Genomic DNA, 228,730 nt, shown 5'->3' with positions numbered 1-228,730 from the left:
TCTGCCCGGTGATCTTCAGGAAGGCCCGTTCCCGGTCCAGGAGGTCGTAGCCGCCGTCCGCGAGGCCGGTGACCTCCTTGGATCTGCCCTCCTGCTCGGTCCGGAGCGCGGCGATCCGCGTCCGGTTCTCCTTGCGGACCGCGTCCAGGTCGGCTTGGGCCCTCGCGAGGTCGCTCCGCAGGTTCCGCTGCTTGGCGAGCGCGGCCCGGTAGAGGTCGCCGGCTCCGGCGTCGTAGCCGGCGCACTTACCGGTCAGCTGGCAGTTCGCCACCTTCGCGGCGTCACGGTAGTCCTTCTCCAGGCCGGTGACGACCCTCTGCCGCTTGTCGATCGCCGCCTGCAGCTCGTTGATCTTACGGTCGTACGGCAGCGCCACCTCCCTGTCCCGCGTGTTGGCCGCGCTCGCCTCGTCGAGCGCGAGCTGCTCGCCGATCCGGAAGGCGAAGATCTGCAGCAGCAGCACCTCGGAGATGAGAAAGGACGCGGCGACGGCGATGCCCACGCGGGCCCAGGTCGTCGCCGACCGGGTGTTCACCGTCTTCACCAGGCGGGGCGTGGGATGGTCGGCGGGGGCCGGGGGAGCGGTGCCCGGCCTCCGATGGACGATCTCCTGGAGCGGGCTGACGTGGCTGACGATGGACCGGTCGATCATCAGCACGAACGCGGCGAAGAACAGGCCGACCGGCAGCATGGTCACGACGGGTACGGCCAGCCCCATCGCGGCGATCGACGCGGCACTGTAGACCGCGAGCCCGGCGGTGAGCAGCATGAGCGTGCCCAGGGTGACGAATCGGTGGCGCTCGTGCGTGTTTCCGATCAACCGGGGGACCGCGCCGGTGACGACGATCAGAAAGTCACCGAAGCGGCGGAGGAACGAGGGACGGCCGCTGCCGCCTCCGCCCTCGTCCGGAGTGGTGTCCACCCGTGTGGACCCGTTGTTTGACCAATCGTTCATCATGAGATCCCGTCCCCGTTTCGGATACGGCGCCGGCCGTACCGAGCGGACTCGAACGGACGAGGACATCTCGCCTCGGGATCAGGATTCGCCGGGGGAGAACGGAGGAGAAGGCCGGATGCGAAGGGAGTTTTCCCTCAGTCTTCCGCCCGTGGGGGCAGGGGCCGAGGGATTTTTCCCCTATCGGTCAGTCTCTGCCGGCGCCGGGATGAATCCGCTGGTCAGAGTGGGCCAGCTTGCGCAGGCGCACATCCCAGAGCAGTTCGGGGTTGCGGTGGCGCCTCATGTAGTAGAGAGCCAGCAGCAGCCGCTCGTGGGCGCTCGCGTGGGTCACGCCCGCGATCTTCTTGAGCGCCTTGTCGACCTCGTTCGCCACCGTCCGAGGCGCGATGCCGACTTCCTTGGCGATCACTTCCCTGGGGTATCCGTCGGCCAGCATGGTGAGGATCCTGGACTCCCGTTCCGTCGGTGAGTTCATGAAGCGCGGCTCCCTGATCGGCGCGACCGGGACGATGTGCAGCCGCCCCAGCCTGCCGGGGGCGATCGAGCGGCACGCTGTGGTGATCTTCTCGCGTTCGGTGAGGAACTCGTCGGGGGTGAGCCCCGCGCGGGTGACGGCCAGGGGGAGCCGCGTGCCGTACGCGATCTCCTTGAGCAGGTGGAGTTGTGCCGCGCTGAGCTCGAACATGTCCCGGCTCGCGGCGTCCAGCACGGCCGACGCCAGCTGCGGGGACAGGTGGACCTCGCGGTGCCGGGCGTGGAGCAGGGCCTCCTCGACGCTCGACGGGTGGACCTTCCCCCGGGGGAGCACGCTCCAGGCGCCCAGGACGAACGCCTCCACGCGGAACTGCCAATCCTCCCGGTCGGTCCACACCACCGTGGGCTGCCGCGACATGATCTGGAGGGTGTTCTCCTTCGAGTCGTCGACGTGCAGGTCCAGCAGGCACACGTCCGCACCCGCCGCCGAGTCGACCATGGCCTGTGCGTCGGATACCGACGCGACGACCTCGAACCGGTCGTCCAGGTTCAGCGCGGTGACGATTCCCTCGCGAGTGGTGGTGTGCGACTCGACGACGGCGACACGGATGGGCGCGCTCACTTCACTCCTTCCGCCGCGACGGCGGCGATCGGGAACTCGATGGTGACTCTGGTGTCCTCTCCGGGCGGGGAGGACCAGGTGAGGGCGCCGCCGAGATCGCGCAGGCGCCTTTCCAGCTGGGTGAGGGCGCGCAGCACCGGCCTGTCGGGAAAACCCCGGCCGTGGTCGGTGATCGAGATCTTGGCGGTGCCGTCCTCGATGTCCGCGCGGACGTAGGCGTGATCTGTCTGAGAGTGGTCCGCCACGTTCGTCAGCGCGGCCCGGAGCGCGTCACCGAAGGTGTTCTGAACCACCTCGGGAACCGTCTCCGCGTACTCCCGGAAGTCCTCGGAGATGACCGGTTCCACGATCAGTCTCCGGCTGCGGATGTCGACGATCTCCCGGTGCAGGATGCGCAGCAGCGCCGCTCGGTCGCTTGGCCGCCCGGTCGTGAAGAACGCCCTGAGCCGGCCGTAGTCGGCCACCAGCAGGTCCCGTAGCTCCTCGAACTCGCCGTCGCGCGAGCAGTCGTGCCCGGTGACCCTGAGCAGCGTGTTTCCCCAGTGGTTGTAGAGCTCGTAGGCGAGCTGCAGATAGGCCCGCTCCTCCGCCACGTGGCGGCTGAAGTCGGCCAGGTCCGCCGCGGTCCGCCGCAGGTAGGCCGCACCCCGTTCGATGAGTACGGCGAGCACCAGGAACCCGGTCACCGCGATGAGCGTCGGCGAACGGGTGAGCTCGGCCCGGTCACCCCCGGCGATGACGGCGAGATAGATTCCGGAGATCGCGACCGTGCCCGCCGCCAGCAGTCGCGGATTACGGGAGAGAGCCGCGCCGCTGATCTGGTCCGTGGTCCAGAAGACCAGCGGCGCCAGAGCCTCCGGCCGGTTCGCCGGGGGAGCCCCCCACCCCGCGAGCAGGAGCATTATCACTCCGGTGCCGAGTTCGACGGAGGCGGTGAGCGTCCCGCCGTACCGCCTGCCCCGGATGATCCGGAAGAACAGCCACGATGTCTCGGCCGCCGCTATCGCGAGGATCGCGGCGCCCGTCCCGGGGCTCAGGCGGTCGAGCATGTCCGGTGCGGTCCCGGCCATCTGGAAGATGTGCAGCAGACGGTAGAGCAGGAAGATCCTGGCGAGCTGCCACTCCATCTTCTCCCGCGCGAAGCGGTACTTCTCGGTGCGGTAGTACCCCGTCAGATCCCCCGAGGGCCTCCGCCCGCTCCACCATCGCCGGAAGGTCGCAGCGAGCCCCATCGGGGTTCCTCCTCATCACGACGTGCGGGGACATGCCATTGAGTTGTGTCGTGCGATCCGCTGTCACGGTGCGGCACCGAGGTGACGGCCCGGGATGAGAGAGATCATGTCCCGGGCGCTCACGCTGTATAGACGCCGCCGGGATTGTCGGGGTTGCCGGGTGATAACGGATAAGTGGGAGTTCCAGCTCGCCGGTCCGCGAGGGGCGTCCACCGGATCGCGCGCCGCCTACGACTCTTGGGGCCCAGGCGGGTGCGTCCGAACGCGGACAGGCCGGGATGCGGGGAAACAGTCGGGTGGGCGGGGGACACGGGCCGGGCCGGGCAGGCCGAACCCCGACGCGCGGCCGCGCGTCGGGGCCCCTTTCCTTCTGTTCTCGGCGGCCTCCGGTTCCGCGATCAGATGTTCTTCGCCCTGGCGTACTCGGCCGCTCCGCCCGCGAAGTCGTAGACCACGGCCTGTTCGTCGCCCACCACCCAGGCGTCGTGTCCGGGGGTGGCCACGAAGAGGTCGCCGGGACCGGCCTCGGCCTCGGTGCCGTCGTCCATCCGCAGGCGCAACCTGCCCCTGAGGACGTATCCGTTGTGGTGAGCCTCGCACGACTCGGTGCCGGCGATCGGCTTCACCGACTCCGACCAACGCCATCCGGGTTCGAATGTGGCCACGCCGAAGCTCAGCCCCGGGAGGTAGAACACGTCGATGTGTCCCATGGGAAAGTCCCGGCGCTCGTCCGGCTTGTCGGTGCTCCTAATCTCAAGCATGATCCGTCCCCCCTTCCCCCTCACCTCCGAGTCTTCCACCGCCGACGGTGTCAATCAAGGCCGTTCACAGCCGTTGACCTGCGATGACGCTCCCGGAAAGCGGAACGGTGGACCGCGGTCCCGGTGGTCTCCTCCGGATAGGGCGAGAGCCGTACGGCCTCCTCGACGCGCATCCGGCCCGCCGTCACCTCCCGGCAGAGCTCGGCGAGCGCGGCGATCTCGGCGCGCTGGGCCGCAACGAACCCCCGGTCCACCGGATCGCCGTGGCCGGGCACCACAACCCCCCCACCGCTTCCGCGCTCGTCCTCGCCCCCGTGGTCCTCGCCGCTCTTGACGGTCTCGGCGAGCAGTCCGAGCAGCCCGTCGACGGCGGTCGGCCAGTGCAGGGGATAGGCGTCCTCGTAGGCGGGCGGCGCGCCGTTCTCCACCAGGTCGCCGGCGAAGACCACGCCGGCGTCCGGCACTCCGACCGCGAGATCGTGGCCGGAGTGGCCGGGGCCGAAGTGGGCCAGGACGACGGCGCGTCCGCCCACGGTCAGTTCCACCCGGTCGGTCACCAGCCGGTCCGGCAGCACGATCTCCGTCCGCGCGATGTCGTCGGCGATGTCGGCGCGGCCCCGCTCCCGGTACCACCGCGCCCAGACGTCCTTCGCCTGGGCTCCGGTTCCGGCCAGGTCGGTCCGGCAGCCCTCCTGCGCCCAGACGGGGCACCCCAGGAACGGCCGCGTGCCGAAACTGTGGTCGAAGTGCGAATGGGTGATCACCACGGTCCACGGCTCCCGGGTGACCCGCCGCACCGCGGCGGCGAGCTCCGCGCCCTGCCGCTCGTCACCCCGGGTGTCGACCACCAGGCAGCCGCCGTCACCCACGACCAACCCCACGGACAGGTCCAACTCGGCGTACCGCCGTACCAGCACCCGGTCGGCCACCTCGATCCAACGTCCTTCCACACACCGCATTGTCCTACGGCTCCCCTCCGCGGACCGGTTCCACCACTCGGCTCCAGGGCGCCCCTCCACCGCCCGGTCGCGCAGCCCTGCTCCGCCCCGGTCCCGCCCTCCGGCTCTCTGATCCGGCCCGCGGCCTGATCCCCGGTGGTCCGGCCCCGTGCCGGGGCGCCGGCACCCGGCCGCCGACACCGCTCCGCTCCGCCAAGAACTCATTGACAGACGTTGGAGATGGCGAAAAGCGTGGATCGGCGGCCAAAGCCGGATTCTCGTTACCCTCTCCAGGAGATCCTCGTCGGCGTCTCCCGAAATCAATCGGACCGGCCGGTTCCACGGGCCGCCGATCGTCCACCGGATCCGCGCCCGACGTGCGACCTGACTCGCGGCCGGCGCGGAGGCCGACCTGTCCCGATCGCCTTTCACCCATGTGAGGGATCTCCGAATGACAGCCAACTCCAGGTGTGCCGCCCCGAGCCCGGTGGGACTCCTCCGGTCCCGGACGGCGGGTGTCACGTTCGTCCTCGTGCTGGGGGTGCTGTTCGCCGGCCCGGCGGGCGCCCACGCCGCGCGGGCGCCGGTGGACTCCCCGGCCGCCGCGGCCACGGTCATCCCCGGCTCTCCGGCCCCGCCGTCCCCCTCTCCCGTATCCGCGTCCGTGACCACCGCCCGGCCCTCGCCCGCACCGACCGCCAGGCCGCGGGACGGCGGGCACGTCAGGCAGATTCGCCACCGGCACCGCGACAGGCTGGACTGCATGGAGCGGTGGTACACCAAATGTGAGCGGAGGGCCTCCCGCCGGTGACGCGGACAGTTCGGTAATCCGGCGCCGACCGGTTCATCCCGTTGAGGACACCGTGGTCGGTCAGGGCGAGGGCCATGCCCCGACCGGGAGGCGTTCACCTGCACCCTCACCGTCAGGCCAGGACTCGGCCGACCATGCGGGCGTACATCCGGCCGGGGCTGGGGATCGACGGCGGGTTGAGGAAACCGGGCAGCATCGGCAGGTTCACCGCGAAGGGCTGCAGTCGCTCGTAGAGGGTGTCGGCACTCCGGGGGCGCCGGTCGGGGTTCTTCTCCAGGAGGTCCTGGAGAAGCCGGTTCAGCTCCGCGGGGACGCCGGGGACGGCGGGCGGGCGCTCCTTCACCTGGCGTTCGAACACGGCGTACTCCGTGGGCCCGGTGAACAGCTGCTCGCCCGTCAGCATCTCGTGGATCACGCAGCCCAGGGCATAGAGGTCGCTGCGCGGACTGGCGAGGCCGCTCTGGATCTGCTCGGGAGCCATGTAGGACGGGGTGCCGAGGATCTGGCCGACCCGGGTGAACTGCGCCGAGTCCGCCTCGCGCAGCATGGCGAGGCCGAAGTCGAGGACCTTGACGCTGCCGTCCGGGCAGAGCATCAGGTTGGTCGGCTTGAGATCTCGGTGGTAGATGGAGAGCGCGTGGGCGGCGGACAGCACCGCGCACGCCTGGGCGGCGATCGCGGCGGCCCACGGGGCCGGCAGCGGGCCGTGCTCGCTGAGCAGGTCGGCCACGGTCACGCCGGCGATGAACTGCATGACCTGGAACAGCCGGTGCTCGAAGGTGCCGAAGTCGTAGAGGACGGGGGCGCCGGGATGCTCCAGCTTCGCCAGGATGCGCGCCTCACGCAGAAAACGCCGCTTCAGCTCCTCGTCGGGGCCGGTGACGAGCCGCAGGAGCTTGACGGCGATCTTGCGGTCGAGGTGCCGGTCATGGCCGCCGTAGACGGCGCCCATGCCGCCCTGTCCCAGGGGGAGGTCGTCGAGCACATATCGGTCGTCGATGACCATCCGGCTCTCCCACCCCCACGGGACATCACACCCCTTGGTCGCACGGCCGGAGATGGCCGTCAACCAGTCCGTCAAAGCCTAGCCGGATCAAGGTTTCCCCCAGTGCCGCCGTCTGACGCAGCCTGTCCTCCAGGGCGAACAGCTCACGGAAGGCCGTTCCGTAACGTCGCTGGTCGGCGAGGGGGAGCATGGGCACCCGGGCCCGCCGTACGTCCAGGCGGCTGGAGCCGGGGTGGATCCGGGCCGCGTCGGCCGAACGGAGGAAGCCGGCGAGGAAGTCGGGGTCGAGCCGCTGCCGGTCCACCCGGTAGAGCGTGAGCTGCGGGCCGAGCGCCGCCCCGCTGCGGGTGATCACCCGGACCACCCCCAGGACGGTGGTCACCACGTCGCCCGGCCTGACCATGACCAGCGCCGGGTCCAGGACGGTCCCTCCCGACGGGGCCGTGCCCAGCACGGTGTCGTCGGTGGTCAGGACCGGCAGCGGGCCCTCGTCGGCGGACATCCTGGGGGGCGCCTGGAGGATCGTGATCAGCCCCGCCTTGGCCAGCTCGCCGACGGTGGTCGTCGGCAGGTCCTGCCGCTCGCCGAGCAGCTCAAGGGCCGGGGGGGCGTCCGACAGCGTGGCCGAGGTGTCCCGGAACATCTCCAGCGCCTCGGTGAAGTCCCGCATGAAGTCCTGGCCGCCCTGCTGCGGGCGGTGCCGTGCCGGGCTCAGGTCCACCTCGTCGTCGAGCAGGTCGATGATCCGCACGGTACGGCTCTCGCCGGACAGCTCGGCCTCGGGGTCGCCCAGGTAGGCCCGCCAGGCGGGCTCCACAACCGACAGGTCCTCGCCGGCGTCCACGACCAGAAGCTGTGAAGGGGGCCGCCCGCCGTCGGGGCGGCGGAGTAACCACAGGTCGGAGCCGCCGGGGCCCAGCGTCACCACGGCCCGCAGCGCCCCCGTGCGCAGCAGGTTGCCCCGGATCCGCTTGCCGGGACGGCGACCGGCCGCCGCGGTGGGCATCAGGATCGCCACCAGGCCGCCGGGCCGTACGTGGGCCAGGCAGTGCTGCACCCAGGCGAGCTCGGACTCCCCGCGTGGCGGCAGGCCGTACTCCCAGCGGGGGTCGCCGGTCAGATCCTCGTAACCCCACGCGCGCTCGTTGAACGGGGGGTCGCAGACCACGGCGTCGGCCGTCTCTCCGGCCAGGCCGTTCTCGCGGAGCGAGTCACCGGCGACGATCCGCGCCCTGGACCCACGTAGCAGCAGCCGGACGGCGGTGAGCAGCGCGTTCGTCTCGTTGATCTCCTGTCCGAGTGAGGAGTCCGCGTGCAGCAGGAGGGTGCCGACACCGCAGGCGGGGTCGAGGACGGTGCCGCCCTCCTGGGCGGCCAGCCGGTGCATCAGCGCGGCGACGTCGTCCCTGGTGACCGCGAGGCGGCGGGAGTGGGCCTCGACGTAGCGCTCGCAGAGGAACTCGAAGGCGTCCAGCGGCCCGTGCTCGGCGGCCAGCTCGGCCACCAGCCTGAGCAGCACCGGGTCGTCCAGCCGGGGGTCGGCGGAGCCGGGAAGGTCGGCCGTCGCCGTGGCAAGGCCGGTCAGCGAGCGGGCGCCGTGCTCGCGCCAGGCTCCGGGCTCGCGGTGCAGGAACAGCAGGAACACGCCGACTTTGCCCACCAGGTCGCCCAGGCGCAGGTCGTCGACGGAGGTGCGCAGCCGCTGCCAGACCAGGTCGCCCAGGGAGACCTCGAAGGGCTTGCCGTTGCGGCGCAGCCAGGAGGCGACCTCGGGCAGGGAGAACAGGGGACTGGAGGTGGTTCCGCCCACGGGCTGGGGGAAGTCGTCGTGGCGGCGGCGCCAGTTGCTGACCGCGGCACGGCCGACGGCGGCGAGCCGGGCGATGTCGCCCGCGTTCACCGTGATGTCCTGGCTCTCCTCCATACTGGGCCACAGTAGTTGACTGTGCCGCAACGGTCTACAACAGGTTTGCTTGTGAAGTGCTTCAACCAATGCTTTACTGCCTTCATGGCACTGAACGAAGCCCTGGCACTGCGTTACGCCGCCCGCTCGGATGTCGGCGTCCGCCGTGAGGCGAACGAGGACTCGGGTTACGCGAGCGCGCGCCTGCTCGCCGTAGCCGACGGCATGGGCGGTCACGCGGGTGGAGAGGTCGCCAGCTCGCTGGCGATCACGGCCATGGCGGCGTTGGACGAGAGCCTTTCACGGACCGGCGTCGACCTGGTGGCCACCATCAGGGACACGGCGAGGGACGTCAACCACGCGCTGCGCGAGATGAGCGAGCACGACCCCACGTTGCGCGGGATGGGCACCACCCTGACCGCCATGCTCTGGGAGGGCGCCACCTTCGCGCTGGCCCACGTCGGCGACTCCCGCGCCTACATGCTGCGCGACGGCGCCCTCTACCAGATCACCCACGATCACACCCTGGTCCAGTCGCTGGTGGACGACGGGCGGATCACCCCGGAGCAGGCCGCCGAGCATCCGCGCCGCTCCATGGTGCTGCGGGTCCTGGAGGGCACCGGCGACGGCGAGCTGGACCTGTCGCTGCGCGAGGCACAGCGAGGCGACCGCTACCTGCTCTGCTCCGACGGCCTGACCGGCGTGGTCGGCCCGGAGACCCTGTTCAACACGCTGAGCGACATCGACGACCCCGCCGAGGCCACCAGATGGCTCATCGACCTGGCCAACCGGGGCGGCGGCCCCGACAACATCACCTGCATCGTGGCCGACTTCGGCAGCCACCCCGCCTCCGCCGAGCGGTTCGTCGTGGGCGCGGCCACCGAGCGGAAACTGACACCCTGACGGGGCTGCGGCCGCGCCCGTTACGCGGAGAAGCCCGTCCGGCCTACCAGGTCCTGCCGGTGATGCGCTCGTACGCCTCGATGTAGCGCGCCCGGGTGGCCTCGACGATCTCCGAGGGGACCTCGGGGGCGGGTTCCTTCCTGTCCCAGCCGGTCCCGTCGGCCCAGTCGCGGACGAACTGCTTGTCGAACGCGAACTGCGGGCGGCCGGGCTCCCAGTCGTCGGCGGGCCAGAACCGTGAGGAGTCGGAGGTGAGCACCTCGTCGCCGAGCACGAGCGTCCCGTCGGACGCCCAGCCCAGCTCGATCTTCGTGTCGGCGATGATGATGCCGCGCTCGCGCGCCAGTTCGGCGCCGCGGCCGTAGACCTCCAGGGTGATCCGGCGGAGTTCGGCGGCGACCTCCGCGCCCTCCTGGGAGACCACGTCCTCGAAGGTGATGAACTCGTCGTGCTGCCCGAGCGGGGCCTTGGTGGTGGGCGTGAAGATCGGCTGGGGAAGCCTGGAGCCCTCCACCAGGCCGGCGGGGAGCGCCACCCCGGAGACCGAGCCGTTCGCCCGGTACTCCTTCAGCCCCAGACCCGCGAGATAGCCGCGGGCGATGCACTCGACCTGCACCATGTTCAGCCGCCGGCACCGTACGGCGCGGCCCTCGAACTCGGCCGGTACGTCGGTGGCGGAGACGACATGGTTGGGCACGATGTCCGCGAGCTGCTCGAACCACCACAGCGAGAGCCGGGTGAGGACCTTCCCCTTGTCGGGGATCGGCGTGGGCAGGACGACGTCGTACACCGACACCCGGTCCGAGGCCACGAGGATGACGTCCCCCCGGTCCTCGTACACGTCGCGGACCTTCCCGGAGTGGAGAAGCTTCACAGGTGTTCCTCAACCGTTCTCTCTGGCGTTGCCGGTGGGCGGGGCGGGGCGGAAACAGAGTAGTCGGCGACCTGGTGGTTCCCGAAACAGGGGGTGGTCCCGGCCACGTCGGATCCGGCTCAGATCCAGCTCCGCAGCAGCATCCGCGCGCTCCACCGCCCCTGCGCGACGATCTCGCCGCTGAGCACCGGGTAGAGCCACCACAGGTTGGCCAGCGCCGCCATGGTGAACACCCCCACCACCGCCCAGCCGACGGCGCGCCGCCGGGCGGGCGCGCTCCGGGGGCCGATGAGCAGGCCCGCGGCGAGGGTCAGCGCGAGCATCATGAAGGGAAGCAGCGGTGCCATGTAGAACAGGAACATCGTCCGGTTGTCGATGAGGGCGTAGTAGAACCACGGCAGCCAGCCGGCGCCGTAGGCGAGCAGTATCGCCCCGGCGCGCCAGTCGCGGGCGTCGACGTACCAGACGACCATGGCGATGAGCGCGGCGAGCGCGCCGTACCAGATCACCGGGGTGCCCACCCCCAGCACCGCCTGCGAGCAACCGCCGGTACCGCACGCGCCCGTGGGCGTCTGGTAGTGAAAGGCCACCGGGCGCAGCAGCAGCGGCCACTGCCAGGGGTCCGACTGGTAGGGGTGAGAGGAGGTCAGGCCGGTGTGGAAGCGGAGGGCCATCAGGTGGTAGTCGGCCCACGACCTGAGCGAGTCGAGGACGGAGTGGACCGGGTCCTGGGAGGCGGCCCGAGCCCAGTTGCGGCCGTAGCCCAGGGGGGAGAGGAACCAGCCGGTCCAGGAGGCCAGGTAGGTGAGCGCCGGGATCACGCCCATGGCGAGCAGGGCGGTGGGCGCGCCGGCGGTGAGGGCGCCCCGGCGAGGTCCGGGCGTGCCGGCGGCGCGGCGCGCGCCGACATCCCACGCCAGCGACATGACGGCGAAGGCGACCAGGAAGAAGACCCCCGACCACTTGACCGCGCAGGCGGCGCCCAGGCACAGGCCGGCGGCGATCCGCCAGGGGCGCGTTCCGAGCAGGGGGCCGCCGGCGGCCGGTGGCGCGGATCCCCACAGGGCGGCCGGGCGCTCCCCGGCACGGTCGCGGTCGAGCACCAGGCAGGCGAACCCGGCCAGCACCCAGAACATCAGGAAGACGTCCAGTAGCGCGGTGCGGGAGAGCACCAGATGCAGTCCGTCCAGGGCGAGCAGCAGCCCGGCCAGGCAGCCCAGCGGCGTCGAACCGGTCATCCGGCGGGCCACCCGCGCCAGGATCAGGATCGACAGCACCCCGGCCAGGGCGGCGGCGAAACGCCACCCGAACGGGTCCGCGCCGAACAGCCACTCCCCGGCCCCGATCATCCACTTGCCCAGCGGCGGATGCACCACGTACTGCGGGCAGGGGGCGGCGTCGGGCGGCGTGCAGTGCACCCAGATGTCGGTGTTCCCGGCGAGGAGGCGGTCGTCGGCGGTGTGCTCCGTCGCGGTGCCCAGCGCCGTCCGCTCGACCCCGAAGGTGATCAGCGACAGCCCTTCCTTGGCGTAGTAGATCTCGTCGAACATCACCGCGTGCGGTCTGCCCAGCTGGTTGAAGCGCAGAGCCGCGCCGAAGGCCGCCACCAGCAGCGGCCCGGCCCATCCCCACACCGCGGCGCCGCGCGTCCGCGGGGCCGGTCGATCGGCCCCGGGGCGGGTCCCGGGGTCGGCGGGTCCCGGGGAGGGTGATGACTCCGGGGGGTCGGACGGGCCGTCTCGCGTGCCGCTCGCGGGCATCCCGGTCTCATCCCGGTCCTTTTCCAAGGATGCTCCCCTTCCGTCATCGGGCTGCGAGTGAAATTACTCCTTTAATGGAGATTTCGGCGCATTTATCCGAGAACGAACCCTGCGGGAAGGGGAGATCGCCCGGGGTGGGCGGACACGCGAAAGCCGGGGCGTGGAGGCGGGCGCCCCGGTGCCCCGGCTTCCGGGTGAGTGGGTCAGGCGGGGCGGGTGATCATGTAGGCCAGGCCGACGAGGACCACCACCGGGATAAGCCACACGATCGCCTCAATGGCGAATTCCTTGTACACGACGGACATCCCTCCGGGGTGACGATCGGTGAGGAGAGCAGAGCACCGACGATAGCGCCTGCTCTTCGCCGCGACCAGAACGGGCCGGGTCTTGCCGTTGAGAGGTCCGGTGAACGGTTCCACGGGTGTTTCCATGGGCGTTTCCGGGCGGGACACGGAAGGCTAAGGGGGATTTACTGGGAAAAAAGGGATTTGTCGAGAAAGGAGTTAGGAGGGGTTGGCCGAGCCGACCACCACGGGGGTGTCCGGGGCGGGCCCCTCGACCACCTCCGCGACCACGCAGGTGATGTTGTCCGGGCCGCCGGCGTCGCAGGCCAGCTCGATGAGCCGCCGGGTCACCTCGCCGAGGTCGTCGACCTCGGCGAGCACGTGACGGAGCCGGTCGGCCTCCACCACCCCGGACAGGCCGTCGGAGCAGAGCAGGTAGCGATCGCCGATCTCGGCGTCCCGGAGAGTGAGGTCGGGATCGACGGCGTCGCCGCCGTCCAGGACCTGGAGCAGGATCGACCGGTGCGGATGCCGTGCGGCCTCCTCGGCGGTGATGCGGCCGTCGTCCATCAGCGTCTGGACCAGGGTGTGGTCATAGGTGATCTGGTAGAGGTCGCCGTGGCGGAGCAGGTAGGCGCGGGAGTCGCCGATGTGGGCGAGGGCGACCCGCAGGCCGTCCCAGAGCATCAGGGTCAGGGTGGTGCCCATGCCGGTCAGCGAGGGATCCTGCTCGACGAGCTCGCGCAGCCGCTGGTTGGCCTTGCGGACCCCGGCCTCGGCCGCGGCGAACAGGTCCGCCGGGCACTCGTCGTCCAGCGGGGCCACCGTGGCGATCGCCGCCGAGCTGGCGACCTCTCCGCCCACGTGGCCCCCCATGCCGTCGGCGACGGCGAGCAGCCGGGGACCGGCGTAGGCCGCGTCCTCGTTGCCCTGGCGGACCCGGCCGACATCGGAGCCGGCCGCATACCGGAGCGTGATCATCTGCGCACCACTGGAACGTCGAGTTGCACGAGCAAGTCGCTTTCGGGCAGTCGGGATGGGCATGGGCGAACCGAGATGTTCCACGATCCACTGAACACCATGGTGACGCAAGCGGCCTGGGCAAGTGTTGCCGGATCCGTTGACAGCCGTGGTGGCGCGTAAGCTGTCTCGGCGGCCCGCAGTGTGCCGCGGACCCCCCACCCTCGCACGGCTAGGAGACCAGGAAATGACCGCGATCACTCAGGAGGCGGTACGGCGCCGCACGTTCGCGGTGATCAGCCACCCGGACGCCGGTAAGTCGACCATGACCGAGGCCCTCGCGCTGCACGCCTCCGCGATCAGTGAGGCCGGAGCCGTGCACGGCAAGGCGGGGCGCCGCGGCGTGACCTCCGACTGGATGGACATGGAGAAGGCCAGGGGCATCTCCATCACCTCGGCGGCGCTCCGGTTCGAGTACCGCGGCCACATGTTCAACCTGGTCGACACCCCCGGCCACGCCGACTTCTCCGAGGACACCTACCGGGTGCTGGCCGCCGTCGACTGCGCGGTCATGCTGCTGGACGCGGCCAAGGGCATGGAGCCGCAGACCCTGAAGCTGTTCGAGGTCTGCCGGCACCGCCGGATCCCGGTGATCACCTTCGTCAACAAGTGGGACCGGCCCGGCCGTGAGGCGCTGGAGCTGCTGGACGAGATCCAGGAGAAGACCGGTCTGCGGCCCACCCCGATCACCTGGCCGATCGGCACCGGCGGCTTCTTCCACGGCGTGGTGGACCGCGCCGCCGACCAGGCGGTCCGCTACACCCGCACCCCCGGCGGAGCCACCAAGGCCATCGAGACCGCGCTCACCGCCGATGAGGCCCTGGCCGAGCTGGGCGAGGACTGGGAGCGGGCCAAGGACGAGGTGGACCTGCTCTCGGCGATCGGCTCCGACCACGACCAGAAGGCGTTCGAGGCGCACGAGTCCACCCCCGTGCTGTTCGGCGCGGCCCTGAACAACTTCGGGGTCGGCCGCCTGCTCGACGCCATGGTCGACATCGCCCCGGCCCCCGCGCCCCGCCCCGACGCCAAGGACGTGCCGCGCCCGCTGGAGCGGCCCTTCTCCGGCCTGGTCTTCAAGGTGCAGGCCAACATGGACCCCTCGCACCGCGACCGGATCGCGTTCGTCCGGGTCTGCTCAGGCCGTTTCGAGCGCGGCATGGTGCTGACCCACGCGGCGACCGGCCGCCCCTTCGCCACCAAGTACGCCCAGTCGGTCTTCGGGCAGGAGCGTGCCACCATCGACGAGGCGTTCCCCGGTGACGTCGTCGGGCTGGTGAACGCCACCGCCCTGCGCCCCGGTGACACCCTCTACGACGGCTCGCCGGTCGAGTTCCCCAGGATCCCGAGCTTCGCGCCCGAGCACTTCTGGACGGTCCGCTGCCGTGACTCCAGCCGGGCCAAGCAGTTCCGCAAGGGCATCGACCAGATGGAGGCGGAGGGCGTCGTGCAGGTCCTGCGCTCCGACATCCGGGGTGACCAGTCGCCGGTGCTCGCGGCGGTCGGCCCGATGCAGTTCGACGTGGTCAAGCACCGGCTGGCGGGCGAGTTCAACACCGAGATCGCGATGGACCGGCTCGACTTCAGCCTCGCCAGGATCACCGACGCCGCGTCCGCGCCGGTCCTGGCCCGCCAGCGGGGTGTGGAGGTCTTCACCCGGTCGCTCGACGGAGAGCTGCTGGCGCTGTTCAGCGACGAGTGGCGGATGCGCGGTGTGCTCCGCGACCACCCCGACCTGGTGCTCAGGGCGCTGCTCGCCGACACCCGCGGCTGACCCTCCGCCCACGGCCCGCGCCCGGCGACCGGGTCGCGGGCCGTGCGCGATATGCGCCGTACATGGTGAGATATGTCCCCATGAGCACCATTAAGTGGGGAATTCTGGCGACCGGTGAGATCGCCGGCGCCTTCACCGAGGACCTGAGGCTGCTGCCCGACGCCGAGGTGATCGCGGTCGGATCCAGGGCGCCGGAGACCGCCGGGGCGTTCGCAGGCCGGTACGGCATTCCCCGCGCCTACGGGAGCTGGGCCGAGCTGGCCGCCGACGAGGACGTGGACATCGTCTACGTCGCCAACACCCAGAACGCCCACCGGGAGGCGGTGCTCACCTGCCTGAGGGCGGGCAGGGCCGTACTGTGCGAGAAGGCGTTCACCTTGAACGCCGCCGAGGCCGCCGAGCTGGTGGACCTCGCCGGCAGGCGCGGGCTGTTCCTCATGGAGGCCATGTGGATGCGGTGCAACCCGGCCGTCCGCAGGATCGTGGAACTGGTCGAGAGCGGTGTGATCGGCCCGGTCGCCACCGTGCACGCCGACTTCGGGATCTCCTTCTCCATCGACGCCGGCCACCGGCTCCGTGACCCCGCACAGGGCGGCGGAGCCCTGCTGGACCTGGGCGTCTACCCGATCTCCTTCGCCCACCTCGTGCTCGGAGTCCCCGAGCGGATCCAATCGTGGGCCCGGCTGACCCCCGAGGGGGTGGACGAGAACACCGGCGTGCTCCTCGGCTACCCCGGCGGCGCGGTCGCCCTGCTCTCCTGCGGGCTCACCGCCGACAGCCCGGTCACCGCCTCGATCTCCGGTTCGCTCGGCCGGATCGAACTGCCGCACCTGTTCTTCAGGCCCGCGGCCTTCACCCTGTACCGCAACGGCGCCGAGCCCGAGATCTTCCACGTCCCCTACGAGGGCACCGGCCTGGTGCACGAGGCCGTGGAGGCGATGCGCTGCCTGCGGGAGGGCCTGCTGGAGAGCCCGCTCGTGCCGTGGCGCTCCACCCTGGAGGTAATGGGCATCATGGACGAGGTACGGGAGCAGATCGGGGTCCGCTTCCCCGGCGAGTGACCGTCCCGTCCCACCCGTCCGGCGCACTCCGGCGCCGTCCCGGGGTTCCGTCCCCGACGCCGCCCCCCGAGATCGCCGTCCCCTGATCGGGGACCCGTCCCAGACCCGCCTGGGACCCCGGTTCGGGTCCGGCTCAGACCCGCAGCCACCGGTGGCGGTCCAGGAACGCGCGCTCGCCGGCGGCGTACTCGGCGAAGGCGCGCTGGACCGCCTCGACACCGGAGACGTGGGTACGGAGCATCACGTCCTTCACGCTGTCCTTGTATTCCAGCTCATACCCCGAGATCTCCGGTGACGTCTGGATGAAGTGCTCACCGAAGACGACCAGCGCGGTGAAGGGGTTCTGCGGCGACATGATGGTCGGCGCGTCGGCGACGAGCCCCAGGTCGGGGTCGACGACGATCATCCCGTCGCCGGTGCGCAACTGCATGCCCGGGTGGACGCCCAGCGGCGCCAGGTTGTGCACCAGGTGCCGTTGCGGGTCGTAACAGACCAGTCCGCACTCCCGGGCCAGGGCGAAGACCTCGCCGGACACCTCGTCCGACCGCTCCGGCTCCACGGTGACCAGGGCGTGGGCGGGGGAGACCGGCCTGGCCCAGGGCAGCCGCGCGACGAACGCCGCCACCCCGGGGTGCGGGTCGGCGTCCCCGGGCTCCCGGCCGCCGAGGGCCCGAAAGACGTGCCCGGCGTCCTCCCTGGTGATCGGCGTGGGCTCGTGCCAGACGGCCAGTTCGAAGTTCATCGAAACTCCTTGAGTGTGGAGGCCCCCGCCTTCGGCCGTGGGGAGGACGTCACGATCCCATCATCCCGCCGGTGGTCCTCCCCGCCGACCGGTGGCCTCCCGACGCCGGCCCCGGTTCCCCCGGCGGACACCCGGTCCCCCCGGCGGCGGGGCGTCTGGTGAGCCGGTTCGCCGACGACGCCCCGCCGGACGTCACCCCGATCGTCGTCGCCGTGAGGGGTTCAAGGATTTCCCCGCATCGGGAATTTCTTGAATCCGCCCACTCTTCACTTATGGCACTTATAGCACTTATGGGAACGCCTGCACTGGCCGTGCGCCCCGGTCAGACGTCGAACACCCCGGTCTTCGCGGCCTCGATGAAGGCCCGCCATTCCTCCACGGTGAACGACAGAACCGGTCCGGCTCCGCCGTTCTTGCCGTCCCTCACCCCGATCCGGCCGTGCCCCGAGGCGACCTCGACACAGTTTCCGTTGTTGCACCCCGACCGCCAGATGGCTCCATGGAACTGCGAGCCGCCGTCCATGTGTTTCCTCCCGGAAAGATTGACAACTCTTCCGCAGAAGAGCGCCGCGCCAGGGGAATTATAGTTCACTTTCACGCCGAGGGCCTGGGGTTTTTCGATGCCGCCTCTCGCGGGGCGGGCGCCTCGCGGGTGCCGGGAAGAACAGAACGGCACTTCCGGGATCTTCCTTCGGTGCCGTTCGGCGACTGTTTCACCCCCCTTGTGAGGGGCTGGGGCTAAAGGCCGAGGCTTCCGTCCTTGATCCCGTCTATAAAGGCCCGGAACTCGGTCACGCTGAACTCCAGGACCGGCCCACTCTTATTCTTGCTGTCACGAATGCCTACGCCTCCGCCGGGAATTCTGGCGATTTCGACGCAGGAGCCGTTATTGCACCGGCTTGAGACCTGCCACTCAAGAGTGGAGAACTCGGCAGGTTTGGAAGACGTCATCGTCTCTCCGTGATAATTTGTTGGGAATGGTTTCTTAAATGACGGGTCACGCCGATCAGGCCGCGAACCCGTCGTGTGCCCTCGCGATGCGGATCGCCGACTCCTGTGGGCTCAGCGCCACCGCGCGAAGATGGTTGAGCGTCTCCCGGAAACGCTCAAGTTCTTTGGCCTTCTCCAGATAAAAACTGCCCATCAAGGTGTCGAGGTATACCGTATCCCCGATCGTCGGGTCGGAGAACTCCAGTAAAATAAAAGCACTGTCAAACCCCATATGAGCGCCGACGGTGAAAGGAATAACCTGGATGGTCACATGGGGTAGTTCGGAGGCCTTCCCAAGGCGTTCCAATTGCTTTCTCATGACACCGGCCCCGCCCACGTGGCGATGGAGCACGGATTCGTCGAGGAGAACCCAGTATTTCGGCGGCCGCGGGCCGTACATGCGTTCCTGGCGTCTCAGCCGGTAGGTGACCCGCTCCTCCAGAACGTCGGTGTCTATCCCCGGCAGGAATCCCCTGATGACCGCGCGGGCGTAGTCCTCGGTCTGCAGCAGCCCGGGGACGGTCGTGGTCTCATACTCGGAGATCGACGTGGCGTCGATCTCCAGGCCGAGAAACGAGCGGAAGTCGACGTCCTCCGTCTCCTGCCACCACACCTGCTGTTTGGCCTCGCGTGCGAGGGTCATCAGGGCGTCGATCTGGGCCTGATCGGTCACCCCGTAGAAGAGGCAGAGGTCGCGCACGTCCCTGGGCAGCGCGCCGCGCTGCGCGGTCTCGATGCGGCTGATCTTCGCCGGTGAGCATTCGAGCTGCTCGGCGGCGTCCCTGATGCTCCTCCCCGCCTGCTCGCGGAGCTCCCGCAGGCGGCCGGCCAGCTGCCGGCGGCGCAGAGTGGGGTTGGTTCCGGCCATCGGCGCTTACCTCTTCTTTTTGATGACGCAGACGCTCCCGCCTCACTTCGGGGAGTCTTCCCAGGTCGGGGCGGTGGTAACAGTCAAACAGCAACATCCCATGGCAACCTCAGAAGGTAACCGCCGCAGGTACATTCCTGTGGCAATTGCCAATGATAGTCGCCGATGACGTAAGACAGAGTAAAAGGGAGGTAGGCCCTACCAGGACGAACCTTCAAGGAGGTGACGGTCCTTGAGGAAAGGCATCCACGGCATCGGGGTCCGGATCGGCATCAGGACCGCCGTACGGAGCTTACTGATCATTTACCTGAGAGCACTGGACAACTGGATCTTCTGGGAACCCGACGCCTTCGCCTGGGTCCAGGAGTGGCAGATCGGCCGGAGGCGGCTGTTCCGCCGGAACTACCGGGACGCCAGGTTCGCAGCCCTGCTGGAGTGCGGCCTGTGCCGCGGAGAGGGGTACGGCGAGGCGCGCGGAGACGGCCTCGGCGAGGGGGACGACAAGGGAAACGATGAGGGGGCGGCCGATCTACCGGCCGGTGCGCGTCTCGGCGGCGAGGGTGGAGGGCCCGGCGGCCAGATCGGTACGGGGGGTACGGAGGATCTGGGGGCGGCGACCGCGGGGAGGACGGAGGTCACGGAGACCGTGACGATCACGGGGAGCGCGGGGCGGACGGGGGCCACGGCGAGGACGACGATTACGGCGAGGACGGGGGCCACGAGGAGGACGGGGAGAACTGGGGTCATGGCGAGGACGGGGAGGACGGGGGTCATGGAGACCGTGACGACCACGGGGAGCGCGGGGAAGAAGAGCTGCCCGCTCTGCGACGGCACCGGGAGGATCGACCGGCTCCAGCCGTAGGAACCGCGCCCGCCCACGGCGGTCGCCGGGCACGGCACGGGGACCCCGGGCACCGCACAGGGACGAAAGGCTAGTATCTGCCCAGTTCGTGAGCGAGGTGGCCGGATGGACTTTCGTGTGCTGGGGCCGGTCAGTGTGATCGCCGACGGTGGGACACCGCTGGACATCGGGCCCTACCAGCAGCGGGCGGTGCTGGCCCTGTGCATGCTCGCCGCCCCCCGCCCGGTCGGGATGGGCCGGATCGTCGACGCGCTCTGGGAGGACGGGCCGCCCCCCGGAGCGGTCAACACCGTGCAGGCCTACGTCTCCAAGCTCCGCCGCGTCCTCGAACCCGGCCGGCGACGCCAGGTGCCCCCCGCGATCCTGGTCAGCGGGCCGGGGGGCTACGCCCTGGCCATCCCCGGCACCGCGCTCGACCTGGCCAGGGTCCACGGGCACGCGGCCGAGGGCAGGCGGCTGAGCGCGGAGGGCGACCACGGGGCCGCCGGCCGGGAGCTGCGGCTGGCGCTGGCGGAGTGGCGTGGGGAGCCGCTCGCCGACTTCGGCGGCGCCCCCTGGGCCGGGGAGGAGATCGCCCGGCTGGCCGAGCTCAGGCTGGCCCTGCGGGAGGACGCGGCAGAGGCGGATCTGGCGCTCGGCCTGGGGGCCGCGCTGACCGGCGAGCTGGCCCAGCTGGTCGCCGCCCACCCGTTCAGGGAGCGGCTCCGCGTGCTCGGCGCCCACGCCCTCTACCAGGCAGGACGGCAGGCCGACGCGCTGGCCGTGCTCGCCGAGGGGCGCAGACTGCTGGTGGAGGACCTGGGCCTGGACCCCGACCCCAGGGTCAGGGAGGTGGAGCGGCGCATCCTCGCCCAGGATCCCGCGCTCACTCCGCGGCCCCGGGCCGCGGTGGTGACGGCGGTACGGCAGGCCAGGCTGGTCGGCAGGGACGCCGAGACCGAGGTGCTCGAACAGGCGGTCACCGGTGAGGGGCACCGGGTGACGCTGCTGGCCGGGGAGCCCGGGATCGGCAAGACCAGCCTCGCCGAGCAGGCCGCCGAGACCGCGCGGGCCGGGGGACGCCGGGTGGTCTGGGGACGTTGCTGGGACGGTACGGGCGCGCCGCCGTTCTGGCCGTGGACGCAGGCCGTACGGGAGCTGGTCGGCGGGGACACCGGGCCGGGCCGGCTCACCGGGGCCGGGCAGTTCCAGCTCTACGAGGCGTTCGCCCGGCTGCTGAACGAGCACGGCCGGGTCCTGGTCGTCCTCGACGACCTCCAGTGGGCGGACGCCTCATCGCTCCGGCTGCTGGAGTTCCTCGCCTCCACCCGGCTCTGCCCGGACCTGACCGTGGTGGCGACCTACCGCGACACCGACGTGCGGCCCGGCGGGGCGCTGGACCGGGTGCTCGGCGCGCTGGTACGGCTGCCGCACGTGCGCCGCCTCCCGCTGCGGGGGCTCGGTGAGCGGGAGGTCCGCGAGTATCTCGGCCGGGCCGGCGCCGACCCCGGCCGGGCCGGGGAGATGGGCAGGCTGACCGCGGGCAACCCGTTCTTCCTGGGGGAGATCCTGCAACTGGGCGAGACCCCCGAGGCGCTGTCCGACGTCGTGCGCGGCCGGATGGCCGGCCTGCCGCCGGACACCGAGGAGGTGCTGACCGTCGCGGCCCTGCTCGGCAGGGACGCGGCGACGGACATCCTGATCGAGGTGGTGGAACTGCCCGGGGACCGGGTGCTCGACATCGTCGACGCCGCGGTCGGGGCCCGGCTGCTGGCCGAGGGCGAAGGACCGGTCTGCCGTTTCGTCCACGACATCGTCCGTGACGTGCTGCGCGGGGCGCTGCCGCCGCTGCGCAGGCGGCGGCTGCACGCCAGGATCGCCGAGGTGCTTGAGCAGCGGAGCGGAACCCGTCTCACCGAGATCGCCCACCACTACCGTGAGAGCCTGCTCACCGCCCGGATGGCCGGCAAGGCCATCGGCTACACCCGGCGCTCGGCGGCCCAGGCCACGGCGCAGTTCGCCCACGAGGACGCGGTGGAGAACCTGGAGCAGGCGATCGCGATGGTCGACCGGCTCCCCAGGACCGATGACGCGCTCCGCTGCGACCTTCTCCTCGACTTGGCCGAGGCGCAGGCGGCGGCGGGGATGAGCATCGCGGCCCACGTGTCGCTGGAGGCCGCCGCGGAGATCGCCGAGGGGCTCGGCGACGACAACCGGCTGGCCAGGGCGGCGCTGGGCTTCTCCGACCCGATCTCCCTGGCGATGTACGAGGAGGTGACCGGTATCGACCGGCTCGCCGAGCGCATCGACCGGGTCCTGGCCTCCGGCCTGGCCGAGGGCTCGCCCTGGCGGGCCCAGCTGCTCGCCGCCGCCGCGCTGACCGGGTCCACCGCGAGAACGGTCGAGCGGAGTACGGCGATGGCGGATGAGGCGGTGCGGCTGGCCCGCCGTACCGGCGACGACCGGACCCTGGCCAGAGCGCTGATCGTTCAGGAGCTGCTCTCCAGGACCGGCCACGACCACGACCACAGGCAGTCGATCGTCGACGAGATCACCGAGATCGGCCGCCGTACCGGCGACCTGGCCACCGAGTGGATCGGCCGTGAGACCGCGTATGTCGAGCTGATCGCCCAGGGCAGGACCGAGCGGGCCCCCGAACTGCTGGCCTGGCTCGGTGAGACCGCGGACCGGCTCCGGCTGCCGTCGATGGTCAGCCTGGCGGCCTGGCAGCGCGCGGTCCACGCCTATCTGGGCGGGCGTTTCACCGAGGCGCTGGCCGCGGCCGAGGAGTCCGCCGCGGCCTACCCGGAGGGCGCCCTGGGCCGTGACGACGGGGAGCTCCGGCGCGGGGTGTTCCGCTTTCTCGCCGCGAGGGCGCGGGGCGCGGCGGCCGAGGCGCTCGCGGTGGCCGACGAGATGCTCGGCCGCCGCCCGGGCCAGCGGCCCTGGCGGATCCTGAGGTGCCTGGCACTGATCGACCTGGACCGGGCGGACGAGGCGCGCGCCGTCTTCGCCGACCTCGCCGGGGACGGTTTCGCGTCCGTGGGCCCCGACCTGGCGTACCGGTTCACGGCGGACGCCGTCAGTGAGATCTGCGCGGCGCTCGGAGACGTGGCCGCCGGGCGGATCCTGTACGGCAGGCTCGCCCCCGGCGCGGGCCGCCTGCTGGGCTGGTCGGTGGCCGACCTGTGCCTGGGGCGGCTCGCCCTGCTGGACGGCGACCGGGAGCGGGCCTCGGCCCACCTGCGGGCCGCCGAGGAGTTCGTCCGCCGGTCTGGGGCGCGGGTCTACCGGCCCGCGCTCCGTGCCCTGCTGGAGTCTCCCGCCGGCCACCCCGGCTAACCCGGCCACCCCGGCCTACCGGCCCGCCCCGACCAGCCAGGCGATCCGGGTTGACCCGATCCGGGCGCGCGGATCGGGTCAACCCGGAAGGCAGGGCGTCCCCTCCCGGTGCTCTCCGAAACTCCCTTTCGGGAAACTCCCGTGTCGCGCTGGCGCCGTGCCGGTCCGAGCGGTCAATGTCGTTTCCCAGGGGCCGGGTTCACGCGGCGCGTGCGCATAGTCGGCGGAACATGGGGCATGTCTCGCCACCGGGTACCTCACCACCGCGAACATTCGAGAGAGGAGGAAGGGGCTCTCCTCCCACGCCTGAGGGCGAGGGTCTCCGCCCTGGATTCCCGATGACTGAGATCTGGCCCGGTGACCCCTATCCCCTGGGGGCCACCTACGACGGCGCGGGGACCAACTTCGCGATCTTCACCGAGGTCGCCGAGCGGGTCGAGCTGTGCCTGTTCGACGAGGACAACCGGGAGACGAGGGTCCCGTTCACCGAGTGCGAGGGGTACGTCTGGCACGGCTACCTGCCGGGTGTGGGCCCCGGCCGGCGGTACGGCTACCGCGTGCACGGCCCGTACGACCCGGAGCGCGGCCCGAGGTGCAACCCCGCCAAGCTCCTGCTCGACCCCTACGCCAAGGCGGTGGAGGGAGACGTGCGGTGGGACGAGGCGGTGTACGACTACCGCTTCGGGCAGCCGGACAGCCGTAACGACAAGGACTCGGCCCCGTTCGTCCCCCGCTCCATCGTGATCAACCCGTTCTTCGGCTGGGGACACGACCGGCCGCCCGCCACGCCGTACCACGACACGGTGATCTACGAGGCCCACGTCAAGGGCCTGACCGTCGACCATCCGAGGATCCCCGAGCGGATCCGCGGCACCTACGCGGCGATCGGCCATCCGGAGATCATCGATCATCTGACGGCGCTCGGGGTGACGGCGATCGAGCTGATGCCGGTGCACCAGTTCGTCACCGACCACGTCCTCACCGAGCGGGGCCTGACGAACTACTGGGGCTACAACAGCATCGGCTTCTTCGCCCCGCACAACGCCTATTCGAGCACCGGCCAGCGCGGCGGGCAGGTGCTGGAGTTCAAGGCCATGGTCAAGGCGCTGCACGAGGCGAACATCGAGGTCATCCTCGACGTGGTCTACAACCACACGGCCGAGGGCAACCACCTGGGGCCGACGCTGAGCATGCGGGGGATCGACAACGCCCACTACTACCGGCTGGTCGAGGACGACAGGCGGTACTACATGGACACCACGGGGACCGGCAACAGCCTGTTCATGCGCTCCCCGCACGTGCTTCAGATGATCATGGACTCGCTCCGCTACTGGGTCATCGAGATGCACGTGGACGGGTTCCGGTTCGACCTGGCGGCCACGCTGGCGCGGGAGCTGCACGAGGTGGACCGGCTGAGCGCCTTCTTCGACCTGGTCCAGCAGGATCCGGTGCTCTCGCAGGTCAAGCTCATCGCCGAGCCGTGGGACGTCGGGCCGGGCGGCTACCAGGTCGGCAACTTCCCCGCCCGGTGGACCGAGTGGAACGGCATGTACCGCGACACGATCCGCGACCTGTGGCGGGGCGAGCCCGCCTCGCTGCCGGAGTTCGCCTCCCGGCTGACCGGCTCCAGCGACCTCTACCAGGACGACAGCCGCCGCCCGGCCGCCTCGATCAACTTCGTCACCTGCCACGACGGGTTCACCCTGCGGGACCTGGTGTCCTACAACGACAAGCACAACGAGGCCAACGGCGAGCAGAACCGGGACGGCACCGACGACAACCGCTCCTGGAACTGCGGTGCCGAGGGGCCCGCCTCGCCCGCGATCGAGGCCCTCCGCGAGCAGCAGAAACGCAACTTCCTGACCACCCTGTTCCTGTCGCAGGGCGTGCCGATGATCTCCCACGGCGACGAGCTGGGCCGCACCCAGCAGGGCAACAACAACGTCTACTGCCAGGACAACGAGCTGAGCCGGGTGGACTGGTCCGACGTCCCGGAGAACCGGCTGCTGCTGGAGTTCACCCGGCGGCTGGCCAGGCTCCGCGCCGGCCACCCGGTCTTCCGGCGGCGCCGCTTCTTCTACGGCCGGCCGGTACGGGGCTCGGAGGACGACCTCGGCGACATCGCCTGGCTCACCCCGCAGGGGGAGAAGATGACCGACGCCGACTGGAACGTGGGCTACGCCAAGTCGCTGGCGGTCTTCCTGAACGGCGACGCCATCACCGAGCCGGACCGCAGGGGGCGGCGGATCACCGACGACTCGTTCCTGCTGCTGTTCAACGCCCACCACGACGTCATCGAGTTCACCGTCCCCAAGGACTACGGCGAGACGTGGGTGACGGAGATCGACACGGCGACGCCGGTCGCGGAGGACACCCCGGTCTGCCGGGCGGGAGAGGCGGTGCCGGTGGTCGGCCGGTCGGTGCGGGTGCTGCGGCGTGTCTGAGACGACGGAGAGGCCGCTGTCGACCTACCGGATTCAGCTCACCCCCGACTTCGGCTTCGCCGAGGTGGCCGCGCTCGCCCCCTACCTGCGGGACCTGGGGGTGAGCCACGTCTACCTGTCGCCGATCCTGCAGGCGGTGCCGGAGTCGCGGCACGGCTACGACGTGACCGACCACACCCGGATCCGGGAGGAGTTCGGCGGGATCGAGGGGCTGCGGGCGCTGTCGGCGGCGCTGACCGCGCACGGGCTGGGCGTCGTCGTGGACATCGTGCCCAACCACATGACGATCCCGGTGCCGGAGTCGGGCAACCGGCCGCTCTGGTCGGTGCTGAGGGACGGGCCGGCGTCGCCGTACGCGTCGTGGTTCGACATCGACTGGACCGGCGGCAAGGTGAACATGCCGGTGCTCGGCGACTCCGTCGATCCGGTGGTGGACGGCGACCTGCTGCGCTACCACGACCACGTGTTCCCCTTCCCCGACACCCACTACCGGCTGGTCGACTGGCGGGCCGGGCCCGGCTACCGGCGGTTCTTCGACGTCTCCTCGCTGATCGGGCTGCGGGTGGAGGACCCGGCGGTGTTCGACGCCACCCACCGGGTGATCCTGGAGCTCGTCCGGGAGGGGATCGTCCATGGCCTGCGGGTGGACCACCCCGACGGGCTGGCCGAACCGCGCGGCTACCTCGCCGGGCTCCGCGGCGCCTCGGGCGTGTGGACTGTGGCGGAGAAGATCCTCATCGGCTCCGAACGGCTGCCGGACGACTGGGACTGCGACGGCACCACCGGCTACGAACTGCTCAACCGGATCACCGGGCTGTTCGTGGACCCGGCCGGGCGGCGGCCACTGGTGGACCTGTTCGTCACGCTCACCGCCATGCCGCGCGACTACGCCACGGTGGTCCGGGAGTCCAAGCGGGAGGTCCTCGACCTGTTCTTCACCGCCGAGATCGACCGGCTGCACGCCGTCGTCGGCTCCGACCGCGAGACGCTGGTGGAACTGCTGGCCGCGATGCCGGTCTACCGGGCCTACGTGGTGCCGGGGGAGCCGGTGCCCGAGGTCTCGGCCGCGATCGTCGAGGCGGCCGGACTCCTGGCCGCCTCCCGGCTCCCCGAGGGCGCCCCGGTCGAGGAGGTCGTCGACCGGGTGCTGTACGGCCCGGCCGAGGCGGTCACCCGCTTCCAGCAGACCTGCGGGCCGGTCATGGCCAAGGGGGTGGAGGACACCGCGCTCTACCGGTGGTACCCGCTGGCCTGCCTGAACGAGGTGGGCGGGGAGCCGGACCGGTTCGGCGAGCCGGTGGAGGAGTTCCACGCCTTCTGCCGGGAGATGCCGCCGGGCACGATGACGACGCTGTCCACCCACGACACCAAGCGCTCCGAGGACGTGCGCGCCCGGCTGGCCGTGCTGTCCGAGCTGCCCGAGGAGTGGGCGGCGGCGGTGGGGGAGTGGTCGTCCAAGGTGTCCTTCGATCCGGCTCTGGACTATCTGGCCTGGCAGAACCTGATGGCCGCCTGGCCGATCGGCGGGGACCGGTTCTTCGAGTATCTGTTCAAGGCGGCCCGCGAGGCCAAGACCTCGATCTCCTGGGCCGCCCCCGACCCCGCCTACGAGCGGGACCTGCGCGACTTCGTCGGCCGGGCCCTCGACGAGTGCGGCGCCGCCGTCGCGGACTTCGCCGCCGGGATCGAGCCGTACGCCCGGTCCAACTCCCTGAGCCAGAAGCTCGTCCAGCTCATGCTGCCCGGCGTGCCCGATCTCTACTGGGGCAACGAGATCACCGACTTCTCCCTCGTGGATCCGGACAACCGGCGCCCGGTGGACTTCGCGCGCCGCCGCCGGCTGCTCGCCTCCGGCGCCGGTGCCCCGGCGCGGGCGGCCTCGTGGGACGAGGCCAAACTGCTGGTCACCACCCAGGCGCTGCACCTGCGCCGGAGGCTGGATCCGGCTCTGCCGTACGTCCCGGTCACCTCCGACGAGCACGCGATCGCGTTCGCGAGGGGGAACCGGGCGGTGGCGGTGGCCACCCGGCTGCCGGTGGGGCTGGCCCGGCGCGGCGGCTGGGGGAGCAGGACGGTCACGTTGCCGCCCGGCCGGTGGCGGGACCTGCTCTCCGGTGCCGGGCACACCGGGCGGATCCCGCTCGCGCATCTGCTGTCCGTGTACCCCGTCGCGCTTTTGGAAAGGGAGTGATCCGTGTTCGAGGTCTGGGCGCCGCGGGCGGCGGCGGTGGATGTGGAGATCGGCGAGATCCGTCACCCGATGTCGGCCGGGGCCGGCGGCTGGTGGTCGGCGGAGGTGCCGGGCGCCGGACACGGAACCGACTACCGGTTCCGGCTGGACGGCGGCGAGGCGCTACCGGACCCGCGGAGCCGCCGGCAGCCCGAGGGGATCTTCGGCCCCAGCCGGGTCTACGAGCACGACCGGTTCGTCTGGGGCGACGACCTGTGGCGCGGGCGCGCCCTGCCGGGTTCGGTGATCTACGAGCTGCACATCGGCGCCTTCACCCCGGAGGGGACCTTCGAGGCGGCGGCCGGGCGGCTCGACCACCTCGTCGAACTGGGCGTCGACTTCGTCGAGGTCATGCCGGTGCCTCCGGTGCCGGGGACGCGCAACTGGGGCTACGACGGGGTGGACCTGTGGGCCGTCACCGAGAACTACGGCGGCCCCGACGGGTTCAAACGGTTCGTGGACGCCTGCCACCGGCGCGGGATCGGTGTGATCCTCGACGTCGTCTACAACCACCTCGGCCCGTCCGGTGACTTCCTGGCGCCGTTCGGCCCCTACTTCCACGCCACCGCCTCGTCCTTCTGGGGCCGGGCGGTCAACCTGGACGGTCCCGGCTCCGACGAGGTGCGCCGCTACTTCGTCGGCAACGCGCTCCAGTGGCTGCGCGACTACCACGTCGACGGCCTTCGGCTGGACGCCGTGCACGCGCTGCACGACACGCGCGCGGTACACCTGCTGGAGGAGATGGCCGCCGAGGTGGAGGCGCTCTCGGCCGCCGTGGGCAGGCCGCTCACCCTCATCGCCGAGTCCGACCTCAACGACCCCCGGCTGACGACCTCGCGCGAGGCCGGCGGGTACGGCCTGACCGCGAGCTGGAACGACGACGTCCACCACGCGCTGCACGTGGCGGTGACCGGCGAGCGGCACGGCTACTACGACGACTTCGCCGGGGCGCTGGCCAAGGTGCTGACCTCCGCCTACCACCACGACGGAACCTACTCGTCCTTCAGGGGCCGTTCCCACGGCCGCCCGGCGCGGCACCTGCCCGGCTACCGCTTCGTCTGCTGCGCGCAGAACCACGACCAGATCGGCAACCGCGCCGAGGGCGACCGGATGGCCCCCGAGGCGCTCCGGCTGGCCGCCGGGCTGCTGCTGACCTCCCCGTTCACCCCCATGCTGTTCATGGGGGAGGAGTGGGGGGCGCGCACCCCGTTCCTGTTCTTCACCGACCACGTCGAGCCGCGGCTGCGCGAGGGCGAGGCGGACCGGCGGCGGCGGGAGTTCGTCGGCTTCGGCTACGACGACTGGGCCGCCAAGGCGCCGGACCCGGGTGAGGAGCTGACGTTCCTGCGCTCCAAGCTCGACTGGACCGAACTGGAGGACGACGCGCACCGGGCCCATCTCGACTGGTACCGGGCGCTGATCGCGCTGCGCCGCGCGCATCCGGACCTGACGGACCCGAGGCTGGACCGGGTCGGGGTCGAGTACGGCGAGACCTGGCTGGTCGTGCACAGGGGGAGGCTCCGGATCGCCGCCAACCTCGGCCCGATCCCGCTCACGGTACGGCTCGCCCCCGGCCACGTCCTGCTGGCCTCGGATCCGGCGATCACCGCCCGGGGCGAGGAGCTGTTCCTGCCGTCCAGGTCCCTGGCCGTGCTGAGGATCGACTGATCCCCCGCGCCTCAGACGGGGACGTGGTTGCGGAGGCGGAGCTCCGGCGGGTAGGGCGCGAAGTAGGTCTGGTCCCGGACATACGCGGCGGCCTCGCCCAGCGCGTGGTGGCGGAGCAGGGCCGTCGGCACGCTCAGCGCCACCCGGCCGGCCCGGTAGGAGGCGATGACCTCCACCAGGTCGGCCCGCCGGGCCGGATCCAGTGACTCTCCCATCATGCCCATGCAGTGCTGGAGCACGTTGACGTTCCGGCCGATGCTCGCCTTTCTGGCGAAGGCCGTGCCGAACACGCGGGCGTAGTCGGCGGCCAGCTCCAGGCGGGGACGTACCCCCGCCTGGGCGACCAGCCGGCCGGCCTCGCGGTAGAGGCCGGGGTCGTGGGCGAGCATCTGCATCTTGTGCCGGGAGTGGAAGGCGACCAGGTCGCGGGCGTGCCAGTCGCTCTCCAGCAGGGCGCGCAGCCGGGCGTGCGCGAAGATCCGTTCCACGAAGGTCTCACGGAGCGGCGCGTCGTTCAGCCGCCCCTCGTCCTCCACCGGCAGCAGCGGATGGGTGTCCAGGACGTGGGCGGCGAACAGGCCCCTGCCCCCGCGCTCCACGGCCGTCTCACCGGCGTAGACCGGGATGCCGTGCACCCCGCAGCTGGGGCTTCTGGACTTGAACACGTAGCCGTCCACGTCCAGGACGCGTGCCCGCCGGATGGCCAGCTCGGTCATCCTGTCGGTCAGGTCGGCCCCGGTCTTCCTGGTGACCAGGCGCGGCCCGGCGGAGGAGCGTTCGAGACGGAGGGTTTCGCGTGGGGTGCCGAGACCGATCTCCATCTCCGGGCAGACGCGCACCCAGTCGACGTGGGCGTCCAGCTCTCCGCTGAGGAACCTGTCGCGGCTGTGCCCCCCGTTGAAGCGCACCGGCTCGCCCATGAGGCAGCTCGACACCGCGACCCGGGGCCTGACCGGTCCGTCCGCGTGGCCTGAATGGCCTGTGCGATCCGAATGACCTGTGCGGTCCGGGCGGCCCGCGTGGCCTGAGTGGTCTGTGCGGTCTGGACGGTCCGCGCGATCTGGGCGGCCTGGTTGGCCTGTGCCGTCGCTGTTCATGGCACCTGTCCCTTTCACTCCCTTTGGCGCCCTTGGGAGGCGGTAGTCCGGCTCACGCGGCGACCGGGGCGAGGATGTTCGACAGACGCCGCAGGCCGCGGGCGGTACGGGCCTTGACGGTGCCGAGCGGCACGCTCAGCCTCTCGGCGATCTCCCGCTGGGTCAGCTCGCCGTAGTAGGCCAGCTCGATGGCCTCGCGCTGCGGCGCGGGCAGCTCGGCCAGTGCCCGCTGAACCTGGTCGCGCTCCGCCATGCCGTCCCCGTGGGTCCGGCCGTCCGCGCCGGCCGGGTCGGCCACCACGTCCAGCGGCACCGTCCGCAGAGTCCGCACCCGCAGGTGGTCCACCGCCCGGTTGTGCGCGATGCCGAGCAGCCAGGCCGGCAGGCTGCGCGCCGGGTCGAAGCGGTGCCGTGACCGCCAGACCTCCGCGAACACGATCTGCTGCAGGTCCTCGACCTCCTGCGGGGCCACGAACCGCCGCAGGTAGGAGCGGACAAGTGAGCCGTGAGTACGGAAGCACTCGGCCAGTGCGGCGTCGTCGCCCTCGGCGAGCCGTGCGTTCAGGGTCTCTGTCATGGTGGCTCCCCTTGCCGAGAAAACCTATTCAAAACTTATTCATACCCCCGAGGCCTCCGTGATCGCAACCTCGGCCGGGGAGCCCCGGCGCGGCGGCGGGGCGGGGAGGGCGTGCCCGGCGGGGGCGGAACCGGGGAGAAGGGACTCGGAAAGGCGGGACCCGAGGAGATCAGCGCAGTGCGGCGCCGATCCGGGTGAGCGCCTCGGGGAACGAGGTGACGCGGGAGACCGACGCGGGCAGCCCGTCCCACCAGCCACCGCCACCCACGACGATCCGGCTCGACGGGCGCAGCAGGGGCAGCGAGGCCAGTGGCGCGGGGTCACCGGTCTCCCGCCGCTGGGACCAGACGAAGACCACCGCGGGGCCGAGGCGGCGCATCGCGTCACCCAGGGCCGCGTACGGGGTCCGCGCGCCCAGCACGCGGGTCTCGACCCGGTGCTCCACGGTGAGCACGGCGGCCAGCGCGTAGATCGGCAGGCAGTGCTGCTCGTCCTCGGCGCAGGCCAGCAGCACCGGCCGATCGTTGACAGGCCGGGCGGGACGCTCGACGAGCCGGATCAGCGCGGCCAGCACCCGGTCGGAGAACAGATGCTCGACCTCGACGCTCGCGCCGCTCTCGGCCTGGCGCGCGCAGATCGTCTCGAAGACCGGGAGCACCAGGCGCTCCCACGTCCACATGGTGCCGTGCCTGGCCAGCGCCTCGCCGAGCCAGTCGGAGACGGCCTGGCTGTCCAGTGCGAACGCGGCCCGCGCCAGCATCGCCGCCGTGGGGATCTGGGGCCGCGGGCGTGACAGGCCGGCCGCCCCCTCACCGGCCGCCCCCTCATCGGCGAAGTCCGGCCGGACGGCATCCTCTCCCTCCCCGGCCGGGGCGGGGAGGGCCGGCCGCTCCTCCCGGACCGCGGGCGAGGGGACGCCCGGGGACCTCAGCACCTCGCGCGCCGCGTCGGCGGCCGGAACCCCGGTCCTGATGAGCCGGTTCATCTCCTCAAGGCGGCGCAGGTCGTCCGTGTCGTAGCGGCGGTGCCCGCCGGGGCTGCGACGGCTCGGCCCGATCCCGTAGCGCAGGTTCCAGGTGCGCAGCGTGGGGGCGGGCACGCCGAGCCGCCGGGCGACGGCGCCTATGCCGTAACCCGGCTCCTCCTCGGTGGCCACCCGGCCCCGCTCGTCCATCGCCGTCTCACCCCACTCCCACAGTCCCACGATCGCGGTACCAGCCTGCCAGCCGGTGTGGACGGTCGGTCCATCCCGGACCTTCTTTCGCGTCCGCGGTCCCGGTGGATGCAACCACCGGGGGGCGGAGCCGCGAAGACCAGGCTGTGATGGACACCGTCATCGTGCTGTTCAACCGTGACCTCCGGGTGCACGACCATCCGGCGCTGGCCACCGCGTGCGCGGACGCCCGCCGTGTCGCCCCGCTGTTCGTGGTCGATCCCGCCCTGGCGCTCGGCCGCCGGACCGGCTTTCTGGCCGACTGCCTCGCCGACCTGCGCGAATCCCTCCGCGGCCGGGGTGGTGACCTGCTGATCCGGTGGGGCGATCCGGTGGCGGAGACGCTGCGGCTGGCCGGCGAGCTGTCGGCCCAGGCCGTCTACACCGGTGAGGACGTCAGCGCGCTCGCGCGGCGCAGGGAACGGCGGCTGGCCGAGGAGTGCGGACGGCACCGGATGGGGTTCCGTACCTTCCCCGGCGTGACGGTCGTGCCGCCCGGCGCGCTCAGACCCTCCGGCGGTGGCGACCACTACCGCGTCTTCACCCCCTACTGGCGGGCCTGGAACGGATGTCGGCGCCGGGAGGTGCTGGACGCGCCGGATGTCGTGCCCGTCCCCCCACAGGTGGAGGCCGGCCCGCTGCCCGTGCCGGGGCGGCTCGCGCCCAGGCTGTTCAGGGGCGGTGAGACGGTGGCACGAGAGCGGATGGCGCAGTGGCTGAAGTGCTCCGTGGCCGGTTACGCCGACGGCCACGACGACCTCGCGGGGAACCGCACCTCCAGGCTCAGCCCCTACCTGCGCTTCGGCTGCCTGTCACCGCTGGAGTTGGCCTCGCTCTCCGGCGGCGAAGGCGGGGGTGGCGACGACTACGTCAGGCAGCTGTGCTGGCGCGACTTCTTCCACCAGGTGACGTCCGCCTTCCCCCGCATCAACCGGGACGACTACCGCCCGCGAGGGCAGGAGTGGCACGACGACGGGGACGCGGCGCAGGCGTGGAAGGAGGGCGGAACCGGGGTGCCGATCGTGGACGCGGGCATGCGCCAGTTGCTCACCGAGGGCTGGATGCACAACCGGGCCCGCATGATCGCGGCGTCGTTCCTGGTCAGACGGTTACGGGTGGACTGGCGTGTGGGGGCCGCGCACTTCTTCGAGCTGCTGCTCGACGGGGATGTGCCCAACAACTACGGCAACTGGCAGTGGGTGGCCGGGACCGGTAACGACACCCGGCCGAATCGGGTCGTCAACCCGGTCCGGCAGGCCAGGCGGTTCGATCCTCGCGGGGAGTACATCCGGCGTTACCTACCGGAACTGGAGGCCGTACCGACGAGAACGCTCCATGAGCCGTGGCGGCTGCCCGCCGGGATCGGCGGCTATCCTCCGCCACTGGTCTCGATGGACTGACGCCCCTCCTCGCCGCGTGGGGAGGCGGACGGAACGGAACACGGACCGTGGCGCGGTGGGCCGCCGTACACCGAGGAGATGGGCGGCGAGTCCTGTGTTCCCGTTCCAAGTTCCCGATGTCCCGGTTGGGCTATCATTTGCGATTGAGCCGATCTACGGCTACCACGATCAGTGGCAGGGCGAGGTGGTGGCCGTGAGCGATCAATATCCTTTCGGTATCGATGTCAACACGCCCAACGTGGCCAGGATCTACGACTACATGCTCGGCGGCAAGGACAACTTCGCCGCCGACCGCCAGGCGGCCGAGCAGATCCTCAAGGCGTTCCCCGAGTCCCGCGAGGGGGTCCGGCTCAACCGGGAGTTCCTCGGCAACGCGGTCCGGCACCTGGTGAGCGAGGCGGGCATCCACCAGTTCCTGGACATCGGCGCGGGCCTGCCGACCCGTGACAACGTGCACCAGGTCGCCACCTCGGTCCTTCCCGAGGCCCGTACGGTCTACGTCGACAACGACCCCGTCGTCTGCGTGCACGGCAGGGCGCTGCTCGCCGGCGCCCCCACGGTCGCCATGATCGAGGGTGATCTCCGCTCTCCCGGGGAGATCTGGAGCGACGCCGTGGAGACGGGGCTGATCGTCCCCGCCGAGCCGGTCGCCGTCCTCCTCGTCGCGGTCCTGCACTTCCTCGACGACCCCTACGCCGAGGTCGCCAAGCTGCGGGAGATGATGGCACCGGGCAGCTACCTGGTGCTCAGCCACCTGTCCTCGACCGAGGACCGCGGCAAGGACACCGACAGGGTGAGGCAGGTCTACGCGCGGACCCCGTCCGGCGTGGTTCCCCGCAGTCTCAAGGAGATCAAGGAGTTCTTCGGCGACTTCGAGATCCTGGACAGCGGCAGGTTCATCTCGGCCGGGGCGCTCAGGCGTTTTCAGATCCTCGGCTGGGCCGGGGTCGGCCACAAGGTCTGACCGGTCTTTGGCGCGCGGCCGGCCGGGGGAACCCGGGGCCGTCCCCGAAGGCGCCGGGGTTTACCCGGCCTTCGATCTGGAAGGCCGGCTCCGGGCCTCCGGGGAAGGCTGCGAGATCGGTGACCGATCTCAGTGGTCGTGACCGTGGTCGTGCTCGTCGTCGTCCTCCTCCGAGGGAGCCTCGGAGGGTTCCACACCCAGCACGGCCTCCCGGGGCTCGACCTGCTCGATGTGTTCGATCAGGCCCAGGACGTGGTCCGGCTCGATGAGCCACTGCAACGCGCTGGCGCCGCTCTCGTCGGCGGAGACCATCTCCGCCTGCTCCCTGCGCTCGTCATCGTCCAGATCGGCGTCCGGGTGGTTGATCTCCTTCAACGCGGCGTTCTGAAGTGCGGCGATGTCCCGCACCTCCACGGTCAGCTCAACGGTCAGGCGTAGATAGCGTTCGGTGTCCGATTCATCACTCATGGTGGAAATCCTAGTGCCCTGGAGGGGGATGATCGGACTATGGGAGCTTCCACTCCACCGGTGCCGCGCCCTGCCGCTGGAGAAGGTCGTTGGCGCGGCTGAAGGGGCGGGAGCCGAAGAAGCCGCTGCGGGCCGACAGGGGGCTCGGGTGGGCCGACTCGACGGCCGGGACGTCGCCGAGCATCGGGCGCAGCGAGCGGGCGTCCCGGCCCCACAGGATCGCCACCATCGGCCGGTCGCGGGCGACGAGGGCCTTGATGGCCTGCTCGGTGACCTCCTCCCAGCCCTTGCCCCGGTGCGAGGCGGGCTTGCCCGGCGCGACGGTGAGCACCCGGTTGAGCAGCAGCACCCCCTGCTCGGTCCACGGGGTCAGGTCGCCGTTGCTCGGCATCGGCAGCCCGAGGTCCTCGGTGAGCTCCTTGTAGATGTTGCGAAGGCTGCCCGGGATCGGGCGCACGTCGGCGGCCACCGAGAAGCTCAGGCCGATCGGGTGGCCCGGTGTGGGGTAGGGGTCCTGTCCAACGATCAGGACCTTGACCTGGTCGAAGGGCTGCTGGAAGGCGCGGAGCACGTTGGCTCCCGAGGGGAGGTACTGCCTGCCCTCGGCGACCTCCCCCCGGAGGAAGTCACCCATTTCTGCGATCTTCCCGGCAACGGGTTCGAGGGCCTCGGCCCACCCGGCTTCCACGATTTCGTTTAAAGGACGTGCGGCCATGCGGAAGACCCTATCGGGGTTTGAGACCCGGTACGGCTGGCACCGGAAATCGGTGCGAGCCGTACCGGACCTGCCCCTTTATTTCACCGATCCCGCCATCATGCCCTGTACGAAATATCGCTGAAATGCGAAGAACAGGACTAACGGGATAATTAGCGACAGAAAGGCACCGGGAGCGAGAATGTCGATGTTGGTACCAAACTGTCGCATCTGAGACTGGAGAGCCTTGGTCATCGGCTGGTTCTCGGCGTCAGCGAAGACCAGCGCGACGAGCAGATCGTTCCAGACCCAGAGAAACTGGAAGATGCCGAGCGAGGCGACCGCGGGCTTGGCCAGCGGGAACACCACGGTCGAGAAGATCTTCCACTCGCCCGCGCCGTCCATCCGCGCCGCCTCAAGCAGCGAGCGTGGAATGCCCGCGAAGAAGTTGCGGAGCAGGAAGATGGCGAAGGGGAGACCGAAGGCGGTGTGGAAGAGCACCACACCGGTGATGGAGCCGAAGATCCCGAGCGTGCCGTAGAGCTTCGCGATCGGGATCAGCGCGATCTGGACCGGCACCACCAGCAGGCCGACCACGACCAGGAAGAGCGCGTCCCTGCCGGGGAACTCCATCCAGGCGAAGGCGTAGGCCGCCATCGCCGCGATGCCGATCACCAGGACGGTCGTGGGCACCGTGATGAACACGGTGTTCCAGAACGACGAGGTGAACCCGGTGGCCAGCAGGTCCGAGTAACTTTTGAGGGTCAGCTCGGCCGGCTTGGTGAACACCGTCCACCAGCCGGTGGAGTTGTTGGCCGCCTCGTCGCGGATCGAGACCACGAACAGGCCGAGGGTGGGAACCAGCCAGAACACGCCGATCAGCACCAGGACGGCCTGGACGAGGCCGCCGCCGACCCGGTCGACGATCCGGCCGAGTGCGCCGCGCCGCGGAGTGCCGGCGGTGGAGGTCGTCACTGGTTGTCCCTCCTGAACCGGCGGATGTTGATGATCATGAACGGGAGGACGAGGACCAGCAGGAAGATGGCCAGCGCGCTGCCCAGCCCCTGGTTGCCGCCCCCGCCGAACGAGACCCGCCACATCTCCAGCGCGATCACGTTGGCCTGCGGCTGCACCGACCCCGGAGCGATCACGAAGACCAGGTCGAAGACCTTCAGGGTATTGATGATCATCGTGACGAAGACGACGAGCAGCACCGGGGAGAGCAGCGGGACGGTGATCTTGCGGAAGACCTGCCACTCGGTGGCCCCGTCGATGCGGGCCGCCTCCAGCGCGTCACGCGGGATGGCCGAGAGCCCGGCCGCGATCAGCACCATGGCGAAACCGGCCCATACCCAGATGAACGCCCCGATGATCGCCGGGGTGATCAGGGTCGGCCCGAGCCAGGGGACCCCGTTGAAGGCCGCCTCGAAGTTCGACCGCGGCAGCCGCAGGAGATAGTCACCCGGGGCCAGACCGGCGAAGCGGAAGGTCCCGTCGGCCCCGGTGACGGTGGTGGCCTGGACGGCGCCGTTCCGCACCGCCTCGACCGTCACCCCGGCCAGGGCCTTCTCGGTGCCGTCCACCTGGTTGAGCGTGCCGCCGCCCCCCTGGGTGAAGTCCACCCAGACGGTGCCGGCCAGCTCGCCGGGGCCCGGCTGGACGGTCTTCGCCGTCGCCGCGGAGGCGAGGCTGCCCGGTTTCACGCCCACCAGCGGGATGAGCACGGCCTGCCCGGGGCCGGCGGGCCGCCTGGTCACCACCGCGCCGTCCTGGGCGGTGACCGGCGCCTCGTCGTTCTCCCTGGGCCGGGCGTCCGGGTAGCCCCCGTCGGAGCCGAAGACGTCCCGGACCGAGGTGATCACGGCGTTGGCCACGCCCCTGTCGGGGGCCTGCTCGTAGACCAGCCGGAATATGACGCCCGAGGCCATCAGGGAGACGGCCATCGGCATGAAGACGATCAGCTTGAACGCGGTCGCCCAGCGGATCCGCTCGGTTAGCACCGCGAAGATCAGGCCGATCACGGTGACCAGGGCCGGGGCCACCACGACCCAGATCAGGTTGTTCCTGATCGTGGTCAGGGTGGAGGAGTCGCTGAAGATCGACGCGTAGTTCTCGGCGCCGACGAAGGTGCCGCCGCCGGCGTCGAAGAGGCTGCGGAAGACCGAGTAGACGATCGGATAGATCACCATCGCGCCGAGCACGACCGCGCCGGGCAGCAGGAAGAGGATCGCCAGCCCGGGGGACGGGCCCAGCCTCCCGGTGCGGCCCGGGGCCGTTCCAGGCGAGGCCGGCCTCCCGGCCGGGACCCCGGGCGCGGCGGCCGGAGCCGGTGACCCGTCGTTCGGGCCGGAGCCCGGCTCGGCGCCGGATTCGGTGTCCGGTTCGGTGCCCAGGGCGGGAGGGGTCTCGGGGGTGTCGTGCGGTCTCAAGGAGGGCCCGCGGGCGGCGTCGCCGTCGCCGCGCGGACCCTGCGGGCCGTCCAACCGGTCGGTCACGGCCTGTCCCCCCTACTTCCAGGCTTTCTTGGCCTCGTCCTCAAGCTTGCTCTGGATCGACGCGATGTCCGAGGGGTCGCGGACGAAGTCCTGCAGGAGCTTCCACTCGCCCTTGCCCTCGGTGCCGCCGAACGCGCTGGGCGCGAGGTCGGACATGTCATAGCGGACCGCGTCACCGGCCGAGATGATCGTCTGGGCGAGCTTCTTGGTCAGCTCGGCCGGATAGTTGTCCGGTGAGACGTTGCGGTTGGGGGACAGGTAGCCGGGCAGCTTGGCCCAGATCTCGCCGCCCTCCTTGGAGGCGAGGAACTCAAGCAGCGCCATGGCCCCCTTGGAGTCCTTCAGCGCCACCGCGATGTCGCCGCCCAGCACGACCGGCTCGGTCTCGCCGGCCTTCGGGAACGCGAAGTACTTGGCCTCCTCGCCCAGCTTGGCGCCCGACTGCTCGGCCGAGGTGGCCACGAAGTCCGCCTCGATGACCATCGCCGACTTGTCCTGGCCGTAGACCTGGGTCACGCAGGTGGGGAAGTCGGTCTGCAGGGCCCCGGAGGGGCCGCCGAGCAGGAACTCCTTCTTGCCGACGAGCTGCCCGATCTTCTTCAGCGCGGTGGTCACGGTGGGGTCGGTCCAGGGGATCTCGTGCTTGGAGAGCTTGGTGTAGTTCTCCGGGCCCGCGCTGGACAGATACACGTTCTCGAACAGGTCCGTCAGGGTCCAGCCGGACGCGCCGCAGAGGGAGAAGGGCGGGGTGCCGGAGTCCGCGATCGTCTGGGCGGTCTTGACGAGGTCGTCCCAGGTGGCGGGCGGCTGCGCCCCGGCGTCCTGGAACGCCTGGTCGCGATACCAGATGAGCGACTTGTGCGCCGCCTTCACCAGCACGCCGTAGACCTGGCCCTCGGCGGAGCCGAGCTCCTTCCAGTACGGGGTGTAGTTGTCGTCGATCTGCTTCTGCACCTCGGGGGCGAGCGGCTTGAGGGCCTTCTCCTTGGCGTACTGCTGGACCAGGCCGGGCTGGGGCAGGATCGCGATGTCCGGGGGGCTGCCACCCTGGATGCGCGGGCCGAGGTAGGCACCGGTGTCCTCGCCGGTGGAGGCGTAGGTGACCTTGGCGCCGGTCTTGGCCTCGAACGCCTTGAGCACCTCCTGGAAGTTGGCCTGTTCGGAACCGGTCCACTTGGCGGCGACCTCGACGGTCACACCGTTCAGGGGCTTGGCCGCGGGGGTGGACGTGCCGCCGGTCGCGGCGGGGGCGGGGGACTCCGCCTGGCCGCACGCGGCCAGTGCAAGCGCCAGTCCCGACATCGTCACCACGGCGATGGATTTACGCATGTTGAACAGACCTCCTGTGCCGGTGGAGCCCCCGATGCGCGCATCGGGGAAGAGAAGCTGAGAGAGGGGGGCGACGGATCGACGTGGGCTGACGTGGGCTGACGCGGACGGCCGGCGGGACGGCGGCTCGCAGGGAGGGCCGCCCCGGGTCACTGAGCTCGGATGATCTCGTTGAGCTGGCCTTTCATGGAGGTGACAACGTCGTCACCCGACTCCTTGAAGGGTGGGGTGAGCGCGTTGGAGACCGCACTGGCGATCACCAGGCTCACCTGGTTGTAGTTGGCGCCGGCCGGTCTCGGCCTGGCGGAGAGGATGCTCTGCTTGAGGACGGGGAGGTAGGGGAAACGCTTGATCAGGCCGGGGTCGTCGTACAGCTCGGTCCACACGGGTGGGAACGAGCCGTCGACGAGCACCCGGCGCTGGTTCTCCAGGCCGGTGAAGTAGCGGATGAACTCCACCGCGGACTTCTGCCGTTTGGAGTAGGCGCTGAGGGCGAGGTTGACCCCGCCCAGCGTGCCGGCTCCCGGGCCGCTCCGTCCCGGGAGCCGGGTGACGCCGAACTTGTGGGCGACCGCCGAGGTGGTGGCCGGGCCGTAGGCGTGCGGCCAGTTGCGGGCGAAGGCCAGGCGGCCCTCCTGGAAGGCCAGCCGCGACTCCTCCTCCTTGAAGGAGAGCGACTCCCGGGGGATCCACCCCTCGCGGAACCCGCCGACCAGGAAGTCGAGGGCGGTCTTCGCCTTCGCCACGTCCATGGTCACCTGGGTGCCGTCCCGGCTGAGGATCTGCCCGCCCGCCGACTGCACGGCCTCGGTGAAGTTGACGGTCAGGCCCTCGTAGGCCAGGAACTGCCCGGCGTAGCCGCCGATGCCGTACCTGTCGTGCAGCGCGCCGGCCTGCTCGCGCAGCTCCGCCCAGGTCCTGGGCGGTTTGAAGCCCTGCTTGGCGAGCAGGTCGCCGCGGTAGTAGAGCAGCCCGGCGTTGCTGGTGTAGGGCACCGCCCAGAGCTTGCCCCGGTAGAGCGCGGTGTCCACCACCGGTGGCAGGAACCGGTCCAGCGGGAACAGGCCGCGTTCGAGTGGCACGATCCAGCCGGCGTCGGCGAACTCCGCGGTCCAGACCACGTCGAGGCCGAGCACGTCGTAGCGGTCGCTCCCGGCCTGCAGGTTGGCGACCATCTGCGCGCGCTGCTCGTCGGCCGCCTCGGGAAGTTCGAGCAGGGTGGCCCGCTCCGCCGGGTGCGCCTCGTTCCACCGGTCGAGCAGCGGTTGCAGGTAGGCGGTCGTGTCACGCCCGATCACGAGGGTGAACGGGCCGTTCCCTCCGAGCCGCTCGGCCTTGCGCGCGACCTCTCCCGAACAGCCCGCCGTCACGGTCACGGTCACGGCGAGCGCGGCGAGAAGCGGTCGACGCATCGATTGCCTCCTCGCCTCGGACGGATTACATACGTGTTAGGTAGATGCATTCATGTTATGCACAGCGTTAATGTGGACGTCAACGGATGGTGCCGTAACGCTCAGGTAACGAGCATGTCGAGGAGGTGACGGGGTGAGGCTGTCGTTGCTGGCGCTCCTCGCGAAGGAACCTGCCCACGGATACGAGCTGAAACAGTCTCTTGAGCAGATATTTGGCGGCGCGTACCCGTCGCCGAACATCGGGCAGATCTACGTCACGCTCGGCCGCCTCGAAAAGGACGGGCTGATCCGCGCCGTGGACGTCGAGCAGTCCAACCGGCCGAACAAGAAGGTGTACTACCTGACCGCCGCGGGCCGTGAGGCTCTGGACGCCTGGGCCGACGAGCCGGCCGAGGGGCCGAGGGTCCGTGACGAGTTCTTCATGAAACTCGTGCTGGCCCCGATGACCGGCCTCGCCGACCGGATGGCGTTGATCAGCCGTCAGCGGCGTCACTACCTCGGGCTCATGCGCGATCTCAACGAGCTCGCCGAGCGGACCGACCACGGGGATCGCGTCGCGCTCCTGCTGATCGAGGGGGCGATGCTGCACCTGCAGGCCGACCTCGACTGGCTCGAACGCTGTCAGGAGGACCTGTTGTGAGCCCACCCCCCGTCGTCAGCACGGTCAACCTCGTCAAGATCTACCAGAACGGGGGCGTGCCGGTGCCCGCCGTACGGGGGGTGGACCTGCGGGTGACCTCGGGGGAGTTCGTCGCGATCATGGGGCCCTCGGGGTCGGGTAAGTCCACCCTGGTGCACATGCTCGGCGGCCTGGACACCCGCACCAGCGGAGAGATCTGGCTGGACGGCAGGCGGGCCGACACGCTGGGCGAGAGCGCCTGGGCGCTGCTCCGCCGGAAGAAGATCGGCTTTGTCTTCCAGTTCTTCAACCTGGTCGCCAACATGACCGTGGCCGACAACGTCGAGCTGCCCGCGCTGCTGGCGGGGGCCTCGTCCCGCGAGGCCCGTGAGCGCCGGGAGTACCTCCTCGGCGAGCTCGGGCTGACCGACCGCGCCGACGCCTCCCCGGCCCAGCTCGCGGGCGGCGAGCAGCAGCGGGTCGCGCTGGCCCGCGCGCTGGCCAACCGGCCCAGCCTGCTCCTCGCCGACGAGCCCACCGGCAACCTCGACAGCCGCAACACCCGTGACGTCCTGCGCCTGCTCGGCGACGTCCACCGCGACGGGCAGACCGTCGTCCTGGTCACCCACGACGCCCGGGTGGCCGGTCTGGCCGACCGGGTGGTCTCCCTCTTCGACGGCGAGATCGTCGACGACGGCGTCATCGGCGCGACCCGCCGCCGCCCGCGGGGCACCGCGGGCGACGTCGTCGAGCTGAGGGGATAGCCGATGCGCGGTTCCCCCGACGTCCCCCCCCGGCCCGGCGGGGCCGGATCGGAGCCCGGGGGCCGGGACGTGAGCACCCTGCGGGCCTCGGTCAGGTGGATCCGGGCAGACCTCAGGGCGCGGCGGGGGCAGGCGCTGCTGACCGTGCTCGTGGTGGCGGGCATCGTCACGGCGCTCATCACCTCGGCGACGCTCCTGGAGGACGGGACCAATCCGTGGCGGGGCCTGTTCGCCGAGTCCAGGGGCGCCCACGTGTGGATCCACACCAGGGACGCCCCCGACGTGGCCGCGCTGTCACGGTTGCACGGGGTGGTCCGGGTGGCCGGGCCGTACCGGACGGCCCCCGTCATGCTCACCATGGACGGCGGGAAGTCCCCGGTGGCGCTGCGGGGGATGGAGCCGACGCCTCCCCCGGTGGCCGTGCCCCTGGTCCGCCGGGGCCGGTGGCTGCGCGCCGGCGACGTCGACGGGGTGGTCGTCGAGCGGTCCTTCGCCGAGGCGCTCGACCTGCGGGTGGGCGGCCCCTTCACCGTCACCGCGCTCAACGGCGCCTCGCACCCGCTGACCGTGCTGGGCCTGGCAGACACCGCCGACCAGGGCTTCTATCCCGAGGCGACTCCGGGCCTGGCCTGGACCCTGACCTCCACGCTCGCCGGGATCGAGCCCGCGCTGGGCCGCAGCGAGTCGGTCACCGGGCTGCGGCTCGCCGACGGCGAGGACACCCTGCCGGTCGTGCACGGCGCGGTCACCCTGCTGGCGGGGCAGGTCCAGCGCATGTCGACCTGGCGCGAGGTCCGCGCCTCCATGGAGCTGGACAACCGGCTGCTCGGCCTGCTGCTCGCGCTGTTCGGCGTCGCCGGGCTGGTCGCCGCGGCCCTGGCCATCGCCAACGCGGTGGGCGGCCGGGTGCTCACCCAGACCCGGGACATCGCCACCCTCAAGTCCCTCGGCTACACCCGTGGCCAGATCTTCGGCCTGCTCATGGCGGAGCACGGCGCGCTGGGCCTGCTCGGCATCGCCGCCGGGCTGCTCTGCGGGCGGCTCGTCGCCGCCCTCGCGCTGGACGGCATGCCGGTCCTGCCGCTCTCCCCGCTCCCGCTGCTCGCGATCGCGGCCGGCACCGCCGCGACCGTTTTCGTGGCGGTGGCCCTGCCCGCCTGGCGCGGCGGTCGCACGCCGCCCATCCCCTCGGCCGCCGCCTCCCCTCCGGGAGGACGGCTGTCGCGGCTGGCCCGGCTGGCCTTCCTGGTACGGCTGCCGCCCGCCCTCGTCCTGGGCACCCGCGACGCCTTCACCAGGCGCGCCCCCGCGCTGCTGAGCATCGTCGGCCTCGCCGTCCCGATGATGATGATCACGATCGGGCTCGGCTGCTGGGCCACCCTGGACGACTTCCTGCGCCACCCCGAGCGGGTGGGCCAGGCGGCGGCGCTCACCGTGCTCCCGGACAAGCTCCCCGCCGAGGACGCCGCCCGCCTCGCCGGGGCCGACCCCGAGGTGGCTGCGGTCTACCCCGGCAGCGAGGTCTCCGCGCTGGAACCCGAGCAGACCCGGAGCGTGCTGGCCCGCGCCCTGGGCACCTCCGCCGCCCCCTACCCCTTCTCGGTGGTGGAGGGGCGGATGTTCGCCGCCAGGGGCGAGGCCGTCGCGGGACAGGGGCTGCTCGACCTGATGGGGGTGAAGATCGGCGACCGCGTCCGGATGACCGTCGGCGGCACGCCGCTGATCGTGCACATCGTGGGCCGGGTGGTGGAGCCCGACCAGGACGGTGAGGTGCTCTCCCTCGGCATGGACAGCCTGGCCGCCAAGGACGCGGTGCCGCCGCAGTTCTACAGCCTGGTGCTCAGGCCGGGGGCCGACCCGGCGGCGGTCCGGGCGCGGCTGCTGGCCGCCTCGGGCGAGGCGCTGGAGGTCGAGCGGGTGGTCAACCCGGCCGAACGGCTCTCGGTGATCCGGGGGGTGATCGTGGCGCTGATCGTGGTGCTCGCGCTGCTCGGCCTGGCCAACCTGCTGACCGCCGCCGCCCTCGGCCTGCGTGACCACGCGCTGGACCTGGCGGTGCTCAAGGCCATGGGCCTCACCCCGAGGCAGGTGGCGGCCACCCTGGTCACCGGGACCGGGCTGCTCGTCGTGCTGGGTGTGATCGCGGGCACCCTGGCGGGGGTCTCGGTCGTCGGCGAACTGATCGACCTGCAGGGGCGGACCAGCGGCGTCGGCGCGGGCATCGGCCGCGCCCCCGCACCGCCGACCCTGGCCGTGGCCGTGGCCACCGCGATCGGTGCGGCCCTGCTGGTCACGCTGATCCCCGCGCGCAGGGCCGCCCGCGCCCAGGTCCCGGTGACGGCGAGATAGGCGACCGGCGGGGGAGCGGTGCGGCCGGAGCCGCACCGAGGGGGTCAGCGGCGGGTGAGGGAGAACCAGTAGAAACCGTGGCCGGGCAGGGTCAGCAGGTAGGGCAGGCTGCCCACCAGGGGGAACGGCACCCCGCCCCTGGCCTCCACCGGGGTCATGCCCTCGAAGCGCTGCAGGTCCAGTTCCACCGGCTGCGGATACTTCGACAGGTTGTTGACGCAGAGCATCACGTCGCCCCCGTCCTCGCGGACGAAGGTCAGCACCGCCGGGTTGCTGGACCACAGCTCGTTGTAGAGGCCGGTACCGAAGACCGGGTGGTCGCGGCGGATCTGGAGCATCCTTCTGGTGAAGTGGAGCAGCGACGCGGGGTTCCGCTGCTGGGCCTCCACGTTGACCGCCTGGTAGCCGTAGATCGGGTCCATCACGACGGGCAGGTAGAGGCGCCCGGGGTCGGCCTGGGAGAAGCCGGCGTTGCGGTCCGGGCTCCACTGCATCGGGGTGCGGACCGCGTCGCGGTCCTCCAGCCAGATGTTGTCGCCCATGCCGATCTCGTCGCCGTAGTACATGACCGGCGAGCCGGGCAGCGACAGCAGCAGCGCGGTGAACAGCTCGATCTGGTCGCGGTGGTTTTCGAGGAGCGGGGACAGACGGCGCCGGATGCCCAGGTAGGCCCGCATCCGCGGGTCCTTGGCGTACTCGGCGTGCATGTAGTCGCGCTCCTCGTCGGTGACCGTCTCCAGGGTCAGCTCGTCGTGGTTGCGCAGGAAGATGCCCCACTGGGCGCTGTCGGGGAGCTTCGGGGTCCGGGACATGATCTCGGAGATCGGCTCGCGGCTGCCGCGCCGTACGGCCATGAAGATGCGCGGCATGAGCGGGAAGTGGAAGGCCATGTGACACTCGTCACCGCCGACGGACGGGTCGCCGAAGTACTCCACCACGTCCTCGGGCCAGCCGTTGGCCTCGGCCAGCAGCACCCGGTCGGGGTAGAGGCGGTCCACCTCGGCGCGGACCTTCTTCAGGTAGGCGTGGGTCTCCGGCAGGCCGGAGCAGTTGGTGCCCTCACGCTCGAAGAGGTACGGCACCGCGTCCAGGCGGAAGCCGTCGATGCCCAGGTCCAGCCAGAACCGCAGCACCTCCAGCATGGCCTCCTGCACCGCGGGGTTGTCGTAGTTCAGATCGGGTTGGTGGTGGAAGAACCGGTGCCAGTAGTACTGCTTGCGGACCGGGTCGTAGGTCCAGTTGGACTCCTCGGCGCCGACGAAGATGATCGGGGCGTCGGGGTAGGAGGCCGGGTCGTCCGACCAGACGTAGAAGTCGCCGTAGGGGCCCTCGGGGTCGTGGCGCGAGGCCTGGAACCACGGGTGCTTGTCGCTGGTGTGGTTCATCACCAGGTCGGTGACGATGCGCAGGCCACGCCGGTGGGCGGACTCGATGAGCTGCACGAAGTCCCCGAGATCACCGAAGTCCGGCAGGATCTTCATGTAGTCCGAGATGTCGTAGCCGCCGTCGCGGAGCGGCGACTCGTACAGCGGGAGCAGCCAGAGGCAGTCCACGCCGAGCCACTGGAGGTAGTCCAGCTTCTCGATCAGGCCGCGCAGGTCTCCGGTGCCGTCCCCGTTGGAGTCCTTGAACCCCCGGACCAGCACCTCGTAGAAGACCGCTCGCTTGTACCACTGCGGATCGGCCGAGATGAAATCCTCGGGCACGGATTCCGGGCAGGGGGATGCGTTCATCGTGTTCTCGCTCACAGTGAGAAAGGGCAGGACGAAGTCACCGGATTGTCCGGTTGTGATGTGTGATGACCGCGCCGGCGGGAGCCGTCATCCCCACGAACTCCATGGCCTCGGTCGGACCGAATTTGTGATTCGATGCCGTCCGTTGTAGCGCTTTCTGGGCCGAAGACTACCAGCCGTGTGAGTGCTTCGAAGCCCCTCGACGGGACAGCCCCCTCCGGGCTCCACGGAATTTCCCCGGGCATCGCACCGTACCCCCGTAATCATGCTGTTACTTATCGTTTTTTTTCCTGAAACATGCGACAGGCACACTGCTGACCTCGGCCGCCGCCCCGGGAGCGTCCCGTGGACGCAGGCCCGTGCCCGCCGGGATTTCCGATCCCCCGGACCGGTGCGGACCGCCCGGGAACACCCGCCCGCCGGCCGGTTCCACGGGTGCGGCCTCCGGGGCGCGGGATCGACGGCGGCCCCGGGCGACCCCGTCGCCGGGCGTCCGAAGTTTTACCTAAGAGGCGGCGCGGGCGTCCCGGCCGCGGAGCGATGGGGCGCCCAGGCGGGTCAGGCCGCCCACGGCGGGGTGAGCTCGGGGAGCCGGTCCTCGTAGTCGCCCAGCCAGACCCCGAACAGCACCAGGCTCCGCACCCAGAACCGGTCGTTCCAGCCGTTGAACCGGGCCAGGGCGTCCGGCCCCTCGGCCACCACCGCGTGCAGCTGCTCCGACAGCAGCGAGGGGACCCGGTCCGCGACCCGGGAGAGCATCCGGTGACCGTACTCCCTGGCGGGCGCGGCGGTCGAGCGCAGCGCGACCCTGCGGAGCGGCTGCTTGACCACGTTGGTGGAGGGCAGGGCCGCGACGCGCGGATTGGCCGCGTGCAGCAGCTCCCGGTAGAACCGGCCCCGATCCTTGCGGGCCACACCCACCGAGAGCGCGGCGTCGAAGAAGGCCGGATGCATGAACGGCGCCACGAACGACACCTCGGGGCCGACCAGGTTGACCGGGGAGCGGGCGATGCCCCTGGCGGTCCTGGTGTGCAGCACCGACAGCGGCAGCTCGGCCCGGTGGCCGTTCAGCATCGAGGTCGACTGGGCGAACGCCGCGCCGACCGAGGAGGTGATCCAGGCCGAGGCCCCCTCGGACAGGAACGGCACCGACGGGGCGCCCAGCGCCAGGGAGCCGAGCAGCGCAGCCTTCCGCCCCGCCTCCGAGGAGGCCTCCAGCGCGGCCCCGCTGACCATGAAGTTCTTCAGCAGCGGCCCCCCCGCCAGCCCGTCCACCAGGGTCCGGCCCGCCTGGTGCACCTCGCGGGCGAACGGGGTGTACCAGGCGTGGTGCGGGGTGAGGAACTCCAGCCGCCGCGCGGCCGCCAGCGCGTCCTCGGGATAGGCCGAGGCGTCCTGGGCGATCACGCGGTGCCGTACACCCAGCTCACGGGTTATCGCGCGGGCGAAGGCGATGTCGGTGTCGGTGCCGTCGTCGGGGCTGGTCGTCCACGACTCCACGTCGGCGTCCCGCGCCACCGCGACCGAGCAGAGCAGCCGCGAGTCGTAGCCGCCGCTGACCGGCACCAGCAGCGGCCGCCCGTCGAACTCCTTGTAGACCTCGTGCAGGATCTCCAGCAGCTCCTGTGTCGTACACCCCGCCTCGAACGGCTCCTCGCGCAGCCAGCGCGGCAGCCTCCGCTCGGTCGAGATCCGGCCCGACGCCCGGTCGAGGACCAGCGCCCCGGCCCCGGCCAGCCGCTTGACCTGCGCGTACGGGGTGTCATCGCGGAGCGGGAAGGTCAGCTGGATGATCGCGGCCCAGGCGTCCCAGTTGACCTCGTACGGCGTGCGCGCCAGCGACAGCAGAGGCTCCAGCAGCGAGGAGAAGTAGACCGCCCCGTCCCTGAACAGGTAGTAGACGTCCACCAGGCCGAGCCCGCCGGCGTGCAGCGCGATCCGCCTGCCGTCGTTGATCAAGCCGGGCGTCTCGAACTCCTCGGCCACGCCGATCCAGGTGGCGGCCCCCGCCGGGGTGCGTTCCCCCCAGGCGAACGCCCAGGTCCGTTCGTCCCGCCGGTAGGGCGGCAGCGGAGAGGAGCTGAACAGCGCGGCCTCGGGCGTCCGCAGCGCCGGTCTCACCCGGGGGCCGGCCTCTCGCAGCGTCTCCAGGGCGGCCTCGTCGAGGTGGCCGATGCCGCCGCAGACGTACGGCCTCACATTGAACGTCGGCCACTGCACCGTGCTGACTCCTCTGTGTCGCGATTGACCAAAGGGTATCCTTTGCCCGGCTCACGAATCGGAGGACGGCGTGGCGGACGGGCAATTGGAAAGCACGCGGCTGGCGTTGCGGGAGGCCATGGCCGAGGCGGAGCGGGCCGCGGAGCTGGCCCGCCTGCTGGACGCGGCACAGGCGAGGGCTACCGAGGCGGAACGGGCGACCGAGGAGCTGCGCGGACTCCAGGAGCGCCTGGCCGAGACCGAGGAGCAGCTCCGAGCCGTGCAGGCGGCCGAGGAGAAGCTCCGCAGGGACCTGGCCGAGCAGCGTTACCAGGCCGAGGTGGCGAAGTGGAAGCTGTCGTCGGTGCAGGTGGCCCGCTGGTCCCGCCTCGGTGACGCGATCAAGACGGGCAAGAGCAACCCGGTGAGGCTGGCGCGCGGCCTTCGCGGAGCCGCCAAACCCGCCAAGCGCCCGAGCGCGCCCAAACGCCAGCCCGTCCCGCAGAAGACCTCGGCCAAGCCGGTCCCCGGCGCGTCCTTCCAGGCCACCACGTCCACCAGGACGGTGGGTGGCAGGTCGGTCAAGCTCAAACCCTTCCGCGTCCCGACCGGGCCGAACACCCGTCCGCACCTGACCGCGGCCGTCGTCGCCGAACCGCACGCCGAGGCGCTGCTGCGCTACGAGTGGCGGCAGACGACCGGTTTCACCCCCAGGGACTTCGCCCGGGTGCTGGCCGCCGAGATCCCGCACCTGCTGCTGGTCGAGTCGGTCACCACCGGCCCGTGGGCCGGTGAGCTGGACAAGCCGGGGGAGGGGCTGCGCACGCTGCTGTCCTGGTGCGCCGAGCGGGGCATCCGCACGGTCTTCTGGCACACCGGCGGCGAGGTAGAACGTTCCGTGGCCGCCGCCGCGCTGTTCGAGCACGTCGTCACCGCGCTGCCCAAGTCCGTGGGGGCCTGGGGGGCGGCCCTGGCGGCGCGCGAGCCGGAGCCGGGCCGCAGGCCGCCGTCGCTGGGACTGCTGCCGTTCGCCGTGCAGCCCCGGGTGCACAACCCGCTGCCGCTGGCCGGAGACCGGTTCGACCGTGTGCTCCCCCTGGACGAACTGCTCCCCGGGCACCTGTCGTATCCGGACGTGCTCACCTCCTACCGGTGGCCCAGGGCGGTGGACTGCCCACCGGGCACGGACGCCTGGCGGATGGCCGAGCTGGCCGCCTGCGGCACGCCGATCGTGGCGTCGCGCCCGGCGAGGGCCGGGCGGGGCGCGGAACCCGCCACGCCCGGTGGCGGCCTCACCGGTGCCGATGCCGACACCGGTGAGGGTGCCGACGCCCGCCGGGCCCATGTGGCGCTCCGCCAGGTCTACGGCACGGGAACGATGACCCAGAAGGTCGACGACCTGCTGGACGCGGTCGGGCTCCCCAGCGCCCGCGCCACTCTGGACATCTCGGTGATCATGATTGACCGGGGTGACCTCGACCACACCCTGGCCCAGGTCGTGCCGCAGAAGGGCGTCGTCCAGCTGGTGCTGCTCTCGGACGCCGAGGACGCCGAGGAGCGGGCCAGGGCCGCGCTGCCCGACCGGATGGACGTCGTGGTCCGCGGCCACGACCCCGAGCTCACCGTCGGAGCCCGGCTGAACCGCGCCCTCGACCTGTGCGAGGGCGACCTGGTGGCGGTCATGGACGCCCAGGACAGGTACGGCGAGCACTACCTGACCGACCTGGCCAGGCCCTTCCTGTTCACCACGGCCGACATCGTGGGCAAGGCGGCCTACTACGCCCACCTGCGTGACGTCGCCGCGACGGTGCTGCGCCAGCCGTCCGCCGAGTACTCCTACCTCCCCGAGGTCGCCGGGGCCACCCTGCTGGCCCGCCGTACCGTCCTGCGCGGGATCGGGTTCGCCGACGTCTCCGAGGGCTGGGACCAGGTGCTGATGCGGCAGTGCCGTATGGACGGGATCAAGGTCTTCTCCGCGGACCGCTTCGGGTACGTCCGGCTCCGCGACCGCGACCGCTGGCTCCTCGGCTCGGCGCAACTGGTCGACTACGGACCGCCGGACCCGCACGCCCTGATCTGACGAGATCCTCTTCTCGCCCGGTTGGCGGGCGATCGGTGTAGTTTCTACGGGCTGGGGATCGGCCGCTCCGGGGGGCCTCCTCCAGCACGCCCGTGAATGGGCCCCGCACGCGCGGGGATGGTCCGGAACGCGACCACTGGAGAACCCGGATCGAGCCGTCGGCCCCGCACGCGCGGGGATGATCCGTCCCTGCTCCCGCCCGGCGCCGCGCATCGGCCGGTCGCACACCGCGCAGGGCAGCCCGACCTGTTCGAGGGGCGCCGCCGGCTCATCCCTCACCACGGCGCGGGGTGTCGGACGGCTCGGCGGCGGCTGGGCCTTCCTCGACCTGACCCCGTCTGGCCGGTGAGGGGCAGGACCTAGGCTGCCAGGGGTGACGCCCGGTCAGCTTGGTGAGATCCTCGGCCTGCCGCCGACCCCGCGAGGGACGTGGGCCGATGAGGCGCTGTACGTCTCCTCGGCCGCGCTGCGCCGTGGGCAGGCTCCCGAGGAGCTGGCGGCGCGGTTGCGCGCGCTGTCCGGGATCGCGGACGTCCGGGTGTCCGGCGGGGGGCTCCTGGAGATCGCGGTGTCCGTGCCCGGGGAACTGGTGACGGAGATCGGCCCGGCCGGTGATCGGCTTCCGGCGGGGGCGTCGCCGTGGGCCGACTTCCCCCGCACCTGGCGCAACCCCGGGTTCGTCGTACGGTACGCCCACTGGCGGGCGGTCGCCGTACAGCGCTGGGCCGCGGAGCTCGGCGTCGGCGGGGAGTTCCGGCCGGAGCTGCTGGACGGCACTCGGGACCGGGCGGTGCTCAGGCTGCTGGCCGAGGTGCACGGCAGGCGGCGGAGCCGGGAACCGGGGTGGGCGGCCTACGCCGAGCAGCTCGCCCTGGCCTATCACGACGCGTTCGAGGGGGCTCCCGCGCTGCCGAAGGGGGAGGAGGGGCCGACGGCGCTCCATGCCGCCCGGGTACGGCTGGCCGGGGCCGTACGGGACGTGCTGGCCGAGACGCTGGCGGTATTTGGCGAGACGGCGCCCGACAGGCTGTGATAAACCCTGAAAAATAGAATATTTGGGAGGGCGTGTGAACGGTCCGCGGGGCTGGGCGGCCGGTGGATCACGGCGGCCCGGGATCGTCCGGCGGGCGCTGCCGACAGCCGTCGCCTTCCTGGTCGTCCTCTGTGGCCTGGCCTATCTCCGCGGTGATCTCCAGGAACTGATCGGGACCGCGCCGGGCTCCCCCCGGTCGGCCGCGGCCACGCACCATCTCTACCGGGGCACCGGCCCGATCGACGCCCGCTGCGACACCCTGCCGGACAACCCCGACGCCGATGTCAGAAGGACGCTGAACGCCCTCTCGCGCTGCCTGGACCGCATGTGGGCCACCACGCTGAAGGAGGCCGACGTCGGCTACGAGCCACCCGGTGAGGTACGGCTGGTCGCCGACCCGGGGGAGGCGGCCTGCGGGATCGACGACTACGACTGGGCCGGGATCTACTGTCCCGACCGGCGCGTGGTCAACGTGCTGGTCGAGGAGAGCCGGTCCTTCCCGATGATGTTCACGCTCGCCCACGAGTACGCCCACCACGTCCAGGAGGTCGGCGGGATGGCCGGGGACCGGGGTCCGGAGGTCTTCGACGAGGCGTGGTCGCGCCGGCTCGAACTGCAGGCCGACTGCCTGGCCGCGGTGACGCTGCGGACGGTCGAGCCACGTGTCCTGGAGAACCAGCGCCTGCTGGCCGAGGGCGAGAGCGACGCCGTGGACGACCAGGCGGAGGGCTACCGGCGGTCGCACGGCTCGGGGACCAGCAGCGCCGCGTGGATAACCCGTGGGGAGAGCGGCGGAACGATGGCGGCCTGCAACACCTGGAGCGCCCCGCCGGACGAGGTGTCCTGACCGTCCCGCCGGATATCCCCGGATACCCCCGGGATATCCCGCGCGTCGCGCGGGACCGCCCGCCGACCCGCAGGTCCTGACTGCCGGATAAGTGTAAAACGCAAAAATATCCTGACAAGGATGCCAATAGCGTAAAAAAAGCACGTGTTTGCGGAGGAGTGCGTCTCGGTCCTTGGTCATCCGTCCCATGGGGATCAGCGGGTCCGATAGCCTCGATAGGGTGAGTCGCTTCGCCCACCCCGCCGGTGACCGGCACGCCGAAGTGCTGCCCGAGGATCGCCCTCCGCACGCACCTGCCGACCTGAACACGCTCGACCCCGCCATCTGGCCGCGAACGTCGAACCGCGTCGACGGTTCGATCACGATCGGCGGCGTGGACGTCAGGGATCTGGTCCGGGAGCACGGCACCCCGCTCTACGTCGTGGACGAGGAGGACTTCCGCTCCCGCTGCCGCGACTACCGGGAGGCGTTCGCCGACGGCGAGGTCCACTACGCCGGCAAGGCGTTCCTCTGCCGCGAGGTCGCCCGCTGGGTCATGCGGGAGGGCCTCGGCCTCGACGTCTGCAGCGCGGGCGAGCTCGCCGTCGCGCTGAGCGTCGGCTTCCCGCCCGAGCGGATCACCCTGCACGGCAACAACAAGTCGCTCGCCGAGCTGGAGAAGGCCGTCGAGATCGGCGTCGGGCACATCGTGGCCGACTCCTTCGAGGAGATCACCCGGCTGGGCCTCCTCGCCGACAGGCACGGCAGGCGGCCCCGGGTCATGATCCGGGTGACCGTGGGGGTGGAGGCGCACACCCACGAGTTCATCGCCACCGCCCACGACGACCAGAAGTTCGGCTTCTCGCTGAGCAGCGGTGCCGCGGCCGAGGCGGCCCGGCGCGTCATCGCGCTGCCCCAGCTCCAGCTCGTCGGCCTGCACTCCCACATCGGCTCCCAGATCACCGACACCGCCGGGTTCGAGGTGGCCGCCCGCCGCCTGGCCACCCTCCTGGTGCAGATCAAGCGGGAGCACGGCATCGCCCTGCCCGAGCTCGACCTCGGCGGCGGTTACGGCATCCCCTACGTCGAGGGCGACACCGCCCCCGAGGTGAAGGAGATCGCCGACAGCCTGCGGGAGATCGTGGTGAACGTGGCGGCCTCCGCCGGTCTGCCGGTGCCCAGGCTCACCGTCGAGCCCGGCCGCTCCATCGCGGGGCCGGCCGGTGTGACGCTCTACGAGGTCGGCACGGTCAAGGACGTCGAGGGGCTGCGGACCTACGTCAGCGTCGACGGCGGCATGAGCGACAACATCCGCACGGCACTCTACGGCGCGGAGTACACCGCGCGGCTGGCCTCGCGGGAGAGCGCGGCCGGGCCGATGCTCTCGCGCCTGGTCGGCAAGCACTGCGAGAGCGGCGACATGGTCATCCGTGACCTATGGCTCCCGCGTGACCTGGCCGTCGGCGATCTGATCGCCGTCGCGGGCACCGGCGCCTACTGCCGTTCGCTCGCCAGCAACTACAACTACCTCCCCAAGCCCGCCGTGGTCGCGGTCAAGGCCGGGGAGTCCCGGGTGATCGTCCGCCGTGAGACCGAGGACGACCTGCTGAGAGGGCAAGCGTGAAACGACCTGGAGTGCCGTACCGCCGGACGGGCGGAGCGGCCGGGACGGCCGGAGAGGCCGGCCGCGGAACCAACAAGACGGGGAGCGCGACCACATGGCACTGAAAGTCGCCCTTCTCGGGTGCGGAGTCGTCGGTTCCCAGGTGATCCGCCTGATGCGTGAGCAGGCCGACGACCTCGCCGCGCGCGTCGGCGCGCCGCTGGAGCTCGCCGGTGTCGCCGTGCGGCGGCCGGGGCGCCGCCGGGACACCGAGGTGGACCCGGCCCTGATCACCACCGACGCCGAATCGCTGGTCACCCGGGACGACGTGGACATCGTCGTCGAGGTGATCGGCGGCATCGAGCCCGCCAGGTCGCTCATCCTGTCCGCGATGAGCGGCGGCAAGTCGGTCGTCACGGCCAACAAGGCGCTGCTCGCCGAGGACGGCGCGACCATCCACGCCGCCGCCAGGGCCAACAACGCCGACCTGTACTTCGAGGCGGCCGTGGCGGGCGCGATCCCGCTGATCCGGCCGCTGCGCGAGTCGCTGGCCGGGGATCACGTGCACCGGGTGCTCGGCATCGTCAACGGCACCACGAACTACATTCTCGACAAGATGGACTCCAGCGGCGCGTCCTTCTCCGACGCGCTGGAGGAGGCCCAGGCCCTGGGCTACGCCGAGGCCGACCCCACGGCCGACGTGGAGGGCTTCGACGCCGCGGCCAAGGCCGCGATCCTGGCCGGGATAGCGTTCCACAGCCGGGTGACCGCCGCCGACGTGCACCGCGAGGGCATCACCGAGATCACCGCGACGGACGTGGCCGGCGCCAAGGCCATGGGCTACGTCATCAAGCTGCTGGCGATCTGCGCCCGCTCCGAGGACGGCCGTTCCTTCGGCGTCCGGGTGCACCCGGCCATGATCCCCAGGACGCACCCGCTGGCGGGGGTCCGCGAGGCGTACAACGCGGTCTTCGTGGAGGCCCGCTCCGCCGGGCAGCTCATGTTCTACGGCGCCGGCGCCGGTGGAGCCCCGACCGCGAGCGCGGTGCTGGGCGACATCGTGGCCGTGGCGCGCAACCTGCTGGCGGGGACGCGGGGGCCGGAGGAGTCCACCTACGCCGACCTCAGCGTGCACCCGATGGGCGAGACCGTCACGCGCTACCACGTCTCCCTGGACGTCGCCGACAAGCCGGGCGTGCTCGCCCGGGTCGCCGACATGTTCGCCAAGCAGGACGTGTCCATCCAGACCGTCCGGCAGGAGGGGCACGGCGACGACGCCCAGCTCGTGCTGGTCACCCACCGGGCCACCGACGCCGCCCTCTCGGCCACCATCGAGGGCCTGCGGGAGATGGACATCGTCCGTGACGTGGTGAGCGTCATGCGCGTCGAGGGCGAGGACGTTCCGTAGATGGCGGCCCGTAGGCAGGGGTTTTCCGAGCCCCGTCCGACCCCACCCGGCCCGTCCGCCGGGTGGGCGTCCCCCGTCCTCACCGGAACGACCAGGGGCCGGGCTCGGCCCCGCCGACAGTGAAGCGCGTGTGCGGCGATGGAAAGGAAGCCGGTCCTCCTGTGGCATCCCATGCCCTCGGTGACTCCGATGAGTGATCGGGAGTGAACGCCGGAGTCATGTCCGAGGTGCGATCGGAAGGGGGGCCGTGGCCTCGATATTCTTCCCTGGTGCCTGCGCAGCCGACTTCCGTCTCCCCGGCCCCTCTCGCGACTCCCGAGGGTTTCCTCCGATCGGCGCCGGAGAGAACCGCCGATCTTGCCTGGACAGGTCAGGAGTGGCTGGCGGCCCGTGAACCGCTCGGTGACCGGCCGGACGCCGCCGAGGTCGCCCGGCTCAGACCGCTACGTGCCCTGACCGTCCGGTGGCCCTCCCGCGAGGTCCCCGCCCACCTGGTCACCGCCCTCGCCGCGGCCGGGGTGCCGCTGCACGCGGCCCCCTCCCCGGACTGGGTGGAACCCGGACTGGCCCGCCTGCTCGCGGCCTGGACACCCGAGGAGGGGGACGGCGGGCTGCGGTCGGTGGTCGGTCTGCGCCGGGAGGAGCACAGTGTACGGCTGCGCCGCCACGGCCTCAGGGCGGTGACCGGGAGGGCCCGGGCGGCCACGCCCACGGTGAGCGTGGTGATGTCCAGCATGCGACCGCACCTGCTGGGCTCGGCGCTCGCCCAGATCGCCCGGCAGCGGCGGGTGGAGGTGGAGGTCCTGCTGGGCCTGCACGGCGTCGCCGCGGACCACCCGGAGGTACGGCGGGCCGTGGGGGAGAGCGACCTGCCGATCACCGTGGTCGAGGCCGACGCGGTCACCCCCTTCGGGGACGTGCTCAACCTGGCCGCGTCCAAGGCGGGCGGCGCGTACGTCGCCAAGTGGGACGACGACGACTGGTACGGCCCCGAGCACCTGGCCGACCTTCTCCTCGCCAGGTCCTACGCCGGCGCCGACATCGTGGGCGTCGCGGCCGAGTTCTTCTACCTGGAGCCGCTGAACGTCACGATCCGCCGTACCGACTACACCAGCGAGGTCTGGTCCGACCACGTGGCCGGGGGCACCATCCTGGTCGACCGGTCCCGGTTCACCGATCTCGGCGGGTTTCCCGGGCTGCCGCGCGGGGTCGACGCCGGGTTCCTGAAGGCCGCGCACGCCGCGGGGGCGCGCGTCTACCGCACCCACGGGCTCGGCTACGTGCTCCGCCGTACGGTGAGCACCGAGCACACCTGGCGGCTCCCCCTCGCGCACTTCCTGCGCGTCGCGTCGAACCAGTGGCACGGCTTCCGGCCGAGCCTGATCCTGGAGGCCCCGTGATCCCGCGGATCTCCGGCAACGACTATCGGAGCCTCACCCCCGCCGAACTCGGCGCCTGGACGCCGTCGCTGCGGGTCAGCGTGGTCGTCCCCGCCTACGGCGGTCAGGACAAACTCGACCTGGTGCTGGCGGGGCTGGCCGGTCAGACCTACCCCGCGGACCTGACCGAGGTCGTCGTGGTGGACAACGGCAGCGAACCGCCGCTGCGCCTGCCCGACCTCCGGCCGCCCGGCACCCGGCTGGTCGCCTGCGCGACCCCCGGCCGGGCGCACGCCCGCAACGCGGGGCTCCGGGCCGCCACCGGCGACGTGATCCACTGGCTGGACTCCGACGTGGTGCTGGACCGCCGGTCGGTCGAGGCGCACATGCGCTGGCACCACGCGGCGCCCTACCTCGCGGTGACCGGTTACCTGCGGTTCACCCCGGCCCCGCAGCCCACCCCCGAGGCGGTGGCCGCCGCCGCCGACCTGGCCGACCTCTTCGAACCCGCCGAGCCGCACGCCTGGCTGGTGGACCTGATCGAGCGGACCGGCGGCCTCACCGGCAACCCGTCTCGCCCCTTCAGCCTGCACGTGGGCGGCGCCACCTCGGTCAACGCCGCGCTGCTCGCCCAGGCCGGTCCGATGGACACCGACCTCGTCCTCGGCCAGGACACCGAGATGGGCTACCGGCTCGCCCAGGCGGGCGCGGTCTTCGTGCCCGAGCCGCTGGCCCGCGCCTTCCACCTGGGGCCCACCATGCGGATGCGGGACAAGGCGCCGATCGACCGGGTCAGCCACGCCTTCGTGGCCGACCGGATCCCGGCCTACCGCTGGCTCCGGTCCCACCCGGCCAGGCAGTGGAAGGTGCCCTACCTGGAGGTGGTCGTCGAATCCGCGTGCGACCCCGGCGAGAGCGGTCCCGGATACGAGGAGGTCCGCGCGACCGTGGACGCCGTGCTCGCCGGTACCGTGCCCGACGTCGTGGTCACCGTCCCCGGCCCGTGGGACCGCCTCCGGGCCGACGACCGCGCGCCGCTGGCCAACCCGGACCTGGCCGCGGTGCTGATCCGAGGTCACTACGCCCACGAGCCCCGGGTGCGGCTCACCCTCGCCTCGCCTCCACCGGCCGTGCCCGCCGTGCCGTACCCGGCTGACGACGGAGGGGGCCCGGAGCCCTGGGCCGGGGTGCCCTACCGGCTCCGGCTGCCCCCGGGGTGGGTCCCGGACGAGGACAGTCTCGCGCGCCTGCTTGATCTGGCCGGGGAAGAGGGGTACGGCCTGGTGTCGGTGCTGCTGGCCGAGGGGCCGGGCACGACGATCGTCGCGGCCAGGCTGGAGCGCACCGCGGCGTTCGCCCGCGCCGCGATCGTGCGCGCGGAGGGGGAGCGCCTCGACGACGCCGTCGAGGACACCTTCGGGACGGTCTGGGTGGACGGGGAGACCTACGGGTTCCTGCCCGAGGCCCGGCCGTTCACCGGCCGCCGCAGCGCCTACCGGGCCAGGGCCGAGGCGGCCCGTCTCGCCGGGGAGGCCGCACGGCTCACCGGGGAGGTCGAGCGGCTCCGCGGCCAGGTGACCAGGTGGCGCGAGGAGGCGGGCCGCTGGCGTAAGAGCGCGGTCGAGTTGCGCCGCGAGGTCGGCGGCCTGCGCAAGGAACTGGCCGCCGCCAGAAAGGTCGTCCAGTACGGCCTGCTCTCCTCCGTCAAACGGGTGATCACCCGCCGCCGGTAGACGAGAACCCCGGGCGAGTGCCGAGGGCGGTTCCGGCGCATTCCTGATGCCGGGAAGGTTCCAGCGGAATGGATCAGCCCGGCGGCGTGGGCCATGGCGCCAAGCCGCCGACGCCGGACATCGGTTCGGCGGTGTGGCGGGCGAGGCGTCGCAGGTTGGCCTCCGCTTCGCGGATGGACGTGTTCACCACCTCTGTCCGGGCTCGGCCGTCGTACGGGAGACCACGTTGGAGGGATCGCCCAGCCACACGCGCTGCTGCCCGCCGGCGGTGACGGTGAGCCCGAACTCCTCATGTCCCGGACGCCCGCGCTCGACCCACCACCGGTGAGCGGCCTCGACCTCGTCCCACAGACGACGCGGCCCGCCCTGGTAGACCCGTGAGTCCGAAGGGTCGTCCTCATCGAAGTACACCGCCGCCCAGGACAGGTCCCCCAGGCCGAACAGCTTGACCGGTGATCAGGCGTCCAAGTCGCTGGGCTGGAACCCCTCCAAGCTCAGTCGCTATGAAACAGCTACCAGACGAGTTCAGCCGAAGGATCTACAGGTACTTCTCGATCTCTACGCGGTCCCTGGCGACAAGCGGCAAATCCTCCTTGACCTGGCGAGGAACGCGCGGTTCAAGGGGTGGTGGGACGCCTACGGCGACACCCTCCCCACAGAACTCGCCGCGTACATCGCGTTGGAGGCCGAAGCCGCGTCGATCAGAGGGTTCTCGGCTCAGATCATTCCGGGGCTGCTTCAGACGGAGGAGTACGCTCGTTCCGTTATTCACGCCGGTTTGATGGATCTTGCGCCTCGGGGAGAGATCGAACGTCGAGTGGAAGCACGCAAGACCCGCCAGCGGCTTCTCGCGCGAGAGCCCGGACCTCTCGACTACTCGGTCATCATGAGCGAAGCGGCCTTGCGTAACAGGGTCGGCTCTCCTGAGGACATGCGCGCTCAGTGTCATCATCTGGTGGATCTGGCCCAGCTTCCCAATCTGACCATCCAAATTCTCCCTTTCGCCTCCGGAGCTCATCCCGCGATGGCGGGAACCTTCTCGATTCTCAGTTTTCCGGCGCGCTACGACGAGGACGTGGTCTACATCGAGACCCTGACCAGTAACCTCTGGGTAGAGGACGAAAGGGACGTACACTGCTATACACGTGTGTTAGATCATCTTCGTGCGATTGCGTATGGGGTCGATGAATCCATCTCTTTCATCGCGACGGTGGCTGAGCAGCTTTGATCATCGATCCGCTGGAGGGAGCTGCGAGATGACTGTTCCTGAGCAAGCCGTGTGGCGGACCAGCAGCTTGAGTGCTAACGGTGCGGACTGTGTGCAAGTGGCTGTCATCAATGCCTCTGGCACTTCAGGCCATGAGGCGGAGAATCCCCTGTTCCTGGTGCGCGACTCCAAGAACGTTGACGGAGGGGTCCTGACTTTTACACCCGGCGCGTGGCGTGCTTTCGTCGGCGGCATTAAGAGTGGCGACCTCGACACCTTGACCTGAGACAGGGGCAGGGAACGTCCAGGTTCCTGACCGGGGCTTCGCAGACTTGGTGCCCGGTGCCTGTGATGAGTTTCCCCCGGGCGTGTGAAGCGTGGTGTCCTGCTTCGGCTGGTGCTTCACCGTGCGGATTCGACCCCTGAATCGATGACGGCCTGGGGGTAACCGCGCCGATACCGGTGGTAGAAGTCGGCCACTTCACCGCGGAAGCCCGGATCCATGGCCACAGCCTGCCCGCAGGGATCCTCACCGTGACAGCGCTTCAGCTCACAGCGTCAGACCGGAGAAAACCATCGGTCCATCCGTACACGGTGTCCAACCTGCCGTCGGTCTTCAGCCGGGGGCGTCCTATCGGGGGCGGATCGCCGCTCGGAGTCGGCCGAGCCAGGACCTCCGCTTGGCGGGGGATGACGGGGCGGGTTCTCCGATGGAGGTGGGGGGTGCGGGCGTGGCCGTGGGGGGGAGTGGCGGGGCGGGCGGGGGAGTGGGGTGGGCCGGCCAGAACTGGGTTCGGTCGCCGTGCCGTACGCCGTGGGTGGCCTTGATCGAGGTGACGACGTCGTCGGCGCCCAGCAGCCTCGCCCGGCCCAGCGCCTCGGTCCGCTCCAGGGTCGCCGTGCCGTCGTCGCCGAGGTCGATCACCAGCAGGCCGGACCGGTCGTCCTGGATGGCGGAGATCATCCGTTCCAGGGAGTCGCGTCCCAGCGGGACCGAGATCGGGCCCGTGTAGCGGAACGGGGTCGGCGCGGGGGTGGGGGCGACCTCGTCGGCCAGCCGTACCCGCTCGTCGTGGGCGAAGTACTCGCGCAGCAGGCGCAGTTCGAAGAACGGGTCGTCGAGCACCGGGCGGCGCCCCGCGGGCAGCTGTGACCAGGGGGCGACCAGAGTGACCCGTACGTCGTCGATCGACCCGTCGAGGGCGGCGCCGACCGCCCCGCGCACCCGTTCCCCGCCGCTCTCACCCTCCCCGACGCGCAGGACCACCTCCACGTACGGCACCAGCCACCGCCGCCCCCGGTCCTTGCGCAGGTCACGGCGGAGCGGCACCCGGTGGGCGAAGTAGGGGGCGACCGCGCTGACCGCCCGCCGCCGGTCGCGGCGCTGCGCGGGAAGGCCCAGATGCACGGCCCTGGCCGCCGGCTCGGGGACGAAGACCGCGCCGTGCGTGGCGAGCCGGTAGGCGAGCTCGGTGTCCTCGCCCCTGAGCACCTCGGGATCGACTCCGCCCACGGCGTGGAAGGTCTCGCGCCGCATCGACACCGTCGGCCCCGTGCACACGTGGTAGGGGTTGCGGCTGGTCCGCAGGCCGTTGGTGCGGATGATCGTCTGCTCGGTGGAACTGGCCAGCGCCTTCGACAGGTCGAAGACGGTCTCCAGAGAGTCTCCGCGCACGTGGTCGTGTAGCTCGGCGGGGGAGAGCGCCGGGTCCTCGACGAACATCTTCGCGCCGATGGCGACGAGATAGTCGGTCAGGTGGTGCCAGCGGGCCAGCGCCTCGATGTGCTCGCGCCAGAGAACCATGTCCGCGTCCAGGCGCTGGATGATGTGCCCCTCGGCCAGCGCGGTCCCGGTGTTGAGCGCGTGCGCGATGCCCCAGCCTCCGGGGGCCGCGGGAGCGATCCGGGTGCCCGGCGGGACGATCTCCGGCAGGCGCAGAGGCGGGTCGCTGCCGTCGTCGACCACGATCACCTCCATGAGGTGACCGGGGTAGGTCTGCGCGGCCAGGGCGGCGAGCGTCAGGTCGAGCCGGCGCTGGCCGCCGTGCGCGGGGATGACCACGCTGACCGAGAGCGCCGGGGTCCACTCGCCGAGTGGGGGCGGCCTCAGGCAGGAGTAGTCGTTGTGCCGGATCGGGGGCCGGTCGATCGCCGCTCCGCCCGTCATGATGTGGTGCTCCTCGTCTGCGTTCCCGCTTCTCGGGCCGCGTTGACTTTACCCGGATTTCCTTAGGGTTTCCTGGGCGGGGGACGCGGGACTTCCTGGATGGATGACGCCTGAGGTGTCCATTTGGTGGACAACGGATCCCGGGGCCGGGGGCGTTGCCCGTAGACTCGTTACCCAACAGCGCAGGTAGGGCGCGCGTGGTGGCCACGCGCGGGAGGAGCAATCATGACCAGGGCGTGGCGTGGCCTGATCGAGGAGTACCGTGACCGACTTCCGGTTACCACGGCGACGCCCGTCGTCACGCTGCTGGAGGGCGGCACGCCGCTCGTCCCGGCGCACCGGATCTCGGCGCTGACCGGCTGCGAGGTCTACCTCAAGGTCGAGGGCGCGAACCCGACCGGCAGCTTCAAGGACCGTGGCATGACCATGGCCATCAGCAAGGCCGTCGAAGACGGCGCGAAGGCCGTCATCTGCGCCTCCACCGGCAACACCAGCGCCTCCGCCGCCGCCTACGCCGTCCGCGCCGGCCTGACCTGCGCGGTGCTGGTGCCCCGGGGCAAGATCGCGATGGGCAAGCTGGCCCAGGCGCTGGTCCACGGGGCCAGGCTGCTCCAGGTGGAGGGCTCCTTCGACGACTGCCTGGAGATGACCAGGAAGCTGTCGGAGAACTACCCGATCGCACTGGTCAACTCGGTGAACCCGTTCCGGCTCCAGGGTCAGAAGACCGCCGCCTTCGAGATCGTGGACGCGCTCGGCGACGCGCCCGACATCCACTGCATCCCGGTCGGCAACGCCGGCAACATCTCGGCCTACTGGATGGGCTACACCGAGTACGCCGAGGACGGCGTCGCGGCGCGGACCCCCCGCATGTTCGGCTTCCAGGCCAGCGGCGCCGCGCCGATCGTCAACGGCGCGCCGGTGACCCACCCGCACACGATCGCCACCGCGATCCGGATCGGCAACCCCGCGTCCTGGAAGCTCGCCGAGGCCGCCCGCGACGAGTCCGGCGGCGTCATCCAGGCCGTCACCGACCGTCAGATCGCCGCCGCCTACAAGCTGCTGGCCCAGGAGGAGGGCGTGTTCGTCGAGCTCGCCTCCGCGGCCAGCGTGGCCGGCCTGCTCCAGGCCCACGACCAGGGACTTGTCGCCCCGGGAGGGCGCATCGTCTGCACGGTGACCGGCAACGGCCTCAAGGACCCGGACTGGGCCATCTCCGGCGCGCCCACCCCGGTGACGATCCCGATCGACGCCCACGCGGCGGCCGTCGCCCTGGAACTCGCCTGACACCGTCTTCCCGACGCCCCTCCCCCTGTGAGGCCCACAGGGGGGCGGCGAGCCCGGCCGAGACCCATCGCCGTTCCCCCTCGCGAGGCCCGAGAGCGGGCGGTGGGTGAACGTGGCCGGGCATGACCCTCATCTCCGCCGGCCGCGCCCTTCACCCGCCCACGACCTCACCGATGAGGTCCCTACGCGTTCTTCGGCCCGGCCGCCTGGCACGCGCCGCCGCTGCCCCGGGCGTCACACGATTACCCCGGACACCACACGATCTGGAACCCGCGCCGGAGAAGGACATCACCGTCCGCGCGGGGTCATAGCCACCCACACAGCACGCAGTTTGGATCCATCTAATGTCCGAAAGTCACGAGGGGCCGGCTCGTTCCACGGCTGAAGCCGGTGGGCCGCGCCCAGGAGCTCCGATCAGGGTCACCGTCCGGGTCCCGGCGACGTCGGCCAACCTCGGCCCGGGGTTCGACAGCCTGGGGCTGGCCCTCGGCCTCTACGACGAGGTCGAGGCGTCTCTGTACGGCGAGGCCGAGGACTCTCCGGCCGAGCCCGGCGACGGCCCCCGGCCCGGGAGCGTCGACATCGGGGTCGAGGGAGAGGGGGCGGGCGAGCTCGGCGACGGCGAGGGGCACCTCGTTGTCAAGACGATGCGCGCCACCTTCGACCGGATGGGGGTCCCGCAGCCGCGTGGCATCCGGCTGCGCTGCCGTAACCGGATCCCGCACGCGCGGGGGCTCGGCTCCTCCTCCGCGGCGATCTGCGCGGGCATCCTCGCCGCGCGGGCGCTGGCCGGCACGCCGTACGAGGCCGTCCCCCACCGGGGCGCCTCCGCCGACGCCCACCCCGGTACGGTACCCGCCTTCACCGACGACGACGTCTTCGCCCTGGCCACCGAGATCGAGGGGCACCCCGACAACGTGGCCCCGTGCCTCGCGGGCGGGCTGACCGTCACATGGACGGACCACTCGAACGTACCGCATATGGTGAGACTGGTTCCACACGCCGATATTCGGCCCGTGGCCATCATTCCCCGGCACCGGTTGTCCACCGAGATCGCCAGGGGACTGCTCCCCGAGGACGTGCCGCACGCCGACGCGTCCGCGAACGCCGGGAGGGCGGCGCTGCTCGTGGCGGCACTGACCACCAGGCCCGAGCGGGAGCTGCTGCTGGCCGCCACCGAAGATCGGTTGCATCAGGATTACCGCGCGCCTGCGATGCCGCAGACCGCGGATCTGGTACAACGTCTGCGCGGGATCGGCGTCCCTACGGTTGTCTCGGGAGCGGGTCCCACCATTCTTGCGTTTTCCACAGGGGATACGCAGGATTTGATCGCACCGGAAGTGGGTACTGATTGGCTCATCCAGCCACTGGATGTCGAAACCCGCGGTGCCTGTGTTGTCCCTCCCGGGACACGCTGATACCTCTTCGACCTTCAGGGAATAGCTGTGTGCGCTGGTGATGTTAGGCTGGTAGCCGCACCAGGTGCCCCCTTGTTGGGTGCGTGCTTGTCAGCCACGCATCGCTGTACCATGCCCGATCCCGTGGGGCATGAGCGCCGCAGTGGCCTCCCCGAATCCGTCGCCTCCGAATGCTCCACATTCGGTTGGGGCAACGAGAGACGGCGTTTGAGGGGACATGCGCGTTCGATCTACTTCGACATCTGGTTGCCGGTAGCAATCCGGGGGGTGTCCTCCAAGCCCCACCGTCGGCGAATCTCGATGGTGACGGCATGGATACGCCCTTCTCCGACAGTGGCGGCGGTCCGTAAGGACCGTCGAGGATCGCAACGTGCAACCCGACCCGGTCTGTCCCACCGGGTCGATCGCACCACCGGGACGATTGGCTGATCATGGCCACGCCCGACCCCTGGGAAGGACCCATTAGTGAGCGACACCACCGAACTCCTCTCCGACGCCACCGGCGCATCGCCGGAGGCCGGCGACACCCCCACCCGCCCCGCGGCCAAGCCGCGCCGTCGCTCCGGCACCGGCCTGTCCGCGATGGTGCTGCCCGAGCTGCAGGCCATGGCGTCTGGTCTTGGCATCAGCGGGACCGGGCGGATGCGCAAGAGCCAACTCATCGCAGCCATCCAGGAGAAGCAGGGCGTAACCGCCGAGAGCGCCCCGGCTCCCGTCGCTGCCAAGGAAACCCCGGCAGCCCCGGCGCCGACCCCTCAGGCCGAGCCGGTCGCCGAGCGCCCGGCCCGTAGCCGGAGGGAACGTTCCCGCTCGGTCGCCGCCGTGGAGCCCGTGGCCGAGCAGGCCGCTCCCGCTCCCGTGGCCGAACCCGTCGCCGCCGCCGCTCCCGTCGTGGAGCAGCAGGCCGAGGCGGGCCAGACCGAGGGGCGTCCCGAGCGTGGCGAGAGCCGCCGTGAGCGTGGCGAACGCCGTGGCCGCAACGGCGACCGGGGCGAGCGCGGCGAGCGCGTCAACGACCGGCGTGAGCGGGGCGAGCGCGGCGACAGCCGTACCGACCAGCGCGCCGCCGACGCGGGCCAGAGCCGCGGCGAGCGGAGCAACGACCGTGACCGGAGCGACCGCGGCGAGCGGGTGAACGACCGCGGTGAGCGTAACGACCGCGGCGGTGAGCGCAACGACCGTGACCGCGGCGGCGATCGCGGTGACCGCACCGGTGACCGCGGTGACCGCACCGGTGACCGTGGCGGCGACCGTGGTCCGCAGAGCCGTGGCGACCAGCACGGTGTGGGCGACGACGACGACCGTCGCGGCCGGCGCGGGCGGTTCCGGGAGCGGAATCGGCGCGGCCGGGACCGTTTCGACAGCAACGAGCCCGTGGTCGGCGACGACGACGTCCTGATTCCGATCGCCGGCATCCTGGACATCCTCGACAACTACGCGTTCGTGCGGACCAGCGGTTATCTTCCGGGCTCCAACGACGTCTACGTCTCACTGGCCCAGATCCGCCGCAACGGCCTGCGTAAGGGCGATGTCGTCACCGGCGCCGTCCGTCAGCCCCGCGACGGCGAGCGCCGCGAGAAGTTCAACGCGCTCGTCCGCCTCGACACGGTCAACGGCATGGATCCGGAGCAGGCGCGTCAGCGGCCCGACTTCAACAAGCTCGTCCCGCTGTATCCGCAGGAGCGGCTCCGTCTGGAGACCGAGCCGAACATCCTGACCACCCGGATCATCGACCTGGTCGCGCCGATCGGCAAGGGGCAGCGTGGCCTCATCGTCTCGCCGCCCAAGGCCGGCAAGACGATGGTGCTCCAGTCGATCGCCAACGCGATCACCCGGAACAACCCCGAGTGCCACCTGATGGTCGTCCTGGTCGACGAGCGTCCGGAAGAGGTCACCGACATGCAGCGGTCGGTGAAGGGCGAGGTCATCCACTCGACCTTCGACCGCCCCGCCGAGGACCACACCACGGTCGCCGAGCTCGCCATCGAGCGTGCCAAGCGTCTGGTGGAGCTGGGTCACGACGTCGTCGTGCTGCTCGACTCCATCACCCGCCTGGGCCGGGCCTACAACCTGGCGGCCCCGGCCTCCGGCCGTATCCTGTCCGGTGGTGTCGACTCCACGGCGCTCTACCCGCCGAAGCGCTTCTTCGGCGCCGCCCGCAACATCGAGAACGGCGGCTCGCTGACGATCCTCGCCACGGCGCTGGTCGAGACCGGCTCCAAGATGGACGAGGTCATCTTCGAGGAGTTCAAGGGCACCGGAAACCTGGAGCTCAAGCTCAACCGCCAGCTCGCGGACAAGCGGATCTTCCCCGCGGTGGACGTCGACGCGTCCGGCACCCGCAAGGAAGAGATCCTCATGTCGAAGGACGAGCTGCAGATCACCTGGAAGCTGCGGCGGGTGCTGCACGCCCTGGACATGCAGCAGGCTCTGGAGCTGCTCCTGGAGAAGATGAGGGAGACCAAGTCCAACGCGGAGTTCCTCCTCCAGGTTCAGAAGACCACGGTCAGCTCCGAGCGCGACTGACGGTTTTCGTGGTACGGCTCACGCCCCGGCCCTCACGGCCGGGGCGTTCGCCGTCTCTGAACCTCATCTCCTGATGTTCATCCCTGGGCGTTCATCTCCGGCCGCCCGTTTCCGGACGCCTGCTCCGGCCGGTACCCGACGCGGTGAGACACCGGGAGCCGGCCGCCCCTGGGACCCATCCCCGGATATCGCCTCCGGACGCCGGCTCCGGGGTCCCGCGGGGCCCCGGCCTTCGGGATATCCACACCCTCAGGACGCCTGCCCGCCCCATTCCGCCGCGCCCGGCGTTCCGGCACACTTGAACGGGGCGGGGCCCCGGGCATGACCGCGATCACGGTGTGTGGAGGCGGGGAGCGGGTGACGGCTGAGACGGGGGTGGGCGCGTCCGCGACGCGGACGCCGCTGCGCCTCCGCGTGCCGCTGGGACCGAACGGGCCGCTGGGGATGCTCGTCGATCCGATGACCTGGCGTGCCGTGCCGTACCTGCTGTTCAGCATGTTCTACGGCATCGTCTGCTTCACCGTGCCGGTGTTCGCGCTCCCGCTCGCGCTGACCCTGGTCGCCCTCTGGATCGGGCTGCCGCTGCTCGCGCTGACCATGCTCGCCTGGCGCGGCGCGGCGATGGCCGAACGGCGGCTGCTCCGGCTGGCCTTCGGCACGGTGATCCCCGACCCATACCGGCCGTCTTCGGGCGGCAACCCGCTCCTGCGCTGGAAGGACATGTTCGTCGATCCGGCGACCTGGAAGGACCTGCTGTACCTGCTGCTGTTGCTGCCGGTCGGGATCGGGGAGTTCGTCGTCTCGGCCGTCCTGTGGTGCCTCGCGCTCGGCCTGATCCTCATGCCGCTGCTCGTGCTGTTCGGCTGGGGGCCGATCTCGATCGTCGACGGACTGCTGATCGACACCGTCCCCGGGGCGCTGCTCTGCGTCCCGGCCGGGCTGGGGGTCCTCTCCGTCGCGCTGTACGCGACCAGGGGAATGGCGTGGCTGCACGCGCTGCTCGCCGTCGGGCTGCTGAGCCCGGGTAAGAGGGACCTGCTGGCCGCCAGGGCGGCTCACCTGCGGGCCAGCCGGGCGCGCGGGGTCGACGCGGCCGAGGCCGAGCGGCGCAGGATCGAACGCGACCTGCACGACGGCGCGCAGCAGCGGCTGCTCTCCGTCGCCATGGACCTGGGCCGGGCCCAGGTGCGGATGGAGAGCGACCCCCAGGGCGCCAGGGAGCTCATAGCCCAGGCCCACGCCGGCACCAAGGCCGCCATCGCCGAACTGCGCGACCTCGCGCGGGGCATCCACCCGGCGATCCTCACCGACCGGGGGCTGGACGCGGCGCTCTCCTCGCTCGCCTCCCGGGCGCCCGTGCGGGTGAACCTGTCGGTGGAGGTCTCCCACCGTCCTCCGGCCGCGGTGGAGAGCATCGCCTACTTCATCGTGGCCGAGTCCCTGACCAACGTGGCCAAGCACTCCGAGGCCACGGAGGCGTCCGTCCGGGTCAGCCGTGAGGGGCGGCGGGTGGTCGTGGAGATCTACGACAACGGCGTCGGGGCCGCGGTGCCGGGTGCCGGAGGCGGCCTGGCGGGCCTGGCGGACCGGGCCGCCACCATCGACGGCGTACTGAGCGTGGACAGCCCGCCCGGCGGCCCCACCCTGATCCGCGCCGAACTGCCCTGCGAGTGGTGAACACTTGACCGTATGCGGGTGGTGATCGCGGAAGACTCGGTGCTGTTGCGCGAGGGACTGGTCAGGCTTCTGGCCGACGGCGGGATCGAGACCGTCGCGGTGACCGGAGACGGTCCCGGGCTGGTGGCCTCGGTGGCCGAGCACGATCCGGACCTGGCCGTCGTGGACGTGCGGATGCCGCCGTCCCACACCGACGAGGGGCTGCGCGCGGCGCTGGAGGCCAGGTCGCTCCGGCCGGGGCTGCCGATCCTGGTGCTGTCGCAGTATGTCGAGGAGCGCTACGCCACCGAACTGCTCGGCGGGGGTGCGACGGCGGTCGGCTACCTGCTCAAGGAACGCGTCGCCGACGTGTCGGAGTTTCTCGACGCCGTGCGCCGGGTCGCCTCCGGAGGGACGGTCATCGACCCGGAGGTGATAGGCCAGCTGCTCAACCGCTATCGGCGGGACGATCCGCTGGGCTCCCTGACGGCCAGGGAGCGCGAGGTCCTCGCCCTGATGGCCGAAGGCCGCTCCAACACGGCGATAGCCGCCCGCATGGTCGTCACCGAGGGCGCGATCGAGAAGCACATCTCCAGCATCTTCGCCAAGCTCGGCCTCGGACCCGCCCCCGACGACCACCGCCGGGTGCTGGCCGTACTGACCTATCTGGGGCGGTGAGCGGGCGCGACCGGGAGGAGCTGGCGAACGTCTGAGGAGAGGAGAACGCCCGGGGCCGATGGCACCGGGCGTTCCCGACCTCGCGTTCCGCTGACGTTCCGCGCTCCGTCGTCTGTACGGCTTGCGCCCGGGGTTGGGGACGCGAGTCGTACAGCGTGGGGCCGTGCGCGGGGGCGTGACGCGCTGTCGCGTTCTCCAGGTTGTCCGGTTACCGGTTGCCCCGGTGGCCGGACTCCGGCTGTGCGACGGGCGCGACGCCGCCTATGTCAGGTCGTTCAGCGGACGTCCACGAACTCGACGCCGGACTTGGAACCGTAGGTCTTACCGGTGCCCGGGAGCACGGCACGCCAGTAGGCGTCGAACTTCGGCCTGACCACCTTGCCGAACCTGCCGCTGCCGTTCGCCTTCGCGAAGGAGACGAACTTCCAGCCGGAGGCGCCCCTCTTCTTGCAGTAGAGCTCGACCATCTTGCCGGAGTAGGCCGAGCCGCCCCGGTAGGCGGTGCCGAACAGGCGGATCGACTTACCCTTTTTGATCTTGTTCGCGGTTACGTCGAACGAGACCTTCGACGCGCGCTTCCTGGACGTGGACTTACCGGCCCTGACGGTGAAGGTGTCGGCCTTCTCGTACTTGGCGCTCTCCTTGCCGCGTCCCGCGGTCAGCTCCAGCGTCCAGTAGCCGGTGGAGAAGTCCCTGTCGAACCAGGTGGTGCTGTACCAGGAGTTGGCGGAGTTGCCCTTCTCCAGCTGCAGGTCGACGGAGTCGGTGGCGTCGTTGCTGAAGAGGCGGGCGGAGACGGAGGAGGCGCCGATGATGCCGGCCTTGACGACCACCTTGGTGTCCTCGTTGCGGGTGATCACAACCGGGTCGGTCACCGAGGCGCCGAGATACTTGACCTGCGGGTCGACGTCGACGTCCTTACAGGTCGCGCTGTCGGCGCCCACCCGGCTGATCTTCAGACGGAGTTGCCATTTTCCGTCCTTGTCCTTGGCGGTGATGGTGAAGTCGCCCTTGAGGGAGGCGGTCTGCGGAACATCGGCGACCCTGTGTTCGGCGTCCGTCGTCTCGGGCTGCTTCGGCAGGGCGAGCTCGGTGGCCGCGATGACGGTTCCGTCGGCGCGAGTGATCTCGGCGGTCACCTTGGTCACCGAGCGGGCGACCTGCTTGGTGTTTCCCTCCACGGGCCAGACGCCGTTCGCGTCCTTGTCCTTGAAGGGCTTCTTGAGAGTGGCCTCGAAGCCGACGGTGTTGTCAGCCTTCAGTGGCACGAAGGTGTCGCCCACCTTGACGTCGGAGATGTCGGTGGTGACGGCGTCACAGGCCGCTGCGGTGGCTGTGAAGGGGGTGGACTGGGTGGCGAAGGCTGAGGCCGTACCGCTGGCGAAGACGGCGGCCCCCGTTGCGGCTGCCATGAGCAACCGCGTTCCGTTCCTCATCATTGGTCCCCTTACTCGGGTAAAGATAACGGTAAATATTACGGTTTGGGCACCGGAGCCTAGTGGGGCTGGTGTGACTCGTCTACACATGCAGGTCATCAGTTCGGGGAATGGTCCGTGGCCTGGGGTGGTTGGAGCATCTGGCACACTGGTAGCCGAACCGCAGCGGTTCCGGCTCCCGCCCGCGCGCACCCACGGTGTGCACAGCGCGCAAGCCTCACCGGCGAGAGACAGTGGCGACCCGGCGACCGCGCCTTGGAGAGGAACTAGAGGACATGAAGCCCGACATTCACCCGGAGTACGTCACCACCGCGGTGACCTGCACCTGCGGTAACACCTTCACCACCCGTAGCACCGCCAAGAACGGCACGATTCACGCCGACGTGTGCTCGGCCTGCCACCCGTTCTACACGGGCAAGCAGAAGATCCTGGACACCGGTGGCCGGGTGGCGCGCTTCGAGAAGCGCTTCGGCAAGAAGCCCGCGGGTCAGTAGCTCACATCCGGACGCCGGCTCGGAACCACCCCTCCGCTTCTCCGAAGGGGTGCGCCTGGGTCGGCGTTCCTGGTGATTAGGCAGGTTTCGCACGGACTTCAAGGGAGGACGCACGGTGAATCTCGACGAGCTGCTCAGTGAGTATGCCGAGCTGGAACTCAAGCTCGCCGATCCCGCCGTGCACGCCAACCAGGGCCAGGCGCGTACGTTCGGCAGGCGCTACGCCGAGCTGACCCCGATCGTCAACACCTATCGGGAGCTTGAGGGCGTCCAGAGCGACCTGGGCACCGCCCGGGAGCTGGCGCCGGAGGACGAGTCGTTCGCCCAGGAGGCCAAGGAGCTGGAGGCCCGCGTCCCCGAGCTGGAGCACAGGCTCAGGCATCTGCTGATCCCGCGTGATCCCAACGATGACAAGGACATCATCATGGAGATCAAGGCGGGCGAGGGCGGTGAGGAGTCGGCGCTGTTCGCCGGTGACCTGCTGAGAATGTATCTCCGGTATGCCGAGCGGGTCGGCTGGAAGACCGAGATGATCGACGCCACCCCCTCCGACCTGGGCGGCTACAAGGATGTCACGGTCGCGATGAAGGCCAGGGGCGACGACGGCGTCTGGTCGAGGCTGAAGTTCGAGGGCGGCGTGCACCGGGTGCAGCGTGTGCCGGTGACCGAGTCGCAGGGGCGCATCCACACCAGCGCGGCCGGTGTCCTGGTCTACCCGGAGGCCGAGGAGGTCGACGTGCAGATCGACCCCAACGACCTCCGCATCGACGTCTACCGGTCCAGCGGCCCCGGAGGCCAGAGCGTCAACACCACCGACTCGGCCGTGCGGATCACGCACGTTCCGACCGGTGTGGTGGCCTCCTGTCAGAACGAGAAGAGCCAGCTGCAGAACAAGGAGTCGGCCATGCGGATCCTCCGCGCCCGCCTCCAGGCCATCGCCGAGGAGGAGGCCAACGCCGCGGCCATGGCCGAGCGCAAGTCCCAGATCCGGACCGTGGACCGCTCCGAGCGCATCCGCACCTACAACTTCCCCGAGAACCGCATCTCCGACCACCGGGTCGGCTTCAAGGCGTACAACCTTGACCAGGTTCTGGACGGCGACCTCACGGCCGTCATCCAGGCCCTCCTCGACGCCGAGATGGCGGAGAAGCTCGCGGACCACTCATAGAACGCGCCCATGACCTTTCTGCTGGACGAGATCGCCCTCGCCACCGCCCGGCTCGCCGAGGCAGGTGTGCCGTCGCCGCGCACGGACGCCGAGGAGATCGCCGCTTTTGTCCATGGGGTGCGCCGCAGTGAGCTGCACACCGTCGCGGACGCGGAATTCGACGCGCTGTTCTGGGAGGGCATCGCCCGGCGCGAGGCCCGTGAGCCGCTCCAGCACATCACCGGCCGCGCGTACTTCCGCTACCTGTCCCTGGAGGTCGGTCCGGGCGTGTTCATCCCGCGCCCGGAGACCGAGGTCGTGGCGGGGTGGGCCATCGAGCGGTTGCGGGAGATGGACGTCGCCTCGCCGGTGGTCGTGGATCTCGGCACCGGCTCCGGCGCCATCGCGCTCTCCATCGCCCAGGAGGTCGCGCTGGCCACCGTGCACGCCGTGGAGGTCGACCCCGACGCCTACCGCTGGGCCAAGCGCAACATCCTGGAGCACGGGCAGGACCGGGTCCACCTGCATCCGGAGGATCTGGCCGACGCCCTGCACGAGCTCGACGGGCAGGTGGACCTCGTCGTCTCCAACCCGCCCTACATCCCGCCCGGCGCCGTGCCCCGCGACCCCGAGGTGCGCGAGTACGATCCGCGCCGCGCGCTGTACGGCTCGGGCAGCGACGGCCTCGACGAGGTCAGGGCCGTGGAGCGGACCGCCAGGCGGCTGCTCCGTCCCGGAGGGTTCGTGGCCGTGGAGCACGCCGACGAGCAGGGAACCCCGGTCTATCTGATCTTCCCCGAGGAGAACGGCTGGCGCGACGTCCGCAGCCGTCAGGACCTCACCCGCAGGGATCGCTTCGTCACCGCCCGTTTCGGTCAAGAATAGGTCAGGAATAGGATGGCATGCCGTGAGCCGACGTTATGACTGCGCAGACGCCGAACAGCGAGCCGCCGGTATCGCTGACGCCGCGACGGCCGTGCCGAGGGGCGAGCTCGTGGTGCTCCCGACCGACACCGTCTACGGCGTGGGTGTGGACGCGTTCACGCCGGCCGCCGTCACGGCGCTGCTGGAGGCCAAGGGGCGCGGTCGCGACATGCCCGTGCCCGTGCTGGTCGGCACCGTACGGGCCGCCACCGCCCTGGTGGAGAACCTCGGCCCGTACGGCCAGGACCTCGTCGACGCCTTCTGGCCCGGCCCGCTCACACTGATCTGCCGCGCCAACCGGTCGCTGTCGTGGGACCTGGGGGACGCCAAGGGCACCGTCGCCCTCCGGATGCCGCTGCACGCGGTCGCCCTCGAACTGCTCAAGGAGACCGGCCCGCTGGCCGTGTCCAGCGCCAACCGCTCCGGCGCCCCCGCGGCCACCACGGCCGCCGAGGCCGAGGAGCAGCTGGGCGACTCGGTGGCGGTCTATCTCGACGGCGGCCCGTGCGCCGACAACGTCCCGTCCACGATCCTCGACCTGACCACCGCCGTGCCCCGGCTGCTGCGCCAGGGCGCCGTCTCGGTGGGCAGGCTGCGCGGTGTGGTGGGTTACATCGCCACCGACGGTGGATCCGAGTCCGAAGAGTGATCATGGACCCGAGCGTTCCCGCCCTCCTCATCAAGGTCGGGCACTATCCGCTTCATCACGGCGCCGTCGGCGCCGTGCGGACACTGGGACGGCTCGGGGTTCCCGTCCACGTCATCGCCGAGGGGCGCCTCACCTCCGCCGCGCTCTCCCGGCACCGGTCCGGCCGGACCGTCTGGCCGACCACCGGGGCCGAACCGGCCGAGCAGCTCGTGCGGGGGCTGCGGGAGATCGCCTCGTCGCTCCCCGGGCGGGCGGTGGCGGTGGCGACGGACGACGAGGCGGCGATCCTGCTCGCCGAGCACGCCGACGCCCTGTCGGAACATCTGATCCTGCCGCCGGTCCCGTCTGACCTGCCGCGGCTGCTGGCCAGCAAGCACGAGATGTTCCGGCTCTGCCGGCGCTACGACATACCGGCGCCGGAGTCGCGGCTGGTCACCTCGCACGACCAGATCGACGAGATCGTCCGTGAGTTCGTCTTCCCCGTCGTGGTCAAGAACTCCGAGCCGTGGGTCCGGCTGGCCGCGCCGGCGGTCAACCGCTCCACCGTGGTGGGCACGCCGGAGGAGCTGCGCGAGCTGGCCGCGGGGTGGCCCGCCGCGCCGTACGCGCTGGTCCAGGAGTATCTCCCTCGGCCGGAGTCGACGGACTGGATCGCCCACGTCTGCTGCGACGGGCAGGGGGACGTCGTGGCCGCCTTCACCGGGGTGAAGGTGCGCTCGTGGCCGCCGCACGTCGGGGTGACGACGTACGCCTACTCGGTGGACAATCCGGAGCTGGCCGCCCTGACCGCCCGGCTCTGCAAGGAGAGCGGCTACTCCGGCATCGCCGACCTGGACTGGCGGCTGGACCACCGTGACGGCAGATACAAGCTGCTCGACTTCAACCCCCGGGTGGGGGCCCAGTTCCGGCTTTTTGAGACCGAGGCCGGGATCGACGTGGTCCGGGCCCACTACCTCACGCTCACCGGGCAGGCGGTCCCGCCGGGGAGGCAGGTCGAGGGGCGGAGGATCATCGTGGAGAACCTGGACGTCCCGGCCCGGATCGCCTACCGGCGCGAGGCGGTGCGGGAGTACCGGATCCCGGAGGGGGGAAAGCGGGAGTTCGCCTGGCTCGCCGCCGACGACCCCCTGCCCGGACTGGTCACCGCCGTCCGCAGCGCCCGCCCGATGATGCGGCGCGTGGTCACCCGGATCTTCGGCGGGAGGTCTCAGCGCGGGTGAACAGTGGGAATGATTGTCCTTTATGTGACTTTTGATCCCTAAGTAAACCTGATTGACCTATCATTCGTCTCTTCTACGTGTTTGTACGTTGAGAGGCGAGAGTGGAATGGGTCTGCGGTCGGGTGCTCCGCCCGGGACGCGGGAGGCGGCCGGCCAGGTCCGGGGGGCCGTCCGCGGACTGATCCGGCGGCACGCCTTCTTCGCCGCGGCGCTCACGGCCGGGACGGCGGTCCGCGCCGTCATCACGGTGACCCAGCTCCCCGTGCTGGCCAAGAACGACAGCTACGCCTACATCGCCCTGGCCCTGCGGCCCCAGCCGCACGTGGTGCGGCCCAGCGGCTACCCGCTGTTCCTCTGGTCGCTCAAGCCGTTCCACAGTTTCACGCTGGTGGTCGCGGTACAGCACCTGCTGGCCCTCGCCGCGATCGCCGGCGTCTACGCGCTCCTCAGGCGGCGCACCTCGCTCCCCGGCTGGGCGGCCACGTCGGCGGTCCTTCCGGAGCTCTTCGGCGCGTGGCAGCTCAAGATGGAGAGCGCCGTCATGAGCGAGGCGCTCTTCATCCCGCTGATCGTCGGCGCCGTCGTGGTGACGCTCTGGTGGCGCCGGCCTCCCGTCCGGGCCGCCGCGGTCACGGGACTGCTCCTGGCGATCGCCACCCTGGTCCGCGCGACCGGGCTGCCGCTGGTCCTGCTGACCGCGGGGTTCCTGGTCGCGCGGCGGGCGGGGTGGCGCCCGGTCGCCGCCTTCGCGGCCGCGGCGGCCGTCCCCCTGGCCGGTTACGGGCTGTGGTTCCAGGCGTGGCACGGCACGGTCGCGCTCACCCGGAGCAACGGGATCTTCCTCTACGGGAGGGTGATGGCCTTCGCGGACTGCGCGGAGATGGACCCTCCGGCCGCCGAGCGGCCCCTCTGCACGGAGACACCACCCGGCGCCCGCCCCAAGTCGGACACCTACATCTGGTATCCGGGCACCCCCCTGCAGGACATGGGCGGTGACGTCTTCAGCGCCGAGGTCAACCGCCTGGCGTCGAGTTTCGCCTGGCGGGCGATCCGTGAGCAGCCCCTCGACTTCGCCGGGACGGTCGTCAGGGACACCGGCGCCTTCGTCGCCGGACCCTGGCTCCGGATGCCGCCGCTCGCCGAAGAGCTGGGATACGGCTCGGGGGCCAACGCGACCTATGTGCCGGGGGGCGATCCGGTGCGGGACGTCCTGGCCTATGAGCGGGGGGATCTCCTGGTCGCCACGGCCCTCGGGCACGCGGCGCCGACGCCGCCGGCGCCGAGGGCGGCGGGCCTGCTGGAGGCCGAGGGGAACGCGACCGGCCTGCTGCTGGGCGTGCTGCTCGTGGTCGGCGCGGCCGGCGCGGTCGCAGGAGGGCGGGGTGAGGTCGCCTTTCCGTGGATCCTCGCGGTGACCCTGCTGCTGATACCGGCGGCGACCTCGGTGTTCGATCGGCGCTACGCCCTGCCGGCCGTTCCACTGGCGCTGCTGGCCGTGGCTCTCCTCTGGGGACGGGGTGGGGGTCGTGGGCGGCGGGGTGCCCCATATGCTAGGAGGGAAACGTCACATATAGTGTGACTTTTGGTGTTTTTGGTGGTCAAGTAAACCTGAGGTGGAGATTATGCGTCCTTCTTGTGCTTGTCCGGCAAGAAGGTGAGATCGTATGAGTACGACGTCGACTGAGCGCAACACGGCCCACCTGTCCGCGTTGCTCCCCTTACCCCCCGCTCCCCGGCGCGGGCGGAGACGGTCGATCACGCGCGTGCTCGTCGCCGGTGACCTCGGTTGTGCCCTGCTGGCCTACCAGGTGGTGCTCGGAGCGAGGTGGTGGTGGGGCGGCTACGTCCCCTGGTTCGAGATGGTGTTCTCGGCGGGCCTGGTGCTCGCCTGGCCGGTCGCGATGTCCTTCGTGGGCGCCTACCGGGGACGGGTCCAGGCCGGTGGTCTGGAGGAGGTCCGGCTGGTGTTCAACGGCGGCCTCGGCCTGGCCGCGGTCGTCGCGATCGGCGCCTACGTCACCAAACTCATGATCGCTAGAAGCATCGTCATGGCCATGCTGCCCCTGGCCATCCTGCTCACCCTCACCTTCCGCCGCTGTCTGCGCGGCTGGCTGCGGCGTAAGGACCCGAGCGGGGAGGCCGCCCACGGCGTCGTGGCCGTCGGGCACCGGGCGTCGGTGCTCGACCTGGTGATGGAGCTGCGTTCCCAGCCCCGGTACGGCATGCGCGTGGTCGCGGCCTGCCTGCCCGGAGGGGCGGCGGCCGGGCAGCTCCCCGACGTCGACGGGGTGCCGATCCTCGGCGACCTCACCGATGTCGCCGACGTGGTGGCCAGGACGTCGGCCGACGCCGTGGCCGTACTGGCCTGTCCCGAGCTGGACGGCGCCGCGCTGCGCAGGCTGGCCTGGAGCCTGGAGATCACCGACACCGACCTGTTCGTCGCCCCCTCGCTGATGGACGTCGCCGGGCCGCGCATCAGCGTCCGCCCGGTCGCCGGGATGACGTTGCTGCACGTCGACCACCCCTCCTTCGGAGGGATCAACCAGGTGGTGAAGAACGTCTTCGACCGGGTCATGGCCGCGGTGGTCCTGGCCGTCCTCGCGATCCCGATGCTGGTGATCTTCGTCGCGGTCCGGGCCACGAGCGAGGGGCCGGCGCTGTTCCGGCACACCCGGGTGGGTCTGGGCGGCAGGGAGTTCCAGGTCCTGAAGTTCCGGACCATGGTGAACGGCGCGGATCGGCCGGCCGCCGGTGCCGGCTCCGAGGGGGCGCCGGTCAAGCAGCGGGAGGACCCGCGTATCACCAGGGTGGGAACGTTCCTACGCCGCTCCTCCCTCGACGAGCTCCCGCAGCTCGTCAACGTGCTCCGCGGTGAGATGTCGCTCGTCGGACCACGCCCGCTGGTGCCCGAGGAGTTCGCCATGTACGGCGCCGACATCCACCGGAGGCTGGTCGTCCGCCCGGGGATGACGGGCCTGTGGCAGGTCAGCGGCCGTTCCGACCTCTCCTGGGAGGAGCGGATGCGGATGGACCTCCGCTACGTCGAGAACTGGTCCCTCGCCCTGGACCTGCAACTGCTCTGGAAGACTTGGGGGGCGGTTGCGCGGGCCAGGGGAGCCTACTGATCCGGGCTGGTCCTCAGCGGACCTGGTCGACCGCGTTGCCGCCGTCGTTCTCCCTGACGTAGTCGTCGACGCGGTCGTCCTGGATCGCCCGGCTGAGGTCCCGGACCCTCGGCATGTCCAGATAGACCACGCTCTGCGGACCCTGCATGCCGGTGCCCTTCACCGACATGGTGACGTAGTCGAGCGTGTCGAGACCGGCCAGTTCGAACACCCGCGATCTGAGGATCCCGGGGGTGACCCCGGAGTCGACGCTGATCGTCTTGGTCAGGGAGCGCAGCAGGTCGTTGACCTTCACCGGGTTGGCGAGGGTCTCGGCGCTGAGCACCTTGTCGGCGATGGAGTTGAGCAGCGCCTGCTGGCGCTTGATCCGGTCGAGGTCCCCGCCGGGGAGGTTGACCCGCTGCCGGACGAACTGCAGGGCCTTCTCGCCGTCGAGGTGCTGGCGGCCGGCCTGCCAGGTGACGCCGCTGAGCGGGTCCCGCACGGTCTGCGCCACCTCGACGTCGACCCCGCCGATCGCGTCGGTGGCCGCGGAGAACCCCTGGAAGTCGATCGCCGCGTAGTGGTCGATCCGGACGCCGGTGAGCTTCTCCACCGTTTTGATCAGCAGGGCCGGGCCGCCCCAGGAGAAGGCGGCGTTGATCTTGGCCTTGCCCCTGCCGGGGACGGAGACCCACGAGTCCCTGGGGATCGAGATCACGCAGACCCGGTTCCGGCTCTCGGAGAGGTGGACCAGCATGATCGTGTCGGTGCGCTGCTGACCGGGCCGCCAGAGCCGGGCCGCCGCGTCCTTGCCGGTGGTCGTCCCCGTGGAGCGGGTGTCGGTCCCCACCAGCAGCCAGTTCTCTCCCACCCCCGCCTCGGGCGGGGGCCGATCGGCCTCCAGGGTGGGCAGGGCGTCGGGGATGCGGACGATGTCGCCGTCGAGACTGCTCTGGAAGGCGTAGAGCGTTCCAGCCGTGCAGGCGCCCATCAACACCCCGGCGGTTCCGGTGATCAGCAGGAGGCGGAGGGCGCGATGCATGGGGAATGCCCCTATCGAGTCAGACATACCAAAAAAGTTGCTATGCAACCTGCGATACCTTATGTCGCGCTGGCACTGATTGACACTGCCGGCTCTCGCACTTGCACGTGTCACGGAGGTCATGGTGGGGCTTGACGCCGTGAAACGACCCGCACCCGGCGGCGCCCGCCCCGGACGGCCGACGAGGGTGCTCCACGTGACCGAGTGCTGGGGCAGCGGGGTCGCCAGCGCCGTGCACGCCTACATCAAGGCCACACCCGGCCACGACCACTGGCTGCTGATGGCGCACGACGCGGCCGATCCGCTGCTGGACGCCGAAAGCCTGCTCAGCGGCCGGAGAGTCTTCGCCGACGGGCACATGGCCCGGATCCGCGACGTGGCCGCCGCCTACCGGGAGACCCGCCCCGACATCGTGCACGCCCACTCCTCCTACGCGGGCCTCTACGTCCGCTCCTGCCCGTCGATCCCGAGCCGGCGCATCGTCTACACCCCGCACTGCTACGCGTTCGAGCGGACCGACATCAGCCGTCCCGTCCGGTACGGCTTCCGCCTGGCCGAGGCGCTGCTCGCCCGGCGCACCGGCGTCGTGGCCGCGGTGAGCCCGAGGGAGGCCGATCTCGCGGTCCGGCTCCGCGGCGGCCAGCGGGTGGTCTACGTCCCCAACGTCGTCCCCGAGATCCCGGACGTCGTCTCCCAGGTCCCGGCCGTCGCCCCCGGGATCCCCGCGGCGGACGGCCGGGAACGTTCCGGACTCACGGCGATCTCGGTCGGCCGCATCTGCGCGCAGAAGGACCCCGCCTTCCTCGCCGAGGCCGCCCGCGCGGCCGATCCGTCCACCAGGTGGATCTGGGCCGGCGACGGAGACCCGGCCCTGCGCCGGACCCTGGAGGACGCCGGGGTCGTCGTGACGGGCTGGCTCGCCCGCCAGGAGGTGCTGGCCCTGCTCGGCACCGCCGACGTCTACGTGCACACCGCGAGCTGGGAGGGCGCCCCGGTCTCCGTGCTGGAGGCGGTGGGGGCCGGGCTGCCCGTGGTGGCGCGGGACATCCCCGCGCTGCGCAGCCTGGGCGTGCCCGGCCTGGTGGCGACACCCGCCGAGTGCGCGCTGGCCGTACAGGCGCTCCAGGACGACCTGCTCCGCCACGGCGCGGGGCGGCGCCTGGCCGACGCGCTGGCCGGGCACACCCCCCGGCACCAGGCCGCCGGGCTCGCCCACGCCTACGCGCTCGCCCTGGGGACGTCATGAGGATCGCGGTGAGCGGTAAGGTCCTCCGCCGCAACGTGGGCGGCAACACCTCCTACACGCAGACGCTCTACACCTCGCTGGCCCGGTTCGGGATCGAGTACGAGGCCCTCGTCCCCATGGGCGACGGGCTCGGCGGGGGCGCCAGGCAGCTCGCCTACGCCGTCGCGGACGGCCTGCTCTGGCCGGCCCGTCCCGGCCGTGCCGACCTGCTGCACTTCCCGGCCGACACCGGGGCGCTGATCGGCTCCCGGGTGCCGATCGCGGCCACGGTGCACGGCGTCGAGGACGCGCCGGTCCCCGGGCTGGCCCGCGCGCTCTGGAAGCGCACCTGGCTGGCCAGGGTCGGCAGGCTCACCAGGGTCGCCGACGCGGTGATCACCGTCTCGCACCACTCGGCGGGCGAGATCAGCCGGGTCTTCGGCCTCCCCGCCGCGCGGCTCCACGTGATCCCGCACGGGCTGGACGCGGGCCGCTTCCACCCCCTGGGCGACGGCGACGGCGCCCTCCTCGCGCCGCTGGGACTGCCCGACCGGTTCGTGCTCTACCTCGGCAACCTCGACCCGCGTAAGAACGTCACCGCCCTGACCGAGGCGACCGCGCGCCTGAGAGTCCCCCTGGTGGTCGCCGGAGGCGGATTCATCGGCTCGGGGCAGGTCGAGCGGGTGCTGGCCGAGGCGCCGCACGCCCGCTACCTCGGCCAGGTGCCGCACGAACTCGTGGCACCCCTGATGAGGGCGGCCACGGTGTTCGCCTTCCCCTCGGGGCACGAGGGCTTCGGAATGCCGGTGCTTGAGGCCATGGCCTGCGGCACCCCGGTGGTGACCTCCGACCGGGCGGCGCTGCCCGAGGTGGCCGGCGACGCCGCCGTGCTCGTCTCCGACCTCGACGCGCGAGGCATCGCGGCGGCGCTGGAGGGCATTCTGTCCGACGACTCCGCCGCCGCGGAGTTACGGGCCAGGGGGATCGGCCGGGCCGCGCTCTTCTCCTGGGAGACCTCGGCGCGCCGCCACGCCGAGGTCTTCACCTCCCTGGCCGAAGGCGGGGGCGCCACGGCATGAGCACCGTACGGCTGCCGCTGCGCGAGGGGGCATGGTGGCTCCACCCCGCCTGGACCGCGATGCTCGCCACCGTGCCCGGACTGCTGGCGGCCGGGCTGATCGGGGACGACAGCTTCCGCGAGTGGTGGCGGACGCCGAAGATCTTCGACGACGGCAAGGCGCTCACCGTCACGGCGTTCATCGGCGTCTTCGTCGTGGGCTGCATGCTGCCGTCGCTGGCCAGGACGGTGCGGGCCGGCGACATACCGGTCAACCCCGGCCAGCGCCGGCTCCTGCTCCTGGCGGGCCGCGCCGCCGCCGTGCTCACCGTGATGGGCTACGCGGCCTGGATGGCCTCGGCGGTGTCGAGCGGACTCAGCCTCGCCGACCTGACGAAGGTCTTCGCCCTCAGCCCCGGCTCGGCCGACGCGATCAAGTCCGACCTCGCCACCATCGGCGGGGTGACGACGCTGACCCAGCTGGGCCCGCTGGCCATGGTCTGCCTCCTGCTGGACCGCAGACTCGGCGGCGGGCGGCACACCGCGATGTTCGCGCTGCTCGCCGGGCTGACGGTGGCGCGGGTCGTGCTCAACTCCGAGCGGCTCGCCCTGATGGAGATCATGCTGCCGATCCTCGCCGTGGTCTCGACGCTCCGGCCGGGCGACGGGCGGCGCCACTACCGCTGGCTCTGGGCCGGGCTGCCGCTGCTCGCCCCCTTCGCGCTGGTCACGCTCTTCGGCACGTTCGAATACGTGCGCAGCTGGTCCCACTACTCCTCGATCGTGCACATCGACTACCCCGAGTTCGTGCTGCGCCGGCTGACCGGCTACTACGCCACGGCCTACAACAACTCCGCCATCGTGGTCGACCACATCGGCCCCGGCCTCGCCTGGCCGTACTACACCGTGGGGTTCCTGTGGAACTTCCCCGGCGTGTCCGCGCTGCTGACCCCGGAGTCCGTGCTGGGCTTCGACCCCGCCCGGGTCTGGCCCGGCCTGCTGTGGCGGCTCGGCAACCCCGAGTACAACAACACCGGCGGCATGCTCGCGCCCCTCGCCGACTACGGGCTCGCCGGCGGCCTGCTCTTCTGGGCGGCGGCGGGGCTGGCCGTCGGCGTCTGCTACCGCTGGATGCGCTCGGGCGAGCTGCGCGGCCTGGTCCTCTACCCGTTGCTGTACGTGGGCCTGGTCGACCTGGTCAGATACTTCTACTGGGGTGAGGGCCGGGCCTTCCCCACCCTCGCCGGCGCGATGTTCCTGGCCCTGCTCGTGCACCGGCGGCGAGATCCCGGGATGAAGACGTGACCGCGGCGCGACGGGGGATGTGGACCCTCGCCGACCATGTGATCTGCAGCGGAAGCAACTTCGCCCTCATGATTCTCGTGGCGGGCAACGTCTCGGTCGTCACCCTGGGGGAGTTCGCCCTCCTCTACGGGTTCTACGTGGTGGTCGTGGAACTGTCGCGGGCCGCGGTCAGCGAGCCGCTCCTGGTCCGGCGGCCCGAGGGGGACGCCGCGGTGCGCCGGGCGCTGGCGGACAGCTCCGGTTCCGCGGCCGTGTTCGGCGCCGTCGCCGGAGTGGTGCTGCTGGCCGTGTCCCCCCTGCTGATCGGCTCGCACTGGCGGTCGGCCGTGGTACTCGCCCTGCTGCTGCCCGCCCTGCTGGTCTGGGACGCGATCCGGCTGGCGTTCATCGCGATCGGCCGGCAGCGCCGTACGGTGCTGGTCGACATCGTGGGCGGGGTGGTACAGGTCTCGGCGGCGTTCGCCGCGCTGCACATGAGCGCGGGGCTGAGCTGGCTGGTGGCGGGCTGGGGGTTCGGCGGCCTGGTCGCCGCGGTGCTCGCGGTGGGCCAGGCGGGGACGCTGCCCCGGCTCACCGCGCCGCGCCGCTGGCTGCGCGAGTACGGCAAGCTGGTCCGGCCGTACTTCGTGGAGACGGGGGCGCTCTCCCTGGCGGGCTACGCCGTGCTGATCGTCCTCGGGCACATCGCGGGCCCGGCGGCCGTGGGCGCGTGGCGGGCGGCGCTGACGCTGTTCGGCCCGGCGAACGTGGTGATGGCGGCCGGCCGGGTCGTGGTGGTCAGCGAGCTCTCCCGGCTCAGGTCCGCGGCACCGGGCCGGATGCTCCGGTCCGCGGCCACCGCCGGGCTGCTGTGCGGGGCCGTGGGCGCCCTGGCGGGCACCGTCGCGGCCCTTCTGCCGGACTCGGTCGGCCAGGCCCTCCTGGGCGAGTCCTGGGCGGACGTGGGGCCGCTCGTCCTCGCCTTCACCGCCCTGCTGGTCATCGAGGGACTCGGCCTGGGGCCCTACGGCGTGCTCCGCGCCATGGAACGGGTCCGCATGCTGTTCGTCCTGCGGGTGGCCGTGGCCGGAGGGCGCGTGCTGGCGGTCAGCGTGGGGGCGGCGCTGGCCGGCGCGACGGGCGCGGCCACGGCCAGCTCACTGGTCGAGGCCACCGGGTTCCTGAGCGCCCTGATCCTGCTCACCGTCGTCTTCGCCGCCGTGCCTCCACGCACGCCGCCGGTAACACCCCGTCAGTCGAGAGAGCACCTGTGAACGCCAGAGATCTGATCGCCGGAGTCCGTAGAAACCTGTTGCTCGTGATCCTGCTCGCCGTCGTCGGCACCGGCGCCGGACTCGGGATCGGCCTGCTGCAGGCGGAGGAGTACAAGACCACGACCACCCTGTTCGTCTCCGTCGCCCAGGGCAGCCAGTCCAGCATCGACCAGAGATACCAGGGCACCCTGTTCACCCAGGAGAGGGTGCGCTCCTACGCCGCGCTCGTCACCACCCCGACGGTGACCAGGCCGGTGATCAGGGATCTCGGGCTGCCGCTGAAGCCCGAGGAACTGGCCGCGAGGCTTGAGGTGGACGTGCCGGTCGACACCGTCCTGCTCAACATCACCGCCCGGTACGGCGACGGGGCGACCGTGGCGAAGATAGCCAACGCGGTGACCGCGCGACTCGTCGCGGTGGTCGCGGAGCTGGAGACGCCGGACCGGACCCAGATCTCCGCGATCCGCGTGAAGGTGGTCAGGGACGCGGCGGTGCCGGAGCGGCCGAGCAGCCCCCGGATCGTCCTCGACGTCGTGCTGGGGCTCGCGCTCGGGCTCGTCGGAGGGGTCGGCCTCGGCGCCCTGCGCGAGGCGCTCGACACCCGGATCCACAGCGCGGCCGACCTGATGCGATTGAGCGACCAGCCCGTCCTGGCCATGGTGCCCAAGGACGCCGGCGCGCAGGCCACCCCCCTCGTCGGCGACCGGTTCGGCCCGCGCGCCGAGGCGTACCGCAAGCTGCGCACCGCCCTGCGCTTCGCCGGGGTCGACCGTCCGGCGAAGACGTTCCTGATCACCAGCCCGCTCATGGGCGACGGGAAGTCGACGACCGCGGTCAACCTGGCCGGGGCGCTGGCGGCCGAGGGCGCCCAGGTGATCCTGGTGGAGGTCGACCTGCGCCGCCCGGCGCTCGCCGGGATGCTCGGGCTCGTCGGCGAGGCGGGGCTGACCAGCGTGCTCACCGGGAGGGCGGAGCTGTCCGAGGTCGCCCAGTCGACGTCGGGGCCGCACCGGATCACCGTGCTCACCAGCGGACCGCTGCCGCCCAACCCCAGCGAGCTGCTGGGCACCCAGCGCATGCGGGACCTGCTGGACCGGCTGTCGCAGGGCTTCGACTACGTCATCCTGGACGCCCCGCCCCTGCTGCCCGTCACCGACGCGGCCGTGCTCGTGCCCGAGGTCGACGGGACCATCGTCGTGACGCGGGCGAAGAAGACCAGGCGCGAGGAACTGCGCGAGGCGCTGACCATCCTGGAGACGGCCAGGGGGCGCGTCATCGGCCTGGTCTTCAACTGCGGGAAGGCGCCCGCTGCCGACCGGTACGGCCCCTACGTGCGAGACGGGGCACAACCCCAGCCCCAGCTCCAGATGCACGACGTCGTCCAGGACCGGGCCCTGCCCGCCGCCGGGCGGAGGTCGAAGAGGGGGAGCACGCCGGTCAGCGGGGACCGAGCAACTCCCCCAGCACGCGGCTGAGCGAGCCGCCGATCACCCTGGCGCACCTGTCGTACTCCTCCGGCGGCTCGCCGTACGGATCGGCGATCTCGACCGGATGGTGGCGGCCCGGGGCGCCCCGGCGTCTCGCCACGGCCCGGACCACGGCGTGCGCCCGCCCGACGGTGTCGGACCGGTGGCGGACCTTCCGCCCCTCCGCGAGGTGGGCGAACTCGCGGAGGGTGAAGGTCTTGTGCATCGCGGTCGGCTCCATCGTCACCGCCGAGCCCCGATGCCCGGTCTCCATCGTGAGGATGAGATCCGAGTCGTTGACGAGGGCGCTGTCCAGCGGTCGCGCGTGATGCGCCGAGCCGTCCAGGCCGAGGTTCTTCAGAGTGGCGAGCGCGTACGGCGCCATGGGGTGGCCCACCCAGGCGTGGGTGCCCGCGCTCGCCACCAGGACCGGACAGGCGGAGGACCGCAGCATCGCCGTGGCGATCATTTCCGCCATCGGAGAGCGGACGATGTTCGCCGTACAGACGATCAGAATCCGGAAGTCCTCTCTCACCTCGTCTATTTTAGCCGCGAGGTGAGAGATCAAGACCGAAGCGATCCTTGAGGATGCCCCGGATGTTGGGGTAGGTCTTGTTCATCTGGTGGGCGAGCACCCGGCCCCGCAGACCCGCGGGCCCGGTCTCGTCGAAGGGCTCGATGCGCGGCATCGCGAACAGGCCCGCGTGCTCGGTGTGCCAGAGGGCGCAGGCGTAGCCGAAACCCGCCTCGGTGACCGCCTCCACCTCGCGGGCGCCGTGCTGCCCGTACGGGTAGCAGAACCCGTCGACCACCTCGCCCGTCAGGTCCTCCAGCATCGCCCTGCTCGTCGTGAACTCCTCGGACAGCCGCCGGTCGCCGTCCACCGACGGCAGCCTGGGGTGGGTGAGCGAGTGCGAGCCGATCTCCATGCCCGCGGCGACCACCTCGCGGAGCTGCCCGGGCGTCATCACGTCCCTGGGGACCCCCGGGTCCCACGAGCTGTTCTTCCCCACGTGGCCCGCGACGACGAACACCGTGGCGGTGAAGCCGTACTCCAGCAGGGCGGGCACGACGGTCGTGGCGAAGTCGGTGTAGCCGTCGTCGAAGGTGAGTCCCACCAGGCCGGCGGCCTCGCCCCTCGCCTCGGCGGCGCGGAGCTCGCGCATCGTGACGCCGCGCAGACCCCGGTCACGTAACCAGCGCATGTGGCGGTGGAAACTGGCCGGCGAGACCGTGATCCGGAGTGGGTCACGGTCGAATTCCGCCACAGAGTGGTAGACCCACACCATCGGTGACTTGTTCCTGCGAATCATTATGGAAGGCTCCAATCGCATCTTGCTGCGCTGGCCTACCATATCGACGTGAATCCCACTCCACGGGTCGCTCTGGTCGTCACGACGATCGGCCGGCCCGAGACCCTCGACCGCCTGCTCCGTTCGGTGCTTGAGCAGAGTTCGCCGGTCACCGAGATGATGGTCGTCGACCAGAGCGGCGGAACCGGGACGGCTGAGGTCGTCGAGCGCTGGCGGGACCGCCTGCCCATCCGCCGGGTGACCACGCCGCGCGGCCTGTCCGCCGGGCGCAACGCCGGGGTGGCGGCGCTCGGCGACTACGACATCGTGGGCTTTCCCGACGACGACACGTGGTACGCCCCCGGCACCCTCGCCCGGGTGCGCGAGGCGATCGGCGAGCGCGGGGTGGTCTCCGGCATGCTGCTCGACGCGGCCGGGCGACCGGCCCAGCTGGCCTTCGGCTCCGAGCCCGCGGTCCTCGACAGCACCACCGTGTGGTCCCAGGCCATCGAGGCGACGTGCTTCTACACCTCGTCCTTCATGCGCGCGGTGGGAGACTTCGACGAGGGGCTCGGGGCGGGCTGCCCGACACCGTGGCAGTCCGGGGAGGGGACCGACCTGCTCCTGCGCGGGCTGCGGAGCGGCTGGTCGATCGCCTACGACCCGAGGATCACCGTCTACGAGGACAACCCCTCCGTTCCCGCGGCGGGCACCAGGGAGTCCCGGCTCAGGGCCCGCCACGTGGCGCGGGGGACCGGCCGGGTGTACCGCAGGCACTACGGCCGGCGAGACCGGCTCAGGACGCTGGCCAGACCGCTCGGCGGCGCGCTGCTGAGTGTCGTCCGGGCACGCTGGGCGGAGGCCGGCTGGCATCTGCAGCGGCTGGTCGGCCGGCTGGAGGGCATCACCGGGATCCTGCTCCCGGCCCGCCGCCACATCTACTCCAGGACCTGATCACCTCCTTCTCCGGAACGGTCCCGCGGGGTTTCCCCGGAACGGTCCCGTGGGGACGACCCCGGGGACGGCCGTGACGGTTGCGGTCTCACCGGCTCGGACATGGACGCCGGCGGCCGGTGTCAATGATCCATATCGTCTGAATCATCGTCGTGACGCGCGGCTGTCCCACCGGTACCGTGAGGTGGCCGACACATCCGGGAGACGTCCATGGGCAAGTTAGACGGAATGGACCCCAAGCTGGTCCGTGATCTGCTGTCCGAGGTGCGACAGGCGGCGGAGCAGATGAGGACCGCCGAGGGCCGGGTCGCCCGGCTGATGAGCGCGGCGGGCCTGTCCTCGCAGTCCACCCACCGGCCGTCCCAGGTCGCCGACGCGTGCGAGGAGATGGTCCGCGACGTCTCCGCCCGGGTGGAGCTCCTGGAGAGGAAGGTCAAGCAGGAGGGCGCGTCCCAGCCGGGGCCCAAGATCGGGGAGCCGAAGGCCGAGACGCCCAAGGTCGCCGACGCGCGGGGCGAGGCCCCCCAGGCCGAGGAGACCAAGGACAAGGACGCCAAGGCGGAGACGCCCAAGGTGGCGGACGCGCGGGGCGAGGCGTCGAAGCCGGAGACGTCGCACGACTCCGGGGCCAGGCCGGACACGCCGAAGGCCGAGGATCTCAAACCCGCCGTCCGGCCGGAGGGCGGCGGTCAGCACGACGGCGGTCAGCAGGGCGGGGGGCAGTCGGCGGGCAACGCCCCGGAAGACGGCCGGAAGCCCCACTCCCCGCCGGACACGAAGCCCGACACCGGATCCGACCCGAAGCCCGACTCCAAGCCGGAGAACGGCTCCAAGGGGGAGGAGACGTCTCCCCGGGACGGTCACTCCGGCTCCGACGGGTCGAAGGACCGGGGCGCCGACTCCGGGGGCTCGGGGAAGGACACCGACGCCAAGGGGCACTCCTCCGCCAAGGTCGACGCCGACCCCAAGGGGGACGCCGGCTCCAAGGGCGACGAGCGCTCGCCCAGGGACGGTCACTCCGGCTCCGACGGGTCGAAGGACCGGGGCGCCGACTCCGGGGGGCCGGGGAAGGACACCGACGCCAAGGGGCACTCCTCCGCCAAGGTCGACGCCGACCTCAAGGACACCGACCTCAAGGGGGACACCGGCTCCAAGGGCGACGAGACGTCTCCCCGGGGCGACGGCAAGATCGAGATCCTGGACACCTTCCGGAAGGACCACCCCGACGACATCGACCAGACAGGCGGGTCGCGCCCGCAGGTCGTGGAGGTGCACGGGGTGAAGATGCTGCAGATCCCGCTCGACTCGCCCAGCGCGGCCGAGGTCGGCGAGTTGCTGAAGCACGTCGAGGATCTCCCGCTGCTGGACGACCCCTCGGTCGTGACCTCGGCCGACCTCCTGACCGACGGGGGCTCCGGCGTCGACGGCGCGGGGTCCGACCGGCCGGGCCAGGTCGAGCCCAACGAGGCGCTGAAGTCGGTCAAGCCCGCCTTCCCGGTGCCCGACACCGCCGAACCCGCCCTCGACCAGGGCGGCCGGCCGCCGGGTACGGGCGGCGAGACCGTATCCCCGCTCGTCGGCACCCCCTTCGACGACACCGGCACCCACTCGGGCGGCACCCACTCGGCGGGGACGCATTCCACGGGGACGCACTCGGGTGGCGCCCATTCGACGGGAACGCACTCGACCGGTGGCACGCACGTCACCGGCGGCACGGCCGAGGGGGTGCTCGCCCAGTGGGCGGAGGACGGTGACGCCGGTTCGGCTCAGGCGGGCCCGGTGAGTCCCGACGCGTCCGCGACGTTCGCCGACAGCGGGTACCGGGCCGGACCGCCGTACACGCCGGATGGTCCGGACGTACTGCTCCGTGCGGGGGAGACGGGAGACGAGGGCGTGTGGTCCACCGCGGACGCCGGTTCCGGCGACGCGGCGGACGACGTGGATTCGGGAGATTCGCCGCGGTCGGCCCCGCCATCCGGTGGCGGCCGATCCGGTGGGACGGAGTGAGGAGCCTGTGATGTTCGTGGATCCGCCTGCCCCGCAGCCGTTGCGGCCGGGGGAGACCCCTCCGGCGTCGGCGGCACCCGGCCCGCTCTCCGCCGACGCGGTCACCTCGTGGGAGTTCAACCCCGAGTACCAGCGCCTGGTGATGATGTGGCGGCAGGTGCTTCCCGCGCTGGACACGCTGACCGCCACCCTCGACAAGGCCTACCGGCTGGCCAGGAGCAGAGACGTCTGGGACGCTCCGGTCTCGGGACGCTATGTGGAGGACATGACCGAGTGGCGTACCCGCCTCGGCCTCTACCGCCAGGCAGTCCTCACCTCGATCAGCGACCAGGCGGCCGACACCCCCCGATGGGTGCCGGTCAACGCGGGGGCTCCGCACGCGTTCTCCTGAGAAAGACCTTTTCCGATGAGACGCTCCTCATCTGAGAAACGCCCAATTGACGTGGGAAAATGAGGCATCCGGGCATACAGTGAGGTGAGTCGTCATCCCCGGGATGTGAGTCATGGGTGCTGAGCCGTACTACGGGCCCGACTTCGGCCTCCTGCAGCAGCGGGATCCGGAGGTCGCGCAGGTCCTGGTGGACGAGCTCGATCGGCTCCGTGACGGCGTCCAGCTCATCGCGAGCGAGAACTTCGCCTCGCCCGCCGTGCTCGCCGCGCTCGGATCGACGCTCACCAACAAGTACGCCGAGGGATATCCCGGCAGGCGCTACTACGCCGGCTGCGAGGTCGTCGACCGGGCCGAGAACCTCGCCGTCGACAGGGCCAGGCGGCTGTTCGGCGCGGAGCACGTCAACGTGCAGCCCCATTCCGGCGCCTCGGCCAACCTGGCCGCCTACGCCGCGCTGCTCCAGCCGGGCGACACCGTGCTGGCCATGGCGCTCTCCCACGGTGGCCACCTCACCCACGGCTCCAAGGTCAACTTCTCCGGCCGGTGGTTCGACGTCGTCGCGTACGGCGTGCGCAGGGACACCGAGCTGATCGACTACGACGAGGTCCGGGAGCTGGCGCTCCGCCACCAGCCCAAAATGATCATCTGTGGTGCCACCGCCTACCCCCGGAAGATCGACTTCCTCGCCTTCCGGGGAATCGCCGACGAGGTGGGCGCCTGGCTGCTCGCCGACATCGCGCACACCATCGGGCTGATGGCCGGGGGTGCCCTGCCGTCCGCCGTGCCGTACGCCGACGTGGCCACCTTCACCACGCACAAGGCGCTGCGCGGTCCGAGAGGCGGCGGCGTCATGTGCACGGCGGAGCTGGCGGCCAGGATCGACCGGGCGGTCTTCCCGTTCGTCCAGGGCGGGCCGCTCATGCACGCGGTGGCGGCCAAGGCGGTGGCGTTCGGCGAGGCCCTCCGGCCGGAGTTCGCCGGGTACGCGCACCGGGTGGTGGCCAACGCCCAGGTGCTGGCCGACGCGCTGGCCGCGGAGGGTATGCGACCCGTCTCCGGGGGTACGGACAGTCATCTGGCCCTGATCGACCTGCGGGACACCGGGGTCTCCGGCGCGGTGGCCGAGCAGCGGTGCGCCGCCGCCGGGATCACGCTCAACCGCAACGCGATCCCCTACGACCCCGAGCCGCCCACGGTGACGTCGGGGATCCGGGTCGGCACCCCCTGCGTCACGACCCAGGGGATGGGGGGTGAGGAGATGAAGGAGGTGGCCTCCATGATCGCGCGAGTCATCCGCAACCCCGACACAGTGGGAGAAACCAGGGAGCGGGTGCGGGAGCTGGCGCGGGATCATCAGGCATATCCCAGGGAAGTATGAGGCGTTCTGTGTTGTTTTTCGGTCACAGTTGGCCGACCTATCAGCGAAACTAGGTCCGTGCGCGAATACCTACTCATGGCACTGGTCGCGGCAGCGGTGACCTACCTTCTGGTCCCGCTGGTCCGCGTTTTCGCCATCCGCATCGGCGCGATGCCGGAGGTCCGTGACAGGGACGTGCACACGATCCCGACGCCCCGGCTCGGCGGCCTGGCCATGTACGGCGGGCTGGTGGCCGGTCTGCTGGTGGCCGGTCGCCTGCCGTACGCCGGGGGCAAGCTGGCCGAGGGCGGTTTCGCCGACGGGAACACCGTGATCGCGCTGATCGCGGCGGGGGGCCTGATCACGCTGACCGGCTTCCTGGACGACTGGCTGGGGATGAGCGCCCTGGTCAAGCTGGCCGGGCAGATCGGCGCCGCCGCCATCATGGTGGCCTACGGCGTCAGCCTGCCCTGGTTGCCCCTGCCCACCGCGCTGGGCGGGCCGGTCATCCTCGACTCCACGATCGGCCCGCTGATAACGATCCTGGTCGTGGTCGTGATGATCAACGCGGTGAACTTCGTCGACGGGCTGGACGGGCTGGCGGCCGGGATCGTCGGCATCGCCGCCATGGCCACCTGGACCTACTCCGTCGTCCTCTCCAAGGACTACGGCAACACCAGCATCAACATCACGGCGGCGATCGCCTCGGTGCTCATCGGTGTGTGCCTCGGCTTCCTGCCGCACAACTTCCATCCGGCGAAGATCTTCATGGGCGACACCGGGGCGATGCTGATCGGCCTGGTCCTGGCCTCCACGATGATCACCATCACCCCGCTGGACTCGACCACCATCAACCGCTTCCCCGTGGTGCTCCCGCTGCTGGTGCCGGTCGCCATCCTGGTGCTGCCGCTGCTCGACCTGGTCATGGCGGTGGTCCGGCGCACCTCCAACGGCCTGTCGCCGTTCGCGCCCGACCGGGGCCACCTGCACCACCGGCTGCTGGACATCGGCCACTCGCACCGGCGGAGCGTCCTGATCATGTACGCCTGGACGTTCCTGTTCGCCTTCGCGGTCGTGGCGATGGCCGCCGAGGGCGTCCCGCTCGTGCTGTTCCCGCTGACCGTGCTGCTGGCGGTCGGCGTGCTGGTGGTCATGGCGCTGCCGCACTGGCGCACCCGTCGAGGCGGTGGCGGGGGAGCGCATGCCGCGGGGCGTCACAGCCGTTCCGAGCGGGAGCCCGCCAGGCGGATCCCCCCGCTGCCGTCGCAGGCCCCCGGCCCCCGGCGCTCCGCGGCCGACGACGACACCGCGGTGCTGTCCGCGCTGCCCGATCTGTCACTCACCGCTCCCGGCCAGGGGTTCTCGAAGCCTGAGACGCTCGACTGACCGCCTTCCGGAAATATCTTGATCGTTTACTTGAAACGGCAGGTAAAGGTGCTCTTCCAAGAGCTTGTGATAGCTTTCACTAGCAGCGACCCGGTCACACGGGCCCTGTAAGGTAGCAATCGCTCGCTTGATAAAAGTTACTTGGAGTGTCGATGCAGGCCGACGACGTGCGCCTCCTGAAAGGGGCCGCGATACCCACCCTCCTGGTGGGGGTGGTCGCGGTCGTTGTCGCCGCCCTCCTGGCCGCCGGCGAGGGGGCCCTGGGCGCGGCGATTGGAACGGTCGTCGTCTGCGTGTTCTTCACCGTCGGCCTCGTCGTGGTCTCCTTCGCCGGCCGCATCTCACCGGTGGTGATGATGACGGCCGCCGTGCTTTCCTACGCGGTGAAGGTCCTCATCCTCATGGGTCTGCTCAAGGCGTTCAAGGACGTCACCGTGTTCGAGCCGAAGGCGTTCGGCGGGGCCGCCGTCGTCGCCGTCGTCGCCTGGACGGTCGGTGAGATGCGAGGCTTCATGAAGCTCAAACTCCTCTACGCCGACCCCGGCGGCGAGTCCCCCGGGCCCGGGTGAACGGCGATGGGGCGTAAGATCCTCGCGGGGCCTACCCAGCCCGATATGACTAGTCCTGATGGTGGCTGCTATCGTCATGCCCGCGATGAGCGAGAAGAAAATCCGACCCGAGGACGACGCCCGCGACTTCGCCGGCGCCGCTTGGTCGATCCCCAGCTATCTCCTCTCCGGGATGGCTCTCTACGGCGGTGCCGGGTGGTTGCTGTCAAAGTGGACCGGCGTGGTCATCTTCATGCCGATCGGGTTGATCCTCGGTGTCGCCCTGGCCGTCTATCTGGTCTACCGGAAGCACGGTCGCTAGCCTTCGGCGGCGGTCGCTTCGCCGACGACCATTTCGATTCACTACCACGCTGAAGGGAACGCCGCGTGAGCACGCTGACGCTCCTCGCTTCCGGGGAGGACAAGTTCACGCCTCCGGGACTTGAGCTTTTCGACTCCCCGCCGATCATTCCAGGCGTCGTCTGGTTCACGAAGCCGGTGCTGCTGGCGCTTTTGAGCACGCTCATCGTCGTGGCCTTCTGCTGGTCCGCCTTCGCCAAGCCCAAGCTGGTGCCCCGGGGGGTCCAGAACATCGGCGAGATGGGCTACATGTTCGTCCGCGACCAGGTCGCCCGGCCGTTCCTCGGCAAGGACGCCGACCGGTGGATGGGCCCGCTGCTCAGCATCTTCCTCCTGGTCTGGATCTGGAACCTCATGGGGGTCCTCCCCCTTCTCCAGTTCCCCGTCGCCTCGCACATCGCCTTCCCGATCGTCCTGGCGCTCGGCGTCTACTTCCTCAAGGTCTACCTGGGTATCAAGCACCAGGGGCTGATCGGCTACTTCAAGAACATGATGTTCCCGCCGGGGCTGCCCAAGCCGATCTACCTGCTCCTGGCACCGATCGAGCTCCTCTCCACCATGATCATCGCGCCTTTCACGCACGCGGTGCGGCTGTTCGCCAACATGTTCGCCGGCCACATCATCCTGGCGTTCTTCAGCCTGGTCGGCTTCTGGTTCCTCTTCGAGAAGCTCACGCCGCTCGGTGCCCCCATCGGCGTAATCGGTGTCGTGATGACGATCGCCATGACCGGTTTTGAGATGTTCATCCAGTTCCTGCAGGCGTTCCTCTTCGCCATGCTCGCCGCGATGTACATCGGCAACTCGCTCCACCCCAGTCACTGACCCCTCTCGAATATCCAGACCGGTGGAGAGGATTCCACCGGCCGACCAGTAAAGGAAAAGACAATGAGCGTCCTCGCTGAGGTCACCGGTTCCATCGGTTCCATCGGCTACGGCATCGCCACGCTCGGCCCCGGCATCGGCGTCGGCATCATCTTCGGCCAGGGCGTCCAGGCCATCGCCCGCCAGCCCGAGGCCTACGGCCTCATCCGCCAGAACATGCTGCTGGGCTTCGTCCTCACCGAGGCGCTGGCCCTGATCGGCCTTGTCGCGCCGTTCATGTTCGGCATGTAAGACGCAGGAAAACCACTGACGGAAGGCTGCATCAATGATTCAGGCAGCTTCACTCCTGGCGGCGGCGGAGGGAACAAACCCTCTCCTTCCGCACCTCTACGAGCTCGTCGTCGGCGTCTTCGCGTTCCTCGTCGTCCTCGTCGTCGTCGGTAAGATCCTTACTCCGCGTATCCAGAAGACCCTGGCCGAGCGGACCGAGGCCATCGAGGGCGGGATCCAGAAGGCGCAGGACGCCCAGGTCGAGGCTCAGGCGCTGCTCAAGCAGTACAAGGACCAGCTCGCCGAGGCTCGTCACGAGGCGTCGCGCCTGCGTGAGGAGGCGCGCGAGCAGGGTGCGCAGATCAAGGCCGAGCTCCGCGAGGCGGCCCAGGCGGACGCGAGCCGTCTCATCAAGGCGGCGCACGAGCAGATCGAGGCCGACCGCAGGCAGGCGTTCGCCCAGCTCAGCAACGAGATCGGCCGGATCTCGGTTGAGCTCGCCGGCCGCATCGTCGGCGAGTCCCTCGAAGACGAGGTGCGCCAGCGCCGCACCGTCGACCGGTTCCTGGAGGAGCTTGAGTCCACCAACGCGGCGGTTCGCTGATGGTGGAGCGAGCCAGACTCAGCGAGCGCCGCCGTCCGCGAGAGACGGACGGGCCGCGTAGCGAGCGAGAAGTGGTGAGCGACCGATGAGAGGCCTGAGCAGGGCTTCGCTTGCCGAGGTCGAGGAGCGTTTCCACGCCGTGGCGGGAAGCGCCGACCTCGGCTCGCTGGCCGACGAGCTTTTCGCGCTCGCCGACCTGTTCGACCGCGAGCACGGGCTCCGCCGCTACCTGTCCGACCCCGCCCGCCCGGCGGCCCAGAAGGCGCAGGCCGTGCGGGTCCTCCTGGACGGCAAGGTCAGCGACGCCGCTCTGGAGACGGTCGTCCAGGCCGTCTCCGTGAAGTGGTCGCGTGCCGGTGACCTCGTCGACGCCCTTGAGCGTTTCGGCGTCACCGCCGCCTCGGCCGAGGCCGAGGCGCAGGGCAGGCTCGACGACGTCGAAGACGAGCTGTTCCGGTTCGGGCGCATCGTCGCCTCGGACCTCCCCCTGCACCGGGCCCTGTCCGATCCGGCCGTGACCGAGCAGGCCAAGCGGGAGCTGCTCGGCTCCCTGCTCGCCGGCAAGGTCGTGCCCGCCACTCTCCGCCTGGTGACACAGGTTGTGGTGCATCCGCGAGGACGTAGCCTGGACAGAGGGCTGGACGAGTTCGGCAGCCTGGTCGCCGCACAGAGGCAGCGCCTCGTCGCGGTGGTACGCAGCGCCGTCGAGCTCTCCGAGGAGCAGAGGCGACGTATCGCCACGTGGCTGAGCACCTCCTACGGCCGAGACGTTCATGTGAACGTCGAGGTGGATCCGCGAGTGCTCGGAGGGTTCTCGGTCCAGATCGGGGACGATCTCATCGACACCACCGTCGCGGGACGAATCGAAGAAGTCCGCCGCCGGTTGGCCGGCTAGGCGAATAGGGAGACTGAAGAGAGATGGCGGAGCTTACGATCCGGCCGGACGAGATCCGGGACGCGCTTGAGCGCTTCGTCCAGGCGTACGAGCCGGAAGGCGCCGCGCGCGAGGAGATCGGGACCGTCGTCGACTGCGGCGACGGTATCGCCCATGTCTCCGGCCTTCCCTCGGCGATGGCGAACGAGCTGCTTGAGTTCGAGGACGGCACGCGTGGCCTGGCACTGAACCTGGACGTCCGGGAGATCGGTGTCGTTGTTCTGGGCGATTTCAGCAAGATCGAGGAGGGCCAGTCGGTCCGCCGGACGGGCGAGGTCCTGTCCGTGCCGGTCGGTGACGCCTTCCTCGGCCGAGTGGTCGACCCGTTGGGTGTTCCGATGGACGGCAAGGGTGCCATCGAGTCCGAAGGGCGGCGCGCCCTGGAGCTCCAGGCCCCGTCCGTGGTCCAGCGTCAGCCGGTGAAGGAGCCGCTGCAGACCGGCCTCAAGGCGGTCGACGCCATGACGCCGATCGGCCGAGGCCAGCGCCAGCTGATCATCGGTGACCGTGGCACCGGCAAGACCGCCATCGCCGTGGACACCATCCTCAACCAGCGGGAGAACTGGCTCTCCGGCGACCCCGAGAAGCAGGTGCGCTGCGTCTACGTCGCGGTCGGGCAGAAGGGCTCCACGATCGCCCAGGTCAAGGGCCGCCTTGAGGAGGCGGGCGCGATGGAGTACACCACCATCGTCGCCGCCCCGGCCTCCGACCCGGCCGGTTACAAGTATCTGGCGCCCTACACCGGCTCGGCCATCGGCCAGCACTGGATGTACCAGGGCAAGCATGTCCTCATCGTCTTCGACGACCTGACCAAGCAGGCCGACGCCTACCGTGCGGTCTCGCTGCTGCTGCGCCGCCCGCCAGGCCGCGAGGCGTTCCCCGGCGACGTCTTCTACTTGCACTCCCGGCTGCTGGAGCGTTGCGCGAAGCTGTCGAAGGAGATGGGCTCGGGCTCGATGACCGGTCTCCCGATCATCGAGACGAAGGGCAACGACGTCTCGGCGTTCATCCCGACCAACGTCATCTCCATCACCGACGGTCAGTGCTTCCTGGAGACCGACCTGTTCAACTCGGGCGTGCGCCCGGCGATCAACGTCGGTGTCTCCGTCTCCCGAGTCGGTGGTTCGGCGCAGATCAAGGCGATGAAGAAGGTCGCGGGAACGCTCCGCCTGTCGCTGTCGCAGTTCCGTGACCTGGAGGCCTTCGCCTCCTTCGCCTCCGACCTGGACGCGGCATCCCGCGCCCAGCTGGAGCGGGGCCAGCGCCTGGTCGAGCTGCTCAAGCAGCCCCAGTACACCCCGTTCCCGGTCGAGAAGCAGGTCGTCTCGGTCTGGGCCGGCACCACCGGCGAGCTCGACGACGTCCCGGTCGAGGACATCCGCCGCTTCGAGACGGACTTCCTGGACTACCTGGCGCGTGACCGCAAGGGCATCTTCGACAGCATCCGCGAGACCAGGGATCTGACGGACGACACGGTGACGTCGCTCAAGGACGCCATCACCGAGTTCAAGAAGACCTTCGAGACCTCTTCGGGTGAACTGCTGGTCAACGAGGAGCCGATCGCGGCGCTCGACGCGGCCGAGGTCGGCCAGGAAAAGATCACCAGGCACGTCCGTACGGCTGAGAAGAAGTAGCCGATGGGTGCCCAGCTAAGACTGCTGCGGCGGCGGATCAAGTCGGTCAGGTCCACGGCGAAGATCACGCGAGCCCAGGAGCTCATCGCCTCGTCGCGCATCGTCAAGGCGCAGCAGCGGATGCAGGCGGCCGTGCCGTACGAGCGGGAGATCACTCGTGCGGTCACGGGCGTCGTCAGCAACACCGACAGCGTCGACCACCCGCTGACCGTGGCGAAGGAGCGGCCCGCCAAGGCGGCCGTGCTCATCGTCACCAGCGACCGCGGCTTCTGCGGCGGCTTCAACGCGAACGTCCTGCGTGAGGCCGAGGCTCTCAGCACCCTGCTGAAGGGCAGGGGGGTCGCTCCGATCCCCTTCGTGGTGGGCCGCAAGGGCATCACCTGGCACACCTTCCGCGGTCGCGAGATGGGCGGGCGGTGGGACGGGTTCTCCGACAACCCCTCCTACCCCGACGCCAAGAGGATCGCGGACACGCTGATCGAGGCGTTCTCGGAGGAGAACGGGGTGGACGAGATCCACATCGTCTCGACCGGGTTCGTGTCGATGCTCACCCAGGAGGTGGCGATCAAGCGCATTCTGCCTCTGGTGGTCGAGGAGACCTCCGAGAAGCCGGACGTGCCGCTGCCGTACTTCGAGTTCGAGCCCACCTCGGCTGACGTGCTCGACTCGCTGCTGCCGCGCTACGTGGAGTCGCGCATCTTCAGCGCGCTGCTCCAGTCGGCGGCCTCCGAGCACGCCTCGCGTCGCCGGGCCATGAAGTCGGCGACCGACAACGCCAACGAACTCATCCGCATGTTCACCATGCAGATGAACCAGGCTCGCCAGGCCGAGATCACCCAGGAAATCAGCGAGATTGTCGGTGGCGCGAACGCGCTGGCTGACGCCGCAGCGGGGAAAGAGTGAAATGACTGCACAGACTGTTGAGACCGGCGTGGGCCGCGTCGCGCGGGTCACCGGTCCCGTCGTCGACGTGGAGTTCCCCGTCGAGGCGATGCCCGAGATCTACAACGCGCTCAAGGTCGACGTCGCCCTCGGTGGCGAGACGAAGACCCTCACGCTGGAAGTCGCCCAGCACCTGGGCGACAACCTGGTACGTGCCATCTCCATGCAGCCCACCGACGGCCTGACCCGTGGTGCGGCGGTGGCCGACACCGGCGCCGCCATCTCCGTGCCGGTCGGCGACGTCGTCAAGGGCCACGTGTGGAGCACCCTCGGCGAGTCGCTGGACGTGCCGACCGCCTCGCTCCAGATCAACGAGCGCTGGGGCATCCACCGCCCGTCGCCCTCCTTCGACACCCTTGAGTCGCGCACCGAGATGCTGCCCACCGGCATCAAGGTCATCGACCTGCTCACCCCGTACGTGAAGGGTGGGAAGATCGGTCTGTTCGGCGGCGCCGGTGTCGGCAAGACCGTTCTGATCCAGGAGATGATCCGCCGGGTCGCGCTGAAGTTCTCGGGCACCTCGGTGTTCGCGGGTGTCGGCGAGCGTACCCGTGAGGGTAACGACCTCTGGCTGGAGATGGACGAGGCCGGCGTCCTCAAGGACACCGCGCTCGTCTTCGGCCAGATGGACGAGCCCCCGGGCACCCGTCTGCGCGTGGCGCTCTCCGCCCTCACCATGGCGGAGTACTTCCGTGACGTGCAGAAACAGGACGTGCTTCTGTTCATCGACAACATCTTCCGGTTCACCCAGGCCGGTTCCGAGGTCTCCACCCTGCTCGGCCGTATGCCGTCCGCGGTGGGTTACCAGCCGACCCTGGCCGACGAGATGGGTGTCCTCCAGGAGCGCATCACCTCCACCCGCGGTCACTCGATCACCTCGATGCAGGCGATCTACGTCCCCGCGGACGACATCACCGACCCGGCCCCGCACAACGCGTTCGCGCACCTCGACGCGCAGACCGTTCTGTCCCGGCCGATCTCGGAGAAGGGCATCTACCCCGCGGTGGACCCGCTCGACTCCACCTCGCGGATCCTCGACCCGCTCATCCTGGGCGAGGAGCACTACCGCGTGGCCCAGGAGACCAAGCGGATCCTGCAGAAGTACAAGGAACTGCAGGACATCATCGCGATCCTCGGTATCGACGAGCTCTCCGAAGAGGACAGGGTCACCGTCAACCGGGCCCGCCGTATCGAGCGCTTCCTCTCCCACCCGATGTACGCCGCCGAGGCGTTCACCGGCCAGCCGGGTGAGTTCGTGCCGCTGGACGAGACCATCGCCTCGTTCAAGGGCCTCTGCGCCGGTGACTACGACCACCTGCCCGAGCAGGCGTTCTTCATGGTCGGTGGCATCGAGCAGGCCGTCGCCAAGGCCAAGGAACTCGCCCGATAGTCGCCTTCGGCACCGGTGCGGCCCGCCGTACCGGTGCCTGGTTCGAAAGGAACGTCAGAGAAAGTGGCGAAGCTGCGAGTAGGCGTCGTCTCGCCGGAGCGAGAGATCTGGTCCGGCGAGGCCGACATGGTGATTGCCAAGACCGTCGATGGCGAGATCGGTATCATGCCTAGACACGCGCCGGTGCTCGGCGTCCTCGTCGAGGGCGGTGTGCTGACGGTCAAGCGCGGTGACGGCCAGTCCGATCTCGTCGCGGCGGTCCACGGGGGGTTCCTCTCGGTAGCCGACAACGAGGTGTCGATTCTCGCCGAACTGGCCGAGCTCGGCTCCGAGGTGGACGTCGCCGCGGCGAAGGACGCCCTCCAGCGCGCGCAGGCCTCGATCGAGGCCGACCAGGAGGACGCCGACGCCGCCGTCGAAGCCAAGCGCGCCAGGGCCAGGCTGCGCGCGGCCGGCGAAGAAGTGGGATAAATTCTGCTTCTGAGCGTTACGGTTGGTGAGGGCGGAGACATGGTGGTACTGGATGTGCTCATCGTGGTGACGCTGCTTGTCGCCCTCCTCGCCTCGCGTGTGCTGATTCTGACCCGCTCCCGGGGGTCGGTGCTCTGTTGCCTGCGCCCGATGTCCGGAGAGCGCGGCTGGCGGGTGGGGGTGGCCCGCTACGCCGACGGGCAGCTCAACTGGATGCCGCTGATAGGTCTGCTGCCAAGGCCGCGCCACGTGATCGTGAGGCGCGGCCTTGTCGTTTCCGGGCGCCGCAAGGTCGGGTCCGGTGAGTTCTACGGGTTCATCGAGGGTGTGACGGCGCTGGAGTGCCGGAACGGGGAGAGCGCCTTCGAGCTCGCCATGGGCTACCGCGCGCTGACCGGCTTCGTCTCCTGGCTGGAGTCCGCCCCGCCCAGCGCCTATCTCGACGTCGCCTGACCCTCCCTCCGTCTTTGCTGCCGGTATCGAACGGTCTTTCCCTCCCGGCCGCCCAGGCGTGCCGTCCGGGCCACGGCCCGCTCCTCCGTTACCGTGGATCTTCCGTTGACTACTCCGGGTAGCCGTCCGCCGGTGTCCGGCGCGTTCGCGCGTCGCGTGCCGCCGTCCGGGCTGCTCGTCATGTCACGAGCGCGGACCGCGCTCAACAGGAGGAAGACCATGACTGTTACGTTGACCCGCGGCAGGCGACCGGCCCGGCTGGCGACCGCCGTCCTCGCCCTCTCCGCCTGCTCCGTCCTGACCGCCCCGGGGGCCCAGGCGGCGTCCGGGCCGATCCTGCCGATCAGCAACGGCGGGTTCGAGACACCGGTGATCACCGGGCAGGCGTACTACGACACGGGCACCGGCATCGGGGCGTGGAACGTCACGGCGGGGTCCGTCGACCTGATCGGCCCCGGCGGCCCGTGGTCGCCTGCCAGGGGGAGACAGTCCCTCGACCTGTCGGGCAACAGGCCCGGCACGATCGAGCAGACCTTCGCCACCACGGTCGGCCGCTGCTACACCGTCAGCTTCGCCCTGGCCGGAAACACCTATGGCCTCCCGGTCGTGAAGACGGGCTACGCCAAGGTGACGCAGGGGACTCTCACCACCCAGAAGGACTTCACCTTCGACACCACCGGCAAGACCCCGCAGAACATGGGCTACGTCCGGGAGAGGTTCACCTTCTGCGCCCGTGACACCCGGGCCACCCTGAGCCTGGTCTCCACCACCGACGGGGTGTACGGCCCGGCCGTCGATGACGTGGTCGTCATCCCGAGGCCCCGCTGCATCGGGATCGGCCTGGACCTCGGCGTCGGGGGCGAGACCTCCAGGGAGGACTGACCTCCGCCCCCTCGACAAGGTGATCCCCGCCCTCGGCCCCGCCTCGCCCCCGATCCCCGGGGTCCCGGTGACCCACCACTGGGACCCCGGCCCCGTCTACGGCTTTCGCGCTCGCCGGCTCAGGGTTTGACGCATCTTCTCCAGTTTCTGGTGGAGGCGTAGCAGGCTTGTCATGAACCGCGTCTCATATTGCCATGGGCTGATTGTGAACTTTGTTCTGCTCTGAGTCCTTTGTGGGGTTTCCGGTCTCGGTCGAGTTCGATGCGCAAACGAGATCATCATTTCCCGTTCAGGGCTTTGAGCTGGATGGATGTTGGTCGGCGGCAATCGCGTTCGTGGGCTTGGGGACGTGTTTTTTAGAAAGCGGCGACGTTGCCGAAGGGTTGACTTCATCGCGTTTCCGGTGTTTCGGCCTGAGCTGAATTACGCCATCCGATGGAGATAAAGAGGTGCGTGGCCGCCGTGCCGACGGATGCCGCCGGTCGGTGGGGGCCGGGTCAGCGGGTGCCGCCGGGCTTCCAGAGGATCTCGTCGCCGTGGGCGGCGATCCGGCAGAGGATGAACATCAGGTCGCTCAGCCGGTTGAGGTACCTCGCGGTCAGCGGGTTGACGTCCTGGTGCGCCTCCAGGGCCGCCCAGACGGTCCGTTCCGCCCGCCGGACCACCGTCCTGGCCACGTGGAGCTGTGCGACGGCCGGGGGGCCGCCCGGCAGGATGAAGCTGCGGAGCGGCTTGAGCCGCTCGTTGAACTCGTCGCAGCACGCCTCCAGCCACTCGACATAGGAGGGCTCGACGCGTAGCGGCGGGAACTCGGGGTTCTCCACGACCGGGGTGCACAGGTCGGCGCCCACGTCGAACAGTTCGTTCTGGATCCGGACGAGGACCTCGGCGACGTCCTCGTCGAGGGAACCCATGGCCAGGGCCACGCCGATCGCCGCGTTGGCCTCCTCCACGTCGGCGTAGGCCGCCAGCCGGGAGTCGGTCTTGCCGGTGCGGCTCATGTCACCGAGCGCGGTCGTGCCGTCGTCGCCGGTGCGTGTGTAGATCTTGGAGAGGACCACCGGCTTGTCTCTGTCAGCTCGCGTCATAAAGCTCAGCGTATCTGTCAAGGAAATACGTCCTATTAGTCAGATAGTGGACAATATGATTTGCCGATGGTTTCTGGTTTCTACCTGCGATTCCCCCACATCTCCCGGGATACGCTGACGTTCGTCGCCGACGACGACGTCTGGGCCGCTCCCCTCGACGGAGACCGCGCCTGGCGCCTCTCCTCGGACCGGGCGCCCGCCGCACATCCCCGTCTCTCCGCCGACGCGACGAAGGTCGCCTGGACGAGTGTCCGTGACGGCCACGCCGAGGTGTATCTGGCCGACCTGGCGTCCGGATCGGCCGAGCGGCTGACCTACTGGGGCGATCCGAGGACCCGTACGCGCGGCTGGACGCCGGACGGCAGGGTCCTCACGACCAGCGCGACCGGCCAGCCGTTCGTCTCCCGGACCTGGGCCTACGCGGTCGCCGACGGCCGGGCCGAGCGGTTGCCCTACGGGCCGGTGGCCGACCTGTCGGTCACCGAGGACGCGGTGGCGCTGCTCACCGCCTCCCTCGCCCGCGACCCCGCGACCTGGAAGCGCTACCGAGGGGGTACGGCGGGGCGTCTCTGGATACGGCGGGCGGCCGGTGATCTCCCCGAGAACTTCACCCGGCTCCTGACGGACGTGGACGGCCACTTCGCCAGCCCGATGCTCGTCGGCGGGCGCCTGGTCTTCCTCTCCGACCACGAGGGCGTCGGCAACCTCTACTCCTGCGCGCTGGACGGCACCGGGCTGCGCCGGCACACCGACCACGACGTCTTCTACGCCCGGCACGCCACCACCGACGGTGTCCGCGTCGTCTACCAGAACGCCGGTGACCTCTACCTGCTGGACAACCTGGACGCCGAGGCGCGCAAGCTCGGCGTCCGGCTCGGCTCCCCGCTGAGGGGGCGGCAGCCGTACCGGGTCAACGCGGCGTGGCGGCTGCACGACCTGGCCGTGGACGCCACCGGGCGGGCCAGCGCGGTGGAGGTCCAGGGAACGGTGCACTGGATCACCCATCAGGACGGTCCGGCGCGGCAGCTCAGCACGGGTCTGGCGGCGGGGAGGCCGCGCCTGCTGGGGACCGAGCAGGTGGTGTGGGTCTTCGACGACGGGGAGCGCCAGGGGCTGGAGATCGGTCCGGCCAGCGGCGGGGAGAGCCGCAGGATCGCCGCGGGAAGGCTGGGAGAGGTCGGAGACCTGGCGGTGGCGCCCGACGCCGGCACGATCGCGGTGGCGGCCAGGGACGGCCGGCTGCTCCTGGTGGACGTGGCGTCCGGCGAGGTCACCGAGCTGGCCGTCGCCAACGGCGAGATCAACGGCCTGGCCTGGTCGTCCGACTCCGCCTGGCTGGCCTGGTCGCATCCGGACGCCACGCCGCTGCGCAGGATCCGGCTGGCCAGGCTGGTGGACCGGGTCGTCACCGATGTCACCGACGGCCGGTTCGTGGACGTCTCGCCCGCGTTCGCCGGAGAGTATCTGGCGTTCCTGTCGCGCCGCGGCTTCGACCCGGTCTATGACGCCCACTCCTTCGACATGTCCTTCCCGTTCGGCTACCGCCCCTACCTGGTGCCGCTGGCGGCGGCCACCCCGTCACCGTTCGCGCCCAGCCCCGAGGGCCGGGCCGTCGCCGAGCCCGACGACGACAAGAAGAAGGGGAGGTGCGACGCGATCACCGTCGATCTGGACGGCATCGACGCCCGGGTCGTGCAGGTGCCGGTGCCCGAGGGGCGCTACTCGTCGCTCAGCGCGGTCAAGGGCGGTTTCGTCTGGCTGCGTGAGCCGCTGACCGGGGAGCTGGGCGAGGACCGGGAGCGGGTGGGGAGCGACGCCCCCAAGCCCGCCCTGGACCACTACGACCTCGTCAGGCGCAAGCACGAGGAGGTGGTCGACAAGCTCGACGGGTACTGGGTGAGCGGGGACGGCAGCCAGCTCGTGGTCTCCGACAAGGGAACGCTCACGGTCCGTCCCGTCGGCGGCAAGAACGGCGACGACGTGACCGTCGACCTCTCCAGGATCCGGGTCACCGCCGACCCCCGGGCCATCCGGAGACACGCCTACACCGAGGCGGGCCGCCGGATCCGGGCGGACTTCTGGGTGGCCGACATGGCGGACGTCGAGTGGGACGCCGTGCTGGAGGAGTACCGGCCGCTGGTGGAGCGCGTCTCCACCGCCGACGACTTCGCGGACCTGCTCTGGGAGGTCCTCGGGGAGCTGGGCAGCTCGCACGCCTACGTCTACCCCGGGCCCTGGGGGCACCCGGCCTCCGAGCCGGTCGGCCTGCTCGGCGCCGACCTGTCCCGCAACGACGACGGCCGCTGGCAGGTGGACCGGGTGCTGCCCGGCGAGACCTCGGACGTGCACGCCCGCTCGCCGCTGGCCGTACCCGGTGTGGGGATCAATCCGGGTGAGGTGCTGCTCGCCGTGGACGGCCGCCCCGTGCCGCCGGAGGGCCCCGCCGCGCTGCTGGTCGGCGCGGCGGACAAGCCGGTGGAGCTGACCCTGGGCGGTGGGCGGCGGGTCGTCGTCACGCCGCTCCGCGACGACCGGCGCCTGCGCTACCAGGACTGGGTCGCCGGGCGCCGGGCGCACGTCCGCGAGCTCGGGGGCGGCCGGGTCGGCTACCTGCACATCCCGGACATGGTCGCCGAGGGCTGGGCGCAGTTCCATCGGGACCTTCGCAGGGAGATGACCTTCGAGGCCCTGGTGGTGGACGTCAGGGGCAACCGGGGCGGGCACATCTCCGAGCTCGTCATCGAGAAGCTGATCCGCCGGGTCATCGCCTGGGACCTGCCCAGGGGCCTGAACCCGATGACCTACCCCGAAGACGCCCCGCGTGGCCCGCTGGTCGCGGTCACCGACCAGAACGCCGGATCCGACGGCGACATCGTCACCGCCGCCTTCAAGATCCACAAGCTGGGGCCGGTGGTGGGCACCCGGACCTGGGGCGGGGTCATCGGCACCGAGGACGAGCATCGTCTGGTCGACGGGACGTACATCACCGTGCCCAGATACTCCTTCTGGTTCGAGGGGCTCGGCTGGGGCGTGGAGAACTACGGTGTCGAGCCCGACGTGGAGGTGGACATCACCCCCGGCGACTGGGCCGGTGGGCGGGATCCGCAGATCGAGGAGGCGGTACGGCTGGCGCTGGCCGCCCTGGAGAGGCGGCCGGCCGCGACCCCGCCCGACCCCGCGGACCGTCCCTCCCGCCGCCGTCCGGTGCTGCCGCCCCGCCGGTAGGTGACATTTGTCAGGCCCTCGACCTGAGATATCCGTATCTGTCCGGTGATATCGACGACTACCTGCCAGAACGCGGGAAGACCACGATTATCGCCATGAGAACACGACAGCGGGCGGATGCGGCGTCTGCCGGAGCCGCCGACCTCGACAACGTCATCGAGGTCGGCGGGCTCCGGCAGAGGTACGGCGGCTTCGAGGCCGTGCGCGGTATCTCCTTCACCGTTCCCAGGGGCGAGATCTTCGCCCTGCTCGGCACGAACGGTGCGGGCAAGACGACCACCATGGAGGTGCTGGAGGGCTTCAGGGCCGCCACCGACGGCACGGTCAGGGTGCTCGGCCTCGACCCGGTCGCGAACCACCGCGAGCTGCGGCCCCGCGTGGGGATCATGCTGCAGGAGGGCGGTTTCCTCGGCGACCTCACCGCGGCCGAGACCGTGGACCTGTGGAGGGGGCTGAGCGAGGACGCCGGGCGCCCGGTCACCCTGTCCGGCGCCGAATCGCCCGGGAGGCTCACCCTCACCGGACGGGTAAGGGGCGTGGATCACAGGACCATGGGGGCGCTGGAACTGGTCGGCCTGGAGAACAAGGCCAGGACCAGGGTCCGGCAGCTCTCCGGGGGCCAGAGACGCAGGCTCGATCTCGCCCTCGCGGTGCTGTCGGCGCCCGAGATGCTCTTCCTGGACGAGCCGACCACCGGGATGGACCCCGAGGCCCGCCAGGCCACCTGGAGGGTGATCGAGGAGCTGCGGGCCGGCGGCACCACCGTGCTGCTCACCACGCACTACCTGGAGGAGGCCGAGCGCCTCGCCGGCCGGCTGGCCATCATGCACGAGGGCCGGATCCACATCTTCGGCACGGTCGAGGAGGTGGTGGCCGGCTCGGGCGACCTCGTCTCCTTCCGGCTGCACGGCACGGCCAGGTCCTTCGGCGACCTTCCCCTCCTGGACGGTGCCGCCCCGGTGCTGACCTACGCCGACGGCGGCACCGAGGTCGCCTACACCCTCACGGGGGAACGGGCCGAGGCCCGCGCGCACGCCGCGCTCCGGCCGCTGCTGGCCTGGGCGGACGAGTACGGCGAGACTCTGGAGCGGCTGGCCGTACGCCGGGGGACTCTGGAGGACGTCTTCATGCGTGTGGTCGGGGAGGCGCGATGAGCGGGCACGGATCGAGGACGGGGCGCGGAGCGATCCGCCGGGGACGGGTGGCCGCGCGGCGGCCGGGGAGCGGTGAGTGACCATGAGGACCGATGCGCTGCACGCCGTACGGCTGGCGAGGCTCGATCTGACCCTGGTGGCGAGGAACACCACGGTGCTGTTCAACGTGCTGCTGCTGCCCCTGCTGATGGCCTGGCTGTTCACCCAGACCCAGGGGGACACGAGCATCGAGGGCGTGCCCGCGCGGCTTTTCGCGCTGACCGGGGTGCCCGGCCTGATGCTGGGGTTCGCGGTCTTCATCCACCTGGTCAACTCCTTCACCGCCCGGCGTGAGGAACTGGTGCTCAAGCGGCTGCGCGGGGGACAGCCGTCGGCGGCGGCGGTTCTCGGCGGCAGCGCGCTCGGCGCGCTCGCGCTCTTCCTGGGCAAGGTGGCGCTGCTGGTGGTCTGGATCCGCGGCTCCGAGGGGGTATCGCCGGCCAACGTGCCGCTGCTGATGGTCGCCGCCGTCCTGGGCGTCGCGCTGTTCGCCCTTCTCGCCGCGGCCTTCTCCGGGATCACGCCCAACGCCGAGCTGGCCCAGATCACGGTGCTCCCGGTGATCCTGATCATGATGATCGGCGCGCCGGTGGCCTTCCCGGCCGACACGCTGCCCGGCCCGCTGGGCGTGGTCTCCGGCCTGCTCCCGGTGACCCCGGTCGTGACGATCATGCGTACCGCCTTCCTGGGCGGTGACCATTTCTCCGGCGGTGGCGGCGAGGCGCTGACCGGGGTGGGGCAGTGGACGGCGGCGCTGCCCTCGATCGGAATCCTGCTGGCCTGGATCGCGGTGGCGGCCCTACTGGCCAGATGGCTGTTCCGGTGGGAGCCCCGGCGCGGATAACGTCGATGGCGAAATGCTGACATCCATGTTTCCCCGGCGCGGAAAACGGTCGAACGTCGAGCGGCTGCGCCGCTCGACCGTCTGCTCCCTGAGCTTGGGACTGCTCCTGGCCTGGTTCGGCCCCCTGTCGGGGACCCTGGGACCAGCGGGACGGCCGTCGGTCGTCCCGCTGGTCCTCGGCGTGCTGGGCCTGGCGGTTTTCGGCGTCCTGTACCTGAGGATGGTCAGGGCGGCCGTGGCCGGGACCGGGGCGAACCGCGAGATCGTCGCCTCGGGCGCGCTCACGGTGGTCCTGCTGCTGAGCCAGGACGGCCAACTCTGGTCCTGGGGACTCCTGGCCCCGGCCTGGGCGTCGGGCGTGGTGCTGCTGGTGGGCCGCTACCCCTCGATCGCCGCCTGCGCCGGTGCCGCGGCCACGGGCCTGCTTCTGGTGCCGGCCGGCGCCGGAGGGCCGTTCCCCGTCCACCCGGGGGAGGACCCCGGTCCCGCGATCGTCGGCTATCTGCTGACGGCCGCGTTCCTGCCGTGGGCGAACCGGTTCCAGCTCTGGTTCTGGCAGGTGGTCAGGGCCGCCGAGGACGGCAAGGAGGCCCGGGCCCAGCTGGCCGTCACCGAGGAGCGGCTGCGGTTCTCCCGCGACCTGCACGACCTGGTCGGGCACAGCCTCTCCGCGATCGCGGTCAAGAGCGAGGTGGCCGTCAAGCTGGCGGGGGTCGACGCCGGGCGGGCCGTCGCCGAGATGGACGAGGTGCGCGGGCTGGCGAGGGAGGCGCTGAAGGAGATCCGCACGGCGGTGCGCGGCTACCGCGCGGTCGACCTCGGCGCGGAGCTGCGCAGCATGGCCGCGGTGCTGGAGGCGGGGGGCGTCCACTGCGCGCTGGAGACGCCTCGGGAGCGGATCCCCGAGGAGACGGCCACCCTGCTGGCCTGGGTGGTCCGCGAGGGCACCACCAACGTGCTCAGGCACAGCTCGGCGACCCGGTGCCGGATCGCGATCGCGATCCGGCACGGCGCGGCCGTGCTGGAGATGACCAACGACGGCGTGGCGGGCGCGGGCGGCCACGGTGGCACCGGACTGGCCGGGCTCTCCGAGCGGCTGTCGGCCATGGGAGGCGTCGTCACCGCCGGTGCGGGCGGTGCCGGGCGGTTCAGGTTGCGGGCGACGATCCCGCTGGAGGGAGTGCGATGATCCGGGTGCTGCTGGCCGACGACGAGCATCTGGTCCGGGGGGCGATCGCCACGCTGCTGGGCCTGGAGCCGGACATCGAGGTGGTGGCCCAGGTGGCCAGGGGGGACCTGGTGGCGGCGGCCGTATGGGACCACCGCCCCGACGTGGTCGTGCTGGACATCGAGATGCCGGGGCTGGACGGGCTGAGCGTGGCGGAGACGCTGTCCGGGACACTGTCGGCGATGCCGTCCCGGGCACCCGCCGGCACGCCCTCCGCGGCGGCCTCCGGGCCGGTCTGCGGGATGTCTCCCGCGGTGCCCTCCGGCCCGCCGCCGGATCCCGCGCTGCTGATGCTGACCAGTTTCGGGCGCCCCGGTTATCTGCGGCGCGCCCTCGCGGCGGGGGTGCGCGGCTTCATCCCGAAGGACGCGTCCTCCGACGAGCTGGCGGCGGCGGTCCGCAGGGTCCACTCCGGCGGTCGCCACCTCGATCCGGAGATGGCGGCCTCGGCGATGATGGCGGGGGAGAGCCCGCTCACCGAGCGTGAGCGCGACTCCCTCTCCCTGGCCTCGCGAGGCGCGTCGGTCGGTGAGATCGCGGCGGCGTTGCACCTCACCGAGGGCACCGTGCGCAACTACCTGTCCGGCGCCATCACCAAGCTGGGGGCGGCCAACCGGATCACCGCGATCCGGTTGGCCCAGGAAAAAGGTTGGCTGTGAACGGCATTTTTTCCTCAGGGCAGGGCAAGGGAATCCCATGGTGATCCCGCGGTGGCGGGAGGCGTGAGTCCAGGAGGCCCCTGGAGACCTCGGCTTCCCGCCCGCCGCGGCAGCCTGTGATCGCGGTCTGTGATCGGCGGCCATGGTGACGCACCGTGGCCATTGTCCGGTCGCGTCCGTGCCGAGGTCCGACGGGAGGGGGAGGAATGCGCGTCATCGGTAGACCTGGAGCCCAGGTGGTCGTCATCGGCAGCCGTCTCGACGTCGGCACCGTCGCCGGGGTGCGCCCGAGGCTGCACGGCGCGGTCGACTCCGGCAGGGGTGATCTGATCGTTGACCTCTCCGGCCTGGAGATGATCGACGCCACCGGCCTGGGGGTGCTGGTGGGCACGCATCGCCGAGCGCTGAACGCGGGACGCCGTCTCATCCTGCGGGCGGTGCCGCCCCGGGTCATGCGGGTGCTGGCGGTGACCCGGCTCAACCGGGTGCTCATCGTCGAGCTTCCCATGGCCGCGGTGGCCTGACCGTGGGGCCCGCCCGAGGCCGCGGCGGTCTGAGTGCGGTCGCGACCCTCCCCGCCCCGGGCCGCCACCTCCGCCCGCCGGCGGGCGGCGGAGCGGCGCGGAGACGGTCACGTGGTGAACGAGCGGTAGAAGATGTGGGTGGCGGTGCTGATCAGGCTGTCGACCGGGGGCGGATCGTCGGCCAGCACCCACTCGATGAGCAGTTCCTGGATCGCGCCGATCATGCCCAGCGCGAGCAGCCGCCGGTCGGCCTCGGCCACCCTTGGCAGATCGAAGACGTTGGTCTCGATGATCTGGGTGAAGGCCTGTACCGCCTGCTGCCGTGACAGGGTGAGGCAATCTCCCGCCCGCCGTACCTCCAGGTGCATGATCCGGGCCCGGCGCCTGTCCTCGGTGACATAGGTGATGTAACCGGCTATGCCCGCCTCGGCCCTGCCCAGCGGGGTGTCGGGGGCCTGCGCTATGGACTTGGCCACCGCTGTCAGCGTCTCCTGCACGCACCTTTCGTGCAGTGCCTGCATCAGCTCGTTGCGCCCGGAGAAGCACTCGTAGAACGCGCGATTGGAGATGCGGGCCGCGGTACAGAGCTTCTCGATCGTGGTCTCCGGGAAACCGGGATCCGAGTAGAGCATGTACGCCGCGGAGATCAGACGCTCCCTGCGTTCCGCCAACCGTTCCTCCGCTGACATTCCTCGGTATGATCGGCCATTCATGTCAAGCACCCCACTTCGGTGTGGGGTTGACAAATTCACGCTTTATCACTTCCACCTCATGATTCTGGCCCCCAGAATCCACCATTATGGGTGCAAGATCCTTTTTGCGGAAGGGTAAGTATGCTATTGCCTGCGTCATCCGTGCAAGAAGGTTGGTAGCCTGACCAGTCAGTCAAGTTCCTCGCGGGTGTGGCATGCCGGTGAAAACGATTCGCGCGGTGGATCGCCGTCGCCGGACGGCGGATCCCGCCCGCCGGAAGAGGGCTCTACGGCCCGGGGGTGGTGGCGTGATGCGGCCGGAGGTCGTGATCCCGCCGAGGGCGCCCTGCTCGGCGCCGCTGACCTCGTGGATCCTCCGGCCCGATGCGCCCCGGGGCGGCCTCCGCCCCGCCGGGCCCGCCGGCCGGCCCTCGGATGTGCGGCCGGATGTGCGGCGACTCCCTGATTCGCCGACGCGCCTTCTTGGTTAATAGAAGAACATTCTCGTGTAATAGAAGAATATTCTCGTCAGATCGTCGTGTTAACGGCGCGGATCCGGTCAGGGAACGCCGCGAGCGCGTCGATCCGGATGGCGGGTGTACAACGGGTATACGCGCCGTGTCCGGATCACCGTGCCGGACGATCCCCCGGCGGATCAACGCCGTTTGAAAATCCGCGAGGGTGGCGGCCCGAGCGTTCTCGCCGTGTGGAGCCGAACCGAGGGTGCCGCCACGGGTGGGCGGATGAATTTCTCCACCGGATTTCGAAATCGGCCCGTCCACTCCGGATGTCCTGCTTTGTCGGTGGACCCCCGGATATCCTGCCCCGTCTCGGCGACGGCTCCCGGCAGGTCCCCGTTCGACAGAGCGGTCATCGCCGTGCCGGACAGCTCGACGAGACGCACCCGCCTCGGGCCGGTCTCCGGGCCGGTGGGGGACGGTGCTCGACCATCGGTTCCGCATGTCACGGTGCGTATGGCGGTGGACCGCCCGGAGGACGTCCGGCGTTTTCCGGCAGGGGCGTTCTCCCGGAGGGGCGACGACGCCGAAACGGCGTCAGAACGTCAGAACAGGGTGTCGTTGCGCTCGATGCCGCGCAGTTCGTCGTAGTCCAGGGTCACGCAGCGGATGCCGCGATCCTCGGCCAGCGTCCTGGCCTGCGGCGCGATGGCCTGTGCGGCCAGGATGCCGCTGACCGGGGCGAGCAGTGAATCGCGGTTCATCAGCTCCAGATAGCGGGTCAGCTGCTCCACGGCGTCGATGCCCGCGCGGCGTTTGAGCTCCACGGCCACGGTCGCGCCGGTGTGGTCGCGGCAGAGGATGTCCACCGGGCCGATCGCCGTCATGTACTCGCGGCGGACCAGCGTCCAGCCCGCGCCCAGCGTGGTGATGTGCTCGGCCAGCAGCTCCTGCAGGTGGGCCTCGACGCCGTCCTTGATGAGGCCGGGATCCACGCCCAGCTCATGACTGGAGTCGTGGACGATCTCCTCCATGGTGAGGACGAGCTTCTCACCGGTCTTGCCGTGGGTGACCGTCCAGGTGCCCTCCTCCTCGCGGAGCCTGCAGGGCGGGTTCATCCAGTTCAACGGTTTGAAAGCCCGGTCGTCGGCATGTATCGAGACCGAACTGTCCGCCTTGATGAGGATGAGCCGGGGCGCCATCGGAAGATGAGCGGTGAGCTTTCCCACGTAATCCACGCTGCATCGCGCGATGACCAGCCGCATGGCACAAGACTAGTCCCAGCTCTCCGGTCCCCGGCCCGGAATCGGGCGGGGACCGCACGGCGGGGCCTTATGGCGGGGGCCGCGTATCGGGCCTGGGCCGTACGCCGCCGCGCCCACCTCCTGTGACCTGCCCCGCCCGCCGGTCGCCCACCGCGGTTTTGGGGTGGGACGGGCCCCTCTGGGAGACTGGGCGGCATGACGCGCAGCTTTGAAACGGTGGGGGTTGTCGGGCTCGGCACGATGGGCGCCGGGATCGCCGAGGTGTTCGCCCGCGCGGGGCTTACGGTGATCGGCGTGGAGGCCGACCCCGCCGCGCTGGAGCGTGGCCGCGGCCATCTGGAGGGGTCCACCGGCAGGGCCCTGGCGAAGGGCAGGCTGAGCGAGGCCGAACGCGCGGAGACCCTGGGCAGGGTGACCCTCACCACCTCGCTGGAGGACCTCGCCGACGCCGATCTGGTGATCGAGGCGATCCCCGAGGTCATGGACTTCAAGCGTGCGCTCTTCACCGATCTGGACCGGATCTGCAAGCCGTCCGCGGTGCTCGCGACCAACACCTCCTCGCTCTCGGTCACCGAGATCGCGGCCACCGTCACCCGCCCCGGCCAGGTCGTCGGCATGCACTTCTTCAACCCCGCCCCGGTCATGAGGCTGGTCGAGGTGGTCCACACGGTGATCACCGAGGACGGCCTGGCCGAGGAGGTGGCGGCACTCGCCAGGAGGCTCGGCAAGACGCCGGTGAGCGTCGGCGACCGCGCGGGGTTCGTGGTCAACCGGCTGCTGCTGACCTACCTCAACCACGCCGCGGTCCTGCTGGAGAACGGCCTGGCCACCCGGGACGGTATCGACGCCGCGATGAGACTGGGCGTCGGGCTGCCGATGGGCCCCTTCGCCCTGCTGGACCTGATCGGCCTGGACACCTCCTACGAGATCATGTGTGTGCTGTTCCGGGAGACCCGTGACCGCCGCCACGCCCCCGCGCCGATCCTGCGCGAGCTGGTCACCGCGGGGCTCCTCGGCCGCAAGGTGGGCTGCGGCTTCTACGACGGCGAGGAGCCGGGGCCCTCGCACGCGGTGGGCAAGCCGTCGGTGAGCTCGGTGGCGGTGCTGGGGGAGGGCGCCGAGGAGTTCGCCACCAGGCTCTCCGCGGCCGGGTTCAAGGCGGAGCTCGCCGACGACGCCGACGTGGTCGTCGCGCTGTCGCACACCCCGGTGATCGAGCTGGCCGCGCAGCTTCCGCACCCTGGTCGCCTGGTCGGCCTGCACCTGGTCGGGGAGAAGGTCGCCGAGGTCGCCTCCACCGTGCTCACCTCGCCCGACGCCACCCGCGCGGTGGAAGGGCTGGTCCGGATCATCGGCCGTACCCCGGTGCTCTGCAGGGACCGGGCCGAGTTCGTGGTGGACGCGCTCCTCTACCCGTATCTGAACGACGCCGTGCGGATGTACGACTCCGGCTACGCCGGGATGGACGACATCGACGCGGCGATGAGGCTCGGCTGCGGTTATCCGGCGGGGCCGTTCGAGACGCTCGACGAGCTGGGCCTGGAGACCGTCCGCGACGGGCTGCGCGCCCTCTACGCCGAGTATCGCGACCCGTCCCTCGCCCCCGCCCCCCTGCTCGACCAGCTTGTCGCGGCCGGGGTGCGGAGCATCCGCGACCTGCCATGAGCCCCCGCAGAGCACGCCGGATGGAGCCCTTCGACCGGGGCGGCGGCCGGGGCTCCTCCCGCCCCGTCGGCCGGTCCGTGCCCGGCGTCGACCAGGTGGAGGAGTGGCCGGACGGTGACTGGCACGTGCGCGGGGTCACCGGCGCCGCCGTGGACAGGGTCTACCGGTGCCCCGGCTGCGACCAGGAGATCAGGGGCGTGCCGCACCTGGTGAGCTGGCCGGCCTGGTCGGGCGGGGAGAACGAGCGCAGGCACTGGCACACCGCGTGCTGGCGCAACCGGGTCAGGCGCGGCCCGGGCCGGACCAGATACTGAGCCAGGCCCCCGGGGAGCGCATCGTGCGCCTCCGGGCCGTGCATATTGAGGAGACACATGGAGATCAGGGCCTCTACGGTGCTGCCCGCGCGCAGGGAGCCGATCGAGCTGCACACCGGTGACGGGCTGACGCTCGTCGGCGAGCTGGCCCTTCCGGCGGATCGGCCCCCGGTGGCCACGCTGGTCTGCCTGCACCCGCTGCCCACGCACGGCGGCATGATGGACAGCCACCTCTACCGCAAGGCCGCCAACCGGCTGCCCGCGCTGGCCGACCTGGCCGTGCTGCGGTTCAACACGCGCGGCACCTCCTCGGCGCGGGGCACCTCCGAGGGCGACTTCGGCGGCGGTGACGACGAGCGCCTCGACGTGGCCGCCGCACTGGAGTACGCCGACTTCCACGATCTGCCCCGGGCCTGGCTGCTCGGCTGGTCCTTCGGCACCGAGCTGGTGCTCAAGTGGGGGCGCGACCCGCTCGTCACGGGCGCCGTCCTGCTCTCCCCGCCGCTGCACCGGGCGGGCGACGCCGACCTCGACGCGTGGGCGGCGTTCGGCCGGCCGCTGGTCGCGTTGGTCCCCGAGTTCGACGACTACCTTCGGCCGCAGGAGGCCCGTGCGCGTTTCGCCCGGGTGCCCCAGGCCGAGGTCATGGGGGTGGAGGGCGCCAAGCACCTGTGGGTCGGCGAGCCGTACGTGCGGATCGTCCTCAACGAGATCGTCCGGTTGGTGAACCCGGAAGCCTACCCCCTCCCCACCGGGGTCCTCGACTCCTGAGGCCCGTTTCCGCGGCGTCCAACCCTTTGCGCATCGAAGAGGGCCGGATCGCGGGGCCGGCGCTACCGTGGGCCGCGTGCACCTGTACACACGATCGGCGGGTGAAGGACTTCCGGTCGTTCTCCTTCATGCCTTCCCCCTGTCATCGGCCATGTGGCTGGCCCAGCGCGAGGGGCTGGCCGCGGTCTGCAAGGTCATCACCCCCGATCTGCGTGGCTTCGGCGGCTCGCCGCTCGGCGACGAGGAGCCCTCGCTCGACGTGATGGCCGACGACGTCGTACGGCTCCTCGACCGCCAGGAGATCGACCGGGCCGTCGTCGGCGGCCAGTCGATGGGCGGATACGTGACGATGGCCCTCTGCCGCCGTCATCCCGACCGCCTGCTGGGGGTGATCCTCGCCGACACCAAGGCCGACGCCGACGCCGAGCAGGCCAGGGCGGATCGCGAGCGCGTCGCCACGGCCGCGCTCGACGGCGGTCTCCGGGCACTGGTGGGCGAGATGCTCCCGACGATGATCGGGGCGACCAGCATGCGGGACAGGGCGATGGTGGTCGGCCGGGTGCGCGGGCTGATCCAGTCGGCCCCGCCGCAGGCGGTGGCCTGGGCTCAGCGGGCCATGGCGGGCCGCCCCGACTCCTTCGCCACCCTGCGCGAGCTCACGGTGCCGGCGCTGGTGATCGTGGGGGAGGAGGACCGGATCTCCCCGCCCGGCGACGCCGAGGCGATGGCCGAGGCCGTGCCGGACGGCAGGCTGACCGTGATCGAGCAGGCGGGGCACCTGAGCGCGATCGAGCGGCCCGAGGCGTTCAACCGCGCGGTGGCCGGCTTCACAGCCGAGCTTGCCGGGGGATCACCACCTCGCGGATGAGCAGTGCGATCGCCGCGGCCACCGGGATGGCCAGCAGCGCTCCCACGATGCCCAGCAGCGCGCCGCCGAAGAGCGCGGCGATCACGGTGACCGCCGGCGCCACGTCCACCGAGCGCTTCATGACGCGAGGGTAGATCAGGTAGTTCTCGACCTGCTGGTAGATCACGAAGAAGATCGCGCAGGCGATGCCGAGCGTCCCCGACTGCAGTAGCGCCACCACGCTCACCAGCACCGCGCCGATCGTCGCCCCGACGAGCGGGATCAGGTCGGTGACCGCCACCACCAGGGCGAGGGCCAGCGCGTACTGGACGTCCAGAACGGCGAGGAACACCCAGGTGATCACACCCGCGATCACCGAGATCAGCAGGTTCCCGGCCACGTAGCCGCCGATGCCGTCGAGAATCTCGTCGCCGAGCGCTCTGGAGCGTTCCCGCCGGCTGTTCGGCACGAGCCTGAAGAGGTAGTCCTTGATCGAGGGCAGCGAGCCGAGAAAGTACAGCGTCAGCACCAGCAGCGTGACACCGGAGAAGAAGGCGTTGAACACCACGGCCCCCGCGCCGACCAGACCTCCCGCGACGGTCTGGGCCAGGCCGCCGCTGGTGATGTAGTCGCCGACCCTGGTGAGGATCTGGTAGTCGCTGTCCAGTTCCCTGAGGGTCGGGTTGGTGAGCAGCTCCTGGACGTAGCCGGGGACGGCGCCGACGAAGGACGCGATCTCGCGGCTCACCGGCGGGACGATCGCCAGCCCGAAGAGCACGAAGAAAAGAATCACCGCGCCGAAGACGATCGAGATCGCCCCGCGGCGGGGCATCCGGCGCCGCTGCAACGCCTCGACGGCCGGGTTGAGCCCCACGGCGAGGAACATGGCCACCACGACCAGCACGATCACGCTGCGCGAGGTGACCAGGGCCTGAGCCAGCGTCCAGGCGGTCAGCAGCCCCATCCCGGCGGTCAGGCCGATCAGGAACGGGTTCCTGGCCAGTGGCTTGCCCGGCTTGCCGTACGGCGCGACGGTCTCGCCGGGGCTCTCCGGTCTGAGGTGAGGTTCCGGGGCGGGCGTGCCGGTGACGACGGCTGCCTGGGGTGTTTCGGGCACGACTTGCTCCTGGCGGTGGGGGGTGCGCAGAGCCGCGTGGCACGGCGGGGAGACGGAAAGAAGAGCCCGGCGACCCCGTCAAGGTCGCCAGGCTCTCCCGTAGCCGTCGACAACGCCTCGGAAAGCCTCGAAAAAGAGGTGTTACTCCTGCCACCATTCGGCGTCGTCGTCCTTGGACGGCGCCTTGGCCGCTCCGGCCGGGACCGGCTTCTCAATGCCGTTGGAGGCGGGGATGGCCGGCTTGGGCGGAGCGGCGGTGATCGCCGGCTCGGGGTCCGGGGCCGGGAGCGGCGCACCGCCGAGCAGCTGGCGCAGCTGCGCGAGGTGGCTGGTGATGCTGTCACGCTGGCGGGTCAGCTCGTCGACCTGGCGCTGGGCGACCGAGCGACTCCGCTCGGCCTCGGACTTGGCCTCGGAGACGATCGACTCGGCGCTCGACTTCGCGTCGGCCACCAGCTGGTCGGCGTTCTTGCGCGCGTTGGCGAGCAGCTGCTTGGCGTGGGTGTCGGCCTCGCGGCGGGTCTGCTCGGCCTGCTGGGTGGCCTTGGTGGCGCGCTGCTCGGCGGTGGCCGCACGCTGCTCGGCCTCGGAGACCAGCTTCTGCGTGTTGGCCTGCGCGGTGGCGTGGCGCTCGGCCTCCTGGCGCTCGGCCTCCTCGCGGCGAGAGGCGAGCTGGATCTCGAACTCGGCCTCGTCCTGGGCGCGCTTGGCCTCGGACTCCTCCAGAACCCGCTGTGCCTGGGCGCGCATCTCGTCGGCCTGGCGCTTGGCGGTGGTGAGGATCTCGTCGCGCTCGCGCTTGGTCGAGGCGCGCAGCTGGGCGACCTCGCGCTCGGTGGTGGTGCGCAGCTTGGCGATCTCGCGCTCGGCGTCGGCGCGCTTCTCGGCCACCTCGTGGTCGGCGGTGGCCCGCAGCTTGGCGACCTCGCGCTCGGTGGTGGCGGTCAGCTCGTCCGACTCGCGGCGGGCGGTCGAGCGGATCTCCTCGGCGTCACGCTCCGCGGTGGTGCGCATGTCGTCGGCCTCGCGGGTGGCGAGGGCGCGCTTCTCGGCCGCCTCGTTCTCGGCGGCGGCACGCAGGTCCGCCGCCTCGACCTTGGAGGCGGCCTTGATCTCGTTCGCCTCGGCCCTGGCGGCCTGGACCAGTTCGGTGGCCTGTTCCTCGGCGAGACGGAGTAGTTGCTCGATCCGGGCCCCTAGGCCGGAATAGGTCGGACGCTCCTGCTCCTGCAGCTGACGCTGGGAGTCGGACAGATCCCGCTGCAAGCTTTGGAGCTGCTCCCGGGCCTGGCGCAGTTCGTTGTCGATCTGCTTGAGATGGTCGTGGACCTGGTGCCGGTCATAGCCACGGAGCACCACGTCGAATTCCCGAGCGGGAGCGTCTTCAAAGAAATTGTTGAGCTGGGCGTCGATGTCGGACTGCATGGAGGCTCGATCCTGGGTTGTCGAGACGGCTACACGGGCCGGACGGGGGATTTCGGACATCCGAGGCGGGAGCCGTGGCGGGATCCACGTCCGGTGGTAGGCCAGCGTACTCTGGTGTTGCCGCGTTGTCGGTCCCCTCCGGCTTTCTGCGTGACTTGTTACGTATGAACGTTTCTTATGTTTGACATGGGACCTCTTTAGCGATCCGGGGCCTGTACCAACTCGGTCAGCATTCCCCCCACGTCCTTGGGGTGCAGGAATGCGATGGAGGACCCCATCGTGCCGTGCCGCGGCGCCTCGTCGAGCAACCTGATCCCCTTGCCGCCGATCTCCCGCATCGCCTCCGCCACATCCGGAACACCGAATGCCACATGATGCACGCCCTCCCCGCGCTTGGCCAGGAATTTGCCGACCGGCGTGTCGGGGCCGAGCGGTTCGAGGAGCTGGATGTAGGACCCTCCGCCGTTTCCGTCCGCTATGTGGAGCATGGCCTCCTTGACGCCCTGCTCCTCGTTCACCTCACGCGCCACCACCGTGAGCTCGAAGACCTGTGCGAAGAGCGCGATCCTCTCCTCCAGGTTGTGGCATGCGATTCCCACATGATCGATCCGCATGAACATATGGCCGTCCTCCATGGCGATCCGTCGGGCACTCATGGGTATGGTGGCAAAGTCGTCCCACGCCGCGTCAGGGAGGCCCCTGTTATGTCTGGTTCCGTCATCGTCGCAGGGGCTCGCACCCCCATAGGGCGGCTGCTCGGTTCGCTGTCCGGCCTGTCGGCCACCGAGCTCGGCGGTATCGCCATCAAGGCCGCGCTGGAGCGCTCAGGCGTCGCTCCCGAGGCGGTGCAGTATGTGATCATGGGGCAGGTGCTTCAGGCCGGATCGGGTCAGATCCCCTCCCGGCAGGCGGCCGTCAAGGCCGGCATCCCGATGACCGTGCCGTCACTGACCATCAACAAGGTCTGCCTGTCCGGGCTGGACGCCATCGCCCTGGCCGACCAGCTCATCCGGGCCGGCGAGTTCGACGTCGTGGTCGCGGGCGGCATGGAGTCCATGTCGAACGCCCCGCACCTGCTGCCCGGCCTGCGCAGGGGAGTGAAGTACGGCGACGCCGGCATCGTGGACTCGATGGCCCTGGACGGTCTCACCGACGCCTACGACCAGGTCTCCATGGGCGAGTCCACCGAGCGCCACAACGCGCGCCTCGGCCTGACCCGCGCCGAACAGGACGCCTTCTCCGCCCGCTCCCACGAGCTCGCCGCCGCCGCGACCAAGAACGGCCTGTTCGACGACGAGATCGTTCCGGTGCCGATCCCGCAGCGCAAGGGGGATCCGGTGATCTTCGCGGCCGACGAGGGAGTGCGGCCCGACACCACGGTGGAGACCCTGGCGCGGCTGCGGCCCGCGTTCAGCAAGGACGGCACGATCACCGCGGGGTCCGCCTCGCAGATCTCCGACGGCGCCTGCGCGGTGGTCGTGATGTCCAGGGCCAGGGCCGAGGAGCTGGGCGTCGAATGGCTGGCGGAGATCGGCGCGCATGGCAACGTGGCGGGGCCGGACAACTCGCTCCAGTCCCAGCCCGCCAACGCCGTCAAGCAGGCCCTCGGCAAGCAGAGGCTCTCGGTCGGCGACCTCGACCTTCTGGAGATCAACGAGGCCTTCGCCCAGGTTGTCCTCCAGTCGGCCAAGGAACTCGGCGTCCCGCTCGACAAGGTCAACGTCAACGGCGGCGGCATCGCCGTCGGTCACCCGATCGGCGCCTCCGGCGCCCGCATCGTGCTGGCCCTCGCCCACGAGCTCAGGCGCCGGGGCGGCGGGCTCGGCGCCGCCGGCCTGTGCGGTGGCGGCGGTCAGGGCGACGCCCTGATCATCCGCGTTCCAGCGGTGTGACCGTGGACGGCGCCGGCCAGGGCGCGCGGGAGGGGCGGTCCGCCGGTGGGGAGGTCGCCGACCTGGTCGCGCGGGCGCGGGCCGGACAGCCCCGTGCGGTGGCCAGGTTGATCTCCCTGGTGGAGAACGGCTCGCCCCTGCTCAGGCGGATCATGGCCGAGCTCTGCGCCGGCCGCCCGGGGCAGGCCCGGATCATCGGGCTCACCGGTTCCCCGGGCGTGGGCAAGTCCACCTCCACCGGCATGCTTGTCCAGGCGTTCCGCAAGCGGGGGCTGAAGGTCGGCGTGCTCGCCGTGGACCCGTCCTCGCCGTTCACCGGCGGGGCGCTGCTCGGCGACCGGGTGCGGATGCAGGACCACGCCACCGATCCGGAGGTGTTCATCCGGTCGATGGCCAGCCGCGGCCACCTGGGGGGCCTGTCCTGGGCGACCCCCCAGGCGGTGCGTGTCCTGGAGGCCGCCGGGTGCGAGGTCATCCTGGTCGAGACCGTCGGGGTCGGCCAGGCCGAGGTGGACATCGCCTCGCTGGCGGACACCACCGTCGTGCTGCTCGCCCCGGGCATGGGCGACGGCGTCCAGGCGGCCAAGGCGGGCATCCTGGAGATCGCGGACGTGTTCGTGGTCAACAAGGCCGATCGCGACGGCGCCCAGGCCGCGGTCCGCGAGCTCCGCAACATGATCGCCCTGGTTCGGCGGGAGTGGAAGCCGCCGATCGTGCCAACCGTCGCCTACCGGGGTGAGGGGGCCGAAGACGTGGTCGACGCCCTCGACGCCCACCTGGCCTACCTGGAGGGGTCCGGTGAGCTCGGCCGCCGCCGCCACGCCAGGGCGCGGGACGAGATCGAGGCGATCGCGCTGACCGCTCTCCGCTCCCGCTTCGCCCACCTGCACGGCGACCGGCGGCTCGACGCCCTGGCCGACCGCGTGCTGGAGGGCGGTTTCGACCCCTACCGGGCCGCCGACGAGCTGCTGGCGGCCACCCGGTGACCGTCCGGCTCAGGGCTGGTCGGCGAACGTGACGGTCACCTTGTCGAAGCCGAGGCCGCTCAACATGCCCTGGAGCATGGCCTTGGTGTTCTGGTCGGCCCGGTTGAGCAGGTCGCTCGCCTGCGCCGCTTCGGCGATCTTCTTCTCCGCCAGCACGTAGAGCTCCCGCTGGTCGCCGGGGGATGAGGAGAGGAAGTCCTCGACCCGGTCGAGGAGACCGCGCTGCTGGGCGTAGACGTAGGAGCGCCCGTTGTTGAGGTTGGGCTTCTCCAGCCGGGCGCGGGGCAGCCGTACCGTGACCTCCTCGCGGTCGGGCGAGACGGTCAGCGCACCCGCGGCGAGGCCGCCGAAGTCGACGTAGGCGTCCACCCCGCCCGCGCCGACGAAGAGGGTCCGGCTGCCCTTGACGGCGTCCGGCAGGAAGGCGGCGTCCTTCTCCAGGTCCACGATGACCTGGAAGTTGCCGGTGGCCGCCTCGAAACGGCTGAGGTTGTGGATGGACTCCAGCAGCACGGGCCCGCTGCGGTCGATCGCGGTCTCGCCGAACGGGTCCAGCCACGACCAGGCCAGGCGGGCGCCCACCACGAGGAGGATCAGGACGACGAGGAGCCCGGCGAGCAGGCGCCGGCCTCGACGGCGAGGCGCCGGCGCCGCCTCGGGCGGCGCTTCCAGAGGGGCTTTCACAGCGGTCTCCTTCCCTCGGGGGCCGCGTTCTCACGTCGAGAGTATGCCGATCTTGTCAGCCTCGCCGAGATGCCTTCCCGTGCCGTTTTCCGCCCCGCTCTCCGCCCCGCTCTCCGCCGGGCATCCGTTTTCTGACGGAGGGCGCGTCCGAGGCCGCGGAGGGGACGGTGCCGGGCACCGGAAGGGACGGGACCGCCTGCGGGTAGGTCCGCGGGGATGGTGGCGCCACCTGCGGATAGGAGGGTGCCACCCGCGGACGGGCCGGTGCCGTCCCCGGGCCCGGCCACGCCGGACCGCCCCCGGGACCCTGGCCGGTGAGCCCTTCCTGGTCCGGCCGGCCCGCCTGCCACGCCTGATCCGCAGCCTCCTGACCTGTCTGCCCGGTGTGAACCGCCTGCCCGCCGAAGTAATCGCTCTGTAGCCGGCAGTCCACGAAGTCGGCGTAGTGCGCCCGGAGCCACTCGCGCCGCTGGGTCTCGGTGAGGCCGGAGAACCACGCGGCGGCGTACTGGTGCTCGGGGAGCGGCCCTCCGGGCAGCGGCTTGCCGCGCAGCCACGCGGACACGATGTCACGGTAGCCGCCGGCCGGGGTGCCGTCGCACTCCTGGGCCAGGCCCTCGACGAACTCGTCGGCCGCCTCGTCGGCGAACCCCCTGGACAGGTCGTCCACGTGGATCGGGATCGCGCCCGACGGGAGGGTGAGGTCGTCGCTGCGGGGGTGCTGTTCCAGCCGGGAGAACTCGCCGGGCGTCCCGGCCAGCCGGGATGCGATCTTGACGAACGCGGAGCCCAGCTCGGGCAGCCCGGTGCGCATCCCCGGATGCACACAGACCGTGATCGGCCACTCCTGGCAGCTGTAGACGACCCGCTGGGCCGAGATGTTCCGCGGCTCGGTGAGCAGCCGGGCCATCCCGGTCCCGGCGGCCAGTACCGCCAGCAGCGCCCCGGCCAGCACGAGCGCCTGGCGCGTCACGAGCGCGGCCCAGCCGAGCAGCAGCGTGGCGCTGACGCCCAGCAGCCAGAGCGTCTGGTCGGTGAAGGCGGCCGAGCTCAGCCCCTGGAACACGTCGTACGGCTCCCGCGTGGCGGGGGCGAGCCGGTCGGCCCAGGTCGCTCCCTGGGCCAGCCAGGTGAACAGCCCGTAGCAGCCGAGCCCGGCCAGCACCGGGGTGATCGTCCACGGCAGCAGCCAGCCGGTCACCCAGCCGATGGTGACGTACAGCGCCAGACCGGCCACCCCCATCACCAGGCCGCTGGGCAGCAGCCGTCCCACCTGTTCGGTGAGTATGGTCCTGATCACCAGGACCACCACCGTCGCGGTGAAGGAGCCCACGACCATCACCAGGATGGCCAGGGGCGCGCGCACCGCCTGCCACGCGGTCAGCGACCGTCCGCCGATCCCGCGCCGCCTGCGCACCGCCACCCAGGCGGCGAACGCGGCGGCCACCGGCCCGGTGAGCCGCAGCGAGCCGATCACCGCGACGACGATGTTCTCCCACGCGCTTACGCCGGGAATGAGGACGCTCCACGCCGCGACCACACCGAGCACGAGCAGGACGGCAACCGCCACCAACGCGCTCTGCTGGAGTTCCTCGCGTGAAACGCCTCTGTGCTCACGCACCGGTGCGCGTGGCACGAGTCCACGCCGCGTCGGTCGAGCCCGTGTTCCTGTGGCGTCCGAACGCCGTCGAGTTGTCGTTCATCAAGCACCCCCCGTGCTGTGAATGTGCGGTAGCCGGTCCCCTCGGCAACCGGTCCGGTCCGCATCCCCCGCAGCCCGGACTGAGCGCACGCGACCACTTGGCCACGCCCTCACCATTCGATGTGGGAACCATAACCGAGCGTGACGTTTGGCGCCCGGCTTCTTGGTGAAGCCGTCAATTCGGTGACTCTAGGTATACCGGCGAACCGGGACGAGGCCGCGCTACCGTAGCCCTGTGGCTACAGGTCAGCTGAATTTGCCGTTTGACCCCATCGAGCGCGCCGCGGAGACGTGGAGCGTTCACTTCGGGCAGTCCTCGGCCATGGCCGCCGTCACGTCGATCATGAGAGCGCACCAGATCCTGCTCTCGCAACTGGACACGCTACTTAAACCGTATGACTTGACCTTCGCTCGATACGAGGCCCTGGTCCTGCTCGTCTTCAGCAGGACGGGGGCGTTGCCGCTGTCCAGGATCGGCGAGCGCCTGATGGTGCACCCCACGAGTGTGACGAACACCGTGGACCGGCTGGAGCGCGCCGGGCTGGTCCGCCGCCGGCGCAACCCCCGCGACGGCCGGGGGGTGCTGGCGGAGATCACCGACCAGGGCCGGAGGACCGTGGCCGAGGCCACCGACGATCTCATGGGTGCCGGATTCGCCATGACCATGTACGGCGAGGCGGAGCTGGAGCAGATGTTCGGCCTGCTCAGGACCCTCCGGGTGGCGGCGGGGGACTTCGAGGACTGATCACCCCACAGGGTGCGTCCCGGATATCCTGGCCAAAAATTAGTAGGACGTCCTAGTATATTTCCAGGGCCGCACGCTTCGCGTGCAGCTGAGCCGTACAAGGGAGATGGCTATGGACGCCGAGGAGATCGAGGCGGGGAGGGCGCGCTGGCAGGCGCGTTTCGACAGGGCCGCCAAGCGTGATTCCGAGTTCCGGACGCTCTCCGGCCTTGACGTGGCGCCGGTCTACGGGCCCGCCGGTGACGATCCGCGCTTCGAACGGATCGGCTGGCCCGGGGAGTTCCCCTTCACCCGGGGCCTGCACCCCACCGGTTACCGGGGCAAGGCGTGGACCATCCGGCAGTTCGCCGGGTTCGGCAACGCCCGGCAGACCAACGAGCGCTACAAGATGATCCTGGGCGCGGGCGGCGGCGGGCTGAGCGTGGCCTTCGACATGCCGACGCTCATGGGCCGCGACTCCGACGACCCGCGCTCGCTGGGCGAGGTCGGCCACTGCGGGGTGGCGATCGACTCCGCGCTGGACATGGACCTGCTCTTCGAGGGCATCCCGCTCGGAGACATCACCACCTCGATGACGATCAGCGGCCCGGCGGTCCCGGTCTTCTGCATGTACGTCGTCGCCGCCGAGCGTCAGGGGGTGCCGGTCGGGAAGCTCAACGGGACGTTGCAGACCGACATCTTCAAGGAGTACATCGCGCAGAAGGAGTGGCTGTTCGCCCCCGAGCCGCACCTGCGGCTGATCGGCGACCTGATGGAGTTCTGCGCCGCCGACGTCCCGGCCTACAAGCCGCTCAGCGTGTCCGGCTACCACATCCGCGAGGCGGGGGCCACGGCCGCGCAGGAGCTGGCGTTCACCCTGGCCGACGGCTTCGGCTACGTGGAGCTCGGCCTCTCACGCGGCCTGGACGTCGACGTCTTCGCCCCCGGGCTGTCCTTCTTCTTCGACGCGCACATCGACTTCTTCGAGGAGATCGCCAAGTTCCGGGCCGCCCGGCGGATCTGGGCCCGGTGGCTGCGCGACGTCTACGGCGCCAGGACCGACAAGGCTCAGTGGCTGCGCTTCCACACCCAGACGGCGGGGGTGTCGCTGACCGCGCAGCAGCCGTACAACAACGTGGTGCGCACCGCGATCGAGGCGCTCGCCGCCGTGCTCGGCGGCACCAACTCGCTGCACACCAACGCGCTGGACGAGGTCCTGGCGCTGCCGTCGGAGAAGGCCGCCGAGATCGCGCTCCGCACCCAGCAGGTGATCATGGAGGAGACCGAGGTCGTCAACGTGGCCGATCCGCTCGGCGGGGCCTGGTACGTGGAGGCCCTGACCGACCGGATCGAGGCCGAGGCCGAGACGATCTTCACGAAGATCCGGGACATGGGCACGGACGGGTCGATGACCTCGGGGATCCTGCGCGGCATCGAGGACGGCTGGTTCATGTCCGAGATCGCCGAGGCCGCCTTCGACTACCAGCGCAAGCTGGAGAAGGGCGAGAAGCGGATCGTCGGGGTGAACTGCCACGTCGCCTCCATCGACGAGCCGCTGGAGATCCTCCGGGTCAGCCACGAGGTCGAGCGTGAGCAGAACCGCGTCCTCGCCGAGCGCCGCGCCGGTCGCGACGGGCGGGCCGTGGACGCCGCGCTGGCCGTGATGGTCCAGGTCGCCAGGGGAGAGGGCAACCTGATCCCGTCCATGCTCGACGCGGTCCGCGCCGAGGCCACCCTCGGCGAGATCTGCGACGCCCTGCGCGATGTGTGGGGCGTCTACACCGAGCCCGCCCGCTTCTAGGATCCGCCTCCGCCGATCTGGGACGCGGAGTCCGCGCAGCCGCCGGGATACGGCAGGATTGGAGTATGAGCCCAGCGGACTTCAATCGAGCAGGATCGCTCTACGGCGCCGTCGATCTCGGCGCGCGTAAGCAGGCGCTAGAGGCACAGGCGCGGCGAGAGGCCACCGCCCAGGAGACCGGCGGCACTCCGGTGCCGGTCATCGACGTCGACGACGCCAACTTCGCGACCGAGGTCGTCGAGCGCTCCATGAACAGCCTCGTGCTGCTGGAACTCACGGTGACCCGTGCCGAGCAGGCGAGGGAGTACAGCCTGCTGCTGGAGAAACTGGCCGCGGAGAACGCGGGCCGGTGGCTCCTGGCCCGGGTGGACGTCGAGGTCAGCCAGCAGATCGCGCAGGCGCTCCGGGTGCAGAACGTGCCCGCCCTGTACGCCATCTTCCAGGGCCAGCCGGTGGCGGTCGTCCCCGGCATCGCCACCGAGGCGCAGCTGCGCGACTGGCTGTCGCAGCTCATGGAGGCACTGGCCCAGTATCTTCCCCCGGCGCCCGAGGGCGCCGAGGCCGAGGCCGAGCCCCAGCCCGAGGAGCCCCCGACCGACCCGGACGTGCTCGCCGCCGAGCAGGCCGTCGACGCGGGTGATCTCGACGGCGCCGTGGCCGCCTACGAGCGGCTGCTGGCCCGTTCCCCGAACAACGAGGACGCCAAGGTGGGCCTGGCCGGGCTCGGCCTGATCCGGCGGACGCAGGACGTCGACCCCGCCGACGTGCGGGGCCGCCTGGCCGACCCCGCCGACATCGACGCCCAGCTCCTGGCCGCCGACTTCGAGATGCTCTCCGGTGACGTGGACACGGCCTTCGACCGGCTCGTCGGGGTGGTGCGGCGGACCTCGGGAGAGGAGCGCGACCGGGCCCGGCTGCACCTGCTGAGCCTCTTCGAGACGCTTCCCGCGGACGACCCGTCCGTCGTCAAGGCCCGCAGGAACCTGGCCGGCGCGCTCTTCTGAACGCCCGGCTCCCCGGGGGCGAGCCCCGAACGTCCAGGCTCCCGAGCCCGAGCGGGACGTTCGGGCCGTCGCCGTCGCCGCCGCCTCAGCCGTCGCGCGGCGGAGCCGATTGTGAGTGTGGCCACAGCTCCAACTCGGCCGTACTCGGTACGGGCACCCGTCAGGTGATGGCACGATGGAGAGATTCAAACCAGGTCGGTTCCAAAGGAGCGGATGACTGTGGCCACCGTGCCTAGTGTGTCCTATTCCATCACTGTGCGCCTTGAGGTGCCCGCAGGTGGCAAGGCCGTCAGCCAGCTCACCCACGCCGTGGAGTCCGTCGGAGGTGTGGTCACCGCGCTCGACGTGACCACCGCCGGGCACGAGACCCTGCGCATCGACGTCACCTGCGCCGCGCGTGACACCGACCACGCCCAGGCGATCGTCGACAAGCTGGACGCCGTAGAGGGCGTCGTCATCCACAAGGTCTCCGACCGCACCTTCCTCATGCATCTCGGCGGCAAGATCGAGATGAGGTCGAAGGTGCCGCTGCGCAACCGCGACGAGCTGTCGATGGCCTACACGCCCGGCGTCGCCAGGGTCTCGATGGCCATCGCCCGCAACCCCGAGGACGCCCGCCGTCTGACCATCAAGCGCAACAGCGTCGCCGTCGTCACCGACGGCTCGGCCGTGCTGGGCCTGGGCAACATCGGCCCGGCCGCCGCGCTGCCCGTCATGGAGGGCAAGGCCGCGCTGTTCAAACGGTTCGCCGACATCGACGCCTGGCCCATCTGCCTGGACACCCAGGACACCGACGAGATCGTGCGGACCGTCCAGGTCATCGCCCCCGGCTTCGGCGGCATCAACTTGGAGGACATCTCGGCGCCGCGCTGCTTCGAGGTGGAGCGGCGGCTGCGCGAGCTGCTGGACATCCCGGTCTTCCACGACGACCAGCACGGCACCGCGATCTGCGTGCTCGCCGCGCTCACCAACGCGCTGCGCGTGGTCGGCAAGGAGCTGGGCGAGGTCCGGATCACCCTCGCGGGTGCCGGCGCCGCGGGCACGGCCGTGCTCCGACTGCTCCTCGCGGCCGGCGCCGGCAAGGTCGTGGTCTGCGACTACCTGGGCGCGGTGCACAGCGGGCGCGGCGACCTGGACGACTCGCTCCGGTGGATTGCCGAGCACACCAACGCCGAGGGATACGCCGGCGACCTGCGCGGGGCCGTCAAGGGCGCCGACGTGTTCATCGGCGTCTCCGCCCCCGGTATCCTCAGCGGGGACGACATCGCCACGATGGCCGAGGACGCGGTGGTCTTCGCGCTGGCCAATCCGGAGCCCGAGGTCTCCCCGGACGACGCCCGCGAGCACGCCGCCGTGGTCGCCACCGGCCGCTCGGACTACCCCAACCAGATCAACAACGTGCTGGCCTTCCCGGGTGTCTTCCGCGGTCTGCTCGACGCCCAGGCCAGTCTGGTCACCCAGGAGATGCTGCTGGCGGCGGCCCGGGCCCTGGCCGCCGTGGTCACCGCCGAGGAGCTCGGCCCGAACTACATCATTCCCAGCGTGTTCCACGCGGACGTGGCGGGTGCCGTCGCGGCGGCCGTGCGCGAGTCCGCGGGGGGCCGGGTGCGCACCGGCATGACCGAGGCGTAGCCGCCGCCCGGAAGGTCAGAGTTTCAGGCCGGGATAGCGGCGGGGGCCGTACGGTGAGCGGTCCGGGTCGATCGGGTCCTCCGGTGCCCGGCGCGGCCAGACGGTGCCGTACCACCAGAGCAGGCCGCCGGCGAGCACCACGGCTCCGGCCCCCGCGATCGTGGACACCAGGCCGGGCTGCCCGGTGACGGGGAGCAGCCCGCCGCCCTCGTCCGGGGAGGGGCCGGGCGGACGGCCGGCTCTGCCTGCGGACGGATTCGGAGAGGACGGCTTCCGGGAGGACGGGTGGGAGGGATGCGGCCCGCCGCGAGGGGGGCGCCGGCCCGCGCTCGCGTGCGAAGATCCCGTCCCCTCGCACCATGACCTGACGGTGTGGTCGGCGGTGTCCTGCCCCTCGACCCGCACCGCGATCCGCGCCGAGTCGCCCGGCGCGACGCGGACCGCCACGACTCGCCTGCCCTTCGGGCCGATCCGGCCCTCGTGGACGACGCGGCCGTCGCGGTGGACGGTGAACCCCGCCTCGTGACCGAGGTCCTCTCCGGCGGAGAGGGCGACCGTGGCCCGGCCCGCCGGGCAGGAGACGGGGGAGACGGCGACGTCCACCCGGGCCGGTGAGCACGTGCCCGCCACGGCCAGGAAGGCGAGGACGAAGAAGAGCGCGGGTGTCATCAGCGTCAGGTGGCCCATCTGTCGCATATATCCCCCGATTGACGATCTTTATCACCTGGAGTGGCTATTTGACTACTTTAAGTAAGATAGCGAAAGGTCCTCAAGGTCGGTAACCGGGGTAGTGCAGCGCGATACGGGCTCCACCCCTCATGATGGAGGCATGGCGGAGGCGATCTACGTCGGTGGGCTCCTGGTGGCGACGCCGCGACTCGACGACCCCAACTTCCGGCGCAGTGTGGTCCTCGTCCTGGAGCATGATCTCGACGGTGGCACGCTGGGCGTGGTGCTCAACCGGCCCAGTGACATCTCGGTGACACAGGTGCTCCCCACCTGGGACAGCATGGTCACCGGTCCGCCCGTGCTCTTCCAGGGCGGCCCGGTGCAGACCGACAGCGCGCTGGCCCTGGCGGTGGTCCCGAGCGGGCAGGAGCCGCTCGGCTGGCGGCGGCTGCACCCGGGCACCTCGGCGGTGTCCAGGCTCGGTACCGTCGACCTCGACGCCCCGCCGGAGATCCTCGCCGGGGAGATCGCCCAGATGCGGATCTTCGCGGGGTACGCCGGATGGTCGGCCGGGCAGCTGGAGGCCGAGATCGGCGAGGGCGCGTGGTACGTCGTGGACTCCGAGCCCGGCGACACCTTCCACAACGATCCCGGGTCGCTCTGGCGCGCGGTGCTCCGCCGTCAGCGGGGCGAGCTCGCCTACGTGGCGACCTGTCCGGACGACCCCTCGATGAACTAGAGGCGGGTCGGGGAGGGGGGCGGCGCGTCCGGAGGAGCGGGGCGGGGGCGATCCCCTCCGGGGCGCGGCGAGCGCCGGATCCGCGAGCACGGCGGCGCGGGCATAAAATCACCAGGGTGAGCACGAAGATTCTCCCTGAGAGCGATGTCCGGCCGGACCTTTCGCACGGCGACGGCGACCACGAGCGGTTCGCCCACTATGTCGAGAAGAACAAGATCATGGAGAGCGCGTTCAGTGGCACCCCGGTGCGCGCGCTCTGCGGAAAGGTCTGGGTGCCGAACCGGGATCCGCAGAAGTTCCCCGTCTGTCCCGAGTGCAAGGAGATCTACGAAGGGCTGCCCAAGGGCGACGACGGCGACAACGGAAAACAGTGACCACCCGCGGGGACAGCCGGTGAGTGTTGTTCATGGGTGATCGCCGCCGATGAGGTTACGGTCGGGATGTCGCCGGGAGGCGAAGGTCGACCAGTGCGTGTGACATCTCGGGGGAGTGCATGGCTCGGCGTGCGATCGCCGTTGTTTCGGCGTGCCTGTTCACAGCGGGCGCCGTTGCCACGGTCCCCGACCCGGGGTCCGCTGTGACCGGATCCTCCGGATGTGTTCGCGCGGCGCGGGCCGTCACCCCGGGACGGGGGCCCGAGCCGTACGCCCCGGATCCGGCAAAGATCGCCGAGATGCTCGCCGACTTCACCCTGCGCCGGTCGGCGGCGCGTCGTGGCCGGTGGGCTCCGATCACCGTCTCCACCTGGGTGCACGTCATCACCGACGGCCCCCTCGGGGCGCAGGACAGCGCGGTCCGGGCCCAGATCGCCGCGCTCAACGCCGCCTACGCGGGCCGGTACGGCGGAGCCGACACCGGCATCAGGTTCCGCCTCGACGGCCTTGTCAGGACCGACAACGCGGCCTGGTTCCGCGATCCGCTCGGCTACGAGAGGTCGATGAAACGGGCCCGCAGGGGCGGCGCGCAGACCCTCAACCTCTACATCGCCCAGCTCGGAGAGCTGGTGCTCGGCTACTCCACCTACCCCTACTGGTACGGGAGCGAGCCCGCGCTCGACGGGGTGGTCATCGACTGGCGGACACTGCCCGGCGGATCGCTGCGCAACTTCGACCGCGGATTCACCGGCGTCCACGAGATCGGTCACTGGCTGGGGCTGCTGCACACCTTCGAGAACGGCTGCGAGCCACCGGGCGACGCGGTCGCCGACACCCCGGCGGAGGCCCAGCCCACCGAGGGGTGCCCGGCACGCAAGGACACCTGCAAGGGCGACGGACCCGACCCGATCCACAACTTCATGGACTACGCGCAGGACCGCTGCATGTGGGAGTTCACCGCCGGTCAGGCGCTCAGGATGCAGGAGATGTGGGCCGCCTACCGGGGTAGGAACACGGACATTACCCTTGATGGGTGACAGTACCGAAGACCCTTGACACTCCATACCAGTCCCCCCGGATCTTCGGCCCCGAGTACCGCGCGGCGTCGCTCGGCATCCTGCTCGTCGTCACGCTGATCGCCTTCGAGGGCATGTCCATCGGCGCGGTGATGCCCGCGGTGTCCAAGGATCTCGACGCGCTCGACCTGTACGGCATGAGCTTCTCGGCCTTCCTCATCGCCGGTCTGCTCGCCAACGTCGTCGCCGGGCTCTGGTCCGACCGGCGCGGCCACGCGTGGCCGTTCCTGCTCGGGGTGGGCCTGTTCGTGGCCGGCATGGTCGTGGCGGGCGCGGCCGGCTCCAAGGAGCTGTTCATCCTGGCGCGTGTCGTGCAGGGGCTCGGCGGCGGCGCGGTGGTCGTGGCGATCTACGTGATGATCGCGCGGGTGTACGCCCCGGCGGCCAGGCCCGCCGCGTTCGCCGCCCTGTCGGCGGCCTGGGTGCTGCCCGCGCTGATCGGGCCCGGCCTCGGCGGGTTCATCGCCGAGACGTTCGGCTGGCGGTGGGTCTTCTTCGGGATCGTGCCGCTGGTGATCCCGGCCCTGGTGATGCTCCTGCCCGCGCTGCGCCCCCGCGGCCCCGCCGGACCGGACGGCCTGCCCGGACCGGGAAGTGGAACGCCGCGGGGAGCCGGGGGACTCTCGGGGGCCGAGCCGGTTTCGGAGGCCGAACCGGCCGGAGGGGAACGGTCCCGGCCGCTGGCGACGACCCTGGCGGCGGTGGCCACCGCGGGCGGTGCCGGGGCGCTGCTGTACGGCGTGGACCGGCTGCACACCGCCCCGGTGTCCGGGGGGATCGCCGCCGCGATCGGACTGGCCGCCCTGGTCGCGGGCCTGCCCAGGCTGCTGCCCCCGAAGGCGCTCGTGTTCGGCCGGGGCCTGCCCACCACGATCATGATGCGCGGCGTGCTCACCGCGGCGTTCTTCGGGGTCAACGCCTTCATTCCGCTCTTCCTGATCAAGGTGAGCGGCTTCTCGGTCGTCGAGGCCGGGGTCGCGCTCACCCTCGGCGCGCTGGGCTGGACGGCCGGCTCCTCCCTGCAGGCCCGCCGCCCCTTCGACCGCCCCCGGCTGGTACGGCTCGGCGGCGTCCTGGTCACCACGGGCATCCTGCTCACCCTGCTCGCGTTCGTGCCGGGACTCACCGGCTGGATCACCGTGCCCGCCTGGGTGATCGCCGGGTTCGGCATGGGCATCGGCATCACGAGCGTCAACATCACCGCGATGCGTCAGTCGCCGGACGCGGAGCAGGGCGCCAACTCCGCGGCACTCCAGGTGGTCGACACGCTGGGCGGCGCGCTCACGATCGGCTTCGGCGGGGTCCTGATCAACGTGATCGGTCACCACGACATCGCCACCGGCTACACCGTGATCGTCGCTCTCATGGCGGCGGTGGGAGTGCTGGGTGTGGTCGTCGCCGGACGCATGCGCGACGTTTCCTGATTCATCGACCTCTTCCGTAACAACGATCACCTATAGCCGGACCGTGCTCGGACGGGCATGGTAGGACGGTAGAACCGTGACCACCGGGAGGAAAGGCGTCGTGGACGAACGACCCCGCCAGGTGTGGCCGCCGGAGAAGCCGGGCCGCGACGGCGACCGGCGGGCGAGGCCCGCAGCGAGACCCTCGGAGGACGAGGCGTCCGAAGGGCCCGACGGATCCGGCGGGCTCCAGGCGCCCACCGGACGATCCGGAAGGAGGGGCCCCCGCAGGGCCGCACCCTACGGCGAGCCCCGCGCCGCACCCCGGGAGGGGCCCCGGGCCGTGTCCCCGGAGGGGCCCCGGGCCGCGTTCCGAGGGGAGAACCTGGCCGCGCCCCACGGGGAGACCTCGGCGACGTCCCATGAGACGTCTGACGGGGGGCCGGGAAGCGGGCGGGCGGGACGACGCTGGGGGCTGCCGTTCGGGAAGCCCAGGGAGGACGGGGAGATATGGCCTGAGGAGTCCGTCTGGGAGGTCCACCGGCCCTGGCCGCTCGACGACTCCTCACCGGACGACCTTCCGCCCTCCGCCCGCTGGTACGGCACGCCCACGGCGCCGCCTCCCCGCCGGGCTCCGGGCCGTCTGAGGCGTCTGACGTTCGGGCTGGTCGCTGCGGTGGTCGGCCTCGGGGCCGGTTTCGCCGTCGCGGTCCTGGTGCCCCGGATCGTCCTGGGGCGGGCCCCGTCCGCGTGGGCGAGCGTCCCCCAGCCCGCCAGGGTGAACGACCTGGGCGCGGGCGTGGGATATCCGCTGCCCGAGGGGTGGCGGGTGGGTACGGCGCCGTCGGTCACCGGGTTCACCTCGGCGGGCGGCGACGGGACGGCGACGGTGATGACCGGCCCTGCCGAGCCGGTGACCGACGTGGCCGGCAGGACGATCGATCTGGCCGACCTGTACGGGCGGCTGCTGCTCCACGGTGACGAGGTCGAGGTGGTGGACGACCGGACGGTCACCGTGGGCGGGCGGAGCGGGCACAGCCGTTCCCTGCGGGCCGAGTACCGGGACGTCGTCAACCGCCCCGCCTATCTCCGGGTGGTCCTCCTCGCCGGCTCGGGGACGCGGCGGCCGGTCGTCGTGGTCGGCATGGCCCAGCCGGACGACCCCCGACTCCGGGCCGTGATCGACCAGGTGATCTCCGGGGTCCGTTAGCGGGGCGCCGGGGCGCCGACCACGGGTGTTCGCCGGGTGGCTCGCCGTTCATCGGCGCCGGTCAGGCCCGTCGCCGCCGCGCGCCGTACCGGATCGGCGACCCCTAACACGCGGAGCCGACCTTGGCGAGGATCTTGGCCGATCGGCATGTCTTGTCGGCGACGCCGATTACTCTGGTGACACTGTGAGCACTTTCGCCGCGTCCCACCTGTCCCCCTCGTATCCGGACCGTGCCGCCTGGGGCACCGCGCCCAAGCTGCGCGCCTGGCAGCAGGAGGCCTTTGACCTGTACTCCCGCGGTGAGCCGCGAGACTTCCTCGCGGTCGCCACGCCGGGTGCGGGCAAGACGACCTTCGCGCTGCGCATCGCCGGAGACCTGCTGTCGCGAGGGATCATCCGGGCTGTGACGATCGTCACACCGACGGAGCATCTCAAGCAGCAGTGGGCGGACGCCGCAGCCCGGGTCGGCATGGCCATCGACCCCGAGTTCAAGAACAGTCAGGGCACGACCTCCCGCGACTACGTCGGAGTGGCCATCACCTACGCCCAGATCGCGATGCACCCGGCGCTGCACCGCGCCAGGACCGAGGCGCGCAAGACCCTGGTCATCTTCGATGAGATCCACCACGCGGGCGACGCCAAGTCCTGGGGCGACGGGGTGCGGGAGGCCTTCGAGCCCGCGACGAGGCGCCTGGCGCTGACCGGCACGCCGTTCAGGTCCGACGTCAACCCGATCCCCTTCGTCACCTACGCCGAGGACGGCGAGGGCATCCGGCGGAGCGTCTCCGACTACTCCTACGGATACGGCCCGGCCCTGGCCGACGGCGTCGTCCGTCCGGTGATCTTCCTGGCCTACGCGGGCGAGATGCGCTGGCGGACCCGCGCGGGCGACGAGATCTCCGCGACCCTGGGCACGCCGCTCACCAAGGACCAGCTCGGCCAGGCGTGGAAGGCCGCGCTCGATCCCAAGGGCGACTGGATCCGGCAGGTGCTTCAGGCGGCCGACCGGCGGCTGACCGAGGTGCGCAGGGGGGTGCCGGACGCGGGCGCCCTGGTCATCGCCACCGACCACGAGACGGCCCGCGCCTACGCCAGGCACATCCGCGCGATCACCGGTGAGGGCGCCACGGTGGTGCTCTCCGACGACCCCGAGGCGTCCAAGAAGATCAAGGGATTCTCCGGGTCCCAGGACCGCTGGCTGGTCGCGGTCCGCATGGTCTCCGAGGGCGTCGACATCCCGCGCCTGGCCGTCGGGGTCTACGCCACGAGCACCTCGACCCCGCTGTTCTTCGCCCAGGCCGTCGGCCGTTTCGTCCGGGCTCGCAAGCGGGGGGAGACGGCCTCGGTCTTCCTGCCCTCGGTGCCCACCCTGATGGGGCTGGCCGGGGAGATGGAGGCCGAGCGCGACCACGTGCTCGACCGGAGCCTGCCCGAGGAGGGGCTGGACGACTTCCTGCTCGACGATGCCCAGCGCAAGAAGGACAACCCCGACGTTCTCGGCGACGAGCTGCCGTTCGAGACCCTGGAGGCGGTCGCCACCTTTGACCGGGTGCTCTTCGACGGCGGCGAGTTCGGCACGGCCGCCGAGCCCGGCTCGCCCGAGGAGGAGGACTTCCTCGGACTGCCCGGCCTGCTGGAGCCCGACCAGGTGCGGACTCTGCTGAGCAAGCGCCAGTCCGACCAGCTCAGGGCCAAGCGGAACAAGCCGGAGCCCAAGGAGCCCGAGCTCGCCCCGCACGAGCTCATCGCCAACCTCCGCCGCGAGCTCAACGGGCTGGTCGGCGCGTGGAACCACCGCACCGGGCAGCCCCACGGCGTCATTCACGCCGAGCTCCGCCGGGCCTGCGGCGGCCCGGCCATCGCGCAGGCCACCGCCGAGCAGATCCAGGAGCGGATCGGCAAGATCCGCCAGTGGGCCACCCAGCGCTCGTAGCGACCGGCTCGGGTCAGCGGAGTACCGGGGTGCCGCTGAGCCGGGCTCCGGCGGCTTCGAGCCGGGCCAGGGCCGCCTCGGTGGTCGACCTGGCCACCCCGGCGGTCAGGTCCAGCAGCACCCGTACGGCCAGCCCGTTGCCGACCGCGTCCAGCGCGGTGGCGCGTACGCAGTGGTCGGTGGCGATGCCCACGACGTCCACCGTGTCCACCCGCCGTTCGGCGAGCCAGTCGGCCAGGCTCGTGCCGTCGGGGGAGCTGCCCTCGAAGCCGCTGTAGGCGGCGGCGTGCGCGCCCTTGCTGAACACCTCCTCCACCTTCGCGGTGTCGAAGGCCGGATGGAAGTCCGCCCCGGGGGTGCCCGCCACGCAGTGCGCGGGCCAGGAACGCACGTAGTCGGGCTCGTCGGCGAAGTGGGCGCCGGGGTCAACGTGGAGGTCGCGGGTGGCCACGACATGGTCGTAGTCATGGGACGCGGCGTGCCGGGAGACGGCGGCGGCGACCTCGGCGCCCCCGCCCACCGGCAGACTGCCGCCCTCGCAGAAGTCGTTCTGCACATCGACGATGATCAGCGCGGTTGCCATGGGAACTAGTCAAACACGGTCGGAATGGCCGCGTCGCCCCGGGAGAGCTGGTGGGCGGTGGCCGGAAGCTCGGCGACGGCGCGCCGGTGCCGCTCGCGGCCCGCGTCCAGCCCCTCCTCGCCGACGATCCTCCCCTTGCGCATCAGCTCGGCCTGGAGCGGGCGGGCGTCGGACGGCCGGTCGCCGGAGACGGTGACCAGTTCGGCGACGGCCGTGCCCGAGGTGTCGAGCCGCCGGAACGCCTCCTTGCGTCCGCCCCGGCTGGGCTTGCCCACCGACCTCTTGGCCACCGGCCACATGATCCCCTCGGAGTCCTCGCGGGCGACGAGCTTGTAGACCAGCGCCGCGGTCGGCGCCCCCGACCCGATGACCAGCGAGGTGCCGACGCCGTAGGCGTCCACGGGGGCGGCGGCCAGCGCCGCGATGGCGTACTCGTCCAGGTCGCTGGTGACGAGGATCCGGGTCCCGCCGGCGCCCAGCGCGTCGAGCTGCGCGCGGACCTGGTGCGCGATCTCGCCCAGGTCACCGGAGTCGAGACGGACCGCGCCCAGGCCGGGACCGGCCAGCTCCACACCGGCCCGTACGGCCTCTGCCACGTCATAGGTGTCCACCAGCAGCGTGGTGCCCGTGCCGAGCGAGTCGATCTGGGCCTGGAAGGCCTGCCGTTCGGAGTCGTGCACCAGCGTGAACGCGTGGGCCGCGGTCCCGGCGGTCGGCACGCCGTAGAGGTGGCCGGCCATCAGGTTGGAGGTGGAGGCGAACCCGCACAGGTAGGCGGCCCTGGCCGCGGCCACGGCCGCCGCCTCGTGGGTGCGCCGCGAGCCCATCTCGACGAGCGGCCGGTCGCCGGCGGCGCGGACCATGCGGGAGGCGGCCGTGGCGATCGCGCAGTCGTGGTTGAGGGTCGACAGGATCACCGTCTCCAGCAGCACCGCCTCGGCGAACGTGCCCTCCACGGTCACGATGGGGGAGCCGGGGAAGTAGCACTCGCCCTCGCGGTAGCCGTACAGGCTGCCGGAGAACCGGTAGCCGGCCAGGAACTCCAGGGTGGGCTCGTCCACCACCCGCCTGTCCCTGAGGAAGGCGAGCTCCTCGGCGCCGAACCGGAAGTCTCGCACCGCGTCGAGCATCCTCGCCGTCCCGGCGACCACCCCGTACCGGCGCTCCCCGGGCAGGTGCCTGGCGAAGACCTCGAATACCACGTGTCGCCGCGCGGCTCCGCTGCGCAACGCCGCCTGCAGCATCGTCAGCTCATAGTGATCTGTCAGCAACGCCGTGCTCATGCTCATTGTCACGAGTCGAGACTAGGCCTGAGGTAGGGCAGACTGGTCTATGTGGCTAGCACTGCTCCAATGGAGGTCGAGCGTCCGTCGGTCGACGTGCGGCCCAATCTGCCATGGTTGACGATTGTCTGGAATGACCCGGTCAACCTGATGTCCTACGTCACGTATGTCTTCCAGACCGTCTTCGGCTACTCGAAGCAGAAGGCGGAGAAGCTGATGATGGACGTGCACCACAAGGGCAGGGCCGTGGTGTCCAGCGGCACCCGTGAGGAGATGGAGCGCGACGTGCAGATCATGCACTCCTACGGGTTGTGGGCCACCCTGCAGCAGGACTCGTAGGCGAAGGCGGCCCCGGCGCGGCGCGCGCCGCGGGGCGGGGCGGGGCGCGAGGGAAACAAACAGCGGGGAGTGGTGAGCGAACGGTGAGTTCGGGGTTCAGCCGGGGGCCCAAGGGCAGTGTGATCACTGTCTTCGACGCCGCCGAGGTCTCGATCCTGCGCTCGCTGGTCTCCCAGATCCTGGGCCTGATCGAGCCCGGAGAGACCGGGAACGACCCGCTGGAGCGCGCCCTGGGCATCGGCCCGTCCGAGCAGTCGGCCGACCCGGTGCTGGCCAGGCTCTTCCCCTCGGCCTACCAGGACTCCGAGCAGTCCGCCGAGTTCCGCCGCTACACCGAGGCGACCCTGCGCGAGGGCAAGCGGGCCGACGCGCAGACCATGCTCGACAGCGCGGAGCCCGGACGGGTCGAGCTCACCCGTGAGCAGGCGCAGGCGTGGATGCGCGCGCTGAACGACGTACGGCTGGCGCTCGGCACCCGGCTGGAGGTGACGGAGGAGATCCACGACGAGATCGCCGGCATGCCGGAGGACGATCCACGCTATGCGGCATATGTCACCTACGACTGGTTGACCTACCTCCAGGACACCCTGATCCGCGCTCTTTGGTAGCTTCCAGACATGCTCATCATCTCTCGGGAACTGGTTGACAAGATCATCGCGCACGCCCGGGCCGACCACCCGGACGAGGCCTGTGGCGTGGTCGCCGGGCCGATCGGCTCGGACTCGCCCCAGCGCCTCATCACGATGGAGAACGCCGAGAGGTCGCCCACGTTCTACCGTTTCGACTCGCTGGAGCAGTTGCGCGTCTGGCGCGAGATGGACGACCGCGACGAGGAGCCGGTGGTCATCTACCACTCCCACACCTCGACGGAGGCGTATCCCTCGCGCACCGACATCAGCTACGCCGCCGAGCCCAACGCCCACTACCTGCTGGTCTCCACCCGTGAGGAGCTGGGGCAGGAGGCCGAGGTCCGCTCCTACCGGATCCTCGACGGAGTGGTGCGGGAGGAGGAGATCACGATCGTCGCGGAGTGACCGGTGTCTCCAAGGGTTTCACAGAGTGATACGGCCGTGAGGAGGAAATATGCCTGTTGGTAAGCTGGTGACCGTGATGACCGTTGACCCGAACCTGGAGGACGTGCTCCCGCGTCCCGGTTCGCGGGCCCGGCACGCGGACCTGGCGCCCGTGCAGAGTTTCCTGTTCGCGCACACCCCCTCTGTCGTCGTCTACGACTGTCGCTGAACGGCAGTTCCGGAATCCCTCCGTGCCCACCGATGTTCTGAGCCGGTGGGCGGCACTCTCATGACGACACGAGGAGACTGACCGCGATGGCCATCGAGATTCGCATTCCCACCATTCTGCGTACCTATACCGACGGCGCCAAGGCCGTCGACGCCAAGGGCGCGACGATTGAGGAGCTGATCGGCGACCTGGAGTCCCGGCACCCCGGGCTGAAGGAGCGCCTGGTCGACAAGGGCGCGCTGCGCCGCTTCGTCAACGTGTACCTGAACGACGAGGACGTCCGCTTCCTGGGCGGACTGGAGACCCCGGTCGCCGACGGCGACACGGTCACCGTCCTGCCGGCCGTGGCCGGCGGTTCCCGCTAGCCGCCGTGCGCCGCCGGTCCCGGCGGCCGGTGGCGCACGCCGACGTTCCTTGGCCGTTGACACGAGGCGGAAGCCCTACACCATGCGCTTTGAATCACTGATCGACTCGGTCGGCCGTACTCCCCTGGTCGGCCTGCCCAGGCTGTCCCCCTCGGTGGACGTGCGGATCTGGGCGAAGCTCGAAGACCGGAACCCGACGGGCTCGATCAAGGACCGTCCGGCGCTGTGGATGATCGAGCAGGCCGAGAAGGACGGCCTGCTCCGTCCCGGCTGCACGATCCTCGAACCCACCAGCGGCAACACCGGCATCTCGCTGGCGATGTCCGCCCGGCTCAAGGGGTACCGGCTGGTCTGCGTGATGCCGGAGAACACCTCCGACGAGCGCCGCCAGCTGCTCCGCATGTGGGGTGCGGAGATCATCTCCTCCCCGGCGGCCGGAGGCTCCAACGAGGCCGTGCGGGTCGCCAAGGGCCTGGCAGAGGAGCACCCCGACTGGGTGATGCTCTACCAGTACGGCAACCCGGCCAACTGGCGTTCCCACTACGAGACCACGGGCCCGGAGATCCTTCGGGACCTGCCGTCCGTCACCCACTTCGTGGCCGGGCTCGGCACCACCGGCACCCTGATGGGCGTCGGCCGCTTCCTGCGCGAGCACGTCCCCGGCGTGAGGATCGTCGCCGCCGAACCGCGCTACGGCGAACTGGTCTACGGCCTGCGCAACGTGGACGAGGGCTTCATCCCCGAGCTCTACGACCCCGAGGTCCTGACCACCCGCTTCTCCGTCTCCTCCGGAGACGCGCTCCGCCGGACGAGGGAACTGCTGACCACCGAGGGCATCTTCGCCGGCGTCTCCACCGGAGCCGCCCTGCACGCCGCGCTCGGCATGGCGGCCAAGGCCGTCAAGGCCGGGGAGCGGGCCGACATCGTGTTCGTGGTGGCGGACGGCGGCTGGAAATACCTGTCCACCGGCGCCTACGAGGGCACCCTGGACGAGGCCGAGGAACGCCTCGAAGGCCAGCTCTGGGCCTGATCCCGACGACCCGCCGGACTCGGACAGGTTCCCCCGAGCGCCTCGGCACGGGAACCGAACCCTCCCGGCGACGATGCCCCGGCCGATACGGGAACTCGCCGCGCTCATGGCCGGCCCGATCGAGCGGGAGCGCCGTCGCTACGGTCTGGAGCTGCTCGAAGGTGTCGGCGTCCACCGTCCACTCGGCCCCGGCGTACGCGGCCTCGGTGGAAAACGGCTCCCGGCGGCCCAGAAACGGCCCCTGTCACTGAGGAACACCTGCCACCCGGGGATCACCGCCGTCACGGACGTCGCGCACTCGGGCGTTGTGGATCTACCATTGCGCATGGATCGGACCTCCATTGTCCGGTTCAGGGATCCGTACGGCGTGGGCGCGCCTGCGGGTCCTGCCTTTTTAGGCGGCCGTCTCATGAGAACGCGGCAAAAGCACGCGCGCGCAGGTGGGGAAAGAGGATTATAGAGGGAAGAGCCTTTTCCCCTGCCACCGAAGAGGTGTGCCCGTGAACGGCGAGGTTCCCCGCTGGGCTGTACGGCTGCGCGATGAGCGGCGTAACCGCGAGTGGTCGCAACGAGACATGGCCAGGCGCCTGGTGGGAGCCGCAGGCGAGGAAACCCGTGGCCATCTGCCTCGCGGGAAAGCATCGTCCGTAACATCAAAAATTGGGAGGCGGGGAAGTGCCGGCCCAAAGACCCGTACCGCGTTTTGTACGCCCGCGCTTTCGGAATCATCGAAACAGACCTATTTGCCGACAAGCCGAATACAACAACTAACGACGGCGATCGACCGCGAGAGCGTACTCTCGATGCAAAAGCCTCAACACGGGATGAGGATGATGACGTGGAGCGCAGACGATTGATGCGGGATGCCGCCGCCGTCGCTGTCGGTGGCGCGATGGTGCCCGTGTTCGCCACTCTGACAAATGCCTGGCAGGCGTTCCAACCGCGTATTTCCGGGGCGAGCGTGTCACGGGGGATGATCGATGACTGGGAGAACGCTGCCGACGCACACACGAAGGCTGCCCGTATCGACCCGCCCGCTGCCGTCCTCGCCGCGCTCGCGGTCGACTACACGGACATGGCCCCTCATCTAGGTCGCGCTCAACCTGATGCCGTACAGCGTGATCTCGCTCATGCCGCCGCGCGCCATGCGGCCCTGATCGCTGGAAAGTGGTTCGACCTGGGTAATCGCCGTGAGGCGCATCGGTGGTGGGCGCAGGCACGCACGCTGAGCGGACAATCCGGAGATGATCTCTTGGTGTCGTGGCTGAGAGGCTGGGAAGCGGGTTACCGGCGACAGGACCCCGGGGAGGATCTTAACGCGGTGCTTCTCGTGACGCGGGAAGCACGTTGTCTCGCGGGAGACGCCCCCAGCGCGCCGCTCGTGGCCGCCCTGGCGGAAGAGGCGAAGACGCTCGTGATGATCGGGCGTTATGCTGAGGCGACCATCGCGCTACGGCGGAGCGAGGAGACGTATGAGCGACTGCCTTCCTCAAGCAACTCACGCCAGGGCCGTGCGCTGTGGTACGACCGAACTCTGATCTACACCCTCGCAGGGGACGTCAACCGTGCCGAGGAGGCCCGCAAAACGGCCGAGAAGCTCTATCCGGTGGGACACCGCTCGGCGACCCTGCTCGCGCTCCACGGTGCCGCGCTCCGCGCCCGCACTGACCCGGCCGAGGGTACACATCAAGCGTTGCGGCTCCTTGACTCACTACCCTCCGAGCGACGCGACACCCGAGTGATTTCGGCAACTCGTCTGGTCATCGACGTCTTACCGGAGAAGGCCCGCACTCTACCTGCGGCACGGGAACTGCGTGCTCTGACGATGGGTGACCGATCGGCCTGAGCCGGGCACGACGACGCCCCGCCGGTTACCTTCCGTTCTAGCGGTCGTCGCAACACCCCGGCCTGGGGGGTGCGTAATCAACTTTCGTGCTAGCACGGACTTGACGGTAAGGCGCTTGTCCACGTCAAGAACGATCTTCGGTGAGGAACAACGGAAAAGGTGGGCGTTCCACGGAACGCCCACCCGTCGCGATTCGGTGGAGCTTTTCGCCTGGCCGGGCGGGTTCGCCCGGCTGAGCGGGTGGGTCAGTTGAACAGGACCCGGAGGGAGAAGGAGGCGTCGCCGCCGGACTGGGTGCCGCTGATGCCGACGGCGCGCAGGATCTGGAGGTTGGCCTTGTCGTCACCCTGGAGGCCCTCAAGGTAGAGCTTCTCCACCTTGTCGAGGTCGACGTAGGCGGCGAACGTCGCCTCGTCGGCGTTGGGGATCGCCAGTTTGAAGCCCTCGTCCTCGCCCAGGGTGCCGTCCTTGGCGAGTTCGGCGGCGTACTCCTGGGAGCTGGCCAGGACGAAGGTGCCGTCACCGGGGACCTTGGCGAGCTGCGGGACGCTGGTGCCGGAGTCGGCGAGGAACTTCTCGATCTTGCCCACGACCTCCTGGGCCTTGGCCGGGTCGGTGGTGATGCGGGCGCCGAACCTGGGCTGGTCCCCGTTGAGGCCGTTGGCGTCCAGGGCCAGGGTGAGGTTCTTGCCCAGCAGCGTCGCCATGTCGGCGGGGAGCGTCAGGCCGTACTGCTGCTGGGCCTGGGTGGCGAACTGCTGGAACGAACCCGCGCCGGACTGCTCGGCCGACTTCATGAGCTGGGACCACTGCTTGCCGATCACGTCGCCGAGGCCGGAGACGGAGATCGCGGCGGCGGTGGAGGCCGGAAGCGCGCCGATCTTGGAGACCTCGGGCCGGCCCATGTCCAGAGCCTGCGCGCCACGGCTGATACCGGCCAGTTCGACGTACTCGCCGTCGAAGCGGAGCGCGCCGGCCACCCGGAGGTTCTTGATCTGCGCGAGCGCCTCGGGGTTCTGGGCGCCCAGCTGCGGGGCGAGCTCGGCGACCTTGCCCGCGTTCATCCAGAAGGAGAGCACACCGGTCTCGCCGAGGGCGCCCAGGTCGTCGGAGAAGGTGGCGTTGCCGGAGAGCGGCGCGGCCTGGGCGGCCTGGTCGGCCTGCGCCTGGGTCTCGGCGAGCAGCGCGTAGTCCTCACGGAACGTGATGCCGTACTTCTCGCCGTTCATCAGCTTGGCGATCCCGGCCTTGGCCTTGGTCTCGTCGGTGACCTGCACGGCCGCCACGACGCCGGGAGGGGCGTCCGCCCCGGCGGGGGGGAGTACGGCCAGGCCGACCCGGTCCCCGAGCCACGGATCGACGTCGGCGGCGAAGTCCACCTCGCTGAGGTTGGCGGAGTCCTTCTTGATCAGGTTGAAGAGGGCCTGGCGCGGGTTGTCGCCGGTGAAGGAGTCCTTGGTGACGGTGAACTTCCCGGCGATGTCGAACAGCGCCAGTTTCTGGTTCGCGGCCGGGTCGAGGTCGAGGCGCATGTAGCCGAAGGCGTTACCGGGCAGCACGTCGTGGGGCTGGTTGCCGCCGCCGCTGAGCAGGCTGACCGCCAGGGCGCCGCCGCCGCCCACGAGGGCGACGACCAGGGCCGCGACCACCGCGATCAGCCAGCCCTTGCCCCCCTTGCGGGTGGGAGGGGCGGGAGGCTGTCCCGCGCCGAGGAAGTCGGGGCCCTGCTGCTGCCAGCCGGGCTGCTGACCGTAGGGCTGCTGCGGATAGCCGGGCTGCTGGTGGCCCTGCTGCGGGTATGTGGGCTGCTGCCCGTAAGGCTGCTGGGGGTGGGGCTGCTGGTGGCCCTGCGGCTCCCAGCCGGGCTGGACCTGCTGCTGGTGGCCTCCCGCGTCCTGCTGCGGATACGCGGGCCGGTCCTGCTGCGGATAGCCGCCCTGCGGGGGGTAGGCCTGAGGGTGCGGCTGGTCGTTGTGCTGCGCACCCTCGTTCCGACGGTAGGCGATCGTCCTGTCGGGCTGCTGACCCGGCATGGGCGGCTGGTCGGGGGGATTGTTGGCAGACATACTCACTCACAATGTGGACTCTTGGATACCGAAAATTTAGTGCACATTGGTAGCAAGCGGCTTGCATTAAACTAACCAGGCGATTGTTCCGTCCAACCGGGGTTGACCTCGGCTGAGGCGATCAGCCGCCGGAGGGGGCGAATCAGACCCGCTCCAGCGCCTTGACCGGCTTCCGCAGCGTGATCTCGCCGCTCCCCGTGCTGGCCACCGCGTCCCAGGACACGATGCTGCTGCCGCTGTAGAACGCCCGGAACGCGAGCTTGAACAGCCAGTTCGCCCGGCTGCCCGGGTCGCGGGTGAGGCCGAGCATCACCGGGGTCCGCCGCTGGGAGACGACCAGCCCGGAGACCGTGAACCGCTGCTGCATCCCGAACCCGCCCCCGCGGTTCCTCGCCATTCGGACGTCCACCACCTGTCCCACCCACACCCCCTCCGAATCCCACACCGACTGACCGATGAGATCACCGACTCCTGCCACTTCGACCTCCCGTGAAATCCCCGGAAAATGGTTGCCAGTCTCTCAGCGGAAGCGCGTTTTCCCAGGTAGCGGCACGCGTGCCGGGCCGAGGAGGTGTCTGCGGCCAAGGGTGGGTAAAGTGGCCTCTCCAGAACAAGGTTCGGGAGCGTGGATGACGAAGTTCGACGAGGCGACGCAGGCCATCCGGGTGGACGAGACCACCTACGACGTGTGCCTGGACCCGGGATACTCGATCGGGGGCCCGCTGAACGGGGGCTACCTGATGGCCGTGCTGCTGCGCGCGGTCGTGGACGCCTCGCCGCACGAGCATCCGGTGACCACCGGCGTGCAGTTCCTGCGCGTGCCGGTGCCGGGCCCCGCCCAGGTGAGACTTGAGCAGCTCAAGGCCGGCCGCACCGTCGCGATGACCCGCGCCACCCTCGTCCAGGACGGCAGGCCGGTCATCGAGGCCAGGGTCACCACGGCGACCCTGGGCGACACCGCCCCCGACTGGACGGACGTTCCCTCGGTGGCGATGCCGCCGATCGAGCGGTGCGTCAGGCTGCCCGACCCCGGGCCCGAGTCGAAGATGACGCTCAACGCGCAGGTGGAGATGGCGTTCGACCCGCCCACCGTGGGCTGGCTCGCCGGCAACCCCACCGGCCGCCCCGAGGCCCGCGCCTACTTCCGGATGGCCGAGCCCCAGGACCCCGACCCCTACGTGCTGGCGCTGGCCGTGGACGCGCTGCCACCGGTGGTCTTCTCCGCCGGCGCCCTCGGCTGGGCACCCACCGTGGACCTCACCTGGCACCTGCGCGCGCTGCCCGCCCCCGGCTGGCTCACGGTGCTCGGCGGTGGCCGGATGATCGGCGACGGCTGGTTCGACGAGGAGGTCGAGGTCTGGGACTCCGCCGGCCGCCTGGTCGCCCAGTCCCGCCAGCTCGCCAGGGTGGGACGCGGGTGATCCTTTTGTCGTGGTTGATCGTGTTGTGAGGATTCTTACCGTGAGCGGTCGTCCCAGGTCGCCTAACCTTGGGAACCGTGTCGCAAGCGAATATCGGAATCTTTGACAGCGGTGTGGGCGGCCTCACGGTGGCCAGGGCGATCATCGATCAGCTGCCCAGCGAATCAATCTTCTATGTGGCCGACACGGCGCGGCAGCCGTACGGTCCCAGGCCCATCGCGCAGGTCCGCGCCTACGCGCTGGAGGTGATGGACCATCTCGTCGAGCACGGCATCAAGATGCTGGTGATCGCGTGCAACAGCGCCAGCGCGGCGATGCTGCGCGACGCGCGTGAGCGCTACGACGTGCCGGTCGTCGAGGTCATCCAGCCGGCGACGCGCCGGGCCGTACGGGCCACCCGCAACGGCAGGGTCGGGGTGATCGGGACCAGGGCCACGATCGAGTCGATGGCCTATCACGACGCCTTCACCGCCGCGCCCGACGTCCTGCTCACCGGGGTGGCCGCGCCCCGGCTGGTGGAGTTCGTGGAGCGGGGGGAGACGATGAGCGAGGAGCTCATCGAGGTCATCCGCGGCTACCTGGAGCCGGTGCTGCACAACGGGTGCGACACGCTGATCCTGGGCTGCACCCACTATCCGCTGCTCACCGGGCCGATCTCCTACGTCGTGGGCGACGACGTCACGCTGGTGTCCAGCGCCGACGAGACGGCCAAGGACGTCTACCGCGTCCTGCACGATCGGGGCCTGGCCGCCGTGGGCGGCACCGCGCGGCACCGGTTCGCCACCACCGGCGACACCCGTCTCTTCACCCGGCTCGGGCGGCGTTTCCTCGGGCCGGAGATCCAGGCGGTCGAGTTCGCCGAGGTGGGGGCCGCCGTCGGCGACGGGTACGCCCCGGACCCGGTCGTGCGGAATTAGAACGTGACAGGCGTGACAAGGAGGAGCCCGCAGTGAAACTGACGATCATCGGGTGCTCCGGGAGCTTCCCCGGCCCGGACAGCCCCTCCTCCTGCTACCTGCTGGAGGCCGAGGGGTTCCGCATGCTGCTGGACTTCGGCAACGGCGCGCTGGGCGCGCTCCAGCGCCACATCGGCCTCTACGACGTGGACGCGATCTGCCTGTCCCACCTGCACGCCGACCACTGCCTCGACATGTGCCCCTACCACGTGGTGCGCACCTACTCCCCGCGGGGGCCGCTGCCCCGGGTGCCCGTCCACGCCCCCGCCGACGCCCCTCGCCGCCTGGCCGCCGCCTACGGCATGCCCGACGAGCCGAGGCTGGAGACGGCCTTCGACTTCGCCCCGCTGACGCCGGGGGTGTTCGAGGTCGGCCCGTTCGAGGTGACGGCCGCGCCGATGAACCACCCGGTCGAGACCTATGCCTTCCGGGTCTCCCACGGCGGGCGCTCCGTGGTCTACTCGGGTGACACCGGGGAGTCCGCCGAACTGGTCAAGCTCGCCTCGGGGGCGGACCTGCTGCTGTGCGAGGCGTCCTTCCTGGACCGGCCGGGCCTGCCCACAGGGCTGCACCTGAACGGCCGCCAGGCCGCCGAGCACGCGGCCAGGGCGGATGTGGGCACTCTGGTGCTGACCCACCTCGTGCCCTGGTACGACCCCGGCCGGATCCTGGACGACGCCTCGCGGGGCGGTTTCGCGGGCCGTACCGAACTCGCTCGGAGCGGGGCCCTGTATGACCTAGGGTGAGACGCATGGCTCGCGCAGATGGACGTTCTCCCGATCAGCTCCGCCCCGTCACCATCACCCGTGGCTGGCTCGCCCACGCCGAGGGGTCGGTGCTCGTCGAGTTCGGCGGGACCAAGGTGCTCTGTGCCGCCTCCGTGCAGGACAGCGTGCCGCGCTGGCGCCGGGGAAGCGGCCAGGGCTGGATCACCGCCGAGTACGCCATGCTGCCCCGGGCCACCAACACCCGTAACGACCGCGAGTCGGTCCGCGGCAGGATCGGCGGCAGGACGCACGAGATCTCCCGCCTGATCGGCCGGTCCCTTCGGGCCTGCGTCGACTACAAGGCCCTCGGTGAGAACTCGGTCGTCATCGACTGCGACGTGCTCCAGGCCGACGGCGGCACCCGGACCGCCGCCATCACCGGCGCCTACGTGGCGCTGGCCGACGCGGTCCGGTGGATGCGCGAGCGGAAGATGTGCACCGCCGACCCGCTGGTCGACTCGGTCGCCGCGGTCTCGGTCGGCGTCGTCGGGGCCACCCCCCTGCTGGACCTGTGTTACGTCGAGGACGTCGCGGCCGAGACGGACATGAACGTGGTGATGACGGGGAGCGGCGAGTTCGTCGAGGTGCAGGGCACCGCCGAGGGCAGGCCGTTCAACCGGGCCGTGCTGGACGAACTGCTCGACCTCGGCATCGCCGGATGCGCGGAGCTCACCCGCCTGCAGCGGGAGACGCTGGCATGAGCACCGGGCGGGCCGAGCCGGTGGGCGTGACCACGGGCAGGCTGGTGCTGGCCACCAGGAACGCCGGAAAGGTCGCCGAGCTCCGCCGGATCCTGGCCGACGCCTCGGTTTCGGTCGAGATCGTCGGGCTGGAGGAGTTCCCCGAGATCGGCGACGTCGCCGAGACCGGCCTGACCTTCGCCGAGAACGCCCTGCTCAAGGCCCACGCCGTGGCCCGGGAGTCGGGCCTGCCGGCGATCGCCGACGACTCGGGCCTGTGCGTGGACGCGCTGAACGGCATGCCCGGCATCTTCTCCGCCCGCTGGTCCGGCGGGCACGGCGACGACGAGGCGAACCTGAGGCTGCTGCTCGCGCAGGTGTCCGGCGTGCCGCCGGAGCACCGGGGCGCACACTTCGCCTGTGCGGCGGTGCTGGCTCTGCCCTCCGGGAAGGAGTGGGTGGCCCAGGGCGCGCTGCAGGGCATGATCATTGATACGCCGCGCGGCGTCAACGGCTTCGGCTACGACCCGATCTTCGTACCGGAGGGGGAGGGCCGCACGACGGCCGAGCTGTCGGCGGAGGAGAAGAACGCGATCAGCCACCGGGGCCGCGCCTTCCGCGCGCTGGCGCCCGTCATCGCCGAAGTGCTCGGCTGAGCGACCTCCGCGGGGGGACGGCCGGGGACGGCCGGAGACACAGCCCCGGCGGGCCGGAGGCGCTGAGCACCCCGGTATCCCCCTGGCCCCCGGTCTCGGGCCTCCCTCCTCCGCCCCCGATTCTCGGCGGGCGCATGGCCGGTGGACAAGGTCCTGTTTTCCGTGGGGGGCGTACCGTCGGGAGCATGGACGGTAACCGGCGTGTGCCCCTCTGGGCGGCGGTGCTGATCGGCCTGGTGACCGGTGCGGTGGCGGTTGGGGTGTCCCTGCTCTTCGCCGGGCTGGTGAAGGCCTCGGCCTTCCCCGTCGTCGCGGTGGGCAACGCCTTCGTCGACCTCACCCCGGCCCCGCTGAAGGAGTTCGCGATCCGCACCTTCGGCGAGAACGACAAGACCGCGCTGCTGGTGGGCATCTTCCTGGTCCTGACCCTGATCGCCGCCGCCGTCGGCGTCCTGGCGGCGAAAGACCTCCGGTACGGCCTGGCGGGGCTGGCCGCCTTCGGCGCCGTCGGCGTTCTCGCCGTCCTGACCCGTCCCGGCGCGGCGCTCGTGGACGTCGTCCCCACCCTGGCGGGTGTCGCCGCGGCCGTGTTCGCCCTCCGCGCCCTGCTGCGGCACGCTCTCCCCGAGCCGTCGGCCGGTGAGGACCGTCGCGTGTTCGACCGGCGCAACCTGCTGGTCTGGACACTCGGAGGTGTCGCCGTGGCCGGGGTGAGCGGCGTGATCGGGCGGATGCTGTCGGGACGCGCGGAGGTGAGCGCGGCCCGGGGCGGCCTGACGCTGCCCCGGCCCGCCACCCCGGCCCCGCCACTGCCGGCCGGGGTGGACCTGAGGATCGCCGGTCTGTCGCCCTTCGTCACCCCGAACCAGGACTTCTACCGGGTGGACACCGCCCTCATGGTGCCCCAGGTCGACCCCAGGGACTGGGCCCTGCGGATCCACGGCATGGTGGACAGGCCCGTCGAGCTCACCTTCGCCGACCTGATGAAACTCCCCCTGATGGAGGCCGACGTCACGCTGTGCTGCGTCTCCAACGAGGTCGGCGGGTCGCTCGTCGGCAACGCCCGCTGGCTGGGCGCCGGCCTGGCCGGTGTGCTGCGCGACGCGGGGGTGCACCGGGACGCCGACATGCTGCTCAGCGCCTCCGCCGACGGCTGGACCTCCGGAACCCCGATCGACGTCGTCCTCGACGGCCGCAACGCGCTGCTGGCCATCGGGATGAACGGCGAGCCGCTCCCGGTCGAGCACGGCTTCCCGGTCCGTCAGGTCATCCCCGGTCTCTACGGCTATGTCTCGGCCACCAAGTGGGTGACGGACATCAAGGTCACCCGGTTCGACCGGGACAAGGCGTACTGGACGTCCAGGGGGTGGTCGGCCAGGGGGCCGGTCAAGACGGAGTCGCGCATCGACCTGCCGCGGGACGGCGCGCGCGTCGCGGCGGGCCGTACGGTGATCGCGGGTGTCGCCTGGGCACAGCACAGGGGCGTGGCGGCGGTCGAGGTCCGGGTCGACGGGGGCGGGTGGTCGCGGGCCCGGCTGGCCGAGGCGCCGACCGCCGACACCTGGCGCCAGTGGGTGGTCGACGACTGGGACGCCACACCCGGTGGCCACACCATCGAGGTGCGGGCCACCGACGCCACCGGCTACACCCAGACCGCCGAGCGCGCCTCGGTGGCTCCCGACGGGGCGACCGGATGGCACACCATCACCGTCGACGTCGCCTGACCGGCGTTCCAGGCGTCGGCGGAGGATGTCGGAGGGGCGAGCCCAGCCCCTGATCTGGTCAACTCGTCCGCGCCGTGTGGGGGGCCGCCCTAGCATCGGGGCCGAACGGGTGGCCAAGGGGGACCGTGTGACTCAGTCGTTTTTGCCCACGGGGGTCTACAACCCCGTGGTGACCGCTGACGGGCAGCGGTGGCGGGACTTCGAGCTGGAGCCCCAGGCGGTGGCCGTGGTGGCCGCGCCACGGGTGACGGAGCGAATGCCGGAGCCGGACCGGATGCCGGACCGGGGACCGGAGCGAGGGCCGTGGCGGCCGTCGCGGCTGGAGCGGTGCAGGCCGTACGGGGTGGCGGGCGGGCTGGTGAGGCCGGACCCGCAGACCCAGGAGGACATGGTGCGGGCCGTACCGGTGACCGGCCAGGGAGTGCCCAGGCGTTTTCCCGATCCACGGGGTATGTGGGTCCGGCTGATCAACGGGGCCGGGGCCGCGGACGACCCCTTCCGGGCGACCAACGCGCTGGACTGCGCGCTGGCGGTGCTGTCCACCTGGTACGGCACGCCGACGGTGGCCGCGCCCCGGCGGCCGGAGTACGACCGGATCGGCAGGCCGCTGCTCACGGGTGAGGCCGGTGGGGTGGCCAGGGCCGAGCGGTGGCTGGGGCAGCGCTTCCAGTACGTGGGGCAGGGCCGGCAGGCCTACGTCCCGATCGGCCAGGCGCTGCTGGCGGGGGGCCACGGCGCCGCCGCGATCATCGCCAACCGCTGGCCGGCCGGGGGCAGCCACGTGTGGAACGCGGTGAACTCCGGGGGAGAGGTGATCTGGATCGACGCGCAGCGGGGGCATATGGCGGTCGATCCGCCGTACGACGCGGTGACCGGCGTTTTCTGCGTGGTGATCGACAGGGAGGGACGGAGGCTGTGAACCTCGACCAGGCCAGGGCTGTCGCCGAGGAGTACTTCAACGGGGTCCGGACCCCAGGTTCAGCCGCCGAAATCCGGATTTATGCCTTCAACGAGGGCTATGTCGCGTGGTCGAAGGAGCCCGAACCCGACGACCCCGGCGTGCTGCCCGACACGGTCGGCGGCGGATGCGTGATCATCGACAAGGTCACCGGGGAGATCGCCATCCGGCCCCTCCTCAACCCCGAGACCGTCGCCGACCAGTGGCCGGGCCGCCGCCCCCGATAGCCCCGTGTCCTTCCGGGCCGCACCCCGGAAGGACACGGCCTCCGGCCGATCGGCGGGAGGCGGACCGCGCCCCTCGGAACGGGCCGGTCCACCGGAGACCGGCCGATCCAGCCGGGCTCGGCCGCCCCGCGTAAGGCGGAGCGGAGGCCGGGACGCCGCCCCCGACGACATGGGCGTCCCGGCCGCGGGAGGGCGGCCCGCTCAGCCCGTGGCGAGCGAGTCGACGATCGAGGCCCGCGCCGCCCTGCGGGCGGGCAGCACGGCGGCGAGCACACCGGCCAGACCGGACACCACCACGAACGCCAGGATCTGCAGCACCGGGAGGTCGAACACGAGGTCGTCCGTCAACGTCCGCGTCGCGGCCCAGCCGAACGTGACGCCGAGCACCACACCGACCAGCGCGCCGATGAGCCCGAGGATCAGCGCCTCGATCGAGAGCATCCGCCGCAGCTGAGGACGGGTCAGGCCGAGCGCCCGGAGCAGCGCCGACTCCCGGGTCCGCTCGTGGACCGAGAGGGAGAGCGTGTTGGCGATGCCCAGCAGCGAGATCAGCACCGCCAGGCCCAGCAGGCCGGTAATGATCATCACGACCATGTCGAGCGCCTCGTCGAACTCGCCCCGGACATCCGTCGAGCTGGCGACCTTCGCCCTCGGATACGGCTGCGCGGCCGCCTCGACGGCCTTCCTGGCCCGGTCGAGGTCGGTGCCGTCCTTGGCGTTGACCAGCACCCGGCTGTCGTCGACCGGGCCGAAGTAGCGGTCGAAGTCTCCGGCCGGCACGGTCACCCCCGCCAGGTCGGCCTTCCGGGGGTCGAAGACGCCCACCACCGTGAGATCGACCGAGCCGGTCTCCGTGGTCCGCACCGGGATCCGGCCGCCCACCGTGACGCCGAGGTCCTTCACGACGTAGTCGGCGACGATCGCGGTCCCGGGCTTGAGCGCGTCGATCGAGCCCGAGGTGAGCTTCGGCCTGAAGTCCGGGGGCGCGACGAACGTGCCGACCTGATACTCCTCACCCTTGTTTCCGGCCTTGGCCTCGGTCTCGCGGAACGCGGCGACGGAGGTCAGCTCCGGCCTGGTCCTCAGGTCGTCGGCCAGCGCGCGGGGCAGGCCGGAGCCACCACCCTGGGCCTGGACCATGTAGTCGACGGGGAACTGCTCGTCGAGCTTCTGGGCGTAGGTCAGCCGCATGGTGCCGACCAGGACCGAGATGAGCGTCATCAGCGTCACCCCCACGGTGAGCGCCACGGTCGTGGTCGCCGATCGCCGGGGGTTACGTCCGGAGTTGTCCAGGGCGAGCCTGCCGGGCACCCCGGCGAGCCTGCCGGGCAGCCAGCCCACGAAGGCACCGAGCGGCTTGACGATCACCGGGCCGAGGATCAGCACCCCGAGGAAGACGAGCAGGCCGCCCGCCATGACCACCACGAGCGCGATCTGCCCGCGCTCCATGGTCACCCCGGCCGCCGTGGCGCCCGCCCCCGCGACCAGGAAGAACAGCGCGGAGATCACCCGGATCAGGCCGGCCCGGAAGGTGTGCTCGTCGATCTGCGATCGCAGCGCCGCGATCGGCGCCACCTTCGTCGCGGACCGGGCGGGCAGCAGCGCCGCCCCCACCGTGACGACGAGGCCGACGAGCAGCGCGAGAACGATCGTGCGCGGCGCCAGCGCCGCGGTCGCCGAGGGCAACGGCGCACCGATCGAGATGAGTACGGCGAGGGCACCCGCGCCCAGGCCGTAGCCGAGCAGCAGGCCCAGCACCGACGAGACCAGGCCGACCACGGCGGACTCCAGCACGATGGAGCCGAACACCTGCCCGCGCGTCGCGCCGATGCAGCGCAGCAGCGCCATCTCCCGGGTCCGCTGGGCGATGAGGATGTTGAAGGTGTTGTAGATGACCAGCGCGGCCACGAACATCGCCACCAGGCCGAACAGCAGCAGACCCACGGTGATGAACCCGTTGTCGGCGCCGTTGACCTTGACCAGGTCGTCGGCGTACCGCTCGCCGGTCTTGACCTGGTAGCCCGTCCCCAGGGCCGCCGCGACCGAGTCGCGCACCGTCTCCTGGGCCACGCCCTCGACGGCGGCGACGTCGATCTCCTGGTACCCCTTCTCCCCGGTCATCGACCGGGCCGTGCCGGTGGTGAAGCCGACCCCGCCGGTGTAGGCCAGCTGCTGGTCGAGGCCGGTGTCGAACAGGCCCACCAGCGTGAACCGGTGCTCCGCGTTCTTGGAGTCCAGCACCGTGACGGTGTCGCCGATCTTGAAGTCGCGCGTCTTGGCGGTGTTCTCGTCGAGCACGGCCTCCGTCGGGGTCTTCGGGGCGGAGCCACTGGTGATCGGGACGCGGTTCAGCGAGCCCTCGGGAACGGAGATCCCGCCCGTCGGAAAGTCACCGGCCGCCTTGCCGTCCTTGCCGACCAAGGCGGCCGTGCCCCGCACCAGACCCTGCGCGTCCCGGACGCCGTCGAGCGCGCGGATCTTCCTCAGCACGGTGTCGGAGAGCTGCTCCCCCGTACCGGCCTTCTCATCCGAAACGGGCAGCACGGCAACATCGATCTTGTCGGCCGCCGCGGCGAACTTCTGGGTGAAGCCCGCCTGCATGGTGTCGGTGAGCACGAACGTGCCCACGATGAAGCCCACCCCCAGCGCGATCGCCAGCGAGGTGAGCAGCAGGCGCAGCTTGTGCGCCCGCAGTCCGGCCAGAGTCGTCTTGAGCACCTCAGGACTCCAGCTTCATCAGTGTGTCCAGCACGGTCTGCGGGGTCGGCTGGAGCAGCTCGCTGACCAGCAGCCCGTCGCGCAGGAAGATCACGCGATCGGCGTAGGAGGCCGCGACCGGGTCGTGGGTGACCATCACGATCGTCTGCCCCAGCTCACGTACCGACGTGCGCAGGAAGGACAGCACCTCGGCGCCGCTCCGCGAGTCCAGGTTGCCGGTCGGTTCGTCGGCGAAGATGACCCGCGGCTTGCTGATCAGGGCGCGGGCCACCGCGACCCGCTGCTGCTGGCCGCCGGACAGCTCGGTCGGCCTGTGGCCGAGCCGGTCACGCAGGCCCACGGTGTCCACGACCCGGTCGAACAGGTCCTGGTCGGCCTGGCGCCCGGCGATCTCCAGCGGGAGCCGGATGTTCTGCTCGGCGGTCAGCGTCGGCAGCAGGTTGAACGCCTGGAAGATGAAGCCGATCCGTTCGCGGCGGAGCAGGGTGAGCTGCTTGTCGCCCAGCCCCGTCAGCTCCACCTCCCCGATGTGCACCTGCCCGCCGGTGACCGTGTCGAGCCCCGCCAGGCAGTGCATCAGCGTGGACTTACCGGAGCCGGAAGGCCCCATGATCGCGGTGAAGGCACTTGTCGCGAAGGAGACGTCCACCCCCCGAAGGGCGTGCACGGCCGCGTCCCCCTGGCCGTACATTTTGGTCAGCCCCTTGGCCACAACGGCGGCCGCAGCGTCTCTCCGCGCGCTCCAGGCGCCGACCTCTCCGGTTATGGTCACGTCAGTTCTCCTCGGCAACATATGCGTTATGACGTGATAAACGCTATTGCCGGGGAAAACGCGATCCATCGGACTCCAGGACGGACTTCGGGTCCCCCGCAGGACCTCCACGGTGGGGCGGCTGCTACCTCAGAGGTAGTCCCGACTCGGCCATTCGGCCGAGAGCCCCGGAACGGCGCCCAGACCGGAGAGCAGCGTCCCGATCCCGGGACACCCCGCCCGCCGTACCGGCGCCGCTGAGCGGTGCGCGACCCGGTGAACGTGCCCGGTTACACTCCTAGCCCGCCGAATGCGGGACGACCAGACCGGACTCGTAGGCGTACACGACCACCTGGGCCCGATCCCGCAGACCCAGCTTGGACAGAACCCTGCCCAGGTGCGTCTTGACCGTCGCCTCCGCCAGGTCCAGCCGACCGGCGATCTCCGTGTTCGACAGGCCCCTGGCCACCAGCACGAGCACCTCCCGCTCCCGTGCGGTCAGCCCGCCGAGCGCCTCCGGCTCGGCCGTGCCCGGCGCGGGGAGATGCACGGTGAAGCGCTCCAGCAGCCGTCGTGTCGTGCTCGGAGCCACCACCGCGTCCCCGCTGTGCACCGAGAGGATCGCGCTGACCAGGTCCGAGGGCGGCACGTCCTTCAGCAGGAACCCCGAGGCGCCCGCCTTCAGCGCCGCGAACGCGTAGTCGTCCAGGTCGAACGTGGTCAGGATCAGCACCCGCGGCCTCTCACCCGCCGCGCAGATCAGCCTGGTCGCCTCCACCCCGTCCATGACCGGCATCCGCACGTCCATCAGCACGACGTCGATCTCGACCGTCCGGGCCGCCTCGACCGCGTCGGCCCCGTTGCCCGCCTCCGCGACGATCTCGATGTCCGGCTGCGCGCCGAGCACCATGCGGAACCCGGCCCGCAGAAGTTCCTGATCGTCCACCAGCATCACGCGAATCACGGGTCGTCCACCACTTCTCACTCGCCCCGCCGGTGGCTCTCGCCTCTCGGCCGGCGATCTCGTCCATCGAGCCGGGGCCGCTCCGGCACCGCTTCCTCAGTACTCTCTCACCCACCCCGGTGGCCTGCGCCCCCGGAAGAGCCCCGTCGCCCCGTTCCGTCACGCAGCCCGGATCTCCCCGGGCTCGCCCGTCGGCAACCGGGCGACCACCCGGAACCCGCCCCCCGCACGCGGCCTCGCCTCAACGGTCCCGCCGAACATGGACACCCGCTCCCGCATGCCGACCAGGCCGTGCCCGCCCGAGCTCCCGGGGGCGGCGCCGCCGCGGCCGTCGTCGGTCACCCGCAGGCAGACCTCCCGGGCGCCGTACTCCACCTCGACCGTGGCCCGGGTGCCGGGACCGCCGTGCTTGAGGCTGTTGGTGAGCGCCTCCTGGACGATCCGGTAGACCGTCAGCTGCTCTCCCTCCGGAAGCTCCCGCCGAGAGCCGATGACCCGGAAGTCGACGGGCAGTCCGGAGGAGCGCACCTGGGTCACCAGGTCGTCCAGCTGCGACAGGCTCGGCTGCGGGGCGTACTCCTCGGGCACGCCGTCGGCCCGCAGCACCCCGACCATCCTCCGCATCTCGGCCAGCGCCCGCCGGCCCGTGCTGGAGATCGCCCGCATCGCCTCGCGGGCCTGCTCGGGATCGCTGTCGATCGCGTAGCTCGCCCCGTCGGCCTGGACGATGATCACACTCACGTTGTGCGCGACCACGTCGTGCAGCTCGCGGGCGATCCGGGTCCGCTCGGCCGCCGCGGCCAGCCGGGCCTGCTGGTCACGCTCGTGCTCGGCCCGCTCGGCCCGCTCCTCCAGGCTCTCCAGATAGCGGCGGCGGGTATTGGTGTAGATCCCCGTGATCCAGATCGCGACCACGAACACCGAGGCGGTGGCCCACGAGTTGAAATCCGGATCCGTGGTGATCTGCCCGAAGGAGAGCGCCAGCCCCAGCTCCGCCACCAGGCCGGCGGCGACCGCCCAGCGAAGCCGGCAGCGCGACGCCACGCCGTACATCGCGATGAGCACGGCCGTGTTGAAGAACAGCGGTATCACCCCGGCCAGCCACTGGGCGAAACTCGCCAGTGAGACGATCGCGAACACCGCGAGGGGATGTTTCCGCAGCCAGAAGAGCGGCACGGTCAGTGTCAGCCCGATACCGAGGAACTCCCAGAACCCCAGAACACGGGTGATCCAGAGCGGCTCCGGCTCCGCCGCGACGAGCCACACGTTCCAGAGCGAGACCAGCACGAACGGCGCCAGCCAGAGGATGTCCACGATCCTTGGATGGCGCCGACTCCAGGCGCGTACTCTGCCGAACACACCCCCACCATACGTATATGCAGATCAGCGGCCTTCCCCCTAAAGGGGGAACCCGTATACGACTCAGGTCGCATATCGCGTACGGCTTACGCGGCCTTTACCCGCTGTTTGCCACCATGGTTTCCGGGAGCACCCTCCGGGGTGAGTAAAGGGAGAAACGGTTGTGATGGCGGGTCACAACGGCGTCGGGTCGCGCGGTGAAGAGGACGCGCCGCGCGGCCCGACGGCATCCGGCGCCGGGATCCGGAGGCCCTCGCGCGAGGAACCGGCCCGCCCGCGCCTCGGAGACCGGCACGCCCACCCCGCCGAACCCCTACGGGAAGACGCCCGGTCGGCCGCCGCCCGGATCCCCTGAAGGCCCGTCACCGTCCCTGGCGGGAACCCGTCGCGGGGCGTCCTCGTCAGAGCGGGGGCGTCGGAGGCGGGGACGCGGTCCCTCGCGAGGTCGGACTCACGCAGCAACCGGACCGCCGCACGTATCGCCGCGGATCTCGATTTGGCGCGTCCACTGTTCACGTAGTATTCGAGAAAGAACGCGTCCTGGCTGGACAGGATGACGCTTACGTTCACTGAGTTCAGAACGACGGTATGTTTTTCAACGCGATCGTGGGGCCGATGGGATTCGAACCCATACTGCGCGCCACCTAAAGACGCTGCCTCCTGCCGTTGGGCTACGGCCCCCTTGTTTTTTCCCGCGAAGTTCTCTGTCTGAGAATGGCAGTTCGGGCAGAGGAATCGCAAGTTATTTATTCTGTTGTCAAGCCAGTTGCCATTGAGGTGGTCGACGTGCAGCGTGAGCGGCCCGCCCTCCCAGGCGCCCTCGATCTTACAGGCACTGCACCGGTAGGGCACCCCGGCTTCCTGAAGTGCCCGGCGGAGCATGGGGGGCTTCGTTCTGAGGGATCCCGGCGGGCGCATCCGGAGAACCTCCTCCGGGGGCAGTCGTCTGGCCGAACGTTGCCCGCGATGACGCGCCTGGCCGAGGAAGTGCGAGGTGTCGATTCCGAGGCGTCTCAGTTGGCGGCTGATGTGCGCGTGATTTCCGCCCGCGGCGGTGATGCCGAGACGGCGGAGGACGTCGGCGACACTCAGCGAGTTCGCCGCGGCTTCGGCCAGCATTTCGGGGGTGTATTTGTATTTGCTGGGCATGCTCCAAGCCTACGGAAGGGCTCCGACAATTCCTGGAGCATGCGCAGGCCGCGCCAAACGGTGAAAAAAGGCGATTAATCGATGCCGAGTTCGCGGCGGAGACGGGCCACGTGGCCGGTGGCCTTCACGTTGTAGAGGGCCTTTTCGATTTTTCCGTCGGAATCGATGACGAAGGTGGAACGGAGCACGCCGACGGTGGTCCTGCCGTACATCGTCTTCTCGCCGTGGGCGCCGTAGGCCCGGTGGACCTCCAGGCCGGGGTCCGACAGGAGGGGGAAGGTCAGGGCGTCGCGTTCGACGAACGTGGCGAGCTTGGCCGGGGTGTCCTTCGACACGCCGAGGACGACGAAGCCGGCGGCGGTCAGGGAGGCGAGGCTGTCGCGGAAGTCGCACGCCTGCTTGGTGCAGCCGGGGGTCATCGCGGCGGGGTAGAAGTAGAGGATGACGCGTTTGCCGCGGTAGGCGTCCAGTGACACGGTGGTGCCGTCGGCGGCGGGAAGCGTGAAGTCCGGGGCGGCGTCGCCGGGCTCTGGTTTCATGTGTTTCCTCCGAGGAATCGTTCCCGGGTCAACTTACCGGCCCGCCCGAAGTGCCGCGGGCCGGAGGGACCTGACAGACTGCTCAGTGTCGACGGCGATGAGAGGAGTGCCATGGCGGAGACCGATCCCGCGGAGTTGGAGCGGCGGATCGAGCGGACCCGTGCGGAGTTGGCCCAGACGGTTGACGCCATCGCCGATCGGGTGAGCCCGAAGCAGGTCGCGCGGCGGACCGCGGCCAAGGCCGAGTCGAGCGCGAAGCAGTTCCTGACCTCCGTCGCCGACAGGGTGGGTGACGCGGTGGGGGTCACGTCGAGGCCGGCCGCGGTGCGGGACGAGCCGGACGGCCTCTGGGCCGAGGAGCAGCCGAGCCTGGCGCCGCTCCTGGTCAGCGTGGGCGCCGCGCTGGTGGTCACCGCGATGATCACGCTGTGGCGGCGCCGCCGCCGGTGACGCGCGGCCGGGCGCGGATGCGGCCGGTACGGAGGCGCGGCGGGGGCTTACCGGATCGAGTCTGCCTGACCGGGCGAATCACTCTCGGTTCACCCCCGTTAGAGGAAGGTGCGTCCCTCGCCTCGGTAGGTGGGGGCCGTCTCCACCACCTCGTCGCCGTCGATCAGGTGCAGGGCCGCGAAGCGCTCACAGAGCTCGCCCGCCTTGGCGTGCCGGAACCAGACGCGGTCGCCGAGCCGCAGGTGGTCGGCGGCCCGGCCGAGGAGCGGGGTCTGGACCTCGCCGGCGCCCTCGTCGGGGTCGTAGCGCAGCCCGCCGGGTAGGTAGGGCTGGGGCAGCCGGTCCGGGCCCGGGGCGCCGGAGGCGTGGTAGCCGCCACCGAGGACGGTGACGACGCCGGGGGCCGGGCGGCGGACGACGGGGAGGGCGAACAGGGCGGCGGGCCGGCCGGAGAAGCCGCGGTAGAAGTCGAACAGGCGGGGGTGGAAGAGGCCCGAGCCCGCGGCGACCTCGGTGACGGCCTTCTCGCGGACGGTCTTCTCGATGCTGCCGGTGCCGCCGCCGTTGACGAACTCCAGGTCGGCGATCTGGCGGACGGCCTGGACGATGTGCCCTCTGCGTACGATCAGCTCCTGCCGCGATCGGGCCTGCATCCAGCGGATCGCCCTGGTGAGGGCCGGGTTGCCCGGCCGGTCGTCGCCGACCCCGGCGATCTGGGCCTCGTAGGCCAGCGCGCCGGCCAGGCGGAGGCCGGGGCGTTTGACGATGTCGGTCGCCAGGTCGGCGGCCTGGTCGGCCTCGCGGACGGGGGAGCGGCGGGCACCCGCCCGGAACCTGCCGCCGAGGGCGATGAAACCCGCGTCGATGTCCAGACATATCCGGATCTCGTGGCGGTTGGGGATACCGCCGATCGCCGACTCGATGAGATCCAGGTGCTCGGTCCGGTCCACCGTGACGATGATCTCCTCGGCCGCCCGGGGATCGGCGGCCAGTTCGGCGAGCGCGGAGCGGTCCACGGTGGGATAGGCGACAAGCACGTCCCTCAGCCCGCAGGAGACCAGCCAGAGGGCCTCGGGCAGGGTGAAGGCCATGATGCCGGTGAAGCCGTCCATGGCGAGGACCCGCTCCAGGACGGGCCGGGAGCGGACGGACTTGCTGGCGACCCTGATGGGCTTGCCGCCGGCCCGCCGGATCATGTCCGCCGCGTTCGAGCGCAGGGCCGCCAGGTCGAGCACGGCGAGGGGAGGGTTCAGGTGCGCGGTGGCCCGGTCGTAGCGCTGACGGTCGTCCATGTCGGCAGGATAGTCACATCCGGGCGAATATGAGTAATGTTCATGTTGGTTGCCCGGCGGTAAATTCTCCGGCCAGGAGGCTCCCAAGATCGTGAAAATCGCCGGTCGGACCCCGCGTGGGGCGGCTGGGGCGCGTAGACCTGACCAGGTGATGAGTACTCTCCAGGACATCTTGGCGGGAGCGGGGGGCACGACGGCCGGGGAACACCTGCACGCGGTGCGCCGCAGGTCGGTGCGGTTGCTGAGACCGGAGAGGACTCCGGCGGGCGTGCTGGTGGCCCTGCTGGCCGCCGCCGGGCTCTCCGCCGCCGCCGGGGTGACGGCCGGTCTGGCGATGGGCTCTCCGCTCGGGCGCGTGCCGTACCGAAAGCTCGCGGGCGGGATCGGGGCGGTGAAGTGGTCGGACCCCGCGGTGTTCACCGTGGCGACGGCCGCGCTGGCGGCCGGTGTCCTGCTGCTGGTGCTCGCCGCCCTGCCGGGGCGGACCCGGCTGGTGCCGCTGGAGTCCTCGGACTCCCGGATGGTGATCGGCCTGACCCGGGCGGGACTCCGCCGTACGCTGCGGGCGGCGGCCGAGTCGGTGGACGAGGTGGGCAGGGCGCGGGTGCGCCTTGGATCGCGCGACATCGAGGTCACCGTGTTCACCGGCGCGGACCGTACCGGTCACCTGCTGCGCCAGGTGGGCACGGTGGTGGGGGACCGGCTGGCGATTCTGGGCGCGATGTGCGGGGGCGAGGTCGTGGTACGGCTGCGCAGGAGGGGAGTCTGATGAGGGCGTACCTGGGCAACCGGATCGGCCTGGCCGTCTCCGGGGCGGTCCTGACCGGGGCAGGGCTCTACGCCTGGATCCGGAGCCAGGGCAAGATCGGCCCCCAGGCGGCCGGCGACCGGATTCTGAGCCGGGAGCTCCCCGGCTATCTGTCCGGGCATCCGTGGCTGGGCTGGTCGGCCGCGCTGCTACAGGTAGTACTGGCTCTCCTGGCGATCAGGTGGCTGGTGCGCGCTCTGGGCTGGGGGCGGTGGGGAAGCCGGAGCGGGTCCGGCACCGCGATGCTTGGCGTCGCGCTTAAAGAAGTCGAAGGACTGAGTCGCATCCATGTCAGGACGGTACGGGGTGATCGGCTGCGGATCGCGGTGAGCTGTGAGCCCACGGCCGACGTCGGAAAACTCGTCACCCGGCTGAACAAGGACGTCGTCACGAAGGTCCGCAAAACTGTCGGGGATGAGGATCTCGGGGCCTCCGTCCGTCTCCATGTCCGGCGGCGCTGACGGCGGCTCCCGCCGCGTCCCGAAGGCCAGCCCGGCGGCCAGGCAGAGGAACGGGACGGCGGGCACCACGTAGCGGTGGTCGAAGGCCGCGATGAAGGGCGGCAGGGCCAGCAGCACGGTCCCCACCGCCCAGGGCAGCAGTACGGCGCCGCCCAGCCGCCGCCAGTGGAGCAGGACACCGACCAGGCCGACCAGCAGGATCACCGCGAGGAACGGGCCGCGCAGGGAGCCGTACCGCTGGTAGGCGCGCAGCCATCCGGCGTAGGGCTCGATGAGGCGGGTGTCGCCGGGGGCGCCCTGGTAGGCCGTGGTCAGCTCTCCGGCGGTCCTGCCCTGGGAGGCGATCCCGGCGGGGAGGGGCCTGGTGACGTCGGGGAAGACGTAGGCGCTCTGCGGGCCCGGGGTGGGGTAGACCCGGCGGTCCCAGTCGAAGATGTGGCCCACGTCCGCCAGGCCCGCGCGCAGGAAGTCGAGCGGCTGGGCCCTGATGGCCTGGATCGCGAAGTCGCCGGCGAGCCTGTCGCGCTCGGCCCAGGTGCCCTTGACCTTGTTCAGCGGTGAGGCGGCGTCCCAGATGTAGGCCGGAGGGGCCTTGCGCTCGCCCACCGGGTCGGTGGGGCAGAGCGCGGCCTCGGGGCCTGAGGGCCTGATCCGCTCGCAGTCGGCGAAGGTGAGCGTGCGCGCCCACAGGAAGGCGTTGCCGCGGGTCAGCCCGTAGTCGCCGTAGGTGGACGCGAACCAGGCCGCGTAGCCGCCCAGCCCGATCACGCAGGTCAGCGCGGCGGTGGTGAACGCCCGCCACCCGGCGCGCCGGATCACCATGCAGACCAGTACCACGGCGATCAGCGGCAGCCCGATCGTCCGGGTGACGGTCGCCGCGGCGAGCAGGAGTCCGGTGAGCAGCGCGATCCACACCGGTGGGCGGCGCCGCCACATCACCAGCGTGACCGCCGCCATCACGAGGAACTCCAGCAGCAGGTCGGCCATGACGAGGTGTTCGAGCTGGACCTGGTGGACCTCCAGCAGCACCGGGAGCGTGGCGAGTGTCGCCCCCCAGCCCGGCAGCCCGCCGAGGCGGCGCAGCAGGAGGTAGACGCAGCAGGCGGCGGTCAGCCCGAGCAGGTGCTGGACCACCACCACGGCCTGGACGCTGGAGAGCGGTTTCAGCATCCACAGGAACAGCGGGTAGCCCGACGGGCGGGACTCCAGCGGGCGGGGGTCCAGCCCGGCGTTGAGGTAGACGAAGGAGTCGGCCCAGAACCACAGGGCCGGCCGGTAGCCCAGCACGGCCACGGCCCTGAGCCCGGCGCCGGCCAGCAGGGCGATCATGAAGAGCCAGTGGGAGCGGAGGAAGCGGCTCTCCGGACGTGTTTCCTCCGGTGACAGAACCTCCGTTGACACCAGAACCTCCGAGTCTCCGCGATGGGGGCACCCAGCATAGGGCGGGGCACCGGCCTATGTGGAGGAAGGCGAAGTTTGCGCCCATTGACTCATTTGTCAGATAAATGGGTGAGTCGTTCCCCTGTCGGCCCGAACCCCGCTCTCACCGGGAAAGGGCTCCCGAACGTCCCGCTCCCGTGTCACCCCGGCCACGTGGGCCGTCGCGCGACGCGCGGGAGCGGAGCGGTCAGCACTCGATGACGTTCACGGCCAGGCCACCGCGGCTCGTCTCCTTGTACTTGTCCAGCATGTCGCGGCCGGTGTCGCGCATCGTCTTGATCGCCTTGTCCAGGGAGACGAAGTGGCGGCCGTCGCCGCGCAGCGCGATCCGGGCCGCGGCGATGGCCTTGATCGAGGCCACCGCGTTGCGCTCGATGCACGGGATCTGCACCAGGCCGCCGATCGGGTCGCAGGTCAGGCCCAGGTTGTGCTCGATGCCGATCTCGGCGGCGTTCTCCACCTGCTCCGGGGTGCCGCCCAGCACCTCGGTGAGCCCGGCGGCGGCCATCGAGCAGGCCGATCCGACCTCGCCCTGGCAGCCGACCTCGGCGCCGGAGATGGAGGCGTTCTCCTTGAACAGCACGCCGATCGCCCCGGCGGTGAGCAGGAAGCGCACCACGCCGTCGTCGCTGGACTGGGGGACGAAGCGGTCGTAGTAGGTGAGCACGGCCGGGACGATGCCGGCGGCGCCGTTGGTGGGGGCGGTGACGATCCGGCCGCCGGCCGCGTTCTCCTCGTTCACCGCGAGGGCGAACAGGGAGACCCAGTCCATCGCGTGGAGCGGGTCCTTCTCCGGGGACTCGCCCTGCAGTCTCCGGTGGAGCTGGTTGGCCCGGCGCCTGACCTTCAGCCCGCCGGGCAGCACGCCCTCCTTGGAGACACCGCGCCGGACGCAGTCGGTCATGACGCGCCACAGGTGGAGCAACTGGTCGCGGATCTCCTGCTCCGAGCGGCCGAAGGCCCTCTCGTTCTCCAGCATCAGCCCGGAGATCGACAGGCCGGTCTCGGCACAGTGGGCGAGCAGCTCGGCGGCGGTGGTGAAGGGGTGCGGCAGGGCGGTGTCGTCCGGTTTGATCCGGTCGGCGCCGGTGGCGTTCTCGTCCACGACGAAGCCGCCGCCCACCGAGTAGTAGACCTTCTCCCTGATGAGGTCGCCCGCCTCGGAGAAGGCGCTGAAGCGCATGCCGTTGGGGTGGTGCGGCAGCGAGATCTTGCGTTCGAAGACGAGGTGCTCGCCGACCACGAAGGGGATCTCGTGGGAGCCGTACAGGGAGATCGTCCCGGAGGCGCGTATGGCGGCCAGCCGCTCTTCCACGGTGTCGACGTCGATGAGCTCGGGTTTCTCGCCGGAGAGACCGAACAGGACGGCCTTGTCGCTGCCGTGACCCTTGCCCGTCAGGCCGAGGGAACCGTACAGGATCACCTCGACCCTGGCGGTCTTGTCCAGCAGCCCGGTCTCGTCGAGGCCGCGGGCGAACCTGTGGGCGGCGGCCATCGGTCCACCGGTGTGCGAGCTGGACGGGCCGATCCCGATCTTGAAGAGGTCGAAGACGCTGATCGCCATTGCTCTGTCCTTGCCTTCACATCGCCGTGATCATGCGCGCCGGTCGGCGCGCATGATCACGGCACAAAAGGAGAAATTTTAGGATTCGCCCGAAGTGAGTGCGGCGTACTCCTCGGAGGACAGCAGGTCCTCCGTGTCGCCCTCGATCCGGACGCGGAACAGCCAGCCCTCGCCGTACGAGTCGCTGTTGACCAACGACGGGTCGTCCACGACCGCCTGGTTGACCTCGACGATCTCACCGGTCACCGGGGCGAAGATGTCGCTCACCGACTTGGTCGACTCGACCTCGCCGACGGCGTCGCCGGTGGTGACCGCCGAGCCCACCTCGGGCACCTGCACGTAGACCACGTCACCCAGCGCCTCGGCGGCGTAGGCGGTGATGCCCACGGTCAGGGTCAGGCCGTCGTCGATGCCCGAGATCCACTCGTGTTCCTTGGTGTAGTGCAGGTCCTCGGGAATGTTGCTCACTTTTTCCTCCTGTAGAAAGGCAGTTCAACGACCTCGACCGGTTCGCGGCTACCCCGGATGTCCACGGCCAGGCCGGTGGACAGACCGGTGTCCACGTAGGCCATGGCGATGGGCCTGCCCAGTGACTGGGAAGGCGCCCCGCTGGTGACCTCCCCGACGACGGTGCCGTCGCCGGACACCACCTGGTACCCGTGGCGGGGCACCCGGCGGCCGGTCGCGATCAGTCCGACCAGACGACGGGCCGGCGGGACGTCCTTGAGCGGCTCCAGGGCGGCCCGGCCGACGAAGTCGCCCGGCTTGTCAAACCTCACCACACGGCCGAGCCCCGCGTCGAACGGAGTGAGCTCCGCCGACAGCTCGTTTCCGTACAGCGGCATGCCCGCCTCCAGGCGGAGGGTGTCACGTGCGGAGAGTCCGGCGGGGAGCATGCCGTACGGCTCGCCCGCCTTGGTGAGCGCGGCCCAGAGCGGCTCGGTGTCGCCGGCCGCGACGAACAGCTCGAAGCCGTCCTCGCCGGTGTATCCGGTGCGGGCGATGAGCGCCTCGCGCCCGGCCACGGTGGCGGGCAGGCCGGCGTAGTACTTGAGGCCGTTCAGGTCGGCGTCGGTGAGCTCGCTCAGGATCTCCAGGGAGCGGGGCCCCTGGACCGCGATCAGCCCGTACCGCTCGGAGCGGTCGTCCACCACGGCCTCGAAGCCCTGGGCGCGCTCGGTGAGCTCGGCGGCCACCCGGGGATAGTTGGAGGCGTTGGCGACGACCATGAACTCCTCGCCGGTCAGGCGGTAGACGATCAGGTCGTCCAGCACGCGGCCCCGGCGATCGGCGATCATCGTGTAGCGGGCGCGGCCCGGTTCGAGGGCGGAGATGTAGCCGACGAGCGCGTAGTCCAGGGCCTCGGCGGCCTGCGGGCCGGTCACGAAGATCTCGCCCATGTGGGACAGGTCGAACAGGCCCGCCGCCTGGCGGACCGCGTTGTGCTCGGCGGCCTCACTGCCGTAGCGGAGCGGCATCAGCCAGCCCGCGAAATCGGTCAGCGTCGCGCCGAGGGCCTCGTGGACGCCGCGTAGCGGCGTGGGTCGGGACATGTTCGCACCTCAGGCAGGGGTCAGATGAGAGCATCCTCCCCCTCTGTCGTGGATGCCTGAGAGCTTCGCCCGTTTTTTGCCGGACTTTCACCTTCGGCGAGGCCGTACGGCCTGCTTTCCAGAGGGCACCTACCCGCACGGTCCTTTGCCTTGAGAGGTTCGCGGGGAGGGCTTGCTCCTTCAGGGGTCCTGGCCTGGATGTCAGGACACTCTCCCGCGCGGGATTCAATCGGTGTCGTGGCCAGCCTAACCGTCCGCACCGGCCGAGCGAAATCCCAGTACTGTCACGGTTCCTCCCTGATTGTCATCTGTCCCTGGCGTATGGGGGATCCATCCGGTCATCCGGCGCCGGACGGCCGGGGGCCGCCCCGCGCGGAGCCGGAGCAGGCGTCCCCGCGGCCCTCCTCGCCGAACCGTCATTGGGCTACGGTTAGACCATTGGAGTGTGCGGCGAACGTCGGTCAAGGGGGTGGGGGCGGCGTGGACGAGTGGGCGCCCCTGGCCGCCGTGTTACGGCCCGTCCGGGCGGGCAACGCCTTCGAGGAGACGGTGGAGCGCCTGCTCCAGGCGATCAAGCTGGAGGTGGTGACCGAGAAGCTGCCGCCGGAGCGGGAGCTCGCCGCGCACCTCGGCATCAGCCGGGTCACCCTGCGCGAGGCCATCCGGGCGCTGCAACAGGCCGGCTACCTCGACGTACGGCGGGGCAGGTACGGCGGAGCCTTCGTCACCTACACCCCGCCGCGCCCTGACCAGGGCGACCTGCGCAGGGCCGTGGTGGACATGGGCACCGACGACCTGGCCGACGCGCTCACCTTCCAGATGGCCGTGGAGCTCGGCGCGGCCCAGACGCTGGCCGGCACGGAGCTCGACCGGCCGCGCCGCGACGAGCTGCGGCGGCGGCTGAGGGAGGTCAACTCCGCGGGGCCGGGAGACTACCGCCGTCTCGACACCGCCTTCCACCTGGCCATCGCCGAGCTGACCGGCTCCCCGCTGCTCACCGCGGCCTGCGCCGACGCCTGGCTCAGGGTCGCGGACCTGCTCAACGCCATCCCGCTGCTCCAGCACAACATCCGGCACGCCGCCGTCCAGCACGAGGAGATCGTGACGGCGATCCTGGCCGGAGACTCCGGCGCCGCGAGCCGTGCGGTGGCCGGGCATCTTGAGGGCACCGCGACCCTATTGAGAGGGTTTCTCGCATAGCCTGATGGGCCGTGGGGGATTTGTTCCGGCAAAGAATATTGGACACAGGGCGGCTGCCGCTGTTCTGTTTCTTCGTCGCGCTGATCGGCGCCTTCGTGTTCACTCGGATCAACGTCCGGCTCATCCGCGCCAAGCTCGGCTGGTTCCGCAACGTCAACATCGGCGAGATGCACATCCACCACGTGGTGTTCGGCGTGGTGCTGACCATGCTCGGCGGGGTGTCGGGGCTGATCGTGTCGGGCATCTCCCAGAGCTGGTACGCCGTCACCGCGGCGGTCTTCGGCATCGGCGCTGCCCTGGTCCTGGACGAGTTCGCGCTGATCCTGCACCTGCACGACGTCTACTGGGAGGAGGAGGGCCGCACCTCGGTCGACGCGGTGTTCATCGCGATCGCGATCACCGGCCTGCTCCTGCTCGGCCTGCGCCCACTCGGCTGGGAGGGGTCGGACGGCACGCCGCAGGGCACCTGGGTGACGGTCGGCGTCATCGTGGCCAACCTCGCGCTCGCCACGGTCACCCTGCTCAAGGGCAAGATCTGGACGGGACTGGTCGGCCTGTTCGTCCCGCTCCTGCTGATCCCGGGCGCGATCCGGCTGGCCCGTCCGGGCTCGCCCTGGGCGTACTGGTTCTACGCCCCCGGCACCCGGCGTCCGGCGCCCCGCAAGATGGTCGAAGCCGAGCGCCGTGAGGAGCGGTGGCGCCGTCCGGTGATCCGCGCGAAGATCGCCTTCCAGGAGTTCGTCTCCGGGCGCCACGACCTTCCCTCCACCCGGAAGCGGTCGCGGCGATGAGGCGGCGGACGGGCCCGGGTGGGCATACTGAGAGGCGTGAGTGCGCTTCCGTCCCGCTGGGACGGTGTGGAGCAGCGGGTCCCCGGCTCCCTGGCCGACCTGCGCGGTCCCGCCACGGGGGTGGTCGCCCTGCCCATCCACCTGGCCTGGTCCGGGCTCACCGAGTTCGACCTGGTCAACCCGCTGCTGCGGATGAGCCTGTATCGCATCGTCATCACCGGCGGCGGCCGGGCCGACGCCGAGTCGTATCTCAACGCCGGGCTCCTGGTGGCCGACTGGCCCACTCTGCGCCGGGGGCTCGGGCCGAGCTACCGGCGGGCCTGGGAGAGCAGGATCACCGATCTGGGGTGGGAATGATGACGCTGCCTCCCTTCCAGCAGCGGATGGTGCAGGCCGTACTGCCCGCCTGCGCCAGGTTCGGCCTGGTCCTGGCCGGCGGTCACGCCCTGAACGCCCACGGTCTCACCGACCGTCCCAGCGACGACCTCGACTTCGCCACCGCCGCCGAGATCCCGCTGCCCGAGGTCGCGGACGGGGTGGCCCGGGCGTTCGGGGACGCCGGGCTGGAGGTCACCCTGATCGAGGTCACCCCCCGGATGGGGCGCATGGTCGTGCGCGACCCGGTGACGGAGCAGAGCTGCGAGTTCGACCTGCTCAGGGAGGCGTTCCAGCGTCAGCCCGTGACCCTCGGCGACCTGTCCGTCGTCTCCCTCGCCGACGCGGTGGGCCTGAAGATGCGCGCCCTGCACGAACGCAGCCTCGCCCGCGACGTCATCGACATCGCGTCGGTCTCCCACCTGTACGGCTTCCGCGAGCTGGAGCACCTGGCCCGGCTGCACAACGAGGAGTTCTCCCTCGCCGAGCTGGTGATGCGGCTGGAGTTCGTCGAGTTGATCGCCGACGAGGACTTCGAGTCCTACGGCGTGGACGGCGAGCGGATCGCGGAGATCCGCCGGTTCGCCTGGGCCTGGGTGGAGGACGTCAAGCTCCGCAGGGCCGACGAGGGCGACGCCGAGTACGACGACGTTCCCGACCTCGACTGAGCCCCCTCGAAGGGGCCGGGCGCCCGGGTTGAGCGGGGAACACGGGGCGGGGACGCATATTCGGCCGCCCGCGGGGAAGCCGAGGGGCCTGCCTGCAGAAGGAGTGTGGACCATGGGTCTCGTCGAGAAGCTCAACCTGCGCGAGATGAGGGCTTGGGCCAAGCGGAGGCTGGGGAAGCGTACCGGGAACCGCCGGCTGGCGGCCGAGGGCCGTACCGAGGAGGCCGAGGCCAAGCTGCTCAGGACCCAGGACGAGATTTTGGACACCGTGGCCGAGCTGCGCAGGAAGTACGGCACCCGCCGCCGCTGAGCCGCCTCCGGGGCGGCGGAGGGCGGCGGTCAACTCCGGGTGACATGTCCGTCGCGTCAACCTGTGTCGACGACATCGACTTTCGTCTACGGATTCGGGCGGCCCGCTCGGCGCGGGCGTGCGGGCGGTAGATAGGAGGGACGCCGACCGGCGGCCGGTCGTGTCACTTCAGGGGAGACGAAATTGCCCGAGACCGCGTCATGGCATCTGTTACTTGCTTATATGCGGCCGCACAGGCGCGCCCTGCTGCTCGGTGGTCTCCTCAGCCTGGTGGGCTCGTTCGCCGGGCTGGCGATGCCGCTCCTCGCCAAGGTGGTCATCGACGCCTTCGGCGACCATCGGTCCCTGGTCGGGCCGGTGCTCGGCCTGACGGCGGCGGTGCTCGTCGGCGCGGGCGTCGGCGCGGCCGGCAGATACGTGCTGGAGCGCATGGGCGAGGGCGTGGTGTTCTCCGCCCGGCGCAGGCTGGTGGGCCGGATGCTCCGCCTCCGGGTCTCCGAGGTGGACCGCCTCAAGCCGGGAGACCTGCTGTCCCGGGTGACCTCCGACACCACCCTGCTCCGCGCGGTGTTCACCGAGGGTGTCGTCGAGATGGTCGGCGCGCTGTTCATGCTGGTGGGCGCCGTGGTGATGATGGCGATCATGGACGGGTTGCTGCTGCTCATCACGCTGGGGGTCCTGATCCTGGTCGGCTCGCTCGTGGGCCTGGTCATGCCGCGCATCCGGCGTGCCTCGATGCAGGCGCAGGTCGCGGTGGGCGAGATGGGCGCGGTGCTCGACCGGGTGCTGCAGGCGTTCCGCACGGTCAAGGCCAGCGGCGCCGAGGAGCGCGAGATCGCCACGGTGGACGAGGCGGCCCGCGAGGCGAGGGATCGGGGCGTCGCGGTCGCCTGGTGGACCTCGATCGCCGGCATCTCGGCGTGGATGGCCGCGCAGCTCGCCTTCGTGGCCGTGCTCGGAGTGGGCGGGGCCCGTGTCGCCTCGGGCGCGCTTGAGGTCTCCTCACTGATCGCCTTCCTGCTCTATCTCTTCTACCTGGTCGCCCCGATCGGTCAGCTGATCCAGGGGGTCACCCAGATGCAGAACGGCCTGGCCGCGGTGAGGCGCATCCGGGAGATCGAGGAACTCCCGGCCGAGGAGATCGGCGGCGGGATCCGCGAGGCCGGCGCCGCTCCGGCCGGGGTGATCTTCGAGAACGTGGTCTTCCGCTACGGCGACGACCGGCCGGTCGTCCACGACGGGGTCTCCTTCGAGATCCCGGCCGGGGGGATGACCGCCTTGGTGGGTCCTTCGGGGGCGGGCAAGTCCACGGTCTTCACCCTCCTCGAACGGTTCTACGAGCAGCAGGCCGGGGTGATCACCGTCGACGGCCGTGACATCAGACGGTGGCCGCTGGCCGATCTGCGCGCCGCCCTCGGCTATGTCGAGCAGGACGCGCCGGTGCTGGACGGCACGCTCAGGGAGAACCTCGTCTTCGCCGCGCCGGGCACGGGCGAGGACGACATCTGGCGGGTGCTCTCGCTGACCCGGCTGGAGGATCTGGTCGCCCGGCTCCCCGAGGGTCTGGAGACCGAGGTCGGCCACCGCGGGGTCATGCTCTCCGGCGGCGAGCGCCAGCGGGTCGCCATCGCGCGGGCCCTGCTGCGCAGCCCCCGGCTGCTCCTGCTCGACGAGGCCACCTCCCAGCTCGACGCGGTCAACGAGATGCGGCTCCGCGAGGTGGTCGCCGAGGTGGCCAGGGAGACGACGGTGCTGGTGATCGCCCACCGCCTCTCCACGGTGACCAACGCCGACCGGATCGTGGTGATGGAGGGGGGCAGGGTGCGGGCCGTCGGCACCCACGGGGAGCTGCTCGCCGACGACGACCTCTACCGTGAGCTGGCCGCCACCCAGTTCCTGCTCCCCACCTGACGGCCCTCATCCGTCCGTGCTGTGGGGCCAGGTCACGTTGATCTCCCTTATTTCCTACCAATCCCACAAATTGCAGTGGTGCGTAGCGGGATAGTTCGGGCACCGATCCGCTGGGCCGGTTGGCCGCCGGGAAATCGGGCATCCCGCCCTGTGCGGAGCCTCTTCTTCGCTCAAGGGCGCTCGTCGGGCGCTCGCCGAGTTCGATCTCCGGTCCAGTCCGTGCGGGGCGGGGGCCAGGGCAAAGGTCGATGTGGCAACCGGAAGGGTGGGCGTCCCCGGGGGAGAGCCGGGGACGCCCACCCTTCTCCGGAGGGCGTGGAGCTTCGCGGGGGACACGGCCGGCGCCGGGTCGGTTACCCGGCCAGCTTCCTGAGCGAGCGGACCGACCAGACCAGGGCGAGCGTGCCGAGCACGATGAACAGGCCGAAGGCCACCGGGATCGTGCTGTCGGACAGGCGCCCGGCGAACAGGGACCTGCCCGCCTCGACCGAGTAGTAGAGCGGGTTGAACTTGGCGGCCGTCTGCATCCACGCCGGGCCGAGGGAGACCGGGAGCAGCATCCCGGCCAGCAGGGTCAGCGGTAGCGCGAAGAACTGCACGATCTGCGACATGCCGCCCTCGTCGCGGACCGCCAGGGCCAGGCCGTAGGAGATGCTGGCGGCGAACAGGCCGGTCGCGGCCATCAGCAGCAGCATCAGCAGCACCGTGGCAAGGCTCAGCCGCAGGCCCATCAGCACGGCCACGCCCATCACCAGGAGCGCCTGGAGGACGAGGACGAGCATGTCCTTGATCACTCGGCCCAGGATGATCGCCGGCCGCCAGGCCTGGCTGACCGCGAGCCGCTCCAGCACGCCGTTGCGGGTCTCGTTGATCATTGTGAAACCGGCGAACATCGAGCCGAACAGGGCGATCATCATCATGGTGCCGGGGGTGAACATCTGCAGCGCCTCGATCAGCGTCCCACCCTTGGTCGTGGTGGTCAGCAACGGCGCGAACAGCAGCAGGTAGAGCACGGGTTGCAGGATGCCGAACAGGGGCCAGACCGGGTTGCGGCGGACGTTGCCGAGCTCGTAGCCGAGAAACAGCATGGTGTGTCGGAACATGGGGGGTCCTATCGGAATCAGGCGGCGTCGCGGAGGGAGCGGCCGGTGTGCCGCAGGAAGACGTCGTCGAGCGTGGCCCTCTCCAGGGAGATGGACCGGATGGCCAGGCCGCCGACCTCCAGGGCGCGGAGCAGGGCGGGCAGGTTGTGCTCGCCGTCGTCGAGGTAGGCGCGCAGGGTGTCCCCCTCCTCCTGGACCTCCTTGATGTACGGCTGCGCGGCGAGGAGCTTCTGGGCCGAGGCCAGGTCGTCCAGCCTGAGCGTGACGACGTCGCCGGCCACCTCCTTCTTGAGATCCTCGGCGGTGCCCTCGGCGACGACCATGCCGTTGTCGATGATGACGAGCCGGTCGCAGAGCGCGTCGGCCTCGTCCAGGTAGTGGGTGGTCAGCAGCACGCTGGTGCCCTGGTCGCGCAGGGCGCGGACCTCGTCCCAGAGGTTGGCGCGGTTCTGCGGGTCCAGGCCGGTGGTGGGCTCGTCGAGAAAGATCAGCGGCGGCCGGTTCACCAGGCCGATGGCCAGCGCGAAGCGCCGTTTCTGGCCGCCGGAGAGCGTCTTGACCGGACGCCCGGCGATCTCGGTCAGGCTGAAGGCCGCCAGCAGCTCGTCAGCGCGGGTGAGCGCCTGCCTGCGGGAGTGCCCGGCCAGGCGCGCGGCCAGCAGCAGGCTCTCCAGACCCGGGGCGTTCTCGTCCACGCCGCCCGCCTGGCTGACGTAGCCGATCCTCTCCCGGACCTTGGCGGCCTCTTTCACCACGTCGTATCCGGCGACCTTGGCGGTGCCGGCGGTGGGGGTGGTGAAGGTGGCGAGCATCCGTACGGTGGTCGTCTTGCCTGCGCCGTTCGGGCCGAGGGCCGCGAAGATCTCGCCTTCGGCGACGGACAGGTCGACGCCCCGTACGGCCTCGACCTTCTCGGCCTTGCCCCGCCCGCGTTTGGCGGTGAAGGTTTTGCGCAGGCCGTGCGCTTCAATGATCATGATGCTCCGTTTCGGGGGGCGGAAAGGTTTACGGATCCGGAGGGTTCCAAAGGTCCAGGGAAAGACTGAAGCCTCTCCCCGCGAGAGGTTCAACCGGTTTTCAGGAAGTTCGCCATTTTTGATCTTTTCGGGGGCGTGGGTCCACGATTACCCGCACCGCGTCCACGCGCTCACCCTGGAGCGTCCCGGGCCCGAGACCTTCCGCCCGGAGTAAGGTGATCCGCATGTCCGCATGCCCTATCGCACTGGTGACCGGAGCCTCCGGAGGGGTGGGAGCCGCCATCGCGCGGGCCCTGGCCCCCACCCACGACCTGCTGCTCGGCGGCCGGGACGTCGAGGCGCTGGCCGGGCTCGCAGCCGAGCTGCCGGGGTCGCTGCCGTGGCCGGTGGAGCTCACCGACGTCGTCGAGGCCGACGTCGCCGCGATCGACCGGCTCGACGTGCTGGTGCACAGCGCGGGCACCGTGACCCTGGGCCGGATCGCGCAGACCCCCGCCGAGGTCTGGCGGCGCACGATGGAGATCAACCTGATCGCGGTGGCCGAGCTGACCCGGCTGCTGCTGCCCGCGCTGCGCGCGGCCGGGGGACAGGTCGTCCTGATCAACTCAGGGGCGGGGCGGCGGGCCAACCCGGACTGGGGCTCCTACGCGGCCAGCAAGTTCGCGCTGCGCGCCTTCGCCGACGCGCTCCGGCTGGAGGAGCCGGCGCTCCGGGTGACCTCGGTCTATCCGGGGCGGGTGGGCACCGAGATGCAGCGCGGGGTGCGGGCCCAGGAGGGCGGGGCCTACGAGCCGGAGAGGTATCTCTCCCCGGACTCGGTGGCGCGGGTGGTGCTCGCCGCGGTCACGGCCCCTCAGGACGCCCACGTCACCGAGATCACCGTCCGGCCGTCGGCGGGCCCGGTCACCTGAGGCGGTTCACCTGAGGAGGCGAGTCCCGCCGGGGGGTGGGAGGCGGGACCTCATCCGGGACCTCATCGCGTTTTAGGCGCCTCTTTGGTGCTTCATGCCGGTGGCACGGCCCATTCGTGAACGCATTTATTCACATAATGGAAAGAATGGCGGCCGAGATGTCCGGCCGCCCCGCGGAAGTCGTCCTCGCCACCGCCCTGGAGGACCTGTGCCGGAGCTGAACTACTGGTGTGAGCTGGCCTGGTTGCCGCCCGGCGAGGTCGTCGCCGGGGTGCTCGTCACCGTCACGGGCTCCCGGATCTCCGAGATCGCCCCGGGCGTGGCCGCGCCTCCCCCGGGAGCCGTACGGCTCGCCGGGCTGACCCTGCCGGGACTGGCCAACGCGCACTCCCACGCCTTCCACCGGGCCCTGCGGGGCACGACGCAGCGGAAGAAGGGCGGCGTCTGGACCTGGCGGGAGCAGATGTACGGCGTGGCCGCGACGCTGGACCCCGACTCCTACCGCAGGCTGGCCACGGCCGCGTTCGCCGAGATGGCGCTGGCCGGGATCACCTGCGTCGGGGAGTTCCACTATCTCCACCACGCTCCGGGCGGCAGGCCGTACGACGATCCGAACAGCATGGGTCACGCGCTCGTCCAGGCCGCGCGGGAGGCGGGTCTGCGCATCGCGCTGCTGGACACCTGTTATCTGAGCGGAGGCATCGGCGTCCCGCTGACCGGCACCCAGCTGCGGTTCGGTGACGGCGACGCCGGGAGGTGGACCGTCCGGGCCGAGGCGCTGCTGGAGGTCTACCGGGTGGCGGAGGACGTCGAGATCGGGGCGGCCGTCCACTCGGTGCACGCGGTTCCGGCGGAGCAGTTGCCGGCGGTCGGCGGGTTCTCCCATCACCACGCGGTCCCGCTGCACGTCCACGTCTCCGAGCAGCGCGCGGAGAACGCGGTCTGCGTGGAGGTCTACGCCGCCAGCCCGGTCCAGGTGCTCGGCGAGCACGGCATCCTCGGCCCCCGCTCGACGGCGGTGCACGCCGTCCACCTCTCCGACGTGGACATCGCCCTGCTCGCCCAGTCGGACACGTGTGTCTGCGTGTGCCCGACGACCGAACGCGACCTGGCAGACGGTCAGGGCCAGGCCGGGGTGCTGTTCGGCGAGGGGGCGCCGATCGCGCTGGGCTCCGGCAGTCACGCGGTCGTGGACCTGTTCGAGGAGGCGCGGGCGGTCGAGCTGAACGAGCGGCTGGTCACCGAGCGGCGCGGCCACTGGACGGCCGCCGAGCTGCTCCAGGCCGCCACCGCCGCCGGGCACGCCTCGCTGGGTTTTCCCGACGCGGGCACCCTCGTCCCGGGCGCCTGGGCGGATCTGGTCTCGGTGCGACTCGACTCGGTCCGCACGGCGGGGCCGCCCCGGGGGGACGCCCCGGAGGTCGTGGTCTTCGCCGCGACGGCCGCCGACGTCCACTCGGTGGTCTCGGGGGGCCGCCGGGTGGTGCGGGAGGGACGGCACGTCCTCGGCGACGTGGGCGCGCTGCTCGGCGAGGCGATCGCCGAGGCGCGCGGGGAGCACGGATGAGGCGGGGCGAGGCGGGCGCGCTCCGCCTGGTTTGAGCCGGGCCGCGGCGGGAAGTGGCGTTTCCCATGACGTCGCGCCCATGGACATCCTCCTTGAGGAGGAAATCCAAAACCATTCTTCGGGCGTACTCCTTTAGGGAATCTTTGCCCTGATCCCGGCGTTGATTAGGCAAGCGGCACGTCCGCACGCACGGGGTCTTGAGCGAGCGTGCGGGCCTGCCATAAGCAGGCGGAGCGAGGTGCCATCGGATGGCAAGGCCGACGGGGAATCGGACGCAGGACCAGCACGTCTCTGATCGAGATCTGCTCGGGACCTACCTGGCTGAGATCGGGCGGGTCCCCCTGCTCACCGCGGAGGAGGAGGTCGAGCTCGCCAAGCGGATCGAGGCGGGCCTCTTCGCGGAGCAGTTGCTGGACGGCGGGTTGACGGAGCCGCGGGTCGCGGACGCCGCCGATGAGGAGCTTGAACGGCTGGCTGTTTCGGGGCAGCGGGCCAAAGACGAATTCATCCAGGCCAATCTACGTCTTGTGGTGGCGGTCGCGCGCAAATACTCCGGGCGGGGAATGCCGCTGATCGATCTGGTCCAGGAGGGAAACCTGGGCCTGGTGCGGGCGGTCGAGAAATTCGACTACCGGCGCGGCTACAAGTTCTCCACCTACGCCACCTGGTGGATCCGCCAGTCCGTGGGGCGCGCCATTCACGAGCAGGCCAGGCCGGTCCGCCTGCCCACCCACGCGGGTGAGCAGATGACCAGGCTGATGCGGGTCCGGCGCGACATGCTGGCCGAGTTCGACCAGGAGCCGACCGACGCCGACCTGGCGGAGGTGCTGGAGCTGCCGATCGAGCGGGTCCGTGAGCTCCGCCGCTGGGCCTCCGACCCCGTCTCCCTGCAGCTGGGGGTGGGCGACGACGACGAGACCGAGCTGGGCGACATGATCGCCGACGACACGTGGGCCGACCCCGAGCAGCAGGCGATGGACATCCTGGAGCGTGAGCGTCTGGAGGAGTGGCTGACCGGGCTGGAGGGTCAGACCCGCGAGATGCTGCGCTGGCGTTACGGCCTGATGGACGGCCGCGAGCACACGCTGACCGAGGTCGGCGAGCGTTACGGCATCGGCCGTGACCGTGCCCGCCGCATCGAGCGTGACGCCCTGGCCCGGCTCCGGAAGATGGCCTCGGCCGCCTGAGCCACCGTGGTCCGGTACGGCTTCCCCGGGGAGCCGTACCGGACCTTTCCGCGTTGAGCGGCTCCGCGTGGAGCCGTACCGGATCGCTCCATGCCGTGCTGGACCGTTCCGTGGAGGGCCGCGCCGGGCCTTCGCGCCCTCCGGCGGGCCGGGGGGGCGGGTGGGGCGGACCCGCTCGGGCACCGGGGCGGGGCGGCCTCGGGCATGGCCGCCGCCGTCTTCGGACCGTGACAGGTCCCGTCTGAAACACGGATGAAACACCGGGGGGCGGAGATTCACCGGCGCGAAACACGGTGGATCGCGCGGTGAAACCGCGGAAGAACACGCTGTGGCACATCGCCAGTGCGTGACCGGTCGACGGAGCCCAGGAAGCGTTCGCTGCGCGCCGAGATCGGTCATATGCCATATGCGACGGAGGGTCGTGCCGAATGAAGATCGACAGTGGCACCACTGCCTGGATGCTCACGGCCACCGCACTGGTGTTGCTCATGACTCCGGGGCTCGCGCTTTTCTACGGTGGAATGACCAGAGCGAAAAGCGTGCTCAACATGATGTTGATGTCGTTCGTCAGCATCATCACGGTCACCGTGGCCTGGGTGCTCTACGGTCACTCGCTGACCTTCACCGACAACGCCGACGGCCTGGTCAACATGTTCGTCGGCGGTTCCGGCGCCCTCGGCCTGCAGAGCCTGGTGGACACGGCCACCAAGCCCGACGGCACCGGAATGCCGAGCCTCGTCTTCTCCGCCTTCCAGCTGACCTTCGCGATCATCACCGTCGCGCTGATCAGCGGTGCCGTCGCCGACCGCGCCAGGTTCGGCGCCTGGGTGCTGTTCACGGTCGTGTGGGTCACCGTCGTCTACCTCCCCGTCGCCCACTGGGTCTGGGGCGGCGGCTGGCTGTTCAGCCTGGGCATCGAGGACTTCGCGGGCGGCACGGTGGTTCACATCAACGCCGGGGCGGCGGCCCTCGCGCTCGCCCTGGTGCTCGGCAGGCGCGCCGGGTGGGGCCGGGAGCCGACGCGCCCGCACAACCTGCCCCTGGTGCTGCTCGGCGCGGGGCTGCTCTGGTTCGGCTGGTTCGGGTTCAACGCGGGCTCCGAGCTCGCCGTGGACGGGACCGCGGGCCTGGCCTTCATGAACACCCAGATCGCCGCCGCGGCCGCCGCCGGCGCCTGGCTTCTCGTCGAGAAGAGGCGGGACGGCCACGCCACCAGCCTGGGCGTGGCCTCGGGCGCGGTGGCCGGCCTGGTCGCGATCACCCCGGCCTGCGGTTTCGTGGACCCCTGGGCCGCCCTCGTCATCGGCGCCGTCGCGGGCTCGGTCTGCGCCTGCGCGGTGGGCCTGAAGTACCGGCTCGGCTTCGACGACTCGCTCGACGTGGTCGGCGTGCACCTGGTGGGCGGGGTGCTCGGCGCGGTCTCGCTCGGCTTCCTCGCCGCCCACCCCTTCCTGGAGCAGCAGAGCACCGGCCTGCTCTACGGCGGGGGCGTCGGGCAACTCGGCCTGCAGGTCCTCGGCCCGGTCGCGGTCGGCGTCTACTCGTTCGCCGTCACCTGGGTCATCGCCAAGATCATCGACAGGACGGTGGGCTTCCGGATCGGCGCCGAGGAGGAGCTCGCCGGCGTCGACATCACCTCCCACGCCGAGACCGGCTACGACCTCGGCACCGTGCACGCGTCCGGCGCGGTGTCCTCCCACGGCCCGGCGATCACCAGCACCGCGAAGAAGGTGGACGTATGAGACTCATCACCGCCGTCATCAAGCCCTTCAAACTCGATGACGTGAAGGCGGCCCTGGAACGGTTCGGGGTCAGGGGCATGACGGTCGGAGAGGCGAGCGGGTACGGCCGCCAGCGCGGCCACACCGAGGTCTATCGCGGCGCCGAGTACCGGGTGGACCTGGTGCCCAAGATCCGGCTTGAGGTGCTCGCCGAGGAGGACGACGCCGAGGACGTCATCGACGTCATCGTCAAGGCCGCGCAGACCGGCAAGATCGGGGACGGCAAGGTCTGGTCGATCCCGGTGGACACCGTCGTGCGGGTCCGTACCGGGGAACGCGGCCCAGAGGCGCTCTGAGCCGGTGAGAGACGACGTCCACTCGTACGCCGCGGCCCGCAGGGAGCGGGCCTCGGACATCGACCACTGGCTGGCGGACCTGCTCAGGGCCGCCTGCGGCACGCCGTACGGGCGCGTCGGCGGGGCAGGGCGGCGCGGGGGCGCCGGGGGCGCGGACGGGCCCGGCGGCCCCGAGAGCGCCCTCAAGGACGCCCTCGGCCCTCCGCCCTGCCATGTGCCCGGCGGTGTCGCGCTTGTCGCTGTGGGGAGCCTGGGCCGCGCGGAACCGGCCCCCGGCAGCGATCTGGACCTGGTCCTGCTGCACCGGGGCCGTGACGACGTGGCGCGCGTCGCCGACCGCGTCTGGTATCCGGTCTGGGACTCGGGCATCGGCCTCGACCACTCGGTGCGGACCGTGGCCGAGGCGGTCGCGGTCGCCGGGGAGGATCTCAGGGCGGCGCTCGGGCTGATCCAGGCCCGGCACGTGGCCGGGGACCCCGAGCTGACCAGGGCCGCGCGGGAGGCCGTGCTCGCCGAGTGGCGGGCCGGCTCCCGGCGCCGCCTGGCCGAGCTGCGGGACGCCGTCGACAGGCGGGCGGAGACCAGCGGCGAGCTGGCGTTCCTGCTCGAACCCGACCTCAAGGACGCGCGCGGCGGCCTCCGCGACGTGCAGGCCATGCAGGCCGTGGCCGCCGCCTGGGTGGCCTCGGCTCCGGGACCCCGGGTGCGCGAGGCGTACGAGCTCCTGCTCGACGTCCGGCACGGCCTGCACCTGGTGACCGCCCGCGGGGCCGACCGGCTGGTGCTCCAGGAGCAGGACGCGGTCGCCGGAGCCCTGGGGCTGCTCGACGCCGAGGCGCTGATGCGCAGGCTCGCCGAGTCCGGCCGGACGGTCGCGCACGCCTCCGACGCCATCTGGCGCGCCGTCGACCGCCTGCTGTCGGGTCCGGCGCCGAGGGGGCGCCGTCCGCTCGCCGACGGGGTCGTCGAGCACGGCGGCGAGGTCGTGCTCGCCAGGGGTGTCAGCCCGCGAGGGGATCCCACGCTGCTGCTGCGCGCCGCCGCCGCGGCGGCCGAGGCGGGGTTGCCGATCGCCCCCGCCACGGTGAACGCGCTGGCGGTCCAGGCTCCGCCGCTTCCGGTCCCCTGGCCCAGGGAGGCCAGGGACGCGCTGGTCGCGCTGCTCGGCGCCGGGCGGGCGGCGGTGCCCGTCTGGGAGGAACTGGACCAGGCGGGCGTTCTGGTCCGGCTGCTGCCCGACTGGGAACGGGTACGGCATCGTCCGCAGCGTAACCCGGTGCACCGCTACACGGTGGATCGCCATCTCATCGAGACCGCGGCCGGAGCCGCTGCCTTCACCCGGGAGGTCTCCCGGCCCGACCTGCTGCTCATCTCGGCACTCCTGCACGACATCGGCAAGGGCTGGCCCGGCGACCACTCGATCACCGGCGCGGTGGTGGCCAGGGACATCGGCACCAGAATAGGGCTGCCGCCCGCGGATGTGGAGACCGTGGAGAGCGTGGTCCGCCACCATCTGCTGCTCCCCGAGACGGCGACACGGCGCGACCTGGACGACCCGGTGACCGTCTCCCGGGTGGCGGAGACCGTGGGCTCGCGGGAGACGCTCGAACTGCTGGCCGCGCTGGCCGTGGCCGACGGCCGGGCCGCCGGTCCCGCCGCCTGGAACTCCTGGAAGGCGGCCCTGGTCTCCGATCTGGTGCGCCGGGTGCGTTCGGTGCTGGCCGGTACCCCTCCGCCGCCCGTGCCCGCGTTCCCGGCCGCGCCGACCGCGCCCGCCCGGCACGGCGGCGGTGCGGTACGGGTCGGCGGGGGAGTGGTCACCGTGGTCGCGCCGGACCGGGCCGGGCTGCTCTGGCGTGCGGCAGGGGTGCTCGCCGCGCACCGCATGGTGGTCCGGGCCGCCTCCGCGGCTTCGGTGGGGGAGACTGCGGTAATTGAGTTTTCGGTCATGCCGGAGTACGGTTCGCCCCCGGATCCGGCGACACTGGAAGCTGATTTACGGTTGGCCCTAGCGGGCCGGCTTGACATCGAGCAGCGGCTGGCGAGGAGGGCCCGTTCGCTGCGCCGGGTCCAGGTTCCTACGGCGCCACCACGGGTTACTCTCGTGGACGACGCGTCCAATACGGCGACCGTTGTGGAGGTACGCGCTCATGACCGTCCGGGGCTATTGTGGCGAATTGGTAGAGCATTTGGAGATTGTGGTCTTGACGTGCGAGCCGCACGTGTGGAGACTCTCGGCGCAGAGGCGGTGGATGTCTTCTACGTTGTCGATAGAGCCGGGGGTCCTCTGACGGAGGGAGCCCAGCGGGCACAGGTACGGGACCAGGTGCTTGCCGCCTTGCGATAACCATAGGCAATCGTTCCCTCGTCACCTTCGTAACGATTAAGTCCGGTTTGTCGGTTATGCCGATTGCGTCCCGTGACCTTGTGGTCTGATGAGGGCCACTCATGTCGTGATGGTGAGAGGTAGAGCGAGAGCGGTGACGACGGCGACAACCGAGAGCGGCGGTGCTCCGGCACCTGGCCGCGGCAAGCGCCATGCCGCCCGGTTCGGTATGCGGAACTGGCGCGTGCGGTCGCGCCTCACGGCGTTGATCCTGGTGCCGACGGCGGTGGGGGTCGTGCTCGCCGGCACGCGGGTGGTCGCCTCCATCGACAGCGTGGCCGGATACCAGCGGACCGCGGCGGCGGCCGAATACTCGGGTGGGTTACGTGAATTGGCACAGGCCCTGGGTTTGGAACGTGACCGGGTGGCATGGGCCTCGTTCCAGCCGACCAACGAAGGCCTGAAGGAAGCAGCCGACACACAGCAGAGAACGGTCGACGCGCTGATCAAGAAAGTCGCGCTCGATCTGCAGGGAATCGACGACTCCTACGGCCCCCGTGCCGTCGACGCGGCCAAGGACGTGGGCTACCAGCTCGCCGGTCTGCGGGAACTCCGCCAGCTGCCCGGGACGAACAGGGCCGAACGCTACAGCCTCATGATCTCCCCGCTGCTCCAGCTCCACGAGGAGCTCACGCTGGTCAGCGACGACCCGGAGATCATCGGTAACACCCGCGCGCTCAGCGCGCTGGCCCGCGCCAAGGAGGAGGTCTCCAGGCAGCGGGCCCGGCTGCTGGCCGGCTACTACGCGCCCTCGCTGGTCGACGCCCAGGAGATCGAGAAGTTCATCGCCTCCCGCTCGCGCATGGAGGAGTACAAGGCCGACTTCGGCATCGAGGCGAGCCCGGCCAACCGCCAGCTCCTCGTCAAGACCATGATGGACGAGAAGGTCTACCGGGCCGAGCTGACCAAGGCCAGGGCGATCGTGCTGGCCGGCGACACCCGGCGGGAGGGCCGCCTGCTCTCCGACTTCGCCGCCGTCAAGCAGTGGTTCTCGGACAACGGGGCCACCCTCGACCGGATGAAGAAGGTCGAGAACAAGGTCGCCGGTGACGTGATCACTCGGGCCCGCGTGCTGGAGGACACCGAGCAGCGTAACGCGATCATCGCCTCCGGCCTGATCCTGCTCCTGCTGATCCTGGTCCTCGGCCTCACGGTCCTCATCGCCCGCTCGATGGTCCTGCCGCTGCGCCGCCTGCGGGGCGAGGCGCTGGACGTCGCCGGATTCAGGCTTCCCGAGGTGGTGCGCAACCTGCGGGTCTCCGGAGACAGCCGGGTGCCCGACATCGCCCCCATCTCGGTCGACGGCAAGGACGAGATCGGAGAGGTCGCCAAGGCGTTCGACGAGGTCCACCGGCAGGCCGTACGGCTGGCCGCCGAGGAGTCCGAGCTCCGCTCCAACATCAGCGCGATGTTCGTCAACCTGTCGCGCCGCACCCAGACGCTGGTCGAGCGCCAGATCTCGCTGATCGACGGCCTGGAGAAGGGCGAGGAGAACGGCGGCCGTCTCGCGGACCTGTTCAAGCTCGACCACCTCGCCACCCGCATGCGGCGCAACTCCGAGAACCTCCTGGTCCTCGCCGGTCACGAGCCGACCCGCAGGCGCAGCCAGCCGGCCAAGCTCGTCGACGTCGTGCGCGCCTCGCTGTCGGAGGTCGAGGACTACGAGCGGGTCCAGGTCAAGGTGCACCGCACGATCTCGGTCGCCGGGAGCGCCGCCAACGACATCGTCCACCTGGTCGCCGAGCTGGTGGAGAACGCCATCCAGTTCTCCCCCCGGGCCAGCCCGGTCGTGGTGTCCAGCAGCATGATCGAGGGCGGTGGCGCGCTGCTCGCGGTCAGCGACGCCGGCATCGGCATGACCAACGACGAGCTGGTCGAGACCAACCGGCGCCTGGCGGACCCGCCCGTCGTGGACGTCTCGGTCTCCCGGCGGATGGGCCTGTTCGTGGTCGGCCGCCTGGCCCTGCGCCACGGCATCCGGGTCCAGCTCCGCCCCCAGGAGGCCGGCGGCCTCATCGCCATGGTCCTCTTCCCGCCGGAGCTCATCGTCCCCGAGGGGGCACAGCCGGGCCAGCCGTCGTGGGGCGTCGAGGCGCACGGCAGACAGGTCCCGTCGCCCCGAGGCTCCTTCGCGCAGAACTCGTTCGGCCAGAGCTCGTTCGGGCAGGGCTCCTTCGGCCAGGCGTCCTTCGGGGAGCCGCCCGTGCAGCCGGCCCCCTCGTTCGGCTTCGCCTCCTTCCCCGGGGAGCACCCGGTTCCCTCGGCCTCACTCGGCGCCCCGCCGCCGAGTGCCGAGTACCCCCTGCCCAAACGTCAGGTGCAGGGAACGAGCGGTAACGGGATCTCCTCCGCCGAGGTTTTCTCCCCCTGGGGGCAGACCTCTCGCGATCAGACCTCCCGTGAGTGGGGGCAGGCCTCCCGCGATCAGACCTCCCGTGAGTGGGGACAGGCCTCCCGGGACCAGACCTCCCGCGAGTGGGGACAGGCCTCCCGCGATCAGACCTCCCATGAGTGGGGACAGACCTCCCGAGACTGGGGGCAGACCTCCCGGGAGGATCCGGCGACCGCGTCGATGCCCGCCGTACGGGTCTCCCCGCTCGAACCCGAGGAGGAGGAGTTCCTGCCGATCTTCGCCTCCGTCGAGTCGGCCTGGTTCCGCAGGGCGGACGGCAGCGGCGGGTACGCGTCCATCACCGACGAGTCCGGGGGGCAGACGGAGTCTCCGCGGCCGGCGGTGCCGGACGGGCCCGCGCCGGCCGCCTCGGTCGTGGACGACACGCCGATCCGCCGACCGGCCGGGGAGGAGCCCGCTCCGGCGCGCGCGGTACAGAACTGGGAGACCCCGGCCGACGCCGGGTGGCAGGCGGCTCAGGCGGTGAGCGATCCCAGCCTTGGCGGGGTCACCTCGGCGGGACTGCCCAAGCGCACCCCCAAGGCCAACCTGGTGCCGGGCGCCGCGGCCTCCGCGCCGTCCACCCCGATGCCACCCATCTCGCCCGAGCGCGTCCGCAGCCGCCTGTCGAGTTTCCAGCAGGGGATACGGCGAGGTCGCGCCGAACTATACGAGGACACCGCCAGAGACGTGGCGGACAGGGAGGAGAACTCGTGACGACCCTGAGCCAAGAGGCGCGTAGGTTCGACTGGCTGATCACCGAGTTCGTCCGGGGCACCCCCGGAGTCGCGCACGCCGTGTGTGTCTCGGCGGACGGTCTGCGGATCGCCAGTTCCGACGGGTTCCCGGACGACCGTGCCGACCAGCTCGCCGCTGTCGCCGCCGGCCTGCTCAGCCTGACCGTGGGCGCGTCCCGCGTGTTCGAGGGCGGGGCCGTCACCCAGACCGTGGTCGAGATGGAGCGCGGTCTGCTGCTGGTCATGGCGATCAGCGACGGCTCGGTGCTCGCGGTACTGGCCTCTCCCGAATGCGACATGGGGCTTGTGGCCTACCAGATGACCCTGCTCGTCGACCGGGCCGGCCAGGTGCTCACCCCGGCACTCAGAGCCGAGCTGCAGTCCTCCCGGGGGCGATGATGACCGCACCTTCCCCAGGAGAGGGCTGTGCTCGGAAGTGACGGAACCGGGGATGAAGAGCCCCTGTTCCGTCCCTACACGGTCACCGGCGGCCGATCCGAGCCGCGTTATCACATGGCGATGGAGACGCTGGTCTCCTCCTCGTTCATCAGGGACGAGGAGCTGGTCCTGCTCACCCCCGAGCAGGACGCCATCATCAGATTGTGCCGGTCGTTCCGGTCGGTCGCCGAGATCTCGGCGCTGCTGAGGGTCCCGCTCGGCGTGGCCCGCGTGCTGGTGGCGGACATGGCCGACGAGGGCCTCGTCCGGCTGCACCAGCCGAGCCTTGACAAGGGACAACCAGACCTCAACATGCTCGAAAGGGTTCTCAGTGGACTACGCAGGCTCTAACCATAGCGGCCTGACGTCGACGAAGATCGTCGTTGCCGGCGGGTTCGGCGTCGGCAAGACCACGTTCGTGGGCGCCGTCTCGGAGATCCTCCCGCTGACCACGGAGGCGGTGATGACCGACGCCAGCGCCGGCATCGACGACCTCGGTCTCACCCCGAACAAGGTGACGACCACGGTCGCGATGGACTTCGGCCGTGTCTCGCTGGACCGTGACCTGATCCTGTACCTGTTCGGGACCCCCGGCCAGCACCGGTTCTGGTTCATGTGGGACGACCTGGTCCGCGGCGCGATCGGCGCGGTGGTCCTGGTCGACACCCGGCGGCTGGCCGACGGCTTCCCGGCGATCGACTACTTCGAGGAGGCCAAACTCCCCTTCGTGATCGGCGTCAACGGCTGGGACGGGCACTTCATCCACGCGCAGGACGAGGTGCGGGAGGCGCTGGCGCTCGCCCCGCACGTTCCCATCGTGCGCACCGACGCCCGCTCCCGTGAGTCCGTCAAGAGCACGCTGATCACGCTGGTCGAGTACGTCCTGCGGGTCCGCGCCGCCTACGGCATGTCCACCTGAGCCGCGGTCCTCACCGGGCACGGGCGGCGGCCCGCCGGGATGCCGGCGGGGCGGTGGCGCGGACGGGTGTCAGCCCGGCATCCAGTCCTTCCACACGATCCTGTTCGCCTCGATCCACTTCCGGGCGGCCTGGTCCGCGGTCATGCCGTTGTTGGTGATGTCGTTGGCCACCGCGTTCTGGTCGGCGTTGGTCCAGGAGAAGTTCCTGACCAGCTCGTAGGCTTTGCCGCCGGTGGCCGCGAACCTCTTGCTCACGATCTTGTCGAGCAGGTAGGGCGGATAGTCGCACGCCACCTTCCGGGGGACGACGTCGCAGCCGATCGAGTAGGGGGGAAGGCTGACCTTGGCCAGCTTGATCTCGGTGAACAGCCACTGCGGTTCATAGAAGTACAGCAGAAGCGGGGTGCGCCGCTCGGCCGCCAACTTCGCCGCCTTTATCAGGGCCTTTTCACTTCCCGCGTACACCACTTTGTAGTCAAGGTGGAGATTGCGCACCAGGGCCTCGTCATTGGTGGCGTATGACGCATCGCCGTCGAGAAGTTGACCGAGGTCACCTGATTTTTCGGTCTTGAAAAGGTAGGCGTATTTGTTGAGTCGCCGCCAGTCGGTGATGCCGGGATACTTTTCCGCCATCCACTGAGGGATGTACCATCCGATAACACCTCTGTTGCCGTTTTTCCCGGCAGAAACCGCGACCTTCTTCTCCTCGATGTAGGTCTTCTTCTCCGCCTCCCGGCCCCAGTTCTCGACGATGACGTCCACCGTGCCCTTTGCGAGGCCTTTCCAGGACTGGGTCTCGGTGAGTCTTACCTTGTGCACCGCGTAGCCGAGGTGCTCCTGCAGCAACTGGCTCAGGACCGTGGCGCTCGCCTGGTAGCCCACCTCTGAGGTGATGGCGATCCTCACGGTGCCGCCGCCGGTCTCCGCCGGTCCCTCCTGCTGCCTGTCGCAGGCGGACAGCAGGAGAAGTACCGCGCAGGCGCCGGCGAGCCGCCTTTTCAGCGATCTTTTCATGGGTGGTGGCCGATCGGTCATCGGGGGGTGATCCAAGCGGTCCGGACGGCCTCGCCGGCCTCGATCCGCTTCCGGACGGCCTGGTCCGCGGCCATGTCGCGGTCGGCGACGCCGGGATGTCCGTCCACCGTCCACGCCGTGCCGCCGCCGGTCGCGGACCGCGGCGCCGGGCCGGTGCCGGTCTCCGCTCCGCCGCCGCGGTACGCGACCGGCGGTGCGGGTGCCGGAACCCCGGCGGGCGGGCGGACTCTACGTCCGATCCTCATGCGATCCTCTTCTTTCGCGAGAACTTCCAGGAAGACGTGCGGGAAGACCTTGCGGAACCTCGCGGGCGGCGGGCGCCCGCCGGCCCCCGGGTGACTCGGCCGAACATGGTTCCGGCGAGTACGGCGGTCACCCCGGCGGCGAGGCCCATGCCGGAGCCGGCGCGCCGGGAGAACCCGGAGGCGGCCGCCGGCCGGCGGGGTCGCAGGAGCGCGCGACCTCGACCGCGGAGGGGGAATGTTCCTGGTGCGGCCGGCCACGTGGTCGCCGGACGGGGGCCGGAGATCTTCCGCGGTCCGTGCACCTCGATCGCGGCGGCGCCGGACGCGGCCACTGTCTCCTCCGGAGCGGGACGCTCGGATTTGGTGAGGCTACGGACACAGTGAGCCAAGATATGGGGGAAATATCATGAATCACAATGATCTGCCCCATAGAGAACGTCGCGCTTCCGGTACGTTACCTTCCGTGTATTTCTCTGGACCGATGTAAACGGTCATACGCACCCATGAATGATTGATGGTGTTAGGGGGTGTCCGCGCGGGAGGCTCCGCCCCTAAAGTGGAACCCCCGTTCCTACCCCTTATTGCCTTATAAGTGGGTATTTGTGGATATCTGTTCGATTGGCCCTGCGCGTTGAGATGTGCTCGAATTACCGGGAACCAGGAAATTCGGGCAGAGGGTTCATGCACCGAGAGGTAGCGTTCGGTGAGTACACACAAAATCCACGATGTAGGAAGCGCCTTTCGCCTGCGGAACTGGCGAGTGCGCTCCAGACTGATCGCGCTCATCGTGGTTCCCACGGCCGCGGCGGTACTGCTCGGCGGCCTCCAGGTCCTCACCTCGATGCGCGCCGCCACCGAGTACCAGCAGGTCAACGAACTGGCCCGGCTCTCGGACCACATCGGCGCGCTCACCCACGAGCTGGCCCAGGAGCGTGACCGCACCGCCTGGTACATCGCCCGAGGCCGCCCGGAAAACGAGGCGCAGGCCATACGGCAGCAGATGAACGCGGTGGACACGGCGGCCGCGCACGTCCGCGAGAGCGGCGCCCTGCTCAGGCAGACGGTGACCGGCCGGACCTGGGACGGGATCGAGACCGTGCTCACCCGGCTGGAGGAACTCGGGCCGCTGCGGCAGCAGGTGCTGGGACCGTCGCTGCTCTCCGACGCGGCCATCGACGCCTACTCCCGGGTGATCGACGACCTGCTCTCCCTCCACGACGAGCTGGGCAAGGGCAGCGACGACGACGTGCTGTTCAGCCAGGCGCTGACGCTCAGGGCGCTCGCCCGCGCCAAGGACGCCCTCTCCACGCAGCGGGCGCTGCTCTCGGCGGTCCTGGTCGCAGGCCGGTTCGGGCAGGAGCAGATGGAGAGGTTCCTCGGCGCGATCTCCGCCGAGCGCAACGAGCGCAGAACCTTCATCGCCGAGGCCGGAAGCGCCGAGCGCCGCCTCTTCGACGAGACCGTCAACGGCCGGACCGCCGACCGGGCCGAGTTCCTGCGGGAACTGGTCCTGCTCCGCGCGGACTCCGGGACCTCGCTGAAGGGCCTCGACCGGTCGAAGAAGGACGACGCCAAGGAGTGGTACAGCGCGGTGACGGTCACGATCGACCGAATGCGCGAGGTCGAACGGCGGCACACCCAGGCCATCGTCACCCGCAGCGAGGAACTCGGCCGGGCCGAGCAGACCCACGCCCTGCTGGTCGCCGCGGCCGTCGTGGGCCTGCTGCTGATCGTGCTGCTGATCACCACGGGGGTGGCCCGCTCGCTGGTCAAGCCGTTGCGGCGGCTGCGCAGGGAGGCGCTGCAGGTCGCGGGGGAGCGGCTGCCCGCCTACGTCCAGCAGGTCCGGGAGTCGCGCGACGGTGAGATCGTCGCCGACGTGGCCCCGATCGGGGTCCTGTCCCGCGACGAGATCGGCGAGGTCGCCAGGGCCTTCGACGAGGTCCACCGCGAGGCCGTCCGGCTGGCGGGCGACGAGGCCAGGCTGCGCACCACGGTCAACGCGATGTTCGTCAACCTCTCCCGCCGGAGCCAGACCCTGGTGGAGCGCCAGCTCTCCCTGGTCGAACGGCTGGAGCGCGGGGAACGCGACGACCAGCGGCTGGCCGACCTCTTCAAGCTCGACCACCTCGCCACCCGGATGCGCCGCAACAGTGAGAGCCTGCTCGTCCTCGCCGGTCAGGAGGTGACGCGACGCAGGCGCCGGCCGGTCGAGCTGATGGACGTGGTCCGGGCCTCGCTGTCGGAGGTGGAGAACTACGAGCGGGTGGTGACCCGGATGCAGTCCGAGGTCGCCGTCGTGGGGCCCGCGGTGAGCGACGTGGTCCATCTCCTCGCCGAGCTGGTGGAGAACGCGCTGTCGTTCTCCCCGTCGGAGAGCAAGGTCGCGGTCGCCAGCAGCCCGGTCGAGGGCGAGGGCGTGATGGTCCTGGTGACCGACCAGGGCATCGGCATACCGCCCGACGAGCTCTCCCGGGTGAACTGGCGGCTGGCCAACCCGCAGGCGGCCGACGCCTCGGTCGCCCGTCGCATGGGCCTGTTCGTGGTGGGGAGGCTCGCGCTCAAACACGGCATCCGCGTCCGGCTCCGTCCCCAGGAGACCGGACTGACCGCCATGGTCCTGCTCCCCGACGCGATCCTCGTCTCCGCCGCGTCCCAGACCGGCGCCCCCCAGCTCAGCGGGGCCACGCAGCCCGGCAGGCTCTCCCCGGCGACCGGCGGGAGGCCCCCGGCGACCGGCGAGCTGGGGAGCACGGCCGGTCCGGCGCTCCCGGGCGACTCCGGCGCGCCCGCGCCGTCGGAGTCCACGGCGCCGACGCTCCCCGCCCTGTCGGTGTCCGCCACACGGCGGACACGCGCCGTACCGTCGCAGACCAGGCCCGAGCGGCCCGTCAGGAAGAGCGAGCGAGGGACGCTGCCGAAGCGGCAGAACACCCCCTCCCGGCAGGACGACCGGCCCTCCCGATCCCCCCGGAGGGAGGAGGGCCCGGCCCACCGGCCGTCTCCGGGACCGCTCGGCCGTCCCTCCGTCCCGGGGCCGCCCACCCCCGACGTCGCCGAATCGCTGCCGGGGGTGGGGACCTCTGCGCTGGATCCGGGGGAGGAGTTCCTGCCGATCTTCGCCTCGGTCGAGTCGGGCTGGTTCCGCATCGCCGACTCCGCCGGGGACGCCGGCCGGCCCGGAGAGCCCAAACGTCCGGGCGACTCCACCTCCGTCACGTCCGAGCCCGCCCCGTGGTCGTCCCCGGGCGACAGCGGCTGGCAGGCCGCTCAGGCCGTGAGCGCCCCGGTGCTCGGTGGGACGACCGTCGCGGGACTGCCCAAACGCACTCCGAGGGCCAACCTGGTTCCCGGCTCGGCGGCCTCCGACTCGCCTCAGCCGGAGCACCCTCCGGTCCGCATGACGCCGGAGCATGCCCGTAGCCGGCTGGCGAGCTTCCAGCAGGGCGTGCGCAGGGCTCGTAACGAGATCCCGAAGAGGGAGAGCTGAGCCGTGAAAGGAGAACACCGGGGCGGCTGGGGCGGCAAGGGCGGCTACGGCGCGCCGCAGGGCGGGTTCGAGGGGTACGGCCCGTCGGGGAACCTGCCCTCGGGGTACAGCCCCTTACAGGGGGGAACCGCGGGTTACGACCCCTCGCGGGAGGGGGCGGCGGGGTATGGCCCGCCGGGGAACGGATCTTCCGGTTACGGGACGTCGCAGGACGAGCGCTCACCGTACGAGTGGCTGTACGAACCGTCGTACGGTGGGCCGCCCGGCGAGCCGGAGGAGGAACCGGACGACGAGCCGGACGACGAGCCGTACGAGGAGGAGAGCTCGCTGGTCAGGCTCTACACCGTCACCGGGGGGCGGACCGTGCCACGTAGCCGGCTCGCGATGGAGGCCCTGGTCTCCTCCACGACCTCCGCGGGGCTCGGCCTGTCCTACGTCCGGGAGTATCGCGCCATCAACGAGCTCTGCGGCCAGGTCCGCTCGATCGCCGAGATCTCCGCTCTGCTCGGCATCCCCCTCGGCGTGGTCCGCGTCCTGATCTCCGACATGGAGTCCGAGGGGCTGGTCCGGGTCCACCAGCCCCGCCTCAACGGGAACGGCCCCGATCTCGGACTGCTCGAACGCGTCCTCAGCGGCCTGCACCGGCTGTGACCGCCCGGTGGTGGTCCGACCACCACCGGGCGGCGATCAACTCGGCCACCAGGGTCTCGGTGAGCAGGGCGACGCCGGGATCGTCGTCGTGGCGGTAACGGACGGCGCCCCCGGCGCCGGGCGATTCGCCGCCGACGGTCAGCACCGTGGAGCCGCGCCGCCGGATCCACTCCATGGCCTGCTCGTCGTAGCGGGAGCCGGGGAAGAGCAGGGCGCGGTAGTCGAGGGTCTTGGTGAGATAGACGTCCACGTGGGACCAGTCACCGGTCTCGCAGGCGTCGGCCGCCCTGCGGGGACCCTCGCGGAACATCAGCGCCGACTGCTCGGCGGAGGAGAGGCGCTCTGCGGGGGCGATCGTGTACACGCCGTCCGGGCCGTCGAGCAGGGCCGCCGCGGCCTCCAGCCACCGCTCGCGGCGTTCCAGCAGGTCGTCGGTTGCCTCGGCGGTACGGCGGAGCAGCGCCGGCACGTCCAGATCGGCGCCGGTGAGACGGTTCCGCAGGGCCAGCAGCAGGCCCAGGGTGTGCTGGAAGGTCCGGCAGGCCACGCCGCCGCGCTCCTCGCCGGCGAGCATCGGCACCACCAGGTCGGCGCCCTCGGTGATCGCCGAACCGGCCCTGTTGGTCACCGCCAGCACGAAGGACCGGCCGCGATGGCGGGCGACCGCGTCGAGGGTCTCCCGGCTTCCGCCGGTCGCGGAGATCGCGACGACCAGGGTGTCCGGGCTCGCCGGAGAGGAGACGGAGGCCGAGGCGTACTCGGCCACGGCGTCCACACCCGCCGCCCGCAGGCGGAGCGCGACGGCCCCGGCGGCGTACCGGGAGCTGCCCATGCCGAGGAGGACCACCCGCCGGATGTCGTCGGGGAGGGCGGCGAACGGGTCGCCGCCCTCCAGGGTGGCCGCCAGGCCGGTCAGCGAGGCGGGCTTGGCCTCCAGGTCGGCGAGGTACAGCTCGGGATCCACTTTCTCTCTCCTTCGGGTTGGGGTGCCGGTCCCCTTCAGGCCGGGGTCGCCGGTCCGGGCGCCGGCGCTCGGTCACGGATACCAGGACCGCAGGACGCCCATCGGGGCGTAGCGCCAGCGGGGAAGGTGCCGGGCGGCGTAGACGAGCTCCCGGCACTCCTGCTCGATCTCGAACGGGCGGATCAGGGAACGGTCCAGCAGGGCCCCGTGGCCGAGTTCGGCCAGCCGGGCCAGGTAGCCGGTCTCCAGGGCGGCGCGGGCGGCGGCGGCCCACGTCCCGATCCGGGCGGGGGCGGCGCCCCGGCGCTTGATCGCGACCTGGCCGACGTGTTCGAGGCTGGTGGTGAGCTGTGCGAGGTCCCGGGCGGCCGGCTGGAAGGGGCCGTCTCCGGGGACCGTGGGGTTGCCGTCGAAGTCGATCACCGCGTAGCCGCCCCGCAGGCGGAGTATCTGGCCCACATGCAGGTCGCCGTGGATGCGGATGAGGGCGGTGGCCTCGGCCAGGGCCGGTGCGGTGAGCTCGGCGCGGAGCTCGGCGGCGTGGGCCGAGAGCCACTCGCCGTCCGGGCCGCCGGTCAGCGCGAGCGCCTCGTCCACCGCGTCCGCGGCGCGGGCCGCCCAGGGGGCCGGTCCCGGTCCCCGGTGGGCCGGCGCGTGCCGTACCGGGTCGGGGAAGGTCGTGGACGGCGTGGCCATCGCCGCGTGCAGGTCGGCGGCGAGGGAGCCCAGGTCGGCGGCGAAACCCGTGCCGCCGGACACGGCCTCGTCCACGCACCACTTCCAGCCGTCCTCGGCCCCCGGCAGATAGGCGGTGACCAGGGCGAGCAGCAGCTCACCGTTATCACCGTCGCCGTCTCGGCGGCGGCGTGAGATCGCCGCGTACGGCGTGGCGGTGGCGGTGAAGCCGACCGAGGTGAGGTGGGCGAACACGTCGGGAGCCGGTTGGGGGAGCGGCGCGGGCGGGGTGAGCCATTTGACGACCACGCTCTCGCCGACCACCACGGAGCGATTGGTCTGGTCCACGTCGAACCCCCGTTCGCCGGGGCGAGAGGTTCCGGGGGAAGCGGTTAGTTGAACTCCGGTTGAAAGATCTGCGGACGCGGTCGCGGGGAGTGGATGGAATCGGCGGACGGTGAACGGAGCGGGAACATCACAGGTAAGGGCGTTGACAAGCTCGCTGGTCCGCCCGTCACCGGCATGTGGCACGGTGTCGAGCCGGTTCCATATTGAATCTTGACTCAACTGTCTAACCAAACTTTCCATGGGTGATGTCGCGCAAAGTCTTGCCCAAGTTATGGTTGGCTGCAACACTCCTGATTTGGTCTGCCGTGTCCGTAACGGCCGGTCTGCCCCACTTACGCTGAATTCAGAAGGAGTAGCGGCCGTGTTCAGTGCCCGGTACCCCCGTTCCTTGCCGGCTGCCGCCCTGGTGGCCGGTCTCGCGCTCGCGGTCTCGGCCTGCGGCGGGGGGTCCACCGACGCGGACTCCGCCGCCAGTGCTCCCGCCGCTCAGCTCAACCCGAACGCGGACCTGTCCAAGCAGGGCCTGACCATCTCGGTCTGGCCGGGTTACACCCCGGAGGACCTGCCCAAGCGGGTCAAGGACAGGCTCAAGGTCGACGTCAAGATCACGCTCCATGACACCAACGAGATCATCATGGGCAAGCTGACCGGGGGAGCCGACACCGGCCTCGACGTGGCCTTCGTCTCCGGCCAGTACGCCCAGGCGCTCAACGAGGCCGGCCTGCTGGAGCCGATCCACCCCGAGCTCATCCCCAACCTGGTCAACCTCTACCCCGAGGCCAAGGAACTCTCCTACGACAAGGGCAACGCCTTCTCGGTCCCCTACACCTGGGGCACCACCGGCATCTGCTACCGGACCGACCTGGTGAAGACGCCGCCGACGAGCTGGAACGACATCCTCGACCCGCCGGCCGACGCCAGGAAGAAGGTCACCATGATGACCACCGAGCGCTGGCTGGCCCTGCCCGCCGTCAAGGCGCTCGGCATGTCGGTCAACACCAGGAGCGACGAGGACCTGGCCAAGGTCAAGGAGAAGCTGATCGCGGCCAAGCCGAACCTGCTCGGCTACGACGACGTCACCTTCGGCGACCGTCTCAAGAGCGGCGAGGCCGTGATGGTCGAGGCATGGGACGGCTGGTGCCCCACGACTGAGAAGAACATCGCCTTCACGGTGCCCAAGGAGGGCAGCGACCTCTGGGTGGACACGATGGTCGTGCTGAAGGGCTCCAAGAACAAGGAGGCCGCGCACGCGTTCATCAACTTCATCCTGGACCCGGAGATCCACAGCTGGGCCGCGCGGAACATCCTCTACAAGGTCCCGAACAAGGCCGCCATGGACGCCCTCCCCGCAGACCTCAAGGAGAAGAACGCGCCGCTGCGGATGACCCCCTCGCAGCTGCTCGCCGGAGAGTCCATCGTCGACCTGGGTGAGGACTCCACCAAGTTCACCCGACTCGCCACCGAGGTCAAGGCCGCGAAGTGACAGACCCCACCGTCTCCGGCGGGACCGTGCGATCGCGGTCCCGCCGGTCACGTGTGCTGGGGCGGCTGTTCTTTCTCGGGCCGGGCCTGACCTACCTGATCGCCTTCCTGCTGATCCCGCTGGTGCTGGTCCTCAGCTACTCGTTCTTCCGCAGGGGGCGTTTCGGCGGTGTCGTCCACGACCTGACCGGGGAGAACCTCACCCGGTTGTTCGACCCGCTCTACCTCGACGTCGTGCTCGGCTCGCTGAAGCTGGCCACCGCCGCGACGCTGATCTCCATCCTGGCCGGCTACCCGACGGCCTATCTGATCGCCGGGCTTCCGCGGCGGTGGAAGACGATCGCGCTGATCGCGATCGTGCTGCCCTTCTGGACGAACTTCCTGGTCCGCATCTACGCCTGGATCGTGCTGCTGAGCGGTCCGGGACTGGTCAACAGCGCGCTGGGAAAGCTCGGCCTGGGCCCGTTCGAGTTCCTCTACAACGACGGCACGATCGTCACCGGCCTGGTCTACTCCTACCTGCCGCTCATGGTGCTCCCGCTGTACGCGGCGATCGAGAGGCTGGACCCGCAGCTCCGCGAGGCCTCGGCCAACCTCGGTGCCAGGCCCGCCCGCACGTTCCTGTCGGTGACGCTGCCGCTGACCCTGCCGGGCGTCCTCACCGGCTGCATGTTCGTCTTCGTGCCGAGCTTCGGCAACTTCGTCATCCCCGAACTTCTCGGCGGCGGCCGTTCGATCATGGTCGGCAACCTGATCAGGGACCAGTTCCTCACGGCACGCGACTGGCCGTTCGGGTCCGCTCTCACGCTGGCGCTGCTCGCCATGCTGATCGTCCTGCTCCTCCTGCAGGCATGGAGTGCCCGCCGTGCGTAGATCCCCCCTGCTGTACGTCCCCTTCTGGGCGACCTACGTGTTCCTCTACACGCCGATTCTGGTGCTCGTCGTCATGTCGTTCAACTCCGGCAGGTCGCCCTACTCCTTCACCGGCCTCAGCCTGAAGTGGTACGGCGAGCTCGCCGGAAACGCGGCCATCCGCGAGGGCCTGCTCAACACGCTGGTCGTGGCGGCCGGATCCACGGCGCTGGCCACCGTGCTCGGCACCCTGCTGGCGGTCGGGCTCACCAGGCACACCAGGTCACGGCTGCTGGACGCGCTCGGCGTGCTGCCGGCCATCCTGCCCGACCTGGTGCTGGCCATCGGCCTGCTGGTGTTCTACGCCGCGGTCAAGATGACCCTCGGCCTGTACTCGGTGCTGCTGGCCCACACGGTGTTCGGCATGGCGTTCGTGACCGCGGTGGTCCGCACCCGGCTCACCCAGTCCGACACCTCCCTGGAGGAGGCGTCCAGAGACCTCGGCGCGACGCCGCTCACCACGTTCGTCCGTGTCACGCTGCCCCAGCTCGCACCGGGTATCGCGGCGGGTGCCCTGCTGGCGTTCACGCTCTCCATCGACGAGTTCGTGATCGCCTTCTTCACCGCGGCGCCGACCACGCCGACCCTGCCCATCGTCATTTACTCAATGGTCCGCTTCGGGGTCACCCCGGAGATCAACGCGCTGGCGACCCTGTTGCTGGCCGTGAGCTTCACCGTGGTGATCGTGGCCCAGCGGATGACCCGACTGACGGAGTCGCTGTCCTAATGCTGCAGATCACAGGTGTCAGCCGCCGGTTCGGCGACGTCATGGCGCTGTCGGAGGTCTCCCTGGAGATCCGGCAGGGCGAGTTCTTCGCGCTGCTCGGCCCCAGCGGCTGTGGCAAGACCACTCTCCTGCGCATCCTGGCGGGCTTCGAGTTTCCCGACTCGGGCACCGTCACGCTCGACGGCGCCGACCTGCTCGGCCGGGCCGCGCACCGCCGCCCGGTCAACCTCATGTTCCAGTCGTACGCGCTGTTCCCCCACATGACCGTGGCCAAGAACGTCGCCTACGGCCTGGAACGGGAGAAACTGCCCAGGACCGAGATCCGCGAGCGGGTCGCCGAGGTCCTGGAGAAGGTCGGCCTGAACGCCATGGCCACCCGCAAACCGCAGCAGCTCTCCGGCGGCCAGCGGCAGCGGGTCGCGCTGGCCCGCGCGATCGTGAAGCGTCCGCGCGTGCTGCTGCTGGACGAGCCGCTGTCCGCCCTGGACAAGAAGGTCCGCGCGGAGATGCAGCTTGAGCTCAAGCGACTCCAGAACGAGGTCGGCATCACCTTCGTCGTGGTCACCCACGACCAGGAGGAGGCCATGTCGCTGGCCGACCGGATCGCCGTCTTCAACGCCGGCCGGGTGGAGCAGGTGGACGCGCCGGTGGAGCTCTACGAACGGCCGCGCACCCCGTTCGTCGCCGGGTTCGTGGGGGCAAGCAACCTCTTTCCGGGCACGGTGCGCGCCGGCGGGCTCTCCTGCGAGGGGCTCGGCGTGCTTCCCGGGGTGTCGGACCTGGCGGAGGGGGCGTCCGCGCTGCTGGCCGTACGGCCGGAGCGGCTCGGCCTGGCCGGCGGGGACGCGCCGGCGCGGGGCGAGGGCGTGCTGCGGGGGAAGGTCGCCGACGTCAGTTTCTACGGCGGCGTCTCGCACATCTCGGTCCTCGTGGCCGGGCACCCGACCCCGATCCTGGTGGCCACCCAGGGGGCCACCCAGGTTGAGGTGGGGTCCTCGGTGGCCCTCACCTGGGCCCCCGAGGACGGGGTGCTGATTCCTCAATGAGACGTCTTGAGCGGGTTGCCGGTGGCGGTCCTGGCGTAGGCCAGGATCAGCTCCACCGCCTCATCCGGGCCGATCACCGGGTGGCGGGCCGTTATGCGGTAGCCGTACGCGTCCTCAAGCGCGACCAGGTTGCGCGCGATGACAAGGGAGTCGCCGGACAGTTCGAAGATCTCCAGCGCGGCTCCGGTCTCCAGGACGCTCTGGTAGAGCGAGACCTGGCGGTCGTAGAGCGTGGTGAGCAGCAGCGCGTACATCCGGTTGCGGGACGCGGCCCCGCCGAGCTCGTTGAGCAGCCGCACGTCAGGGTCGTCCGGCCCGTGGGGCAGGCCCGAGCGGATGGTCACGACGAGCTTCTCCACGGGGTCGCGCATGCCGCTGATCCGCTTGAGGCGCTGCTCGTAGAAGCGCTCCATCCCGGCGTGGTGGGCGTCCACCAGCAACTCGCCGAGCTGGGGATAGTGGTAGAGCACGGCGCCGGAGGTCAGACCGGCCTCCTCGGCGACATGGTTGAGGTGCACCCCCTCGGTGCCGTGCCGGATGATCGCCCGGTGTGCGGCTGCGATGAGATCCAGGCGCCGGTCCGCCCGCCTCTTGCGCGTCATAATCCCCTACTTGTTGAAGGCCACGCTCTCTGCCGGGGTCCATAGTGACCGTTTTTCAGGGTTTTAGCTAGACCGGGAATTGAACCCCTCTTCAAAGTCGTCAACCACCAGACCATGGAGGCGTCATGTCTCTCACGATCTTGTTCATGCCGGAAAGCGCCTACGGGCCGACGAACAACTGCATCGGCATCGGTGACATTCTTCGCAAGCGCGGGCACCGAGTCGTTTTCGCAGCTGAAGCCTCCTGGAAGGGGAAATTGGCCGCCCTCGGATTCGAGGAGGACCTCGTCGACCTCGCCCCGCCCTCCGAGGAGGAGCAGGACGCCGGCCAGTTCTGGAAGGACTTCATCCGGGACACCGCCCCGGAATATCGCAAGTCCACCCTGGAGCAGCTTGAGACGGTGACCAAGCCGATCTGGGACGCGCTCATCGAGGGCGCGAAGTACTGCGAGCCGCAGTTGAAGGCGATTGTCGAGCGCGTTCAGCCGGACGTGATCGTCGAGGACAATGTGATCACTTTCCCGGCGCTGCTCACCGCGGGCAAGCCGTTCGTCCGGATCGTCTCCTGCAACCCGCTGGAGGTGCGCGGCGAGGGGGTGGCCCCGGTCTTCTCCGGCCTGCCCGCCGGCGACCGGTCCGAGTGGGGCGCCTTCCGCGCCGAGTACGACCGGACACACCGTGAGATCTGGACCGCCTTCAACGAGTGGGTCGTCGCCCAGGGCGCCGGGCCGCTGCCCGAACTGGACTTCATCCACCGGGGCGACCTGAACATGTACGTCTTCCCGGAGATCGCCGACTACGCCGACGCCCGGCCGCTGGGCGACACCTGGCACCGCCTGGACTCCTCGGTCCGCGAGACCGACGGCGGCTTCGAGGTGCCGGCGTCGCTGGCCGGCGGGGAGGGCGAGCTGATCTACTTCTCGCTCGGCTCCCTCGGCTCGGCGGACGTCTCGCTGATGCGGCGGGTCATCGACGTGCTGGCCACCACCCCGTACCGCTTCATCGTCTCCAAGGGTCCGCTGCACGAGGAGATCAAGCTCGCCGACAACATGTGGGGCGCCGAGTTCGTCCCGCAAACCAAGATCATCCCGCTGGTGGACCTGGTCATCACGCACGGCGGCAACAACACCGTCACCGAGGCGCTGCACTTCGGCAAGCCGATGGTCCTGCTGCCCCTTTTCTGGGACCAGTACGACAACGCGCAGCGCATCGACGAGCTCGGCTACGGCGTGCGCCTGGCCACCTACACGTTCACCGACGAGGAGCTGACCGGCGCGCTGGACAGACTGCTCGGCGACACCGGGCTCCGTGAGCGCCTGGCCGCCGCCGGCGAGGAGATCCGCCGCCGCGACGGCCTGCGCGGGGCGGCCGACCTGATCGAGCGGGCCGGGGCCTGACGACTTTTCGCACCATCACCACGAGGGATGCTCCATGGGCAAGTTGATCAATCCGGCCGACGGCGGGCTCCTGCCGGAGGTGCCCGACACCCCTGTGGGGGAGGTGGCGGACGCCGTACGGCGGGCACGGGTGGCGCAGGAGGAGTGGAGCGGGGCCACCGCGGCCGAGCGGGCCAGGGTGCTGCTCCGCTTCGCCGACCTCGTCGAGGCCGACGCCGAGGAGCTCACCCGGCTGGAGGTGGCCGAGACCGGCAAGCCGGCGGCGGTGTTCCGCGACGGCGAGCTGCCCTTCGCGGCCGACAACCTCCGCTTCTTCGCCGGGGCGGCCCGCTCGCTGGAGGGCACCGGTGCCGGGGTGCTCAGCTCGGGCTACACCTCGGTGCTGGTCCGCCGTCCGGTCGGAGTGGTCGGCTCGATCGCCCCGTGGAACTTCCCGCTGGTGATGGCCGTCTGGAAGCTCGGCCCCGCGCTGGCCGCGGGCAACGCGACGGTCATCAAGCCCGCGCCCCAGACACCGGGCACCACGCTACGGCTGGCCGAGCTGTTCGCCGGGGCCGGGGCGCCGGAGGGGCTGCTCCAGGTCGTCCTCGGTGACGCCGAGGTGGGGGAGGCCCTGGTCACCGACCCCGGGGTGGACATGGTGAGCGTCACCGGCTCCACCGAGACCGGCCGCGCCGTCATGCGCGGGGCCGCGGGCTCGCTGAAGCGGGTCCACCTGGAGCTCGGCGGCAAGGCGCCGGCCCTGGTCTTCGCCGACGCGAACCTGGCCGAGATGGCCAGGGGCGTGGCGATGGGCGCGACCTACAACACGGGCCAGGACTGCACCGCGGCGACCCGCGTCTACATCTCCCGTGACGTGTACGGCGAGGCCGTCGAGGCGCTGCGCGCGACGCTGGAGCGGATCACGGTGGGCGACCCCTGGGACCCGGCCACCGACATCGGCCCGCTGATCTCCGCGGAGCACCGGGCCCGCGTGCACGGCTCCGTCGAGCGGTCGGTCGCGGCCGGAGCCTCGGTGCTCTGCGGCGGCTCCCCGCTCGACGGTCCCGGCTTCTACTACCCGCCGACCCTGGTCGCCGGCGCCCGCCAGGAGAGCGAAATCGTGCAAAGTGAGCTTTTTGGTCCGGTTCTTGTGGCTCTGCCGTTCGACGGTGAGGACGAGGCGGTCCGGCTGGCCAACGACACCCCCTACGGCCTGGCCTCCTCGGTCTGGTCCACCGACGTGGCACGGGCGCTGCGCGTCTCCCACCGGCTCGACGTGGGCGTGACCTGGGTGAACGACCATCTGCCCATCGCGTCCGAGGCGCCGCACGGCGGGGTCAAGGGGAGTGGTTTCGGCAAGGACATGAGCCAGGAGGCGGTCCAGGAGTACTCGGTGACGCGTCATTTGATGATCAAACACCAGGCTCCCGAGGCCAGGGAGTCGTTTCGGCCCGCCTGACCTTTGATGCTGAATATCCCTTTTATGGTGATATGTCGGTACATACTCCATTCGAAGTGCCATATAAGGATGTGCTCAAATTGCTACCGCCGTATCCAAAACCGGCGAGGGGTTGTCAAGGCCAGTGAAGAAACAAGACCGTCGGGGTCACCGCGCGTCAGCGGTGGGCAGCCGGCTCCTGCCTTCGAACTGGCGGGTGCGTCCTCGTCTGGTCGCGCTCATCCTGCTCCCCACGGCGGCGGCGGTGGTGCTGACCGGGCTCCAGCTCACCAGTTCGCTCACCCGTGCCGCGGAGTACCGCAGGACGGCCGAGGTCGCCTCGCTCGTCGAGCGGCTCGGCACGCTCTCCCACGAGATCGCCGAGGAACGCGACCTCACCGCCTGGTACATCGCCGAGGGGCGCAGCCCGGCCCGGCTCGCCAAGGTCACCCAGCAGCGCGAGAGCGTCGACCGGATCCGTGCGAAGGTGACGACCTCCATCGAGGAGCTCGAAGACGGGCAGCCGAGTCGCGTCGGCACCGAGACCGCCCAGATCCGCAACTGGCTGGACGGCCTGCCCGGCCTGCGCAAACCCCTCACCGAGGGCGGTGTGCTCCCGCGCGCCTCCCTCGGCATGTACTCGCGGATGATCGCCGACCTCATCACCCTCCACGACGACCTCGGCCGGAGCGGCGGCGACGACCGCCTCACCGGTGACGCGCTCGCGCTGGGCGCGCTGACCAGGGCCAAGGAGCAGGTCGCCCGGCAGCGGGGCATCCTGCTCGTCGGCCGGATCGAGGGCCGTTTCGACTTCGACGACCCCGCCGACTACCTGGGCGCGTACAAGAGCCAGCTGAGCGAGCAGGCCGCCTTCCAGGCGACCGCCTCCCCCGCCGACGTCAAGCGCCTCCGTGACGTGCTCGGCGGGCAGAAGGCCGACCGGGCCGACGCCATGCGCGCCCTGGTCATGTCACGCATGCGCGAGGGCCTGGGCCTGCCCAGGGTGGGGATCAACACCTGGTTCGACTCCGCCACGGCGATCGTGGACGGCATGCGGAGCGTCGAACGAGGCCTGGCCGCCTCGGTCGTCACCCGCAGCCAGGAGCTGCAGAGCTCCGAGCAGCGCAGCGCCGTGATCTCCGGTGCCGCGCTTCTCGTCCTGCTGGTCCTGATCCTGCTGATCACCGGCTGGGTGGCGGGCACGCTGGTCCGGCCGCTGCGCAGGCTGCGGAGCGAAGCGCTTGAGGTGGCCGGTACCCGGCTGCCCGAGACCGTCCGCGTGCTGCGGGAGTCCGGCGAGCTCGCCCCGAACGTGGAGGTGCCCTCCATCGGGGTGGTCTCCCGCGACGAGGTCGGGGAGGTCGCCAGGGCCTTCGACGAGGTCCACCGCGAGGCCATCCGGCTGGCGGGCGACGAGGCCCGGCTGCGGAACAACGTCAACGCGATGTTCGTCAACCTCTCCAGGCGCACCCAGTCGCTGGTGGAGCGGCAGATCGACCTCATCGACGACCTGGAGCAGGGCGAGCAGGACGACGCCCGGCTGAGCAGCCTCTTCAAGCTGGACCACCTGGCCACCCGCATGCGCCGCAACTCCGAGAACCTGCTGGTCCTCGCGGGCCAGGAGCAGAGCCGCCGGTGGAGCGAGCCGATCCCGCTGAGCGACGTCGTCCGCGCCTCGCTGTCGGAGGTGGAGAACTACGAACGGGTGACCCTGCGCGTCGAGTCGGGCGTCTCGATCCTCGGTTCGGCCGTCAACGACATCGTCCACCTGATCGCGGAGCTCGTCGAGAACGCCATCTTCTTCTCGCCGCAGGACACCAAGGTCACGGTGACCGGCAACGCCAACGAGACGGGAGCCGTCATGCTGGCGGTCACCGACATGGGCATCGGCATGAGCGACGAGGAACTGGCCGAGGCCAACCGGCGGCTGGCCGAGCCACCGGCGGTGGACCTGTCGGTCTCCCGCCGGATGGGCCTGTTCGTGGTCGGCCGCCTGGCCCTGCGCCACGGCATCCGAGTCCAGCTCCGCCGCCCGGAGTTCGGCGGCCTGAGCGCCGTCGTCCTGTTCCCGGCCGAGGTGGTGGACCAGCCGCGGCTGGTGCCCGAGATGGCGATGGCCGCGCGGAGCACGTCCGCCCCGCCGAGCCACGACCCGTTCGGCGCGTCGCTGAACCACGACCCGTTCGGGAGTCTCCCCGCGCACGGCGGTTCCGCCCCCCCACCCGCCGGGCCGGACGCCGGAGCGGGGCGGCCCCCGGCTCCGGTGGTGGCCGACCTGTGGTCGGCGCAGGTGATGTCCGCCTCCATGCTGGAGGACCTGTGGTCGTCCCCGCTGACGCCGACCCCGTCGCCGTCCTTCCCCGCGCCCCCGTCGCCTCCGGCGGGGGGCCCGCCGCCGGTCACCCCGCCCCTCCCGGCGGCGGATCCCGCCGCGTCGGCCCCGCATCCCTCGTTCCCGCAGTCGTGGCCGGAGATCCCGCCGGTCGACCCCTGGACGCCGCAGTCTCAGGGATCGGCGGACGACTTCCGGGCGCTGCCCGAGGTGGAGGTGTCACCGACGGAGTCGGATCCGGAGGAGTTCCTGCCGATCTTCGCGGCGGTCGGGTCCGACTGGTTCCGCAACGGCTCCGCCGAAGCGGAGGCCGAGGCCGGAGACGAGCTCGGAGACGAGGGCGGGGCCGGAGCCGATGAGGAGCCCACCGGGCACGAGGCCGGACTCCGGCCGCCCGTGCGGGATCAGCCCGTGCGGGACCACTCGGCCCTGCCCGTCCGGCGGCCGGGTCGGACGGGCATGGGGAGGCAACCGTGGAGCACCCCCGCCGACCAGGGCTGGGCCGCCGCCGAGGTGGTCAGGACGCCGGTGGAGGGCGGGGTGACCGGAGTGGGTCTGCCCAAGCGGGTGCCCAGGGCCAACCTCGTCCCCGGATCCGCCTCCGCGACACCGGCGGCACAGGCCGCCCCGGTGCCCCCGATCTCGGCGGAACGGGTGCGCAGTCGTCTGTCCAGTTTCCAGCAAGGCGTACGGCAGGGCCGCGCTGAGATGAGCCGGCGGTCGAACGCCGTCGAGGGGGAGAACCAGTGAACCACCAACTCAGTCAGGCCGCTCGCGGCTTCAATTGGCTGATCACCGAGTTCGTCAAGGAGATGCCGGGGGTCGCCCACGCGGTGATCGTCTCCGCCGACGGCCTTTCACTGGCCTACTCGGAGAGTTTCCCCAGGGACCGCGCCGACCAGCTCGCCGCGATCACCGCCGGTCTGATCAGCCTGACCCAGGGCGCCTCCCGGGTCTTCGAGGGCGGTCCGGTCGTCCAGACCGTCATCGAGATGCAGCGGGGCCTGCTGCTGACCATGTCGATCAGCGACGGCTCCGCGCTCGCCGTACTGGCCTCGCCCGACTGTGACATGGGCCTGGTGGCCTATCAGATGACGTTGCTGGCGGAGCGTGCCGGTCAGGCGCTCACGCCCGCACTCCGAGCCGAACTGCAGTCGGCTCAGCGATAGGGGGGTGGTATGGACGCACCGGGCTGGCGTGGACCGGGGGAGGAATCCCCTCTCACGCCGCAGGTCAAGAGCGGGCGGGATCGTCTGATCCGTCCGTACGCGGTGACCGGGGGAAGAACGGTTCCCCGGACGCGGCTCGCACTTGAGGCGCTGGTCTCCTCGGCGACGTTCGTGAGCGTGGATTCGGCCACGCTCTCCACGGAGTATCAGGCGATCATCTCGCTGTCCCAGCAGGTACGTTCGGTGGCGGAGCTCTCAGCCCTGCTGCGCATGCCACTGGGTGTGACCCGGGTCCTGATCGCGGATATGGCGGCCGAGGGCCTGGTACAGATTCATCAGCCGTCCCTGGACGCCGGAAAGCCGGATCTCAACTTGCTGGAAAGGGTGCTCAGTGGGCTTCGCAGGCTCTGACGCCGGGATGACCTCGACGAAGATCGTTGTCGCCGGGGGATTCGGTGTCGGCAAGACGACCTTCGTCGGCGCGGTCTCCGAGATCATGCCGCTGACCACGGAGGCGGTGATGACGGAGGCCAGCGCCGAGGTGGACGACCTCTCGCACATCCCGTCCAAGCGGACCACCACGGTGGCCATGGACTTCGGCCGGGTCTCGCTGGACCGCGATCTGATCCTGTACCTGTTCGGTACACCGGGTCAGCATCGCTTCTGGTTCATGTGGGACGACCTGGTGAAGGGCGCGATCGGCGCGATCGTGCTGGTCGACACCCGGCGGCTGGCCGACAGCTTCCCGGCGATCGACTACTTCGAGGAGGCCGGACTGCCGTTCATCGTGGCCCTGAACGGCTTCGGCGGCACGCACTTCCACGGTGAGGCGGAGGTGCGGGAGGCCCTGACGATCTCCCCGCACATTCCGGTCGTCCGGACCGACGCCCGGTCCCGTGAGTCGGTGAAGTCGACTCTGATCACCCTGGTGGAGCACGTCCTCACCCTCCGGGCCTGACGGCCGGGGCGCGGGACCCGCCCTCGGGTCCCGCGCCGGGCTCTCCCGTCCGGGGTTCTCCCGGCCCCGGGTACGGGTTCCCGGCTGGGCGCGGTCCCCGCCCCGGACGCGTCTCCCACCGTCCCGCGCGCGTCCCCGTTCCGCATGCGCCCACCGCCCCGGACGCGTCCCCGTTCCGGAATGGCGATCCGGCCCATCCGAAATTACCTATTTAGTTACGACTTAACCCGATAAGTTATGATCATCGGCCTGGGGTGCCGTGAATTGCCTGGCCGGAGTGTGAGGAAACATGCGCGCGTTGATCGTCGGAGCGGGAATAGGCGGTCTCACCACCGCCCTCAGCCTCCATGCCGCGGGAATCGAATGCGTCGTCGCCGACTCGGTCGCGGAGCTACGCCCGCTCGGTGTGGGAATCAACATTCAGCCCCACGCGGTCAGGGAGCTCACCGAACTCGGCCTGGCGGAGAAACTCGCGGAGATCGGTGTTCCGACCAGCTTCCAGATCTACACCGACCGTTTCGGCGGCACGATTCTGTCGCTGCCCAGGGGCAGGGGCGCCGGATATCGCTGGCCGCAGTACTCGGTCCACCGGGGCGTGTTGCAGATAGCGCTCTTCGACGCGGTGCGCGAGCGGCTCGGCGACGGAGCGGTCAGGACCGGGCTCACCTTCCAGGACGTCGTCGAGGGGCCGGACGGGATCGTCGCCTCGCTGCGGGACGCCCGTACCGGCGAGCCGGTCGAGCTGGCGGCCGACGTGCTGGTGGGCGCCGACGGCGTCCACTCCACCGTGCGGGCACGCCTCCACCCGGACGAGGGACCGCTGCTCTGGGGCGGGGTGCGGATGTGGCGTGGCATCACCGGCAGCCGGCCGTTCCTGGACGGGGCGACCCTGGCCATCGCGGGTTCCAACGACTCGCGCAAGTTCGTGGCCTACCCCGTCTCGCCGGACGGGACCCGCATCAACTGGGTCGCCGAGGTGAAGGTGGCCGAGGGCGGGGCGGTTCCCCCGGCGGACTGGTCACGGCGGGGGCGGCTGGAGGACGTGCTGCCGCACTTCGCGGGGTGGAGTCACGCCTGGCTGGACGTGCCGGGGCTGCTCGCCGGCGCGGAGCGGATCCTGGAGTATCCGATGGTGGACAGGGATCCGCTCCCGTGGTGGGGCCGGGGCCGGGTGACGCTGCTCGGCGACGCCGCCCACCCGATGTATCCGGTCGGGTCCAACGGCGGCTCGCAGGCCGTGCTCGACGCCCGGGCGCTGGCCCGCCACCTGGCCGAGTCCGGGCCGGTGGAGGGGATGACCGCCTACGAGGAGGAGAGAAGGACGGCCACCACGCCGCTCGTGCTCGCCAACCGGGAGATGCCGATGGAGCGGACCGTCGCGCTGGTGGCCGAGCGCGCGCCGCTGGGTTTCGACGACATCTCCAAGGTGCTCACCCCCGACGAGCTGGCCGCGATGGCGGCCGACCAGCGGCGGATCACCGACATGGACGTCAGGTTCCTCAACGAGCGCGCCTCCTGGAGCGTCTCCTGACGGGGTGTCCGCGCCTTCGGTGACGCCGGCGGCCGTTGACGCGGGAACCCCCGCGTCAACGGCCGCCCTGACGCCCGGCCCGGCCGGGGGCCGCCCGGCGCTCAGATCGGCAGAGCCTCGACGACACCGGCCCCGCCGGGCAGCTCGACCAGGTCGCCGAGCCGGAACCCGGCCTTGCCCAGCAGCTCGCCGTACTCGGAGACGCTGCGCTCCATGCCCTCGCCGAACAGGGCGAGCATCCGCATGTCCACGTCCTTGCTGATGTGCGGCGCGTCGTCGTCCGGCACGACGAGCTCGACCAGCAGCACCCGGCCGTCGTCCGCCATGACGTCCCTGATGTTGCGCAGGATCCGCACGGCGTCCTCGTCGGACCAGTTGTGGATCACACTTCCCAGCAGGTAGGCGTCCGCCCCCGCGGGTACCGAGACGAAGAAGTCGCCGGCGACGCAGCTGCACCGGTCTTCAAGACCGGCCTCGGCGAAGAACTCCCGCGCGGCGGGGACCACGTGTTCCTGGTCGAACAGGACTCCCCGGGCTTTTGAATGGGCCTTCAGGATCGCGGCCAGGATGTGTCCCTTGCCTCCGGCCACGTCCACCAGGGTGCGCACACCGGAGAAGTCGTAGCGGGAGGCCACGGCCTCGGCGAACGGCCGGGCCCTGGCCACCATGTAGTCGTCGAACAGCCGCCGGGCGGCGGGGTTGCCCCCGAGGTAGCCGTACACCGAGCCGTGGCGTTCGGCGAAGGCCGACCTGCCGGCCCGTACGGTCTGCGGCACCGTGCCCATGCCGTACCAGAACCCCTCCTCGGCGATCATCCGTACGGCGGGCCGCAGCGAGTCGGGCGTGTCCTCGCACAGTGTGGTCCCCGCCTCGGTCAGCCGGTAGACCCCCGGGGCCGTCGGCGCCACCATGCCCATGGAGGTGAGCTGGCGGAGCACCCTGCCGAGCGCGGCGGGATCGGCCTCGCACCGTGACGCGAGCTCGCCGACGCTCAGGGGGCCGTCCCATAGATGGTCGGCGCAGCCCAGCTCGGCCATCGCCGCCAGGGCCGCGAAGCGGGAGACCCCGCCGATCGCATCCCAGACCGGTGCCTGTGGGTTGCTCATTCACAATCCTCTCGTTGTACGGTTCTCGTTCCGCGGGCCGGAAGGCCGGTCTCCCCCGTGGGGTCGCCGCGGATCACGGGGTGGCGGCCGACGGGTTGCGCAGGCCGCGGACCAGTCGGCCGACCTCGGCGCGCAGGTGCACGAAGCCGGGGTGCTCGCGGGTGGTGATCTGGTCGCGCGGACAGGGGAGGTCCACCCGCAGGTCGCCCACCACCCTCGCCGGGGCCTTGGACAGGACCACGACGCGGTCGCCGACGTAGACGCTCTCGTCGATGTCGTGGGTGATGAGCAGGATGGTCATGTCGTGGTGGCCGCGGACCCGCAGGGTCAGGTCCTCCAGGTCCTCGCGGGTCTGGGCGTCCACCGAGCCGAAGGGCTCGTCCATCAGCAGCAGGGTGGGCCGGTAGGCGAGCGCGCGGGCGATGGACACCCGCTGCTGCATGCCTCCGGACAGCTGCCACGGGTACTTTCCCTCGGCTCCGCCCAGCCCGACCTGGGCCAGGGCCTCCATCGCCGCCTCCCTGCGCCGCCTTCTGTCCAGCTTTCTGCGGCGCAGCGGGAGGGAGACGTTGTCGGCCACCGACATCCAGGGGAACAGCGAGCGGCTGTAGTCCTGGAAGACCACGGCCAGGTTGTCCGGTGCCTGATCGACGGGGGTGCCGTCGATCAGCACCTCGCCGCCGCCGGGCCGCAGCAGGCCGGCGACGGAGCGCAGCAGGGTGGACTTGCCGCACCCCGAGGGGCCGACGATGCACACCAGTTCGCCCTTGGCGACCGACAGGTCGACGCCGCCCAGCGCGTGGTGGGCGGCCGGCCCGCTGCCGTAGGTGTGGGTCAGATTCGAGATCTCAAGCACAGCAGGTCCTCAGGTCGTCTGCTTGGCGGACCGGTGCCAGGACAGGATGCGCCGTTCGGCCGCGAGGAACGCCGAGTTGAACACGTATCCCAGGACACCGAGTAACACGATCGTCGCCCACACGCCGGGCAGGTCGTAAGACCTCTGCGCGTCCAGAAGCTGGAAGCCGATGCCGTCGGTGCTGCCCACCAGTTCGGAGATGACCATCAGGATCAGCGCCAGGGACAGGCTGAGCCGCAGACCGGCGAAGACCTTCGGCATCGCCGAGGGCAGGATGACCCGGAGCAGGCGTTGTCCGCGCGACAGCCCGAAGACCTCGGCGGTCTCCAGGTGCTGGCGGTCGACGTGGCGTGCCCCCTCCGCGGAGTTGATCAAAATCGGCCAGATGACGCCGAACACGATCACGTTGATCTGCATCCGCGCCCCGATGGCGAACAGCGCCATGAAGAACGGCAGCAGCATCGGCGGGGGGATGGCCCGGGCGAACTGAACCAGCGGATCCACGAAGCGGGAGAGCAGCGGGGACCGGCCCAGCGCGATGCCCAGCGCGGTCCCGGCGACTCCGGCCAGCGCCCATCCGGCCAGCAGCCGGCCGACGCTCGTGGGAATGTTGGCCAGCGCCGCGTCGCTGAGCCAGAGCCGGTCGGCCGGCCCGGACAGCCACATCGCGCGCACGGCGGCGGCGATCCGGGTCGGCGCGGGAAAGGAGAGGTCGCCGACGGCGCGGGTGACGAGCTCCCACACCACCAGCACCGCCGGCACCGGCCAGAGCCGGGCCGCGGCGCGCGGGGCCCGGCCCATCAGGCCGCCTCCGTCCGCGCGCCGTACCAGCGGAACATCCGCCGCTCCGCCAGCACGAACAGGCCGTTGGAGACGTAGCCGATGACCCCGGCCCAGATGGCGGCGGCGACGATGTACTCCACCGCCTCGACGCTGCCCCCGGCCTCGATGAGGAAGACCCCGATGCCGCTGGAGCCGCCGGCGAGCAGTTCCGCGCTGATCGCCACGATGAGCGCGACCGCCGCGGCCAGCCGTACGCCGGTGGCGATGAACGGCGCCGTGCTGGGCAGCGACACCCGCCACAGCACGGCCAGCGGGCCGAACCCGAAGCTGCGCAGTGTCTCCTTGGCAAGCGGGTCGACATCCTTGAGGCCGTACATCGTGTTGATCAGGACCGGCCAGGTGGCCGCGTAGACGATCAGCGTGACCTCCATCTCGAACTTGTCGGAGAACAGCACGAGCGCCAGCGGGATCAGCGCGACCGAGGGGATGGGGCGGAGGAACTCCAGCAGCGGCCGGAGCGCCCGCTCCACCTTCGGCAGGGTGCCGAGCAGGAATCCGGCGGGCACCGCGACCACGACGGTGAGCAGCAGCCCGAAGAGCCAGGCGCCGAGGGTCGAGACGACGTCGGCGCGGAAGTCCGGGTCGGCGGCGAGCCCCGCCGCGCGGGTGAGCACGGTCGAGGCGAGGGGGAACACGGTCGGGCTGATCACCCCGGTACGGCCCAGCGTCTCCAGGAGGCAGAACAGCCCCGCGGCGCCGAGGGCGCCGCAGAACAGTCTGCTGCCGAGCAGTCCTCTCACGATCACCCGGAGGTTCCGGGCAGCATGGCCTTGACGTCGATCTTCTCCGACAGGTAACCCTGCTCCACCATCAGGTCGACCACCCGCTGCAGGCGGGTCTGGTCGAGGCTGGTGGGGAAGCCGCCGAGCGTGATGACGGCCGCGGTGGCGGCGTCGATCTTGGTGTAGGTCGGCAGGATCTCCTCCACGGCCTTGCGGTCGGTGGCGGCGATCTCCTGGCCCTTGGCGAGCGCGCGCTGCATGGCGGCGACCGTCTTGGGGTTCCTGCTCGCGAACTCCTCGGTGACGACCACTCCGGCGATGGGGAAGTCGGAGGTGGCGGCGGTCATGGTGTCGGCGAGCTTCTGGGCGCCGATGTTCTTCTGGACGGCGGTCAGGTGCGGCTCGGGCATCCAGGCGGCGTCGACCACGCCCTGCTCAAGCTTGCCCGCCATGTCGGGGAAGGGGAACTCCACGAACTGGACGTCCTTGTCGGTGAGCCCGTGGGTCTTCAGCACCGAGGTGATCGACAGGGTCCCGATGTTCTTGAGGCTGTTGACCGCGATCTTCTTGCCCTTCAGGTCGGCGGGCGTCTTGATCGAGGAGTTCTTGGCGACCATGATGACGAAGGCGTTCGGAGCCGCCTGGTAGAGGTCGGCAATGATCTTCAACTTGTTCCCGGCCGCCTGGGCGAGGAAGGTCGAGACATAGTTGGTCTGCGTGGCGTCCAGGGAGCCGCCCAGGAGGCTCTGCTGCGCCTGCGCGCCACCCTGGACCATCTGGATGTCCACCGTCAGGCCCTCTTCCTTGAAGAAGCCCCTCTTGTTGGCGATGTAGAGCGAGGCCGAGTCGGGGATGGGCAGCGCGCCGACAGCGATCTTGCTCTTCTCAAGTCCGCTCGCGCCGGTGGTCTCGGCCTTGGTGCCGGAACCGCCGCAGGCGCTGAGCGCCAGCATCGCGGTGAGTCCCGCGATGACCGCCCGGCTCGCAAGTCTGAACCTCACAGGGTCTCCTTAGCTGCGTTTGACCGCCCCTGCCGGAACTCGCTGGAGTTGTCAAGCGAAACGGAGAAAGTCCCGGAAGGAACGTGACCAAAGGGGGGTGTGCTGATCGCGGATCAGAGTAGCGGAGCGGATCGGTCAAATTACAATTATCGACCTAAGGGCTCAAAATGGTCACAATCGGGCTTAGTTCCCCCGCGCCCCCGAAGTGGTGATCCAATTTTGTCTAGTGCTCTCACTCTTGGCTGTCAAGAAAGGTGTTTCATAGCTTTGTGAAAGTTTGCGTACTGACTTAGAGGGGAACTGTCCGGTTGCAGATGCCGTGTGTCGGTTGCGTCTGGAAAGCGAGTTATGTGCGGTTGGCTGAAGTCATCCGGCTGTGCTCCAATAACCCCTACCCCATGGATGCGTCGGCGTCACTTGCCCCTGTTGCGTGACGCGATCCCCTCCAAGCAGACGATCCGAGGAGAGGCAGCGGAGGCCAGTGAGGACAGCTTCAATCCCCGGCGAACGCGAAACCGGGTCGGTACCCGCCCCGGCATTCGGCGCCGAGGGGGGGCCGCCGCGGAGCGGCCGGCCCCCGGCCCCCGGAGGGCGCGGATCCCGTAAGGGGGGTTCCCGCAGGAGCGGCGGTAAGCTCGCACTCAAGAACTGGCGGGTACGATCGCGACTCGTCGCGCTGATCGTCATCCCCACCGCGGCCGCGATCGTCCTGGGCGGCCTGAGGGTGACCGCCTCGATCAACACCGCCGCCGAGTACGAACGCGCGCACACCAGCGCCGAGCTCACCGCGGCGCTCAGCGAGCTGGCCCACCACATGGAGACCGAGCGCGACCTGTCGGCCAGATTCGTCGCCCAGGGGCGTGGCGGCACCGGACGGGCCAAGCTGCAGGAGCAGTACAGAACCGTCGACCAGCTGGTCAAGGGCGTGCGCGACCGCATCGACATCATCACGGCGGGCGACGCCGTGGAGAGCCTCGGCGAACAGGGCAAGGCCGAGCTCGACCAGGTACGCGACCGCCTCGACGAGCTCGCGAGCGTGCGCAAGACGGCGATCAACACCCAGTTCCCCGCGCTGTCCACGATCAGCATGTACACCGGGACCATCTCCGACCTGCTGGCCCTGCACGACGAGTTCCAGAGCGTCGCCGACCAGACCCTCGCCGGTAGCGCCACCGCGTTCGGCGCGCTCACCAGGGCCAAGGAGCAGGCGTCCAGGGAGCGGGCCTACCTCGCAGTCGGCCTCGCCGCCAGGAGCTTCACCCCCGAGGGGCTGAACGCCCTCCTGGCCGCCAGGGCGCAGCGCGACAGCGAGCTGGCCGCGTTCCGCGCCGAGGCCTCGATCACCCAGCGCCAGCTCTACGACGACACCGTGAGCAGCCAGAAGAAGGACCGGGCGGAGTCCATCCGCGCCCGCTCCCTCGTCCTCGCCCTCAACGGTCAGCCGCTCATCCGGGTCGACGCCTCGGGGAGCGGGGCCGGTGACCAGACGAGCTGGTTCGACGCCTCCTCGGACGCCGTCGACCGGATGCGCGCGGTGGAGAAGCAGATCGCCGACACCCTGATCGAGCAGAGCCGCGCCCTCCAGGAGTCCGAGCAGCGCGGCGCGCTGATCACCGCGGGGCTGAGCATGCTGCTCCTCCTCCTGGTCCTGATCGTCACCGCGATCATGGCGCGGTCGCTGGTCAGCCCGCTGCGCAGGCTCCGCACCGAGGCGCTGTCCATCGCCGGGCATCGCCTCCCCGAGATCGTGCAGAACATGCGGGAGGCCGGTGAGGGCGCGGACGCCGAGGTCGCCCCGATCGGAGTGGTCTCCGACGACGAGATCGGCGAGGTGGCCAGGGCCTTCGACGAGGTCCACCGCGAGGCCGTCCGGCTGGCGGGCCAGGAGGCCACGCTGCGGAGCAACGTCAACGCGATGTTCGTCAACCTCTCCCGGCGCAGTCAGACGCTGGTGGAACGCCAGCTGTCGCTGATCGAGAACCTGGAGCAGGGCGAGCAGGACGAGAACCGGCTGGGCAGCCTGTTCCGGCTCGACCATCTGGCCACCCGCATGCGCCGCAACAGCGAGAACCTCCTGGTCCTCGCCGGGCAGGAACCGGCCCGCCGGTGGAGCCAGCCGGTCGCGATGATCGACGTGGCCCGCGCCGCGCTCTCGGAGGTCGAGAACTACGAGCGGGTCGACCTGAGGCTCTCCAGCGGCGTGTCCGTGGTCGGCACCTCCGTCAACGACGTGGTGCACCTGATCGCCGAGCTGATGGAGAACGCGATCTCCTTCTCCCCCAGGGAGACCAAGGTCGTCGTGTCCAGCAACCGCATCGACGGCGGCGGCGTGATGGTCTCGGTCACCGACATCGGCATCGGCATGACCACCGACGAACTCACCCAGGCGAACTGGCGACTGGCCAACCCGCCGGTGGTGGACGTGTCGGTGTCCCGCCGGATGGGCCTGTTCGTGGTCGGCCGGCTGGCCCTGCGGCACGGTATCCGGGTCCAGCTCAGACAGCAGGACAACGGCGGCCTGACCGCCATGGTGCTGCTCCCCGAGAACCTGCTCTCCGTTACCGGCGTACCTCAGATGCCGGGCGTTCCCGGCCATTCCGGCGTTCCGGGGGGTGGCTGGCCCTCGGCCCTGGAATCAGGAGACCGGGCGGCGGTGCTGTCCAGTCCCACCACGCTCGACCCCGCGCAGTCCGCGTTCACCTCGTTCGAGGCCGCCCAGCAGTCCTTCAACTCCTTCGACGTGCGGCGGCACCTCGCCTCCTTCGAAACCCGGCAGCCCCCCGGCGGAGGCCACGCCGGTCAGGCGCCGGTGGACACCCCCTGGCCCGACCACCTGCCGCCGCCCGGCGCCGGTCCGGCCTGGCCGACCACGCCCCAGGCCGACACGGGGACACCGTGGTCCGGCACGCCGGCACGCGGCGGAGACGCCGCGGCCTGGCCGGACACCTCCCAGACGGAGACGTCGGTCTGGCCCGACGCGCCCGTGCGCGGCGGGGACTCCGGCGTCTGGACGAGCACCCCCGCCCGCGACGGGGACGCCGCGGGATGGCCGTCCACCGACGGCAGGGGCCCCTTCGAGAGCCGGGGATTCGACATCGCGGACAGCACCGGCCCGCTGCCGGTGGTCTCCGACCCCTCTCCCATGGAGGAGGCGAAGGAGGAGTTCCTGCCGATCTTCGCCGCGGTCGAGTCCGACTGGTTCAAGAAGGTCGACGCCTCCGCCCCGGACGAGGAACCCGCCAGGGAGACCATGGGCGCCGCGGACACCGGGGCCGCCGAGGCTGAACCTTCCCCGGCGTATCCGGTCTCCGACGCCTGGTCCTCGCCCGCGGACGCGGGCTGGCAGGCGGCCCAGGCGGCCAGCGAGCCCACCCTCGGCGGGCTCACCGGCTCGGGGTTGCCCAAACGGGTGCCGAAGGCGAACCTGGTGCCCGGTACGGCCGCCCCCGACCCGGGGGCGGCACCCCAGACCCCCCTCCGGCCGACCGTCTCCCCGGAGGCGGTGCGCAACCGGCTGTCGAGCTTCCAGCAGGGAGTACGGCAGGGCCGCGCGGCGGCCAGGGGTGAGCTAGGCGACGGTCAGCCGTATCCCGACTTCGGCCGGGACGTTGAAGAGAGCAAGGAGGACCGGTGAGCGAGCTCATCATGGTCGCCAAGGAGGATGACACGTGCGCGAAATGAGCCAGGCCGCTCGGGGGGTCAATTGGCTGATCACCGACTTTGTGAACAACGTCCCAGGCGTGGCGCACACGGTCGTGGTGTCGGCGGACGGTCTGCCGTTGGCGTTTTCCGATGGATTTCCCCGGGACCGCGCCGACCAGCTCGCGGCGGTCGCCGCCGGGCTGATCAGCCTGACCCAGGGCGCCTCCAGGGTCTTCGAGGGCGGGGCGGTCACCCAGACGGTGGTGGAGATGCAGCGAGGGCTGCTGCTCATCATGTCGGTCAGTGACGGGTCCTGCCTGGCGGTACTGGCCGCCGCCGACTGTGACATGGGCTTGGTCGCCTACCAGATGACCCTACTTGTCGAACGAGCGGGCCAGGTGCTCACGCCGGCCGTCCGCGCCGAACTCCAGGCCTCCCACCCCCGGTGATGGCGATGATCATAGGAGGATGCCGTGGCAGGCCGCGGCTGGCCAGGTGAGAGCGGCCCGTTAAGCGGGCCGCCCTACCAGTCGATGGAGGATCCCCGCCGACATAGGGGGGATCCCGCACATCTCATGCAACCGGTACCCGGGGAGCAGAGCTCCCTGGTCCGGCCGTATGCCGTGACCGGGGGGCGGACCGCCCCCCGGACCCAGCTCGCCATGGAGGCCCTGGTCTCCTCGGCGACGTCCGTACACCACGATCTATCCACCCGCACCCCGGAGTATCAGGCGATCAGCGCCCTGTGCCGGCAAGTGCGTTCGGTCGCCGAGATCTCCGCGATGCTCCGCATCCCGCTCGGCGTTACCCGGATCCTGGTGGCGGACATGGCGGCCGAGGGTCTGCTCCAGCTGCATCAGCCGCAGCTGGACGCGGGCAAGCCGGATCTCAACCTGCTGGAAAGGGTGCTCAGTGGACTTCGCAGGCTCTAGCCGCGCCGGCGGCCTGACATCGACGAAGATCGTCGTCGCCGGTGGATTCGGTGTTGGTAAGACCACCTTCGTGGGGGCGGTGTCTGAGATTCTCCCCCTGACCACGGAGGCGGTGATGACCGACGCCAGCGCCGGCATCGACGACCTCGGCCTCACTCCGAACAAGACCACCACCACGGTCGCGATGGACTTCGGCCGTGTCTCGCTGGACCGTGATCTCATCCTGTATCTGTTCGGCACGCCGGGCCAGCACCGGTTCTGGTTCATGTGGGACGACCTCGTGCGCGGCGCCATCGGCGCCGTCGTGCTGGTCGACACCCGGCGGCTGGCCGACAGCTTCCCGGCGATCGACTACTTCGAGGAGGCCAAACTCCCCTTCGTGGTGGCGGTCAACGGCTGGGACGGGACCTACATGCACGGTGAGGAGGAGGTACGGGAGGCGCTGACACTGGCGCCGCACATCCCGATCTCGCGGACCGACGCGCGTTCCCGCGACGCGGTGAAGGCCACCCTCATCACGCTGGTGGAGCACGCCCTCACCATGAGGATGGCCGTTCCCGGCTGGGGCCGCTGACCGCCGGGGCATAATTCGCGCCGCCCAGCGGATAGGCTGGGTGGTCGAGTCGCAGACCTGTAGCGCAGAGGCTGGCCAATCACGTGTTCGAGACGCTTTCCGACCGGCTCACATCGGTCTTCTCCTCCCTCCGTTCCAAGGGTCGGCTGTCCGAGGCCGACATCGACGCAACCTGCCGCGAGATCCGCATCGCGCTGCTTGAGGCCGACGTCGCGCTGCCGGTGGTCAAGACGTTCGTCGCCCAGGTCAAGGAGCGTGCCCGGGGGAGCGAGGTCTCCCAGGCGCTGAACCCCGCGCAGCAGGTCGTCAAGATCGTCAATGACGAGCTGGTCGAGATCCTGGGCGGCGAGACCCGGCGGCTCCGCCATGCCAAGACCCCGCCGACCGTCATCATGCTCGCCGGTCTCCAGGGCGCCGGTAAGACCACCCTGGCGGGCAAGCTCGCCCGCTGGCTGCGCGACCAGAACCACACACCGCTGCTGGTCGCCGCCGACCTGCAACGTCCCAACGCGGTCCAGCAGCTCTCGGTCGTGGCCGAGCGCGCGGGCGTACCGGTCTACGCCCCCGAGCCCGGCAACGGCGTCGGCGACCCGGTCGCGGTGGCCCGCCAGTCGCTGGACCACGCCCGGCGCCAGCAGCACGACACCGTCATCATCGACACCGCGGGCCGCCTGGGCATCGACCAGGAGCTGATGAGGCAGGCCGCCGACATCCGCGACGCCGTCTCCCCCGACGAGGTCCTGTTCGTCGTTGACGCCATGATCGGCCAGGATGCCGTCTCCACGGCCCAGGCGTTCATGGAGGGGGTCGGCTTCGACGGCGTCGTGCTCACCAAGCTCGACGGCGACGCCCGCGGTGGTGCCGCCCTGTCGGTCCGCCACATCACCGGCAAGCCGATCATGTTCGCGTCCACCGGCGAGAAGCTGGAGGACTTCGACGCCTTCCACCCGGATCGGATGGCCTCCCGCATCCTCGACATGGGTGACATCCTCACCCTGATCGAGCAGGCGCAGAAGACCTTCGACGAGCAGGAAGCCGCCAAGATGGCGGGCAAACTCACCTCGGGTGAGGGCTTCACGCTCGAAGACTTCCTTGAGCAGATGATGATGGTCCGCAAGATGGGCCCCATCAAGAACCTGCTCGGCATGATGCCCGGCATGGGGCAGATGCGCGACCAGCTCAACCAGGTCGACGACCGTGACCTGGACCGTGTCGCCGCCATCATCCGCTCCATGACCCCGGGCGAGCGCCAGAACCCCAAGATGATCGACGGTTCTCGCAGGGCCCGCATCGCCAAGGGGTCCGGCGTGACGGTGACCGAGGTCAACAGCCTGGTCATCCGCTTCTTCGACGCGCAGAAGATGATGAAGCGCATGGCCGGCGGGATGGGCATCCCCGGCATGCCCGGCGGGCGCAAGGCGGGCAAGGCCGCGCAGAAGAAGGCAGCCAAGGGGCGCAGGGTCAGCGGGGACCCGCGGAAGGCGTCACTCGCCAAGGGCGCCTCCGGTACGGCGGCCTCGGACGACTCCCCGAGCGCGGGCGGCGCCCTCGGCAGACTGGGGGCCGGTCAGCTCCCGCCCGGCCTGGAGCTGCCGCCGGGCTTCGACCCCTCGAAATTCAAGCTCCCCGGACAGAAGTGAATGACGGCGGATTCCACGGACGGGCCCGCTGGATCTGGTTGATCATCATGGTGGGCTTCATCACCGTGGCGGTGCTGGAACTGCTGGGGGTACGGCCCAAGTAGCACTCACGGGGGCGGCGGGAGGATCCGCCGCCCCCGTCGCCGTGCTGCGGAGGCCGTCGGCGTCAGCGCGGTGGCGGTGAGCAGCCGGACGGCTGGACCAGCATTCTCAGCAGCGCCGCCATGCCGTCGGGGCCCCCGGCGCCCTCGGTGGGGACCGCCGGACGCCAGAGTGCGCCGCCGTCGCACGCACCGGCCTCCGGGGGCGGCGCGAGTTCGCCGGTGGCCGAGGCCGTTCTCAGGGTGAGCGCGATGCCCAGCACCGCGAGGGATCCGATCGCGGTCGGCAGCAGGGATCTCAGGGTGGTTGCCACGGCGGCCAATTAGCGCAGCAGGGGAAGCCGCCTGGCGTGCCGGACACACGGGAATTACCGAGATTTGCCCTCCGCCGGCCGTACGGGATGGGTGCTCGACGGCCGGGCACCCCCGTGAGTCTGGCACAATGACATGTTGGAACATCGTGACTACGTGGGTGCCCTCTCACCCCCGCGTACCGCGCCTGTCCCTTGGGCGTCCTCTCCTCGTGCCCCACTCGATGAGATGCCGTTCACCCACGCTCTAATGCAGGAGAGACCACACCAGTGGCAGTCAAGATCAAGCTCAAGCGGCTCGGCATGATCCGCAACCCGCAGTACCGCATCGTCATCGCCGACAGCCGCACCAAGCGTGACGGCCGGGCGATCGAGGAGATCGGCCTGTACCACCCGAAGGAGCACCCCTCGCGCATCGAGGTCGACTCCGAGCGGGCGGCCTACTGGCTGGGCGTCGGCGCGCAGCCGACCGGGCCCGTGCTGAAGCTCCTCAAGCTCACCGGTGACTGGCAGAAGTTCAAGGGCGAGCCCGCCCCCGCTCCGCTGCTGGTCGCCGAGCCCAAGGCCGACCGGCACGCCGTCTACGAGGCCGCGGCCAAGGAGACGCTCTCTCTGGAGAGCGCCGCCACCACGCCGAAGAAGTCGGCCAAGAAGGCCGTGAAGGTCGAGGAACCCGTCGCCGAGACGCCGGCCGAGTCGGTCGCGGAGGAGAAGCCGGAAGGCGAGGCCTGAGGTGCTTGAGGAGGCCCTCGAGCACCTGGTGAAGGGCATCGTCGAATACCCCGACGAGGTCCAGGTTCACGCTCGCCGCATCCGCAGCGGACGTGTGCTTGAGGTCCGGGTCCACCCCGAGGACCTCGGCAAGGTCATCGGCCGTGGAGGCCGTACGGCCAAAGCGCTCCGCACCGTGGTGAACGCTCTGGGCGACGGCAAGTACGTCCGGGTCGATCTGCTCGACCTGAACGAGGCCCGCTAGGCCGTATTGTGTGGATCTTCGTTCTGACGGGGGTCCGCGCGACACGGCCCAGGCCCCTCCCGTGGATCTCGCCGTGGCGACGCGGCGGGTAGAGGATCCAACGGGCAGGGCCGAGCCGACACGAGATCCATCGAGTGAACGGGTCACCCACCCACGGTGGGTGACCCGTTCGCCTTCCACCCCACGACCACCCTGGGAGGCGGACGTGCAGCTTGTCGTAGGCCGGATCGGCCGCCCGCACGGACTCCGCGGCGATGTGTCCGTGGAGGTCCGCACCGATGACCCGGAGGAGCGCTTCACTCCGGGGTCGGCCCTCGCCACCAACCCCGCGTCCGCCGGTCCGCTCGTCGTCGGTTCCCGGCGGTGGCACTCCGGTGTCCTGCTGGTCAGGTTCGAGGGCGTCGACGACCGCGACCGCGCCGAGGCGCTCCGCGGCGTCATGCTCGTCATCGACTCGGCGGACATTCCGCCGCCCGAGGACCCCGACGAGTTCTACGACCACCAGCTCATCGGCCTGACGGTCCTCACCCCCGAGGGCGAGCGGGTCGGCGAGGTGTCCGACGTGCTCCACCACGGCCAGGACCTGCTCGTGGTACGGCGCCCCGCGGGTGAGGCGTACGTGCCGTTCGTCAAGGCGCTGGTCCCCGTGATCGACCTGGACGGGGGCACCCTCGTGGTGGACGCGCCGGCCGGCCTGCTCGACCCGGACACGGCCGTCTGACATGCGCGTCGACATCATCTCGATCTTCCCCGAGTACTTCGCCCCGCTCGACGTCTCCCTCATCGGCAAGGCGCGCGAGCGGGGCACCCTGGACGTCCGTCTCCACCAGCTCCGCGACTGGGCTCACGACGTGCACCGCACCGTGGACGACACCCCCTACGGCGGCGGCCCCGGCATGGTCATGAAGCCCGGCCCGTGGGGTGAGGCCATCGACGCCGTCCTCGCGACCGGGCAGGGCGCCCCGCCCAGGATCGTCGTGCCGACCCCGAGCGGAGTGCCCTTCACCCAGAGGCTGGCCATGGAGTACGCCGCCGAGCCCTGGCTGCTGTTCACGCCCGCCCGCTACGAGGGCATCGACTCCCGGGTCATGGCCGAGTACGGCACGCGGACGCGGGTGGACGAGGTCAGCATCGGTGACTACGTGCTGGCCGGGGGAGAGGTGGCCGTGCTGGTGATGGTCGAGGCCGTCGGGCGGCTGCTGCCCGGGGTGCTCGGCAACGCCCGCTCGGCCGTGGACGACTCGTTCGCGCCGGGGGCGATGGAGAACCTCCTCGAAGGTCCGGTCTACACCAAGCCGCCCGAGTGGCGGGGGCACGAGGTCCCGGAGATCCTGCTCTCCGGGCACCACGGCAGGATCGCCCGGTGGCGGCGGGACCAGGCGCTCCGCCGTACCGCGAAGAACCGCGCCGAACTGCTGGCCGCGCTCGACCCGGAGAGCCTGGACCTCCACGATCGGCAGGTCCTGGCCGAACCCGACCTCCCCGTCTGATCTCCGGCCCGGCCGGTTCCCCGGAACCTCCCCGCGCTCCCTCCCCGCCTCCGGAACGGCAGGCCCGCGTGCCCTGACCCGCTGATTTCCGGTCGGTCGTGAAAATATGGCAGACTGAAGCGTTGCCGCTTACTGTCCACGGGTTGGCGCGCGCCGCCGGGCAGACGGGCCCGACGTCAAGACACATCCACTTCAGCATGTGTGTCCGCCGCGATGCCGCCTCACGGCGGCCGGGCGGACCTCCGCATGCTCGCTCAGATGAGGTACCACTGTCATGCACACGCTGATCACCGAGCTCGAAAAGTCCTCGCTCCGCACCGATGTCCCGGACTTCCGCCCCGGTGACACGCTTGAGGTTCACGTCCGAGTGATCGAGGGCAGCCGCTCCCGTGTCCAGGTGTTCAAGGGCTTCGTCCTGCGCCGTCAGGGCAGTGGCGCCCGCGAGACCTTCACCGTCCGCAAGGTCAGCTACAGCGTCGGCGTCGAGCGCACCTTCCCGGTGCACAGCCCGGTCATCGAGAAGATCACCCTGGTGACCCGTGGCGACGTCCGCCGCGCCAAGCTCTACTACATGCGTGACCTGCGCGGCAAGGCCGCCCGCATCCGCGAGAAGCGCGAAGCCCGCTAAGGCCCTCCGCGCCGTGCCTGTCTGGCCCGTTCCCCGCCCGGGGATACGGGCCAGTCGCATGCAGGCGGGTTTGACCTCTTATGGCGTACCCATAGCTCTCAGGTAACCAGGCGGGCGACCGGTTGGCGCCCTTCATCATCTAGGCTCGTCAACGATGACTAGCGAAGACCGGGAGTCCGGCGCAGCCTCGCGTCGACCTGTCGAGGACGAGGTGGACGTGGTCGCCGAAGAAACCCAGAAGACCGCCAAGGGCGGCAGGGACAAGAAGAAGGGCTCCTTCTGGAAGGAGCTTCCTGTCCTGATCGTCGTCGCGCTGGTCCTCGCGTTCGTCATCAAGACCTTTGTCATCCAGGCGTTCTACATCCCGTCGGAGTCGATGGAGAACACGCTCCTGACGAACGACCGGGTCCTGGTCAACAAGCTTGTCTACCACGTCCGCGGCATCGAGCGCGGGGACGTGGTGGTCTTCTCCGGGGTGGACTCCTGGGACGGCGAGGTGAAGCTCCAGGAACCGTCCAACCCGGTCGCCGCGTTCTTCCGCTGGGTCGGCACCGCGTTCGGCGTGGTGCCCGGCGAGAAGGACTACATCAAGCGGGTCATCGGGGTGCCGGGCGACACGGTGAAATGCTGTGACGCCCAGGGGCGGATCACCGTCAACGGGGTGCCCCTCGACGAGAGGGCGTACCTCCACCCCAACGACGAGCCGGCCCGTGACCCCTTCGAGGTCAAGGTCCCGCCGGGTCGTCTCTGGGTGATGGGCGACCATCGCTCGGTCTCCCTCGACTCCCGCTCCCACCTGGGCGATCCCGGAGGCGGGACCATCCCGGTGGACAAGGTGATCGGCCGGGCCTTTGTGATCGTCTGGCCGTTCTCCAGGGCCGCGATCATCCCCATTCCCGACACCTTCAACCAGCCGGCGCTCAAAGCCGCCGTCGCGGTGGGAGAGGCCGCCCCGTTCGCCGTAGGGCTCGCGGGGGCCGTGCCACTGCTGCTGTGGCGTCGCCGCCGGCGTTCGAGGCGGTAGCCGTACCCCATGGCCGTGGAACCCCACAACGAGCCCGTGACCCCCGACGCCGAGCCCGCCGTTCCTCCCGGCGCGGACCCCGGCGGTGGCGGGAGGGGCAAGAAGAGGAACGACGCGAAGGCCCCCCGTAAGGGGGGCGGCCTCCGCGAGTCGCTGTTCCTGCTCGTGTCCGGTGTGCTCGTGGCCCTGCTGCTGCAGGCCTTCGTCTTCCAGTCCTTCTACATCCCCTCGGAGTCGATGGAGAACACCCTCGTCGAGGGTGATCGCGTGATCGTCAACAAGCTGTACGGCGAGACCGAGCGCGGTGACATCGTGGTCTTCAAGGGCTGGCGGGGCGACGACACCATCAAACGGGTCATCGCGGTAGGCGGTGACACGGTGAAATGTTGCGACGCCCAGGGGCGGATCACCGTCAACGGGGTGCCCCTCGACGAGAAGGCGTACCTCCACCCCGACGACTTCCCCTCCGGGGACAAGTTCGAGAAGGTCGTCCCGAAGGGGCGGCTCTGGGTGATGGGCGACCACCGCTCGGCCTCCTCCGACTCGCGGACACACGAGGAGATGGAGGGGGAGGGCACCATCTCGACGGCGGCGGTGATCGGCCGGGCCTTCGCGATCTACTGGCCGTTCTCCAGGGCGACCCTCCTGTCGACGCCGGAGACCTTCGTCAAGGTGCGATAGCAGTACCGAATGGTGAAGATGGGGCGTACTCTCGGCTCATGGTCGCTATGTCTGCCGTGGTGCCATGACGATCGCGTTCCGCCCCGCTCCCAGCGTGGTCCGGCGAGATTCGGGACTGTACGGTTATGAACGTGCTCTCACGCGCCGGGGGCTGGGGCCCGTGGCCGGGGTCGACGAGGCGGGCCGGGGGGCCTGCGCCGGGCCGCTGGTGGTCGCCGCGGTGGTGCTCGGACGCCCCGTCGACGGCCTGAACGACTCCAAGTCCCTGGCGGCCTCCCGGCGCGAGTCGCTGTACCGGCGGATCACGGCGACCGCGGAGGCGGTCGGCGTGGTGGTGATCCCGCCGGGCGAGATCGACGCGCGCGGCCTGCACCGGTCCAACATCGAGGGGATGCGCCGGGCCGTGGCACGGCTATCCTGTGATCTTGGCTATGTGCTCACCGACGGTTTTCCCGTCCCCGGACTGCCCGTGCCGTCACTCGGCATGTGGAAGGGGGACCAGGTCGTGGCCTGTGTCGCGGCGGCCTCGATTGTGGCGAAGGTGACGCGGGACAGGATGATGATCGAGCTCGACGGCCGCCACCCCCGGTACGGCTTCGCCGTGCACAAGGGATATGGCACCCTGGGGCACCGCAGGGCACTTGAGACGTACGGCCCGTGTCCGGACCACCGATTCTCGTTCGCGACGGTGGCGCGGTCCAGGCTGGGGGAGGCGATGGGTGAGAATGAAGTGGGGGCCGGCATCGCCTGATCGGGCGGGCCGGGAAGGGCGTGCAACAGGAGGACCGGTATGAGCGCAGAGGATCTCGAAAAATACGAAACCGAGATGGAGCTGCAGCTTTACCGTGAGTACCGCGACGTGGTCGGACTGTTCACCTACGTCGTGGAGACCGAGCGGCGCTTCTATCTCACCAACTCCGTGGATCTGGACGTCCGCACCGCGGAGAACGGTGACGTGTTCTTCGACGTGAAGATGCAGGACGCCTGGGTCTGGGACATGTATCGGCCCGCCAGATTCGTGAAGAACGTCCGCGTGGTCACCTTCAAGGATGTGAATGTGGAGGAGCTGGCCAAGCCCGACCTGGAGATGCCCAAGGAGGGCTTCTCGGGCTGAGGACTCCGATCCGGAGGCAACCGCCCCGGCAGATCACCGGACCGGAGGCCCCTCGCCCCAAGGAGCCACCGGCCCGAGTCCTCCCAGACCGGGCCACCGGCTTGAGATCTCTCCGGGCCGGGTCGCCGGGGCGGGGGTTTTCCCGAGTTTCGGGCAACGCTCGGGGCGGGGCCTCTTGAACCGGAAGGTCGTTGGACCGAGACACCCCGAACCGGCCATCTCTCGGACCGAGAATGGGTCGAACCGGGATAATCCCGTGCCGGGTGCCCCGCTGAGGCTCCGGGGCAGGTTCTGGACTGGGTTTTCCACAGGCACCCTCCGCGCCCGGCCGGATGTCCACAGAATCCGGTTCGGTCCGCCGGAGGCGGGGTGAGCTGAGCGAAAGTCTGGAACCGGAGGTGGTTCCATGGCCGCGAAGGACGAGCTCGGCAAGCATGGCGAGCAGATCGCCGTCGACTATCTGCTGGCCCACGACATGCAGATTCTGGATCGTAACTGGCGGTGTTCCGACGGCGAGATCGACGTGGTCGCCCGTGAGGGGCGGACGCTCGTCGTGGTGGAGGTGAAGACCCGCTCCGGCCGCACCCACGGGACCGCCTTGGAGGCGGTGACCTGGGCGAAGCTCGCCCGGCTGCGCAGGCTCGCCACCAGATGGCGAGGAGAGCGCTGTGACCGGTGCGAGCGGTTTGACGCGATCCGCGTCGACGTCGTCGCGCTGGAGCGGTTCGCCGGAGACTTCGTCATCCGTCACGAGCGGGGGATGTCCTAGATGCGCCCCGGGCTGTTCCTGACCGTTCGCCACGTCCGGGAGGTGGCCTGGTGACCGTGGCACGCACGCGCTGTGTCGCCCTGCTCGGAGTAACCGGCCATCCGGTCGGCGTTGAGGCCGACGTGGGCAGCGGCATGGCCGGCATGCATCTGATCGGCATGCTGGACACCGCTCTGAGCGAGGCCCGCGACCGGGTCCGCTCGGCGGTGGTCAACA

At 70.7% G+C, this 228,730-nt stretch carries 210 protein-coding genes, 1 tRNA gene, 1 pseudogene and 2 riboswitches (2 of these 214 cut by a window edge); of the genes and pseudogenes, 142 read left to right on the top strand and 70 right to left on the bottom strand.

Annotated elements, in window-relative coordinates:
* The 5 genes from ACWEF2_RS04635 to ACWEF2_RS04615 form a co-directional block, all read right to left on the bottom strand.
* A protein-coding gene (locus tag ACWEF2_RS04635) for a DUF4407 domain-containing protein (RefSeq protein ID WP_453811877.1) crosses the window boundary here: on the bottom strand, window positions 1–955 show its 5' end (the start). It extends 1,550 nt beyond the left edge of the window; the window shows 955 of its 2,505 coding nt (coding positions 1–955); the start codon lies at window positions 953–955; its stop codon lies off the left edge, out of view.
* 187 nt (window positions 956–1,142) lie between these two features.
* On the bottom strand, window positions 1,143–2,054 hold the full coding sequence (locus ACWEF2_RS04630) for a LuxR C-terminal-related transcriptional regulator (protein WP_453811875.1): 912 nt from the start codon (window positions 2,052–2,054) through the stop codon (window positions 1,143–1,145).
* Complete coding sequence (locus ACWEF2_RS04625; RefSeq protein ID WP_453811873.1) at window positions 2,051–3,286, bottom strand: sensor histidine kinase; 1,236 nt, start codon at window positions 3,284–3,286, stop codon at window positions 2,051–2,053. The genes ACWEF2_RS04630 and ACWEF2_RS04625 overlap by 4 nt, the downstream gene beginning before the upstream one ends.
* A gap of 398 nt (window positions 3,287–3,684) precedes the next feature.
* Entirely contained in the window at window positions 3,685–4,047 is a 363-nt protein-coding gene (locus ACWEF2_RS04620) for a cupin domain-containing protein (protein ID WP_453811871.1), read from the bottom strand.
* A 50-nt stretch (window positions 4,048–4,097) separates the two neighbouring features.
* Window positions 4,098–5,006 carry an MBL fold metallo-hydrolase gene (locus ACWEF2_RS04615; RefSeq protein WP_453811869.1) on the bottom strand — a complete coding sequence of 303 codons (909 nt, stop codon included), beginning with the start codon at window positions 5,004–5,006 and terminating at the stop codon, window positions 4,098–4,100.
* 430 nt (window positions 5,007–5,436) lie between these two features.
* Here ACWEF2_RS04615 and ACWEF2_RS04610 point away from each other — a divergent pair, with 430 nt between their 5' ends.
* Entirely contained in the window at window positions 5,437–5,796 is a 360-nt protein-coding gene (locus tag ACWEF2_RS04610; protein ID WP_453811867.1) for a hypothetical protein, read from the top strand.
* A 112-nt stretch (window positions 5,797–5,908) separates the two neighbouring features.
* Here the strand turns inward: ACWEF2_RS04610 and ACWEF2_RS04605 are convergent, their stop codons facing one another.
* Both ACWEF2_RS04605 and ACWEF2_RS04600 read right to left on the bottom strand, forming a co-directional pair.
* On the bottom strand, window positions 5,909–6,802 hold the full coding sequence (locus ACWEF2_RS04605; protein WP_453811865.1) for a serine/threonine-protein kinase: 894 nt from the start codon (window positions 6,800–6,802) through the stop codon (window positions 5,909–5,911).
* A 25-nt stretch (window positions 6,803–6,827) separates the two neighbouring features.
* Complete coding sequence (locus ACWEF2_RS04600; protein ID WP_453811863.1) at window positions 6,828–8,726, bottom strand: N-6 DNA methylase; 1,899 nt, start codon at window positions 8,724–8,726, stop codon at window positions 6,828–6,830.
* Window positions 8,727–8,810: 84 nt separating this feature from the next.
* Between ACWEF2_RS04600 and ACWEF2_RS04595 the strand changes: the two genes are divergently transcribed.
* The gene (locus tag ACWEF2_RS04595) at window positions 8,811–9,608 is read left to right on the top strand and encodes a PP2C family protein-serine/threonine phosphatase (RefSeq protein ID WP_453811861.1); all 798 of its coding nucleotides are present in this window, start codon (window positions 8,811–8,813) and stop codon (window positions 9,606–9,608) included.
* A gap of 43 nt (window positions 9,609–9,651) precedes the next feature.
* Here the strand turns inward: ACWEF2_RS04595 and ACWEF2_RS04590 are convergent, their stop codons facing one another.
* From ACWEF2_RS04590 to ACWEF2_RS04575, 4 genes are all read right to left on the bottom strand, one after another.
* Window positions 9,652–10,482 (bottom strand): phosphoribosylaminoimidazolesuccinocarboxamide synthase, encoded by an 831-nt coding sequence (locus tag ACWEF2_RS04590; RefSeq protein ID WP_453811859.1) that lies wholly within the window; start codon window positions 10,480–10,482, stop codon window positions 9,652–9,654.
* 119 nt (window positions 10,483–10,601) lie between these two features.
* Window positions 10,602–12,269, bottom strand: a complete 1,668-nt coding sequence (locus tag ACWEF2_RS04585; protein ID WP_453811857.1) for a dolichyl-phosphate-mannose--protein mannosyltransferase — start codon at window positions 12,267–12,269, stop codon at window positions 10,602–10,604.
* 176 nt (window positions 12,270–12,445) lie between these two features.
* Entirely contained in the window at window positions 12,446–12,661 is a 216-nt protein-coding gene (locus tag ACWEF2_RS04580) for a hypothetical protein (protein WP_453811855.1), read from the bottom strand.
* An 84-nt stretch (window positions 12,662–12,745) separates the two neighbouring features.
* Window positions 12,746–13,507, bottom strand: coding sequence for a PP2C family protein-serine/threonine phosphatase (locus ACWEF2_RS04575; RefSeq protein WP_355597291.1), 762 nt, complete (start codon window positions 13,505–13,507; stop codon window positions 12,746–12,748).
* Window positions 13,508–13,733: 226 nt separating this feature from the next.
* On the opposite strand from ACWEF2_RS04575, the gene ACWEF2_RS04570 reads away from it, so the two are divergent.
* Both ACWEF2_RS04570 and ACWEF2_RS04565 read left to right on the top strand, forming a co-directional pair.
* On the top strand, window positions 13,734–15,317 hold the full coding sequence (locus ACWEF2_RS04570; RefSeq protein WP_355597293.1) for a peptide chain release factor 3: 1,584 nt from the start codon (window positions 13,734–13,736) through the stop codon (window positions 15,315–15,317).
* 80 nt (window positions 15,318–15,397) lie between these two features.
* Window positions 15,398–16,378: a Gfo/Idh/MocA family protein gene (locus tag ACWEF2_RS04565; protein WP_453811852.1), complete on the top strand. Its 981-nt coding sequence runs from the start codon at window positions 15,398–15,400 to the stop codon at window positions 16,376–16,378.
* A gap of 133 nt (window positions 16,379–16,511) precedes the next feature.
* Here ACWEF2_RS04565 and ACWEF2_RS04560 read toward each other — a convergent pair whose 3' ends face one another.
* The 4 genes from ACWEF2_RS04560 to ACWEF2_RS04545 all read right to left on the bottom strand — a co-directional run bounded on the left by ACWEF2_RS04560 (window position 16,512) and on the right by ACWEF2_RS04545 (window position 18,978).
* The gene (locus ACWEF2_RS04560; RefSeq protein WP_453811850.1) at window positions 16,512–17,120 is read right to left on the bottom strand and encodes a hypothetical protein; all 609 of its coding nucleotides are present in this window, start codon (window positions 17,118–17,120) and stop codon (window positions 16,512–16,514) included.
* Between the two features lie 322 nt (window positions 17,121–17,442).
* Window positions 17,443–17,643, bottom strand: coding sequence for a DUF397 domain-containing protein (locus ACWEF2_RS04555; RefSeq protein ID WP_355597297.1), 201 nt, complete (start codon window positions 17,641–17,643; stop codon window positions 17,443–17,445).
* A 215-nt stretch (window positions 17,644–17,858) separates the two neighbouring features.
* Window positions 17,859–18,071 carry a DUF397 domain-containing protein gene (locus tag ACWEF2_RS04550; RefSeq protein WP_453811848.1) on the bottom strand — a complete coding sequence of 71 codons (213 nt, stop codon included), beginning with the start codon at window positions 18,069–18,071 and terminating at the stop codon, window positions 17,859–17,861.
* A 55-nt stretch (window positions 18,072–18,126) separates the two neighbouring features.
* Window positions 18,127–18,978 (bottom strand): helix-turn-helix domain-containing protein, encoded by an 852-nt coding sequence (locus tag ACWEF2_RS04545; RefSeq protein ID WP_453811846.1) that lies wholly within the window; start codon window positions 18,976–18,978, stop codon window positions 18,127–18,129.
* Between the two features lie 232 nt (window positions 18,979–19,210).
* Here ACWEF2_RS04545 and ACWEF2_RS04540 point away from each other — a divergent pair, with 232 nt between their 5' ends.
* From ACWEF2_RS04540 to treZ, 5 genes are all read left to right on the top strand, one after another.
* Complete coding sequence (locus ACWEF2_RS04540; RefSeq protein WP_453811844.1) at window positions 19,211–19,840, top strand: hypothetical protein; 630 nt, start codon at window positions 19,211–19,213, stop codon at window positions 19,838–19,840.
* A 105-nt stretch (window positions 19,841–19,945) separates the two neighbouring features.
* On the top strand, window positions 19,946–23,161 hold the full coding sequence (locus ACWEF2_RS04535; protein ID WP_453811843.1) for a BTAD domain-containing putative transcriptional regulator: 3,216 nt from the start codon (window positions 19,946–19,948) through the stop codon (window positions 23,159–23,161).
* A gap of 338 nt (window positions 23,162–23,499) precedes the next feature.
* A complete protein-coding gene (gene glgX / locus ACWEF2_RS04530) occupies window positions 23,500–25,605 on the top strand; it encodes a glycogen debranching protein GlgX (protein ID WP_453811842.1) in 2,106 nt (701 codons plus the stop codon).
* Window positions 25,598–27,796, top strand: a complete 2,199-nt coding sequence (gene treY, locus ACWEF2_RS04525; protein ID WP_453811840.1) for a malto-oligosyltrehalose synthase — start codon at window positions 25,598–25,600, stop codon at window positions 27,794–27,796. Before glgX ends, treY begins: the two co-directional genes overlap by 8 nt.
* A gap of 3 nt (window positions 27,797–27,799) precedes the next feature.
* A complete protein-coding gene (gene treZ / locus ACWEF2_RS04520; RefSeq protein ID WP_453811838.1) occupies window positions 27,800–29,503 on the top strand; it encodes a malto-oligosyltrehalose trehalohydrolase in 1,704 nt (567 codons plus the stop codon).
* 11 nt (window positions 29,504–29,514) lie between these two features.
* Here the strand turns inward: treZ and ACWEF2_RS04515 are convergent, their stop codons facing one another.
* The 3 genes from ACWEF2_RS04515 to ACWEF2_RS04505 all read right to left on the bottom strand — a co-directional run bounded on the left by ACWEF2_RS04515 (window position 29,515) and on the right by ACWEF2_RS04505 (window position 32,381).
* Window positions 29,515–30,438, bottom strand: coding sequence for a YbgA family protein (locus ACWEF2_RS04515; protein WP_453811836.1), 924 nt, complete (start codon window positions 30,436–30,438; stop codon window positions 29,515–29,517).
* A 214-nt stretch (window positions 30,439–30,652) separates the two neighbouring features.
* Window positions 30,653–31,177 (bottom strand): RNA polymerase sigma factor, encoded by a 525-nt coding sequence (locus ACWEF2_RS04510; RefSeq protein WP_453811834.1) that lies wholly within the window; start codon window positions 31,175–31,177, stop codon window positions 30,653–30,655.
* Window positions 31,178–31,346: 169 nt separating this feature from the next.
* Window positions 31,347–32,381 (bottom strand): MerR family transcriptional regulator, encoded by a 1,035-nt coding sequence (locus tag ACWEF2_RS04505; protein WP_453811832.1) that lies wholly within the window; start codon window positions 32,379–32,381, stop codon window positions 31,347–31,349.
* Window positions 32,382–32,500: 119 nt separating this feature from the next.
* Between ACWEF2_RS04505 and ACWEF2_RS04500 the strand changes: the two genes are divergently transcribed.
* Together ACWEF2_RS04500 and ACWEF2_RS04495 are read left to right on the top strand one after the other, a co-directional pair.
* Window positions 32,501–33,790 (top strand): cryptochrome/photolyase family protein, encoded by a 1,290-nt coding sequence (locus ACWEF2_RS04500; RefSeq protein ID WP_453811831.1) that lies wholly within the window; start codon window positions 32,501–32,503, stop codon window positions 33,788–33,790.
* Window positions 33,791–33,983: 193 nt separating this feature from the next.
* Complete coding sequence (locus ACWEF2_RS04495) at window positions 33,984–34,754, top strand: SAM-dependent methyltransferase (RefSeq protein ID WP_453811829.1); 771 nt, start codon at window positions 33,984–33,986, stop codon at window positions 34,752–34,754.
* Window positions 34,755–34,883: 129 nt separating this feature from the next.
* Here ACWEF2_RS04495 and ACWEF2_RS04490 read toward each other — a convergent pair whose 3' ends face one another.
* The 6 genes from ACWEF2_RS04490 to ACWEF2_RS04465 all read right to left on the bottom strand — a co-directional run bounded on the left by ACWEF2_RS04490 (window position 34,884) and on the right by ACWEF2_RS04465 (window position 41,152).
* A complete protein-coding gene (locus ACWEF2_RS04490) occupies window positions 34,884–35,222 on the bottom strand; it encodes a hypothetical protein (RefSeq protein ID WP_453811827.1) in 339 nt (112 codons plus the stop codon).
* A 37-nt stretch (window positions 35,223–35,259) separates the two neighbouring features.
* The gene (locus ACWEF2_RS04485) at window positions 35,260–35,937 is read right to left on the bottom strand and encodes a uracil-DNA glycosylase (protein ID WP_453811826.1); all 678 of its coding nucleotides are present in this window, start codon (window positions 35,935–35,937) and stop codon (window positions 35,260–35,262) included.
* Between the two features lie 78 nt (window positions 35,938–36,015).
* Complete coding sequence (locus ACWEF2_RS04480) at window positions 36,016–36,891, bottom strand: carbohydrate ABC transporter permease (RefSeq protein ID WP_453811824.1); 876 nt, start codon at window positions 36,889–36,891, stop codon at window positions 36,016–36,018.
* A complete protein-coding gene (locus ACWEF2_RS04475) occupies window positions 36,888–38,411 on the bottom strand; it encodes an ABC transporter permease subunit (protein ID WP_453811823.1) in 1,524 nt (507 codons plus the stop codon). Before ACWEF2_RS04475 ends, ACWEF2_RS04480 begins: the two co-directional genes overlap by 4 nt.
* Window positions 38,412–38,423: 12 nt before the next feature.
* A complete protein-coding gene (locus ACWEF2_RS04470) occupies window positions 38,424–39,740 on the bottom strand; it encodes an ABC transporter substrate-binding protein (RefSeq protein ID WP_453811821.1) in 1,317 nt (438 codons plus the stop codon).
* A 149-nt stretch (window positions 39,741–39,889) separates the two neighbouring features.
* On the bottom strand, window positions 39,890–41,152 hold the full coding sequence (locus tag ACWEF2_RS04465) for an ABC transporter substrate-binding protein (protein WP_453811818.1): 1,263 nt from the start codon (window positions 41,150–41,152) through the stop codon (window positions 39,890–39,892).
* 133 nt (window positions 41,153–41,285) lie between these two features.
* On the opposite strand from ACWEF2_RS04465, the gene ACWEF2_RS04460 reads away from it, so the two are divergent.
* Genes ACWEF2_RS04460 through ACWEF2_RS04450 form a run of 3 tightly spaced genes read left to right on the top strand, consistent with a single transcriptional unit; the run spans window position 41,286 to window position 44,884 of the window.
* Complete coding sequence (locus ACWEF2_RS04460; RefSeq protein ID WP_453811817.1) at window positions 41,286–41,792, top strand: PadR family transcriptional regulator; 507 nt, start codon at window positions 41,286–41,288, stop codon at window positions 41,790–41,792.
* Entirely contained in the window at window positions 41,789–42,535 is a 747-nt protein-coding gene (locus ACWEF2_RS04455) for an ABC transporter ATP-binding protein (protein WP_453811815.1), read from the top strand. Before ACWEF2_RS04460 ends, ACWEF2_RS04455 begins: the two co-directional genes overlap by 4 nt.
* A 3-nt stretch (window positions 42,536–42,538) precedes the next feature.
* Window positions 42,539–44,884 (top strand): ABC transporter permease, encoded by a 2,346-nt coding sequence (locus tag ACWEF2_RS04450; protein ID WP_453811813.1) that lies wholly within the window; start codon window positions 42,539–42,541, stop codon window positions 44,882–44,884.
* A 44-nt stretch (window positions 44,885–44,928) separates the two neighbouring features.
* Here the strand turns inward: ACWEF2_RS04450 and treS are convergent, their stop codons facing one another.
* Window positions 44,929–46,617 (bottom strand): maltose alpha-D-glucosyltransferase, encoded by a 1,689-nt coding sequence (treS, locus tag ACWEF2_RS04445; RefSeq protein ID WP_453811811.1) that lies wholly within the window; start codon window positions 46,615–46,617, stop codon window positions 44,929–44,931.
* A gap of 558 nt (window positions 46,618–47,175) precedes the next feature.
* Window positions 47,176–48,837 (bottom strand): asparagine synthetase B family protein, encoded by a 1,662-nt coding sequence (locus ACWEF2_RS04440; RefSeq protein WP_453811809.1) that lies wholly within the window; start codon window positions 48,835–48,837, stop codon window positions 47,176–47,178.
* 85 nt (window positions 48,838–48,922) lie between these two features.
* Here ACWEF2_RS04440 and ACWEF2_RS04435 point away from each other — a divergent pair, with 85 nt between their 5' ends.
* The 7 genes from ACWEF2_RS04435 to ACWEF2_RS04405 all read left to right on the top strand — a co-directional run bounded on the left by ACWEF2_RS04435 (window position 48,923) and on the right by ACWEF2_RS04405 (window position 58,878).
* On the top strand, window positions 48,923–50,896 hold the full coding sequence (locus tag ACWEF2_RS04435; protein ID WP_453811807.1) for a hypothetical protein: 1,974 nt from the start codon (window positions 48,923–48,925) through the stop codon (window positions 50,894–50,896).
* A 373-nt stretch (window positions 50,897–51,269) separates the two neighbouring features.
* Window positions 51,270–51,929 (top strand): anticodon-binding protein, encoded by a 660-nt coding sequence (locus tag ACWEF2_RS04430; RefSeq protein WP_453811805.1) that lies wholly within the window; start codon window positions 51,270–51,272, stop codon window positions 51,927–51,929.
* A 34-nt stretch (window positions 51,930–51,963) separates the two neighbouring features.
* On the top strand, window positions 51,964–52,776 hold the full coding sequence (locus ACWEF2_RS04425; protein ID WP_453811803.1) for a neutral zinc metallopeptidase: 813 nt from the start codon (window positions 51,964–51,966) through the stop codon (window positions 52,774–52,776).
* Window positions 52,777–52,996: 220 nt separating this feature from the next.
* Window positions 52,997–54,379 (top strand): diaminopimelate decarboxylase, encoded by a 1,383-nt coding sequence (gene lysA / locus ACWEF2_RS04420; RefSeq protein WP_453811801.1) that lies wholly within the window; start codon window positions 52,997–52,999, stop codon window positions 54,377–54,379.
* Between the two features lie 94 nt (window positions 54,380–54,473).
* Complete coding sequence (locus tag ACWEF2_RS04415) at window positions 54,474–55,766, top strand: homoserine dehydrogenase (protein ID WP_453811799.1); 1,293 nt, start codon at window positions 54,474–54,476, stop codon at window positions 55,764–55,766.
* Window positions 55,767–56,035: 269 nt separating this feature from the next.
* The gene (locus ACWEF2_RS04410) at window positions 56,036–57,166 is read left to right on the top strand and encodes a glycosyltransferase family 2 protein (RefSeq protein ID WP_453811797.1); all 1,131 of its coding nucleotides are present in this window, start codon (window positions 56,036–56,038) and stop codon (window positions 57,164–57,166) included.
* Complete coding sequence (locus ACWEF2_RS04405) at window positions 57,163–58,878, top strand: glycosyltransferase (RefSeq protein WP_453811796.1); 1,716 nt, start codon at window positions 57,163–57,165, stop codon at window positions 58,876–58,878. Before ACWEF2_RS04410 ends, ACWEF2_RS04405 begins: the two co-directional genes overlap by 4 nt.
* Window positions 58,879–59,061: 183 nt before the next feature.
* On the opposite strand, the gene ACWEF2_RS04400 is transcribed toward ACWEF2_RS04405, so the two are convergent.
* Complete coding sequence (locus ACWEF2_RS04400; RefSeq protein WP_453811794.1) at window positions 59,062–59,289, bottom strand: hypothetical protein; 228 nt, start codon at window positions 59,287–59,289, stop codon at window positions 59,062–59,064.
* Window positions 59,290–59,323: 34 nt separating this feature from the next.
* On the opposite strand from ACWEF2_RS04400, the gene ACWEF2_RS04395 reads away from it, so the two are divergent.
* Entirely contained in the window at window positions 59,324–60,106 is a 783-nt protein-coding gene (locus ACWEF2_RS04395; protein WP_453811792.1) for a helix-turn-helix domain-containing protein, read from the top strand.
* A 28-nt stretch (window positions 60,107–60,134) separates the two neighbouring features.
* On the top strand, window positions 60,135–60,371 hold the full coding sequence (locus ACWEF2_RS04390) for a DUF397 domain-containing protein (protein ID WP_453811790.1): 237 nt from the start codon (window positions 60,135–60,137) through the stop codon (window positions 60,369–60,371).
* A gap of 345 nt (window positions 60,372–60,716) precedes the next feature.
* On the opposite strand, the gene ACWEF2_RS04385 is transcribed toward ACWEF2_RS04390, so the two are convergent.
* Window positions 60,717–62,252: a glycosyltransferase gene (locus tag ACWEF2_RS04385; protein WP_453811788.1), complete on the bottom strand. Its 1,536-nt coding sequence runs from the start codon at window positions 62,250–62,252 to the stop codon at window positions 60,717–60,719.
* A 225-nt stretch (window positions 62,253–62,477) separates the two neighbouring features.
* On the opposite strand from ACWEF2_RS04385, the gene thrC reads away from it, so the two are divergent.
* The 5 genes from thrC (at window position 62,478) to ACWEF2_RS04360 (ending at window position 69,814) form a co-directional block, all read left to right on the top strand.
* Window positions 62,478–63,536 (top strand): threonine synthase, encoded by a 1,059-nt coding sequence (gene thrC / locus ACWEF2_RS04380; protein ID WP_453811786.1) that lies wholly within the window; start codon window positions 62,478–62,480, stop codon window positions 63,534–63,536.
* 344 nt (window positions 63,537–63,880) lie between these two features.
* Entirely contained in the window at window positions 63,881–64,954 is a 1,074-nt protein-coding gene (locus ACWEF2_RS04375; RefSeq protein WP_453811784.1) for a homoserine kinase, read from the top strand.
* A gap of 465 nt (window positions 64,955–65,419) precedes the next feature.
* Entirely contained in the window at window positions 65,420–67,480 is a 2,061-nt protein-coding gene (gene rho / locus ACWEF2_RS04370) for a transcription termination factor Rho (protein WP_453811782.1), read from the top strand.
* Window positions 67,481–67,837: 357 nt separating this feature from the next.
* On the top strand, window positions 67,838–69,157 hold the full coding sequence (locus tag ACWEF2_RS04365) for a sensor histidine kinase (RefSeq protein WP_453811780.1): 1,320 nt from the start codon (window positions 67,838–67,840) through the stop codon (window positions 69,155–69,157).
* Window positions 69,158–69,169: 12 nt separating this feature from the next.
* The gene (locus ACWEF2_RS04360; RefSeq protein WP_453811779.1) at window positions 69,170–69,814 is read left to right on the top strand and encodes a response regulator transcription factor; all 645 of its coding nucleotides are present in this window, start codon (window positions 69,170–69,172) and stop codon (window positions 69,812–69,814) included.
* Between the two features lie 275 nt (window positions 69,815–70,089).
* Here the strand turns inward: ACWEF2_RS04360 and ACWEF2_RS04355 are convergent, their stop codons facing one another.
* Window positions 70,090–71,226 carry a hypothetical protein gene (locus ACWEF2_RS04355; RefSeq protein ID WP_453811777.1) on the bottom strand — a complete coding sequence of 379 codons (1,137 nt, stop codon included), beginning with the start codon at window positions 71,224–71,226 and terminating at the stop codon, window positions 70,090–70,092.
* 299 nt (window positions 71,227–71,525) lie between these two features.
* Between ACWEF2_RS04355 and rpmE the strand changes: the two genes are divergently transcribed.
* From rpmE to ACWEF2_RS04320, 7 genes are all read left to right on the top strand, one after another.
* Complete coding sequence (gene rpmE, locus ACWEF2_RS04350; RefSeq protein WP_355597412.1) at window positions 71,526–71,744, top strand: 50S ribosomal protein L31; 219 nt, start codon at window positions 71,526–71,528, stop codon at window positions 71,742–71,744.
* A gap of 115 nt (window positions 71,745–71,859) precedes the next feature.
* Window positions 71,860–72,912 (top strand): peptide chain release factor 1, encoded by a 1,053-nt coding sequence (prfA, locus tag ACWEF2_RS04345; protein ID WP_453811775.1) that lies wholly within the window; start codon window positions 71,860–71,862, stop codon window positions 72,910–72,912.
* A 9-nt stretch (window positions 72,913–72,921) separates the two neighbouring features.
* A complete protein-coding gene (gene prmC, locus ACWEF2_RS04340) occupies window positions 72,922–73,776 on the top strand; it encodes a peptide chain release factor N(5)-glutamine methyltransferase (protein ID WP_453811773.1) in 855 nt (284 codons plus the stop codon).
* A 22-nt stretch (window positions 73,777–73,798) separates the two neighbouring features.
* On the top strand, window positions 73,799–74,464 hold the full coding sequence (locus tag ACWEF2_RS04335; protein WP_453811771.1) for an L-threonylcarbamoyladenylate synthase: 666 nt from the start codon (window positions 73,799–73,801) through the stop codon (window positions 74,462–74,464).
* Between the two features lie 2 nt (window positions 74,465–74,466).
* Entirely contained in the window at window positions 74,467–75,684 is a 1,218-nt protein-coding gene (locus ACWEF2_RS04330) for a carboxylate--amine ligase (protein WP_453811769.1), read from the top strand.
* A gap of 106 nt (window positions 75,685–75,790) precedes the next feature.
* On the top strand, window positions 75,791–77,263 hold the full coding sequence (locus ACWEF2_RS04325) for a hypothetical protein (RefSeq protein ID WP_453811767.1): 1,473 nt from the start codon (window positions 75,791–75,793) through the stop codon (window positions 77,261–77,263).
* A gap of 85 nt (window positions 77,264–77,348) precedes the next feature.
* A complete protein-coding gene (locus ACWEF2_RS04320) occupies window positions 77,349–78,809 on the top strand; it encodes a sugar transferase (protein ID WP_453811765.1) in 1,461 nt (486 codons plus the stop codon).
* Between the two features lie 13 nt (window positions 78,810–78,822).
* Here ACWEF2_RS04320 and ACWEF2_RS04315 read toward each other — a convergent pair whose 3' ends face one another.
* The gene (locus ACWEF2_RS04315; protein ID WP_453811763.1) at window positions 78,823–79,833 is read right to left on the bottom strand and encodes an LCP family protein; all 1,011 of its coding nucleotides are present in this window, start codon (window positions 79,831–79,833) and stop codon (window positions 78,823–78,825) included.
* A gap of 196 nt (window positions 79,834–80,029) precedes the next feature.
* Between ACWEF2_RS04315 and ACWEF2_RS04310 the strand changes: the two genes are divergently transcribed.
* Genes ACWEF2_RS04310 through ACWEF2_RS04290 form a run of 5 tightly spaced genes read left to right on the top strand, consistent with a single transcriptional unit; the run spans window position 80,030 to window position 86,148 of the window.
* A complete protein-coding gene (locus tag ACWEF2_RS04310; RefSeq protein ID WP_453811761.1) occupies window positions 80,030–81,079 on the top strand; it encodes a glycosyltransferase in 1,050 nt (349 codons plus the stop codon).
* Window positions 81,080–81,087: 8 nt separating this feature from the next.
* Complete coding sequence (locus tag ACWEF2_RS04305; protein ID WP_453811759.1) at window positions 81,088–82,137, top strand: glycosyltransferase family 4 protein; 1,050 nt, start codon at window positions 81,088–81,090, stop codon at window positions 82,135–82,137.
* Window positions 82,134–83,420 (top strand): O-antigen polymerase, encoded by a 1,287-nt coding sequence (locus tag ACWEF2_RS04300; RefSeq protein WP_453811757.1) that lies wholly within the window; start codon window positions 82,134–82,136, stop codon window positions 83,418–83,420. Before ACWEF2_RS04305 ends, ACWEF2_RS04300 begins: the two co-directional genes overlap by 4 nt.
* A complete protein-coding gene (locus ACWEF2_RS04295) occupies window positions 83,417–84,673 on the top strand; it encodes a hypothetical protein (RefSeq protein WP_453811756.1) in 1,257 nt (418 codons plus the stop codon). Before ACWEF2_RS04300 ends, ACWEF2_RS04295 begins: the two co-directional genes overlap by 4 nt.
* Window positions 84,670–86,148 (top strand): polysaccharide biosynthesis tyrosine autokinase, encoded by a 1,479-nt coding sequence (locus ACWEF2_RS04290; RefSeq protein WP_453811754.1) that lies wholly within the window; start codon window positions 84,670–84,672, stop codon window positions 86,146–86,148. Before ACWEF2_RS04295 ends, ACWEF2_RS04290 begins: the two co-directional genes overlap by 4 nt.
* Here the strand turns inward: ACWEF2_RS04290 and ACWEF2_RS04285 are convergent.
* Together ACWEF2_RS04285 and ACWEF2_RS04280 are read right to left on the bottom strand one after the other, a co-directional pair.
* Window positions 86,111–86,674, bottom strand: coding sequence for an arsenate reductase/protein-tyrosine-phosphatase family protein (locus ACWEF2_RS04285; RefSeq protein ID WP_453811753.1), 564 nt, complete (start codon window positions 86,672–86,674; stop codon window positions 86,111–86,113). The two genes, ACWEF2_RS04290 and ACWEF2_RS04285, sit on opposite strands and share 38 nt — an antisense overlap.
* A gap of 10 nt (window positions 86,675–86,684) precedes the next feature.
* Window positions 86,685–87,428 carry a polysaccharide deacetylase family protein gene (locus ACWEF2_RS04280; protein WP_453811751.1) on the bottom strand — a complete coding sequence of 248 codons (744 nt, stop codon included), beginning with the start codon at window positions 87,426–87,428 and terminating at the stop codon, window positions 86,685–86,687.
* Window positions 87,429–87,500: 72 nt separating this feature from the next.
* On the opposite strand from ACWEF2_RS04280, the gene ACWEF2_RS04275 reads away from it, so the two are divergent.
* The 17 genes from ACWEF2_RS04275 (at window position 87,501) to ACWEF2_RS04195 (ending at window position 102,836) form a co-directional block, all read left to right on the top strand.
* Window positions 87,501–88,385, top strand: a complete 885-nt coding sequence (locus ACWEF2_RS04275; protein ID WP_453811749.1) for a glycosyltransferase family 2 protein — start codon at window positions 87,501–87,503, stop codon at window positions 88,383–88,385.
* Window positions 88,386–88,595: 210 nt separating this feature from the next.
* On the top strand, window positions 88,596–90,392 hold the full coding sequence (locus ACWEF2_RS04270) for a hypothetical protein (RefSeq protein ID WP_453811747.1): 1,797 nt from the start codon (window positions 88,596–88,598) through the stop codon (window positions 90,390–90,392).
* 10 nt (window positions 90,393–90,402) lie between these two features.
* Window positions 90,403–90,783: a hypothetical protein gene (locus ACWEF2_RS04265; RefSeq protein WP_355595741.1), complete on the top strand. Its 381-nt coding sequence runs from the start codon at window positions 90,403–90,405 to the stop codon at window positions 90,781–90,783.
* Window positions 90,784–90,895: 112 nt separating this feature from the next.
* Window positions 90,896–92,161: a serine hydroxymethyltransferase gene (locus tag ACWEF2_RS04260; RefSeq protein WP_453811744.1), complete on the top strand. Its 1,266-nt coding sequence runs from the start codon at window positions 90,896–90,898 to the stop codon at window positions 92,159–92,161.
* A gap of 57 nt (window positions 92,162–92,218) precedes the next feature.
* The gene (locus ACWEF2_RS04255) at window positions 92,219–93,526 is read left to right on the top strand and encodes a glycosyltransferase family 4 protein (RefSeq protein ID WP_453811742.1); all 1,308 of its coding nucleotides are present in this window, start codon (window positions 92,219–92,221) and stop codon (window positions 93,524–93,526) included.
* A 152-nt stretch (window positions 93,527–93,678) separates the two neighbouring features.
* A complete protein-coding gene (locus tag ACWEF2_RS04250; protein ID WP_453811740.1) occupies window positions 93,679–94,095 on the top strand; it encodes a hypothetical protein in 417 nt (138 codons plus the stop codon).
* Window positions 94,096–94,180: 85 nt separating this feature from the next.
* Window positions 94,181–94,396, top strand: a complete 216-nt coding sequence (locus tag ACWEF2_RS04245) for an AtpZ/AtpI family protein (protein ID WP_453811738.1) — start codon at window positions 94,181–94,183, stop codon at window positions 94,394–94,396.
* Between the two features lie 65 nt (window positions 94,397–94,461).
* The gene (atpB, locus tag ACWEF2_RS04240) at window positions 94,462–95,256 is read left to right on the top strand and encodes a F0F1 ATP synthase subunit A (RefSeq protein WP_453811736.1); all 795 of its coding nucleotides are present in this window, start codon (window positions 94,462–94,464) and stop codon (window positions 95,254–95,256) included.
* A gap of 63 nt (window positions 95,257–95,319) precedes the next feature.
* A complete protein-coding gene (gene atpE, locus ACWEF2_RS04235; RefSeq protein ID WP_453811734.1) occupies window positions 95,320–95,547 on the top strand; it encodes an ATP synthase F0 subunit C in 228 nt (75 codons plus the stop codon).
* Between the two features lie 34 nt (window positions 95,548–95,581).
* A complete protein-coding gene (locus tag ACWEF2_RS04230; protein WP_453811732.1) occupies window positions 95,582–96,130 on the top strand; it encodes a F0F1 ATP synthase subunit B in 549 nt (182 codons plus the stop codon).
* Window positions 96,131–96,215: 85 nt separating this feature from the next.
* Window positions 96,216–97,025: a F0F1 ATP synthase subunit delta gene (locus tag ACWEF2_RS04225; RefSeq protein ID WP_453811730.1), complete on the top strand. Its 810-nt coding sequence runs from the start codon at window positions 96,216–96,218 to the stop codon at window positions 97,023–97,025.
* 23 nt (window positions 97,026–97,048) lie between these two features.
* Entirely contained in the window at window positions 97,049–98,698 is a 1,650-nt protein-coding gene (atpA, locus tag ACWEF2_RS04220; protein WP_453811728.1) for a F0F1 ATP synthase subunit alpha, read from the top strand.
* 3 nt (window positions 98,699–98,701) lie between these two features.
* Entirely contained in the window at window positions 98,702–99,601 is a 900-nt protein-coding gene (locus ACWEF2_RS04215) for a F0F1 ATP synthase subunit gamma (protein ID WP_453811726.1), read from the top strand.
* A gap of 1 nt (window position 99,602) precedes the next feature.
* Window positions 99,603–101,030, top strand: coding sequence for a F0F1 ATP synthase subunit beta (gene atpD, locus ACWEF2_RS04210; protein WP_453811724.1), 1,428 nt, complete (start codon window positions 99,603–99,605; stop codon window positions 101,028–101,030).
* Window positions 101,031–101,093: 63 nt separating this feature from the next.
* Window positions 101,094–101,501, top strand: a complete 408-nt coding sequence (locus ACWEF2_RS04205) for a F0F1 ATP synthase subunit epsilon (RefSeq protein WP_355595717.1) — start codon at window positions 101,094–101,096, stop codon at window positions 101,499–101,501.
* Window positions 101,502–101,540: 39 nt separating this feature from the next.
* Entirely contained in the window at window positions 101,541–101,954 is a 414-nt protein-coding gene (locus ACWEF2_RS04200) for a DUF2550 domain-containing protein (RefSeq protein WP_453811722.1), read from the top strand.
* A gap of 219 nt (window positions 101,955–102,173) precedes the next feature.
* On the top strand, window positions 102,174–102,836 hold the full coding sequence (locus tag ACWEF2_RS04195) for a choice-of-anchor C family protein (RefSeq protein ID WP_453811720.1): 663 nt from the start codon (window positions 102,174–102,176) through the stop codon (window positions 102,834–102,836).
* A gap of 497 nt (window positions 102,837–103,333) precedes the next feature.
* Here the strand turns inward: ACWEF2_RS04195 and ACWEF2_RS04190 are convergent, their stop codons facing one another.
* Window positions 103,334–103,924 carry a cob(I)yrinic acid a,c-diamide adenosyltransferase gene (locus ACWEF2_RS04190; RefSeq protein ID WP_355595711.1) on the bottom strand — a complete coding sequence of 197 codons (591 nt, stop codon included), beginning with the start codon at window positions 103,922–103,924 and terminating at the stop codon, window positions 103,334–103,336.
* Between the two features lie 66 nt (window positions 103,925–103,990).
* Here ACWEF2_RS04190 and ACWEF2_RS04185 point away from each other — a divergent pair, with 66 nt between their 5' ends.
* The 6 genes from ACWEF2_RS04185 to ACWEF2_RS04160 all read left to right on the top strand — a co-directional run bounded on the left by ACWEF2_RS04185 (window position 103,991) and on the right by ACWEF2_RS04160 (window position 111,597).
* On the top strand, window positions 103,991–107,149 hold the full coding sequence (locus tag ACWEF2_RS04185) for a S41 family peptidase (RefSeq protein ID WP_453811718.1): 3,159 nt from the start codon (window positions 103,991–103,993) through the stop codon (window positions 107,147–107,149).
* Window positions 107,150–107,244: 95 nt separating this feature from the next.
* Window positions 107,245–108,303: an ABC transporter ATP-binding protein gene (locus tag ACWEF2_RS04180; protein WP_453811716.1), complete on the top strand. Its 1,059-nt coding sequence runs from the start codon at window positions 107,245–107,247 to the stop codon at window positions 108,301–108,303.
* Window positions 108,304–108,385: 82 nt separating this feature from the next.
* Window positions 108,386–109,186 carry an ABC transporter permease gene (locus tag ACWEF2_RS04175; RefSeq protein WP_453811714.1) on the top strand — a complete coding sequence of 267 codons (801 nt, stop codon included), beginning with the start codon at window positions 108,386–108,388 and terminating at the stop codon, window positions 109,184–109,186.
* Between the two features lie 13 nt (window positions 109,187–109,199).
* Window positions 109,200–110,375, top strand: a complete 1,176-nt coding sequence (locus ACWEF2_RS04170; RefSeq protein ID WP_453811712.1) for a sensor histidine kinase — start codon at window positions 109,200–109,202, stop codon at window positions 110,373–110,375.
* The gene (locus ACWEF2_RS04165) at window positions 110,372–111,073 is read left to right on the top strand and encodes a response regulator transcription factor (RefSeq protein ID WP_453811710.1); all 702 of its coding nucleotides are present in this window, start codon (window positions 110,372–110,374) and stop codon (window positions 111,071–111,073) included. Before ACWEF2_RS04170 ends, ACWEF2_RS04165 begins: the two co-directional genes overlap by 4 nt.
* Before the next feature lie 206 nt (window positions 111,074–111,279).
* On the top strand, window positions 111,280–111,597 hold the full coding sequence (locus tag ACWEF2_RS04160; RefSeq protein WP_355595701.1) for an STAS domain-containing protein: 318 nt from the start codon (window positions 111,280–111,282) through the stop codon (window positions 111,595–111,597).
* A gap of 107 nt (window positions 111,598–111,704) precedes the next feature.
* On the opposite strand, the gene ACWEF2_RS04155 is transcribed toward ACWEF2_RS04160, so the two are convergent.
* The gene (locus tag ACWEF2_RS04155; protein ID WP_453811709.1) at window positions 111,705–112,268 is read right to left on the bottom strand and encodes a TetR/AcrR family transcriptional regulator; all 564 of its coding nucleotides are present in this window, start codon (window positions 112,266–112,268) and stop codon (window positions 111,705–111,707) included.
* Window positions 112,269–113,352: 1,084 nt separating this feature from the next.
* On the bottom strand, window positions 113,353–114,012 hold the full coding sequence (nucS, locus tag ACWEF2_RS04150; RefSeq protein ID WP_355595697.1) for an endonuclease NucS: 660 nt from the start codon (window positions 114,010–114,012) through the stop codon (window positions 113,353–113,355).
* A gap of 195 nt (window positions 114,013–114,207) precedes the next feature.
* Here nucS and ACWEF2_RS04145 point away from each other — a divergent pair, with 195 nt between their 5' ends.
* From ACWEF2_RS04145 to ACWEF2_RS04130, 4 genes are all read left to right on the top strand, one after another.
* Entirely contained in the window at window positions 114,208–115,677 is a 1,470-nt protein-coding gene (locus tag ACWEF2_RS04145; protein WP_453811706.1) for a 3-hydroxyacyl-CoA dehydrogenase family protein, read from the top strand.
* A gap of 20 nt (window positions 115,678–115,697) precedes the next feature.
* Window positions 115,698–115,991 carry an ATP/GTP-binding protein gene (locus ACWEF2_RS04140; protein WP_453811704.1) on the top strand — a complete coding sequence of 98 codons (294 nt, stop codon included), beginning with the start codon at window positions 115,698–115,700 and terminating at the stop codon, window positions 115,989–115,991.
* Window positions 115,992–116,048: 57 nt separating this feature from the next.
* Window positions 116,049–116,762 carry an alpha/beta hydrolase gene (locus ACWEF2_RS04135; protein ID WP_453811702.1) on the top strand — a complete coding sequence of 238 codons (714 nt, stop codon included), beginning with the start codon at window positions 116,049–116,051 and terminating at the stop codon, window positions 116,760–116,762.
* 76 nt (window positions 116,763–116,838) lie between these two features.
* The gene (locus ACWEF2_RS04130; protein ID WP_453811700.1) at window positions 116,839–117,630 is read left to right on the top strand and encodes an alpha/beta fold hydrolase; all 792 of its coding nucleotides are present in this window, start codon (window positions 116,839–116,841) and stop codon (window positions 117,628–117,630) included.
* Here the strand turns inward: ACWEF2_RS04130 and ACWEF2_RS04125 are convergent.
* The 3 genes from ACWEF2_RS04125 to mce form a co-directional block, all read right to left on the bottom strand.
* Complete coding sequence (locus tag ACWEF2_RS04125) at window positions 117,590–118,726, bottom strand: AI-2E family transporter (protein ID WP_453811698.1); 1,137 nt, start codon at window positions 118,724–118,726, stop codon at window positions 117,590–117,592. The genes ACWEF2_RS04130 and ACWEF2_RS04125 overlap by 41 nt on opposite strands.
* 141 nt (window positions 118,727–118,867) lie before the next feature.
* The gene (locus ACWEF2_RS04120; RefSeq protein WP_453811696.1) at window positions 118,868–120,151 is read right to left on the bottom strand and encodes a DivIVA domain-containing protein; all 1,284 of its coding nucleotides are present in this window, start codon (window positions 120,149–120,151) and stop codon (window positions 118,868–118,870) included.
* Between the two features lie 197 nt (window positions 120,152–120,348).
* Window positions 120,349–120,771: a methylmalonyl-CoA epimerase gene (mce, locus tag ACWEF2_RS04115; RefSeq protein WP_453811978.1), complete on the bottom strand. Its 423-nt coding sequence runs from the start codon at window positions 120,769–120,771 to the stop codon at window positions 120,349–120,351.
* 84 nt (window positions 120,772–120,855) lie between these two features.
* On the opposite strand from mce, the gene ACWEF2_RS04110 reads away from it, so the two are divergent.
* Complete coding sequence (locus ACWEF2_RS04110; RefSeq protein WP_453811694.1) at window positions 120,856–122,043, top strand: acetyl-CoA C-acetyltransferase; 1,188 nt, start codon at window positions 120,856–120,858, stop codon at window positions 122,041–122,043.
* Window positions 122,044–122,045: 2 nt separating this feature from the next.
* Window positions 122,046–123,029, top strand: a complete 984-nt coding sequence (meaB, locus tag ACWEF2_RS04105) for a methylmalonyl Co-A mutase-associated GTPase MeaB (protein WP_453811692.1) — start codon at window positions 122,046–122,048, stop codon at window positions 123,027–123,029.
* A 9-nt stretch (window positions 123,030–123,038) separates the two neighbouring features.
* Here meaB and ACWEF2_RS04100 read toward each other — a convergent pair whose 3' ends face one another.
* A complete protein-coding gene (locus tag ACWEF2_RS04100) occupies window positions 123,039–123,713 on the bottom strand; it encodes a DUF4230 domain-containing protein (RefSeq protein WP_453811690.1) in 675 nt (224 codons plus the stop codon).
* Window positions 123,714–123,768: 55 nt separating this feature from the next.
* Window positions 123,769–125,283 (bottom strand): hypothetical protein, encoded by a 1,515-nt coding sequence (locus tag ACWEF2_RS04095; RefSeq protein WP_453811688.1) that lies wholly within the window; start codon window positions 125,281–125,283, stop codon window positions 123,769–123,771.
* 382 nt (window positions 125,284–125,665) lie between these two features.
* Between ACWEF2_RS04095 and ACWEF2_RS04090 the strand changes: the two genes are divergently transcribed.
* The 4 genes from ACWEF2_RS04090 (at window position 125,666) to ACWEF2_RS04075 (ending at window position 130,576) form a co-directional block, all read left to right on the top strand.
* On the top strand, window positions 125,666–126,160 hold the full coding sequence (locus ACWEF2_RS04090) for a MarR family winged helix-turn-helix transcriptional regulator (protein WP_453811976.1): 495 nt from the start codon (window positions 125,666–125,668) through the stop codon (window positions 126,158–126,160).
* Between the two features lie 112 nt (window positions 126,161–126,272).
* Complete coding sequence (locus ACWEF2_RS04085; RefSeq protein WP_453811686.1) at window positions 126,273–127,940, top strand: acyl-CoA mutase large subunit family protein; 1,668 nt, start codon at window positions 126,273–126,275, stop codon at window positions 127,938–127,940.
* Window positions 127,941–128,005: 65 nt separating this feature from the next.
* Window positions 128,006–128,944 (top strand): co-chaperone YbbN, encoded by a 939-nt coding sequence (locus ACWEF2_RS04080; RefSeq protein ID WP_453811684.1) that lies wholly within the window; start codon window positions 128,006–128,008, stop codon window positions 128,942–128,944.
* Between the two features lie 219 nt (window positions 128,945–129,163).
* The gene (locus ACWEF2_RS04075) at window positions 129,164–130,576 is read left to right on the top strand and encodes a malic enzyme-like NAD(P)-binding protein (protein WP_453811682.1); all 1,413 of its coding nucleotides are present in this window, start codon (window positions 129,164–129,166) and stop codon (window positions 130,574–130,576) included.
* A 15-nt stretch (window positions 130,577–130,591) separates the two neighbouring features.
* Here ACWEF2_RS04075 and ACWEF2_RS04070 read toward each other — a convergent pair whose 3' ends face one another.
* Window positions 130,592–131,263, bottom strand: a complete 672-nt coding sequence (locus ACWEF2_RS04070; RefSeq protein WP_453811680.1) for a hypothetical protein — start codon at window positions 131,261–131,263, stop codon at window positions 130,592–130,594.
* Window positions 131,264–131,405: 142 nt separating this feature from the next.
* Between ACWEF2_RS04070 and ACWEF2_RS04065 the strand changes: the two genes are divergently transcribed.
* From ACWEF2_RS04065 to ACWEF2_RS04040, 6 genes are all read left to right on the top strand, one after another.
* Window positions 131,406–131,984, top strand: coding sequence for a YqgE/AlgH family protein (locus tag ACWEF2_RS04065; RefSeq protein WP_355595665.1), 579 nt, complete (start codon window positions 131,406–131,408; stop codon window positions 131,982–131,984).
* Window positions 131,985–132,100: 116 nt separating this feature from the next.
* Window positions 132,101–132,358: a DUF3039 domain-containing protein gene (locus ACWEF2_RS04060; RefSeq protein WP_355595663.1), complete on the top strand. Its 258-nt coding sequence runs from the start codon at window positions 132,101–132,103 to the stop codon at window positions 132,356–132,358.
* Between the two features lie 203 nt (window positions 132,359–132,561).
* The gene (locus ACWEF2_RS04055; RefSeq protein ID WP_453811678.1) at window positions 132,562–133,395 is read left to right on the top strand and encodes a zinc metalloprotease; all 834 of its coding nucleotides are present in this window, start codon (window positions 132,562–132,564) and stop codon (window positions 133,393–133,395) included.
* Window positions 133,392–134,858: an MFS transporter gene (locus tag ACWEF2_RS04050; RefSeq protein WP_453811676.1), complete on the top strand. Its 1,467-nt coding sequence runs from the start codon at window positions 133,392–133,394 to the stop codon at window positions 134,856–134,858. The genes ACWEF2_RS04055 and ACWEF2_RS04050 overlap by 4 nt, the downstream gene beginning before the upstream one ends.
* Before the next feature lie 100 nt (window positions 134,859–134,958).
* Window positions 134,959–136,047, top strand: coding sequence for a hypothetical protein (locus ACWEF2_RS04045; RefSeq protein ID WP_453811674.1), 1,089 nt, complete (start codon window positions 134,959–134,961; stop codon window positions 136,045–136,047).
* A gap of 184 nt (window positions 136,048–136,231) precedes the next feature.
* On the top strand, window positions 136,232–137,980 hold the full coding sequence (locus ACWEF2_RS04040; protein ID WP_453811672.1) for a DEAD/DEAH box helicase: 1,749 nt from the start codon (window positions 136,232–136,234) through the stop codon (window positions 137,978–137,980).
* A gap of 13 nt (window positions 137,981–137,993) precedes the next feature.
* Here the strand turns inward: ACWEF2_RS04040 and ACWEF2_RS04035 are convergent, their stop codons facing one another.
* Window positions 137,994–138,563, bottom strand: coding sequence for an isochorismatase family protein (locus ACWEF2_RS04035; protein ID WP_355595653.1), 570 nt, complete (start codon window positions 138,561–138,563; stop codon window positions 137,994–137,996).
* A gap of 5 nt (window positions 138,564–138,568) precedes the next feature.
* Window positions 138,569–139,852, bottom strand: a complete 1,284-nt coding sequence (locus ACWEF2_RS04030) for a nicotinate phosphoribosyltransferase (RefSeq protein ID WP_453811670.1) — start codon at window positions 139,850–139,852, stop codon at window positions 138,569–138,571.
* Window positions 139,853–139,915: 63 nt separating this feature from the next.
* Here ACWEF2_RS04030 and clpS point away from each other — a divergent pair, with 63 nt between their 5' ends.
* The 7 genes from clpS to ACWEF2_RS03995 all read left to right on the top strand — a co-directional run bounded on the left by clpS (window position 139,916) and on the right by ACWEF2_RS03995 (window position 144,668).
* Complete coding sequence (gene clpS, locus ACWEF2_RS04025) at window positions 139,916–140,185, top strand: ATP-dependent Clp protease adapter ClpS (RefSeq protein WP_355595756.1); 270 nt, start codon at window positions 139,916–139,918, stop codon at window positions 140,183–140,185.
* An 83-nt stretch (window positions 140,186–140,268) separates the two neighbouring features.
* Window positions 140,269–140,793, top strand: coding sequence for a DUF2017 domain-containing protein (locus tag ACWEF2_RS04020; protein WP_453811668.1), 525 nt, complete (start codon window positions 140,269–140,271; stop codon window positions 140,791–140,793).
* A 9-nt stretch (window positions 140,794–140,802) separates the two neighbouring features.
* On the top strand, window positions 140,803–141,219 hold the full coding sequence (locus ACWEF2_RS04015; RefSeq protein ID WP_453811666.1) for a Mov34/MPN/PAD-1 family protein: 417 nt from the start codon (window positions 140,803–140,805) through the stop codon (window positions 141,217–141,219).
* 49 nt (window positions 141,220–141,268) lie between these two features.
* Complete coding sequence (locus ACWEF2_RS04010) at window positions 141,269–141,427, top strand: hypothetical protein (RefSeq protein ID WP_355595645.1); 159 nt, start codon at window positions 141,269–141,271, stop codon at window positions 141,425–141,427.
* An 86-nt stretch (window positions 141,428–141,513) separates the two neighbouring features.
* Complete coding sequence (locus ACWEF2_RS04005; protein WP_453811664.1) at window positions 141,514–141,792, top strand: MoaD/ThiS family protein; 279 nt, start codon at window positions 141,514–141,516, stop codon at window positions 141,790–141,792.
* A gap of 82 nt (window positions 141,793–141,874) precedes the next feature.
* A complete protein-coding gene (locus ACWEF2_RS04000) occupies window positions 141,875–142,822 on the top strand; it encodes a PLP-dependent cysteine synthase family protein (protein WP_453811662.1) in 948 nt (315 codons plus the stop codon).
* 838 nt (window positions 142,823–143,660) lie between these two features.
* On the top strand, window positions 143,661–144,668 hold the full coding sequence (locus ACWEF2_RS03995; protein ID WP_453811660.1) for a hypothetical protein: 1,008 nt from the start codon (window positions 143,661–143,663) through the stop codon (window positions 144,666–144,668).
* A 245-nt stretch (window positions 144,669–144,913) separates the two neighbouring features.
* Here ACWEF2_RS03995 and ACWEF2_RS03990 read toward each other — a convergent pair whose 3' ends face one another.
* Together ACWEF2_RS03990 and ACWEF2_RS03985 are read right to left on the bottom strand one after the other, a co-directional pair.
* Window positions 144,914–146,734 carry a DUF3352 domain-containing protein gene (locus ACWEF2_RS03990; protein WP_453811658.1) on the bottom strand — a complete coding sequence of 607 codons (1,821 nt, stop codon included), beginning with the start codon at window positions 146,732–146,734 and terminating at the stop codon, window positions 144,914–144,916.
* 142 nt (window positions 146,735–146,876) lie between these two features.
* Window positions 146,877–147,212 (bottom strand): hypothetical protein, encoded by a 336-nt coding sequence (locus tag ACWEF2_RS03985; RefSeq protein WP_355595629.1) that lies wholly within the window; start codon window positions 147,210–147,212, stop codon window positions 146,877–146,879.
* Window positions 147,213–147,363: 151 nt separating this feature from the next.
* On the opposite strand from ACWEF2_RS03985, the gene ACWEF2_RS03980 reads away from it, so the two are divergent.
* The 8 genes from ACWEF2_RS03980 (at window position 147,364) to ACWEF2_RS03945 (ending at window position 154,123) form a co-directional block, all read left to right on the top strand.
* Window positions 147,364–148,155, top strand: a complete 792-nt coding sequence (locus ACWEF2_RS03980) for a thioesterase family protein (RefSeq protein ID WP_453811656.1) — start codon at window positions 147,364–147,366, stop codon at window positions 148,153–148,155.
* A gap of 77 nt (window positions 148,156–148,232) precedes the next feature.
* Window positions 148,233–149,072 carry a glutamate racemase gene (murI, locus tag ACWEF2_RS03975; RefSeq protein WP_453811654.1) on the top strand — a complete coding sequence of 280 codons (840 nt, stop codon included), beginning with the start codon at window positions 148,233–148,235 and terminating at the stop codon, window positions 149,070–149,072.
* 32 nt (window positions 149,073–149,104) lie between these two features.
* Window positions 149,105–149,857: an MBL fold metallo-hydrolase gene (locus ACWEF2_RS03970; protein ID WP_453811652.1), complete on the top strand. Its 753-nt coding sequence runs from the start codon at window positions 149,105–149,107 to the stop codon at window positions 149,855–149,857.
* Window positions 149,858–149,862: 5 nt separating this feature from the next.
* Entirely contained in the window at window positions 149,863–150,579 is a 717-nt protein-coding gene (rph, locus tag ACWEF2_RS03965) for a ribonuclease PH (RefSeq protein WP_453811651.1), read from the top strand.
* A complete protein-coding gene (locus ACWEF2_RS03960) occupies window positions 150,576–151,214 on the top strand; it encodes an XTP/dITP diphosphatase (RefSeq protein WP_453811649.1) in 639 nt (212 codons plus the stop codon). The genes rph and ACWEF2_RS03960 overlap by 4 nt, the downstream gene beginning before the upstream one ends.
* A gap of 185 nt (window positions 151,215–151,399) precedes the next feature.
* A complete protein-coding gene (locus ACWEF2_RS03955) occupies window positions 151,400–152,938 on the top strand; it encodes a molybdopterin-dependent oxidoreductase (protein WP_453811647.1) in 1,539 nt (512 codons plus the stop codon).
* Between the two features lie 127 nt (window positions 152,939–153,065).
* On the top strand, window positions 153,066–153,857 hold the full coding sequence (locus ACWEF2_RS03950; RefSeq protein ID WP_453811646.1) for a toxin glutamine deamidase domain-containing protein: 792 nt from the start codon (window positions 153,066–153,068) through the stop codon (window positions 153,855–153,857).
* The gene (locus ACWEF2_RS03945; protein ID WP_453811644.1) at window positions 153,854–154,123 is read left to right on the top strand and encodes a hypothetical protein; all 270 of its coding nucleotides are present in this window, start codon (window positions 153,854–153,856) and stop codon (window positions 154,121–154,123) included. Before ACWEF2_RS03950 ends, ACWEF2_RS03945 begins: the two co-directional genes overlap by 4 nt.
* 201 nt (window positions 154,124–154,324) lie before the next feature.
* Here the strand turns inward: ACWEF2_RS03945 and ACWEF2_RS03940 are convergent, their stop codons facing one another.
* From ACWEF2_RS03940 to ACWEF2_RS03915, 6 genes and pseudogenes are all read right to left on the bottom strand, one after another.
* Window positions 154,325–156,841, bottom strand: a complete 2,517-nt coding sequence (locus tag ACWEF2_RS03940; protein WP_453811642.1) for an ABC transporter permease — start codon at window positions 156,839–156,841, stop codon at window positions 154,325–154,327.
* Between the two features lies 1 nt (window position 156,842).
* Window positions 156,843–157,613, bottom strand: coding sequence for an ABC transporter ATP-binding protein (locus ACWEF2_RS03935; protein ID WP_453811641.1), 771 nt, complete (start codon window positions 157,611–157,613; stop codon window positions 156,843–156,845).
* Window positions 157,614–157,890: 277 nt separating this feature from the next.
* Entirely contained in the window at window positions 157,891–158,556 is a 666-nt protein-coding gene (locus tag ACWEF2_RS03930; protein ID WP_355595609.1) for a response regulator transcription factor, read from the bottom strand.
* 159 nt (window positions 158,557–158,715) lie between these two features.
* Window positions 158,716–159,915: a sensor histidine kinase gene (locus tag ACWEF2_RS03925; protein WP_453811638.1), complete on the bottom strand. Its 1,200-nt coding sequence runs from the start codon at window positions 159,913–159,915 to the stop codon at window positions 158,716–158,718.
* A 607-nt stretch (window positions 159,916–160,522) separates the two neighbouring features.
* Window positions 160,523–160,596 (bottom strand) — tRNA-Leu (locus ACWEF2_RS03920).
* Between the two features lie 30 nt (window positions 160,597–160,626).
* Window positions 160,627–160,797 (bottom strand): annotated as a pseudogene (locus ACWEF2_RS03915) (HNH endonuclease); the annotation flags it as partial.
* An 84-nt stretch (window positions 160,798–160,881) separates the two neighbouring features.
* Between ACWEF2_RS03915 and ACWEF2_RS03910 the strand changes: the two are divergent.
* Window positions 160,882–161,142 (top strand): hypothetical protein, encoded by a 261-nt coding sequence (locus ACWEF2_RS03910; protein ID WP_453811636.1) that lies wholly within the window; start codon window positions 160,882–160,884, stop codon window positions 161,140–161,142.
* Here ACWEF2_RS03910 and bcp read toward each other — a convergent pair.
* Entirely contained in the window at window positions 161,139–161,603 is a 465-nt protein-coding gene (gene bcp / locus ACWEF2_RS03905; protein WP_453811634.1) for a thioredoxin-dependent thiol peroxidase, read from the bottom strand. The genes ACWEF2_RS03910 and bcp overlap by 4 nt on opposite strands.
* Window positions 161,604–161,714: 111 nt before the next feature.
* On the opposite strand from bcp, the gene ACWEF2_RS03900 reads away from it, so the two are divergent.
* A complete protein-coding gene (locus ACWEF2_RS03900; RefSeq protein ID WP_355595603.1) occupies window positions 161,715–162,053 on the top strand; it encodes a DUF3618 domain-containing protein in 339 nt (112 codons plus the stop codon).
* 98 nt (window positions 162,054–162,151) lie between these two features.
* Here the strand turns inward: ACWEF2_RS03900 and ACWEF2_RS03895 are convergent, their stop codons facing one another.
* Window positions 162,152–163,345, bottom strand: a complete 1,194-nt coding sequence (locus tag ACWEF2_RS03895) for an amino acid deaminase/aldolase (protein ID WP_453811632.1) — start codon at window positions 163,343–163,345, stop codon at window positions 162,152–162,154.
* A 151-nt stretch (window positions 163,346–163,496) separates the two neighbouring features.
* On the opposite strand from ACWEF2_RS03895, the gene ACWEF2_RS03890 reads away from it, so the two are divergent.
* A complete protein-coding gene (locus ACWEF2_RS03890; RefSeq protein WP_355595599.1) occupies window positions 163,497–164,114 on the top strand; it encodes a DUF6286 domain-containing protein in 618 nt (205 codons plus the stop codon).
* Window positions 164,115–164,302: 188 nt separating this feature from the next.
* Here the strand turns inward: ACWEF2_RS03890 and ACWEF2_RS03885 are convergent, their stop codons facing one another.
* The 4 genes from ACWEF2_RS03885 to gcvT form a co-directional block, all read right to left on the bottom strand.
* The gene (locus ACWEF2_RS03885; protein WP_453811630.1) at window positions 164,303–166,015 is read right to left on the bottom strand and encodes a hypothetical protein; all 1,713 of its coding nucleotides are present in this window, start codon (window positions 166,013–166,015) and stop codon (window positions 164,303–164,305) included.
* Between the two features lie 226 nt (window positions 166,016–166,241).
* Window positions 166,242–167,618 carry an L-serine ammonia-lyase gene (locus ACWEF2_RS03880; RefSeq protein ID WP_453811629.1) on the bottom strand — a complete coding sequence of 459 codons (1,377 nt, stop codon included), beginning with the start codon at window positions 167,616–167,618 and terminating at the stop codon, window positions 166,242–166,244.
* 78 nt (window positions 167,619–167,696) lie between these two features.
* The gene (gcvH, locus tag ACWEF2_RS03875) at window positions 167,697–168,086 is read right to left on the bottom strand and encodes a glycine cleavage system protein GcvH (protein ID WP_453811627.1); all 390 of its coding nucleotides are present in this window, start codon (window positions 168,084–168,086) and stop codon (window positions 167,697–167,699) included.
* Complete coding sequence (gene gcvT / locus ACWEF2_RS03870; RefSeq protein ID WP_453811625.1) at window positions 168,083–169,171, bottom strand: glycine cleavage system aminomethyltransferase GcvT; 1,089 nt, start codon at window positions 169,169–169,171, stop codon at window positions 168,083–168,085. Before gcvT ends, gcvH begins: the two co-directional genes overlap by 4 nt.
* Before the next feature lie 33 nt (window positions 169,172–169,204).
* Window positions 169,205–169,299: riboswitch (glycine riboswitch) on the bottom strand.
* Window positions 169,300–169,398: riboswitch (glycine riboswitch) on the bottom strand.
* A 253-nt stretch (window positions 169,399–169,651) separates the two neighbouring features.
* Between gcvT and ACWEF2_RS03865 the strand changes: the two genes are divergently transcribed.
* The 6 genes from ACWEF2_RS03865 (at window position 169,652) to ACWEF2_RS03840 (ending at window position 174,426) form a co-directional block, all read left to right on the top strand.
* A complete protein-coding gene (locus ACWEF2_RS03865; RefSeq protein WP_453811623.1) occupies window positions 169,652–170,371 on the top strand; it encodes a FadR/GntR family transcriptional regulator in 720 nt (239 codons plus the stop codon).
* 38 nt (window positions 170,372–170,409) lie between these two features.
* Window positions 170,410–171,162 carry a hypothetical protein gene (locus tag ACWEF2_RS03860; RefSeq protein ID WP_453811621.1) on the top strand — a complete coding sequence of 251 codons (753 nt, stop codon included), beginning with the start codon at window positions 170,410–170,412 and terminating at the stop codon, window positions 171,160–171,162.
* A 36-nt stretch (window positions 171,163–171,198) separates the two neighbouring features.
* Window positions 171,199–171,519, top strand: a complete 321-nt coding sequence (locus ACWEF2_RS03855; RefSeq protein ID WP_453811620.1) for a hypothetical protein — start codon at window positions 171,199–171,201, stop codon at window positions 171,517–171,519.
* Window positions 171,519–172,205 (top strand): nucleotidyl transferase AbiEii/AbiGii toxin family protein, encoded by a 687-nt coding sequence (locus ACWEF2_RS03850; protein WP_453811618.1) that lies wholly within the window; start codon window positions 171,519–171,521, stop codon window positions 172,203–172,205. Before ACWEF2_RS03855 ends, ACWEF2_RS03850 begins: the two co-directional genes overlap by 1 nt.
* Before the next feature lie 112 nt (window positions 172,206–172,317).
* Window positions 172,318–172,515 (top strand): hypothetical protein, encoded by a 198-nt coding sequence (locus ACWEF2_RS03845; protein WP_453811616.1) that lies wholly within the window; start codon window positions 172,318–172,320, stop codon window positions 172,513–172,515.
* A 222-nt stretch (window positions 172,516–172,737) separates the two neighbouring features.
* On the top strand, window positions 172,738–174,426 hold the full coding sequence (locus ACWEF2_RS03840; protein WP_453811615.1) for an ABC transporter ATP-binding protein: 1,689 nt from the start codon (window positions 172,738–172,740) through the stop codon (window positions 174,424–174,426).
* A gap of 353 nt (window positions 174,427–174,779) precedes the next feature.
* Here the strand turns inward: ACWEF2_RS03840 and ACWEF2_RS03835 are convergent, their stop codons facing one another.
* Both ACWEF2_RS03835 and ACWEF2_RS03830 read right to left on the bottom strand, forming a co-directional pair.
* Window positions 174,780–175,529 carry an ABC transporter permease gene (locus ACWEF2_RS03835; RefSeq protein ID WP_453811613.1) on the bottom strand — a complete coding sequence of 250 codons (750 nt, stop codon included), beginning with the start codon at window positions 175,527–175,529 and terminating at the stop codon, window positions 174,780–174,782.
* A 17-nt stretch (window positions 175,530–175,546) separates the two neighbouring features.
* Window positions 175,547–176,506 (bottom strand): ATP-binding cassette domain-containing protein, encoded by a 960-nt coding sequence (locus ACWEF2_RS03830; protein ID WP_453811612.1) that lies wholly within the window; start codon window positions 176,504–176,506, stop codon window positions 175,547–175,549.
* 224 nt (window positions 176,507–176,730) lie between these two features.
* Between ACWEF2_RS03830 and ACWEF2_RS03825 the strand changes: the two genes are divergently transcribed.
* From ACWEF2_RS03825 to ACWEF2_RS03780, 10 genes are all read left to right on the top strand, one after another.
* A complete protein-coding gene (locus tag ACWEF2_RS03825; RefSeq protein ID WP_453811610.1) occupies window positions 176,731–177,417 on the top strand; it encodes an SDR family oxidoreductase in 687 nt (228 codons plus the stop codon).
* Between the two features lie 208 nt (window positions 177,418–177,625).
* A complete protein-coding gene (locus ACWEF2_RS03820; RefSeq protein WP_453811608.1) occupies window positions 177,626–178,984 on the top strand; it encodes a formimidoylglutamate deiminase in 1,359 nt (452 codons plus the stop codon).
* A gap of 248 nt (window positions 178,985–179,232) precedes the next feature.
* Window positions 179,233–180,171 carry a sigma-70 family RNA polymerase sigma factor gene (locus ACWEF2_RS03815; protein WP_453811606.1) on the top strand — a complete coding sequence of 313 codons (939 nt, stop codon included), beginning with the start codon at window positions 179,233–179,235 and terminating at the stop codon, window positions 180,169–180,171.
* A gap of 428 nt (window positions 180,172–180,599) precedes the next feature.
* The gene (locus tag ACWEF2_RS03810; RefSeq protein WP_453811604.1) at window positions 180,600–181,913 is read left to right on the top strand and encodes an ammonium transporter; all 1,314 of its coding nucleotides are present in this window, start codon (window positions 180,600–180,602) and stop codon (window positions 181,911–181,913) included.
* Window positions 181,910–182,248 (top strand): P-II family nitrogen regulator, encoded by a 339-nt coding sequence (locus ACWEF2_RS03805; RefSeq protein WP_453811602.1) that lies wholly within the window; start codon window positions 181,910–181,912, stop codon window positions 182,246–182,248. The genes ACWEF2_RS03810 and ACWEF2_RS03805 overlap by 4 nt, the downstream gene beginning before the upstream one ends.
* Window positions 182,249–182,252: 4 nt before the next feature.
* The gene (locus ACWEF2_RS03800; protein ID WP_453811600.1) at window positions 182,253–184,595 is read left to right on the top strand and encodes a [protein-PII] uridylyltransferase; all 2,343 of its coding nucleotides are present in this window, start codon (window positions 182,253–182,255) and stop codon (window positions 184,593–184,595) included.
* 223 nt (window positions 184,596–184,818) lie between these two features.
* Entirely contained in the window at window positions 184,819–187,743 is a 2,925-nt protein-coding gene (locus tag ACWEF2_RS03795; RefSeq protein ID WP_453811598.1) for a nitrate- and nitrite sensing domain-containing protein, read from the top strand.
* Window positions 187,740–188,162 (top strand): roadblock/LC7 domain-containing protein, encoded by a 423-nt coding sequence (locus ACWEF2_RS03790; RefSeq protein ID WP_453811596.1) that lies wholly within the window; start codon window positions 187,740–187,742, stop codon window positions 188,160–188,162. Before ACWEF2_RS03795 ends, ACWEF2_RS03790 begins: the two co-directional genes overlap by 4 nt.
* A gap of 27 nt (window positions 188,163–188,189) precedes the next feature.
* Window positions 188,190–188,552, top strand: coding sequence for a DUF742 domain-containing protein (locus tag ACWEF2_RS03785; protein WP_355595561.1), 363 nt, complete (start codon window positions 188,190–188,192; stop codon window positions 188,550–188,552).
* Window positions 188,553–188,562: 10 nt separating this feature from the next.
* Window positions 188,563–189,120 (top strand): GTP-binding protein, encoded by a 558-nt coding sequence (locus ACWEF2_RS03780; RefSeq protein WP_355595750.1) that lies wholly within the window; start codon window positions 188,563–188,565, stop codon window positions 189,118–189,120.
* 69 nt (window positions 189,121–189,189) lie between these two features.
* On the opposite strand, the gene ACWEF2_RS03775 is transcribed toward ACWEF2_RS03780, so the two are convergent.
* On the bottom strand, window positions 189,190–190,134 hold the full coding sequence (locus tag ACWEF2_RS03775) for an ABC transporter substrate-binding protein (protein WP_453811594.1): 945 nt from the start codon (window positions 190,132–190,134) through the stop codon (window positions 189,190–189,192).
* Window positions 190,135–190,151: 17 nt separating this feature from the next.
* Window positions 190,152–190,400 carry a hypothetical protein gene (locus tag ACWEF2_RS03770; RefSeq protein ID WP_453811592.1) on the bottom strand — a complete coding sequence of 83 codons (249 nt, stop codon included), beginning with the start codon at window positions 190,398–190,400 and terminating at the stop codon, window positions 190,152–190,154.
* A gap of 760 nt (window positions 190,401–191,160) precedes the next feature.
* Between ACWEF2_RS03770 and ACWEF2_RS03765 the strand changes: the two genes are divergently transcribed.
* The gene (locus ACWEF2_RS03765; RefSeq protein ID WP_453811590.1) at window positions 191,161–193,890 is read left to right on the top strand and encodes a nitrate- and nitrite sensing domain-containing protein; all 2,730 of its coding nucleotides are present in this window, start codon (window positions 191,161–191,163) and stop codon (window positions 193,888–193,890) included.
* A 3-nt stretch (window positions 193,891–193,893) separates the two neighbouring features.
* A complete protein-coding gene (locus ACWEF2_RS03760) occupies window positions 193,894–194,541 on the top strand; it encodes a DUF742 domain-containing protein (RefSeq protein ID WP_453811588.1) in 648 nt (215 codons plus the stop codon).
* Here the strand turns inward: ACWEF2_RS03760 and ACWEF2_RS03755 are convergent.
* Both ACWEF2_RS03755 and ACWEF2_RS03750 read right to left on the bottom strand, forming a co-directional pair.
* The gene (locus tag ACWEF2_RS03755; protein WP_453811587.1) at window positions 194,519–195,505 is read right to left on the bottom strand and encodes an SIS domain-containing protein; all 987 of its coding nucleotides are present in this window, start codon (window positions 195,503–195,505) and stop codon (window positions 194,519–194,521) included. The two genes, ACWEF2_RS03760 and ACWEF2_RS03755, sit on opposite strands and share 23 nt — an antisense overlap.
* A 72-nt stretch (window positions 195,506–195,577) precedes the next feature.
* Window positions 195,578–196,528 carry a hypothetical protein gene (locus ACWEF2_RS03750; RefSeq protein ID WP_453811585.1) on the bottom strand — a complete coding sequence of 317 codons (951 nt, stop codon included), beginning with the start codon at window positions 196,526–196,528 and terminating at the stop codon, window positions 195,578–195,580.
* Window positions 196,529–196,889: 361 nt separating this feature from the next.
* Here ACWEF2_RS03750 and ACWEF2_RS03745 point away from each other — a divergent pair, with 361 nt between their 5' ends.
* The 4 genes from ACWEF2_RS03745 to ACWEF2_RS03730 are packed head-to-tail and all read left to right on the top strand — an operon-like array spanning window position 196,890 to window position 200,695.
* Window positions 196,890–198,011 carry a polyamine ABC transporter substrate-binding protein gene (locus ACWEF2_RS03745; protein ID WP_453811583.1) on the top strand — a complete coding sequence of 374 codons (1,122 nt, stop codon included), beginning with the start codon at window positions 196,890–196,892 and terminating at the stop codon, window positions 198,009–198,011.
* Window positions 198,008–198,883 carry an ABC transporter permease gene (locus tag ACWEF2_RS03740; RefSeq protein ID WP_453811581.1) on the top strand — a complete coding sequence of 292 codons (876 nt, stop codon included), beginning with the start codon at window positions 198,008–198,010 and terminating at the stop codon, window positions 198,881–198,883. The genes ACWEF2_RS03745 and ACWEF2_RS03740 overlap by 4 nt, the downstream gene beginning before the upstream one ends.
* On the top strand, window positions 198,876–199,649 hold the full coding sequence (locus tag ACWEF2_RS03735; RefSeq protein ID WP_453811580.1) for an ABC transporter permease: 774 nt from the start codon (window positions 198,876–198,878) through the stop codon (window positions 199,647–199,649). The genes ACWEF2_RS03740 and ACWEF2_RS03735 overlap by 8 nt, the downstream gene beginning before the upstream one ends.
* The gene (locus ACWEF2_RS03730) at window positions 199,649–200,695 is read left to right on the top strand and encodes an ABC transporter ATP-binding protein (protein ID WP_453811578.1); all 1,047 of its coding nucleotides are present in this window, start codon (window positions 199,649–199,651) and stop codon (window positions 200,693–200,695) included. The genes ACWEF2_RS03735 and ACWEF2_RS03730 overlap by 1 nt, the downstream gene beginning before the upstream one ends.
* Here ACWEF2_RS03730 and ACWEF2_RS03725 read toward each other — a convergent pair.
* The gene (locus ACWEF2_RS03725; protein ID WP_453811577.1) at window positions 200,689–201,297 is read right to left on the bottom strand and encodes a TetR/AcrR family transcriptional regulator; all 609 of its coding nucleotides are present in this window, start codon (window positions 201,295–201,297) and stop codon (window positions 200,689–200,691) included. The genes ACWEF2_RS03730 and ACWEF2_RS03725 overlap by 7 nt on opposite strands.
* A gap of 125 nt (window positions 201,298–201,422) precedes the next feature.
* On the opposite strand from ACWEF2_RS03725, the gene ACWEF2_RS03720 reads away from it, so the two are divergent.
* The 7 genes from ACWEF2_RS03720 (at window position 201,423) to ACWEF2_RS03690 (ending at window position 210,104) form a co-directional block, all read left to right on the top strand.
* A complete protein-coding gene (locus ACWEF2_RS03720; RefSeq protein WP_453811575.1) occupies window positions 201,423–202,694 on the top strand; it encodes a glycosyltransferase in 1,272 nt (423 codons plus the stop codon).
* Window positions 202,695–202,728: 34 nt separating this feature from the next.
* A complete protein-coding gene (locus ACWEF2_RS03715; protein ID WP_453811573.1) occupies window positions 202,729–204,135 on the top strand; it encodes an aldehyde dehydrogenase family protein in 1,407 nt (468 codons plus the stop codon).
* 196 nt (window positions 204,136–204,331) lie between these two features.
* Window positions 204,332–207,196, top strand: a complete 2,865-nt coding sequence (locus tag ACWEF2_RS03710; protein WP_453811572.1) for a sensor histidine kinase — start codon at window positions 204,332–204,334, stop codon at window positions 207,194–207,196.
* Window positions 207,193–207,615, top strand: a complete 423-nt coding sequence (locus ACWEF2_RS03705) for a roadblock/LC7 domain-containing protein (protein WP_355595531.1) — start codon at window positions 207,193–207,195, stop codon at window positions 207,613–207,615. The genes ACWEF2_RS03710 and ACWEF2_RS03705 overlap by 4 nt, the downstream gene beginning before the upstream one ends.
* A 9-nt stretch (window positions 207,616–207,624) precedes the next feature.
* Window positions 207,625–208,026, top strand: a complete 402-nt coding sequence (locus ACWEF2_RS03700; RefSeq protein ID WP_453811570.1) for a DUF742 domain-containing protein — start codon at window positions 207,625–207,627, stop codon at window positions 208,024–208,026.
* 7 nt (window positions 208,027–208,033) lie between these two features.
* Window positions 208,034–208,573: a GTP-binding protein gene (locus ACWEF2_RS03695; protein ID WP_453811569.1), complete on the top strand. Its 540-nt coding sequence runs from the start codon at window positions 208,034–208,036 to the stop codon at window positions 208,571–208,573.
* 289 nt (window positions 208,574–208,862) lie between these two features.
* Window positions 208,863–210,104, top strand: a complete 1,242-nt coding sequence (locus ACWEF2_RS03690) for a flavin-dependent oxidoreductase (protein WP_453811567.1) — start codon at window positions 208,863–208,865, stop codon at window positions 210,102–210,104.
* A 101-nt stretch (window positions 210,105–210,205) separates the two neighbouring features.
* Here ACWEF2_RS03690 and ACWEF2_RS03685 read toward each other — a convergent pair whose 3' ends face one another.
* The 5 genes from ACWEF2_RS03685 to ACWEF2_RS03665 all read right to left on the bottom strand — a co-directional run bounded on the left by ACWEF2_RS03685 (window position 210,206) and on the right by ACWEF2_RS03665 (window position 214,632).
* Window positions 210,206–211,210: a methyltransferase gene (locus ACWEF2_RS03685; protein ID WP_453811565.1), complete on the bottom strand. Its 1,005-nt coding sequence runs from the start codon at window positions 211,208–211,210 to the stop codon at window positions 210,206–210,208.
* A 73-nt stretch (window positions 211,211–211,283) separates the two neighbouring features.
* On the bottom strand, window positions 211,284–212,066 hold the full coding sequence (locus tag ACWEF2_RS03680; RefSeq protein WP_453811564.1) for an ABC transporter ATP-binding protein: 783 nt from the start codon (window positions 212,064–212,066) through the stop codon (window positions 211,284–211,286).
* A 9-nt stretch (window positions 212,067–212,075) separates the two neighbouring features.
* Window positions 212,076–212,867 (bottom strand): ABC transporter permease, encoded by a 792-nt coding sequence (locus ACWEF2_RS03675; protein WP_453811562.1) that lies wholly within the window; start codon window positions 212,865–212,867, stop codon window positions 212,076–212,078.
* The gene (locus tag ACWEF2_RS03670; protein ID WP_453811560.1) at window positions 212,867–213,655 is read right to left on the bottom strand and encodes an ABC transporter permease; all 789 of its coding nucleotides are present in this window, start codon (window positions 213,653–213,655) and stop codon (window positions 212,867–212,869) included. Before ACWEF2_RS03670 ends, ACWEF2_RS03675 begins: the two co-directional genes overlap by 1 nt.
* Window positions 213,652–214,632, bottom strand: a complete 981-nt coding sequence (locus ACWEF2_RS03665; RefSeq protein WP_453811558.1) for an ABC transporter substrate-binding protein — start codon at window positions 214,630–214,632, stop codon at window positions 213,652–213,654. Before ACWEF2_RS03665 ends, ACWEF2_RS03670 begins: the two co-directional genes overlap by 4 nt.
* Window positions 214,633–215,113: 481 nt before the next feature.
* Between ACWEF2_RS03665 and ACWEF2_RS03660 the strand changes: the two genes are divergently transcribed.
* The 5 genes from ACWEF2_RS03660 to ffh all read left to right on the top strand — a co-directional run bounded on the left by ACWEF2_RS03660 (window position 215,114) and on the right by ffh (window position 221,420).
* Window positions 215,114–218,266 carry a nitrate- and nitrite sensing domain-containing protein gene (locus tag ACWEF2_RS03660; protein ID WP_453811556.1) on the top strand — a complete coding sequence of 1,051 codons (3,153 nt, stop codon included), beginning with the start codon at window positions 215,114–215,116 and terminating at the stop codon, window positions 218,264–218,266.
* A 43-nt stretch (window positions 218,267–218,309) separates the two neighbouring features.
* Entirely contained in the window at window positions 218,310–218,723 is a 414-nt protein-coding gene (locus ACWEF2_RS03655) for a roadblock/LC7 domain-containing protein (protein ID WP_355595748.1), read from the top strand.
* A gap of 126 nt (window positions 218,724–218,849) precedes the next feature.
* Entirely contained in the window at window positions 218,850–219,206 is a 357-nt protein-coding gene (locus ACWEF2_RS03650) for a DUF742 domain-containing protein (RefSeq protein WP_453811554.1), read from the top strand.
* A gap of 13 nt (window positions 219,207–219,219) precedes the next feature.
* The gene (locus tag ACWEF2_RS03645) at window positions 219,220–219,780 is read left to right on the top strand and encodes a GTP-binding protein (protein WP_453811973.1); all 561 of its coding nucleotides are present in this window, start codon (window positions 219,220–219,222) and stop codon (window positions 219,778–219,780) included.
* An 83-nt stretch (window positions 219,781–219,863) separates the two neighbouring features.
* A complete protein-coding gene (ffh, locus tag ACWEF2_RS03640; RefSeq protein WP_453811552.1) occupies window positions 219,864–221,420 on the top strand; it encodes a signal recognition particle protein in 1,557 nt (518 codons plus the stop codon).
* 166 nt (window positions 221,421–221,586) lie between these two features.
* Here the strand turns inward: ffh and ACWEF2_RS03635 are convergent, their stop codons facing one another.
* Window positions 221,587–221,835, bottom strand: a complete 249-nt coding sequence (locus ACWEF2_RS03635) for a hypothetical protein (RefSeq protein ID WP_453811550.1) — start codon at window positions 221,833–221,835, stop codon at window positions 221,587–221,589.
* 267 nt (window positions 221,836–222,102) lie between these two features.
* On the opposite strand from ACWEF2_RS03635, the gene rpsP reads away from it, so the two are divergent.
* The 11 genes from rpsP to ACWEF2_RS03580 all read left to right on the top strand — a co-directional run.
* Entirely contained in the window at window positions 222,103–222,564 is a 462-nt protein-coding gene (gene rpsP / locus ACWEF2_RS03630; RefSeq protein WP_453811548.1) for a 30S ribosomal protein S16, read from the top strand.
* Between the two features lies 1 nt (window position 222,565).
* A complete protein-coding gene (locus ACWEF2_RS03625; RefSeq protein ID WP_355595501.1) occupies window positions 222,566–222,808 on the top strand; it encodes an RNA-binding protein in 243 nt (80 codons plus the stop codon).
* A 205-nt stretch (window positions 222,809–223,013) separates the two neighbouring features.
* Window positions 223,014–223,529 (top strand): ribosome maturation factor RimM, encoded by a 516-nt coding sequence (gene rimM / locus ACWEF2_RS03620; RefSeq protein WP_355595499.1) that lies wholly within the window; start codon window positions 223,014–223,016, stop codon window positions 223,527–223,529.
* A 1-nt stretch (window position 223,530) separates the two neighbouring features.
* Window positions 223,531–224,298 carry a tRNA (guanosine(37)-N1)-methyltransferase TrmD gene (trmD, locus tag ACWEF2_RS03615; RefSeq protein ID WP_453811545.1) on the top strand — a complete coding sequence of 256 codons (768 nt, stop codon included), beginning with the start codon at window positions 223,531–223,533 and terminating at the stop codon, window positions 224,296–224,298.
* A 274-nt stretch (window positions 224,299–224,572) separates the two neighbouring features.
* On the top strand, window positions 224,573–224,926 hold the full coding sequence (gene rplS, locus ACWEF2_RS03610) for a 50S ribosomal protein L19 (RefSeq protein ID WP_355595494.1): 354 nt from the start codon (window positions 224,573–224,575) through the stop codon (window positions 224,924–224,926).
* Between the two features lie 154 nt (window positions 224,927–225,080).
* A complete protein-coding gene (gene lepB / locus ACWEF2_RS03605; protein WP_453811543.1) occupies window positions 225,081–225,950 on the top strand; it encodes a signal peptidase I in 870 nt (289 codons plus the stop codon).
* Window positions 225,951–225,959: 9 nt separating this feature from the next.
* Complete coding sequence (gene lepB, locus ACWEF2_RS03600) at window positions 225,960–226,631, top strand: signal peptidase I (protein ID WP_453811541.1); 672 nt, start codon at window positions 225,960–225,962, stop codon at window positions 226,629–226,631.
* 64 nt (window positions 226,632–226,695) lie between these two features.
* Window positions 226,696–227,382, top strand: a complete 687-nt coding sequence (locus ACWEF2_RS03595; protein WP_453811539.1) for a ribonuclease HII — start codon at window positions 226,696–226,698, stop codon at window positions 227,380–227,382.
* A gap of 39 nt (window positions 227,383–227,421) precedes the next feature.
* Window positions 227,422–227,745: a DUF2469 domain-containing protein gene (locus ACWEF2_RS03590; RefSeq protein WP_067184127.1), complete on the top strand. Its 324-nt coding sequence runs from the start codon at window positions 227,422–227,424 to the stop codon at window positions 227,743–227,745.
* Window positions 227,746–228,151: 406 nt separating this feature from the next.
* On the top strand, window positions 228,152–228,514 hold the full coding sequence (locus ACWEF2_RS03585) for a YraN family protein (RefSeq protein WP_453811536.1): 363 nt from the start codon (window positions 228,152–228,154) through the stop codon (window positions 228,512–228,514).
* 50 nt (window positions 228,515–228,564) lie between these two features.
* A protein-coding gene (locus ACWEF2_RS03580) for a YifB family Mg chelatase-like AAA ATPase (RefSeq protein WP_453811535.1) crosses the window boundary here: on the top strand, window positions 228,565–228,730 show its start. It continues 1,403 nt past the right edge of the window; the window shows 166 of its 1,569 coding nt (coding positions 1–166); the start codon lies at window positions 228,565–228,567; the stop codon falls past the right edge of the window.

It is taken from the genome of Streptosporangium sp. NPDC004631 (genome assembly GCF_053601935.1).
The sequence above is the reverse complement of the archived record's forward strand: the minus strand, read 5'-3'. Positions and strand labels throughout refer to the sequence as shown.

Excerpts from the sequence above, each read along its gene's own strand:
- ACWEF2_RS04625 (WP_453811873.1), bottom strand. The coding sequence starts at position 3,286 with ATGGGGCTCGCTGCGACCTTCCGGCGATGGTGGAGCGGGCGGAGGCCC.
- ACWEF2_RS04620 (WP_453811871.1), bottom strand. The coding sequence starts at position 4,047 with ATGCTTGAGATTAGGAGCACCGACAAGCCGGACGAGCGCCGGGACTTT.
- ACWEF2_RS04615 (WP_453811869.1), bottom strand. The coding sequence starts at position 5,006 with ATGCGGTGTGTGGAAGGACGTTGGATCGAGGTGGCCGACCGGGTGCTG.
- ACWEF2_RS04610 (WP_453811867.1), top strand. The coding sequence starts at position 5,437 with ATGACAGCCAACTCCAGGTGTGCCGCCCCGAGCCCGGTGGGACTCCTC.
- ACWEF2_RS04605 (WP_453811865.1), bottom strand. The coding sequence starts at position 6,802 with ATGGTCATCGACGACCGATATGTGCTCGACGACCTCCCCCTGGGACAG.
- ACWEF2_RS04600 (WP_453811863.1), bottom strand. The coding sequence starts at position 8,726 with ATGGAGGAGAGCCAGGACATCACGGTGAACGCGGGCGACATCGCCCGG.
- ACWEF2_RS04595 (WP_453811861.1), top strand. The coding sequence starts at position 8,811 with ATGGCACTGAACGAAGCCCTGGCACTGCGTTACGCCGCCCGCTCGGAT.
- ACWEF2_RS04575 (WP_355597291.1), bottom strand. The coding sequence starts at position 13,507 with ATGATCACGCTCCGGTATGCGGCCGGCTCCGATGTCGGCCGGGTCCGC.
- ACWEF2_RS04570 (WP_355597293.1), top strand. The coding sequence starts at position 13,734 with ATGACCGCGATCACTCAGGAGGCGGTACGGCGCCGCACGTTCGCGGTG.
- ACWEF2_RS04565 (WP_453811852.1), top strand. The coding sequence starts at position 15,398 with ATGAGCACCATTAAGTGGGGAATTCTGGCGACCGGTGAGATCGCCGGC.
- ACWEF2_RS04560 (WP_453811850.1), bottom strand. The coding sequence starts at position 17,120 with ATGAACTTCGAACTGGCCGTCTGGCACGAGCCCACGCCGATCACCAGG.
- ACWEF2_RS04555 (WP_355597297.1), bottom strand. The coding sequence starts at position 17,643 with ATGGACGGCGGCTCGCAGTTCCATGGAGCCATCTGGCGGTCGGGGTGC.
- ACWEF2_RS04550 (WP_453811848.1), bottom strand. The coding sequence starts at position 18,071 with ATGACGTCTTCCAAACCTGCCGAGTTCTCCACTCTTGAGTGGCAGGTC.
- ACWEF2_RS04545 (WP_453811846.1), bottom strand. The coding sequence starts at position 18,978 with ATGGCCGGAACCAACCCCACTCTGCGCCGCCGGCAGCTGGCCGGCCGC.
- ACWEF2_RS04535 (WP_453811843.1), top strand. The coding sequence starts at position 19,946 with ATGGACTTTCGTGTGCTGGGGCCGGTCAGTGTGATCGCCGACGGTGGG.
- glgX (WP_453811842.1), top strand. The coding sequence starts at position 23,500 with ATGACTGAGATCTGGCCCGGTGACCCCTATCCCCTGGGGGCCACCTAC.
- ACWEF2_RS04510 (WP_453811834.1), bottom strand. The coding sequence starts at position 31,177 with ATGACAGAGACCCTGAACGCACGGCTCGCCGAGGGCGACGACGCCGCA.
- ACWEF2_RS04500 (WP_453811831.1), top strand. The coding sequence starts at position 32,501 with ATGGACACCGTCATCGTGCTGTTCAACCGTGACCTCCGGGTGCACGAC.
- ACWEF2_RS04490 (WP_453811827.1), bottom strand. The coding sequence starts at position 35,222 with ATGAGTGATGAATCGGACACCGAACGCTATCTACGCCTGACCGTTGAG.
- ACWEF2_RS04485 (WP_453811826.1), bottom strand. The coding sequence starts at position 35,937 with ATGGCCGCACGTCCTTTAAACGAAATCGTGGAAGCCGGGTGGGCCGAG.
- ACWEF2_RS04470 (WP_453811821.1), bottom strand. The coding sequence starts at position 39,740 with ATGCGTAAATCCATCGCCGTGGTGACGATGTCGGGACTGGCGCTTGCA.
- ACWEF2_RS04465 (WP_453811818.1), bottom strand. The coding sequence starts at position 41,152 with ATGCGTCGACCGCTTCTCGCCGCGCTCGCCGTGACCGTGACCGTGACG.
- ACWEF2_RS04450 (WP_453811813.1), top strand. The coding sequence starts at position 42,539 with ATGCGCGGTTCCCCCGACGTCCCCCCCCGGCCCGGCGGGGCCGGATCG.
- treS (WP_453811811.1), bottom strand. The coding sequence starts at position 46,617 with ATGAACGCATCCCCCTGCCCGGAATCCGTGCCCGAGGATTTCATCTCG.
- ACWEF2_RS04415 (WP_453811799.1), top strand. The coding sequence starts at position 54,474 with ATGGCACTGAAAGTCGCCCTTCTCGGGTGCGGAGTCGTCGGTTCCCAG.
- ACWEF2_RS04390 (WP_453811790.1), top strand. The coding sequence starts at position 60,135 with ATGACTGTTCCTGAGCAAGCCGTGTGGCGGACCAGCAGCTTGAGTGCT.
- ACWEF2_RS04385 (WP_453811788.1), bottom strand. The coding sequence starts at position 62,252 with ATGACGGGCGGAGCGGCGATCGACCGGCCCCCGATCCGGCACAACGAC.
- thrC (WP_453811786.1), top strand. The coding sequence starts at position 62,478 with ATGACCAGGGCGTGGCGTGGCCTGATCGAGGAGTACCGTGACCGACTT.
- ACWEF2_RS04375 (WP_453811784.1), top strand. The coding sequence starts at position 63,881 with ATGTCCGAAAGTCACGAGGGGCCGGCTCGTTCCACGGCTGAAGCCGGT.
- ACWEF2_RS04360 (WP_453811779.1), top strand. The coding sequence starts at position 69,170 with ATGCGGGTGGTGATCGCGGAAGACTCGGTGCTGTTGCGCGAGGGACTG.
- ACWEF2_RS04355 (WP_453811777.1), bottom strand. The coding sequence starts at position 71,226 with ATGGCAGCCGCAACGGGGGCCGCCGTCTTCGCCAGCGGTACGGCCTCA.
- rpmE (WP_355597412.1), top strand. The coding sequence starts at position 71,526 with ATGAAGCCCGACATTCACCCGGAGTACGTCACCACCGCGGTGACCTGC.
- prmC (WP_453811773.1), top strand. The coding sequence starts at position 72,922 with ATGACCTTTCTGCTGGACGAGATCGCCCTCGCCACCGCCCGGCTCGCC.
- ACWEF2_RS04330 (WP_453811769.1), top strand. The coding sequence starts at position 74,467 with ATGGACCCGAGCGTTCCCGCCCTCCTCATCAAGGTCGGGCACTATCCG.
- ACWEF2_RS04325 (WP_453811767.1), top strand. The coding sequence starts at position 75,791 with ATGGGTCTGCGGTCGGGTGCTCCGCCCGGGACGCGGGAGGCGGCCGGC.
- ACWEF2_RS04320 (WP_453811765.1), top strand. The coding sequence starts at position 77,349 with ATGAGTACGACGTCGACTGAGCGCAACACGGCCCACCTGTCCGCGTTG.
- ACWEF2_RS04315 (WP_453811763.1), bottom strand. The coding sequence starts at position 79,833 with ATGCATCGCGCCCTCCGCCTCCTGCTGATCACCGGAACCGCCGGGGTG.
- ACWEF2_RS04300 (WP_453811757.1), top strand. The coding sequence starts at position 82,134 with ATGAGCACCGTACGGCTGCCGCTGCGCGAGGGGGCATGGTGGCTCCAC.
- ACWEF2_RS04280 (WP_453811751.1), bottom strand. The coding sequence starts at position 87,428 with ATGGTGTGGGTCTACCACTCTGTGGCGGAATTCGACCGTGACCCACTC.
- ACWEF2_RS04270 (WP_453811747.1), top strand. The coding sequence starts at position 88,596 with ATGGGCAAGTTAGACGGAATGGACCCCAAGCTGGTCCGTGATCTGCTG.
- ACWEF2_RS04265 (WP_355595741.1), top strand. The coding sequence starts at position 90,403 with ATGTTCGTGGATCCGCCTGCCCCGCAGCCGTTGCGGCCGGGGGAGACC.
- ACWEF2_RS04260 (WP_453811744.1), top strand. The coding sequence starts at position 90,896 with ATGGGTGCTGAGCCGTACTACGGGCCCGACTTCGGCCTCCTGCAGCAG.
- ACWEF2_RS04250 (WP_453811740.1), top strand. The coding sequence starts at position 93,679 with ATGCAGGCCGACGACGTGCGCCTCCTGAAAGGGGCCGCGATACCCACC.
- ACWEF2_RS04245 (WP_453811738.1), top strand. The coding sequence starts at position 94,181 with ATGAGCGAGAAGAAAATCCGACCCGAGGACGACGCCCGCGACTTCGCC.
- atpE (WP_453811734.1), top strand. The coding sequence starts at position 95,320 with ATGAGCGTCCTCGCTGAGGTCACCGGTTCCATCGGTTCCATCGGCTAC.
- ACWEF2_RS04230 (WP_453811732.1), top strand. The coding sequence starts at position 95,582 with ATGATTCAGGCAGCTTCACTCCTGGCGGCGGCGGAGGGAACAAACCCT.
- ACWEF2_RS04225 (WP_453811730.1), top strand. The coding sequence starts at position 96,216 with ATGAGAGGCCTGAGCAGGGCTTCGCTTGCCGAGGTCGAGGAGCGTTTC.
- atpA (WP_453811728.1), top strand. The coding sequence starts at position 97,049 with ATGGCGGAGCTTACGATCCGGCCGGACGAGATCCGGGACGCGCTTGAG.
- ACWEF2_RS04215 (WP_453811726.1), top strand. The coding sequence starts at position 98,702 with ATGGGTGCCCAGCTAAGACTGCTGCGGCGGCGGATCAAGTCGGTCAGG.
- atpD (WP_453811724.1), top strand. The coding sequence starts at position 99,603 with ATGACTGCACAGACTGTTGAGACCGGCGTGGGCCGCGTCGCGCGGGTC.
- ACWEF2_RS04200 (WP_453811722.1), top strand. The coding sequence starts at position 101,541 with ATGGTGGTACTGGATGTGCTCATCGTGGTGACGCTGCTTGTCGCCCTC.
- ACWEF2_RS04195 (WP_453811720.1), top strand. The coding sequence starts at position 102,174 with ATGACTGTTACGTTGACCCGCGGCAGGCGACCGGCCCGGCTGGCGACC.
- ACWEF2_RS04190 (WP_355595711.1), bottom strand. The coding sequence starts at position 103,924 with ATGACGCGAGCTGACAGAGACAAGCCGGTGGTCCTCTCCAAGATCTAC.
- ACWEF2_RS04185 (WP_453811718.1), top strand. The coding sequence starts at position 103,991 with ATGGTTTCTGGTTTCTACCTGCGATTCCCCCACATCTCCCGGGATACG.
- ACWEF2_RS04180 (WP_453811716.1), top strand. The coding sequence starts at position 107,245 with ATGAGAACACGACAGCGGGCGGATGCGGCGTCTGCCGGAGCCGCCGAC.
- ACWEF2_RS04175 (WP_453811714.1), top strand. The coding sequence starts at position 108,386 with ATGAGGACCGATGCGCTGCACGCCGTACGGCTGGCGAGGCTCGATCTG.
- ACWEF2_RS04170 (WP_453811712.1), top strand. The coding sequence starts at position 109,200 with ATGCTGACATCCATGTTTCCCCGGCGCGGAAAACGGTCGAACGTCGAG.
- ACWEF2_RS04165 (WP_453811710.1), top strand. The coding sequence starts at position 110,372 with ATGATCCGGGTGCTGCTGGCCGACGACGAGCATCTGGTCCGGGGGGCG.
- ACWEF2_RS04160 (WP_355595701.1), top strand. The coding sequence starts at position 111,280 with ATGCGCGTCATCGGTAGACCTGGAGCCCAGGTGGTCGTCATCGGCAGC.
- nucS (WP_355595697.1), bottom strand. The coding sequence starts at position 114,012 with ATGCGGCTGGTCATCGCGCGATGCAGCGTGGATTACGTGGGAAAGCTC.
- ACWEF2_RS04145 (WP_453811706.1), top strand. The coding sequence starts at position 114,208 with ATGACGCGCAGCTTTGAAACGGTGGGGGTTGTCGGGCTCGGCACGATG.
- ACWEF2_RS04140 (WP_453811704.1), top strand. The coding sequence starts at position 115,698 with ATGGAGCCCTTCGACCGGGGCGGCGGCCGGGGCTCCTCCCGCCCCGTC.
- ACWEF2_RS04135 (WP_453811702.1), top strand. The coding sequence starts at position 116,049 with ATGGAGATCAGGGCCTCTACGGTGCTGCCCGCGCGCAGGGAGCCGATC.
- ACWEF2_RS04120 (WP_453811696.1), bottom strand. The coding sequence starts at position 120,151 with ATGCAGTCCGACATCGACGCCCAGCTCAACAATTTCTTTGAAGACGCT.
- mce (WP_453811978.1), bottom strand. The coding sequence starts at position 120,771 with ATGTTCATGCGGATCGATCATGTGGGAATCGCATGCCACAACCTGGAG.
- ACWEF2_RS04110 (WP_453811694.1), top strand. The coding sequence starts at position 120,856 with ATGTCTGGTTCCGTCATCGTCGCAGGGGCTCGCACCCCCATAGGGCGG.
- ACWEF2_RS04085 (WP_453811686.1), top strand. The coding sequence starts at position 126,273 with ATGGACGCCGAGGAGATCGAGGCGGGGAGGGCGCGCTGGCAGGCGCGT.
- ACWEF2_RS04080 (WP_453811684.1), top strand. The coding sequence starts at position 128,006 with ATGAGCCCAGCGGACTTCAATCGAGCAGGATCGCTCTACGGCGCCGTC.
- ACWEF2_RS04070 (WP_453811680.1), bottom strand. The coding sequence starts at position 131,263 with ATGGGCCACCTGACGCTGATGACACCCGCGCTCTTCTTCGTCCTCGCC.
- ACWEF2_RS04065 (WP_355595665.1), top strand. The coding sequence starts at position 131,406 with ATGGCGGAGGCGATCTACGTCGGTGGGCTCCTGGTGGCGACGCCGCGA.
- ACWEF2_RS04035 (WP_355595653.1), bottom strand. The coding sequence starts at position 138,563 with ATGGCAACCGCGCTGATCATCGTCGATGTGCAGAACGACTTCTGCGAG.
- ACWEF2_RS04030 (WP_453811670.1), bottom strand. The coding sequence starts at position 139,852 with ATGAGCATGAGCACGGCGTTGCTGACAGATCACTATGAGCTGACGATG.
- clpS (WP_355595756.1), top strand. The coding sequence starts at position 139,916 with ATGGAGGTCGAGCGTCCGTCGGTCGACGTGCGGCCCAATCTGCCATGG.
- ACWEF2_RS04015 (WP_453811666.1), top strand. The coding sequence starts at position 140,803 with ATGCTCATCATCTCTCGGGAACTGGTTGACAAGATCATCGCGCACGCC.
- ACWEF2_RS04010 (WP_355595645.1), top strand. The coding sequence starts at position 141,269 with ATGCCTGTTGGTAAGCTGGTGACCGTGATGACCGTTGACCCGAACCTG.
- ACWEF2_RS04005 (WP_453811664.1), top strand. The coding sequence starts at position 141,514 with ATGGCCATCGAGATTCGCATTCCCACCATTCTGCGTACCTATACCGAC.
- ACWEF2_RS04000 (WP_453811662.1), top strand. The coding sequence starts at position 141,875 with ATGCGCTTTGAATCACTGATCGACTCGGTCGGCCGTACTCCCCTGGTC.
- ACWEF2_RS03990 (WP_453811658.1), bottom strand. The coding sequence starts at position 146,734 with ATGTCTGCCAACAATCCCCCCGACCAGCCGCCCATGCCGGGTCAGCAG.
- ACWEF2_RS03980 (WP_453811656.1), top strand. The coding sequence starts at position 147,364 with ATGACGAAGTTCGACGAGGCGACGCAGGCCATCCGGGTGGACGAGACC.
- rph (WP_453811651.1), top strand. The coding sequence starts at position 149,863 with ATGGCTCGCGCAGATGGACGTTCTCCCGATCAGCTCCGCCCCGTCACC.
- ACWEF2_RS03960 (WP_453811649.1), top strand. The coding sequence starts at position 150,576 with ATGAGCACCGGGCGGGCCGAGCCGGTGGGCGTGACCACGGGCAGGCTG.
- ACWEF2_RS03955 (WP_453811647.1), top strand. The coding sequence starts at position 151,400 with ATGGACGGTAACCGGCGTGTGCCCCTCTGGGCGGCGGTGCTGATCGGC.
- ACWEF2_RS03910 (WP_453811636.1), top strand. The coding sequence starts at position 160,882 with ATGACGCGCCTGGCCGAGGAAGTGCGAGGTGTCGATTCCGAGGCGTCT.
- bcp (WP_453811634.1), bottom strand. The coding sequence starts at position 161,603 with ATGAAACCAGAGCCCGGCGACGCCGCCCCGGACTTCACGCTTCCCGCC.
- ACWEF2_RS03900 (WP_355595603.1), top strand. The coding sequence starts at position 161,715 with ATGGCGGAGACCGATCCCGCGGAGTTGGAGCGGCGGATCGAGCGGACC.
- ACWEF2_RS03895 (WP_453811632.1), bottom strand. The coding sequence starts at position 163,345 with ATGGACGACCGTCAGCGCTACGACCGGGCCACCGCGCACCTGAACCCT.
- ACWEF2_RS03890 (WP_355595599.1), top strand. The coding sequence starts at position 163,497 with ATGAGTACTCTCCAGGACATCTTGGCGGGAGCGGGGGGCACGACGGCC.
- ACWEF2_RS03880 (WP_453811629.1), bottom strand. The coding sequence starts at position 167,618 with ATGGCGATCAGCGTCTTCGACCTCTTCAAGATCGGGATCGGCCCGTCC.
- gcvT (WP_453811625.1), bottom strand. The coding sequence starts at position 169,171 with ATGTCCCGACCCACGCCGCTACGCGGCGTCCACGAGGCCCTCGGCGCG.
- ACWEF2_RS03850 (WP_453811618.1), top strand. The coding sequence starts at position 171,519 with ATGACGCTGCCTCCCTTCCAGCAGCGGATGGTGCAGGCCGTACTGCCC.
- ACWEF2_RS03845 (WP_453811616.1), top strand. The coding sequence starts at position 172,318 with ATGGGTCTCGTCGAGAAGCTCAACCTGCGCGAGATGAGGGCTTGGGCC.
- ACWEF2_RS03840 (WP_453811615.1), top strand. The coding sequence starts at position 172,738 with ATGCGGCCGCACAGGCGCGCCCTGCTGCTCGGTGGTCTCCTCAGCCTG.
- ACWEF2_RS03835 (WP_453811613.1), bottom strand. The coding sequence starts at position 175,529 with ATGTTCCGACACACCATGCTGTTTCTCGGCTACGAGCTCGGCAACGTC.
- ACWEF2_RS03830 (WP_453811612.1), bottom strand. The coding sequence starts at position 176,506 with ATGATCATTGAAGCGCACGGCCTGCGCAAAACCTTCACCGCCAAACGC.
- ACWEF2_RS03825 (WP_453811610.1), top strand. The coding sequence starts at position 176,731 with ATGTCCGCATGCCCTATCGCACTGGTGACCGGAGCCTCCGGAGGGGTG.
- ACWEF2_RS03815 (WP_453811606.1), top strand. The coding sequence starts at position 179,233 with ATGGCAAGGCCGACGGGGAATCGGACGCAGGACCAGCACGTCTCTGAT.
- ACWEF2_RS03810 (WP_453811604.1), top strand. The coding sequence starts at position 180,600 with ATGAAGATCGACAGTGGCACCACTGCCTGGATGCTCACGGCCACCGCA.
- ACWEF2_RS03805 (WP_453811602.1), top strand. The coding sequence starts at position 181,910 with ATGAGACTCATCACCGCCGTCATCAAGCCCTTCAAACTCGATGACGTG.
- ACWEF2_RS03775 (WP_453811594.1), bottom strand. The coding sequence starts at position 190,134 with ATGAAAAGATCGCTGAAAAGGCGGCTCGCCGGCGCCTGCGCGGTACTT.
- ACWEF2_RS03770 (WP_453811592.1), bottom strand. The coding sequence starts at position 190,400 with ATGAGGATCGGACGTAGAGTCCGCCCGCCCGCCGGGGTTCCGGCACCC.
- ACWEF2_RS03730 (WP_453811578.1), top strand. The coding sequence starts at position 199,649 with ATGCTGCAGATCACAGGTGTCAGCCGCCGGTTCGGCGACGTCATGGCG.
- ACWEF2_RS03725 (WP_453811577.1), bottom strand. The coding sequence starts at position 201,297 with ATGACGCGCAAGAGGCGGGCGGACCGGCGCCTGGATCTCATCGCAGCC.
- ACWEF2_RS03720 (WP_453811575.1), top strand. The coding sequence starts at position 201,423 with ATGTCTCTCACGATCTTGTTCATGCCGGAAAGCGCCTACGGGCCGACG.
- ACWEF2_RS03715 (WP_453811573.1), top strand. The coding sequence starts at position 202,729 with ATGGGCAAGTTGATCAATCCGGCCGACGGCGGGCTCCTGCCGGAGGTG.
- ACWEF2_RS03700 (WP_453811570.1), top strand. The coding sequence starts at position 207,625 with ATGGACGCACCGGGCTGGCGTGGACCGGGGGAGGAATCCCCTCTCACG.
- ACWEF2_RS03695 (WP_453811569.1), top strand. The coding sequence starts at position 208,034 with ATGACCTCGACGAAGATCGTTGTCGCCGGGGGATTCGGTGTCGGCAAG.
- ACWEF2_RS03690 (WP_453811567.1), top strand. The coding sequence starts at position 208,863 with ATGCGCGCGTTGATCGTCGGAGCGGGAATAGGCGGTCTCACCACCGCC.
- ACWEF2_RS03685 (WP_453811565.1), bottom strand. The coding sequence starts at position 211,210 with ATGAGCAACCCACAGGCACCGGTCTGGGATGCGATCGGCGGGGTCTCC.
- ACWEF2_RS03675 (WP_453811562.1), bottom strand. The coding sequence starts at position 212,867 with ATGGGCCGGGCCCCGCGCGCCGCGGCCCGGCTCTGGCCGGTGCCGGCG.
- ACWEF2_RS03655 (WP_355595748.1), top strand. The coding sequence starts at position 218,310 with ATGAGCCAGGCCGCTCGGGGGGTCAATTGGCTGATCACCGACTTTGTG.
- ACWEF2_RS03650 (WP_453811554.1), top strand. The coding sequence starts at position 218,850 with ATGCAACCGGTACCCGGGGAGCAGAGCTCCCTGGTCCGGCCGTATGCC.
- trmD (WP_453811545.1), top strand. The coding sequence starts at position 223,531 with ATGCGCGTCGACATCATCTCGATCTTCCCCGAGTACTTCGCCCCGCTC.
- rplS (WP_355595494.1), top strand. The coding sequence starts at position 224,573 with ATGCACACGCTGATCACCGAGCTCGAAAAGTCCTCGCTCCGCACCGAT.
- lepB (WP_453811543.1), top strand. The coding sequence starts at position 225,081 with ATGACTAGCGAAGACCGGGAGTCCGGCGCAGCCTCGCGTCGACCTGTC.
- lepB (WP_453811541.1), top strand. The coding sequence starts at position 225,960 with ATGGCCGTGGAACCCCACAACGAGCCCGTGACCCCCGACGCCGAGCCC.
- ACWEF2_RS03595 (WP_453811539.1), top strand. The coding sequence starts at position 226,696 with ATGACGATCGCGTTCCGCCCCGCTCCCAGCGTGGTCCGGCGAGATTCG.
- ACWEF2_RS03590 (WP_067184127.1), top strand. The coding sequence starts at position 227,422 with ATGAGCGCAGAGGATCTCGAAAAATACGAAACCGAGATGGAGCTGCAG.
- ACWEF2_RS03585 (WP_453811536.1), top strand. The coding sequence starts at position 228,152 with ATGGCCGCGAAGGACGAGCTCGGCAAGCATGGCGAGCAGATCGCCGTC.